The organism is Stenotrophomonas sp. YJH_SMC_122, assembly GCF_059369535.1.
Genome location: NZ_JCAFST010000002.1, coordinates 1 through 228895, shown reverse-complemented (window position 1 = coordinate 228895; position 228895 = coordinate 1). Strand labels below are relative to the sequence as shown.

At 67.8% G+C, this 228895-nt stretch carries 194 protein-coding genes and 1 pseudogene (1 of these 195 cut by a window edge); 83 read left to right on the top strand and 112 right to left on the bottom strand.

Translation table 11 applies throughout. From position 1 onward, the window contains the following. Both AC5P66_RS04575 and AC5P66_RS04570 read right to left on the bottom strand, forming a co-directional pair. On the bottom strand, positions 1 to 442 hold the 5' portion of the coding sequence (locus AC5P66_RS04575; RefSeq protein ID WP_099496089.1) for a helix-turn-helix transcriptional regulator. 326 nt of this gene lie to the left of the window's left edge; the window shows 442 of its 768 coding nt (coding positions 1-442); its start codon is at positions 440 to 442; its stop codon lies beyond the left edge, outside the window. Positions 443 to 565: 123 nt separating this feature from the next. After that, positions 566 to 1141 carry an OmpO family porin gene (locus AC5P66_RS04570; RefSeq protein WP_049416584.1) on the bottom strand — a complete coding sequence of 192 codons (576 nt, stop codon included), beginning with the start codon at positions 1139 to 1141 and terminating at the stop codon, positions 566 to 568. Between the two features lie 161 nt (positions 1142 to 1302). Here AC5P66_RS04570 and AC5P66_RS04565 point away from each other — a divergent pair, with 161 nt between their 5' ends. From AC5P66_RS04565 to AC5P66_RS04550, 4 genes are all read left to right on the top strand, one after another. Beyond that, positions 1303 to 2298, top strand: a complete 996-nt coding sequence (locus AC5P66_RS04565) for a DUF2268 domain-containing putative Zn-dependent protease (protein ID WP_049416582.1) — start codon at positions 1303 to 1305, stop codon at positions 2296 to 2298. Positions 2299 to 2510: 212 nt separating this feature from the next. Continuing rightward, entirely contained in the window at positions 2511 to 2783 is a 273-nt protein-coding gene (locus AC5P66_RS04560; RefSeq protein WP_005420910.1) for a hypothetical protein, read from the top strand. A gap of 156 nt (positions 2784 to 2939) precedes the next feature. Continuing rightward, a complete protein-coding gene (locus AC5P66_RS04555; protein WP_049416581.1) occupies positions 2940 to 3626 on the top strand; it encodes a L,D-transpeptidase family protein in 687 nt (228 codons plus the stop codon). 199 nt (positions 3627 to 3825) lie between these two features. Further along, entirely contained in the window at positions 3826 to 4158 is a 333-nt protein-coding gene (locus tag AC5P66_RS04550; RefSeq protein WP_238378540.1) for a hypothetical protein, read from the top strand. A gap of 28 nt (positions 4159 to 4186) precedes the next feature. On the opposite strand, the gene arsH is transcribed toward AC5P66_RS04550, so the two are convergent. Next, entirely contained in the window at positions 4187 to 4915 is a 729-nt protein-coding gene (gene arsH / locus AC5P66_RS04545; RefSeq protein WP_495216099.1) for an arsenical resistance protein ArsH, read from the bottom strand. 17 nt (positions 4916 to 4932) lie between these two features. Here arsH and AC5P66_RS04540 point away from each other — a divergent pair, with 17 nt between their 5' ends. The 5 genes and pseudogenes from AC5P66_RS04540 to AC5P66_RS04520 all read left to right on the top strand — a co-directional run bounded on the left by AC5P66_RS04540 (position 4933) and on the right by AC5P66_RS04520 (position 8129). Next, positions 4933 to 5262: an ArsR/SmtB family transcription factor gene (locus tag AC5P66_RS04540; protein WP_099496087.1), complete on the top strand. Its 330-nt coding sequence runs from the start codon at positions 4933 to 4935 to the stop codon at positions 5260 to 5262. A 1-nt stretch (position 5263) separates the two neighbouring features. Further along, a pseudogene (gene arsN2 / locus AC5P66_RS04535) lies at positions 5264 to 5683 on the top strand (arsenic resistance N-acetyltransferase ArsN2); the annotation flags it as partial. A 36-nt stretch (positions 5684 to 5719) separates the two neighbouring features. Further along, positions 5720 to 6223 (top strand): arsenate reductase ArsC, encoded by a 504-nt coding sequence (locus AC5P66_RS04530; RefSeq protein ID WP_241896217.1) that lies wholly within the window; start codon positions 5720 to 5722, stop codon positions 6221 to 6223. A 13-nt stretch (positions 6224 to 6236) separates the two neighbouring features. Next, positions 6237 to 7268, top strand: coding sequence for an ACR3 family arsenite efflux transporter (gene arsB / locus AC5P66_RS04525; protein ID WP_099496085.1), 1032 nt, complete (start codon positions 6237 to 6239; stop codon positions 7266 to 7268). Between the two features lie 486 nt (positions 7269 to 7754). After that, positions 7755 to 8129, top strand: coding sequence for a hypothetical protein (locus AC5P66_RS04520; RefSeq protein WP_049439243.1), 375 nt, complete (start codon positions 7755 to 7757; stop codon positions 8127 to 8129). 13 nt (positions 8130 to 8142) lie between these two features. Here AC5P66_RS04520 and AC5P66_RS04515 read toward each other — a convergent pair whose 3' ends face one another. The 6 genes from AC5P66_RS04515 to AC5P66_RS04490 form a co-directional block, all read right to left on the bottom strand. Further along, positions 8143 to 8277, bottom strand: coding sequence for a hypothetical protein (locus tag AC5P66_RS04515; RefSeq protein ID WP_258014920.1), 135 nt, complete (start codon positions 8275 to 8277; stop codon positions 8143 to 8145). Between the two features lie 183 nt (positions 8278 to 8460). Then, positions 8461 to 9486: an NAD(P)H-dependent glycerol-3-phosphate dehydrogenase gene (locus AC5P66_RS04510; protein ID WP_049416568.1), complete on the bottom strand. Its 1026-nt coding sequence runs from the start codon at positions 9484 to 9486 to the stop codon at positions 8461 to 8463. A gap of 20 nt (positions 9487 to 9506) precedes the next feature. Further along, the gene (gene secB / locus AC5P66_RS04505) at positions 9507 to 10025 is read right to left on the bottom strand and encodes a protein-export chaperone SecB (protein WP_005407596.1); all 519 of its coding nucleotides are present in this window, start codon (positions 10023 to 10025) and stop codon (positions 9507 to 9509) included. A gap of 100 nt (positions 10026 to 10125) precedes the next feature. Then, entirely contained in the window at positions 10126 to 10563 is a 438-nt protein-coding gene (locus AC5P66_RS04500) for a rhodanese-like domain-containing protein (protein ID WP_049416566.1), read from the bottom strand. Positions 10564 to 10620: 57 nt separating this feature from the next. After that, a complete protein-coding gene (locus AC5P66_RS04495) occupies positions 10621 to 11046 on the bottom strand; it encodes a hypothetical protein (protein WP_448140681.1) in 426 nt (141 codons plus the stop codon). A 32-nt stretch (positions 11047 to 11078) separates the two neighbouring features. After that, complete coding sequence (locus AC5P66_RS04490) at positions 11079 to 11546, bottom strand: YiiD C-terminal domain-containing protein (RefSeq protein ID WP_049439234.1); 468 nt, start codon at positions 11544 to 11546, stop codon at positions 11079 to 11081. Between the two features lie 35 nt (positions 11547 to 11581). Here AC5P66_RS04490 and AC5P66_RS04485 point away from each other — a divergent pair, with 35 nt between their 5' ends. The 3 genes from AC5P66_RS04485 (at position 11582) to AC5P66_RS04475 (ending at position 14775) form a co-directional block, all read left to right on the top strand. Beyond that, positions 11582 to 12391: a uroporphyrinogen-III synthase gene (locus tag AC5P66_RS04485; RefSeq protein ID WP_235649690.1), complete on the top strand. Its 810-nt coding sequence runs from the start codon at positions 11582 to 11584 to the stop codon at positions 12389 to 12391. Positions 12392 to 12495: 104 nt separating this feature from the next. Beyond that, on the top strand, positions 12496 to 13473 hold the full coding sequence (locus AC5P66_RS04480) for a uroporphyrinogen-III C-methyltransferase (RefSeq protein ID WP_049439233.1): 978 nt from the start codon (positions 12496 to 12498) through the stop codon (positions 13471 to 13473). Between the two features lie 6 nt (positions 13474 to 13479). Then, the gene (locus AC5P66_RS04475) at positions 13480 to 14775 is read left to right on the top strand and encodes a heme biosynthesis HemY N-terminal domain-containing protein (RefSeq protein WP_049416559.1); all 1296 of its coding nucleotides are present in this window, start codon (positions 13480 to 13482) and stop codon (positions 14773 to 14775) included. A 108-nt stretch (positions 14776 to 14883) separates the two neighbouring features. Here the strand turns inward: AC5P66_RS04475 and AC5P66_RS04470 are convergent, their stop codons facing one another. Beyond that, the gene (locus AC5P66_RS04470) at positions 14884 to 16179 is read right to left on the bottom strand and encodes an acetyl-CoA C-acetyltransferase (protein WP_180879463.1); all 1296 of its coding nucleotides are present in this window, start codon (positions 16177 to 16179) and stop codon (positions 14884 to 14886) included. Between the two features lie 93 nt (positions 16180 to 16272). On the opposite strand from AC5P66_RS04470, the gene AC5P66_RS04465 reads away from it, so the two are divergent. Next, positions 16273 to 17160 (top strand): hypothetical protein, encoded by an 888-nt coding sequence (locus tag AC5P66_RS04465; protein ID WP_049439230.1) that lies wholly within the window; start codon positions 16273 to 16275, stop codon positions 17158 to 17160. A 121-nt stretch (positions 17161 to 17281) separates the two neighbouring features. Here AC5P66_RS04465 and AC5P66_RS04460 read toward each other — a convergent pair whose 3' ends face one another. The 11 genes from AC5P66_RS04460 to glnA form a co-directional block, all read right to left on the bottom strand. Next, the gene (locus AC5P66_RS04460; protein WP_049439226.1) at positions 17282 to 17908 is read right to left on the bottom strand and encodes a superoxide dismutase family protein; all 627 of its coding nucleotides are present in this window, start codon (positions 17906 to 17908) and stop codon (positions 17282 to 17284) included. 37 nt (positions 17909 to 17945) lie between these two features. Then, positions 17946 to 18515 carry a superoxide dismutase family protein gene (locus tag AC5P66_RS04455; RefSeq protein ID WP_495216098.1) on the bottom strand — a complete coding sequence of 190 codons (570 nt, stop codon included), beginning with the start codon at positions 18513 to 18515 and terminating at the stop codon, positions 17946 to 17948. Between the two features lie 93 nt (positions 18516 to 18608). Further along, positions 18609 to 20057, bottom strand: coding sequence for a nitrogen regulation protein NR(I) (gene ntrC / locus AC5P66_RS04450; RefSeq protein WP_495216097.1), 1449 nt, complete (start codon positions 20055 to 20057; stop codon positions 18609 to 18611). Beyond that, the gene (locus AC5P66_RS04445; RefSeq protein ID WP_414485483.1) at positions 20050 to 21111 is read right to left on the bottom strand and encodes a two-component system sensor histidine kinase NtrB; all 1062 of its coding nucleotides are present in this window, start codon (positions 21109 to 21111) and stop codon (positions 20050 to 20052) included. Before AC5P66_RS04445 ends, ntrC begins: the two co-directional genes overlap by 8 nt. Positions 21112 to 21226: 115 nt before the next feature. Further along, positions 21227 to 23272: a TonB-dependent receptor gene (locus tag AC5P66_RS04440; protein WP_495216096.1), complete on the bottom strand. Its 2046-nt coding sequence runs from the start codon at positions 23270 to 23272 to the stop codon at positions 21227 to 21229. A 103-nt stretch (positions 23273 to 23375) separates the two neighbouring features. Further along, a complete protein-coding gene (locus tag AC5P66_RS04435) occupies positions 23376 to 23690 on the bottom strand; it encodes a hypothetical protein (protein WP_008268793.1) in 315 nt (104 codons plus the stop codon). Between the two features lie 108 nt (positions 23691 to 23798). Beyond that, entirely contained in the window at positions 23799 to 24965 is a 1167-nt protein-coding gene (gene mltA, locus AC5P66_RS04430; protein ID WP_495216095.1) for a murein transglycosylase A, read from the bottom strand. A 67-nt stretch (positions 24966 to 25032) separates the two neighbouring features. Then, positions 25033 to 25779: an N-acetylmuramoyl-L-alanine amidase gene (locus AC5P66_RS04425; RefSeq protein ID WP_099496077.1), complete on the bottom strand. Its 747-nt coding sequence runs from the start codon at positions 25777 to 25779 to the stop codon at positions 25033 to 25035. 86 nt (positions 25780 to 25865) lie between these two features. Next, positions 25866 to 27296: an ammonium transporter gene (gene amt, locus AC5P66_RS04420; RefSeq protein ID WP_099496076.1), complete on the bottom strand. Its 1431-nt coding sequence runs from the start codon at positions 27294 to 27296 to the stop codon at positions 25866 to 25868. A 21-nt stretch (positions 27297 to 27317) separates the two neighbouring features. Further along, positions 27318 to 27656, bottom strand: a complete 339-nt coding sequence (locus AC5P66_RS04415) for a P-II family nitrogen regulator (RefSeq protein ID WP_004134334.1) — start codon at positions 27654 to 27656, stop codon at positions 27318 to 27320. A gap of 321 nt (positions 27657 to 27977) precedes the next feature. Further along, entirely contained in the window at positions 27978 to 29387 is a 1410-nt protein-coding gene (gene glnA / locus AC5P66_RS04410; RefSeq protein ID WP_019661939.1) for a type I glutamate--ammonia ligase, read from the bottom strand. 224 nt (positions 29388 to 29611) lie between these two features. Between glnA and AC5P66_RS04405 the strand changes: the two genes are divergently transcribed. Continuing rightward, the gene (locus AC5P66_RS04405; RefSeq protein ID WP_049414464.1) at positions 29612 to 30406 is read left to right on the top strand and encodes an undecaprenyl-diphosphate phosphatase; all 795 of its coding nucleotides are present in this window, start codon (positions 29612 to 29614) and stop codon (positions 30404 to 30406) included. 73 nt (positions 30407 to 30479) lie between these two features. Continuing rightward, positions 30480 to 31304 carry an META and DUF4377 domain-containing protein gene (locus AC5P66_RS04400; protein ID WP_099496075.1) on the top strand — a complete coding sequence of 275 codons (825 nt, stop codon included), beginning with the start codon at positions 30480 to 30482 and terminating at the stop codon, positions 31302 to 31304. A gap of 157 nt (positions 31305 to 31461) precedes the next feature. On the opposite strand, the gene AC5P66_RS04395 is transcribed toward AC5P66_RS04400, so the two are convergent. The 9 genes from AC5P66_RS04395 to AC5P66_RS04355 form a co-directional block, all read right to left on the bottom strand. Beyond that, entirely contained in the window at positions 31462 to 32073 is a 612-nt protein-coding gene (locus AC5P66_RS04395; protein WP_049414462.1) for a YbhB/YbcL family Raf kinase inhibitor-like protein, read from the bottom strand. A gap of 10 nt (positions 32074 to 32083) precedes the next feature. Next, positions 32084 to 34153 (bottom strand): tetratricopeptide repeat protein, encoded by a 2070-nt coding sequence (locus AC5P66_RS04390; protein WP_495216094.1) that lies wholly within the window; start codon positions 34151 to 34153, stop codon positions 32084 to 32086. 56 nt (positions 34154 to 34209) lie between these two features. Then, entirely contained in the window at positions 34210 to 35199 is a 990-nt protein-coding gene (locus tag AC5P66_RS04385; RefSeq protein WP_049414470.1) for a YheT family hydrolase, read from the bottom strand. A 52-nt stretch (positions 35200 to 35251) separates the two neighbouring features. Next, on the bottom strand, positions 35252 to 36043 hold the full coding sequence (locus AC5P66_RS04380; RefSeq protein ID WP_032954710.1) for a lysophospholipid acyltransferase family protein: 792 nt from the start codon (positions 36041 to 36043) through the stop codon (positions 35252 to 35254). A gap of 118 nt (positions 36044 to 36161) precedes the next feature. After that, a complete protein-coding gene (locus AC5P66_RS04375; RefSeq protein WP_049414459.1) occupies positions 36162 to 36596 on the bottom strand; it encodes a hotdog fold thioesterase in 435 nt (144 codons plus the stop codon). A 10-nt stretch (positions 36597 to 36606) separates the two neighbouring features. Next, a complete protein-coding gene (locus AC5P66_RS04370; protein WP_049414458.1) occupies positions 36607 to 38664 on the bottom strand; it encodes a phospholipase D family protein in 2058 nt (685 codons plus the stop codon). Beyond that, the gene (locus AC5P66_RS04365; protein ID WP_005420984.1) at positions 38661 to 39278 is read right to left on the bottom strand and encodes a YceI family protein; all 618 of its coding nucleotides are present in this window, start codon (positions 39276 to 39278) and stop codon (positions 38661 to 38663) included. Before AC5P66_RS04365 ends, AC5P66_RS04370 begins: the two co-directional genes overlap by 4 nt. 4 nt (positions 39279 to 39282) lie before the next feature. After that, positions 39283 to 39759 (bottom strand): SixA phosphatase family protein, encoded by a 477-nt coding sequence (locus tag AC5P66_RS04360; protein WP_005420985.1) that lies wholly within the window; start codon positions 39757 to 39759, stop codon positions 39283 to 39285. A 49-nt stretch (positions 39760 to 39808) separates the two neighbouring features. Then, a complete protein-coding gene (locus AC5P66_RS04355) occupies positions 39809 to 40438 on the bottom strand; it encodes a nucleotide-binding protein (protein ID WP_005420986.1) in 630 nt (209 codons plus the stop codon). A gap of 123 nt (positions 40439 to 40561) precedes the next feature. On the opposite strand from AC5P66_RS04355, the gene AC5P66_RS04350 reads away from it, so the two are divergent. After that, positions 40562 to 42046 (top strand): AAA family ATPase, encoded by a 1485-nt coding sequence (locus AC5P66_RS04350; protein ID WP_005420987.1) that lies wholly within the window; start codon positions 40562 to 40564, stop codon positions 42044 to 42046. A gap of 344 nt (positions 42047 to 42390) precedes the next feature. Here AC5P66_RS04350 and AC5P66_RS04345 read toward each other — a convergent pair whose 3' ends face one another. Further along, positions 42391 to 43026, bottom strand: a complete 636-nt coding sequence (locus AC5P66_RS04345) for a tetratricopeptide repeat protein (RefSeq protein WP_049414456.1) — start codon at positions 43024 to 43026, stop codon at positions 42391 to 42393. A gap of 169 nt (positions 43027 to 43195) precedes the next feature. On the opposite strand from AC5P66_RS04345, the gene AC5P66_RS04340 reads away from it, so the two are divergent. After that, positions 43196 to 46882, top strand: a complete 3687-nt coding sequence (locus AC5P66_RS04340) for an indolepyruvate ferredoxin oxidoreductase family protein (protein ID WP_099496072.1) — start codon at positions 43196 to 43198, stop codon at positions 46880 to 46882. 73 nt (positions 46883 to 46955) lie between these two features. Here the strand turns inward: AC5P66_RS04340 and AC5P66_RS04335 are convergent, their stop codons facing one another. Further along, positions 46956 to 47570, bottom strand: coding sequence for a DUF938 domain-containing protein (locus AC5P66_RS04335; protein WP_099496071.1), 615 nt, complete (start codon positions 47568 to 47570; stop codon positions 46956 to 46958). A gap of 686 nt (positions 47571 to 48256) precedes the next feature. Between AC5P66_RS04335 and AC5P66_RS04330 the strand changes: the two genes are divergently transcribed. Genes AC5P66_RS04330 through AC5P66_RS04290 form a run of 9 tightly spaced genes read left to right on the top strand, consistent with a single transcriptional unit; the run spans position 48257 to position 60607 of the window. Continuing rightward, positions 48257 to 49888 (top strand): TldD/PmbA family protein, encoded by a 1632-nt coding sequence (locus tag AC5P66_RS04330; RefSeq protein WP_199161076.1) that lies wholly within the window; start codon positions 48257 to 48259, stop codon positions 49886 to 49888. 30 nt (positions 49889 to 49918) lie between these two features. Then, positions 49919 to 51553, top strand: a complete 1635-nt coding sequence (locus tag AC5P66_RS04325; protein WP_061479900.1) for a TldD/PmbA family protein — start codon at positions 49919 to 49921, stop codon at positions 51551 to 51553. Between the two features lie 20 nt (positions 51554 to 51573). Then, positions 51574 to 52908 carry a TldD/PmbA family protein gene (locus tag AC5P66_RS04320; RefSeq protein ID WP_049416132.1) on the top strand — a complete coding sequence of 445 codons (1335 nt, stop codon included), beginning with the start codon at positions 51574 to 51576 and terminating at the stop codon, positions 52906 to 52908. Continuing rightward, the gene (locus AC5P66_RS04315) at positions 52908 to 53615 is read left to right on the top strand and encodes a DUF4159 domain-containing protein (protein WP_005421001.1); all 708 of its coding nucleotides are present in this window, start codon (positions 52908 to 52910) and stop codon (positions 53613 to 53615) included. The genes AC5P66_RS04320 and AC5P66_RS04315 overlap by 1 nt, the downstream gene beginning before the upstream one ends. A 16-nt stretch (positions 53616 to 53631) precedes the next feature. Further along, on the top strand, positions 53632 to 54615 hold the full coding sequence (locus AC5P66_RS04310) for an AAA family ATPase (protein ID WP_099496069.1): 984 nt from the start codon (positions 53632 to 53634) through the stop codon (positions 54613 to 54615). Between the two features lie 7 nt (positions 54616 to 54622). Beyond that, positions 54623 to 55519: a DUF58 domain-containing protein gene (locus AC5P66_RS04305; RefSeq protein WP_099496068.1), complete on the top strand. Its 897-nt coding sequence runs from the start codon at positions 54623 to 54625 to the stop codon at positions 55517 to 55519. Further along, a complete protein-coding gene (locus AC5P66_RS04300) occupies positions 55516 to 56637 on the top strand; it encodes a BatA domain-containing protein (protein ID WP_099496067.1) in 1122 nt (373 codons plus the stop codon). The genes AC5P66_RS04305 and AC5P66_RS04300 overlap by 4 nt, the downstream gene beginning before the upstream one ends. Further along, entirely contained in the window at positions 56634 to 58802 is a 2169-nt protein-coding gene (locus AC5P66_RS04295; RefSeq protein WP_495216093.1) for a hypothetical protein, read from the top strand. Before AC5P66_RS04300 ends, AC5P66_RS04295 begins: the two co-directional genes overlap by 4 nt. Continuing rightward, complete coding sequence (locus AC5P66_RS04290) at positions 58799 to 60607, top strand: amino acid adenylation domain-containing protein (RefSeq protein WP_099496065.1); 1809 nt, start codon at positions 58799 to 58801, stop codon at positions 60605 to 60607. Before AC5P66_RS04295 ends, AC5P66_RS04290 begins: the two co-directional genes overlap by 4 nt. 98 nt (positions 60608 to 60705) lie before the next feature. Here the strand turns inward: AC5P66_RS04290 and AC5P66_RS04285 are convergent, their stop codons facing one another. Together AC5P66_RS04285 and AC5P66_RS04280 are read right to left on the bottom strand one after the other, a co-directional pair. Next, positions 60706 to 61380 (bottom strand): hypothetical protein, encoded by a 675-nt coding sequence (locus tag AC5P66_RS04285; protein ID WP_049438725.1) that lies wholly within the window; start codon positions 61378 to 61380, stop codon positions 60706 to 60708. Positions 61381 to 61420: 40 nt separating this feature from the next. After that, complete coding sequence (locus AC5P66_RS04280) at positions 61421 to 61939, bottom strand: hypothetical protein (protein WP_032954720.1); 519 nt, start codon at positions 61937 to 61939, stop codon at positions 61421 to 61423. 239 nt (positions 61940 to 62178) lie between these two features. On the opposite strand from AC5P66_RS04280, the gene AC5P66_RS04275 reads away from it, so the two are divergent. From AC5P66_RS04275 to AC5P66_RS04260, 4 genes are all read left to right on the top strand, one after another. Next, a complete protein-coding gene (locus AC5P66_RS04275) occupies positions 62179 to 63279 on the top strand; it encodes a hypothetical protein (RefSeq protein ID WP_099496063.1) in 1101 nt (366 codons plus the stop codon). Between the two features lie 93 nt (positions 63280 to 63372). Next, entirely contained in the window at positions 63373 to 65862 is a 2490-nt protein-coding gene (locus AC5P66_RS04270; RefSeq protein WP_100479087.1) for a DEAD/DEAH box helicase, read from the top strand. Next, on the top strand, positions 65859 to 66887 hold the full coding sequence (locus AC5P66_RS04265) for a ribonuclease H-like domain-containing protein (protein WP_099496061.1): 1029 nt from the start codon (positions 65859 to 65861) through the stop codon (positions 66885 to 66887). The genes AC5P66_RS04270 and AC5P66_RS04265 overlap by 4 nt, the downstream gene beginning before the upstream one ends. Positions 66888 to 66965: 78 nt before the next feature. Beyond that, the gene (locus AC5P66_RS04260; RefSeq protein ID WP_049416109.1) at positions 66966 to 67286 is read left to right on the top strand and encodes an I78 family peptidase inhibitor; all 321 of its coding nucleotides are present in this window, start codon (positions 66966 to 66968) and stop codon (positions 67284 to 67286) included. A gap of 67 nt (positions 67287 to 67353) precedes the next feature. Here the strand turns inward: AC5P66_RS04260 and AC5P66_RS04255 are convergent, their stop codons facing one another. After that, positions 67354 to 69345 (bottom strand): M56 family metallopeptidase, encoded by a 1992-nt coding sequence (locus AC5P66_RS04255; protein WP_099496060.1) that lies wholly within the window; start codon positions 69343 to 69345, stop codon positions 67354 to 67356. 3 nt (positions 69346 to 69348) lie between these two features. After that, positions 69349 to 69735, bottom strand: a complete 387-nt coding sequence (locus AC5P66_RS04250) for a BlaI/MecI/CopY family transcriptional regulator (protein WP_049416106.1) — start codon at positions 69733 to 69735, stop codon at positions 69349 to 69351. A gap of 189 nt (positions 69736 to 69924) precedes the next feature. Between AC5P66_RS04250 and AC5P66_RS04245 the strand changes: the two genes are divergently transcribed. Next, complete coding sequence (locus tag AC5P66_RS04245) at positions 69925 to 70992, top strand: serine hydrolase domain-containing protein (protein WP_099496110.1); 1068 nt, start codon at positions 69925 to 69927, stop codon at positions 70990 to 70992. 39 nt (positions 70993 to 71031) lie between these two features. Here AC5P66_RS04245 and AC5P66_RS04240 read toward each other — a convergent pair whose 3' ends face one another. After that, the gene (locus AC5P66_RS04240; protein WP_099496059.1) at positions 71032 to 72138 is read right to left on the bottom strand and encodes an SDR family oxidoreductase; all 1107 of its coding nucleotides are present in this window, start codon (positions 72136 to 72138) and stop codon (positions 71032 to 71034) included. A 196-nt stretch (positions 72139 to 72334) separates the two neighbouring features. On the opposite strand from AC5P66_RS04240, the gene AC5P66_RS04235 reads away from it, so the two are divergent. Next, positions 72335 to 72643 (top strand): hypothetical protein, encoded by a 309-nt coding sequence (locus AC5P66_RS04235; protein ID WP_049438731.1) that lies wholly within the window; start codon positions 72335 to 72337, stop codon positions 72641 to 72643. On the opposite strand, the gene AC5P66_RS04230 is transcribed toward AC5P66_RS04235, so the two are convergent. Then, a complete protein-coding gene (locus AC5P66_RS04230; RefSeq protein ID WP_099496058.1) occupies positions 72631 to 73689 on the bottom strand; it encodes a DNA topoisomerase IB in 1059 nt (352 codons plus the stop codon). The genes AC5P66_RS04235 and AC5P66_RS04230 overlap by 13 nt on opposite strands. Before the next feature lie 111 nt (positions 73690 to 73800). On the opposite strand from AC5P66_RS04230, the gene AC5P66_RS04225 reads away from it, so the two are divergent. From AC5P66_RS04225 to AC5P66_RS04215, 3 genes are all read left to right on the top strand, one after another. After that, entirely contained in the window at positions 73801 to 74190 is a 390-nt protein-coding gene (locus AC5P66_RS04225; protein WP_032954733.1) for an I78 family peptidase inhibitor, read from the top strand. Between the two features lie 174 nt (positions 74191 to 74364). Continuing rightward, positions 74365 to 78819, top strand: a complete 4455-nt coding sequence (gene gltB, locus AC5P66_RS04220; RefSeq protein WP_099496057.1) for a glutamate synthase large subunit — start codon at positions 74365 to 74367, stop codon at positions 78817 to 78819. 85 nt (positions 78820 to 78904) lie between these two features. Further along, positions 78905 to 80350 (top strand): FAD-dependent oxidoreductase, encoded by a 1446-nt coding sequence (locus AC5P66_RS04215; protein WP_049416089.1) that lies wholly within the window; start codon positions 78905 to 78907, stop codon positions 80348 to 80350. Here AC5P66_RS04215 and AC5P66_RS04210 read toward each other — a convergent pair. Continuing rightward, positions 80336 to 82744, bottom strand: coding sequence for a response regulator (locus AC5P66_RS04210; RefSeq protein ID WP_495216115.1), 2409 nt, complete (start codon positions 82742 to 82744; stop codon positions 80336 to 80338). The genes AC5P66_RS04215 and AC5P66_RS04210 overlap by 15 nt on opposite strands. Before the next feature lie 167 nt (positions 82745 to 82911). Between AC5P66_RS04210 and AC5P66_RS04205 the strand changes: the two genes are divergently transcribed. Further along, positions 82912 to 83778 carry a methylglyoxal synthase gene (locus tag AC5P66_RS04205; protein ID WP_049416084.1) on the top strand — a complete coding sequence of 289 codons (867 nt, stop codon included), beginning with the start codon at positions 82912 to 82914 and terminating at the stop codon, positions 83776 to 83778. A 156-nt stretch (positions 83779 to 83934) separates the two neighbouring features. Here AC5P66_RS04205 and AC5P66_RS04200 read toward each other — a convergent pair whose 3' ends face one another. The 3 genes from AC5P66_RS04200 to ttcA are packed head-to-tail and all read right to left on the bottom strand — an operon-like array spanning position 83935 to position 86636. Further along, positions 83935 to 84714, bottom strand: coding sequence for a M48 family metallopeptidase (locus AC5P66_RS04200; RefSeq protein WP_049438735.1), 780 nt, complete (start codon positions 84712 to 84714; stop codon positions 83935 to 83937). Between the two features lie 59 nt (positions 84715 to 84773). Further along, positions 84774 to 85679, bottom strand: coding sequence for a recombination-associated protein RdgC (locus AC5P66_RS04195; RefSeq protein WP_495216092.1), 906 nt, complete (start codon positions 85677 to 85679; stop codon positions 84774 to 84776). A 36-nt stretch (positions 85680 to 85715) separates the two neighbouring features. Beyond that, on the bottom strand, positions 85716 to 86636 hold the full coding sequence (ttcA, locus tag AC5P66_RS04190) for a tRNA 2-thiocytidine(32) synthetase TtcA (protein WP_199161077.1): 921 nt from the start codon (positions 86634 to 86636) through the stop codon (positions 85716 to 85718). Positions 86637 to 86727: 91 nt separating this feature from the next. Between ttcA and AC5P66_RS04185 the strand changes: the two genes are divergently transcribed. Next, entirely contained in the window at positions 86728 to 86931 is a 204-nt protein-coding gene (locus AC5P66_RS04185; RefSeq protein WP_005421068.1) for a YdcH family protein, read from the top strand. Between the two features lie 89 nt (positions 86932 to 87020). Here the strand turns inward: AC5P66_RS04185 and plsB are convergent, their stop codons facing one another. The 5 genes from plsB to AC5P66_RS04160 all read right to left on the bottom strand — a co-directional run bounded on the left by plsB (position 87021) and on the right by AC5P66_RS04160 (position 93565). Then, the gene (gene plsB / locus AC5P66_RS04180; RefSeq protein WP_049416076.1) at positions 87021 to 89657 is read right to left on the bottom strand and encodes a glycerol-3-phosphate 1-O-acyltransferase PlsB; all 2637 of its coding nucleotides are present in this window, start codon (positions 89655 to 89657) and stop codon (positions 87021 to 87023) included. Continuing rightward, positions 89657 to 90610, bottom strand: coding sequence for a hypothetical protein (locus AC5P66_RS04175; RefSeq protein ID WP_049438737.1), 954 nt, complete (start codon positions 90608 to 90610; stop codon positions 89657 to 89659). The genes plsB and AC5P66_RS04175 overlap by 1 nt, the downstream gene beginning before the upstream one ends. Positions 90611 to 90879: 269 nt before the next feature. Further along, positions 90880 to 91701, bottom strand: a complete 822-nt coding sequence (locus AC5P66_RS04170; protein ID WP_049416072.1) for a S1 family peptidase — start codon at positions 91699 to 91701, stop codon at positions 90880 to 90882. Positions 91702 to 91919: 218 nt separating this feature from the next. Beyond that, positions 91920 to 92645: an orotidine-5'-phosphate decarboxylase gene (pyrF, locus tag AC5P66_RS04165; protein WP_049416068.1), complete on the bottom strand. Its 726-nt coding sequence runs from the start codon at positions 92643 to 92645 to the stop codon at positions 91920 to 91922. Next, positions 92642 to 93565 (bottom strand): 5'-nucleotidase, lipoprotein e(P4) family, encoded by a 924-nt coding sequence (locus AC5P66_RS04160; protein ID WP_049438738.1) that lies wholly within the window; start codon positions 93563 to 93565, stop codon positions 92642 to 92644. Before AC5P66_RS04160 ends, pyrF begins: the two co-directional genes overlap by 4 nt. A gap of 101 nt (positions 93566 to 93666) precedes the next feature. On the opposite strand from AC5P66_RS04160, the gene AC5P66_RS04155 reads away from it, so the two are divergent. Further along, a complete protein-coding gene (locus tag AC5P66_RS04155) occupies positions 93667 to 94320 on the top strand; it encodes a YceH family protein (protein WP_049416063.1) in 654 nt (217 codons plus the stop codon). Between the two features lie 72 nt (positions 94321 to 94392). Here the strand turns inward: AC5P66_RS04155 and AC5P66_RS04150 are convergent, their stop codons facing one another. Continuing rightward, entirely contained in the window at positions 94393 to 94920 is a 528-nt protein-coding gene (locus AC5P66_RS04150; RefSeq protein ID WP_099487458.1) for a GNAT family N-acetyltransferase, read from the bottom strand. A gap of 339 nt (positions 94921 to 95259) precedes the next feature. Then, entirely contained in the window at positions 95260 to 97236 is a 1977-nt protein-coding gene (locus AC5P66_RS04145; RefSeq protein WP_099494557.1) for a UvrD-helicase domain-containing protein, read from the bottom strand. 99 nt (positions 97237 to 97335) lie between these two features. Here AC5P66_RS04145 and AC5P66_RS04140 point away from each other — a divergent pair, with 99 nt between their 5' ends. Next, the gene (locus tag AC5P66_RS04140; RefSeq protein ID WP_099486979.1) at positions 97336 to 98007 is read left to right on the top strand and encodes an SEL1-like repeat protein; all 672 of its coding nucleotides are present in this window, start codon (positions 97336 to 97338) and stop codon (positions 98005 to 98007) included. A 125-nt stretch (positions 98008 to 98132) separates the two neighbouring features. Continuing rightward, a complete protein-coding gene (locus tag AC5P66_RS04135; RefSeq protein ID WP_008264720.1) occupies positions 98133 to 98753 on the top strand; it encodes a thymidine kinase in 621 nt (206 codons plus the stop codon). Positions 98754 to 99277: 524 nt separating this feature from the next. Here AC5P66_RS04135 and AC5P66_RS04130 read toward each other — a convergent pair. The 5 genes from AC5P66_RS04130 to AC5P66_RS04110 form a co-directional block, all read right to left on the bottom strand. After that, positions 99278 to 100882 (bottom strand): OpgD/OpgG family glucan biosynthesis protein, encoded by a 1605-nt coding sequence (locus tag AC5P66_RS04130; protein ID WP_032954730.1) that lies wholly within the window; start codon positions 100880 to 100882, stop codon positions 99278 to 99280. Between the two features lie 105 nt (positions 100883 to 100987). Then, positions 100988 to 101800, bottom strand: coding sequence for a bifunctional DNA-formamidopyrimidine glycosylase/DNA-(apurinic or apyrimidinic site) lyase (gene mutM, locus AC5P66_RS04125; protein ID WP_005421105.1), 813 nt, complete (start codon positions 101798 to 101800; stop codon positions 100988 to 100990). Between the two features lie 53 nt (positions 101801 to 101853). Further along, on the bottom strand, positions 101854 to 102504 hold the full coding sequence (locus AC5P66_RS04120) for a hypothetical protein (protein WP_198994670.1): 651 nt from the start codon (positions 102502 to 102504) through the stop codon (positions 101854 to 101856). A 70-nt stretch (positions 102505 to 102574) separates the two neighbouring features. Continuing rightward, positions 102575 to 102907 carry an EF-hand domain-containing protein gene (locus AC5P66_RS04115; RefSeq protein ID WP_049437895.1) on the bottom strand — a complete coding sequence of 111 codons (333 nt, stop codon included), beginning with the start codon at positions 102905 to 102907 and terminating at the stop codon, positions 102575 to 102577. Continuing rightward, positions 102904 to 104106, bottom strand: a complete 1203-nt coding sequence (locus AC5P66_RS04110) for a DesA family fatty acid desaturase (protein WP_099485334.1) — start codon at positions 104104 to 104106, stop codon at positions 102904 to 102906. Before AC5P66_RS04110 ends, AC5P66_RS04115 begins: the two co-directional genes overlap by 4 nt. Positions 104107 to 104257: 151 nt before the next feature. On the opposite strand from AC5P66_RS04110, the gene AC5P66_RS04105 reads away from it, so the two are divergent. After that, positions 104258 to 105079: an ABC transporter ATP-binding protein gene (locus AC5P66_RS04105; protein ID WP_049416214.1), complete on the top strand. Its 822-nt coding sequence runs from the start codon at positions 104258 to 104260 to the stop codon at positions 105077 to 105079. 128 nt (positions 105080 to 105207) lie between these two features. Here the strand turns inward: AC5P66_RS04105 and AC5P66_RS04100 are convergent, their stop codons facing one another. Both AC5P66_RS04100 and AC5P66_RS04095 read right to left on the bottom strand, forming a co-directional pair. Continuing rightward, positions 105208 to 106410 carry a DUF4785 domain-containing protein gene (locus tag AC5P66_RS04100; RefSeq protein ID WP_099494559.1) on the bottom strand — a complete coding sequence of 401 codons (1203 nt, stop codon included), beginning with the start codon at positions 106408 to 106410 and terminating at the stop codon, positions 105208 to 105210. An 11-nt stretch (positions 106411 to 106421) separates the two neighbouring features. After that, the gene (locus AC5P66_RS04095) at positions 106422 to 107300 is read right to left on the bottom strand and encodes a lipase family protein (protein WP_049416212.1); all 879 of its coding nucleotides are present in this window, start codon (positions 107298 to 107300) and stop codon (positions 106422 to 106424) included. Positions 107301 to 107561: 261 nt separating this feature from the next. Here AC5P66_RS04095 and AC5P66_RS04090 point away from each other — a divergent pair, with 261 nt between their 5' ends. Continuing rightward, entirely contained in the window at positions 107562 to 108401 is an 840-nt protein-coding gene (locus AC5P66_RS04090) for an acid phosphatase (protein ID WP_100479105.1), read from the top strand. A 112-nt stretch (positions 108402 to 108513) separates the two neighbouring features. Here the strand turns inward: AC5P66_RS04090 and AC5P66_RS04085 are convergent, their stop codons facing one another. Beyond that, positions 108514 to 110784 (bottom strand): TonB-dependent receptor, encoded by a 2271-nt coding sequence (locus tag AC5P66_RS04085; protein WP_099494537.1) that lies wholly within the window; start codon positions 110782 to 110784, stop codon positions 108514 to 108516. A 160-nt stretch (positions 110785 to 110944) separates the two neighbouring features. On the opposite strand from AC5P66_RS04085, the gene AC5P66_RS04080 reads away from it, so the two are divergent. Then, complete coding sequence (locus tag AC5P66_RS04080; RefSeq protein ID WP_263467874.1) at positions 110945 to 111961, top strand: TIGR00266 family protein; 1017 nt, start codon at positions 110945 to 110947, stop codon at positions 111959 to 111961. A 233-nt stretch (positions 111962 to 112194) separates the two neighbouring features. After that, the gene (locus AC5P66_RS04075) at positions 112195 to 113187 is read left to right on the top strand and encodes a patatin-like phospholipase family protein (protein WP_049416200.1); all 993 of its coding nucleotides are present in this window, start codon (positions 112195 to 112197) and stop codon (positions 113185 to 113187) included. Positions 113188 to 113226: 39 nt separating this feature from the next. On the opposite strand, the gene AC5P66_RS04070 is transcribed toward AC5P66_RS04075, so the two are convergent. Continuing rightward, a complete protein-coding gene (locus tag AC5P66_RS04070; protein WP_014035441.1) occupies positions 113227 to 113712 on the bottom strand; it encodes an Lrp/AsnC family transcriptional regulator in 486 nt (161 codons plus the stop codon). A 125-nt stretch (positions 113713 to 113837) separates the two neighbouring features. Between AC5P66_RS04070 and phhA the strand changes: the two genes are divergently transcribed. After that, a complete protein-coding gene (phhA, locus tag AC5P66_RS04065) occupies positions 113838 to 114731 on the top strand; it encodes a phenylalanine 4-monooxygenase (protein WP_111097227.1) in 894 nt (297 codons plus the stop codon). Between the two features lie 31 nt (positions 114732 to 114762). Further along, complete coding sequence (locus tag AC5P66_RS04060) at positions 114763 to 115413, top strand: DMP19 family protein (RefSeq protein ID WP_111097226.1); 651 nt, start codon at positions 114763 to 114765, stop codon at positions 115411 to 115413. A gap of 79 nt (positions 115414 to 115492) precedes the next feature. Here the strand turns inward: AC5P66_RS04060 and AC5P66_RS04055 are convergent, their stop codons facing one another. The 9 genes from AC5P66_RS04055 to AC5P66_RS04015 all read right to left on the bottom strand — a co-directional run bounded on the left by AC5P66_RS04055 (position 115493) and on the right by AC5P66_RS04015 (position 124989). Then, entirely contained in the window at positions 115493 to 116617 is a 1125-nt protein-coding gene (locus AC5P66_RS04055; RefSeq protein ID WP_495216091.1) for a GDSL-type esterase/lipase family protein, read from the bottom strand. A 90-nt stretch (positions 116618 to 116707) separates the two neighbouring features. Then, positions 116708 to 117463, bottom strand: coding sequence for a 2-dehydro-3-deoxy-D-gluconate 5-dehydrogenase KduD (kduD, locus tag AC5P66_RS04050; RefSeq protein ID WP_005421125.1), 756 nt, complete (start codon positions 117461 to 117463; stop codon positions 116708 to 116710). Positions 117464 to 117542: 79 nt separating this feature from the next. Next, positions 117543 to 118391, bottom strand: coding sequence for a 5-dehydro-4-deoxy-D-glucuronate isomerase (gene kduI / locus AC5P66_RS04045; protein ID WP_049416190.1), 849 nt, complete (start codon positions 118389 to 118391; stop codon positions 117543 to 117545). Positions 118392 to 118586: 195 nt separating this feature from the next. Then, a complete protein-coding gene (locus tag AC5P66_RS04040) occupies positions 118587 to 119645 on the bottom strand; it encodes a LacI family DNA-binding transcriptional regulator (RefSeq protein ID WP_005421130.1) in 1059 nt (352 codons plus the stop codon). A 39-nt stretch (positions 119646 to 119684) separates the two neighbouring features. Next, positions 119685 to 121274, bottom strand: coding sequence for a family 43 glycosylhydrolase (locus tag AC5P66_RS04035; protein WP_478483696.1), 1590 nt, complete (start codon positions 121272 to 121274; stop codon positions 119685 to 119687). 17 nt (positions 121275 to 121291) lie between these two features. After that, positions 121292 to 122575: a TRAP transporter large permease gene (locus tag AC5P66_RS04030; protein ID WP_005421133.1), complete on the bottom strand. Its 1284-nt coding sequence runs from the start codon at positions 122573 to 122575 to the stop codon at positions 121292 to 121294. Positions 122576 to 122578: 3 nt separating this feature from the next. Continuing rightward, a complete protein-coding gene (locus AC5P66_RS04025) occupies positions 122579 to 123109 on the bottom strand; it encodes a TRAP transporter small permease (RefSeq protein ID WP_005421135.1) in 531 nt (176 codons plus the stop codon). A gap of 10 nt (positions 123110 to 123119) precedes the next feature. Beyond that, entirely contained in the window at positions 123120 to 124121 is a 1002-nt protein-coding gene (locus tag AC5P66_RS04020; RefSeq protein WP_049413376.1) for a TRAP transporter substrate-binding protein, read from the bottom strand. A 40-nt stretch (positions 124122 to 124161) separates the two neighbouring features. Further along, on the bottom strand, positions 124162 to 124989 hold the full coding sequence (locus AC5P66_RS04015; RefSeq protein ID WP_049438643.1) for a 2-keto-4-pentenoate hydratase: 828 nt from the start codon (positions 124987 to 124989) through the stop codon (positions 124162 to 124164). Between the two features lie 174 nt (positions 124990 to 125163). Here AC5P66_RS04015 and AC5P66_RS04010 point away from each other — a divergent pair, with 174 nt between their 5' ends. Genes AC5P66_RS04010 through AC5P66_RS04000 form a run of 3 tightly spaced genes read left to right on the top strand, consistent with a single transcriptional unit; the run spans position 125164 to position 128396 of the window. Further along, positions 125164 to 126138, top strand: coding sequence for an alpha/beta hydrolase (locus AC5P66_RS04010; RefSeq protein ID WP_495216114.1), 975 nt, complete (start codon positions 125164 to 125166; stop codon positions 126136 to 126138). Beyond that, on the top strand, positions 126135 to 127757 hold the full coding sequence (locus tag AC5P66_RS04005) for a carboxylesterase/lipase family protein (protein WP_164284315.1): 1623 nt from the start codon (positions 126135 to 126137) through the stop codon (positions 127755 to 127757). Before AC5P66_RS04010 ends, AC5P66_RS04005 begins: the two co-directional genes overlap by 4 nt. A 51-nt stretch (positions 127758 to 127808) precedes the next feature. Further along, entirely contained in the window at positions 127809 to 128396 is a 588-nt protein-coding gene (locus tag AC5P66_RS04000; protein WP_005421147.1) for a cysteine dioxygenase family protein, read from the top strand. A gap of 34 nt (positions 128397 to 128430) precedes the next feature. Here AC5P66_RS04000 and AC5P66_RS03995 read toward each other — a convergent pair whose 3' ends face one another. After that, positions 128431 to 132234, bottom strand: a complete 3804-nt coding sequence (locus AC5P66_RS03995; RefSeq protein ID WP_495216090.1) for a LamG-like jellyroll fold domain-containing protein — start codon at positions 132232 to 132234, stop codon at positions 128431 to 128433. 156 nt (positions 132235 to 132390) lie between these two features. Next, positions 132391 to 135141, bottom strand: coding sequence for a TonB-dependent receptor (locus AC5P66_RS03990; protein WP_099495972.1), 2751 nt, complete (start codon positions 135139 to 135141; stop codon positions 132391 to 132393). 283 nt (positions 135142 to 135424) lie between these two features. Here AC5P66_RS03990 and AC5P66_RS03985 point away from each other — a divergent pair, with 283 nt between their 5' ends. Then, positions 135425 to 136444 (top strand): sugar kinase, encoded by a 1020-nt coding sequence (locus tag AC5P66_RS03985; protein WP_099495971.1) that lies wholly within the window; start codon positions 135425 to 135427, stop codon positions 136442 to 136444. Next, positions 136431 to 137069 carry a bifunctional 4-hydroxy-2-oxoglutarate aldolase/2-dehydro-3-deoxy-phosphogluconate aldolase gene (gene eda, locus AC5P66_RS03980; RefSeq protein WP_099495970.1) on the top strand — a complete coding sequence of 213 codons (639 nt, stop codon included), beginning with the start codon at positions 136431 to 136433 and terminating at the stop codon, positions 137067 to 137069. The genes AC5P66_RS03985 and eda overlap by 14 nt, the downstream gene beginning before the upstream one ends. Before the next feature lie 48 nt (positions 137070 to 137117). On the opposite strand, the gene AC5P66_RS03975 is transcribed toward eda, so the two are convergent. Continuing rightward, complete coding sequence (locus AC5P66_RS03975) at positions 137118 to 139007, bottom strand: sigma-54-dependent Fis family transcriptional regulator (protein WP_049413388.1); 1890 nt, start codon at positions 139005 to 139007, stop codon at positions 137118 to 137120. A 236-nt stretch (positions 139008 to 139243) separates the two neighbouring features. Between AC5P66_RS03975 and adh the strand changes: the two genes are divergently transcribed. The 3 genes from adh (at position 139244) to AC5P66_RS03960 (ending at position 142431) form a co-directional block, all read left to right on the top strand. After that, the gene (adh, locus tag AC5P66_RS03970; protein WP_005421161.1) at positions 139244 to 140785 is read left to right on the top strand and encodes an aldehyde dehydrogenase; all 1542 of its coding nucleotides are present in this window, start codon (positions 139244 to 139246) and stop codon (positions 140783 to 140785) included. A gap of 75 nt (positions 140786 to 140860) precedes the next feature. Beyond that, positions 140861 to 141889, top strand: a complete 1029-nt coding sequence (gene adhP / locus AC5P66_RS03965; protein ID WP_005421163.1) for an alcohol dehydrogenase AdhP — start codon at positions 140861 to 140863, stop codon at positions 141887 to 141889. 149 nt (positions 141890 to 142038) lie between these two features. Further along, the gene (locus tag AC5P66_RS03960) at positions 142039 to 142431 is read left to right on the top strand and encodes a hypothetical protein (RefSeq protein WP_099485886.1); all 393 of its coding nucleotides are present in this window, start codon (positions 142039 to 142041) and stop codon (positions 142429 to 142431) included. A gap of 75 nt (positions 142432 to 142506) precedes the next feature. Here AC5P66_RS03960 and ligD read toward each other — a convergent pair whose 3' ends face one another. The 3 genes from ligD to AC5P66_RS03945 form a co-directional block, all read right to left on the bottom strand. Further along, entirely contained in the window at positions 142507 to 144993 is a 2487-nt protein-coding gene (gene ligD / locus AC5P66_RS03955; RefSeq protein WP_495216089.1) for a DNA ligase D, read from the bottom strand. Positions 144994 to 144996: 3 nt separating this feature from the next. Continuing rightward, positions 144997 to 145917: a non-homologous end joining protein Ku gene (ku, locus tag AC5P66_RS03950; protein ID WP_495216088.1), complete on the bottom strand. Its 921-nt coding sequence runs from the start codon at positions 145915 to 145917 to the stop codon at positions 144997 to 144999. Positions 145918 to 146080: 163 nt separating this feature from the next. Continuing rightward, on the bottom strand, positions 146081 to 146479 hold the full coding sequence (locus AC5P66_RS03945) for a hypothetical protein (protein ID WP_049413394.1): 399 nt from the start codon (positions 146477 to 146479) through the stop codon (positions 146081 to 146083). Positions 146480 to 146625: 146 nt separating this feature from the next. Here AC5P66_RS03945 and AC5P66_RS03940 point away from each other — a divergent pair, with 146 nt between their 5' ends. Continuing rightward, positions 146626 to 146970 carry a hypothetical protein gene (locus AC5P66_RS03940; protein ID WP_049408878.1) on the top strand — a complete coding sequence of 115 codons (345 nt, stop codon included), beginning with the start codon at positions 146626 to 146628 and terminating at the stop codon, positions 146968 to 146970. Positions 146971 to 147051: 81 nt separating this feature from the next. Here AC5P66_RS03940 and AC5P66_RS03935 read toward each other — a convergent pair whose 3' ends face one another. Further along, positions 147052 to 149145 (bottom strand): TonB-dependent receptor family protein, encoded by a 2094-nt coding sequence (locus AC5P66_RS03935; protein WP_099495967.1) that lies wholly within the window; start codon positions 149143 to 149145, stop codon positions 147052 to 147054. A gap of 171 nt (positions 149146 to 149316) precedes the next feature. Here AC5P66_RS03935 and AC5P66_RS03930 point away from each other — a divergent pair, with 171 nt between their 5' ends. From AC5P66_RS03930 to AC5P66_RS03920, 3 genes are all read left to right on the top strand, one after another. Beyond that, entirely contained in the window at positions 149317 to 150519 is a 1203-nt protein-coding gene (locus AC5P66_RS03930) for an amino acid aminotransferase (protein ID WP_049438653.1), read from the top strand. A gap of 339 nt (positions 150520 to 150858) precedes the next feature. Further along, entirely contained in the window at positions 150859 to 151875 is a 1017-nt protein-coding gene (locus tag AC5P66_RS03925; RefSeq protein WP_049438869.1) for a class 1 fructose-bisphosphatase, read from the top strand. Positions 151876 to 151983: 108 nt separating this feature from the next. Next, a complete protein-coding gene (locus AC5P66_RS03920) occupies positions 151984 to 152691 on the top strand; it encodes a 2OG-Fe(II) oxygenase (protein WP_099542793.1) in 708 nt (235 codons plus the stop codon). A 55-nt stretch (positions 152692 to 152746) separates the two neighbouring features. Here AC5P66_RS03920 and AC5P66_RS03915 read toward each other — a convergent pair whose 3' ends face one another. The 15 genes from AC5P66_RS03915 to dnaA all read right to left on the bottom strand — a co-directional run bounded on the left by AC5P66_RS03915 (position 152747) and on the right by dnaA (position 169666). Further along, on the bottom strand, positions 152747 to 153838 hold the full coding sequence (locus tag AC5P66_RS03915; protein WP_099485357.1) for a PA0069 family radical SAM protein: 1092 nt from the start codon (positions 153836 to 153838) through the stop codon (positions 152747 to 152749). A 99-nt stretch (positions 153839 to 153937) separates the two neighbouring features. After that, positions 153938 to 154681 (bottom strand): pyridoxine 5'-phosphate synthase, encoded by a 744-nt coding sequence (locus AC5P66_RS03910; RefSeq protein WP_100477381.1) that lies wholly within the window; start codon positions 154679 to 154681, stop codon positions 153938 to 153940. A gap of 9 nt (positions 154682 to 154690) precedes the next feature. Further along, a complete protein-coding gene (locus tag AC5P66_RS03905) occupies positions 154691 to 154960 on the bottom strand; it encodes a hypothetical protein (protein ID WP_049438866.1) in 270 nt (89 codons plus the stop codon). Positions 154961 to 155000: 40 nt separating this feature from the next. Beyond that, positions 155001 to 156461, bottom strand: a complete 1461-nt coding sequence (gene cls, locus AC5P66_RS03900; RefSeq protein WP_049413411.1) for a cardiolipin synthase — start codon at positions 156459 to 156461, stop codon at positions 155001 to 155003. Between the two features lie 157 nt (positions 156462 to 156618). Next, positions 156619 to 157032: an ExbD/TolR family protein gene (locus AC5P66_RS03895; protein ID WP_005411740.1), complete on the bottom strand. Its 414-nt coding sequence runs from the start codon at positions 157030 to 157032 to the stop codon at positions 156619 to 156621. 3 nt (positions 157033 to 157035) lie between these two features. Continuing rightward, positions 157036 to 157461, bottom strand: a complete 426-nt coding sequence (locus AC5P66_RS03890) for an ExbD/TolR family protein (protein WP_005421196.1) — start codon at positions 157459 to 157461, stop codon at positions 157036 to 157038. 61 nt (positions 157462 to 157522) lie between these two features. Further along, a complete protein-coding gene (exbB, locus tag AC5P66_RS03885) occupies positions 157523 to 158284 on the bottom strand; it encodes a TonB-system energizer ExbB (RefSeq protein ID WP_005411738.1) in 762 nt (253 codons plus the stop codon). A gap of 94 nt (positions 158285 to 158378) precedes the next feature. Continuing rightward, positions 158379 to 159044: an energy transducer TonB gene (locus AC5P66_RS03880; protein ID WP_414609407.1), complete on the bottom strand. Its 666-nt coding sequence runs from the start codon at positions 159042 to 159044 to the stop codon at positions 158379 to 158381. A 143-nt stretch (positions 159045 to 159187) separates the two neighbouring features. After that, positions 159188 to 160381, bottom strand: coding sequence for a tetratricopeptide repeat protein (locus tag AC5P66_RS03875; RefSeq protein WP_049417129.1), 1194 nt, complete (start codon positions 160379 to 160381; stop codon positions 159188 to 159190). A 132-nt stretch (positions 160382 to 160513) separates the two neighbouring features. After that, positions 160514 to 161320 (bottom strand): M48 family metallopeptidase, encoded by an 807-nt coding sequence (locus AC5P66_RS03870; protein ID WP_049417131.1) that lies wholly within the window; start codon positions 161318 to 161320, stop codon positions 160514 to 160516. A 71-nt stretch (positions 161321 to 161391) separates the two neighbouring features. Then, positions 161392 to 162240: a CPBP family intramembrane glutamic endopeptidase gene (locus tag AC5P66_RS03865; RefSeq protein WP_049417132.1), complete on the bottom strand. Its 849-nt coding sequence runs from the start codon at positions 162238 to 162240 to the stop codon at positions 161392 to 161394. A 67-nt stretch (positions 162241 to 162307) separates the two neighbouring features. Beyond that, positions 162308 to 164767, bottom strand: coding sequence for a DNA topoisomerase (ATP-hydrolyzing) subunit B (gene gyrB, locus AC5P66_RS03860; RefSeq protein ID WP_049417134.1), 2460 nt, complete (start codon positions 164765 to 164767; stop codon positions 162308 to 162310). Between the two features lie 112 nt (positions 164768 to 164879). After that, a complete protein-coding gene (gene recF, locus AC5P66_RS03855; RefSeq protein ID WP_099494992.1) occupies positions 164880 to 165974 on the bottom strand; it encodes a DNA replication/repair protein RecF in 1095 nt (364 codons plus the stop codon). Between the two features lie 984 nt (positions 165975 to 166958). Next, on the bottom strand, positions 166959 to 168059 hold the full coding sequence (dnaN, locus tag AC5P66_RS03850; protein WP_049417138.1) for a DNA polymerase III subunit beta: 1101 nt from the start codon (positions 168057 to 168059) through the stop codon (positions 166959 to 166961). A 275-nt stretch (positions 168060 to 168334) separates the two neighbouring features. Next, the gene (dnaA, locus tag AC5P66_RS03845) at positions 168335 to 169666 is read right to left on the bottom strand and encodes a chromosomal replication initiator protein DnaA (protein WP_049417185.1); all 1332 of its coding nucleotides are present in this window, start codon (positions 169664 to 169666) and stop codon (positions 168335 to 168337) included. 255 nt (positions 169667 to 169921) lie between these two features. On the opposite strand from dnaA, the gene rpmH reads away from it, so the two are divergent. The 6 genes from rpmH to AC5P66_RS03815 all read left to right on the top strand — a co-directional run bounded on the left by rpmH (position 169922) and on the right by AC5P66_RS03815 (position 177659). Next, the gene (gene rpmH / locus AC5P66_RS03840) at positions 169922 to 170062 is read left to right on the top strand and encodes a 50S ribosomal protein L34 (RefSeq protein ID WP_005411729.1); all 141 of its coding nucleotides are present in this window, start codon (positions 169922 to 169924) and stop codon (positions 170060 to 170062) included. 5 nt (positions 170063 to 170067) lie between these two features. Then, positions 170068 to 170562, top strand: a complete 495-nt coding sequence (gene rnpA / locus AC5P66_RS03835; RefSeq protein ID WP_065427425.1) for a ribonuclease P protein component — start codon at positions 170068 to 170070, stop codon at positions 170560 to 170562. Next, complete coding sequence (yidC, locus tag AC5P66_RS03830) at positions 170562 to 172277, top strand: membrane protein insertase YidC (protein ID WP_049417140.1); 1716 nt, start codon at positions 170562 to 170564, stop codon at positions 172275 to 172277. Before rnpA ends, yidC begins: the two co-directional genes overlap by 1 nt. A gap of 115 nt (positions 172278 to 172392) precedes the next feature. Then, the gene (locus tag AC5P66_RS03825; RefSeq protein WP_099494991.1) at positions 172393 to 175062 is read left to right on the top strand and encodes a polysaccharide deacetylase family protein; all 2670 of its coding nucleotides are present in this window, start codon (positions 172393 to 172395) and stop codon (positions 175060 to 175062) included. A gap of 3 nt (positions 175063 to 175065) precedes the next feature. Then, on the top strand, positions 175066 to 176415 hold the full coding sequence (gene mnmE / locus AC5P66_RS03820; RefSeq protein ID WP_099494990.1) for a tRNA uridine-5-carboxymethylaminomethyl(34) synthesis GTPase MnmE: 1350 nt from the start codon (positions 175066 to 175068) through the stop codon (positions 176413 to 176415). 137 nt (positions 176416 to 176552) lie between these two features. Next, complete coding sequence (locus AC5P66_RS03815; RefSeq protein ID WP_049417148.1) at positions 176553 to 177659, top strand: glycerophosphodiester phosphodiesterase; 1107 nt, start codon at positions 176553 to 176555, stop codon at positions 177657 to 177659. A 67-nt stretch (positions 177660 to 177726) separates the two neighbouring features. Here AC5P66_RS03815 and AC5P66_RS03810 read toward each other — a convergent pair whose 3' ends face one another. Continuing rightward, a complete protein-coding gene (locus AC5P66_RS03810; protein WP_049439132.1) occupies positions 177727 to 178497 on the bottom strand; it encodes a rhomboid family intramembrane serine protease in 771 nt (256 codons plus the stop codon). Positions 178498 to 178603: 106 nt separating this feature from the next. Next, positions 178604 to 179566 (bottom strand): TerC family protein, encoded by a 963-nt coding sequence (locus AC5P66_RS03805; RefSeq protein WP_049417151.1) that lies wholly within the window; start codon positions 179564 to 179566, stop codon positions 178604 to 178606. Positions 179567 to 179938: 372 nt separating this feature from the next. Between AC5P66_RS03805 and AC5P66_RS03800 the strand changes: the two genes are divergently transcribed. After that, entirely contained in the window at positions 179939 to 181108 is a 1170-nt protein-coding gene (locus AC5P66_RS03800) for a class I SAM-dependent rRNA methyltransferase (protein ID WP_049417152.1), read from the top strand. Positions 181109 to 181211: 103 nt separating this feature from the next. Further along, a complete protein-coding gene (locus AC5P66_RS03795; RefSeq protein ID WP_099494989.1) occupies positions 181212 to 182453 on the top strand; it encodes a dipeptidase in 1242 nt (413 codons plus the stop codon). Between the two features lie 92 nt (positions 182454 to 182545). On the opposite strand, the gene AC5P66_RS03790 is transcribed toward AC5P66_RS03795, so the two are convergent. The 3 genes from AC5P66_RS03790 to AC5P66_RS03780 all read right to left on the bottom strand — a co-directional run bounded on the left by AC5P66_RS03790 (position 182546) and on the right by AC5P66_RS03780 (position 185682). Beyond that, positions 182546 to 183973 (bottom strand): amino acid permease, encoded by a 1428-nt coding sequence (locus AC5P66_RS03790; RefSeq protein ID WP_099494988.1) that lies wholly within the window; start codon positions 183971 to 183973, stop codon positions 182546 to 182548. A 164-nt stretch (positions 183974 to 184137) separates the two neighbouring features. Beyond that, positions 184138 to 184554 (bottom strand): hypothetical protein, encoded by a 417-nt coding sequence (locus AC5P66_RS03785; protein ID WP_049439130.1) that lies wholly within the window; start codon positions 184552 to 184554, stop codon positions 184138 to 184140. A gap of 57 nt (positions 184555 to 184611) precedes the next feature. Continuing rightward, entirely contained in the window at positions 184612 to 185682 is a 1071-nt protein-coding gene (locus AC5P66_RS03780) for an aldo/keto reductase (RefSeq protein ID WP_049439129.1), read from the bottom strand. A 110-nt stretch (positions 185683 to 185792) separates the two neighbouring features. On the opposite strand from AC5P66_RS03780, the gene AC5P66_RS03775 reads away from it, so the two are divergent. Next, positions 185793 to 186707 carry a LysR family transcriptional regulator gene (locus AC5P66_RS03775; protein WP_180879842.1) on the top strand — a complete coding sequence of 305 codons (915 nt, stop codon included), beginning with the start codon at positions 185793 to 185795 and terminating at the stop codon, positions 186705 to 186707. Positions 186708 to 186737: 30 nt separating this feature from the next. Here AC5P66_RS03775 and leuE read toward each other — a convergent pair whose 3' ends face one another. Both leuE and AC5P66_RS03765 read right to left on the bottom strand, forming a co-directional pair. Continuing rightward, the gene (leuE, locus tag AC5P66_RS03770; RefSeq protein WP_049417162.1) at positions 186738 to 187367 is read right to left on the bottom strand and encodes a leucine efflux protein LeuE; all 630 of its coding nucleotides are present in this window, start codon (positions 187365 to 187367) and stop codon (positions 186738 to 186740) included. Between the two features lie 14 nt (positions 187368 to 187381). Then, the gene (locus tag AC5P66_RS03765) at positions 187382 to 188353 is read right to left on the bottom strand and encodes a LysR family transcriptional regulator (RefSeq protein WP_049439127.1); all 972 of its coding nucleotides are present in this window, start codon (positions 188351 to 188353) and stop codon (positions 187382 to 187384) included. A 91-nt stretch (positions 188354 to 188444) separates the two neighbouring features. Between AC5P66_RS03765 and AC5P66_RS03760 the strand changes: the two genes are divergently transcribed. Next, positions 188445 to 189452: a zinc-binding alcohol dehydrogenase family protein gene (locus AC5P66_RS03760; protein ID WP_049439126.1), complete on the top strand. Its 1008-nt coding sequence runs from the start codon at positions 188445 to 188447 to the stop codon at positions 189450 to 189452. Between the two features lie 161 nt (positions 189453 to 189613). On the opposite strand, the gene AC5P66_RS03755 is transcribed toward AC5P66_RS03760, so the two are convergent. Beyond that, positions 189614 to 190219, bottom strand: a complete 606-nt coding sequence (locus tag AC5P66_RS03755; protein WP_049439125.1) for a glutathione S-transferase family protein — start codon at positions 190217 to 190219, stop codon at positions 189614 to 189616. Between the two features lie 45 nt (positions 190220 to 190264). Between AC5P66_RS03755 and AC5P66_RS03750 the strand changes: the two genes are divergently transcribed. From AC5P66_RS03750 to AC5P66_RS03740, 3 genes are all read left to right on the top strand, one after another. Further along, positions 190265 to 191821 carry a DNA recombination protein RmuC gene (locus tag AC5P66_RS03750; RefSeq protein WP_495216087.1) on the top strand — a complete coding sequence of 519 codons (1557 nt, stop codon included), beginning with the start codon at positions 190265 to 190267 and terminating at the stop codon, positions 191819 to 191821. A 71-nt stretch (positions 191822 to 191892) separates the two neighbouring features. Then, entirely contained in the window at positions 191893 to 192288 is a 396-nt protein-coding gene (locus AC5P66_RS03745; protein ID WP_100477396.1) for a hypothetical protein, read from the top strand. A gap of 136 nt (positions 192289 to 192424) precedes the next feature. Next, on the top strand, positions 192425 to 192970 hold the full coding sequence (locus AC5P66_RS03740) for a glutathione peroxidase (RefSeq protein WP_049417173.1): 546 nt from the start codon (positions 192425 to 192427) through the stop codon (positions 192968 to 192970). A gap of 85 nt (positions 192971 to 193055) precedes the next feature. Here the strand turns inward: AC5P66_RS03740 and AC5P66_RS03735 are convergent, their stop codons facing one another. The 6 genes from AC5P66_RS03735 to AC5P66_RS03710 are packed head-to-tail and all read right to left on the bottom strand — an operon-like array spanning position 193056 to position 197152. Next, positions 193056 to 194069 (bottom strand): MlaA family lipoprotein, encoded by a 1014-nt coding sequence (locus tag AC5P66_RS03735; protein ID WP_099486009.1) that lies wholly within the window; start codon positions 194067 to 194069, stop codon positions 193056 to 193058. 1 nt (position 194070) lies between these two features. Further along, positions 194071 to 194382, bottom strand: a complete 312-nt coding sequence (locus AC5P66_RS03730; protein WP_049417176.1) for an STAS domain-containing protein — start codon at positions 194380 to 194382, stop codon at positions 194071 to 194073. Further along, positions 194372 to 195034, bottom strand: a complete 663-nt coding sequence (locus tag AC5P66_RS03725) for an MlaC/ttg2D family ABC transporter substrate-binding protein (protein ID WP_049417178.1) — start codon at positions 195032 to 195034, stop codon at positions 194372 to 194374. Before AC5P66_RS03725 ends, AC5P66_RS03730 begins: the two co-directional genes overlap by 11 nt. Continuing rightward, the gene (mlaD, locus tag AC5P66_RS03720) at positions 195031 to 195555 is read right to left on the bottom strand and encodes an outer membrane lipid asymmetry maintenance protein MlaD (protein WP_005411706.1); all 525 of its coding nucleotides are present in this window, start codon (positions 195553 to 195555) and stop codon (positions 195031 to 195033) included. Before mlaD ends, AC5P66_RS03725 begins: the two co-directional genes overlap by 4 nt. A gap of 59 nt (positions 195556 to 195614) precedes the next feature. Then, positions 195615 to 196364, bottom strand: coding sequence for an MlaE family lipid ABC transporter permease subunit (locus AC5P66_RS03715; RefSeq protein WP_005414955.1), 750 nt, complete (start codon positions 196362 to 196364; stop codon positions 195615 to 195617). Further along, complete coding sequence (locus AC5P66_RS03710; protein WP_014039019.1) at positions 196364 to 197152, bottom strand: ABC transporter ATP-binding protein; 789 nt, start codon at positions 197150 to 197152, stop codon at positions 196364 to 196366. Before AC5P66_RS03710 ends, AC5P66_RS03715 begins: the two co-directional genes overlap by 1 nt. A gap of 189 nt (positions 197153 to 197341) precedes the next feature. Here AC5P66_RS03710 and recC point away from each other — a divergent pair, with 189 nt between their 5' ends. Genes recC through recD form a run of 3 tightly spaced genes read left to right on the top strand, consistent with a single transcriptional unit; the run spans position 197342 to position 206243 of the window. After that, positions 197342 to 200689 (top strand): exodeoxyribonuclease V subunit gamma, encoded by a 3348-nt coding sequence (gene recC / locus AC5P66_RS03705; RefSeq protein WP_099494984.1) that lies wholly within the window; start codon positions 197342 to 197344, stop codon positions 200687 to 200689. Next, on the top strand, positions 200686 to 204366 hold the full coding sequence (gene recB / locus AC5P66_RS03700; RefSeq protein ID WP_099494983.1) for an exodeoxyribonuclease V subunit beta: 3681 nt from the start codon (positions 200686 to 200688) through the stop codon (positions 204364 to 204366). The genes recC and recB overlap by 4 nt, the downstream gene beginning before the upstream one ends. After that, positions 204363 to 206243 (top strand): exodeoxyribonuclease V subunit alpha, encoded by a 1881-nt coding sequence (gene recD, locus AC5P66_RS03695; RefSeq protein WP_099494982.1) that lies wholly within the window; start codon positions 204363 to 204365, stop codon positions 206241 to 206243. Before recB ends, recD begins: the two co-directional genes overlap by 4 nt. Positions 206244 to 206469: 226 nt before the next feature. Here the strand turns inward: recD and AC5P66_RS03690 are convergent, their stop codons facing one another. From AC5P66_RS03690 to AC5P66_RS03665, 6 genes are all read right to left on the bottom strand, one after another. Beyond that, entirely contained in the window at positions 206470 to 206868 is a 399-nt protein-coding gene (locus tag AC5P66_RS03690; protein ID WP_111191794.1) for a hypothetical protein, read from the bottom strand. A 61-nt stretch (positions 206869 to 206929) separates the two neighbouring features. Then, positions 206930 to 208969 carry an FUSC family protein gene (locus AC5P66_RS03685; RefSeq protein ID WP_478483665.1) on the bottom strand — a complete coding sequence of 680 codons (2040 nt, stop codon included), beginning with the start codon at positions 208967 to 208969 and terminating at the stop codon, positions 206930 to 206932. Positions 208970 to 208972: 3 nt separating this feature from the next. Then, positions 208973 to 210427: an efflux transporter outer membrane subunit gene (locus AC5P66_RS03680; RefSeq protein WP_111096981.1), complete on the bottom strand. Its 1455-nt coding sequence runs from the start codon at positions 210425 to 210427 to the stop codon at positions 208973 to 208975. Next, entirely contained in the window at positions 210424 to 211341 is a 918-nt protein-coding gene (locus AC5P66_RS03675) for an efflux RND transporter periplasmic adaptor subunit (RefSeq protein WP_181452414.1), read from the bottom strand. The genes AC5P66_RS03680 and AC5P66_RS03675 overlap by 4 nt, the downstream gene beginning before the upstream one ends. Beyond that, positions 211338 to 211547: a DUF1656 domain-containing protein gene (locus AC5P66_RS03670; protein WP_025875651.1), complete on the bottom strand. Its 210-nt coding sequence runs from the start codon at positions 211545 to 211547 to the stop codon at positions 211338 to 211340. The genes AC5P66_RS03675 and AC5P66_RS03670 overlap by 4 nt, the downstream gene beginning before the upstream one ends. Before the next feature lie 108 nt (positions 211548 to 211655). Further along, positions 211656 to 212111, bottom strand: coding sequence for a MarR family winged helix-turn-helix transcriptional regulator (locus AC5P66_RS03665; RefSeq protein ID WP_005421298.1), 456 nt, complete (start codon positions 212109 to 212111; stop codon positions 211656 to 211658). Positions 212112 to 212772: 661 nt separating this feature from the next. Between AC5P66_RS03665 and folE the strand changes: the two genes are divergently transcribed. The 4 genes from folE to AC5P66_RS03645 all read left to right on the top strand — a co-directional run bounded on the left by folE (position 212773) and on the right by AC5P66_RS03645 (position 219051). Further along, entirely contained in the window at positions 212773 to 213384 is a 612-nt protein-coding gene (folE, locus tag AC5P66_RS03660) for a GTP cyclohydrolase I FolE (RefSeq protein WP_004141296.1), read from the top strand. A gap of 112 nt (positions 213385 to 213496) precedes the next feature. Next, positions 213497 to 214966 carry a DUF3375 domain-containing protein gene (locus tag AC5P66_RS03655; RefSeq protein ID WP_049412510.1) on the top strand — a complete coding sequence of 490 codons (1470 nt, stop codon included), beginning with the start codon at positions 213497 to 213499 and terminating at the stop codon, positions 214964 to 214966. Next, positions 214953 to 215654, top strand: coding sequence for a DUF4194 domain-containing protein (locus tag AC5P66_RS03650; RefSeq protein WP_049438706.1), 702 nt, complete (start codon positions 214953 to 214955; stop codon positions 215652 to 215654). Before AC5P66_RS03655 ends, AC5P66_RS03650 begins: the two co-directional genes overlap by 14 nt. Positions 215655 to 215670: 16 nt before the next feature. Next, positions 215671 to 219051 (top strand): ATP-binding protein, encoded by a 3381-nt coding sequence (locus tag AC5P66_RS03645; protein WP_099486022.1) that lies wholly within the window; start codon positions 215671 to 215673, stop codon positions 219049 to 219051. Positions 219052 to 219140: 89 nt separating this feature from the next. On the opposite strand, the gene AC5P66_RS03640 is transcribed toward AC5P66_RS03645, so the two are convergent. Then, positions 219141 to 219920 (bottom strand): sulfite exporter TauE/SafE family protein, encoded by a 780-nt coding sequence (locus tag AC5P66_RS03640; RefSeq protein ID WP_049412519.1) that lies wholly within the window; start codon positions 219918 to 219920, stop codon positions 219141 to 219143. 102 nt (positions 219921 to 220022) lie between these two features. Here AC5P66_RS03640 and AC5P66_RS03635 point away from each other — a divergent pair, with 102 nt between their 5' ends. Continuing rightward, positions 220023 to 220415 (top strand): YchJ family metal-binding protein, encoded by a 393-nt coding sequence (locus AC5P66_RS03635; RefSeq protein WP_099494586.1) that lies wholly within the window; start codon positions 220023 to 220025, stop codon positions 220413 to 220415. Between the two features lie 3 nt (positions 220416 to 220418). Here the strand turns inward: AC5P66_RS03635 and AC5P66_RS03630 are convergent, their stop codons facing one another. After that, positions 220419 to 221699: a GGDEF domain-containing protein gene (locus AC5P66_RS03630; protein ID WP_049412500.1), complete on the bottom strand. Its 1281-nt coding sequence runs from the start codon at positions 221697 to 221699 to the stop codon at positions 220419 to 220421. Positions 221700 to 221865: 166 nt separating this feature from the next. Here AC5P66_RS03630 and egtB point away from each other — a divergent pair, with 166 nt between their 5' ends. The 4 genes from egtB to AC5P66_RS03610 all read left to right on the top strand — a co-directional run bounded on the left by egtB (position 221866) and on the right by AC5P66_RS03610 (position 227178). After that, a complete protein-coding gene (egtB, locus tag AC5P66_RS03625) occupies positions 221866 to 223137 on the top strand; it encodes an ergothioneine biosynthesis protein EgtB (RefSeq protein ID WP_049412498.1) in 1272 nt (423 codons plus the stop codon). Then, a complete protein-coding gene (egtD, locus tag AC5P66_RS03620; protein ID WP_099494583.1) occupies positions 223134 to 224108 on the top strand; it encodes an L-histidine N(alpha)-methyltransferase in 975 nt (324 codons plus the stop codon). The genes egtB and egtD overlap by 4 nt, the downstream gene beginning before the upstream one ends. Before the next feature lie 83 nt (positions 224109 to 224191). Further along, the gene (locus tag AC5P66_RS03615; RefSeq protein ID WP_049438703.1) at positions 224192 to 226378 is read left to right on the top strand and encodes a lytic murein transglycosylase; all 2187 of its coding nucleotides are present in this window, start codon (positions 224192 to 224194) and stop codon (positions 226376 to 226378) included. Between the two features lie 26 nt (positions 226379 to 226404). Continuing rightward, positions 226405 to 227178, top strand: coding sequence for a DUF2628 domain-containing protein (locus tag AC5P66_RS03610; RefSeq protein ID WP_495216086.1), 774 nt, complete (start codon positions 226405 to 226407; stop codon positions 227176 to 227178). A 6-nt stretch (positions 227179 to 227184) separates the two neighbouring features. Here the strand turns inward: AC5P66_RS03610 and AC5P66_RS03605 are convergent, their stop codons facing one another. Then, positions 227185 to 228372 carry a benzoate/H(+) symporter BenE family transporter gene (locus tag AC5P66_RS03605; RefSeq protein WP_099494581.1) on the bottom strand — a complete coding sequence of 396 codons (1188 nt, stop codon included), beginning with the start codon at positions 228370 to 228372 and terminating at the stop codon, positions 227185 to 227187. Positions 228373 to 228895: the final 523 nt, after the last annotated feature.

Here is a 228895-nt window from a genome sequence, read left to right as displayed (position 1 = left end):
GCGCGGACGCACCCATATGCTGCTGCAGGCAGTGCGCCATCCGCTGCAGGCGCAGCGCAGGCGCGGTGTCGCCGATGGAGGCCGCAGCCTTCTTCGCCCACATGCCCTTCAGATCAGCCAGTGGCACGGCCTGGCCGATGATCCCGGCCAGGGGAAGGCCCAGCGCGGCCAATGCCTGGCCGGGACGGAAGCGTGCGCCCAGCACCTGTGCACCGGGTGCCAGCGCCGGGTGCGCGGCCACGCGGTCCGGGCCGACGACGAACAGCGCACCGTCGCGCCAGAGGATGTCCACGCAGCCATCGGGCAATACGGTGATGTGCCCGTCGGCATCGGCAGGAAGCTGGCTCTGCCACAACTGGCCAAAGTGGCCACGCAGCGGCGCAGGCGCCAGATGCTCCTGGTAGGCCGTGCCGGTACCTGCGAGAGAGGAAGGGTCGCCCATGCCGCATTGTGGCGCCACAGGGCCCATAAAAGTGAAGCCCGGCGCGAGGCCGGGCTTCGGTTGGCGTGTGGGAGAGAGAGAGAGTCACACGCCAGCACAACACGCTCTAACGACGGGCGTTTGTTACCAGGTGAAGCGCGGGCCCACGAACCACTCGCGGTCGCCGGCCTTGGCCAGCTTCACTTCGCCACTCAGGCCCCAGTTCTGGTTGAACTTGGCGGTGGCGCCGACGCGGCCGTAGAACTCGCCGTCCGGGTTGATGCCGTGCTTCTTGGCGTAGTCCTCGTAGCCGGCCATCACGTAGCCTTCCACGTACGGGTTGAACGCGGTGCGCACGCCGACCTCGGTCGAGTAGCCGTTGAAGTCCAGGCCGTGCTTCATGTCGAACTTCTGGTACGCGACGCGGGCCACCAGGTCGGTGTTCGGTGCGATACCGTAGTTGTAGCCGGCACCGATGCGCCACTGGTCGACGTCATTCTTGAACGTGTCGGTCTCCTGCGCGCTGTAGTCGCCGAAGATGTGGAAGTTCGGGTGCACCGCCACGGAACCCTTCACCTTCCAACCATCGGCGTCGCCGCCCTTGGCATCGGTGTTCACGTAGCCGCCTTCAACGTAGTTGTACGACAGGCCATCGGTTGCCGATGCAGCGAACGGCAGAGCAGCCAGAAGGCCCAGGGCGAGCAGCGAATTCTTGTTCATCGGGACACACCTTTAATTATTTTGGTTTCGTCGGCCGCCTCCCGGGAGGGGGAGAGAGAGGAGGCGGTCGACAGGTGTGAATTATCCGTTAGGGGGTCTAATCGGCCCTGAATATTGAACTGACTGGTGTATAAATAAGGCTGGCGTTCAGGGAACTCCTCATGCCGCACGTAGCCATCCCGTCACTGCTGTTTCCGCTGCATGCCCGACGCACAGCGCGGGCGTTGCTGCTCTTCGCCCTGCCGATGATGCTGCAGGTAGCCAACGCAGCCGAGCGAACCCGCCCTTCCGGGCGCATCGTGATTCAGACCGACGATGTCACGCGCTTCTTCAACGTGCTGGATGCAAGCGGAGGCAAGCCGAGTGCCGACGATCTGCAGCGTGGCTATCTGCATGCGGGTACGGATGCACTACGCAGCTTCACTGACAGCCGTATCGGCTCGATGGATCGTCTTGCAGATGCGATCCAGCACAAACCTGCGCTGTTTGCCAAAGCACGTACCTGTGCGACGGCGCTGCCGGAGATCCGCGAGCGGGTTGCCAAGGCGCTCGATCGGTTGGGCACCCTGCTTCCCTCCGCACGTTTTCCGCCGGTCACCGTGCTGGTGGGTCGGGGCAACAGCGGCGGTGTCACCACGCCCGACGGCGTGGTGATCGGACTGGAAGCACTGTGCAACGCCGACTGGATGCAGGCCGATGTGAGCGACCGTTTCGTGCACCTGATCGCCCATGAGTATGTACACATCCAGCAGCCGGGCGCAGCCGCGGACGTTGCGCAACCGACCCTGCTCTATCAGACGCTGCTGGAAGGAGGCGCCGAGTACGTGACCGAGCTGATCTCCGGGCAACCGGCCAACGCGCATCTGCGTCGTTGGACGCAGGGCCGCGAATGCGCCCTGGAACGCCAGTTCGCCCGGGACAGCGCCGGTACTGATCTGTCGCAATGGCTCTACAACGGAGCGGGCGACGAAACGCGCCGCGGCGATCTTGGCTACTGGATCGGCTACCGCATTGCCGCTGACTACGTTGCCCGCGCCGATGACAAAGCCGGTGCCGTCGCCACGCTGCTGGAGGTGCGCCCGGAAAGTGCGCCGGCATTGTTCGCCGCAAGTGAATGGCGCCCGGCGTGTGGGCCAGTGGAAAACGGCCAGGAATGAGGCCGTCTTCAGGCTGATGAATTGGGCGATTCGAGCAACCGCAAGGCCGTCGCCTCTGTGCACATCAGCTCGCCTGATCTCACTCGTTAAGCTTCGCTGACGAACATATTTCACAACCCTTCCACGTCTTCCAACTTCAGCTGAAAGCGCTTGTCAGCGTGGGGAACAAACGCCGCTATATTCCAGCTTCCCCAGACGAAGGAGGGAGTGCAATGAACCTGAACCCGCAACACATGAAGACGGCCCGCGCACTTGCTGTAGCGCTCATCGCCACCGTGAGCCTTGGCGCTTGTGCCACCTACAAGGACGAGTTCGCAACCATCAACTCGCGCCTCGATCAGCTCGATGTAAAGGTGCAGGGCGCTGCACAGAGTGCCGAGTCCGCCAACCAGTCGGCACAGCAGGCCAATCAGCGCCTGGACCAGATCGAAGGCCGCGTGCAGCAGCTTGAAAGGGCTCCCGTCGGACGCAAGCCGCGCGGCTGATCGTTCCCTCACCGTTTGAATTGATCCACCTCTGTATCGGGAACCAGTGGCCCTCACCGGCCACTGGCGTCCTTCCACCAAGATTGCATTGCCAGGAGCCGTCCCATTCGTACCTCCTCCTCCCCTGCACGCCGCGCCCTCCATGCCGCACTGGCCATGGCACTGGCCGTTGCATGCAGCGGCGTAGCCAACGCCAGGGACAAGGACGCACCCGCACCACCGTCGGCCGCCGTTGATGAACTTCCGCCCGACCAGAGCGTCTCCGAAACGGTGATCGAGCTGGCCGGCTGGGTGGTCGCCAGCAAGGACAACCAGGGCTATCCGTTCGCGATCATGGACAAGGCTGCCGCGCAGGTCCTGGTCTTCGGCGGCGACGGCAAGCTGCGCGGCGCCGCGCCAGCGCTGTTCGGTTCGGCCATCGGCGATCATTCCGCACCCGGCGTCGCCAAGCTTGCCCTGAGCGCGATTCCCGGCCACGACCGCACCACGCCTGCAGGCCGCTTCATTGGTGCCTATGGCCCCTCCGACGATGCCGGGCGCGTGCTGTGGGTGGACTACGATTCCGCCGTGTCGATGCATCCGCTGCCGCCGGGCAGCCCGAAGGAAAAGCGTGCCGAACGACTGGCAACGCCGACGCCGGACGACAATCGCGTCACCCACGGCTGCATCAACGTCTCGCCGGCGTTCTACGAGCAGATCGTGCACTCCACGTTCGAGAAGGGCGGCGTGTTCTACATCCTGCCGGACAAGGATTCGATCGCGAAGACGTTCCCGGCGTTCGCGCAGAGCCGTGCCGCCGCGGATGGCGACGAAAAGAAGACCGCACAGCACGCTGGCGAGTAGTGCGTTTGTGCGTCCGCTCTGGGCGTTGTGGGCACATGCCTGGGCCATGCCCGGCCGCCGGGGCGGCTGCGATGCACAGTCTGCTCGTGGAAAGCCGCCTGCCTATGAGACCGGGTGCCCCCCGAGGCGCGGCGCGCTGGCATACTGCGCCCGTTGATGATCCTGCGAGGCAATGCCTGCCTCGTCCAAGAGGCCGCCGGTGGACCCACTCTTCCAGTTTCTGCTGAGCACGATGGGTGGCGTATTCGTCTTCCTGTTCTTCGTGGCGCGCGAGTACCTGCGTGGCCTGGGATGGCTGCTCGGTTCCTGGGATCCGAACATGGGGCACGCGACCGAAGATGAGCTCATTTCGAAGGCCAATCGCAGCGCCTTGCTGATTGCGGCGGTGCTTCTGGCGTGGGCCTTCATGGGCCCTTCTCCCTACCGCCGCAACTGGGAAATCGAAGTAATGGGCATCGGCACCGGCATGTTGCTGGCTTATGTGGTGATCATCCGCCTTGCAGCTTCAAGGGTGAAGAGGCTGCTTGGGTGAGCGTGCCTCACATCGGCACCAATGAGGATCAGGAAGCCGTAGCCTCTGCAGCCCGCGCCAATGCCGCGGCGTGCGCGTCGCCCTTCCGCTCGCTGTAGCGGTCTACCAGGTAGTCCGACCGGCCCCGCGTCAGCAGCGTGAACTTCACCAGCTCTTCCATCACGTCCACCACCCGATCGTAGTACGGCGAGGGCTTCATCCGGCCGTCGTCATCGAATTCCTGCCAGGCCTTGGCCACCGACGACTGGTTGGGGATGGTCAGCATGCGCATCCAGCGGCCGAGCAAGCGCAACGTGTTGACCGTATTGAACGACTGCGAGCCGCCACTCACCTGCATCACCGCCAGCGTCCTGCCCTGCGTGGGCCGCACGCTGCCATCTTCCAGCGGCAACCAATCGATCTGGTTCTTGAACACGCCGGTGACCGTGCCATGCCGCTCGGGGCTGACCCAGACCTGCCCTTCCGACCACTGCGACCAGGCGCGCAGCCGCTGCACTTCGGGATGACTCGAATCCACGCTGTCCAGCATCGGCAGCGCATGCGGATCGAACACCCGGGTTTCGCACCCCAGGTGGCGCAGCAGCCGCTCGGCTTCCAGCACCAGCTTGCGGCTGAACGACTGGGGCCGCAGCGAGCCGTAGAGCAGGAGAATGCGTGGCGGCCCCAGATCTGCCGCGGCGAGCTGGTGATGATCGGGCTGGGGCAATGACGATTCCGCCAGGTTGGGCAGGTCCGGGCTTGTGATTGGCACATTCATTCGACTATTCTAGAAATATGGAAACGTCGAATGCAATCACCGCCCTGATCGCCCTCGGCCATGCCACCCGCCTGGCTGCCTTCCGCCTGCTGGTGGAGGCGGGCCCGGCAGGGCGCATGGCGGGCGACATCGCCACGGCCCTGCAGGTGCCTCCAGCCACGCTCAGCTTCCACCTGAAGGAGCTGGTGCAGGCTGGGCTGGTGGCGAGCGAAAGCCAAGGTCGCCACGTCTGCTACCGCGCCAACTTCGATGCGATGAACGGCTTGATCCAGTACCTGACGCACAACTGCTGCGCGGGCTCCCCGGATGCGCGGTGCGCGGTGAGCGAACCGGCATGCAGGTGCTGAGATGAAACCCGACCCGGTGATTCGTGCAGGCACGCGCGACGACGTGTGCTCCATCCGCGACCTTCTGCAGCAGGCGCAGTTGCCCGTGGCCGATCTGGAAAGCAGCGAGGTGGCGTTTCTCGTCGCAGACCTCGACGGCGTTCCGGTGGGTGCCGTTGGATTGCAGATCTTCGGCGCGTCGGCCCTGCTTCGCTCCCTGGTGGTGTCCGATGACCGACGCAATACCGGCCTTGGGCGCGCGTTGCTGGCAGCGGCCGAAGAGATGGCCCACCGTATGCAGGTCTGGGAACTGGTGTTGCTGACAACGTCGGCAGGCCCGTGGTTCGCGCGGCACGGCTATGCCGGATGCGATCGCGCGCAGATAGCCGAGGCGATCCGCAGCTCTGCCGAGTTCACTTGTCTCTGCCCGGCCAGCGCGCTTTGCATGTCCAAGCCACTCACTGACCACGGAAGCCACATGACCCGCAATGTCCTGTTCCTCTGCACCGGCAACAGCGCGCGCAGCGTGCTGGCTGAAGCCACCCTGCGCGCCTGGGGCGGCGATCGCTTCAGGGCTTTCAGTGCGGGCAGCCAGCCCACTGGCCAGATCAATCCCTTCGCGCTCGCCCAGTTGCACGCCGAAGGAATGCCCATTGAGAGTCTGCGCAGCAAGTCGTGGGATGAGTTCGTGGATGCAGCCCCGATGGACCTGGTGATCACCGTGTGTGACGCGGCCGCTGCCGAAGCCTGCCCTGTGGTGTTCGGTGACTTCATCCGCAGCCACTGGGGCCTGCCCGATCCGGCCGCCGTGGAAGGCACCGGTGCCGACAAGGCCGCAGCCTTCGCACTGGCCCATGCCATCGTGAAAACGCGCCTGCGTGCGCTGCTCGCACTGCCCGACTCGGTGTGGTCCGAACGCGAAGCGCTGCAGCACGCGCTGGACCGGATCGGCCAGCTGCTGCCGACCGACAGCGCGCAGTGACGGTGCCACTGCCATGAGTCTGTTCGAGCGCCACCTGACGCTGTGGGTTGTGCTGTGCATTGCGATGGGCACGCTGCTGGGCCACGTCCTGCCCGGTGCTTTCGCGGCGCTGGCCTCCGCCGAAGTGGCCAAGGTCAACCTGCCGGTTGCCGCGCTGATCTGGCTGATGATCATCCCGATGCTGCTGAAGGTCGACTTCACTGCGATGCGCCAGTTGCAGCAGCACTGGAAGGGTATCGGGGTGACGCTGTTCATCAACTGGGCCGTGAAGCCGTTCTCGATGGCGCTGCTGGGCTGGCTGTTCCTGCGCCATGCTTTCGCCGTCTGGTTGCCCGCAGCACAGATCGACAGCTACATCGCCGGGCTGATCCTGCTGGCAGCCGCGCCCTGCACCGCCATGGTGTTCGTGTGGAGCAACCTGTGCCGTGGCGATGCGAATTTCACCCTGAGCCAGGTGGCGTTGAACGACGCGATCATGGTGGTCGCTTACGCACCGGTGGTTGCACTGCTGCTCGGCCTGTCGGCGATCACCGTGCCGTGGGACACCCTGCTGTTGTCGGTTGGCCTCTACATCGTGGTGCCGGTGCTGGTGGCCGCGTTGCTGCGGCGCTGGATCCTTTCGCGTGGCGGCGAGGCGAGGCTGCAGCGTGCGCTTCGACGGCTGGGCCCGCTGTCGCTGTCCGCCCTGCTGCTGACGCTGGTGCTGCTGTTCGGGTTCCAGGGCCAGCAGATCGTGAAGCAACCGCTGGTGATCGCGCTGATTGCCGTGCCGATCCTGATCCAGGTCTATTTCACTTCGGGCCTGGCCTACCTGCTCAACCGCCGCCTGGGCGTGGCACATTGCGTGGCCGGCCCGTCAGCACTGATTGGCGCCAGCAACTTCTTCGAACTGGCGGTGGCGACTGCGGTGGGACTGTTCGGCGTGCATTCGGGGGCTGCGCTGGCGACGGTGGTGGGCGTGCTGATCGAGGTGCCGGTCATGCTGTCCGTGGTGCGGATCGTGAACCGTACTCAGGCCTGGTACGAAAGACCCGAAGAGCGCTGACAGCCAGAGTGGGCGAGTTCGATCTACGTTCTTCGCTCCGCACTGTCGTCATCAGCTTGGTGGGGTACCCATATCCCTGTCATCAAGTTCGAACCATGTCGCATATTCCCCATGCTGCTACGGACGTTGCGGCACCTGCGTCAGCGACGGCTTAACAGCATGCAAGAATGCTGAAAGCGTCTTCGATCAGACGCTGTTTACAACTTGTCTGATTGGCGTTGCGCAGCGACAGCGGTACAGATGGCCGGCCACCGGAAAATCGGTGGCCGGGCCTCGAAAACCCGTTAGATCACGAACGTTGTTTGCGCTTGCCAGCCGGCGTCACCCCGCGTGGCGCCGGCTGGCATTCCGTCTGCCGGCTATGGCGGGCGGAGCGTGGAGGCCTTGCGCCTGCCGGTCTTGTTCGTGATCTCCCGGTTTTCGAGCCACGTCTCCGCCCGCCACCTTTACGTGGCGGCTGCCGTCTGTCCTGCACGGAGCACTGCCATGACATCACCGGACTTCCCCCGCCTGCATCCGCATCGCACATCCGCCACTGACGGTGAGCCATCAGAGCACGCGCCTGCGACCGATCCGAATGCCTTCATCGCCACGCTTCGTCGCATCGGCAAAGGCGCGGCCGCCGATGGCCAACCCTGGCCGGAGCGTCACCAGATGCCGGGCCGTTGCATGGCGCTGGCCGATGCGGACTGTGCGCTGGCCGGCCAACGCGTGACGCTGGAGCTGCTGCTGGCGGCCGAGCGCGTGCGTCAGAACGGCACGGAGGCCGAGTACGTGGGCGACCGGGTGATGGAAGGGCTGATCCTGGCGTGCCTGACCATGAACGCACAGGCCAGCGCGCGCATGCAGCCGGAAGGATGACGCGGGCGCCACATCACTCGCAGAGTGCGCTGTCTTCCTTCAACGCGGCATCCTGCAGTGGCTGGCGTTGTTCGATCTGCGCACGCTGTTCCGCCGTCGGCTCACCCAGCCACCACACACGACAACGCGCGGTCAGACGGCCGACCATCTTCGCCTCCGTCGGCGAATACAGCATCGCCAAGGCGGTGCCGTGGCAGTCGTGGGCCTGGCAGGCGGTATAGAACCAACCAAGGTTGGCAGCTACCAGAAGCGGGCTCCGTCGTAGATCCACGCCATGTGTGGATGGCACGCGCACAAAAAAAACCCCGGCACGTGGCCGGGGTTTTTCGATTCACTTGAACAGCGTGTCCGGATACTCCGGTTTCTGTTCCCGCGCCAGCAGTGCGCGCAGGCCTTCTTCCGGGGTCTGCTCGCCATGCAGCACGGCACGCACACCGTCGGAGATCGGCAGGTCGATGCCATGGCGGCGCGCCTGTCGCATCACTTCGTCGGCGGTCTGCACCGACTCGACCACCTGGCCGATTTCGCGCACCGCATCCTGCAGCGTCTGGCCACGGCCCAGGGCCAGGCCCAGGCGGCGGTTGCGCGACAGGTCGCCGGTACAGGTCAGCACCAGATCGCCCAGGCCGGCCAGGCCCATCAACGTTTCCGGCTTGGCGCCGATCGCAGCGGCCAAGCGCAGCATCTCGTTGAGGCCACGGGTGATCAGGCCGGCACGGGCGTTGAGGCCCAGCTGCATGCCATCGGCCACGCCGGTGGCCACGGCCAGCACGTTCTTCATCGCGCCGCCCAGCTCGGCACCGACCATGTCGTCGCCGGTGTAGGCGCGGAACGCCGGGCCATGCATCGCCTCGGCCACCGTCTGCGCGAACTCGGGTACGTCGCCATGCACGGTGATCGCGGTCGGCAGGCCCTGGGTGACTTCCTTGGCGAACGACGGCCCGGTGACAACGGCCAGCGGCACATCCTCACCCAGCACTTCGCGCGCCACTTCATGCAGGAAACGGCCCGAACCGGGTTCGAAGCCCTTGGTGGCCCAGGCCACGCCGGCACCGGCCGGCCGCAGCGGCGCCAACGCACGCACGGTCTCACCGAACGCGTGCGACGGCGTCACCACCAGGATCCAGGCCGCGCCCTGCACCGCCGACGCCAGGTCGGTGGTAGCCCGCAGACTGTCCGGCAGCGGGATGCCCGGCAGGTAACGCGGGTTCTCGTGGCGCTGGTCGATGGCGTCGACCACGGCAGCATCGCGCCCCCACAGCACGGTCGGGTGACCGTGCCGTGCGAGCAGGCTGGCCAGCGCGGTTCCCCAGGAGCCGGCGCCCAGCACGGCGATCTTGTCAGCGGGAGTGCTCATCCGTGACGTCGCGGCAGGAATCAGGCGTTGCCGGCCGGCTCGGAGTCAGCCAGCGACGGTGCGTCGCCCTGCTCCTGGCGCTGGCGCAGGGTTTCTGCGTACAGGCCTTCGAAGTTGATCGGCTGCAGGAAGAACGGCGGGAAGCCGCCGGCCTGGATCAGGTCGCTGATCAGCTGGCGCACGTACGGGAACAGGATGTTCGGGCACTGGGTGCCGAGCAGCACGTCGATCGACTGCGGGTCCAGGCCGACCAGGCCGAACACGCCGGCCTGCTTCACTTCGGCCACGTAGGCGGTGCGCTCACCGGCCTGGCAGGTCAGGGTCACGGCCAGCACGACTTCGAAGGCGTTCTCACCCAGGCGCTGCACCTGCTGGTTCAGGTTCAGCTGCAGCTCCGGCTGCACCTGGTCATTGAAGATGGTCGGCGCGTTCGGCGACTCGAAGGAGACGTCCTTGACGTAGATCTTCTCGACGGTGAAAGCGGGGCCGGTAGCGGCATCGACCGGCGCAGCGGCGCCGTTGGTGATCTCTTCGGACATTTCCAGTAACTCCAGGTGAATGCAATGAAAACGATGGTCGAACTACTGCGATGGGGGCGGGACCAGGCCCAGACAAGGCCGGATCCGCCACCTGCGACAATCAGTTGCGGCCCTTGACCAGCGGCAGTTCGGCCTGCTGCCAGGCGGGAATGCCGCCATCGAGCACGTAGACCTTTTCGAAGCCGGCCTTCTTCAGCGCCTTGGCGGCGGTTTCCGAAGCGTTGCCGCTGCGGCACACCAGCACCACCGGCGACTGCTTGGCATTGGCCACCAGCTTGTTTTCCGGGCCGAAGGCACTGGCCTGGGCATTGCGGCTGCCGGCAATGTGGCCCTTTTCGAAGTCACCGCTGGCCGACAGGTCGACCACCACCGTGCCGCCCGCGTTGATCAGCTGGGTCAGTTCGGCGGGCTTGATGCCCTTGAAGCCCCGGAACAGGCGGCGGATCTCGGTGACGATGATGGCCACGGTCAGGCCGACCAGGGCCGCGGACAGCATCGGGTTTCGGCCTGCAAAGGCCAGCAACTCTTCGTAATTCACTCAGGTCACGGGTCGATTAAGCGGGCGCCGATTGTCGCACAAGCCGGACGCGGCCCGTCACTGCCCCTTCCACAGGTCCGGCAGGCCGGCGGTCTGCCACCAGCGCTTGGCCTCCGGGTCCCAGCGCCAGCGCTCGACCACGACCACCGTGCGCTCGGCCTGGGTGTTCTGGTTGATCACCCCGATTTCAACCCGGCGCTCGACCAGTCCCCCGTCCAGTGAGGCACTGCTGCGCTCGCGATAGGACGACACGCGCAGCTGCGCGTAACGGTTGAGCTCGAACTCGGTCGGCGGCTTTTCCTTGCGCAGCTTGGGGTCGAGATAGCCGATGGCATCGTCCATGCTGCCCCAGCGGATGGTCGCGCCGTAGGCGATCTGGGTCTCTTCCAGCAGCTTGCGCTGCTTGCGGCTGAGGTCGTCGGCCGAGGCCACGGCACTGGCCAGCAGCAGGGAACACATCAGGAACTGGATGAGGCGGCGCATCGGTGGTTTCCCCAGGACGTCAGCCTGCCATCCTACCCTTTGGCGAAGGCAACAAAGCGACCGCTGAACTCGGCGGCAGGCCGGCCATCGGCGCCGGGCTGGGTGGCGATGATGCTGATGCGGGCCTTGCGGCGCTGCCGGAAGGTGTTCAGGAAGGCGTCCCAGCCGGTGGCCTCGGCCGCTTCGGCGTGGGCGTGCAGGTCTTCGTAGACCGGGGCCAGGTAGCGCAGGTTGCTGTCGGCCACGTAGACCTCGGCATCGTGGCCGGCCAGGCGCAGGCGCAGGCTGACCAAGGCCCAGCCGGACAGGGTCAGCACCGAGGCCAGGCTGCCGCCGAAGGCGTTGCCCTTGTCGTTGACGTTGGCAGCGAGCGGCGCGGTGATGCGCAGCACGCCATCGGCATAGCCATCCAGGCGGATCTGCATGGCGCGCACTGCCGGCATGCAGTCCAGCACGTCCTGCAGGGCGGCCAACGAGGAAGTCAGGGCATCAACGGACATCGGAGCAGCGACCACGACAACGAAGGGCCCGCATAATGCAGGCAATGGTCGACCATACGATACCCACTGGCGCCACCCGTTCCGGCCCGCGCTGGACCCTGATCTCGCTGCGCCCGCGCGGCCAGAACGTGGCGCTGCGCCGCGCCGTTGCCGGGCTGGGCGGGAATGTCCTGGCCCTGGCGCCCTGGCGCCTGCAGCGCCTGCATGGCACGGCTGTGGTGCGCCAGCTGCAACGCGCGCTGAACTGCGACCGGGTGGTGTTCACCAGCCCGGCCGCTGTCGCCGCAGCGGCATCGCTGCTGCCGTTGGCCGAAGCGCAGTGCAGCCCGTGGCTGACCGTGGGCGACGGCACTGCGCGTGCCCTGCAGGCACTGGGCGTCGACGAGGTGCATGCGCCGCAGCGGATGGACAGCGAGGGGCTGCTGGCGATGCCGGTGCTGGCCGACGTACGCGGCCTGCGCATCGGCCTGGTGACCGCCCCCGGCGGGCGAGGCCTGATCGCTGCGCAGCTGCACGCAGCCGGCGCCACGATCGAACGTGCCGACGTCTACCAGCGTCGCCTGCTGCGACTGCCCCCGCGAACGCTGGCTCGATTGGCGCATTCAGCGCAGCCGTGGGTGCTGGCCGTGAGCAGTGGCGAAGCGCTGCAGCATTTCTGGCAACAGCTTCCGCCGGCCGGGCAGCAGCGCCTGCGGGCGTCTGCCCGCGTGGTGGTTGCCAGTGACCGCCTCGGCGAACAGGCGCAGGCGCTCGGCCTGCAGCGCATCACACGCAGCGCCGGCCCCACCGCTGCGCAGCTGGTGGCCGCTGCACACGCGACGCTCACCGTCCCGGCAGCGACCTGAACAGGGACGTGGATCACGCTTGCCGCTGCCGTCGGCAACGGTGATGCTGTGCACAACGCGGCCTGCCGGACTTCCACCGGCGACGCTGCCGACAAGGAAGCCCGATGAACGATACTCCGCCCGCAACCCCACCCCATCGACCCGTGCGCTGGCTGCTGCCGCTGGCCGCCGTGGTCGTGCTCGGCGCGGGCGGTTATGCCGGCTGGTACGTCTGGCAGCAGCAACAGCGCGAACAGCAAGCGCAGGCACAGACCACGGCCGTACAGCTGAAGGGCCTGGAGGCCACGCTGGATGCGCTGCGCCGTGACCAGCGTGCGACCAGCCAGCGCCTGCAGGACGCGGCGACCACCAACCGCGTGCTGCGCGACGAGATGCTGGGGCTCTCGCAGCGCAGCGCTTTGCTGGAAGAGAACCTGGCCAAGCTGGCCGACAGCGCCAACCAGGGTCGCCAGGCGGTGCAGCGCGACGAGGCCGAGCTGCTGCTGACCCAGGCCGCACAGCGCCTGAACTACGCCGACGACGTGGACGGCGCACGCCGCCTGTATGCACAGGCCGCCACCGCGCTGGCCGAACTGCCCGACACTGAGGGACTGAACCTGCGCCAGGCGCTGGTGCAGGAGCGCGAGGCACTGGATGCGCTCGGCAGCGGCCCGCGCGTGCAGTCGCTGCAGCGCCTGGATGCTGTGGCCCGGGCGCTGCAGGGCCTGCCCTCGCAGATCACCGGCACGACCGGCAGCAGCACCGCCAAGCCCTGGTGGCAGGCCACGCTGGCACCGTTCGTGGACATCACCCCGAGCCGCCAGAACGGCCCACTGACTGCCGCCGAACAGCGCAACGCCGACGATGCGCTGCAGCTGGAACTGACCTTGGCGCGCGCCGCGATCGAGCGCGGCGACCGCGCGGGCCGCAACACCGCATTGGACCGCGTGGAACAGTGGGCACAGCGGCGCTGGCCGGATTCACCGGCCCTGCGCGCACAACGTGCTGAACTGAAGGCCCTGCGTGAACTTCCGCTGCAGGCCAGCGACGCTGTTCTTGGCAGCACCCTGCAACAACTGCGCACCCAGACCGACCGGAGGTAAGCCCGCATGAAACCCCTGCAATCCCTGGTCGTGCTGTTGCTGGCCGTGGCCATCGGCGTAGTCGCCGCGCAATGGCTCGGCGCCGATGACCTTAACCGCTTCGGCGAGGTGACCCTGCGCTACGGCGGCTACGACTATCACAGCAACCTGCCGAAGGTAGCGCTGCTGGCGGTGATCACGGTGCTGGTGCTGTGGCTGCTGTGGAGCCTGATCGCTGCACCGTTCCGTGCCTGGGGCCGCTACCGCCGCAAGCAGGGCCGGGTGCGCCTGATCGACGGCCTGCAGGCCTACGAGCATGGCCAGTGGCAGCGCGCGGAAAAACTGCTGGACGGCGCCGCCAGGGACCCGGAAGTGAGCGCGGTGGCACTGGCCACCGCCGTGCGCAGCGCGCAGGCACGGGCCGACGGCCCCGCCGGAGAGGCGCTGCTGCAGCGCCTGGGCGAAAGTGACGCCACCCTGCAGGCGCTGCTGCGCGCCGAACAGCTGCTGGCGCGCGATCTGCCAGTCGATGCGATCAACGCGCTGGACGTAGCGGCGATCCAGCCGCTGCCGCCACGCGGCCTGTGGCTGCGTACGGAGGCGCTGGCACAGGCCGGCCGCGCCCACGAAGCGTATGGCCAGCTGGGTGCGCTGCGCCAGAGCAAGGTGCTGCCGGCCGACGCGAACAGCGAACTGGAAGCACGACTGGCCGCACAGGCGCTGCTGGAAGCGGCCGACGTCAATGCACTGGCCGCGCAATGGGAAGCCACGCCGAAGGCGCTGCGCCCGACCCCGGACGTGGTGGGCGCCTATGCCAGCCGCGCCGTGGCGCTGGACTGGGACGAGCCGGCGCTGCTGGCGCTGGAACAGGCCCTGGACCAGCGCTGGGATGACGAACTGGTGGCGCTGTATGGCCGCCTGCCGGCCGAGCGCCTGGCCACCCGCCAGGCCAACCTCGCTCGCTGGCGCAACGTGCATGACGGCTCGGCCGCGCTGCGCCTGGCGCAGGGCCGCGTGGCCCTGGCCCAGCAGCAGTGGGAGGCCGCCGATGCGTTCCTGCACGAGGCCATCGCCGCGGGTGCCGGTGCACCAGCGTGGGAAGCGCTGGGTGAACTGTTCGCCCAGCGTGGCGAACACGCGCTGGCCGCACAGTGCCTGGCCAATGCGCTGCGCCTGCAGCGCGGCGAGGACAGCGTGGCGCTGGTGCGCGGCAGCGAAGCGCCGCTGCGTGCCACGGTGGAAGAGCAGCCGATCGCGGTGCAGCCGCTGGTGTATGACGCCAACGAAGAGCGCGACGAATTCGGCAATCCGCGGTTGCCGTGAAGCGTGCCGACCAACGGTCGGCACCCACCGATGCAAAAAAAAACGCCGCCCATTGGGCGGCGTTTTCGTACCAGCGCTGCCGGCCAGCGGCCGGCACTACCGTGATGCTCAGCGTTCGACGATCGCCACCACGCCCATGCCGCCGGCGGTGCAGATCGACACCAGTGCGCGGCCACCGCCGCGTTCGGCCAGCTGCTTGGCTGCCGTGGCGATCACGCGGGCGCCGGTAGCAGCGAACGGATGGCCAGTGGCCAGCGACGAGCCCAGCAGGTTGATCTTGTCCGGGTCGATGCGGCCCAGCGGCGCGTCCAGGCCCAGGCGGTTGCGGCAGTAATCCTCGCTCTCCCACGCACGCAGGGTGCACAACACCTGCGCGGCAAAGGCTTCGTGGATCTCGTAGATGTCGAAGTCCTGCAGGGTCAGGCCGTTGCGCTTGAGCATTTCCGGCACCGCGATGGTCGGTGCCATCAGCAGGCCTTCGCCATGCACGAAGTCCACCGCGGCCACGTGCGCGTCACGCAGGTAAGCCTGGGGTTCATGGCCATGCGCGCGTGCCCACTCTTCGCTGGCCAGCAGTACCGCAGCGGCACCGTCGGTCAGCGGGGTGGAGTTGGCGGCGGTGAGCGTGCCACGCCCGGAAACCTTGTCGAAGGCCGGCTTCAGCGTCGCCAGCTTTTCCAGCGAGGTATCCGGGCGCAGGATGTTGTCGCGCTCGACGCCACGGAACGGTGCGATCAGGTCGTTGAAGAAGCCACGCTCGTAGGCGGCGGCCAGCTTCTTGTGCGACGACACCGCCCACTCGTCCTGCGAGTCGCGCGAGATGTTCCACTCCTTGGCCATGTCCTCGCAGTGGTCGCCCATGCTCTTGCCGGTGCGCGGCTCGGCCACGCCCGGGAACTCGGGCTTGAGCTCGGAGAGCTTGAAGCCAGCGGTGAGCGCGCGGATCTTGTCGCCGGTGCTCTTGGCGCGGTTGGCCGCCAGCAGGCGTGCACGCAGCTTCTTGCCGTAAACGATCGGCACGTCGGAGGTGGTGTCCGAACCACCGCCGATGCCCGATTCGATCTGCCCCAGTGCGATCTTGTTGGCAACGGTGATGATGCTGTCCAGCGAGGTGCCGCAGGCACGCTGCAGGGTGATGCCCGGGGTCAGCGGCGACAGGCCGGACGACAGCGTCGCTTCGCGGCCCAGGTTCCAGTCGCTGGAATGCTTGATCACCGCGCCCATCGCCACTTCACCCAGTTGCTGGCCATGCAGGCCGAACCGTTCGACCAGCGCGCCCAGCGTACGGACCGACATGCCGAGGTTGCCGACATCCGAATACGCGGTGTTCTGGCGGCAGAACGGAATGCGGACGCCACCGAGGATGGCGACGGGACGAGCGTTGGGCATGGAGATACCTGGCATGGATGAGGGTGTCTGCAACATGGCCTGCACGACGGAGCAGGCATAATGGAGCCAAGTGTAGCTGCCGCCCTGTGATGGGCCAACCGTGGAACCATGAGCAAACCCGACCCCGCGATGAATGCCCTTGGCGTGCTGGCCCTGGAACTGGCCGGCGGCGAAATCCCCCGCCAGGCGGTGCTCAGCGCTGAACAGGCCGGTGAACTGGCCGAACGCGTCGGCCGTGACCTGGCCAAGCTGGTGCCGCAGGTCGCCGAGCTGGACCTGGTGTTCGCCGCCGCGCATTTCGACCCGGCCGAAGTGCTGCGTCCGGGCTGGCCGATCCATCGCCGCCTGGAAGAGCTGCAGATGCGTGCCCCGGGCCGCAACCAGGGCCCGCGCCTGCTGGCCTTCGGTACCGATGCCGAGGGTGACGTGCCACTGCCGTTCCAGGCCGATGCCACGCTGGTGGGCGGTGGCCTGCGCGTGGTGCCGTTCCTGCTGACCGGCAGCGATGTAGCCACCACCAACGCGGTCGCCGATGCGCTGGAAGAAACCTTGCTGGCCAACGGCATGGCGCATGCCGACACCGCGCTGATGGCGCAGAACACCTTCGGTGCCCGCATCGAGCACGCGCGCTATTTCACCGTGAACGACCTGGCCGCGATGATGTCGATGCAGTACGACAACCAGGGCCTGGCCGCACTGTGGCCGCTGATCGAGACCGCGATCATGGCGCCGGGCGAGGACGAGTGGCTCAATGCCGCGCCCGAGCCGCTGCTGCGCTATACGCATGGCGAAGCACGCATGGCGCTGTTCGACCCGGCCGGGTGGTGCGCGCACTACAGCCACAGCAAGAACGACTGCGATCGCCTGCAGGGCATCTACGAGCAGTTCCTGATGCGCCAGCGACAGATGGCTGCGGTGCTGGAAGCACACGGCGTGCCGGTACTGTTCGTGCACTGCGAGGCCGGGCAGGACGCGCGCGAACTGCTGGCGCGCTGATCCGGGTGATCTGTGGGTAGTGCCGGCCGCTGGCCGGCACCCTCCGGATCTGTGATTGCCGGCCAGCGGCCGGCACTACCTATCAGGAAAAACGCCGGCTTGCGCCGGCGTTCTTTGTTTCTTACGGGGCCTTCTGGATCACCGCACAGGCCAGGCGCGCGCCGGCGTTGCCGGTTGGCTGGGTCTTGTAGTCGTCCGCGTCGGCGTGGACGATCAGGCCGCGGCCGATGATGTCGAAGTCATCACCCTTGCCGATGTTGACGTTGCTCGACACCGGGCCGTCGATGGTGGCCACGCCCTTGTCGTCGGCCTTGATGTTGGGCATGTCGCCGCCATGGTGCGGATCGGTGGCGACGTTGCCGTGATCCTGCTTGCCGGGATTGAAGTGACCGCCGGCGCTCATGCCGTCCGGCGCGCTGCAGTCGCCCTTCTCGTGGATGTGGAAGCCGTGCTCGCTGCCCGGCTTCAGACCGGTGATCTGGCCGGTCACGTGGACCTTGCCATCAACCACCTTGAAGGTGACGCTGCCCTTGGCTTCGTTGCCCTGGGTCGGTGCCAGCTCGGCGGTGGCCGAAGCATCGGCCGCCGGTGCGGCAGCCGGCTGCGGGGTTGCAGCGGGTTCGGTGGTGGCGCCGTCGGCCGGCGTGGCCGGCGGGGTTTCCGCCTGCGGCGCGGCCGGTTGCGGGTTGCAGGCCGCCAGGCCCAGTGCGGCGATGGCCGCAAACAGCGAAGTGTGGATCAGACGCATTGGAATCTCTCCCTCGATGATGCCTGCGGTGAAGTGATCAGCGGACGACCCGGATCACGCCACAGGCGATGCGGACGCCGGCATTGCCGGCGGGCTGGCTGCGATAGTCGTCGGCGTTGGCATGCACGACCAGTGCGCGTCCGGCGATATCGGTGGCGGCGCCTCCGCCAAGGGTAACCCCCTTGAGGTGGATATCGACGTTGGCGCGGCCCTGGGCATCGGCACGCAGATTGTCCATGTCGCCCAGGTGGTGCTTGCCGGTGCCGACGCGGCCATGCGCAGCGCCACCGGGATTGAAGTGATTGCCGGCACTGCTGGCATCCACCGCACTGCAGTCGCCGCGCTCATGGATGTGGAAGCCGGCCTGCTGCATCGGCTGCAGGCCACCGACCAGGCCGGTGATGTGGATGCCACCGGGCTCCACCATCAGCGCGATGCGGCCACTGACGATGCTGGCCGAGGCCGGCGCGAGATTGGCCTCGCCCTGCTTCGCAGCACTGACCACGGTCGGCGGCGGCGGCGTGGGCTCAGCCTTCTTCGGCGCACTGCCACAGGCAGACAGCAGCACGGCGGCGGACAACGGGAGGATGGCAAAGGACAGACGCATCGAAGACTCCTTGCAGGTGACACTAAGCATTGCATCGTCCATGAACGATCAACGGTTCGGCAAGCGGGCGCGAGGATCGCGTGCAGGGACCGTTCAATGGCCCCCGCGGCGGCGCCCGGCGCCCAGCTTGCGGGTAAGCGTATTGCGGCCCAGGCCCAGGCGCGCAGCGGCTTCGGCGCGGCGGCCATGGGTAATCTGAAGCGCCGCTTCCAGCAGCGCATGGTCGACCCGCTCGCGCACCTGCGCATGCAGCCCTTCCATGCCTTCGGCCAGCTGCCGGCGCGCCCATTCGGCCAGCAGCGCTTCCCACTGGCCTGGATCGGCAGCGCGGGTGCTGCCGCGACGGCCCCGTGTACGGTTCAGCGCGGTATCGACGTCGGCCACGCCGATGGTGTCAGCGGCGGCCAGCGCGGCCATCCGCCAGCACACGTTTTCCAGTTCGCGCACGTTGCCGGGCCAGTCGTGTTCGCGCAGCGCCTGCAGGGCCGCGGCGGTGAGGCGCTTCGGTGGCGTGTCCAGCCTGCGTGCGGCGGCGGCCAGGAAGGTGCTGGCCAGCTGCGCGATGTCCTCGCGGCGCTCGCGCAGCGGCGGCAGCTGCAGGCGCACCACGTCCAGGCGATGCAGCAGGTCGGCACGGAACTTCCCCTGTGCGACCAGCCCTTCCAGGTCCTGATGGGTGGCGGCGACCACGCGCACATCGACGCGGATCAGTTCGCGGCCGCCGACGCGGAAGAACTCGCCCTGCGCCAGCACGCGCAGCAACCGGGTCTGCAACGGCAGCGGCATGTCGCCGATCTCATCAAGGAACAGCGTGCCCCCGTCGGCCTGCTCGAAGCGGCCGATATGGCGGCGCTGCGCACCGGTGAAGGCACCGGCCTCGTGGCCGAACAACTCGCTTTCCAGCAGCTCGGATGGGATTGCAGCGGTGTTGAGCGCGACGAACGGACCCTGCGCGCGCGGCGATTCGCGATGCAACGCATTGGCCACCAGCTCCTTGCCGGTGCCGGTCTCGCCGGTGATCAGCACCGCCAGCGGTGCCTGCGCCAGGCGACCAATGGCGCGGAACAGCGCGCGCATCGGCGGTGTATCACCGACCAGCTGCGGCGGCTGGTCGCTGCCGGTTTCGAGCGCAGGGGTGGGCGCTGCCATGGCCGGTGCAACCGCCGGCAGCACGCGCTGCGCCAACGCCACCGCATCGTCCAGATCGAACGGCTTGGACAGGAATTCATGCGCGCCGCCGCGGAACGCGCCGGCCGTGCTGGCGACATCCGTGTAGGCCGACATCACCACCACCGGCAGCTGCGGCAGCGCGGCCTTGAGCTTGTCCAGCAGCACCAGGCCATCGTCGCCGGGCATGCGCACATCGGTGAACAACAGGGCCGGCGGCGGGCCCTCGCTCAACGCCTGCAGGGCCGGGGCGGCGCTGTCGAAATCGACGACCTGGTAACCCGCCTCGCGCAGCGCGGTGCACAGCACGAAGCGCACGGCACGGTCATCGTCGACCACCCAGATGCGCTGCGCGGTGGTGGGGGACTCAGACATCGCGCGGGGCCTCCTCGGCCGGAGCGGCGCCGTTGCCGATCGGCAACAGCAGGGTGAACACGGTATGGCCCGGACGCGAGCGGTAGGTCAGCGTGCCGCGATGCTCGCGTGCCACCTGCTGGGCCAATGCCAGGCCGAGTCCAGTGCCTTCGGCACGGCCACTGACCAGCGGCAGGAACAGGTGTTCGGCCAGTTCCTCGGGCACGCCACGGCCGTCGTCAGCGATTTCCAGGCGCAAGGCCAACGTGTGCAGGTGTTCGGCGATGCGCACGCCATGCTCCACGCGGGTGCGCAGGGTGATGCTGCCGGCACCGGCCTGGATCGCGTTGCGCACCAGGTTCCACACCGCCTGGGTGAGGCGGTCGACGTCGCCATGGAACTCGGGAATGCTGGGGTCGTAGTCGCGCTGCAGGCGTACCGCCCAGCCGGCCTCGTTCTCGGCCAGGCGCAGCACGCGCTCGAGCGCGGCATGGATGTTCAGTTCGGCGTGGGGTGCGGCCGGGGCCGGCGACAGCAGCTGGTCGAGCAGGCCGTTGAGACGTTCGATCTCCGAGCCGATCAGCTCGATCAGTTCGCGTTCGCTGGCATCGCGCTGTGCGGCCCGGCGGGCCAGCAGCTGGGCCGCGCCCTTCAACCCGGCCAGCGGGTTGCGCAGCTCATGGGCCAGCCCCTTCAGCGCTGCACTGAGCGCGCTGGGCAGGGCCTGGGTCGGGTCGAGCCCGGGGAATTCATCGACCGGATGCGCCTCCAGCAGCCAGCCGCCATCGTCGCGGCGGCTCATCCAGCCCTCGGCGAAGCGCGGCGCCTCGCCGGGCACCGCCAGCGCCAGCCGGTTCAGGCGCAGACTGTCGCGCTCATCGCGTGCCAGGAAGTGGGCCAGGGCTTCGCCCTGCACTTCCAGTGCGGCCAGTGGCTGGCCCAGCAGGCGGCGACCGCTGACGCCCAGCCAGCGCCCGAAGGCCGGGTTGCAGCCGATGATGCGGCCATCGGCCCCGGCCCAGGCCAGCGGCGTGCCCAGGGCATCGAGGGACGGCGGGGGGGCGGGGTCGGACATTGCACCAATGTAGTGCAAAACGCGGGGTTCGGGGCCAAAGCCCATTCCTGGCGGAAAGGGCTCTGACCCCTGCTGCAGGTCGAGCAAGCTCGACCACTACCAGATGCGTGGCCGGTTACAGCTTCATGTTGAGGCCGACGAACACGCTGCGACCCGGGGCCGGCGAGAACATCGGGCGGGCGCTGTCCCAGAAGAAGCTGTCGTACCAGGCGTAGGCGTACTCGCGGCCGGTAACGTTCTTCAGTTGCAGGTCCACGCTGAAACGCGGGGTGAGCTGGTAGGCCGCGCTGAGGTCGAGCACGGCGAAGCCTCCGAACTTGCCGGCCACGTTGCGCTCTTCCAGGTAGTAATCGCCCTGTGCACGCGCCTGCAGGCCCAGCCGCAGCGCATCCGTGGCGCGGTAGTCCACGCCCAGATTGCTGATGTGGCGCGGGGTGGCGGCCACTTCCCGGCCCTGCAGGGAAATGCTGGCATCGCGGTCGTCGCGGGTGATCTTCGCTTCCTGGTAGGCGTGCGACGCCCATACCGTCCAGTCGTCGCCCAGCTGCAGGCTCAGCTGCGCATCCACGCCGCGCCGGCGGGTCTTGCCCAGGGTGACCGTGGTGCCGGTGGCCGGCATGTTGGACACCTCGTTTTCCGCGTCCTGCTGCCACACCGCGAGGCGTGCCTGGCTGCCGGCAAACGGCTGGAATTTCAGGCCCAGCTCCATGCCGGTGTTGGTGGACGGCTGCATCGGTGCCTGTCCCGGGGTGAGGTAGGCCGGTGCGGTAGACCCGGTCAGCACCTGGAAGGTGCGGCCCCAGTTCGCGTAGACGTGAGTGGTCTGGCCCAGGCTGTGGATGATGCTCAGCTTGGGCTGGCCGATGCTGCCGTAACCCTGCAGCCGAGCGGTGATGCCGTTCATCAGGTGCGTGCGGCCACTGAAACGGTCGACGCGGTAGGCCGGCACGATCTTCCAGGCCTCGACCGGCTGGTAGATGGCCTGTACGTAGCCACCCCAGTTGTCGAAGCTGTGGCGATCGTTGTTCTGCACCCGCGCCGGGGGCTGGCCGAAATCAGTGGGTTCGGCGTAGGCGTAGCGCTCGCGGAGGTAGCCGTTGTCCTGCTGCTCGTAGTTCAGGCCGCCCTCGACAGTAAGCGTGGGGCTGGCCTGCCAGGTCAGCGTGCTGAGCAGGCCATGCTGCCGCTCGTCCCACACGCGGCGCTGGCGCGGCAGGTTGCCGGTGGGCAGGTCGCTGAAGGTCACGCGGCGGTCGTCTTCATAGCGGTTGTAGTACAGCCGCGTGCCGAAGGTGAGCGCGTCGGACAGCTTCAGGTCGAGGTGCACGGCGATCTGGCGCATGTCGCGGTCATCGCCATCGTTGCCGTTGCGCAGGTCGCTGCCACGGCGATGCGTGCGCAGCTCGTCGGCGGTCATGAAGCCGGGTTCGTCGGCTTCGTGGTGGTACGCGCGCGCGGTCAGTCCCACGCGCAGGCCGTCGTCCAGCGAGCCGTAGAACCACTTGCCGCCCAGCGAATATTTCTTCGAGGTGTCGTGGTCGCGGTAGCCGTCGCTGGCCTGGGTGCCGACGAAATAGTTCTGCGCGAAGCCATTGGCTTCACGGCCGACTGCCAGCTGCGCATCGCGGGTGTTATAGCTGCCGTAGGCCAGCCGCGCATCGGTGTAGCTGCCGCCCTGGCGCGTGCCGAAGTTCACGTTGCCGCCGATGTTGTGCAGGCCGTAGCGCGGGTCGTTGGTACCACGCACCACTTCGATGTAGCTGATGTCCAGCGGAAACAGCATGTCGATGAAGCGCTGGTTGCCGCTGTTGACGTTGCTGGGGATGCCGTCGATCAGCGTCTTGATGGCGTTGAGGTAGCCCTCGCCGTTGAAGGCGCGGAAGCTGACCTTGCCCGATTCGGCGCCCTGCCGGGTTTCGGTGAGCTGGATGCCGGGCATCTGCCCGAGCAGTTCCCAGCTGTGCGAGACGTTGCGGCTTTCGATCTGGTCTGCACCCAGCACGTCCACCGAGGTCAACACCTGGTGCGCGCTGAGCTGGCCTTCGCCGTGCTGATGTACCTGCACCTTGCCGAGGGTGAGCGCGGCGTCGGCAGACTGTGCGAGTGCTTCAGGGGCGAACGGTGCGGCCGCGAGGGCGGCCACCAGGGTGGGAGTCTTCATGGGAAGGGGCGGTTACGGTGAAATGTAATCATATAACATTTCACACGCCCGCTTTTGCAGCGTCGAGCAAGGCTCGGCGCTGCAAGGGCGGGTGCCGGGGGGATTACACCGGGTAACCGGTGGCTTCCCGGGCCTTCTTCCAGGCGCTTTCGAATTCGCGCGCGGAGATTTCGTCGTCCTCGTCGAAATCCAGGAACGACACCGGCTGGTCGGCCAGCAGGAAGCGGTCGTCGCTGTGGGCATGCTCGTCGGCCCAGACCATCTTGGTGCCGTAGATTTCCACCTGCCGCACGATCTTCTCGCCGCGCGCTTCCATCAGCACGTTGCCCTTGCCCAGGCCCGATTCGGCCCAGTGCTTGTAGTACTTCTTTGCGGCGGATTTCGCGCCGGATCTTGCGTTGTGCTTTGCGTAGGTCATTGCAGGAGCCCTGGCCGCAGGCGCGGCCGGAAAGTACGGAATGGCGCCATTATCAGGCATCCGGGGTCAGAGCCCTTCCCTTTGGAAAGGGATCCGACCCCTGCTGCTTCAGTTCGGCAGGGGCACGCCCTTCGGCCACAGCATCCAGATGTTGCCCTTCTGCTTCATGTCGCCAGCCAGCTTGCCGGCGGCATCGCCGCTGCCCCAGTACAGGTCGGCGCGCACTTCGCCGGCAATGGCGCCGCCGGTGTCCTGCGCGGCCACCGGGCGCACCACCGGGCTGCCGTCCGGGCGCGTGGTGGACAGCCACAGCAGGCTGCCCAGTGGCACCACGGTACGATCAACCGCCACGCTGTAGCCGGCGGTGAGCGGCACGTTCAGCGAACCGCGCGGGCCCTCCAGGCTGTCCGGGTTGCGCACGAAGAACACGTAGCTGGGGTTGCTGCGCAGCAGCTCAGGCACCCGCGCGGGATTGGCCCGGGCCCAGCTGCGGATCGCGTCCATGGTGACGTCTTCCTTCTTCAGCTGGCCCTGGTCGACCAGCCAGCGACCGATGGCGCGGTAGGGGTGTCCGTTCTGCTCTGCGTAGGCCAGCCGAATCTGCGTGCCGTCGCCCAGGCGCACGCGGCCGGACCCCTGGATCTGCAGCAGCTGCAGGTCCATCGGGTCGGTCAGCCAGGCCAGTACCGGCGCCTTGGCGCCCTTGCTGGCGATGGTGCCGGCATCGTCATAGGGCTTGAGCACCTTGCCTTCGACGCGCCCGCGCAGGCGCTTGCCCTTCAGTTCCGGGTAGAGGCTGTCCAGCTGCACCACGATCAGATCATCGGGCGTGCCGTACACCGGTACCGTCGCCTTGTCGGTGCGGGTCAGGCTGCCGGGGTAGATCGGCTCGTAGTAGCCGGTAATCAACCCGTCGGCCTGATGGCCACCGGCACGCAGCGCGTAGGCATCGAGGTCGCGCTGCAGGAACTGGCGGATCGCGGCCGGGTCCTTGTCTGATACCGCGGCGGCGGTGGCGCAGGGTTTGGCCCAGACCGCGTCGTTTCTCAGGCGGGCGCAGCTGCTGCGCCAAGCCACGAAGCCGGCCTGCAGATCGCTGTCGGAGACCGCTGGCAGGGCTTTCCAGTCGACCTTGGCGTAGGTGGCCGCCGGCGGCGAGGTCGGCGTCGGCGCTTCGGAGCCCGTGCGGGGAGCGGTGGTGGCGCAACCGGCGAGCACCGCCGCTGCCAACAGGGTCCAGTGCTTGCGCTTGAAGAAGGTAGCGGAATCGATCATGCCGCCATGGTGGAGTGCCGGCCGCTGGGCGGCAACCCAGCGCGGGGTCAAGCGTTCATGCGCGGGGTCACGGTATCTGCAGCAGCAACGAATGCAGGATGCGCGCGTCCTCGGCATCCAGTGTCTTCGACAGGTCGTCGCGGCCACGGAAGCGGCGATGGAACGCGGCGACGGTGGCCTCGCGGTTGTCGAGCGGGTAACCGAAGCGCGCCAGCGCATTCCACGCGTCGAAACCCTCCGGTGCCGCGCCGTCGGCCGCGCGCGGCCAGACGCCGAAGCCGGCCTCGGCCAACTGCTGCCAGGGGAAGAAGCGGCTCGGATCCTGCTTGCGCGTCGGCGCCAGATCGGCGTGGCCAATCACCTGGCGCGGTGGGATGTTCAGGCGGGTGGTGAGGTCGCGCAGCAGCAGGATCAGTGATTCGATCTGCGCCGCACTGAACGGGCTGCGGCCATCGTTGTCCAGCTCGATGCCGATCGAGGTTGAGTTGAGATCGGTGATGGTGCCCCAGCGCCCGGCGCCTGCATGCCAGGCGCGGCGCTCGTCGGCCACCAGCTGGTAGCGATGGCCATCGCTACCGATCAGGTAATGCGCACTGACCGGTCCACCGCTGTTGGCGGTGCGCAGCGTATGCAGGCTCTGCTGCACCGATTTCTGCTCGGTGTGGTGGATGACGATGATGACCGGCGTGCGCGCGTTCTGGTTGGGTGACGGCACCCACGTGGCGAGCGGGTTGTGGGTCTCTCGTGGCGTGAAAGCGCAGGCGGCCAGCAGCAGGCAGGCCGAGAGCATCACAGTGGTGCGGATCGGTTGCATGGCCTGATTGTGCGCGATTGCGCTTGATGATGCATACCAGGGTGCCGACCAACGGTCGGCACCGACCACGTCAGTACGCCGCTACCTCAGGCCTCGTAGGCAGACTCGCCGTGCGAAGTCACATCCAGGCCGGTGCGTTCGGCCTCTTCGGTCACGCGCAGGCCGACCACGACCTTGACCACCAGCAGGATGACCGCGGTCACCACCGCCGACCACAGTACGGTCAGGCCGACGCTGACCACCTGCACCCACACCTGGTGGGCAATATCCAGATCGGCCTTGGTACCGCCCAGCGACTGTGCACTGAACACGCCGGTGAGGATCGCGCCGACGATGCCGCCGACACCATGCACACCGAACACGTCGGCAGTGTCGTCCACTTTCAGCAGGCGCTTGAGACCGGTCACGCCCCACACGCAGACCACGCCGGCGACGAAGCCGATCACGATCGCGCCAAGCGGCCCGACGGTGCCACAGGCCGGGGTGATGCCGACCAGGCCGGCCACCGCACCCGACGCCGCACCCAGTGCCGACGGCTTGCCCTTGCCGATCGCTTCCACCAGGGTCCAGCCGAGCACGGCGGCGGCGGTGGCCAGCACGGTATTGAGGAAGGCCAGCGAGGCCACCGTATCGGCCGCAGCGGCGGAACCGGCATTGAAGCCGAACCAGCCCACCCACAGCAGCATGGCGCCGATGTAGGTAAACGGTACGTTGTGCGGCTTCAGCGCGGTCTGGCCGTAGCCCAGGCGCTTGCCGACGAACCACGCGCCAACCAGGCCGGCCACGCCCGCGTTGATGTGGACCACGGTGCCACCGGCGAAGTCGATCGCGCCCAGTTCACCCAGGTAGCCGCCGCCCCAGACGATGTGTGCCATCGGGATGTAGCTGAGGGTGAACCACAGCGCCGAGAACAGCAGCACCGCGCGGAACTTGATGCGCTCGGCGAAAGCGCCGACGATCAGCGCGGTGGTGATGCCGGCGAAGGTCGACTGGAAGGCGACGAACAGGTAGTCCGGCAGGCCCTTGATCGGCGTGTTGCCCACCGAGTCGGGCGTGAAGCCCTTGAGGAAGGCGAATTCGGTGAACGAACCGAAGAATGGATTGCCCGCGCTGAACACCGCGCTGTAGCCGTAGGACACCCACAGCAGCAGCACCAGCGAGAACACCACCAGGATCTGGCTGAGCACCGACAGCACATTCTTCGAACGCACCAGTCCGCCGTAGAACAGGGCCAGGCCCGGCACCACCATCAGCAGCACCAGCAACGTGGAGGTGAGCATCCAGGCGACGTCGCCACGATCATAGGCGGCGGCCGCTTCGGCCACGGCCGGCGCAGCGGCGCTGGCGGCCGGATCGTGCAGCGGCTCGACCGCAACGGTTTCGCTCGGCAGCGGCGACACCTGTGCCTGGGCATGGGCGCTGCCCGGCCACGCACCTGCGGCCAGCGCGCTGAGCAGCATCAACAGGCACACCAGGTGGAACCGGGCCTGCCACCCGGTGAGAAGGCGCATCTTCATTGGGGAATCTCCGGAAGGGGGTTACAGCGCGTCGGCACCGATTTCGCCGGTGCGGATGCGGATGACCTGTTCGACGGCGGTGACGAAGATCTTGCCGTCACCGATCTTGCCGGTGCCTGCCGACGACTGGATCGCTTCGATCACCGCGTCGGCACGCTCGTCGGTGACCACCGTTTCGATCTTGATCTTGGGCAGGAAATCGACGACGTACTCGGCGCCGCGATACAGCTCGGTGTGGCCCTTCTGGCGACCGAAACCTTTCACTTCGGTCACGGTGATGCCCGACACGCCTGCATCGGACAGGGCCTCGCGGACCTCGTCGAGCTTGAACGGTCGGATGATGGCGGAGATCAGTTTCATGCGCATGTCCCGATGGTGGATGGGGCCAGCGCGCCAGCGCGCGTTGGCATCAGGCAACCACAGGTCATCAGGGTGATGACCGTGGCTGTTGCACCGGACACGTACAGGGCCGGGACGGCCGTGCCTCTCTCCTTGCACGACCGACGCGGGAGGGAGGGCGGCCCTGGTCGCGTATCCGGTCTCTCTCTTGCCCCTGGGGTGGGGTCAGAGCCCTTTCGCGGCGCGAAACGGATCTGACCCCCTACAACCGCGGCTCCCCAGCCGCGAAAACGGAAGCGATGGCGGCGGGTGGGAGGGGGAACCCACCGCCATCGCGTCCGGTCAGCTGGCGTAGTACAGCTGGTATTCCAGCGGGTGGGTGGCCGCGCGGAACTTGGTCACTTCCTGCATCTTCAGCGCGATGTAGCCGTCGATGAAGTCATCGCTCATCACGCCGCCGGCCTTCAGGAACTCGCGGTCCTTGTCCAGCGCTTCCAGCGCCTGGTCCAGCGAGGAGCAGACCTGCGGGATCAGCTTCTCTTCTTCCGGCGGCAGGTCGTACAGGTCCTTGTCGCTCGGTGCACCCGGGTCGATCTGGTTCTTGATGCCGTCCAGGCCGGCCATCATCAGCGCGGTGAAGGTCAGGTAGCCGGACTGGATCGGATCCGGGAAGCGCATTTCGATGCGGCGCGCCTTCGGGTTGGAGACCCACGGAATACGGCACGACGCCGAACGATTGCGGGCCGAATAGGCCAGCATCACCGGCGCCTCGAAGCCCGGCACCAGGCGCTTGTAGCTGTTGGTGCCCGAGTTGGCGAAGGCATTGATGGCCTTGGCATGCTTGAAGATGCCGCCGATGTACCACAGCGCCAGCTGGCTCAGGCCACCGTAGCCGTCACCGGAGAACAGGTTGGTGCCGCCCTTGGACAGCGACTGGTGCACATGCATGCCGCTGCCGTTGTCGCCGACGATCGGCTTGGGCATGAAGGTGACGGTCTTGCCGTTGCGGTGCGCGACGTTCTTGATGACGTACTTCATGCGCAGCAGCTCGTCGGCCTTCTGCACCAGGGTGCTGAACTTGGTGCCGATCTCGCACTGGCCGGCGGTGGCCACTTCGTGGTGCTGCACTTCCACTTCGATGCCGACCTGTTCCAGGGTCTTGCACATCTCGGCGCGCAGGTCGTGCAGGGTGTCGGTCGGCGGAACCGGGAAGTAGCCGCCCTTCACGCCGGGACGGTAGCCGCTGTTGGCGCCGTCATACTTGGCGCCGCTGTTCCATGCCGCTTCTTCCGAGTCGACCTTGAAGAAGGTGTTGCCCATTTCGTTGGCGAAACGGACCGAGTCGAAGATGAAGAATTCCGGCTCCGGGCCGAAGAACGCGGTTTCGGCGATGCCGGAGGACTTCAGGTAGGCCTCGGCACGCTTGGCGATGCCGCGCGGGCAGCGGCCATAGGCCTGCATGGTGGCCGGATCGAGGATGTCACAGCTGATCACCAGGGTCGGATCGGCGTAGAACGGATCAACGTAGGCGCTGGACGGGTCCGGCAGCAGCACCATGTCCGATTCGTTGATGCCCTTCCAGCCGGCGATCGAGCTGCCGTCGAACATCTTGCCTTCTTCGAACAGCGACGGTTCGACGATGCTGACCGGGAAGGTGACGTGCTGCTCGACGCCACGCATGTCCACGAAACGCAGATCGACGAACTCGATCTGGTTGTCCTTGATCAGCTTCTCAACGTTTTCCACGGACATCGGTACGACCTCGGATGGGGATGAATGCCTGCTGAGGTACAGCAATGACCGTGCCAACTTTTCGAAGGCCGCAAGTCATTGATTTTTGGCCGAGCGCCCCGTACCGGTGCATTGCCCCGCGCACCAAACGGGTGCACTTGCCAACAGACGCACCCGTTTGGTGCAGCAGGGATCGTCTATCCTCTCGACCTTCTTCCTTCCTGCCGCGCGTGCCCGCACCGTCCATGTCCGACCTGCTCTCCGCCCTGCTGCTGGGCATCCTCGAAGGCTTGACCGAATTCCTGCCGATCTCCAGCACCGGCCACCTGCTCATCGCCCAACACTGGCTGGGTGCCCGCTCGGACTTCTTCAACATCGTCATCCAGGCCGGCGCGATCGTGGCCGTGGTGCTGGTGTTCCGCCAGCGCCTGCTGCAGCTGGCCACCGGCTTCAACCAGCGCGAGAACCGTGAGTACGTGTTCAAGCTGGGCGCTGCGTTCCTGGTTACCGCCGTGGTTGGCCTGGTGGTGCGCAAGGCCGGCTGGTCGCTGCCGGAGACGGTCAGCCCGGTGGCCTGGGCACTGATCATCGGTGGCGTCTGGATGCTGCTGGTGGAGGCCTACACCGCGCGGCTGCCCGATCGCGACCAGGTGACCTGGACAGTGGCGATCGGCGTGGGCCTGGCACAGGTCGTGGCCGGCGTGTTCCCCGGAACCTCGCGCTCGGCCTCGGCGATCTTCCTGGCCATGCTGCTGGGCCTGAGCCGTCGCGCCGCTGCCGCCGAGTTCGTGTTCCTGGTCGGCATTCCCACCATGTTCGCCGCCAGCGCCTACACCTTCCTGGAACTGGCCAGGGACGGGCAGCTGGGCAGCGAGAACTGGACCGAGGTGGGCGTGGCCTTCCTTGCCGCGGCCATCACCGGCTTCGTCGTAGTGAAGTGGCTGATGGGCTACATCAAGTCGCACAGGTTCACGGCCTTCGCCCTCTACCGCATCGCGCTGGGCGCGGCGCTGCTGCTGTGGCTGCCCTCCGGCAGCTGAACAGCACTGGGGCACGGTAACCCCATGGCCGGCCCCACCCCGTTTCCCCCACGGTTCCCCAAGGAGAATCACCATGAACCGCAAGCTCACCCTGCTCCTCCCGCTGGCCCTGATGGCCGCCTGCAGCCAGACCCCGGCCCCGGCCGGCACCGGCGGCGACGACGTGGCCCCGGCCGCAGCCAAGGCAGCAGATCAGCAGACGCTGGCGCACCTGGATGCGCAGCGCCTGCAGAGCCAGCACTGGCTGCTGCAGCAGGCCACCGGCGCCGACGGCAAGCGCATCGATGCGCTGTTCGCCCGCGAAGGCAAGCCGGTCACCCTGGACTTCGCTGACGGCCGCCTGTCGGTCAGCAACACCTGCAACCGCATGGGCGGCGGCTACACCCTGGCCTACGGCAAGCTGACGGTCAGTGCGATGGCCTCGACCATGATGGCCTGCACCGACAAGGCGCTGATGGCGCTGGACGAAGCCGTGTCGAGCCGCCTGCAGGGCGAACTGAAGGCCGAGCAGGATGCCGATGGCAAGCTGACCCTGACCAACGCCAAGGGCGACGTGCTGGTGTTCAACCCGGAACCGACCGCTGAAACCCGCTACGGCGGCGCCGGCGAAACCGTGTTCCTGGAAGTGGCCGCGAAGACCGAGAAGTGCTCGCACCCGCTGATTCCGGACTACCAGTGCCTGCAGGTGCGCGAAGTAAAGTTCGACGACAAGGGCCTGAAGCAGGGTGAGCCGGGCAAGTTCGAGAACTTCTACGGCAACATCGAGGGCTACACCCATGAAGACGGCGTGCGCAACGTGGTGCGCGTGAAGCGCTACGAAGTGAAGAATCCGCCGGCCGATGCGCCGTCGCAGGCGTATGTGCTGGACATGGTGGTCGAGTCGGCCATCGAGAAGTGATGCAGAGCCGACTGTCAGTCGGCTGATGGGTGGAGGGCGGCCGCAAGGCCGCCCTTCTTCGTTGTGGGTAGAGCCGGCCGCTGGCCGGCTGCCATGCGCGGATCCGGCAGCACACAGGCGTTGCCGGCCAGTGGCCGGCACGACCCGTTATGCCGCCTCAGCCCAGCGCCGGATTCAACGTGTAGGTGCCGTGCAGTGCCGCCTCGGCCAGCACGTGGCCGTGCATGGCGCGGTAGGCGTCGGCGGCGGTGAAGCGTGCCGGCAGCTGCAGCGACGCCACGTCCAGCGCGAACACGCGGAAGAAGTAGCGGTGCACGCGCTCGTCGTTGAACGGCGGGTAGGGGCCGTCGTAGCCCAGGTAGTCACCGGCCATGTCCGGGTTGCCGGCGAACCAGCCGGTGAAGTCGTTCAGGCCCTGGCGGCTGCCGGCCGGCCCGGCCGGCGTGGTCTTGCCCTTCACCACGAAGCCGTCGCTGCAGCTGCCTGCGGCGATCTCCTGCACCGAGGCCGGGATATCGGCCATCACCCAGTGCACGAAATCGCAGCGTGGCTGGTCGCGTGGCACGCTCATGTCGGTGCGGCCGACCGTCTCCGGCACGGTCGGCACGTCCGGATCGACGCATACCAGCAGGAACGAACGGGTGCCCTCCGGCACATCGCTCCAGGCCAAGTGCGGATTGCGGTCCGGTGCGAAGCCCGCGGCATCGCCGGCGGCGAATTCGCGGTCGATCGGTGCACCGTTGGTCAGGCTGTGGCTGCTCAGTTGCATCGGCGTGTCCTCACTCTTCCGGGTAACCCAGGCGCACCGCGATCGGGGTGAGCTTGGCGAAGGCGGCGCTCATCACGTCGCGGTAGTTGCGCCAGTGGCCCGGCGGGAAGCGCGGCGCGCCCAGCTGCGCGGCCGGCGGCATCGGCCGCTCGAACAGGCGGCCCAGCAGATCGGCCATCGCCTGCGGATCGTTGCCGATCTGGTCGATGCGCAGCAGCACCTGCGGGTACAGATCATCCTCGTGCAAAGCGGCGACCTGGGCCAGTGCGCGCGCCAGCCATTCGCTGGCTTCGGCCAGCGAGGTCATCGCCAGCGGCGCGGCCGCACCGTAGGCCACCCAGTCCAGCAGCATGTCGCGCGGGTCGCGCAGCACCACCAGCAGGCGGCCCTGCGGCAACTGCGGGCGCAGCGCCCACAGCAGCGCGTTGTCCCACCACAGCAGCCAGTCGATGATCGCGTCGTCCTGCACGCCGCGCGACGGCAGCTGTTCGCGCCAGCGCTGCACCAGCCGCTCCGGCGTCAGCACGCCCGAAGCGAGGTCCTGCAGCGTGTGGTAGTTCTGGAACGCGTCGTCGGGTGCGTTGGAGGTATAGCGGTCGCTGCGCAGCACCGGGCTGGCCGCGGCCAGGCCGGTCGCCACGCGCTCCACGCCCGACCCCGGCGCCCCCCACAGGAAGATCGGCGCGGAAGTGGCATCACCGTCGATCTCGCCCTTGTCCGGCCAGCTCGGCGGTGCCTTGGCCTGCGGCGGCAGCGGCAGGCGCTGCGGGGCCTGGTCGGCCTGCAGGGCCAGCCAGGTCTGCAGCGCGTCTTCGTGCTGCCCGGCGCGATCCTGGATCTCGCCCAGCCAGGTGCGCAGGTCGGCGCGGTGGCCTTCCGGCGCCATGCCGATCAGCGCCTGCACGCGGGCGATGGCGGCCGCCGGATCGCGCTGCAGCAGGCCTTCGACCAGGCGGGTCTCGCCGCTGACGCGGCCCGGCTCGAGGCTGACGATACGCTCGGCGATCGCTTCGGCCTGCGCGTGTTCGCCCACCATGTCGTGCAGCCGCAGGCGCGCTTCCAGCGCCGGCAGGTGGCCCGGCATCGCGTCCATCCAGCGCTCGACCGTAGCGGCGGCGGTGGCACTGCCGACCTCCTCCACCGCCAGGCGCGCCAGCCACAGGTCGTGCAGCTGCGGGTGCTGCTCCAGGGCGGCATCCAGGCGTGCGCGTGCTTCGTCTTCGCGGCCCAGGCGCTGCCAGGACATCAGCAGCAGCTGCAGCACCTCGCGGTCGCCGGGCGCCGATTCCAGCAACGGCAGCAGGTGCTCCAGCGCCTGCAGCGGCTGGCCGCTGCGCAGCGCCAGTTCGCCAGCCAGGCGGCGCATCGACGGCGTATCCATGCCCTGCTGCTGCAGTGCGACCTGCATGGCTTCGGCGGCGGCTTCCAGGTTGCCCTGGCGCATGGCCAGCTGCACCACCAGGCCATGCAGCGAGGAGATCGCCGGGTTCAGCTCCAGCACGCGGCGGAATGCCTGTTCGGCGAAGGCCAGCATGTTCTTGCCCAGGTAGGCGAAGCCCAGTGCGTAGAGCACGCGGGGGTCGTTGGGCTGGGCCTGGTTGGCGGCCGACAGCAGCCTCAGCGCGCGATCGGGGTCATCGCGGCGCAGCGCGATCATGCCGTCGATGGTCAGCAGTTCCGGGTGGTCCGGTTCGACGCGCGAAGCCAGGGTGGACAGTCGCTGTGCTTCGTCGAAATCATTGCGGCCGATCGCCAGGTGGGCCTGCATCAGGTACGCGGCAAACGCGTTCGGGTCCAGCCCGGTGGTGCGGGTCAGTGCCTCGCCGGCGCCGTCGAACTGGCGCAGGGCCAGCAGCAGGCCGGCGTGCTGCAGGTGCAGCTGGGCATCGTCCGGGGCCAGCTGCAGCGCCTGCTGCAGGGCGTCCATCGCGTCCTCGGCCCTGCCCTGCTGCTGCAGCGCAAGCGCCAGCCAGCGGTGGGCCGCGGCCTGGCCGGGTTCATCGTGGGTCCATGCCTGGGCCAGCTGCACGGCCTGGTCGGCCTCGTTCTGGCGCAACGCTTGGATGATCTGGTCTTGCATGGCGGTCCGGTTCAAGGGCAAACCCGCATTGTAGCGGCCTGCGCGCCCGTGCCGGTTCAGCCTTGCAGCACGCGCTGCAGGCGCTGCGCCACCCAGCGCTCGGAGAAGCCATCACCGCGCCAGTTTTCCAGGAAGCCACAGTGTCCGCCCCAGCTGGCGGTTTCCAGGTGCGCCTGGTGCGGCAGCTGCCAGTCGCTGAAGGTCGCGTAGGGGATCACCGGGTCGTCCTGCGCCATCAGGATGTCGGCCGGCACCTGCAATGTGGACAGCCGATCGCCGGCAATCGAGTAGCCATCGAAATAGGCCTGCAACGAACCGAAACTGGTGTGGCGCTCGACCAGCCAGGCGGTCAGCGCGCGGATGTCCAGTTTCAGTACGCGATCGTCGCAGTCGCTCAGTTCGGGGAACAGGTCGCGCTTGCGCCGCAGCGAACCGGCCCACTTGCGGCGGAAGTACCAGTCGTACATCGCCGGACCGTTCTCGATGTTCTCCATGGTCAAGCCTGGGTCCAGCACCGGGCATACCGACGCCACGCGCAGCAGCGGCACGCCGGCCGCCGGCGCGCGCAGGGCCAGGCGCAGCACGAAGTTGCCGCCCAGCGAGTAACCGGCGGCCACCAGCGGCAACTGCGGCCAGCGCTGGGCGATATCGCCCGCGGCATGCACCACTTCGTCGATCAGGTTGGAGTGGAAGATGCCGGGGTTGAGATGATGGGTATTGCCGTGGTCGCGGAAGTTCAGCCGCACCACGTCGAAGCCCTGTTCGAGCATGCGCGCGGCCGCCATGCGCATGTAGCTGGATTCGGCGCTGCCTTCCCAGCCGTGCAGCAGCAGGGCCATGCCCTTGGGTTCGCGGCCTTCGATGTGGCTGTGCCAGCCTTGCAGGCGCACGCCATCACCGCCGTCGAGGATCAGTTCTTCGCTGATCGCGCCGGTCGCGGCCAGCAGCAGCAGGCCGCGCTGCAGGCGCATGCGGCTGGAGCTGAGCATCGACTGCAGGTGCGGGTTGCGCAGCCAGCGCGGCGGCTGGTAGTCAGCCGCGTGCAGCGTCGGCGTGCCGGCGTCCAGGACGGGTGGCGGGATCAGGGCCACCGCACCCTCACCCGGTGCTCATGGCCGCCACGATGCGCGCGCGCGACGTCTCCGCGATGCGCCGACGGCCTTCCAGGTCCTGCGCACCGATCGGTGCCAGGAAGTGCACTTCTGCACGCCGCGCCGGCTCACCGAGCAGGCGCAGGAAATTGGCGAAGAAGCTCTCACCGGGGCCGAACGCGACAATGGTCTGCGCATCGCCCTTGAGCCCGTACACCAGCGCCACCGGCTGCACCGGCACGCCGGTTTCAACCGCGGCCTGGAAGATGCGGGCATGGAACGGGCCTACTTCGTGGCCGCCGCGGGTGCGCCCTTCCGGGAACACGCCCACCGCCTTGCCTTCGCGCAGGCGGTCAGCCATCACCTGCATCACGCCACCGAGCGATTCGGTGTTGCCGCGCTGGTGGAAGATGGTCTGGCCACGCGCGGCCAGCCAGCCGACCAGCGGCCAGCTGGCGATCTCGCGCTTGGCGACAAAGCCCATCATGCGCTGGCTGTGCAGGATGCAGATGTCGACCCAGCTGACGTGGTTGGCGACGAACAGCACGGCGCCGGGCAGCGGCGTGCCGATCTGCACCAGGCGGAAGCCGAAGATCCACATCAGCCCGCCCTGCCACCAGTTGACCACTTTGGCCCCCAGGGTCGCCTCGCCCACGCGCAGTTCGCCCCACGGCCGAAGCATGCCGATCAGGATGAGCGGCAGGAACACGATGATGTGGACCAACAGCAGCGGTACGCGGTACAGGTAACGGCACACACGCGCCACGCCGCCGCGGGGGGCCGGAGTGGGGGAAGTCATCCGCGCACGATACCGGAGGGCCGTCATCGCTGCCAGCCGATTTAGGCCATAACACCCATCGACCGGGGCAATCGGCGGGGAACGCTGGGTTCCGCTGCCGTCACCGGCCGTCCGGGGCTCAGCCGTGGCCGGCCGCCACCACCGCCAGGGTCAGCCGCGAGATGCACACCAGGCGGCCCTGCTCGTCCTCGATGCGGATCTCCCACAGCTGGGTGCTGCGGCCGACGTGCAGTGCGCGTGCGGTGCCGGTCACGGTGCCCGAGCGCACGGCGCGTACATGGTTGGCGTTGATCTCCAGCCCTACGCAGATCTGTTTGGCAGTATCCACGCACAGGTTGCCGGCGCTGCTGCCCAGGGTCTCGGCCAGCACCACCGACGCGCCGCCATGCAGGATGCCGTAGGGCTGGCGGGTGCGCTCGTCCACCGGCATGGTGGCCTGCAGCCAGTCATCACCAGCCGCGCTGAAGACGATGCCCAGCGACTCGATCGCGGTGTTGCGGCTGAGCGTGTTGAGCTGCTCGAGGGAAACGGCTTCGCGGAACACCAGGGTCATGCGGGCACCTTCAGAGGATGGGAACGAGGCCGGCGCCGAATGCGGTCAGCATGCGTACCAGCAGCCATTTCGGGCCGACATTGACCTCGGGGAAATCGCCCACGGCGACATAGCAGCGGTGGAAGTCCGGGTCCTGCCGGGGCAGCGGCCGCGGGCAGTCCGGGCCGGGCTTGAACTCGTAGTCGGTGGCATAGCGCCACGGCCAGAAGTCGAGGATCGGCAGTGCTTCGGAGGCCTTGCCGACGCTGTAGTTGAGCCCGGACAGCACCGGCGGCTTGGCCCGCGGCGCCACCGTCCACGAATTCTGCGGGTGGGTGTCGCGCAGGATGCTCTCGGCCAGCTGCTCGGCGAAGGCCGGGTCATCGATGATCACCGCACCTTCGGTGTTGTAGTTCTCGCTGCGCGGATCGAAGTTGTGGGTGCCGACCACGCCGATGCGGCGATCGACCACCAGCGACTTGGCATGCAGGCCCATGCGCGCGCCCTTGCGGGTGACCGGCAACGGCTTGTTGACCGCCTTGCTGCCCAGGAAGGAGGGCCGGGTCTCGGTGCGCAGCAGGCGGGTCTCGACCTCGCTGCCGGCCGCGCGGCGGCGCTCGCGTGCGTTCTGGTAGGCACTGCCGGTGCGCGGGTGGTTCACCGCCCCCTGCTTGCCGGCGGGTGCCGGGTGCTCATCGCGATCGCGGCTGTCGCCGGCATTGCTGCCCGCGGCGCTGCCGCCGATCAGCGGATTGCGCCCGCCGTCGTCGTCACCCCCGGGCGCGGCGATCGGATCAGGCAACAGGTTGCGGTAGTCGACCGGTGCATCCAGCGGGAACGGCTTGTACTCGAAGATGTTGAAGCCCAGTTCGCGCATGTTGCGCCGCTTGTACTTGTACGACAGCGCATACACGATCGGGTTGTCGGTGGCCGCCAGGCTGTTGCTGGACACCACTACCCGCGGCGGCTGCGGGCGCTTGCGCAGCTCGCGGAACAGCTTCTGCGCCGGCTTGGACAGCACCAGGTACGGGGTCTGCAGGATCACTTCCTCCTGCGCGCCGGCGATCAGCGCATCCAGCTGCGGCTCGGTCACGTGCTGGCCCGCCAGTGGCGCATCGGCCTTCTCGCGCCGGTGCTTGCGCGGCAGGTCGGCGACATAGCGCACCGAGGCCACCGGCAAGGCGGTATCGACGAAGGAACGGCTGACGAAGTCGATGTCATTGGCTTCGGCGCTGACCCGCTGCACCCGCTCGGGGCGGCGGAAGCTGGCCGGCGGCAGGGTCGGCACGCCCTCGCGCAGCAGGGTGCGGCCGACATCGTTCAGGCGCTCGGCCGGCACGCTGCGCCTGGCATGCCAGAAGGCATCGAAGTTGGCGGCCATCGCCCGCGCCTCCGGGCCGGCGATCAGCACGTCGCGGTCGCGGAAGTTGTACTCGCGGTCCCAGTCGTAATAGTCGTCCTGGTAGTTGCGGCCACCGACCACGCCGATCGCATCGTCGATCACCAGCAGCTTGTTGTGCATGCGCTGGTTGAAGCGGCGGAAGCAGCACAGCACGCTGCCGGCATAGTCGAAGTAGTTCAGCCGGGCCTTGCCGAAGGTCGGGTTGTAGACCCGCAGCTGGAAGTTCTGGTGCGCGCCGGACAGCGCGCCGAGGATCTGCAGGTCGGAGATCGCCGAGAGCTGGTCGATCAGCACGCGCACCTTCACCCCGCGCCGCGATGCAGCCAGCAGCTCGTCGATGACCAGCCGGGCGCTGTCGTCCTTGTCGAAGATGTAGGTCTGCAGGTCGATGCTGCGGGTAGCGCTGCGCAGCAGGTTCAGGCGCGCCACCAGCGCACCTTCGCCCTCGTCGAGCAGGGTGGCGTAGTGGCGCGGCTGTTCGGGGGTGGATTCGGTGAACGCCCGGCCGGCCAGCGCTCGCAGCGGTGAGTCCTGCGCGCAGCGGTCGGCGCGCTGGCAGCCGACCACGGTCGAGCGCGCCTGCACGGCGATCGCTTCGGCACGATCGCGCTCGGCATGCGAAAGCGATGCACAACCGCTGCCCAGCAACACCGTTGCCAGCGCCAGTAAACGCAGCAGGAGGTTCACGGTTTCGGCGCCTCGCTCAGGCGCGCACGTAATACGAAGGTCACTCGGTCACTCAGGGCTAGCTGCCAGCTGTCCATTCCATACCGGCCTCGCTGCACGGTACCGCGGCTGACGACATCGCAATCATAGCCGGGTCGGGCGCACTCCGCCTTCTCGACCCGCAGCGACTCGGGGTGGCTGACGCCGCGCAGGGTCAGCCGGCCGTTGATGTCGCCGCCCTGTTCCACCGTCTCCGGCCAGTACGGCAGCGAGTCGAACTCGACCACCGGATGGCGCCCGGCATCGAAGAACTCTTCGCCGCGCATCCAGCCGGTGTAGCGCGCCTTGCCAGGGATCTCCACCGAACGGGTGAACATCTTCAGGTGCACCTGGTGGCGCCCGTCGGACAGGATCTCGATGCGCCCCTCGAAGTGCGGGAACACGCCTTCGATGCGCTGGCCGAAACGGGTCCGCACCTCGAAACCGATCCGCGAGCGCTGGGTATCCAGGCGCAGTACCCGCGGCGCTTCGGCGGACACCGGCGGCAACGGGGTTGGTGGGGGCACAGCGGCCCAGGCCGGGCCAAGCGCCAGCAACGCGGGCAGCAGAAAGCGGCTGCGCCGCGCCTGGCTCATCGGATCACGGCCACCAGAACGCGTTCAGGCTGGCCACGCCCGGTTCGATCGAGACCTCGCGCGGGAAGCCGAGGACCGCCACGCCGCCCGGCGGCATGCCACGGTAGTCGCTGCTGGTGCCGTCGGTCATCAGGGCCACCAGCTGCTCCAGGCCCGGGTTGTGGCCCACGATCAGCACCCGGTCCAGGTCGCGACGCTCGTCCACCAGCGCCGCCAGGGTGCCCGGGGTGGCTTCGTAGATCCGGTCTTCCAGGCGCTTCTCAACATAGCCGATGGCCGTCATCACCGCTTCCAGGGTCTCACGGGTACGTCGCGACGGCGAGCACAGCACGCAGTCCGGCAACAGGTTGTTTTCCTTCAACCACTTGCCGGCGGCTTCAGCTTCGGCCAGCCCTACCGGCGACAGCGGCCGGTCGAGGTCGGCCTGACCGGAAACGGCGGGTTCGGCATGGGCATGGCGCAGCAGGATCAGTTCACGCATCGCGGGTTTCCATGGAGAAGAGGATGCAGCAGGAGAAGTGACGCAGGCATCAAAGCTTGAGCCAGGACAGCAGCGGTTCCCAGTCGGCCTGGTGTTCGCGCACCTGCGCGGAGCGATAGTCGAACAGGCTGCGGCCCAGGCCGGTCATGACCACGTAGCTCTGGCTGTCACGCAGCTGCGCGACCACCGGGTACGGCCATTCGGCCAGCATCTGCAATGCCTGCTGCGAGGTCTGCGTCCAGGGTTTGGTGCGGTTGAGGACCAGCCCCACCGGCAGCTTGCGGCTGTGCACGCGCGGGTTCTGGGCCAGGCTGTTGAGGAAGCCGACGATGGCTTCGATATCCAGCGCCGAGGGCAATACCGGCACCACCACGGCATCGGCCGCGTCCAGGAAATGGGGGATATCGTCGGCCAGCGCACCGGCTGGTGCATCGATGATGACGGTATCGGTACCGTCGGGCAGCTTCTGCGCCCACTGCTTCTTCCGATACACATCGATGGGGAGCACCGCGCTTTCCAGCCCGGCACGCCGTTGTGCCCAGCGGGTGCTGGAGCCCTGCGGGTCGGCATCGGCGATCACCGTGGCCTTGCCCTGCAATGCCGCGTACGCGGCCAGGTGGGTGGCGACGGTGGTCTTGCCCACCCCGCCCTTGGAACCGGCCACCAGGATCGTCTTCATGCCAGCCTCGCTTCCGGGTACGTGCCCCGAGCGTACACCGGCGGTGGTGACGGGAGGTAGCGCCGTGCTGAACCAGTGGCCATCGCCTTTGCTATCGTGGCGCCCCCGAAGGATCGAACCGGCATGAGCGAACTGCAGGACCTGAGCGCACTGATCCGCGCCAATACCCCCCTGATCGTGATCGAGACCCAGGATGAGGGGCGCATCGTCGAACTGTTCCGGCAGACGCTGATGCACGTGTGGCGGGCCCTGCACCGCTGGTCCATCACCGAGGGCCTGCGCCGCATTGACCTGGACCGCGAGGATCCTCCTGTCGGCCCGCCCGATGCCAGCGCCGCGCTGCAGATGATCCGCCAGGCCGACCAGCGCGGTGTCTACCTGCTGCTCGATTTCCACCCCTACCTGGGCTATGCCAGCCACCAGCGCGCACTGCGCGACCTGATCCAGCGCCGCCACAGCGAACCGCACGTGCTGGTGCTGATCGGCGCCAAGGTCGAGCTGCCGGCCGAGCTGGAAGCACTGGCGGTGCGCTTCAACCCGCGCCTGCCCGATGCCAACGCCCTGCTGAAGATGCTGCGCGAGGAGGCCGACGCCTATGCGCGCGAACACGGCGGCCGCCGTGTCGAGGTCGACAGCGAGGCGGTGAAGAAGATCCTGAAGAACCTGCAGGGCCTGAGCCTGGTCGATGCCCGCCGCATCGCCCGCCAGCTGATCTACGCCGATGGCGCGCTGCGCGACGACGACCTGCCGCAGCTGGCACGGCTGAAGTTCGAGCTGCTCAACCGCAGCGGCCACCTGTTCTTCGAGCACGACAGCGCGCGCTTCGGCGACGTAGCCGGCGCCAACCGGCTCAAGCGCTGGATCAGCCAGCGCCGGGTGGCCTTCATCGCCGGCTCGGCACCGGCCGGCCTGGACCCGCCGCGCGGCATGCTGCTGCTGGGCGTGCAGGGCTGCGGCAAATCAATGCTGGCCAAAGCCACCGCCGCCGGCTTCGGTGTACCGCTGCTGCGCCTGGACGTGGGTGCGCTGTACAACAAGTATCACGGCGAGACCGAGGCCAACCTGCGCCAGGCGCTGGCCTCGGCCGAGCAGCTGGCGCCCTGCGTGCTGTGGATGGACGAGATCGAGAAGGGCCTGGCCAGTGGTGGCGAGGACGGTGGCGTATCACGCCGTGTACTCGGCTACCTGCTGACCTGGATGGCCGAACGCAAGGCGCCGGTGTTCATCGTTGCCACGGCCAACCAGGTGCACGAGCTGCCGGCCGAACTGCTGCGCAAGGGCCGTTTCGACGAGATCTTCTTCGTTGACCTGCCCACGCCGGAGGTGCGCGTGGAACTGCTGCGGCTGCACCTGGGCCGGCGCCAGCTCAATGGTGACGACTTCGCGCTGCCGGCGTTGGCGGCCGCGGCGAATGGTTTCTCCGGCGCGGAGATCGAGCAGGCGATCGTGGCCGGGCTGTATGCAGCGCACGCCGAAGGCCGGCCGCTGGACACCGAACTGCTGATGAATGAGATCCGCGCGACCCGACCGCTGTCGGTGCTGATGGCCGAACAGGTAGAGGCACTGCGGGCGTGGGCGTCGGGGCGGACGGTTTCCGCAGACGATTGAGGGGTTTCCAGCGAACGGCGCAGCTCCTCGTGGCGGCTGGTTGGCTGTGAACATCAAAAGCCGCGCTTGGCCGGGCGGGGTGGATTCGCGTTGGCTGGCCGCTCTTGAGCGCATGGGGTCAGATCCGTTTTCCTCTGGAAAACGGATCTGACCCCAGTTCGATTTCTATCCCGGGCAGATCAGTGAGCCGCATGGATGCGGCGACCAAGCCCCCATGGATGGGTTTACGGCGGCCCCGCAAACCCACAGTGCCCCGCCATCCCTCAGGAAACCCGCTTTGGCTTTGGCTTTGGCTCCAGCCCTTGCTTCTGCGGGTGCCGGGTGCAACCCGGCCCCCCCTTCCCTCAGGGCCAGGCCGGCGGGGCGGCCGCCCAGGCCTGCTGCACTTCCGCCAGCGAAGCACGCTCGTCGTCGCGCCACAACGGCAACAACTGCGCATAGCGGCTGCTGTCGCTCCATTGCGTCGGCTCGGTACGCACTGCGGCGGCATACCACTGCACCGCCTCCTGCTTCCGCCCGGCCCGCCACAGCGCCAGCGCATAGGTCGGTGGCAACCAGCCCGGCTTGCTCAGCGAACCACCGGCAGCCGCCTGCCATTGCTCCAGGGCGGCTTCGGGCTGGCCCTGACGCAGCAGGTCCCACCCGTAGTTCCAGCGCACGCCACGGCCCAAGCTGCCCTGCACCGGCGCATCCTTCAGCGCTTCGCGATACAGCTGTTCACCCAGTTCGGTACGGCCCTGGGCAATGGCCACCGACGCCAGCTGCACGGTGGCCTCCACGGTTCGCCGGCCGCGCTCGCGCTGCTTGAGCAGCTGCGCCACCAGCGCATCCCCGTCGGACTGGACCACGATCATGGGCACGGCGGCCGCATCGCTGTCGAAGTAGAACTCCTGTGGTGCCGGCACCGCCGGCGCGGCCCACACCGGGGCCGCTCCCGAGACCAGCAGCATGCTGCCCAGGATCTTTCCTGCAACTGACATCCCTTCTCCCCAGGCCGCAACTGCAGCCTCCCTCTCTCTCCCCGATCCTAACCCCAGCATGGCCGCCGGCGCGAGTGCCGGGGCGGCCGGGCCTCGCTGCTACAATTCGCGCCTTTCCCGCCGCGTGCCTGCACGCGGCCGGTGCCAGCCGATCCTGACCGGGCCAGCCATGACCAGTACCGCGCAACTCACGTCGCCCTCCTCCACCGACCTGATCGACCGTGACTACACGCTCGACCACAAGTACACCCGCAACGAGGGGCGGATCTATCTGAGTGGCGTGCAGGCGCTGGTGAAGCTGCCGCTGATGCAGCGGCTGCGCGACGCGCACCAGGGCATCGACAGCGCCGGCTTCGTCAGTGGCTACCGTGGCAGCCCGCTGGGCGGCTTCGACCTGGAGCTGTGGCGCGCACGCAAACACCTCGACGCCGCCAAGGTGAAGTTCACCCCCGGCCTGAACGAGGACCTGGGCGCCACCATGGTGTGGGGCACCCAGCAGACAAACCTGTTCCCCGGCGCCAACGTGCAGGGCGTGTTCGGCATGTGGTACGGCAAGGGCCCGGGTGTGGACCGCTGCGGCGACGTGTTCAAGCACGCCAATGCCGCTGGCACCTCGCGCTACGGCGGGGTGCTGGCACTGGCCGCCGATGACCATGCCTGCCGCAGCTCGACCCTGCCGCATGGCAGCGAGGACGAGTTCGTCAGCGCGATGATGCCGGTACTGAATCCGGCCGGTGTGCAGGACATCCTCGACATGGGCCTGCTGGGCTGGGCGATGAGCCGCTATACCGGGCGCTGGGTCGGCTTCAAGACGATCGCCGAGACAGTCGAATCATCGGCCTCGGTCGAGGTCGACCCGATGGCGCGCCGCATCGTGCTGCCGGAGGACTTCGAGATGCCTTCGGGCGGTCTCAACATCCGCTGGCCGGACCCGCCGCTGGACCAGGAAATGCGCCTGCACCGCTATGCGGTGAAGGCCGCACAGGCGTTCGCCCGCGCCAACGGCATCGACAAGGTGGTGATGGACGCGCCGCGCGCGCGGCTGGGCATCGTCACCACCGGCAAGAGCTACCTGGACGTTCTGCAGGCGCTGGAATACCTGGGCCTGGACGAAGCCGCCTGCGCCGACATCGGCATCCGCGTGTACAAGGTCGGCATGACCTGGCCGCTGGAGCCGCAGGGCATCGCGCGCTTCGCGCAGGGCCTGGAAGACATCATCGTGGTGGAGGAAAAGCGTGCCTTCATCGAGCGCCAGATGAAGGAACAGTTCTTCAACTGGCCGGCCAGCTGGGGCCAGCGCCCGTCCATCGTCGGCAAGTACGACGAGAGCGGCGAATGGATCCTGCCGTCCACCGGCGAGCTGACCCCGGCCACCATCGCCGGCGTGATCGGCCGCCGCATCCAGAGGTTCTTCAACAACGCATCAATCGAGCAGCGGCTGCAGTGGATGCAGGAAAAGGAAGCCGAGCTGGCCCTGCCGCGCGCCAGCTTCCCGCGCGTGCCGCACTACTGCTCCGGCTGCCCGCACAACACCTCCACCAACGTGCCGGAAGGCTCGCGGGCGCTGGCCGGCATCGGTTGCCATTACATGGTGACCTGGATGGACCGCAGCACCGACACCTTCACCCACATGGGCGGCGAAGGCGTGACCTGGGCCGGGCAGGCGCCGTTCACCGATACCCCGCACGTGTTCCAGAACCTGGGCGACGGTACCTATTTCCACAGCGGCTCGCTGGCGATCCGCCAGGCGGTGGCTGCCGGGGTGAACATCACCTACAAGATCCTCTACAACGATGCGGTGGCGATGACCGGCGGACAGCCGGTGGACGGCCCGTTGAGCGTGCCGGACATTGCGCGGCAGATGCGCGCCGAAGGCATCCACACCATCGTGGTGCTGTCGGACAACATCGGCAAGTGGACCGCCCAGCGCGAACACTTCCCCAGCGATGTCGAGTTCCACGACCGCAGCGAACTGGATGAGGTGCAGAAGCGCCTGCGCGAGGTGAAGGGTGTTTCGATCCTGATCTACGAACAGACCTGTGCCACCGAGAAGCGCCGTCGCCGCAAGCGCGGCAAGCTGGAAGATCCGCAGAAGCGGGTGATGATCAGCTCGCTGGTCTGCGAAGGTTGCGGCGACTGCGGCAAGAAGAGCTTCTGCGTGTCGGTGCTGCCGAAGGAAACCGAGTTCGGGCGCAAGCGCGAGATCGACCAGTCCAACTGCAACAAGGACTATTCCTGCGTGAACGGCTTCTGCCCGAGCTTCGTCACCGTGCACGGCGGCCAGCCGCGCAAGGGCAGCAAGCGCGATGCCTCCACGCTGCTGGACAACCTGCCGGCACCGACTCTCCGCGGCAGCCTGGAACAGCCCTGGAACATCCTGATCACCGGCGTCGGCGGTACCGGCGTGGTGACCATCGGTGCGCTGCTGGGCATGGCCGGCCACCTGGAAGGCAAGGGTGCGACCGTGCTCGACCAGACCGGCCTGGCGCAGAAGGGCGGCGCGGTGACCACGCATATCCGCATTGCCCGTCGCCCTGAGGACATCCATGCCGTGCGTATCGCCGCTGGCGAGGCCGACCTGGTGCTGGGCTGCGACATGGTGGTGGTCAACGATTACTGGGCGCTGTCGAAGGTGCGCGCCGGCCGTTCGCAGGTGGTGCTGAACACCTACGAAGCGATGCCGGGCACCTTCACCACCCGCCCGGACATGCAGTTCCCCGCCGCCGACATCATCGCCGGCGTGCGCGTGGCACTGGGCGGCCAGGAGCCGCTGCTGCTCGATGCCACCCAGCTGGCCACCGCGCTGCTGGGCGATGCCATTGCCGCGAACCTGTTCATCCTCGGCTACGCCTGGCAGCAGGGCCTGGTGCCGCTGTCGTTCGATTCACTGATGCGCGCCATCGAACTCAACGGCGCCGCCGTGGCGATGAACCAGCAGGCCTTCGCCTGGGGTCGCCTGGCGGTGGTCGACCCGCAGGCCGTGCAGCAGGCCGCCGGCCTGGTGCACAACCGCCACACCGATACCGAGTCCACCCCCGGCCCGCTGCACCCACTGCCGCCGGGCGAGTGGGAAGGCAATGAATGGGGTGCCACTGCGGCACCGCGCAACACCGGCGACGAACGCGAACTGCGTGGCCTACCCTCGCACGGTGGCGACGTGGCATTCCTGCCGCTGGACGACGCACGCCTGTCGCGCTCGCTGGATGAAATGATCGAGCGCCGCGCCGCGTTCCTGGTCGAGTACCAGGATGCCGCCTACGCCAAGCGCTACCGTGACCTGGTAGCGCGCGTGCGCGCCACCGAAGCCGACCGCATCGGCGGTTCCACTGCGCTGACCGAGACCGTGGCGCGCTACCTGTTCAAGCTGATGGCCTACAAGGACGAGTACGAAGTGGCGCGCCTGTACACCAGCGGCGACTTCCAGCGCCGCCTGCAGCAGCAGTTCGAGGGCGACTACCAGCTTCGCTTCCATCTGGCACCGCCGCTGTTTGCGAAGAAGGACGAGCAGGGCCGGCTGCTGAAGAAGGAATACGGCCCGTGGATGTTCAAGGCCTTCGGTCTGTTGGCGAAGCTGAAGTTCCTGCGTGGCGGCCGCTTCGATGTGTTCGGACGCACCGGGGAGCGCCGCATGGAGCGCAAGCTGATTGCTGATTACGAGGCGACGGTGCAGGTGCTGCTGGACGGGCTGGAGGATGACCGTCTGTCGCTGGCGGTGGAGATCGCCAGTATTCCCGAGCACATCCGCGGCTTCGGCCATGTCAAGGAAGCCCACCTCGAACAGGCCAAGGCACGTGAAACGGCGTTGCTGGCGCAGTGGCGCAACCCGAAGGCGCTGCATATCGTGCAGGTGGCTTGAAGGGAGTGCCGGCCGCTGGCCGGCTTCCATCCTGGCACTTGTTTGCCGGCCAGCGGCCGGCACTACCGGCGGTTCACCCCAGCCGCCACAGCAGCAGGCGATTGTTGGCCGGCATCGCCACATCCCCCAGGCGGGTGAATCCGTGGTCGGCGGCCAGCGCCTGCACCGCTTCGCTATCGCGGATGCCGCTGCGTGGATCGCGCGCCTTCAGCCACGCATCGAACTGCGCATTGCTGTCGCTGGTGTAGCGGCCGCCGTAGTTGAACGGGCCGTACACCGCCAGCAGCGCGCCGTGACGCAGCAGCGGCGGCAGCGCGCCGAACAAGGCCTGCACGTGCTGCCAGCCCATGATGTGCAGGGTGTTGGCGCTGAACGCGGCGTCGAACGTACTGCCCTGTGGCAGGCTGAGCCCAGGCGCCGGTGGCAGTTCCACCTGCAGCGCCACCGGCGGCAGCAGGTTCAGCAGCGCAGCCTCGGCGCGCCAGGCCTCGATGCCGGGCAGATGGTCCGGATGGTCGCTGGGCTGCCAGCGCAGCCACGGCCAGCGCTCGGCGAAGAAGGCTGCGTGCTGGCCGGTACCACTGCCGATCTCCAGCACCCGATGGCGGTCGCCCATCCACGGGTCGAGTGCGGTGGCGATGGGTTCGCGGTTGCGCTCGCAGGCTTCTGAATGCGGCTTGCTCGACATCAGGACGGTGTCCAGGCGGGGTCGGCCCCATTGTGCACGAGGGGGTGCCTGCAGGGCTTGCAGCCCTGCACCCGCAGGAGCAACGGCAAAGGCCGAAGCAACGTCAAAAGCGGACTTCCTGTGGGTTGGCGGGGTGGGTCCGATTGCGGGGGACGCCGTAAATACGTCCCTGTAGGCTCGGTCGCGCCATCCATGGCGCTCACGCCCCCGCAACCGGACCCACCCCGCCTTCGACAGATTTCCGCCATCTGTCGGAAGTGCTCTTGGGGTCAGATCCGTTTTCCACAGGAAAACGGATCTGACCCCGGATTCATTTCGATACCTGACAGATGTGTCGACCAAGGTCGACACCTACCAACAGCCGCAGGAATCTGTCAGAGGTGGGGCGGTGTCGGATTGCGGGGTGTCAGCCGCATGGATGCGGCTGCCAAGCCTCCATGGACGGATTCACGGCGTCCCCGCAATCCGACACCGCCCCGCCCACCCACGGAATGCCGCTCTGGCTCTGGCTTTGGCCGTTGCCGTTGCCGCTGCATTGAGCAGTTGCAGGGCGCAGCCCTGCCGAAACCCTCCCCAACCATGACTGCAGTCACTTGCCCGGTTGCACCGCGCTGGCGAAAGTCGAGGAGTTGACGTGATCGGTCCGGCGCGTTGCCGACCGCACGCAAGCGAGAGAGAGAAACGCTGTGCAACGACGTGAGTTCCTGGCTTTTTCCGGTCTGGGCCTGGCCGGCCTGCTGCTGCCGCATTCCCGTGCCATCGCCGCCGAGCAGCTGCTGGCGCCGGTCGATACCGCCCAGCGCCGGCGCTTGGCCGAGGTCGCGCTGGCCACCGCACGCTCGGCCAAGGCCAGCTACTGCGATGTGCGCATCGGCCGCTACCTCAACCAGTCGGTGATCACCCGCGAGCACCAGGTCGGCAATGTGACCAACCGAGAATCGTCCGGCGTGGGCGTGCGGGTGATCGTCAACGGTGCCTGGGGCTTTGCTGCAACCCATCAGCAGACCGAGGCCGCCGTGCGCGCGGCAGTCGAGCAGGCGGCGGCAATCGCCCGCGCCAACGCCAGCATCCAGACCCGCCCGGTGCAACTGGCACCCACGCCGTCCGTCGGTGAAGTGCGCTGGCAGACGCCCGTCCGCAGGAACGCGATGGCGGTGCCGATCCAGGACAAGGTCGAGCTGCTGCTGGCCCTCAATGCCGCTGCGCTGGATGCGGGCGCCGACTACATCAATTCCTCCCTGTTCCTGGTCAACGAACAGAAGTACTTCGCCTCCAGCGACGGCTCGTTCATCGACCAGGACATCCACCGCATCTGGTTGCCGTTCACCGCCACCGCCATCGACAAGGCCAGCGGCAAATTCCGCACCCGCGCCGGCCTGTCCTCGCCGATGGGCATGGGCTATGAGTTCCTCGATGGCGATGCGCGCGGCAAGGTGCAGCTGCCCGGCGGCATCACTGCCTACCGCGATTCCTACGACCCGGTCGAGGACGCCATTGCGGCCGCCCGCCACGCACGCGAGAAACTGAAGGCGCCGTCGGTGAAGCCCGGCAAGTATGACCTGGTGCTGGACCCGTCCAACCTGTTCCTGACCATTCACGAGAACGTCGGCCACCCGCTGGAGCTGGACCGCGTGCTCGGCTACGAAGCCAACTACGCCGGTACCAGCTTCGCCACGCTGGACAAGCGCGATGCGGGTTTCCGCTGGGGCAGCGACATCGTCACCTTCTTCGCCGACAAGACCCAGCCCGGCAGCCTCGGTGCGGTCGGCTACGACGACGAAGGCGTAAAGACACAGCGCTGGGACCTGGTGCGCGACGGCATCCTGGTCGACTACCAGGCCACCCGCGATGAAGCCCACATCCTCGGCCGCGATGCATCGCATGGCTGCAGCTATGCCGATTCCTGGTCCAGCGTGCAGTTCCAGCGCATGGCCAATGTCTCGCTGGCGCCGGGCAAGCAACCGCTCAGCGTCGAGGACATGATCAAGGACGTGGAGAACGGCATCTACATCCACGGCCGCGGTTCGTATTCGATCGACCAGCAGCGCTACAACGCGCAGTTCGGCGGCCAGCTGTACTACCAGATCAAGGACGGAAAGATCGCCGGCATGGTTGAGGATGCGGCCTACCAGATCCGCACGCCGGAATTCTGGAACGCCTGCACCGCCATCTGCGATGAACGCGACTTCCGCCTGGGCGGTTCGTTCTTCGATGGCAAGGGCCAGCCCGGACAGGTCTCGGCGGTCTCGCACGGTTCGTCCACCACCCGCTTCAACGGCATCAACATCATCAACACCGCGCGCAGTCTCGGCGCTTGAGCCACCCATCCTTCGACATGGAGAGCAGCCTTGCAAAGACGTGACTTCCTGGCCCTGACCGGGCTTACCGCGGGCGGGCTGATCGTGCCCTCCTTCTTCGGCAAGGTGATCGCCGCCGAGCAGCTGCAGAGCACGCTGGACCTGGGGCTGAAGAAGCGCCTGGCCGATGCGGCGCTGGCCGCCGCCCGCCAGGCCGGTGCCACCTACTGCGACGTGCGCATCGGCCGCTACCTGCGGCAGTTCGTGATCACCCGCGAGGACAAGGTGCAGAACGTGGTGAACACCGAGTCCACCGGCGTCGGCATCCGCGTGATCGTCAATGGTGCGTGGGGCTTTGCCGCCACCAACGCGCTGGGCACCGCCGACGTGGCCAAGGCAGCGCAGCAGGCGGCCGCGATCGCCAAGGCCAACGCCGGCGTGCAGACCGCGCCGGTGCAGCTGGCCAAGGCGCCGGGCGTGGGTGAGGTGAGCTGGCGCACGCCGATCCGCAAGAATGCGATGGAGGTGCCGATCAAGGACAAGGTCGGCCTGCTGCTGGACGTCAACGCCGCCGCAATGGGCGCCGGTGCCAGCTTCGTCAACTCGATGCTGTTCCTGGTCAACGAGCAGAAGTACTTCGCCTCCACCGACGGCTCCTACATCGACCAGGACGTGCATCGCATCTGGGCGCCGATGACGGTCACCGCCATCGACAAGGCCAGCGGCAAGTTCCGCACCCGTTCGGGCCTGTCCTCGCCGATGGGCCTGGGCTACGAGTACCTGGACGGTGCCGCCGCGGGCAAGGTGGTCAGCCCCAATGGCGTGGTCAACTACAGTTCTTCCTACGACATGAAGGAAGACGCCATCGCCGCCGCCCGGCAGGCGCAGGAAAAGCTGAAGGCACCGTCGGTGAAGCCGGGCAAGTACGACCTGGTGCTCGATCCGTCGCACACCTGGCTGACCATCCACGAGTCGATCGGCCACCCGCTGGAACTGGACCGCGTGCTCGGCTACGAAGCCAACTACGCCGGCACCAGCTTCGCCACCCTGGACAAGCGCGAACAGCGTTTCCAGTACGGCAGCGAGCTGGTCAACATCTTCGCCGACAAGACCCAGCCGGGCAGCCTCGGCGCCGTGGCATACGACGATGAAGGCGTGAAGTGCAAGCGCTGGGACCTGATCAGCAACGGCAAGCTGGTGGACTACCAGACCATCCGCGACCAGGCCCACATCCTCGGCAAGACCGAGTCCGACGGCTGCTGCTATGCCGACTCGTGGTCCAGCGTGCAGTTCCAGCGCATGGCCAACGTGTCGATGGCACCGGGCAAGAAGCCGCTGAGCGTGCCGGACCTGATCAAGGACGTGGAGAACGGCATCTACATCATCGGTGATGGTTCGTTCTCGATCGACCAGCAGCGCTACAACGCGCAGTTCGGCGGCCAGCTGTTCTACGAGATCAAGAACGGCCAGATCACCCGCATGCTGGAAGACGTGGCCTACCAGATCCGCACGCCGGAATTCTGGAACGCCTGTACCGCCGTGGCCGACGAGCGCGACTACCGCCTGGGCGGCTCGTTCTTCGACGGCAAGGGCCAGCCGGGCCAGGTCTCGGCGGTCTCGCACGGCTCGTCCACCGCGCGCTTCAACGGCATCAACGTCATCAACACCGCACGCAGCCTCGGCTGACCGGTCAGGAGCCCTTACACATGAGTATCTTCACCGAAGCCCAGGCCAAGGCCATCCTCGACAAGGTCATCGCCCTGTCCAAGGCCGACGAGTGCACCGCCGTGCTGGCCGGTGCGATCAGCGGCAACATCCGTTTCGCGCTGAACAATGTCTCCACCAGCGGCATCGTCGACAACACCGAGCTGGCGGTCACCGTCGCCTTCGGCAAGCGCGTGGGCACCGCCTCGATCAACGAGTTCGACGACGCCGCGCTGGAACGCGTGGTACGCCGTGCCGAAGACCTGGCCCGCCTGGCCCCGGAGAACCCGGAGTTCATGCCGGCCATCGGCAAGCAGAGCTACCGCGCCAGCCCGACCTTCAGCGAATCCACCGCCGCGATCGATCCAGCCTTCCGTGCCAAGGTCGCTGCCGATTCGATCGCCCCGTGCCGCGGCCACGGCCTGATCGCCGCCGGCTTCCTGGAGGACGGCCAGGGCTTCCAGGCCACCGCCAACAGCAACGGCAACTTCGCTTACCAGCGCACCACCAACTTCGACTACACCTGCACCGTGCGTACCGAAGATGGCCGCGGTTCGGGCTGGGTCGGCCGCAACCTGAAGGATGCTGCCGACTTCAAGGCCGACCAGGACATCCGCATCGCCATGCGCAAGGCCACCGAGTCGGCCGAAGCCAAGGCGCTGGAACCGGGCAAGTACACGGTGATCCTGGAGCCGGCCGCGGCGGCGGGCCTGATCAGCTTCATGATGAACTTCTTCAGTGCACGCTCGGCCGATGAAGGCCGCAGCTTCCTGTCGAAGAAGGGCGGCGGCAACAAGCTGGGCGAGCAGGTCTACGACCCGCGCGTGACCATGATCGCCGACCCGTGGCATCCGGAGGCGCCGGTGCTGCCGTGGGACAACGAGGGCCTGCCGCGCGAGCGCATGGCGATCATCGAGAACGGCAGGATCGCCAACCTGGACTACTCGCGCTTCTGGGCGCAGAAGCAGGGCAAGACCGCCAAGGCCTCGCCGGGCAACCTGCTGATGAGCGGTGGCGACAAGAGCACCGCCGAGCTGGTGCGCGGCACCCAGAAGGGCATCCTGGTCACGCGTACCTGGTACATCCGCATGGTCGATCCGCAGACCGTGCTGCTGACCGGCCTGACCCGCGACGGCACCTTCTATATCGAGAACGGCCAGATCAAGCACCCGGTGAAGAACTTCCGCTTCAACGAGTCGCCGGTGATCATGCTCAACAACATCGAAGAGCTGGGCAAGCCGGTGCGTGTGGCCGGTGATGAATCCAGCTTCGTGATGATGATCCCGCCGATGAAGCTGCGCGATTTCACCTTCACCTCGCTGTCCGACGCGGTCTGATGGATCGCCGGGCCTGCCTGCGCTGGTTGGCCGCTGCCGCTTCGGCGGCGGCGCTGCCGGCCTGGGCACAGGCAGGCCCGCGCAGTTCGCGCTACGACTTCTGGTTCACCCGCCTGCAGTACGACTCCGGTGACTGGGACGTGGACGCGCGCATGCCATCCAACCTGATCACCTCGCTGATCGACTACACCTCGCTGCGGGTGGACCCGCAGGAACACGTGGTCGCCCTGGCCGACCCCCGCATGCTGGAAGCGCCGTTCTGCTACCTGGCCGGGCACACGCTGGTGGAGTTCAACGCCGCCGAACGGCAGAACTTCGTGCGCTACGTGCGCAATGGCGGCTTCGTCTTCGTCGACGACTGCAACCATGACATCGACGGCCTGTTCGCCACTTCGTTCGAGGCACAGATGGGCCGGCTGTTCGGCCCCAAGGCATTGCAGAAACTGCCCAACAGCCACGCGCTGTACCGCAGTTTCTTCCGCTTCCCGGACGGTCCGCCCGCCACCAGCTTCGAACTCAACGGCTGGGGCGACGACCTGGTGCACGACTATCTGAAAGGCATCGAGGTCGATGGTCGGCTGGGCCTGCTCTACAGCAACAAGGACTATGGCTGCGAGTGGGACTACGACTGGCGCAACAAGCGCTTCCTGGCCGAAGACAATACCCGCTTTGGCGTCAACATCGTGATGTACGCGCTGAACAATTGACAGGACCTGCACGCCCATGAACGCCTCCGACCTCGATTCCCTGCTGCCGCGCCTGGATGAACTGCGCGCCGCGCTCGCACGCGCGGTGGTGGGCCAGCACACGGTGGTCGAGCAGCTGCTGATCGGTCTGCTGGCCGGCGGCCACTGCCTGCTGGAAGGTGCGCCCGGGCTCGGCAAGACCCTGTTGGTACGGTCGCTCGGCCAGGCATTGGAACTGCAGTTCCGGCGCGTGCAGTTCACCCCCGACCTGATGCCCAGCGACATTCTCGGCACCGAGCTGCTGGAGGAAGACCACGGCACCGGCCATCGCCATTTCCGCTTCCAGCAGGGCCCGATCTTCACCCACCTGCTGCTGGCCGACGAACTCAACCGCACCCCGCCCAAGACCCAGGCCGCACTGCTGGAGGCAATGCAGGAACGCACCGTCAGCTACGCCGGTAGCACCTACGCACTGCCCGCGCCGTTCTTCGTGCTGGCCACGCAGAACCCGATCGAGCAGGCCGGCACCTACCCGCTGCCGGAGGCGCAGCTGGACCGCTTCCTGCTGCACGTGCTGGTGGATTACCCCAGCGAAGACGAGGAGCGGCGGATCCTGGAACAGACCACCGGCGGTGCCACCGACGCGGTGCCGAAGGTGATGGATGCCGAGGCGATGATCGCCCTGCAGGCCGCCGTACGCCAGGTGCATGCCAGCCCCGACGTGCTGGCCTGGATCACCCGCCTGGTGCGCGCCAGCCGGCCTGGCGACGGCGCCCCGGCAGCGATCAACCAATGGGTGAAGTGGGGCGCCGGCCCGCGCGCCGGGCAGTCGCTGGTGCTCGCGGCAAAAGCGCGCGCATTGCTGCAGGGCCGCTTCGCCGCCACCCGCGAGGATGTGCAGGCGCTGGCCGCACCGGTGATGCGCCATCGCCTGCTGCTGTCGTTTGCCGCCGAGGCCGAGCAGAAGCGTGCCGACGACGTGGTTGCCGCGCTGCTGCAGGCCGTGCCGTTCCCGGGTTGAGCCACACGTGAACGCAGCTGCCGCCCTGACGTTGCCGCCGGAACTGCGTGCGCGCCTGCGCCTGCTGCGGCTGCGGCCACGCCTGGCCAGCGGCGCCAGTGGCATCGGCCAGCACGCCAGCCGCAGCCGCGGTGCCGGCCTCGAATTCGCCCAGTACCGTGCCTACGAACCAGGCGATGAGCTGCGCCAGATCGACTGGAAGCTGTATGCACGCTCGGACCGCTTCTTCGTGCGCGAATCCGAACGCGAAAGCCCGATCACGGTCTGGCTGCTGCTCGATGCCACCGCCTCGGCCGGCCAGGCCGATCGCGCGGCACCGCAGCGCACGCGCCTGGATCACATGCGCGGCGTGGCCGTCTGCCTGGTGGAACTGGCCCTGCAGCAGGGCGACCGTTTCGGCCTGCTGGCGATCAATGGCGATGGACTGCAGTTGGTGCCGGCAGCGAACGGCGCACGCCAGCGTGACCGCGTGCATCTGCAGCTGCATGCCCTGCAGGCACGCGGCGCCTGGCCTGCGGCTGATCGACTGCGCCCGCTGTGGGAGCGCGTGCGCCCGGGCGACCTGCTGCTGGCGATTGGTGATGGCTTCGACGCGGCCTGCATCGTGCTGCTGGAGCAACTGGCCAGCGCACGCCGTGAAGTGGCACTGCTGCAGATCCTGACCGCCGACGAGCGCGACTTCCCGTTCGACGCAGGCCATCGCTTCCGCGATCCGGAGACCGGCGAGGAACTGCTGGGCGATGGCGCGGCGATCCGCACCGACTACCTGCAGCGCTTCGCTGACGCACGCAACGCATTGCGGTCGCGCCTGCAGGCCAGTGGCATCGCCAGTGCCACCGGCTGGCTCGACCAGCCGCTGGACCAGGCACTGCAGGCGCTGTTCGGTCGTGGGGGCGGTGCATGACCCTGCTGTTCCCGTTGGGCCTGACCGCGCTCGCTGCAGGCTTGCTGCCGCTGCTGATCCACCTGGCCCGGCGCCATCCGTACACGCCGCTGGATTTCGCCGCGCTGCGCTGGCTGCGCGCACAGATCCGTCCGCGCCAGCGCATCCGCTTCGATGACTGGCCGTTGCTGCTGATGCGCCTGTTGCTGCTGGCTGCATTGGCCTTGCTGCTGGCACGCCCTGCATTGACCGGCCCCGCTCCCGTCCCCACCGCGTGGACGGTAGTGGCTCCCGGATTGGACGCCGCCGCACTGCGCGGGAGTGCCGAAGCGGGCAACTGGCACTGGCTGGCACCCGGCTTCCCCGCTATCGATCACGCACCACCTGCGTCCAGCGCATCGCTGCCCAGCCTGCTGCGCGAGCTGGACGCACAGCTGCCCACGGGCACCGCGTTGACCGTGCACGTTCCCGATCCCCTGCCCGGTCTGGACGGCGCCCGCCTGCAGCTGTCGCGCGAAGTGCAGTGGCGGCCGCAACCGGTACCGGCCACTCCGCAACCGAGTGCCGCGACGGTGCCGCGCCTGCGCGTGCACAGCGGCGCGCCGGCCGCCGCCCAGCACTGGGTGAACGCACTGCAGCGCGCGTGGGGCATGCCGGCGCCGCTCTCTCCTCTGTCGGCCGGTGCCCTGCCCGAACGCGGCGAGATCGGCGTATGGAGCCGCAGCGATGCACTGCCGGCAAGCTGGCAGGCATGGCTGCGCGACGGCGGTCGTGCAGTGAGCGCCGGCAAGCCTGCTGGCGACGCCGGCATCCTGCTGCGCAACGCCGACGGCACGCCACTGCTGTGGCAGCAGCGCATCGGCCACGGTGTCCTGCTGTCACTGCCCGGCGACTGGGATGCCTCAGGCAACGCTGCGCTGCGCGACCCGCAGTTGCCGCGTGCCCTGCAGCTGGCGCTGCAACCGCCAGCGTCACCGCGCCGCGGCGATGCACAGGACCAGGCACCACGCCGGGCCGCCCTGCCCGCCATAGCGCCTCCAGCGCGTGAGCCAACCATGTGGTTGCTGCTGGCCATCGTGCTGCTGTTCGCACTGGAGCGCTGGATGGCCAGCAGTCGCCGGCGCAGGGTGGCCACATGAACACCCTGCAGCACGCCTGGCAGCGCGCACGCCGTCGCCGTGCACTCACCACCCTGCTGCTGGGCCTGCCGTGGGCGCTGGCCGCGACGACGCTGGCGCTGCGCCTGGTGGGCTTCGATATCGCCTGCGTGGTCGGCACGGTCAGCCTGCTCGCCTGCGCAGCGCTCGCCACGGCACGTGCCCGCCAGCTGGACCCGCAATGGTTGCAGCGCCACCTCGATGCCAGTGGTGCCAGCGAGGACAGTGCCGACCTGCTGTTCGCCGATGCCGCCACGCTCAATCCGCTGCAGCACCGCCAGCGCGCGCATGTGCTGGCGACGCTGGAGCGCGGGACACCGGACCTGCGTCCGCGCTGGCCGCGCAAGGCGTTGGCCCTGAGCTGGGTCGCAGGCCTGGCGATCACTGCGCTGGCATTCGGCTGGCCACGTTCCGGCCCCGGCTCCGCGTCGGCCCGCACATCGGCGCCTGTCAGCACGGCTGCCGCCGGGCCGCTGCACCTTCAGTCCACCCGCCTGCGAATCAACGCACCGGCCTATACCGGCCAGGCCACGCGCACCCAGAACGCGCTGGATGCCAAGGTCGCCGCCGACAGCCGGCTGTCGTGGTCGTTGCGCTTCGATCGCGCGCCGGACAAGGCATGGCTTCAATTCCACGACGGCCGCCGGCTGCCGCTGAGCGAGCAGGATGGGCAGTGGCTGGCGCAGGATGTGGCGCGCGTGCCTGTGCTGTACCGCGTGGTGAGCGAACCTGCACTGGCCCAAACCCGCCTGCATCGCCTGGATGTGGTCGCTGATCGTGCGCCCAGCGTGCGCGTGCTGGAGCCCGCCACCAGCCTGGTGCTGGGCACGCCCGGGCAGCGCCAGTGGTCGCTGCGGTTCGAAGCCAGCGATGACTACGCCGTGGCCACGCAGGCAACGCTGTCGATCACCATTACCCAAGGCAGCGGCGAGAACATCACCTTCGCTCGCCGCAGTGTCGGCCTCACCGGTAGCGGCGAAGCGACTGCACGGCGATTCGCGCACACCCTCGACCTGGCTGCGCTGGGCGCGCAGCCCGGCAGCGATGTCATCGCCCAGCTGGAGGTGCGCGACAACCATGCGCCGACGCCGCAGGCCGGGCGCAGCAGCAGTGTGATCCTGCGCCTGCCCAGCACCGAAGTCGCGCTCGGTGCCGAGCTGGAAGGCCGCATCAAGAAGACGCTGCCGGCCTACTTCCGCAGCCAGCGGCAGATCATCATCGATGCCGAGGCGCTGATCCGGCAGCGGCGCAGCCTCGCCGCCGAGGACTTCGTGAAGCGCAGCGATGCGATCGGTGTCGACCAGCGCATCCTGCGTCTGCGCTACGGCCAGTTCCTGGGTGAGGAAAGCGAAGGCGCACCGAAGCCGCCGCCGACCAGCGACCTGCCCACCAGCGATGCGCCAGCTGCAGGCAACCGCGACGACGAGCACGAGCACGACCATGGCGTCGAGGCCGGAGCACACGATGAGCATGGCCACGATCACGGCGGCAAAGCGTCCAATGCCGATGCCCCACCGGTGTTCGGCAGCGCCACCGATGTGCTCTCCGAATACGGTCATACCCATGACCATGCCGAGGCCGCGACCCTGCTCGACCCGCAGACCCGGGCCACGCTGAAGGCCGCGCTGGACCAGATGTGGTCGGCCGAAGGCGAGCTGCGCCAGGGCCGTCCGGAGCAGGCGCTGCCGTTCGCCTACAAGGCACTGGGGTTCATCAAGCAGGTGCAGCAGGCCGAACGCATCTATCTGGCGCGGGTGGGGCCGGAGCTGCCGCCGATCGATGAAGGCCGTCGGCTGGGCGGCGATCGCACCGGACTGGCCAGTCGCGAACTGCCGCTGGCCGCACGCACGCCGACCGACCGGGCCATCATCGAAGCCTGGCAGCGCCTCGGTGATGACACCAGCGCGCCCGACCTCGACGCACTCGCTGCCTGGCAGCAGCGCAATGCCGCCTACCTGCCCGATGCGCTGGATCTGGCTGCCGCCATCGAGCAGCTGCGCATCGAGCCCGGTTGCCGCGACTGCCGCCAGCGCCTGCGCGCTCAGTTGTGGCGGGCGCTGCAGCGTCCACTGCCGCAGGCGATGCGGCGCAGTGCCGCCGATGCGATGGGCCAGCGCTACCTGGACGCGCTGGAGGCGCAGCCATGAACCCGTCCGGCCTGAACCTGTGGATCGCCTTGGCACTCGCTGTGATCGTGGCGATCGCCAGCGTTCGCCAGTCGCGCGGCAACACCGCGCACCGTGGCCGCCGCTGGGGGGTGATCGGGCTGCAGGTCATCGTCGCCACGCTGCTGTATTTCTGCCTGGTGCCGCCCACCCGCCAGCAACCCGCAGCCGGGCTGGTTGTGCTGGGAATCGATGCCGGCAAGGCCGGCGCGTTCCCGGCCAGCGCAGGTTCGCTGTGGCTGTTGCCGGAAGCTGCCGATGTGCCCGGCGCAAAGCGCGTACCCGACCTGGCCACCGCGCTGCGGCAGCATCCGGCCTCCACGCTCACCCTGGTCGGTGCCGGCCTGGTCGCACGCGATCGCGATGCGGTACTGCCACGCGACGTACGTTGGCAGCCGGCGGCACCGCCGCGCGGCTGGGTCGCCTTGCAGCCACCGGCCGACAGTGCGCCCGGCGCACGCTTCGAGGTATGGGCGCAGGCGCGCGGCGTTGCCAGGGCAAAGGCGGAACTGCTCGACCCCGCCGGCAGCGTGGTCGATCGCGCGGAGGTGGCCGACGACGGCCGCGTGCAGCTCAGTGGCATCGCCCGGGCCGAAGGCCGCAGCGTGTTCCAGCTGCGCCTGCTCGATGCCGACGGCCATGTGGTGGACAGCGTGCCGGTGCCGCAGCAGACCCTGCCGGCGGCGCCGCTGCGCCTGCAGGTGCGTGCCAGCGCGCCGGGTCCCGAACTGAAGTACCTGCGCCGCTGGGCAGCCGATGCCGGCATCCGCGTGCAGGTGCAGGCCGATACCGGTGCCGGCCTGAGCGTCGGCGACGGCGCCTTGCCGCTGGACGCGGCGTCGCTGGCGCGCAGCGATCTGCTGCTGCTGGACGAGCGCAGCCTGGCGGCATTGAATGCCGCCCAGCTGGCCGCTGTGCGGCAGGCGCTGCGCGAGGGACTGGGCGTGCTGGTACGCAGTGCGGGCGCCCCTTCGGCCAGCGCGCGCCAGCGCCTGCACGATCTGGGCCTGCCGCTGCGGGGTGATGGCAGCAGCCAGGTCCTCGAACTTCCCGGTGACGGCGAGAGCGCGGTCCTCGCCGCACGACGTGGCCCGCTCGCCGCGGGTACGCTGCCGACCGGCTACAGCGTGGAGGCAGACCGCAGTTCGCACGACGCCGCGCTGCCCACACTGGAAGCACTGGCGCTGCAGGTACCTGGCAGCAACGCGCTGCTGCACGATCGCACCGGCAAGGCTGTCGGTGGCTGGCGCGCTGCCGGCAAAGGCCGCATCGGCCTGCTGCCCATCACCGACAGCTGGCGCTGGGTGCTGGCCGGCCGCGATGACCGCCACGGCGAACTGTGGAGCGGCGTGGTTGCCACGCTGGCGCGGGCGCAGGGCAGCGGTGAGGCGCTGTGGTCGCCACAGCCGATCAGCTGGGCGGGCGAACGGCAGGCGCTGTGCGGTGTGCAGGCACCACTGCAGGCCTTCAACGCACGCGGCGAAGGCACGCCGCTGATCGTCGATGGCGCGACGTCAGACCTGCGTTGCGCGGGCTGGTGGCCGCGCGAGGCGGGTTGGCAGCGCCTGCAGCACGGTGACGCTGCCGTCTGGCGCTATGCATTCGACCCGAAGGACGCGCCCGCGCTGCATCGGCAGGCAATGATCGATGCAACCACGCGAGCGCTGGCGGGCAGCTCCCCGGCAACCGCGTCGGTGATGCAACCCGTGCCGGGATCGCGCTGGCCGTGGTGGCTGGCGTTTGTGCTGTGCGCATCGCTGCTGTGGTGGTTGGAGCGGCGGCGCTGACCGCGACGATGGGATCGCGGGCGGCATCCACGCATGGCGCGGATCTACTGGCCGGTTGCCCTGATGGACGCCAACCTTGGCGGCGTCTTTCGGCGGGGTCAACGCGTTCCCGCGCGCCGGTACACGCCATTGAAGCGCACGTTCATGCCACCGCATTCGCTGTTGTCGGCCACGATCAGCACCTCACCCAGCGAGTGCACACGCACCCGGCACGTGTCCTCGGCGAACTCGACATCGGCACCCTGCGGTATGGCACGCGCTTCCACCTGGCCCAGGTTCGGCCCATACGGGCGCTGTTCCGGCGTGGGGTTGGCCGAGGGCCAGTAAGCGTCGCCATCCACATGCAGTTGTCCACCCTGCACGGTGATGCGCAGGCCGTTGTCGCCATCTTTCCAGTGGCCCGTCCAGTCCTGCAGCGTGGGCACGGCCACCGGCAACGGTTGCAGCCTGCTGCGGTCGACCCAGCCGGCGCTGCCGCCCACCTTGTTCGGGAAGAACGCGCAGCGGTAACGGCCCAGGTCGCGACCGGTCACCACCGTATCGCCGTTGACCACATAGCTGCGCTGGCGGCAGGCCGGTTCGCCCTTGGCGGGGCAGCCATCCATGTCGCCGAGCAGGTACAGGCGCGGGGCGTCGACCACGCGCGCCAGCGCGAACCCGCTCTGCTCGGAGGGGAATGCGCCGTTGCGGCAGGCGCCGCCATCGGCGATATCGGACGCGAAGGCGGAGGCCGGCAGCAACGCGGCCAGCAGGCAGAATGAACGCAGGGACATGACAGCATTACCGGTGGGGGAGCCCGCAGGATATACCGGCCTACTTTACTGGCGCTGTGTCGCCGGCATCCTGCTCCTGTGAGAACCGCAGCGCGCGCTGCTGCTGTTCGGCACTGAGCTCTGGCGGTGGCCGCGCCACGGCCGCCTGGATCTGGTCCGGCCCGCCGGTAAGTTTGTTGATGCCTTTGGCTGCCGCCAGCACACCCTTGACCACGCCCATCATGATGTAGCCACCGCCCATGCTGACCTGCTCCGGCGATGGCGGTTCGCTCCAGTCGCGGCTGAAGCGGTTATCGCCGAACTTCACCGGGTTCTTGAAGCGGTACAGGTCCAGCGGCTCGTCATCGGGCTTGAGCGCACGCACTTCGCCGAGGGTGGTGACGTTGTCCTGCGGCAAGGTGGTGGAGATCGGTGCGGTGGGGGCGGGCGGCGCATCTGCAGGGGGAACGGGTGCAGGATCGGGCACCGCCACCGGCGCGGCCTGCTGCGCCTGTGCGATGCCGGCCAGCAGCATGCCGGCCAGGAGTGCTCCCTGCGTTCCACGTCGTGCCACAGCCATCCACCCTGTTGGTTGCGTCCAGCGCTCAAGCATACGGATGCCGGCTTCAGATTTCGTTGGCAACGGCGGGGGCATTCAGGCTGTGTCGCGCATCATCGCTGCGCGGCCGGGACACCGAAGTTTGCAATGAACTTCATTCCCCCCGGGGGGCGGGGACGGCATCCTGCCGTTCTCCCGGTACGGCGCTCCCTCATGACAGCTCCCTCCACAATCCCGCCACGGCAGCCGGTCGCCTGCTGATGTCGCGCGCAGCAGTACTGGTTGGTTTGGCAATCGTGCCCCTGATGGTCATCGCGGCCGTTGCCGAATGGACATCACGTGTCCACGCAGGCATGGCTTCGCTGCGCCGGAGCAGCACGCTGCGTACGCTGGGCGCGGACGAACACAGGGCACTGGCACCGTTGCGCGCATTGGCCGGCTGCGACCATGACGACCAGATAAAGCGGCTGCGTGGAGCATTCACCGGCGGTGCGTGCCGGAACAGCTTCCCGGTCGGTGAAGGCCTGCTGGGTGGCGTTCCCGCACTGGTGCCAAAGCAGGCGTGGCCCTACCTCGCGGAAGACAATGAAGCCGAAGTGGTGTTGGGCAAACGCGCGGCCGTGGTGGTATGTCTCAACGGCTTCACTATCGCTGCTGCACGGCCGGATGCAGCCACCAGCCGCGTCTGTGGCGAGCGCCTGGAGACGCCCGAAGAAGTTTCGATGCGACGGGGACCCGGCCTGCGCCCTTCCCCGCTGGTGATTGCCGCACTGGCGTCATGGGCGGCCGCTGGCGCCCCAGGGCTGCTGGCCATGCCGTTGCTCGCCATCGCCGGGCTGGCGGCCTGGCTGGCACTCCCTCGCCGCAACAGCCCCGCGACGGCTCAGCGCGTACTGCAGGTTCGCGGACGCCTGCGCGCTTACCAGCGCATTGCCCAGACTTCGCGGGTGTGGTTGCTCGGCAATGACCGCCGTGTGCAGCTTCCAGCGGAATGGGAGCACGCTGCGGCATTCTCCCGCGGACGCTCGATGGTGCTGGAAGTGCGCGCCTGTGATGGATGGGTGCTGGGCGCAGGGACGGCATGGTGCCTGGCCAGCGACCGACGGCGCTATCCGCCCACAGGAGGGTCGTGGCATCTGGCATGGCTGGGCCTGCTCCTGTGCGTGCTCGTGTTCGGCGCTGGCGGAATACCGCCGCCCCGCCAGGATCCTGCATGGGCGGCTGCCCATGGCTGGGGGGTGCTCGCAGTGCTGGCATCGGGCTGGCACGCGGTGCAGGTCGTCGTCTGCACCGTGCAGTTCATGCTCCGCCGTCGCGCGCTTGACGCAAACATCGCGCAGCGTCCCGACCCGTGGCACTGAACGGTTCACGCGTTCCCATGCTGGTGTCTCACATCCTGAGACATGGATGTGGTGCCATGTGACCCCTCGCAATCCGTTCCCGCTTCCTCTTCCATGGCCTACGAACTCGCCAAGCGCACCGCCGATGCCGAGCAGAAGCTCGCCACCCGCGATGGCCTGCCCGCCCGCGACGGCGCCCTGCTCAGTGCGCGCCTGCAGCGCCGCTACCAGGACCGCATCACCGGCAGCTTCGCCATTCCCGGCCGTGAAGGCCGCTACGCGCCCGTTCCCGACTCGGTACCACCGGCGCTGGCCGCTGCACTGAAGGCCCGTGGCATCGAGCAGCTCTACAGCCACCAGGCCGAAGCCTGGGAGGCCAGCCAGCGCGGCGAGCACGTGGCCATCGTCACCCCCACCGCCAGCGGCAAGTCGCTGTGCTACACGCTGCCGGTGGTCAGCGCGGCCATGCAGGACAAGGCCAAGGCGCTGTACCTGTTCCCGACCAAGGCGCTGGCCCAGGACCAGGTGGCCGAGCTGCTGGAACTCAATCGTGCCGGCGACCTCGGCGTCAAGGCCTTCACCTTCGACGGCGACACCCCCGGCGATGCGCGGCAGGCGATCCGCCTGCATGGCGACATCGTGGTGTCCAACCCGGACATGCTGCACCAGGCGATCCTGCCGCATCACACCAAGTGGGCGCAGTTCTTCGAGAACCTGCGCTACATCGTCATCGACGAAGTACACACCTACCGCGGCGTGTTCGGCAGCCACGTCACCAACGTGCTGCGCCGGCTCAAGCGCATCTGCGCGTTCTACGGCGTGCAACCGCAGTTCATCCTGTGCTCGGCCACCATCGGCAACCCGCAGGCGCATGCCGAGGCGTTGATCGAGGCACCGGTCAGCGCCGTCACCGAATCCGGCGCGCCCACCGGGCCGAAGCAGGTACTGCTGTGGAACCCGCCGGTGATCAACCCCGACCTGGGCCTGCGTGCCTCGGCGCGCTCGCAGAGCAACCGCATCGCCCGCATCGCGATCAAGTCCGGGCTGAAGACCCTGGTGTTCGCGCAGACCCGGTTGATGGTCGAAGTGCTGACCAAGTACCTGAAGGACATCTTCGACCACGACCCGCGCAAGCCGCCGCGCATCCGCGCCTACCGCGGCGGTTATCTGCCCACCGAACGCCGCGAGACCGAGCGTGCGATGCGCGCCGGCAACATCGACGGCATCGTCAGCACCTCGGCGCTGGAGCTGGGCGTGGATATCGGCAGCCTGGACGTGGTCATCCTCAATGGCTACCCCGGCAGCGTGGCCGCCACCTGGCAGCGTTTCGGCCGTGCCGGTCGCCGCCAGCAGCCCGCGCTGGGGGTGATGGTGGCCAGTTCGCAGCCGCTGGACCAGTACGTGGTGCGGCATCCGGACTTCTTCGCCGAAGCCTCGCCCGAACATGCGCGCATTGCGCCAGACCAGCCGCTGATCCTGTTCGACCACATTCGCTGCGCGGCCTTTGAACTGCCGTTCCGGGTCGGCGACGGCTTCGGCCCGATCGATCCGGAAGTGTTTCTGGAAGCGCTGGCCGAAACCGAAGTCATCCACCGCGAAGGCGAGCGCTGGGAATGGATCGCCGACAGCTATCCAGCCAACGCGGTGAGCCTGCGCGCGGTGGCCGACGGCAACTTCGTGGTGGTCGACCGCAGCGACGGCCGCCAGCAGATCATCGCCGAGGTCGATTATTCCGCCGCCGCACTCACCCTGTACGAAGGCGCCATCCACATGGTGCAGTCCACGCCCTACCAGGTGGAGACGCTCGACTGGGAGGGCCGCAAGGCCTACGTCACCCGCACGCATGTGGATTACTACACCGACAGCATCGACTTCACCAGGCTCAAGGTGCTGGACCGCTTCGATGGTGGCGTGGCCGGGCGCGGTGATTCGCACCATGGCGAAGTGCACGTGGTGCGGCGCGTGGCCGGCTACAAGAAGATCCGCTACTACACCCACGAAAACATCGGCTACGGCCCGGTGAACCTGCCCGACCAGGAACTGCACACCACCGCAGTGTGGTGGCAGCTGCCGCAGGCACTGCTGCTGCGCGCGTTCGCCAGCAGGCAGGATGCGCTCGATGGCTTCCTCGGTGCGGCGTATGCGCTGCACATCGTCGCCACCGTGGCGGTGATGGCCGATGCGCGCGACCTGCAGAAGTCGGTCGGCAACGGCGATGGTTCCTGGTTTGCGATCGCCGACCAGAGCGGCCGTGGCCAGTTGCGCGGCAGCGAGGGTGATCCTGGCGTTGTCGAACTGCTGCAGGAATTCGTGCCCACTGTGTATCTGTATGACAACTTCCCCGGTGGCGTCGGCCTCAGCGAGCCGTTGTGGCAACGCCAGGCCGAGCTGGTGAAACGCGCGCGCGAGCTGGTGCAGCGCTGCGACTGCAAGGCCGGTTGCCCGGCCTGTGTCGGCCCGGTGCTGGCCGCACAGGAAGAGGACGAAACCTCGCCGCGTGCGCTGGCGCTGCGTGTGCTGGACCTGTTCGATGCCGAGGCCTGCCGGCACGTCCCCGACGTGGTGGTGACCGCGCGCGACCCGATGGAGCTGCTGGCCCCGTGAGCCTGAGCCTGGACAAGCTGCGCCTGCTGCGGAAGCAGGCCGGCGACCCTGAAGCGGCCACGCCGGCGGCGCCGGACGTTGCCCCTGCGCCACCGGCACCACCGGCCGCCAACGATGCGCGGCAACCACCGGCCGAGCGTTCGGTGTTCGCCTGGGTCGAGCAGGAGATCCGCCACAAGCCCACGGGTGCTGCAGCGGCCACATCGGCACCCACGCCGGCCCCACTTCGGCGGCCGGAAGTGGGCAGCCTGCATCGCCTGCTCGGCCTGCGCACGCGGAGCGGCGCCACGCCGGCACGTGCCAGCGCGCAGGATCGCCAGCTGCCGGGCGAGGAGATCGCGCCGGGTCTGTTCCTGATCGAATCGCTGCAACCTCAGCCGATCCCAACCGCGCCGCTGTCGCTGGCCTTCGCCAAGCGCGAAGACCAGCACGTGGCTGCACGCGATCTGCTGTTCTTCGACACCGAGACCACCGGGCTGGCCGGCGGCACCGGCACCCGTGCCTTCATGATCGGCGCAGCCGACTGGCATGTGTGCCCGCAGCGTGGCGAGGGCCTGCGCATCCGCCAGTTGCTGATGGCCACCATGGCCGCCGAGGACGCGATGCTGGCCACCTTTGCCCGCTGGCTGCAACCGTCCACCGTGTTCTGCAGCTACAACGGCCGCAGCTACGATGCGCCGCTGCTGAAGGCGCGCTACCGGCTGGCCCGGCAGCCGGACCCGATCACCGCACTGGACCATGTCGACCTGCTCTACCCCACGCGCCGTCGCTATCGCGGCAGCTGGGAGAACTGCAAGCTGTCCACCATCGAACGCCAGCTGCTGCGCGTGGTGCGCGAGGACGACCTGCCCGGCTCGGAAGCACCCGGTGCATGGCTGCGCTTCCTGCGCGGCGGCGATGCGGTGAACCTGCGCCGGGTGGCCGACCACAACCACCAGGACGTGGTGACCCTTGCCCTGCTGCTGCAGCGGCTGGTGCGCGAGGAACAGCGCGAGCGCGAGACGCTGGCGCTGGTCGCGCAGTAATGACACGGGGCCGCGTTGACATGCCCTGACGGTGGTTGCGGTGACACTGCCGCCACCATCCACGCCTGGAGCCCGACGATGCGCCTCAATCCGCTTGCCCTGCTTGCCATCCTGCCACTGGCCGCCTGCAGCCACGCCGGCAGCAGCACCGCCCTCGATGCCGCGCCAGCGCCAGCACCCGTGGCCGACGCCGCGCACGAATGCAAGCCGGAGGCGCTCGAGGCCTTCACCGGCAAGACGGCTGACGAAGCCACCATCAAGAAGCTGGTGGCCGCCAGCGGCGCGCGCGGTGCACGGGTGGTCAAGCCGGGCATGGCGGTGACCATGGACTTCCGCCAGGACCGCGTGACCGTGCAGGTGGATGCGCAGAACCGCATCGAACGCGCCAGCTGCGGTTGATCGGCCCAGGGTAGTGCCGGCCGCTGGCCGGCACCCCACATTGCCGGCCAGCGGCCGGCACTACCGATCAGAGTCGCTCGGCCTTGCCACTGGCCAGGGCGCGTGCGATCACCTGCTGCGCCTGCTGCGATGCCTGCGCATGCACGCGTGCCTGGCGCTCGCCCAACGCGGCCTGCTGGCTGCCAAGCGCTGCCTGGCGGCTGGCCAGTTCGGACTGCTGGCTGGCCAGGCGCTGCATGTCGCGGGTGTGGCTGGCCCGCGCGGTTTCGTTGTCCACGTCCCGCATCGCACGACGTGCCTGTGCGGCGGCGTCACGTGCAGCCTCGCGGGCAACGGCCGCATCGTGGGTCGCGCCCCGCGCCGCCTTTGCCGCTTCTGCCGCCGCCTCGCGGTTGATGTCATGCGCGGCCATCGCACTGCGCGCGGCCTCGGCGGCGATCAGTGCGATGCGGCGCGATTCCTCGCCCTGCAGGCGGCCCATTTCACCCATCTGCCTGCCGAGTTCGCCCTGCTGGCGACCCAGCACGCTTTGCTGGCGGCCCAGTTCGCTCTGCTGGCGGCCCAGCTCTACGGCACCGCTGTAGGCACGCTGCAGGGTCTGGATCAGCATCGGGTCACGCACCACGTAGCGCCTGTCGCCCTGGCGGAACCACAACGCCGGGCCCTTGCCGAGCTGCCTGCGGGCCACCGTCACGTCATCCATGCCGCCGTTGGCGAAGGTCGAATCACCATCAACCAGAACGAAGGCCTCCCGGGGCGACCTGCCCAGGTCGAGGCGACCGTAGGTGGTGATGGAGGTGGCGGCCGACGTCGCGCCTTCATCGTCTTCGGCCATGCCCGTGGCATCGTCGACTTCGGCCACATCGGCATCGTCGGGCCCGGTCGCGTCAGCGGGTTCGGCCGGCGCGGCCGGTGCTGCAGGCGCGGCCGGGGCCGCCGGCACGCCCGCAGCGGAGGGCGGTGCGGCCGGAGCCTTGGGAGCCTTCGGCGGTGGTGGCGCCACGACCTTGGGTGCCGCCGGTGGCGCGGGCGGTGCCGGCGGTACCGGCGCAGCGACCAGCCGCATCGGCGCCACACCCACCAATACCACGGCCGCCGTCAACGCCATCGCCAGGATGCGGGGGCAGGCACGGCGTGGCTGCAACGAGAGCAGGCGACGCTTGAGGCTGGTGGCATCCGGTGCGGCACTGGCCACGCCCAGGTGCGGCTGCGGTGCCACCCCCAGCTGCAGCAACAGTCGGCCATAGGCCTGGCGGCTGGCAGCGTGCTGGCCCACCACCGCTGCGTCCACCGCTTCTTCGCGCGCTTGCGCATATTCACGCACCGACAGGCGCAGCAGCGGATGGAAGAAGAACAGGTGCTGGGCCAGCGCAGGCAGCAGGCCCCACTGCAGGTCCCGCCGCTGCAGGTGCTGCAGTTCGTGGGTCAGGGCCAGGTCCAGCGCGTCGCCCTGCAGGGCATTGTCGCCAGCCGGCAACAGCAGCACCGGGCGGAACGGACCGACCAGCTGCGGTGCGTCCACCTGCGTGCTCATCCACAACCGCGGCGCAGGCCGCACACCATGTGCATCGGAAGCCAGCTGCAGGGCCTGCACCAGCGCCTGGTCCCCGCAGGGATAGGCCGCAGCCAGCAGTGCGCGGCAGCGGCGCCACTCACCGAAGGTGCGCAGCGCCATCAGCAGCACGCCGGATGCCCACAGCGCAGCCAGTGCAACGGCCCACCACGCCACTGCCGGCACGTCCGGCGCCGGCATCGGCATTGCGGCCAGCAACTGTGCCGAGGCCTCCGGGGCCAGCGGGTAGACCATGTCGGCGGCCACATCGGTCGCGCTCATCGCCACCGCCTGCGGCGCCGGCAGCCAGGCCAGCTGCAACGGCTGGCTCCAGAACAGGCCGAGCACGGCCTGCAGCGAGACCAGCCACCACAGGCGGCAGCGGGTCGCCGCCGGCAGCGACGGCAGCGCGCGGCACAGGCCGTACACCAGGGCCACCAGCAGCACGGTCTGCAGGCTCGTCCAGCCCAACCGTTCCAGCATCGGGATCAGCATCGTGGTGTCCATGGCTCAGCCCTCGTGGCGACGCGATTGGAGTTGGGCGACCAGCGCTTCCAGCTCGGCCAGCTCGTTGTCGCTGACCTGCTGCCGCTGCGACAGATAGGCCACGAACGGCGACACCGAGCCCTGCAGGGTGTTGTCGACGAACTGGGCCACGGCGCCCTGCAGCACGCTCTGCGGGCCACGGGTGGCTTGGTAGCGGTAGACGCCGTCCTGCTGCCGGCGCTGCAGATACCCCTTCGCCCGCAGCCGCTCCATCATCGTCAGCACGGTGGAACGGGCCAGGCCACGGACCTCTCCGTAGCCACTGGCGACCTCGCCGACGCTGGCCGGCGCATGTTCATCGATGTACTGCAGCAGGGCCAGTTCCTGGTCCCCGATGGTCTTGCCACGCATGACACCACTCCCTTGACTACACGTGTCGTCACTGTCAGCTTGACGACAGCTGTAGTCAACCCCCCGGAAGTCATGGGCCGACGAACGGTAGGGGCGCAGAGCTCTTAAACCTTTGGCGCGGCGTCCGCATCCGATCCGCAACGCCCGCTGGAATTCCGCATGTTCCGTCCAACGCTCCGAGTCGTGCTCATGCTCATCAGTGCCCTGCCCTTCACCGCCGTCTCTGCCAGCCAGGACCAGGCCAATGACCAGACCCGCCGCCTGATCCGCCAGATCATGCTGGAGCAGCGCATCCCCGGGCTGCAGGTCGCGGTGGTCAAGGACGGGCAGATCGTGCTGTCCGAAGCCTACGGCCTGGCCAACGTCGAGAACGGCGTGCTTGCCTCGCGCCACACCCGCTTCCCGCTCAACTCGGCCACCAAGGCATTCACCGGCGTGGCGGCTGCGCAGTTGGCGCAGGAGGGCCGACTGGATCTGGACGCGCCGGCCTCGCGTTACCTGGATGATCTTCCACCAGCGTGGAAAGACGTGCGCGTGCACCAGTTGCTGGCACATACCTCAGGCCTTCCGGACATCCTTGATGCGAACGGACTGCTGGGCGGTGGCTCCGAAGCACAGGCATGGGCGGCGGTGACGACCCGGCCACTCGAAGCAGCGCCCGGGCAGCGCTTCGCCTACAACCAGACCAACTATGTACTGCTGGCACGGATCATCGCGAAGCAATCCGGTATGTCCTACGAACGTTTCCTGGCCACGCGCCAGTTCAGCAGCGCGCGCATGGCCCGCACCACCTTCGGCGACAGCTACGACCTGATTCCGGACGCGGCAACGATGTACAGCCTGGCCCCGCGTGCCACCGATGCTGCGGATGCACCGTCCCGCCTGTCGCACTGGTTCTACGACATACCGCCTTCGCTCTGGGCCGGTGGCGGCATCCTCACCACCGCCGACGACACCGCGCGCTGGCTGGCCGCGCTGACCGAAGGCCGCCTGCTGCCGGAAACGGCCCTGCGGCGGATGTGGAGCGCAGAGCGCCTCGCTGATGGCCGTGCCGGCCCGTGGGCGGGTGGCTGGGCGGTACTACGCGCATCGCCCGACCTTCAGGTGGCCGGTATCGGCGGTGCGCGCTCGGCCTTCGTGGTCTATCCCGAGCGCGGCGTGGCGGTAGTGGTGCTGACCAATCTTGTCGGTGCCAATCCGCAGCAGTTCATTCCACGCATTGCCGATCTTTATGCGCCTGCGGTGACCGTGCCCTGAGGCTGCCGGCCAGCGGCCGGCACTACCGGCAGTGCTTGTTCACCCGCGCGGCCCACCCATCACCGGCAGGATCGCCCCGCTGATGTAGCTTGCACAGACCGGCGACGCCAGGAATACATACGCCGGTGACAGCTCTTCAGGCTGTGCAGGCCGGCCCATGTCGCTGTCCTTGCCGAACTCCGCCACGTCTTCGGCCTGCTTGTCGGCCGGGTTCAGCGGCGTCCACACCGGTCCCGGCGCCACGCAGTTCACGCGGATGCCGCGCGGCAGCAGCTGGCTGGCCAGCGATTTGGTGAACGCGTGGATCGCGCCCTTGGTCGCCGAGTAATCGATCAGCGCCTTGCTGCCGAAGATGCCCGTTTCCGAACCGGTGTTGATGATGCTCGCGCCCTCGCCCAGATATGGCAGTACCGCACGCGCCATCTGGATGTAGCCGCCGATGTTGGTCTGCAGCGTTTCCTGCAGGTGCGCATCTTCCAGATCTTCCAGGCGCTCGCAGTGCAGCTGGAACGCGGCGTTGTTGACCAGGATATCGATGCCGCCGAACGCCTTGGCCACCTGCTTGACGGCCTTGTTGCAGAAGCGCGGATCGCGCACATCGCCAGCGATTACCACGCAGCGGCCGCCTTCGCGTTCCACGTGCTGGCGGGTGATGTCCGCGTCTTCGGGCTCGTCCAGGTGCAGTACCGCCACATCCGCACCTTCGCGCGCGAACAACACTGCCACCGCACGGCCAATGCCGGAGTCGCCACCGGTGACGATCGCACGCATGCCCTGCAGCTTGCCGCTGCCCGCGTAGTCGGGCGCAAGGAAACGGGGCGCCAGCTCCAGTTCGTGCTCGTGCCCGGGCTTGGCCAGCTGCTGCGCCGGCATCGCCTCCGGCTGCCGGCGTGCGCCGGCCTGGGTCGCGGTCTTCTTTGTTGCCTTCTTGGCCGCGCGGGCGTCCTTGGCCTTCTCCTGGTCCTGCAGGCGCCGCTGCCGTGCAGCGACGCGTGCCGCCCGCGGATCACTGGCGGCCGCCTTGCGGGTTGCGGTCTTCACCACGCGCGGTCGATCGGGGTCGGCGACCGCCTTGGTCGGGGTGCTGCCTTTACGCACTTTCGGCGATGCCTTACGGCGGGCGGGGGTCTTCCTGGTGGTGGCCATGCAGGTCTCCTCGGGAGGGAAAGGGGCTGCCGGCCAGCGGCCGGCACTACCGGGGGGCGGCCCATGCCGCTCCTGCAGTGTCTCCACCCACGCTGTTGGCGGCAGTGAGCGCGCCGTGTCCACGATGTGCACGGCATTCATTCCGCCACCACGTCTGACGTCGCACCCTGCACGCAATCACACAAGGACCGCCGCCATGAAACTTGCCATCGCCACCGCCGCCGCCTGCTTTGCCCTTGCCGCCTGCAGCAGCACGCCGATGGCCCAGGTGCAGCCGATCGACGGCGTGATTTCCGGCCAGTGCCACAGCGACAGGGTGCGCGGCGCGGTGGGCCTGGCCGCCTCGGACGCCACCGTGGCCCGCGCACGCGTGGACAGTGACAGCCTGCACGTACGGGTACTGCGCCATGACGGCCCGCGGGTGCCGCCGGCCAGCGAAGGCGGCGACCGCCTGACCATCGAGAAGGGCCGGACCAACAACATCGTTGCGATCTACTGCGGCTGACGACCGCGACTGAGCCGCCGCGCCCGGCGCAGCACTTTCAGCGTGGCCTGCTCCCACTGCCGCGGGCCGCGCAGGCCGGCCAGCGAGGCCAGCTCGCCGCGCTCCCAGCCGGCAAACACGCACGGGTCGATGTAGGCCCTGCGGCACACGGCCGGCGTGTTGCCCAGCCGAGCCGCCACTTGGCAGACCACTTCACGCTGCGCCCTGGCCAGCGCGCGCTGGCTGGCCGGTTCCGGCAGTTCGGTGGCGGCGAATGCCTGTACCGCCGCCAGCGTGCCGCCCCAGGTGCGGAAGTCCTTGGCGGTGAAGTCTTCGCCCATCACCTCGCGCAGGTAGTCGTTCACTGCGCCGGAATCCACCGGCTGCAGCGCGCCTTCGTCGTCGCGGTACTGGAACAGCGCCTGCCCGGGCAGCTGCTGGATGCCGCGCACCAGCGTGCCCAGCCGCCGATCGCCCACCACCACCTCGTGCAACTGCCCGGATTTGCCCCGGAAGCGCATGCGCACGCGGCCACCGCGCAGCAGGTCCAGGTGGCGGTTGCGCAGCGTTGTCAGCCCGTAGGATTTGTTTTCCTGTGCATAGCTTTCGTTGCCCACCCGCACCAGGGTGTCGGCCAGCAGGGCCACCACCACCGCCAGCACCTTGTCGCGCGGGAAGCCGGGCTGCTTCAGATCACGCGACAGCCGCCGCCGCAACGTGGGCAACGCCTCGCCAAAGGCGATGATGCGGTCGAACTTGCCGGCATCGCGCTCCTTCGCCCAATCGGCATGGTAGCGATACTGCTTGCGTCCACGCGCATCGCGGCCGGTGGCCTGCAGGTGGCCGTTGGCGTGGGCGCAGATCCACACGGCGGTATACGCAGGTGGAATCGCCAGCGCACGGATGCGCTGCAGGGTGGCGGCATCGCGAACCGTGTGGCCATCGGCATCGCGGTAACTGAAGCCCTTGCCGGCGCGGCGCCGGCTGATGCCGGGCTGGGTGTCATCGACATAGCGCAGGCCGGCCGCGCGCGCGGCCTGTCGTTCGGGGGTAGAGGAGGTTGGCATGACCGCAGTGTCGCCGTCGCGATGCCGCGAACCTGTCGATAACAGAAGACAAACACGTGAGGGTCGGTTCGCCGCTATGCTCGGGCTTTCACAATCCCTTCCGGAGTCATGATGTCGTTCCCGATTCGCGCCCGTTCGCTCTCCGCCCTGCTGCTGCCGGCCGTGCTGGCCCTGACCGCCTGCCAGGCTCCGGCGCTGGATGAACAGGATTCGGCCACGGCCCATGCCCAGCAGGCGGCCGAAGCCGCCAAGGCGCCGGCCGACGAAACCGGCAAGGCCACCGAGGCACCGCCGGTCGGCACCTGCGATGCCAGCCAGGTGCAGAGCCTGGTCGGCCAGGCCTACGCCGACGCGCTGGGCAAGCAGGCGCAGGAAGATGCCGGTGCCCACCAGCTGCGCGTCATGAAGCCCAATGACGTAGCCACCATGGAGTTCCTCGGCGACCGCCTGAACATCGAAGTGGACGACAAGGGCCTGGTCAGCGGCGTGCGCTGCGGCTGAGTTCGACCGCGCGCCGACACGGGGTTGCCGGCGCGTTCTGTTGCACCTGCAACCGTGTATTGCGGCGCTGCAGCAACCTGTGATCTAGTCGAGGCATCCGGTGGCCTCACGATGCGCTCCAGGGAGTGAGCGGGGACGAGTGTCGCCGCCAACCCTATACGCATCGAGGTAGAGATGGCCCCCCGCAACCGCCAAGGGCTTTACGACCCGCGCTCCGAGCGCGATGCCTGTGGATTTGGCATGGTCGCCCAGCTCGACGATCAACCTTCGCGCCTGTTGGTTGATACCGCCATCGCCGCGCTCTCGCGCATGACCCACCGTGGCGGCGTCGCCGCCGATGGCCTGACCGGCGATGGCTGTGGCCTGCTGCTGCGCCGCCCCGATGCATTCCTGAAACTGCTGGCCAGCGAAGCCGGCATCGCCGTCGCCGCGCGCTTCGCTGCCGGCCTGGTGTTCCTGCCGCACGACACCGAGGCCGCCGACGCCTGCCGCACCCAGCTGCAGGCGCAGGTCGAAGCGGTCGGCTGCAAGGTCGCCGGCTGGCGCGAGGTACCGACCAACGACAGCGTCTGCGGCCAGCTGGCGCGCGATACCCTGCCGCGCATCGAGCAGGTGTTCGTCGACGCCGGCGTCGGCCAGGATGATGCCGGCTTCGCGCTGGCGCTGTTCCTGGCCCGCCGCCGCAGCGAACAGCAGCTGCGCGACCATGCCGACTTCTACGTCACCACCCTCACCCCGGATGCGATCAGCTACAAGGGCATGGTGCTGCCGGACAAGCTCAGCCGCTTCTTCCCGGACCTGCAACGCCGCGAACTGGCCTCCAGCGCGATCGTGTTCCACCAGCGCTTCTCGACCAACACGCTGCCGCGCTGGCCGCTTGCCCACCCGTTCCGGATGCTCGCCCACAATGGCGAGATCAACACCATCGAAGGCAACCGCCGCTGGGCCCAGGCGCGCAGCAAGGTGTGGAAGACGCCGCGCTTCGACATCGCCGAGTTCGATCCGGTGATCTCCATGCACGGTTCGGACTCGCAGAGCCTGGACAACATGCTGGAGCTGATGGTCGCCGGTGGCATGGAGCTGATCCAGGCGCTGCGCATCCTGGTGCCGCCGGCCACCCAGTCGCTGGAGTTCAAGGACCCCGACCTGGCCGCGTTCTACGAATTCCACGGCCTCAACAGCGAGCCGTGGGACGGCCCGGCCGGCATCGTCGCCTGCGACAGCCGCTACGCGGTGTGCACGCTGGACCGCAACGGCCTGCGCCCGGCGCGCTGGATGCTGACCGCCGACCGCCACTTCCTCGTCGCCTCCGAAGCCGGCGTGTGGGAAGTGCCGACCGAGCGCGTGGTGCGCAAGGGCAAGCTCGGCCCCGGCGAAATGGTGGCCATCGACCTCAAGCGCGGCGACCTGCTCGATTCGGACGCGGTGGACCGCATCAACCGCGGCCGCGCGCCGTACAAGCAGTGGCTGCAGCAGGGCGTCACCTACCTGCAGACCGAACTGATCGACCCGTCGCTGGTGGAAGAGCCGTTCGACGAAGCCACCCTGCGCAGCTACCACAAGCTCTACCAGCTCAGCAGCGAGGAAGTGGAACAGGTGCTGCGGCCGCTGGCCGAGACCGAGCAGGAAGCCACCGGCTCGATGGGCGACGACACACCGATGGCGGTGCTGAGCCAGCGCAGCCGTCCGCTGTACGACTATTTCCGCCAGGCCTTCGCGCAGGTCACCAACCCACCGATCGATCCGCTGCGCGAAGACTGCGCGATGTCGCTGTCCACCCAGCTTGGCAAGGAGACCAACATCTTCCATGCCGGCCCGGAGACGGTGAACCACGTCATCCTCAATTCGCCGGTGCTCAGCCAGCGCAAGCTGCGCCAGTTGCTGAAGATGGACCAGTACGTGCAGGCCAACCGCCTGCTCGACCTGTCCTACAGCGAAGACGAGGGCCTGCGTGCCGGCATCGAGCGCATCTGTGCCGAGGCCGAACAGGCCGCGCGCGAGGGCATGGTGATGCTGCTGCTGTCCGACCGCTACCCGGTGGCCGGTCGGCCGATGGTGCATGCCCTGCTTGCCACCAGCGCCATCCACCACCACCTCTCGCGGCTGGGCCTGCGCTGCGACGTGAATCTCATCGTCGAGACCGGTACCGCGCGCGACCCACACCACATGGCCTGCCTGCTCGGCTTCGGTGCCACCGCGGTGTATCCGTACCTGGCCTATCAGACCCTGTTCGACCTGGGTCGACGCGGCATCCTCAAGCTCAGCAAGGGCGGCGAGCAGTCGCAGATCGGCCGCCGCTACCGCAAGGGCATCTACAAGGGCCTGTCGAAGATCATCTCGAAGATGGGCATCTGTACGGTGGCCAGCTATCGCGGCGCGCAGCTGTTCGAGATCATCGGCCTGGAACCCGAGGTTGTGGACATGTGCTTCCCGGACACCGCTTCGCGCATCGGCGGCGCCGGCTTCGCCCGCCTGGATGCCGACGCGCGCGAGCTGTGCGCGCAGGCGTGGGATGCGCAGCAGGGCGTGGATGTGGGCGGCCTGCTGAAGTACGTGCACGGCGGCGAGTACCACATGTACAACCCCGACGTGGTCACCACCCTGCAGCGCGCCGCGCGCAGCGGTGACCCGCGTGCGTGGCAGCAGTACTGCGATGCGGTGCACGCGCGCCCGCCATCGGCGCTGCGCGACCTGCTGGAACTGGTGCCGGCCGCTACGCCGGTGCCGCTGGACGAGGTCGCCCCGGCCAGCGCCCTGTTCCCGCGCTTCGATACCGCCGCCATCAGCCTGGGCGCGCTGTCGCCGGAAGCGCACGAGGCGCTGGCCATTGCCATGAACCGCCTCGGCGGCCGCAGCAATTCCGGCGAAGGCGGCGAAGATCCCGCACGCTATGGCACCGCGAAGCGCAGCAAGATCAAGCAGGTGGCCTCGGGCCGCTTCGGCGTCACCGCCGAATACCTGGTCAATGCCGAAGTGCTGCAGATCAAGGTCGCGCAGGGCGCCAAGCCCGGTGAGGGCGGCCAGCTGCCGGGGCACAAGGTCAACGAGCTGATCGCACGCCTGCGTTATGCGCGTCCGGGCATCGGCCTGATCTCGCCGCCACCGCACCACGACATCTATTCGATCGAAGACCTGGCCCAGCTGATCTACGACCTCAAGCAGGTCAACCCGACCGCGCTGGTGTCGGTGAAGCTGGTCAGCCATGCCGGCGTCGGCACGATTGCCGCAGGCGTGGTCAAGGCCGGTGCGGACCTGATCACCATCTCCGGCCATGACGGCGGCACCGGTGCGTCGCCGGTCAGCTCGATCCGCTATGCCGGCGTGCCGTGGGAACTGGGCGTAGCCGAAGCGCACCAGGCGCTGCTAGCCAACGACCTGCGCGGGCGCACCCTGCTGCAGACCGATGGCGGCCTGAAGACCGGCCTGGATGTGGTCAAGGCCGCGCTGCTGGGGGCGGACAGCTTCGGCTTCGGCACCGCGCCGATGATCGTGCTGGGCTGCAAGTACCTGCGCATCTGCCACCTCAACAACTGCGCCACCGGCGTGGCCACCCAGGACGAGCGCCTGCGCGAGAACCACTTCACCGGCCAGCCCGAACGCGTGGAGAACTTCTTCCGGCTGCTGGCCGAGGAAGTGCGCGGCTGGCTGTCGTACCTGGGCGCGCGTTCGCTGGAAGAGATCGTCGGCCGCACCGACCTGCTGCGGCAGATCGAGGCCGCGCCGCGCGACGGCGTGCGCGTGGACCTGTCGCGGCTGCTGGCCGACAGCCGCTACGAAGGCAGCCACTGCGCCGCGCAGCGCCTGTACGAATCGCCGGACAGCCTGGCCACGCAGATGGATGGGCTGCTGGCCCCGGCCATCGAGCACAAGCGCGGCGGCGAGCACCGCTTCCTGATCCACAACACCGACCGCAGCATCGGCACCCGCCTGGCGGGCGCGGTGGCGCGCGCGCACGGCAACCAGGGCATGGCCGAGGCACCGCTGGAACTGCGCTTCCGCGGCAGTGCCGGGCAGAGCTTCGGCGCCTTCAACGTCGGCGGCCTGCACCTGGAAGTGGAAGGCGAAGCCAACGACTACGTCGGCAAGGGCATGGCCGGCGGCCGGCTGGTGGTGCGTCCGCCGCGTGGCGCCCGCTTCGAGGCACGCAGCACCGCCATCATCGGCAACACCTGCCTGTATGGCGCTACCGGTGGCGAGCTGTTCGCCGCGGGCCGCGCCGGCGAGCGTTTCGCGGTGCGCAATTCGGGCGCGCTGGCAGTGGTGGAAGGTGCCGGTGACCACTGCTGCGAGTACATGACCGATGGCGTGGTGCTGGTGCTGGGCAAGGTCGGGCTGAACTTCGGCGCCGGCTTCACCGGTGGCCTGGCCTACGTGCTGGACGTGGATCGCGATTTCGTCGACCGCTACAACCACGAGCTGATCGACATCCATCGCGTCTCCGCCGAAGGCTTCGAGAACTACCGCCAGCACCTGCACCGCCTGATCGGCCGCCACCGCGAGCTGACCGGCAGCATCTGGGCGCAGCAGATCCTGGACGAGTTCCGCGATTACATCGGCAAGTTCTGGCTGGTCAAACCGAAGGCCGCCAGCATCGAGTCGCTGACCGAAACCCTGCGCCGCGCCGCATAACGGTAGTGCCGGCCGCTGGCCGGCATCCCAGGATCACGTAGTGCCGGCCGCTGGCCGGCATCCGGAAAACACCACAGAGTCCGCCATGAGCCGCAAGCACGCCTTCCAGTTCCTCGACCTGCCCCGCACCATGCCGCAGCGCATCCCGGTGGAACTGCGCACCTCCGGCGACTGGGGCGAGCTGTACGGCAAGTTCGGCAAGGAAGACGCCCAGTACCAGGCGGGCCGCTGCCTGGACTGCGGCAACCCCTACTGCAGCTGGAAGTGCCCGGTGCACAACGCCATTCCACAGTGGCTGCAGCTGGTGCAGGAAAACCGCATCCACGAGGCCGCCACGCTGTGCCACAGCACCAACCCGCTGCCGGAAGTGTGCGGCCGGGTCTGCCCGCAGGATCGGCTGTGCGAAGGCAGCTGCACGCTGGAGGAGTTCGGCGCGGTCACCATCGGCGCGGTGGAGAAGTACATCGTCGACACCGCACTGGCCAGTGGCTGGCGCCCGGACCTGGGCGCGGTGCAGCCGACCGGCCACAGTGTGGCGGTGATTGGTGCCGGTCCGGCCGGGCTGGCCTGTGCCGACCGCCTGGCACGCGCCGGCATTGCCGCCGTGGTCTACGACCGCTACGAGCAGATCGGTGGCCTGCTGCAGTTCGGCATTCCCAGCTTCAAGCTGGACAAGGACGTGATCCATCGCCGCCGTGAAGTACTGGAAGGCATGGGCGTGCAGTTCCGCCTCGGCGTGGAGATCGGCCGTGATGTCAGCGTGCAGCAGTTGCTGGACAGCCACGATGCGGTGTTCATCGGCACCGGCGCCTACCGCTATACCGATGGTGGCCTGGTCGGCCAGGACCTGAAGGGCGTGCTGCCGGCGCTGCCGTTCCTGGTGCAGAACAGCCGCATCGTCGGTGGCGATGATCCGAAGGGCCGGCCGATCGCCGGCTGGGAAGACACCATCGCCCTGCCCGACCTCAACGGCAAGCGCGTGGTGGTTCTGGGCGGAGGCGATACCGGTATGGACTGCGTGCGCAGTGCGGTGCGGCTGGGCGCGGCCAAGGTCACCTGCGCCTATCGCCGCGACGAAGCCAACATGCCCGGCAGCGCGCGCGAAGTCGCCAATGCACGCGAGGAAGGGGTGCGCTTCCTGTTCAACCGGCAGCCGCTGTCGATCGAAGCCGGCGCCGACGACGAGGTGATCGGCGTGACCGTGGTCGAGACCCGGCTGGGCGAGCCCGATGCCAATGGCCGCCAGAACGCGGTGCCGATCGAAGGCAGTGAATCGCTGCTGGAGGCAGACGTGGTGATCATCGCCTTCGGCTTCTCGCCGAGCGTGCCGGCGTGGCTGGCGGAACTGGGGGTGGAAGGCCAGCCCAATGGCCGCATCCTCGCCGGTGGCAGGGACCGCCTGCCGTTCCAGACCGCGCATCCACGCCTGTTCGCCGGTGGCGACGCGGTGCGTGGTGCCGATCTCGTGGTAACTGCGGTGGCCGAAGGCCGCGACGCCGCTGCCAGCATCGTCCGCCTACTGGCGCACTGAGTCCGGCAACAGCAGCACTTCCAGCAGCGCGCGCAGTTCGTGCGCCTCCACTGGCTTGGCCAGGAAGTGGTCGATGCCCGCCTCACGGCAGGCCTCGCGCGTGCGTTCCAGCACGCTGGCGGTCAACGCAATGATCGGCACCGGAGCACGGGCAGCGCGGGTATCGCGACGGATCGCGCGCGCCAGCGCGAAGCCATCCATGTGCGGCATATGGCAGTCGGTGATCACCAGGTCGAACGGTTGCGCCTGCCAGGCCTCCCATGCCTGCAGCCCGTCGCTACAGGTGTAGACCTGCAGCCCCAGCTCGCACAGGCGCTGCTCCAGCAACTGCAGGTTGGTCGGATGGTCCTCGACAACCAGCGCCCGCGCCGGCGGCAGCGCCCGCGGCGCAGCCCTCGCGGGCACTGGTGCGTCCCTGGCTGCCACAGAGGCCGCCAGATCCAGATCCAGCCCTACCGTGGTGCCCTTGCCCTGCACGCTGCGCAGGTGCAGCTGCCCGCCCATCGATGCCGCCAGCTCACGGCAGATCGACAGGCCCAGCCCACTGCCGCCGAAGCGACGCGTGGTCGAGGTCTCGGCTTGTTCGTAGGCGGCGAACACCGCCTGCTGGCGCTCCACGCTGATGCCCACGCCCGTATCGGTCACCTGCAGGCGCAGTCGCTGGCCGCCGTCGCGCTGCTGCAGCACCTGGACCTGCAACACCACGCTTCCCTGCAGGGTGAACTTGAGCGCATTACCGGCCAGGTTGAACAGGACCTGCCGCAGGCGCAGCCCGTCAGCCAGCGACCAGGGCTGCAACGCCGGGTCGATCTCGCTGCACAGGTGCAGCCCGCGGCTGGCCGCGACCGGCATCAACAGCTGCTGCACCGCGCGCACCAGCGCCGCCAGATCGGTCGGACGCAGCTGCAGGGGTGCCGGCTGCAGACGCTGGCTGTGCAGCACATCGTCGAGGATCTGCCGCAGCATCTGCGCAGCGTCACCCACGGTGGTCAGCACCTGCCGCTGGCCCGCATCCAGGTCAGTGCCAGCCAGCCGCTCCAGCATGCCCAGCAGGGTGCTCATCGGCGTGCGGATCTGGTGGCTCATGGTCGCCAGGAAATGGCCCTTGGCCAGCGCCGCCTGCTCGGCCGCGCGGCGCGCCTCGGCCAACGCCGCTGCACGCGCCTGGGCTTCGCTGACGTCCATCCAGTAGCCGCTCCACTCCACGCTGCTGTCATCGCACGGCAACGGTCGTCCCTGTGATCGGACCCAGCGCCAGCCCTGCGCCGACCGGGTGCGGAAGGTAACGTCGATCGGACCGCGCACGAGCGCGGCCGCTTCGATGCTCGCCATCACCTGGCTGCGGTCACCGGCATGCACGGCCGCCAGCAGCTGCAGATGGTCGATCCGCTCAGTTTCCACGGCCACGCCGAACAGCGCCTGCACGTCGCCGGCGATCTGCGCCAGGCTGTAGTGGCCGGTTGCCGAACGGCGCGCCTGGTAGACCACCGCCGGCAGGTTCGCGGTGACTTCATGCAAGCGCTGCTCCAGTACCCGGCGACGCACGCTCTCGCGATGCACGCGCCAGTAGCCGAAGGCATGCAGCAGTATGAGCGCGAGCAGGATCAGCGACACCGGCACCAGCCAGCGCAGTGCCGAACCGGCGGGCCGCGCACGTGACAGGTCCGGCAGCCAGGCACTGCGAACCGACGCCCGACGCGCATCGCCCTCCCGCTGCAGCTCCCGGTCGAAGGCAGCGACCACCGCGGCGCAGGCCGGTACGGCGGCCAGCACCAGTGCATCGCCGAAGCCAGCGGGTGCTGCGATCACCAGAGGGTCACCCGGCACGGCGCGAAGCGCGGCTTCGACCTCAGCGAGATTGGCCACCACCGCATCGACCAGCCCGGCGCGCAGCAGCGACAGCGCGTGGTCCAGCGGCGCCGGTGCCAGCAGCTGCGCACCCGGGGCCTGTTCGGCCAGCAGTGCCTCCAGCGGTAGCCGGTCCGGACTGGCCACGCTGCGCCCACGCAGGTCCTCCAGCCCCAGCACGGCTGCCGCGCTCTCGCGCCGCACGATCACCTGTGGCACTTCCAGGTAGGGGCTGCTGGCCACCCAGCCGGTCGGCAGCTGTGCGCGCGGCCAGCCCAGCAGCACCTGGGTGCCAGCCGGCAGCGGGTCATCGGTGAGCACCGCTGCGGGCAACGGCTGCGCATGCTGCAGCGCCTGCGGGCCCAGCAGCGGCAGGTAATCCGCAGCCACCCCCGCAAGGTCGCCCTGCACGCTGTATGACAGCGGCGGCCGATCGGAACGCCATGCCACCTGCAGTGGGCTCGCGCAGCCGGACGCAGCAGCGATGCCGGGCAGCAACAGCGATGCCATGACAGCGGCGACGGCGCGGCGGCCGGCGACATTCACGGTAGACATCCTCATTTCGCGGGCAGGAACCACGGCCGCGCAGCGGTACCGCTGCCAGCCACGCTAGCGAGGCGCGCTTCCGCGACAATGAGAAAAATTGGAAAAACATCCCTATCGGCGAATGCCGACATACACTGCCGCTTCTACCCGTCCCTACGGAGCGCTCGATGCGTATCGGCCTGGCCGCCAACCGTCTCCATCACCACGATGCGCGCGCCGCGCTGTTCCGCTGGCTGCGTGCCAGCGAGGCCGGGCTGCGTGAACTGGGGGTATCGCTGCACGCGGTCGGGCGCACCCACGATGCGATCGAACGGCAAGGCTTCCTGGCCGGCTACGGCGGCCTGCACCGGTATCCCTACGGACGCGAGGGTGGCCTGATGAAACTGGTGGCCGAAGTGGTTGGCATGGGGCCGGAGCGCACCCTGGACGGCGCGATCTACCTGATCGACCCGGTCGATCCTTCCTCGGTGTTTCCGGAGGCAACCGCGCTCAAGCGGCAGTGCGTGATCCACGGCAAGCCGTTCATTTCAACCGTGGCCACTGCACGTGACTGGATCGAGGTGGAACGCGTCCACGCCGGGCTGGCCGCTGATGCCGGTGCCGACGATCTGCATGCCTTCCAGCACCAGACGCTGGCGCTGATCGCGCACGACGCGATGAAGCCGGCAATGCTGGCCTTCGCTGACGAGCACTTCGATGTGCTGGCACGGTTCGGCGAGCGCGTGGCGACCGGCACCACCGGCCAGCGCTTGAACGAGCTGGCCTGGAGCCGCGGCTGGCCCAGCGATACGCCGTGGGTGACGCGCTACCAGAGTGGCCCGATGGGCGGCGATGCGCAGATTGCTGACCGTGTGCTGGAGGGGCGCTGCCAGCGCGCGATCTTCTTCGAGGACCCGCATGTGGCACGCCAGCACGAGGCCGATATCCAGCTGCTGGAGCGCGCGGTGACAACGGTGACCGACCAGGCGGTGTGCATCACCGCGCCGCGGGTGGCGGCGCGGTGGGCGGCCGCGGCGGCATTGCGGGCGGGGTGAGGGTTTCGGCCAACGGCTGAGTCCCTCGCGGTGGGTGGGGCTGCACGATCATGAGGTTGGGTCGCGCTTTTGCAGAGCCGAGCCGATGCTCGGCTGCTGTTGATCGCGAGGGCTGGATATCTGCGCCACCCGCGTCAGCCGAGCATCGGCTCGGCTCTACAGCAGCTGGCGAAGCATCGCCTTCAGTCGGCGCCCTTCCAGCTGGAAGTAGTCGCGCTGTTCGCGCCAGGCGGGGAAGCGTTGTTCGACTTCATGCCAGAACGCGGGCGAATGATTCGGCTGGATCAGGTGGCAGAGTTCATGCACCAGCACGTACTCGAACGCTTCCGGACGACCGAGCACCAGGGCCAGGTCCAGGGCCATGCTGCCATCGGGGGCCAGCGAGCCCCACTGCGAGGACATCACCTTCAGGCGCAGGCGGCTGGGGGCGCGCGGCAGGGTGGGCAGGTACTTCGGCAGCCAGCGGCCGACGTCGGCGCGGGTCTGCGCTTCATAGAACTCGCGCAGCAGGCGGCGCAGGGTGGCGTCACCACCACGGGTCGGCCACTGCACGCAGGCGCCGTGCGCGTCGATCTCCAGCCGCGCGTAGCGGCCTTCCTGCCAGCGCAGCGGCAGCAGTTCGCCGCGCAGGGGCAGCACGCCGTCTTCGCCGGGCTGCAGCGGTGGCGGCAGGCCCTGCCCCTGGTACTGCCGCAGCTGCAGCGCCAGCCAGTCGCGGTGCTGTTCCAGGAAGCGTTCGCCCATCACCAGGCTTGCGCGCGGCGGCAGGGTCAGGCGTGCGCCGCGCTCGTCCACGCTCAGCTTGATGCGGCGCGCGCGTGGATCGCGCACGCGCAGCACCTCGATCTCGGCATCCTCCAGGCGCAGGCGAACGGTATCGCGCTGTACGGTGGCGGGCGGGGTCGGAGTGATCAGGCGGCGCAGCAGACGGCTCATGCGCCCAGCATAGCGCTGCTTCGGGCCGCCGGATGACCGGCGACCGTCGGGCTGCCTGTTCAGTCAGCCTTGCTGAGCTTGAACGCTTCTTCCAGCAACAGGAACAGGTGGCGGATCTCGGCGCTCTGCAGGGCGAAGCGGGCATTGAACTCGGCACGGCGGCCGTCTTCGTCGGCATGCTCCAGCTGGTCCAGGGCGCCGTCGAGGAACTTCAGCTTGCGCACGATCAGGTCGTCGCCGATCACGAAGGACAGGTTGTCCTCGAAGATCAGCGCCAGCTTGGTCACCTGCTTGCCGGCGTCCAGGTGCTTGTCGATCTCGTCGCAGCGCAGTTCCTGGTGCTGGCACTTGACCACCGCGCCGCCTTCGACCGGATCCTTCATCTCGCACTCTTCGCCCAGGCTCAGCCCGGTCGGCAGCGGCTCGCCGGCGATCCAGCCGGTCAGGATCGAGCGCGGCGCGACTTCGGCGTTCAGCGGCATCGCCGGGAAGCTGCCGAGCAGGCCGCGGATGTCGGACATGAAGTATTCGCCGGTCTTGCGGCTGGAGGTATCCACCGCCACGTAGCCGTGCTGCAGGTCGATGAAGGCGTCGTTGCGCGAGGACTTCACGAAGGCGCGCGGCAGCAGTTCATGCAGCAGGTCGTCCTTCATGCGCTTGCGCTCGCGGCCACCCGGGCGCCGCCCTTCCTTCTCCTCGATCTCCTCCAGCTTGCGCTCGAGCAGGTCGTTGACCACCGCCGCCGGCAGGATCTTGTCCTCGCCGCCCACGGTCAGCCACAGGTGTTCGGCGATGCGGTGGGAGAGCAGTTCCTTCTCCTCGCGGCCGAACGGCGAAATGAAGCCGCGGGAATTCATTTCCAGCGCGCCAACAGGCTTGAGCACGGCGTGCGGCAGCAGGGTATCGACTTCGGAAAAATCGGTGGTGGTCGGGAAACGGAAGAACGTCAGGTTGCGAAAGAACATGGAATTCCGGATGGCGAAGAGGAAGGGCGACCGACCTTAAACGGTGGGCGTCTCGGGATCTGCGTCGGCGTCGGCCGGGGAGCCGGCCAGCCAGGCATGGGTGTCGGGCAGCGGCGTGTCGTCGCGACGGCCCAGCGCCATGAAGTCGAACAGGGTGGTGTCGGCCAGCTGCGAGGGCCGGACTTCACCCATGGCGCGCGCGATCTGCTCGATGCGGCCCGGATGGTCCTTCTCCCACTGCTTGAGCATCAGGCCGACCTGGCGGCGCTGCAGGTTCTCCTGGCTGCCGCACAGGTTGCAGGGAATGATCGGGAACTGGCGTGCCTGCGCGTAGTCGACGATGTCGCTCTCGCGCACGTAGGCCAGTGGCCGGATCACCACGTGCCTGCCGTCGTCGCTGCGCAGCTTCGGCGGCATGCCCGCCAGCTTGGCGTGGTGGAACAGGTTCATGAAGAACGTGGCCACCATGTCGTCGCGGTGGTGGCCCAGCGCGATCTTGGTGAAACCGTGGGTCTCGGCGTAGTTGTACAGCGCGCCACGACGCAGGCGCGAGCACAGCGAACACATCGTCTTGCCCTCCGGGATGACCCGGCTGACCACCGAATAGGTGTCCTGCTCGATGATGTGGTACGGCACGCCCAGCCCTGCCAGGTATTCCGGCAGGATGTGCTCGGGGAAGCCCGGCTGCTTCTGGTCCAGGTTCACCGCCACCAGCTCGAACGGCACCGGCGCCTTTTTCTGCAGCTGCAGCAGCACGTCCAGCAGGGTGTAGCTGTCCTTGCCGCCGGACAGGCAGACCATCACCTTGTCGCCGGCCTCGATCATGCCGAAGTCGGCAATCGCCTCGCCGACCTGGCGGCGCAGGCGCTTGGCCAGCTTGTGCTGCTCGCGCTCGGCCACGCGCGGATCGCGGGCGGCGCGCGGCTGGGGATCGGGAAGGGAAATCACGGCACTCATGGGTTCCATTCTAACGGCTCGGAGCCGCCCCGGCCGGGGGTCGGGTTTCCCCTCTCCCGGCAGTCATCAACGCTGTGTATGCTCGGAGGCTGTGGATACCTACAGCCCCGCCGAGATCGTCGAGCACCTCGCCGCCCTGCGCGCCGAGCATCGCCTGCTGGATGAACAGATCACCCGCATGGCGGCCAACGGCGAGGACGAACTGGAAGCCAAGCGCCTGAAGCGGCGCAAGCTGCAGCTGAAGGACTGCATCGCCAGGCTGGAAAGCCTGCAGATTCCCGACGAGCCGGCCTGAGCCGGGTTCGGATGGGTGCCAACCCTGGTTGGCACGGGTGGAGGTGTGCGGACCAAGGTCCGCACCCACCGCATTGCCCGGCGCTGCCTTCAATCCTGCGGCGCAGGCTCGTCCGGGCGCGCTGCTTCCGGGCTGACCCGCTCGATGGTGTGGCGCAGCTCGCGCCCCAGGATGAACTTGGCGTCCTTGGCCCAGGCATCCAGGCGTTCGTCGAACAGCAGCTTGCTGTTCTCGTCCGGCCACACCAGGCGCAGTTCGCGCAGCTTCTGGATGAAGCCACGGAACAGGGCCTTGTCGAAGAACTCGGGAGCGGCCGGCGCATAGAGCAGGCTCAGGCGCTGCGCGGCCTGCTGGCACAGGCTTTCCAGCTCGGCCGCACCGAGCACGCCGGGGCCGTTCTTCACCAGCACCGAGATGGCGATGTAGTAGCGCTCGAACGCCTGCTGCAGCGAATGGCCGATCGCCCGCAGGCGGAACACCTCGTCGGTCTGCCCGGTGTTGCGCGCCAGGATGCCGCCGTCGTCATCGTTGACGTTCTGCAGCAGGCCTTCGCGCACGAACACGTCGATGGTGCGGTCAATGCGCTGCGCGAACTCGTCCTCGCTCCACGGCAGGAACAGCTCGGCCTGCAGGAACGGGTACACCGTGCGGCCCAGCTGGACCAGGCCGGTACGGCTCATGCGGCGGTTGTTCTGGAAGCAGCAGGCCACCCACGACGAGGCGGTGAACAGGTGCACCACGTTGTTGCGGAAGTAGCTCAGCAGCACCGCGGTGTCGCCGCTGACGCTGAGCACATCGCCCAGCGGATGCTTGATGCGGGTGAGGACGTTGATTTCCTCGGCATGGGCGATGATCCGCTCCGGCGAGTGCGGGGTCACCGTCACCCGGTCCGAGTACGGCATCTCGACCAGCAGCGTCTTGCAAAGTTCGATCTGCGCGATCAGGTCGGCCTCGCCCATCGCGTGCTTCGGCGTGGACAGCAGGGCCAGCGCCAGCAGGTTGATGGGGTTGACGTCGGCGGCGCCATTGATGCGCACCTGGATGCGTTCGGCCAGCGTATCCACCGTGGTCGACAGCCAGGCTGGCTTCTCGTCCTCGGACACCGCCTCGCCCTTCCACTCCGGCGCCTTCTCGGCCAGCACGTCGTTCAGCGCGATCGGCTCGCCGAAGTTCACCACCACCTGGCCGTAGTTCTGCTTGAGCACCTTGGGGATGCCCCACAGCAGCGACCAGATCGATTCCTTTTCCTTTGGCCGGCCGGACAGTTCGTCCAGGTAGCTGCCGCCCTCCATCAGCTTCTCGTAGCCGATGTAGATGGGCTGGAACAGTACCGGCTTGCGCGGCTGGCGCAGGAATGCACGCAGCGTCATCGAGATCATGCCGCCCTTGGGCTGCAGCAGGCGCCCGGTACGCGAGCGGCCGCCTTCGACGAAGTACTCCAGCGAGTAGCCACCGGCCACCAGCTGCGCGACGTACTCACTGAGCACCGCAGAGTACAGCGCATTGCCACGGATCGAACGGCGGATGAAGAACGCACCGCCCTTGCGCAGCAGGGTGCCGACCACCGGCAGGTTCAGGTTGATGCCGGCCACGATGTGCGGCGGCACGATGCCACGGTCGTACAGCAGGTAGGACAGCAGCAGGTAGTCCATGTGGCTGCGGTGGCTGGGCACGTAGACCACTTCGTGGCCCGGCGCGGCGGCCTTGAACTTGTCCAGGTGGTGTACCAGCACGCCCGCATAGATGCGGTTCCACACGTGGCTGAGCATGAAGCTGGCCGAGCGCACGACCGGGCTGGAATAGTCCGCAGCGATTTCCCAGGCGTAGGCGTGTGCCTTCTTCCAGGCATCGGCCGGCTTCGAGTTGTCGCGCTTGGCCTGTGCGGCGATCGCTTCGCGGACCGGCTCGGCGGCCAGCACCTGGTCCACCAGCAGGCGCCGGGTCGACAGGTCCGGGCCGATCACCGATTCACGGATGCGGCGGAAATGGGTGCGCAGCACGCGCTGCAGCTTGCGCACCGTGCGCTCCGGTTCCAGGCCTTCGTCGACGGTGCTGCGCAGCGAGATCGGCGGAGCGAAGCGCACGATGGTATTGCGCCCGTTCAGCAGAAGCCCCAGCAGGCGGCGGAAGCGGCCCACCAGCGCCCAGTTTTCCGAGAACAGCACCGCGAACCAGCCGCTCTGCTTGTCCGGCGCGCGGCCGACGAAGATCGACACCGGCACCAGGTGCACGTCCAGGTCATCGCGCACGCGGTGCGCCTGCAGGACCTTGGCCAGCGAATCGGAGTGGGTCTTGGCGCCGCGCTGTTCGGGGATCAGCGAGTTGCTGGAGCTGCGCCGCGACAGCGCCAGGTAGGCGCGCTTGCGGCCGGTCGGATCACCGGCCAGCGGCACCAGCGGCGACGGCAGGCCGGCCTGGCGGCAGGCCTTGTCCAGGATCAGCGCGTTGGACAGGCCGTAGTCTTCCAGCACGTACATGACCGGGCGGCCATCGTTGTACTGGCCCGGGTCTTCCGGTTCGATCTTCAGCGACAGCCACGGCTCGACCAGGCGACCGAGCAGGCGGGCCCACAGTGGACGGCGTCCGGCCGGACGCGCGTGCGCGGGCGGCGGTACCGGGTTCGGGCCGGTACCGGTCGAGGGGGACGCCGACACCGTATCGGCGGGCGTCGACTGGGATTCTTCGCCGGGGAACGGCAGCGGGTTCTGTTTCGACATCGGCGCCATTATGGCTTAGGCGGCGGTGTTGCCGCTTCCCCACCCTCGGCGGGGGCTTCAGCCGGTACTGGCGACGCCGCCGCGCGGGCCGCATCGGCCTTGCGCAGCAGCGCGTCGGTGTCGGCCAGGGTGCGGGTCAGGTACCAGTGGCCCTCGCGCCGGCTCAATGGCAGCTGCAGGGTCATCTCGCGACCGGCCAGGTCGTAGTGCAGGCGCACCAGCGCATTGTCGCCCTGCACCGACAGCAGTTCGCCGCGCACGCTGCGCAGCGCGTCGTCCACGCCGAGTCCGTAGCTGCCCAGCACCGCCTTGAGGGTGTGGATGAACGGCGCCAGCTGCTGCAGGCTGCCTTCCATGCCGGCCGCCTGCAGGCCGGCTTCATCATCGAAGCCGACCTTGCTGGCGGCGCCGACCAGCGCGGCGATGGTGCTGCGGGCACGTGCGCGGTCGCTGATGGGGGCAGCCTGCGCCCACCCCGCCAGGGTCTCGACCAGGGCGATGTAGTGGGCCTGCTGGCTGGGCGTGTAGCCCTTCTGGTGGCGCAGGTACTGCACGCCGAAGTTGCCCATCGACTGTGCGGCCTGGCGCACGGCGCCGGCCTGGCCAGCCAGCTGGCGATCGAAGCTGCGCTGCAGTTCGGCGCTGGCACCGGGCTTGCGCAGTGCGGCCAGCATCGGCAGCAGCTGGTCGCCCAGTGGCAGCTCGGTCAGCGGCCACTGGCTGTGGCCTTCCACCCACGCCTGCTGCAGGCGCTGGTACTGGGCCGGCGGCACCGACAGCTTTGCGTAGCCGACCAGATCGTCTTCGGCAAGGCGCAACGCCATCGCCTGTACTGCAGCCACCGGCTCGGCCGCCGGCCTGGCCGGATCGTTGGCAGACTCGCGGCACCCCGCCACGGCCAGCAGCAGCATGGCCGCCAGCCCCCATCCACGCGCAGACTTTCCTCGCACCGCCACGCTCATGCACTCGGACTCCCCGGACCGGCCCGCATCTTGCGGCCTGCGACGTGACAGCGGCAAGCCGGGACGTCACGGTTTCCAGCCAAGGGGGCCACCGGGATAAAAAAAGAGCCCGGATCACGGGGATCGCAGGCTCTTCAAGCCGGCACGGGGCCGGAGGACAGTGTTGTGGCGCATGTCCGGTCAAGGACCGGATGGCGGCGATCCTACGCTGCCGCCCAAGTTAAGGCAACACTTTACGTAATGCATTGTATCTATTTGATTTTAATGGATCAGTCCCGTTGCCAAACCGCCTCAATGAAATCTACGGCATGTTTTTCGGCGATTCGGGCATAAACCCCGGGATAGCCGGCCAGCGCGCACCCCTCGCCCCAGCTGACGATGCCGAACTGGGTCCAGCCCTCGCGCAGGCGCAGCAGCAGCGGGCCACCGGAATCGCCCTGGCAGCTGTCCACGCCTTCACGGCCGGCGCAGATCACCTTGCCGCGTGCGAGTTCACCGCCGTAGGCCTGCTGGCAGTCACTGAAGGACACGAACGGCACCTGCGCGGTCTGCAGCTGGGTGGGGTAGATCCGGCCATCGCCGATGTCGGTGTCGCCCCAGCCAATCACGGTGAACTCGCGGCCCGGCTTGAGGTAGCCGGCGTCGGGCCGCAGCCGCAGTGCCACCGGCTGTGCGCCATCCAGGGGCGCGCTCAGCTGGACCAGGGCAACGTCGTGTTCGAGCGAATTGCCGCTGTTGAAGGCCGGATGGACGTGGATCGCCTTGACGTTGGACGGTCGTGGCGCGGCGTCGGTGGACAGGGTCGTGACCTTGCCGACAACGGCGATGCCACCAGGCGCTTCGCCCTGCACGCAGTGCGCGGCCGTCAGCACCCACGAGGGTGAGATGAGGGTGCCCCCGCAGAAGTGGCGGTCGTGGTCCGAATCGCCGTCGAAAATGCCCTGGATGCTGACCATGAACGGGTACTCGCCGGCGAGTGCCGCTTCGCCGCCGATCACGCGCGGCGCATCGCGCACCTGTGGCGCAGCAAAGGCGGGTACGGCGGACGCGGCCAACAGTAGGCCGATGAACAAAGAGGTGCTGCGATACATTTCCCTGTACTCCTCTGTCGATGGTTGGAACCGGCGCGGCCGCGGTCCGTACCGGTGCATCGATTGGGGAGCAGTGGAGAGGCCCGCAGCGCGAACCTGCGCACAGTTCTCGTGGCTGGCGCTGCGTGCGACAGATGCAGCCCCACAAATGCGAACGCCATCCCGCATGGATCGGGATGGCGTTCGTGGTGCCAGCGTGATCGGCGTCGGCTGTGGGCTCAGCGTGCAGCCAGAGCCGACGCGATTTCCTGCTGGATCGCCCGCGCTGCGGCCTGCGGATCGGCGGCCAGGCGGATCGGGCGACCGACCACAATGGCATCGGCGCCATCGGCAAAGGCCTGCGCTACGCCAACGGTACGCTTCTGGTCATCGCCGACCGGGCCACCGGGGCGGATGCCCGGACAGACGATGGAGAATCCGCTGCCGGTGGCAGCGCGGATCGGGCCGGCTTCCTGGCCCGAAGCGATCACGCCATCGATGCCGGCGGCCTGGGCGGCCAGCGCGCGCTCGACCACCACGTCCACCGGTTCGCGGTCGATGCCCATCCGTGCGAGGTCGGGGCGACCCATCGAGGTCAGCACGGTCACTGCCAGCAGGCGCATGTCGCCGCTGTTGGCGGCCGCGCACGCCTCCATCATGGCCGGGTGCCAGCCATGGATGGTGGCGTAGCTGACCGGCCACTGCGACAGGCGCTTGATCACCGCCGCAGCGGTGGCCGGAATGTCGAAGAACTTCAGGTCGACGAACACGCGCTTGTCGCGGCGGGCCAGCTCATCAAGCACCTGGAAGTACTCGCCGGAGGCGAGCAGTTCCATGCCGATCTTGTAGAAGGCCACGCTGTCGCCAAGGCGGTCGACCCACTCCAGCGCCTGCGCGCGGTCAGGCACGTCCAGCGCGAAGATCAGGCGCTCGTCGTCGCGCAGCGGCAGCGGTGCGCGGCTCATGGTGCGTAGTCCAGGGCGGCGCGCTTGGCGTCGTGGCGGGTCTGGCGCGACTGGCTGTAATCGTTGTTGAACTGCGCCGGCTCGAAGCCACCGTAGGTCGGGTTCGGCAGCATCCACCAGCGCTCGCCGAACCAGTCGTGGTACTGCTGCAGCAGGGCGTCACGGCCTTCGTTGGTGTTGGCGGTCACTTCCACGAAGTCACCCAACTGGTCGCCGAACTGCATCAGCACGCGGTACTTCTGCCCGGCCAGGCGGCGGCGGCAGTTCTTCTCGCTGCCGGCCTGCTCGCAACCCTCGACCACGGTGCCCAGGCCCAGGAACACGCTGTCATCGGCCACCGGCAGGCCCTGCTCGCGCAGGTTGGCCAGGGTCGCGTCCTTCAGGTGCACGGCGCGGTTGGAGATGTACAGCAGGGTCACGCCCTTGGCGTTGGCCGCCTTGGCGAAATCAACCACGCCCGGGATCGCCTTGGCCTTCTTTTCGGCCACCCACTGGTCCCAGCTCAGCTCGTCGTATTCCTTGCCGTCGCGCACCAGGCGCGCCTGGTAGGGCGAGTTGTCCAGCACGGTCTCGTCCACGTCCAGCACCACGGCCGGCTTCAGGCCCTTGGCCTCGTTGCCGCGTTCTTCCGGCACCAGTGCGTCCCAGTGGGCCTCCTTCAGCGCGGCATCCAGGTGGTCGGCGGCGGCACGATAGGTCTGCTCGGTGATGGCCTTGTACTCCTGCGCGCGCTGCATCCACAGCACCGCATTGAGATTGTCGTTGGCGGTCGCATCAAGCGCGCCATCGGCCTTGGCAGCGGCAGCGGGCGCCTGCGGGGCAGCGGCTTCGGCGGCAGGCGCCTCCACGCGCTTGCAGGCGGACAGGCCCAGCGCCGCGGTAGCGAGCAGGGTCAGGGACAGGGAAACGGGACGACGCATGAATTCACCGGCAATCAGATATACCGGCGCATTTTACCGGCAAAGGCGGCCCCGGGACGGCTATGCTTGGCGGTTGACCCGTTGCCCTTCCGGAGGCCGCCATGACCGATTCCGTCCAGACCCCCGACGTCCCGCTGCTCGACGCCGTGCAGGCCCGCCTGCTGGGCTGCCTGGTGGAAAAGGAGGCGACCACCCCGGACACCTACCCGTTGACCGTCAATGCCGCCCAATCGGCAGCCAACCAGAAGACCGCCCGCGAGCCGGTGATGAACGTGGACGCCGGCAGCGTGCAGCATGCGCTGCGCCAGCTGGAAGCACTGGGCCTGGCCCGCCAGCACTTCTCCTCGCGCGCCGACCGCTACGAGCACCGCCTGCAGGCCGCGCTGGACCTGACCCGGCAGCAGACCGTGCTGCTGGCACTGCTGTTGCTGCGCGGCCCACAGACCCTGGGCGAGCTGGTGTCGCGCAGCGAGCGTCTGTACCGGTTTGCGGATATCGACGAAGCCCGCCACGCCGTCGAGCGCCTGCAGCAGCGCGCGCTGCTGGTGGTGCTGCCGCGCGCCAGCGGCCAGCGCGAAGACCGCTACATGCACCTGCTGTGCGGTGAAGTGGACGGCGCGGCGTTGGCAGCAAAGTACGCCAGCAGTGGCGGTGGCAGCGGCGATGCGGCCGATCCGGGCCTGGCCGAGCGCGTGGCCCAGCTGGAAGCGGCCGTGGCCGAGCTGCAGGCACAACTGGCCGAACTGCGCGGCTGAGCGTCCGCATGCGGTAGTGCCGGCCGCTGGCCGGCAACCCGGTGATGCCTGGATGCCGGCCAGCGGCCGGCACTACCCGACCTGCGCCGCCCCCGGCGTGGCATACAGGCGGCTGGCGCTTTCGATGCCCGGCAACTGGATCACCCCGCGCTCCTGCATGCCCAGGCCCAGCAGGATCTTCCCGGACACCACGTTGTCCAGGTCGGTGATGCCATACAGATCGTGCAGGCCCAGCGCTCCGCGTGCATGCGCGAACACCGCCCGCGCTGCCTCACCGGCATAGCCCTGCCCGGCGAACTGCGAAAGCACCGCATAGCCGATATCCGGCCCCGGCAGGCCGTCACGCCGCACCAGCCCGGCATTGCCCACCCAGGCACCATCGGACAGCCGCTCGATGGCATACATGCCGAAGCCGTTCAAGGCATAGCTGTGCAGCACGCGCAGCGCGATGTACTCCCGCGCCTGCGCCTCGCTGCGCACGTTGCGGTCGCCGATGAAGCGCAAGAAGCCCGGATCATTCAACAGCGCCAGCATCGGCGCCGCATCGCGATCAGGCTCGATCGCACGCAGGCGCAGACGTTCACTCTCGATCGGTTGCACAGGCAGACCTCCAGCCGAAACCCCGATTCTGCCTCAACCCCGGCTGCTGCTTTTGATTTTCTTTTTTCTTTCCGTGGCTGGCGCGCACGGAAACTGTCAGGGGCCGGGCGGGTGGGCTGGACGGGACCGTCCGCGGCATGGGCCCGAGGCATGCCTCGGGCGGGTTGGGCAGGACGCCCAACCCCGGTCTTGCCGTGTGCGCAGGACAGCGCACACGAGCAAGCCGCGGCCGAGCCCCCATGGATGGGTTTACGGCGTGTCCCTACCGGCCCACCCGCCAGGCCCCCCACGAATGCATTGCGAACGGCGCCAACCACGAGGGGCTGCGCCGTTCGCCGATCAGTCGAACAACGCCTCGATCGCCGCCAACCCCGCCGTCGCGCGCTCCTTCTTCCGCGCCGCATCCGCCACCGGGTCCGCGCCATCGCGCTGGATCTCCTCGGCCGGAATCTCCTCGAAGAACCGGCTCGGCTTCAACCGCACATGCTCGCCGAACTTGCGCGTGAGCTTGCTGTAACTCATCCACAGCTGGATCTTGGCGCGGGTGATGCCCACGTACAGCAGGCGCCGCTCTTCCTGCAGGTTGCCCTCATCCAGGCTGACCTGGTGCGGCAACACGCCGTCCTCGCAGCCAACGATGAACACGTACGGGAATTCCAGGCCCTTGGAGGCGTGCAGGGTCATCATGCGTACCTGGTTGCCGCCCTCGTCCTTGTCGCTGCGCGAGAGCAGCGCCAGCTGGCCGGCCAGGTCGGCGGCGGTGGCACCGCGCGGGCCGCCCTCGAACCACTGCGCCAGTTCCTCGATGTTGTTCGCCCGGCGCTGGTAGCTGGCCTCTTCCTTGGCCTGCTGGCGCAGCTCGCTCAGCAACCCCGATTCCTTGGCCACCTTGCGGATCATGTCGCCGGACGTCACCTGGCGCATCTGCGCGCGCAGGTCGCGCAGGATGTCGGTGAACCGCGCCAGGCTGTTGGCCGCGCGCGGTGGCAGCTGCTGCAGGGCGCCGATGGTCTCGGCCACATGCGCCATCGGCATGTCCTTTTCCTGCGCCAGCTCGGCCAGCCTGGCCAGCGTACCGGCACCCACATCGCGCTTGGGCGACTGCACCGCCCGCATGAACGCGGTGTCGTCGTCCGGGTTCACCAGCAGGCGCAGCCAGGCCAGCGTGTCCTTCACTTCCTGGCGTTCCAGGAACATGGTGCCGCCGGTCAGGTGGTAGGGAATGCGCAGCAGCTGCATCGCCTTCTCCAGCGGCCGCGACTGGAAGTTGCCGCGGAACAGGATGCAGAAGTCACTCCACGGCACGTTGCGCGACTGCGCCACGAAGGCGATTTCGGCGGCGACCTTTTCCGCTTCGTGTTCGCTGTTGCGGCATTCCCACACCCGGATGCGCTCGCCGTCGGCCTGGTCGCTCCACAGCTTCTTCAGGTGCTCGTGCGGGTTGTTGGCGATCAGCGCATTGGCTGCGCGCAGCACGCGGTTGGAGCAGCGGTAGTTCTGCTCCAGCTTGATGATTTCCAGCGTGGGGTAATCGCGCCCCATCTGCTGCAGGTTTTCGGGATTGGCGCCACGCCAGGCGTAGATCGACTGGTCATCGTCGCCGACGCAGGTGAAGTTGCCCTTCTCACCGGCCAGCTGCTTGAGCAGGCGGTACTGCGCGTCGTTGGTGTCCTGGCATTCGTCCACCAGCAGGTAGCCGATGCGCTCGCGCCAGGCCAGGGCGATCTCGGGGTTTTCTTCCAGGATCTGCACGGGCAGGCGGATCAGGTCATCGAAATCGACCGCATTGAACGCGTTCAGCCGCAACTGGTAGCGCTCGTAGACGCTGGCCGCTTCCTTCTCGCGGTTGCTGCGTGCGGCGGCCATCGCCTGTTCGGGCGACAGGCCGGCGTTCTTCGCGCGCGACACCAGGTTCTTCATGTCCTCGATGTCGTCGGGCTTGGCCCCGTGCATCAGGTCCTTGATCTGCGCAGCGGCATCGTCGGCGTCGAAGATCGAGAAGCCGCGCTTCAGGCCCACGGCGGCATGTTCGATCTGCAGGAACTTCAGGCCCAGCGCATGGAAGGTGCAGATGGTCACCTCGTCAGCGTCCTGCTCGCGCAGGCGCTTGGCCACGCGCTCGCGCATTTCCTTGGCCGATTTGTTGGTGAAGGTGATCGCCGCGATGCGGCGCGCCGGATAGCGGCCACTGCCGATCAGGTGGGCGATCTTCTCCACGATCACCCGCGTCTTGCCGCTGCCCGCGCCGGCGAGCACCAGCAGCGGACCTTCGATGTGCAGGACGGCGGCGGCTTGGGGGGGATTGAGACCGTGCATGGGGACAGGATTGTAGCGGGGTGCCGGCGGGCCGACCTGACTTGCATGACGCCTGGCCGTAAGGTATTGAGTCGACACCGGAACACAGGAGCGTGGTCCATGTCCTTGAACATCATCGCCCGCCCGTTGGTGGCCACCCTGCTGGGCCTGCTGGCCGTGCCTGCGGCCGGGTCCAGCCCGGCACCGCCTGCCGACGCCTATGAAGCGATCGTGCTGCAGTCGCACGAGTTTCTTGTCTACCATCCGGACCTGCGCTTCCGTGGGCTCGGCATGCAGGCCCGCGAGCGGGGCCGCCACGAAGAAGCCCGCAACGACTTCCGCAATGCCGCGCGCTACGGCGACAAGCTGTCACAGGCAGCGCTGGCCGACATGCTCTGGAACGGGCAAGGCGGTCCGGTCGACCGCGCCCTGGGCTATGCATGGATGGACCTGGCGGCCGAGCGCGGCACCGAGTGGCTGGTGGTACAGCGCGAGCGCTTCTGGGAGGCGCTGTCCGCCGACGAGCGCGAGCGCGCGGTGCGCGAGGGCCGCGCGCTGTATGCCGAGTTCGGCGACCCGGCGGCGACGCCGCGGCTGGAACGTGAACTGCGGGCCGGCAGCATGCAGCAGACCGGCAGCCGCGCCGGCTGGAACGGCGCCATGCGCAGCCAGGGCCGTGGCGATGCGGGGGTCCGTGTGCTGCAACCGGAAAAGCACCAGTTGGCCCGCTACTGGAACCCGGTGGCCTACCGGCAATGGCAGGACGAGGCGCTGGCCAGATCGGGGCGATGAGCCACGCCTGCCAGGCCATCGTTGCCTCGGCGCTGCATGGCATCGGGGTACGCGACAGCCGGCACGTGATCGCCCGGCCACGGCCGATCCGCGACGGCGGTCCGGGTGGCGACTAGAATTGGCCGATGGCCAAGCTCTACTTCTACTACTCGGCGATGAACGCCGGCAAGACCACCACCCTGCTGCAGAGCGCGCACAACTACCGCGAGCGCGGCATGCGGGTGGCGATCCTGACCCCACGCCTGGACGATCGTGCCGGCGCCGGCGTGGTCGCCTCGCGGATCGGCCTGCGCGCTGACGGCATGGCCTTCGACCGCGATACCGACCTGCAGCGCTGGGTGGAGCAGGATCTGGCAGCCAACGGCCCGATGGGCTGCGTGCTGGTGGACGAGGCACAGTTCCTGACCCGCGCCCAGGTCTGGCAGCTCAGCGAGGTGGTCGACCAGCTGCGCATTCCGGTGCTGTGCTACGGCCTGCGCACCGACTTCCGCGGCGAGCTGTTCGAAGGCAGCCAGTACCTGCTGGCCTGGGCCGACGAGATGCAGGAGATCAAGACCATCTGCCACAGCGGCAAGAAGGCGACGATGACCGTGCGCGTGGACGAGCATGGCCACGCCGTGCAGGACGGCCCGCAGGTGGAGATCGGTGGCAACGACCGCTACGTATCGGTCAGCCGCGCGGAGTTCAAGAAGATCACGCGCGGTGAAGGGCGGATCGACCCGGCGCAGGCGCCGCTGCCGCTGTAAGCGGTGTTCTTTTGCAGGGCTTGCAGCCCTGCACCCGCGGTAGTGCCGGCCGCTGGCCGGCAACAGCAACAGCAAGAGCTGGCATTGCGTGTGATGGCGGCGCGGTGTCGGACTGCGGGGACGCTGCAAGTACGTCCCTGTAAGCTTGGCAGCCGCATCCATGCGGCTGACACCCCGCACTCCGGCACCGCCCGCCTCTGACAGATTTGCGCAGCTGTTGGTAGGTGTCGACCTTGGTCGACACATCTGTCAGATATCGAATGAAATTCCGGGGTCAGATCCGTTTTCCTTCGGGAAACGGATCTGACCCCAAGAGCAATTCCCACAGATCACGGAGATCTGTCGAAGGCGGGGTGGGTCCGGTTGAGGGGGCGTGAGCGCCATGGATGGCGCGACCGAGGCTACATGGACGTATTTACGCCGCCCCCCCTCAACCGGACCCACCCCGCCATCCCACGGAATGCCCGCTTTTGACGTTGACGTTGACGTCAGCAGGTGCAGGGCTGCAAGCCCTGCCCCCCCTCTTAGTACAGCGTGCGCTCCGGCGCTCCGGCCGGCGGCGGGGTGTACTGGTACAGCCAGGTCTCGGTGAGGGTCTTGCCACCACTGCGCAGGAACAGGCGGATGTCGATCTGCTCGGTACTGCCTTCCGGCGGCACCAGGTCGAACATCGCGCGGTAGCCGTTGATCTCGCGCAGCGGGCGCGCCGACACGATCTCGACCCGGCCACGGCTGGCTTCCACCACCGCTTCGACCTCGGCCTTGTCGATCAGCCTGGCCAGTTCGCCACCTTCGAAGTCCACCGCGAAGCGCCAGCTGAAGTACTCACGCTTCTTGCCGACCACGCCGCCCAGGCCGGTGCGGCTGGCCACGCAGTGCGCCAGCGGCGGGCGCGCCGGCGGTTCGGCGCCCCAGTACAGGCGGTAGCCGACCAGCAGCTCCTGGCCCGGCTGCGGCTTTTCCTTCGGGTTCCAGAACGCCACGATGTTGTCGAAGGTCTCGTCCACGGTGGGAATCTCCACCAGCTGCACCGAGCCCTCGCCCCATTCGCCCTTCGGCTCCACCCACAGGCACGGGCGCTTCTCGTAGAACACGCCGTCGTCCTGGTAATGGTCGAAGTTGCGGTCGCGCTGCAGCAGGCCGAAGCCGCGCGGGTTGCGGTCCACGAACATGTTGAAGCGCAGGTTGCGCGGGTTCAGCAGCGGGCGCCAGATCCATTCGCCGGCACCAGTCCACAGCGACAGGCCATCGGTATCGTGGATCTCCGGGCGCCAGTCCCAGCCCATGCGGCGGTCGTTCTCGCCCACCTGGTACATGCTGGTGCACGGGGCGATGCCCAACCGCTCGATCGCCTTGCGCGGGTACAGCGCGCTGTCGATGTCCATCAGCAGCACGTCACCGTTGGTGATCGCGAAGCGATAGGCACCGGCCACGCTGGGCGAATCCAGCAGGCCATAGACCACGATCGTCTCCGAATCAGCCGACGGCTGTTCCAGGTAGTAGGCGATGAAATCCGGGAATTCCTCCGGCTTGCCCATGCCGGTGTCGATCGCCAGGCCACGCGCGGACTGGCCGTACTGGCCTTCCTTGCCGACGGCGCGGAAGTAGCTGGCGCCCAGGAAGGCGGCGAAGTCGCGGTCGGTGTCCTTGCGGGTGTTCAGGCGGAAGCCGGCGAAGCCGAGGTCGGCCGGCAGCTCGCCATCCTTGATGCCGCTCTTGCCGTAGTTGAACGCCGCGCCGTCATAGGCCAGTTCCTGCGCCTTGCCGTCGACCACGTCGAACATGCGCACCGGCGAATGGAAGTACAGGCCCAGGTGGAAGAACTTGGCCTGGAACTTGCCCGGCTGGTCGGCCCACAGCGCATGGTCCTGGCGGTAGCCGATCGACTGGTACTGGTCCCAGTCCAGTCCTTCCAGACGGCCCGGCAGCACCCGCTTGTGGCTCTTGTAGGGCGCCTGTGCCAGCGCGCGCGCCTGGCCCTTCAGGGTGGCGAAGTCGAACGGTTGCGGCTGGCCGAGGCGGCGCAGGCCCATCTGGCCGCTCCGGCTGGCCGCGCACGCGGGCAGGGACGGCAGGCCGAATGCAGCCAGGGCGAGGGAGGCATTGCGGATGAAGTCGCGTCGTTGCATGCAGGCGCGTCAGGCACAGGGAGGAAGGTCGGCCATCATAGGCAGACAAACGTTAACGGGCAGCGGAGACGCGCCCTGCCCGTTCAGCTGCCGCTGGCCGCCGGCTCAGCGCTGGCAGTGGCTGCACCAGACACTCGCGCGCTGGCCGATGGTGGCGTGCTTCAGCGCGCGGCCACAGTTCGGGCAGGGCAGCCCGTCGCGGCCGTACACCAGCAGCTCCTGTTCGAAGTAGCCCGGCGCGCCATCGGGGCTGATGAAATCGCGCAGGGTGGTGCCGCCGCGGGTGATGGCGTAGCCCAGGATCTCCTTCACCGCGTCGGCCAGCCGCTGGTAGCGTTCTCGCGAGATCTTTCCTGCCTCGCGCAACGGGCTGATGCCGGCCTTGAACAGGCTCTCGGCGGCGTAGATGTTGCCCACGCCCACCACCACCGCCTGGTCCATCAGGAAGGTCTTCACCGGCGCGCTGCGGCCCCGGCTGCGGGCGAACAGGTAGTCGCCGTCGAACGCGTCGTCCAGTGGCTCCGGGCCCAGCCCCTGCAGCAGCGGGTGGATCTCCCCAGCCGGCTGCCAGAGCAGGCTGCCGAAGCGGCGCGGGTCGTTGAAGCGCAGCAGGCGGCCGTTGTCCAGGCTGATGTCGACGTGGTCATGCGCCCGCAGCGGGGTATCACCGGGCAGCACGCGCAGGCTGCCGGACATGCCCAGGTGCAGCACGGCGCTGCCGATGGCGGTATCCAGCAGCAGGTACTTGGCTCGCCGGCGGATGTCCTCGATGCGTTGCCCCGGCAGCAGCTCGGCCACTTCCGGCGGAATCGGCCAGCGCAGATCGGCGCGGCGCAGGATCACGCCATGCACACGGCGGCCCTGCAGGTGCGGCGCCAGGCCGCGGCGGGTGGTTTCGACTTCGGGCAGTTCGGGCATGGGGCGATTCTACGCGGGGCCGTGCAAAGCCGCTGGCATGGCCCCGCGCCGCCCTATGAATCCAGACCCGCCGCTTCCACCAGGAACGCGCCCTCGACCAGTGCGCCGCGTCCGCCCAGGCGCCAGAACGCCAGATAAGGCGCGAAATCGACGGCAGCCGGGGACAACGGCTGGGCGATGTACCAGCCCAGGTAGAGGTCCGAAGCGATGTGGTACAGCGCCTCGTCCAGTGCGGCCATCTGAGGGGTATCCAGCGTGCGGGCCTCGCGCACCACATCGCAGACGACGTCGTGCAGATAGGCGCTGGGACCCGATTCGCGCCATGCGGCCTGCAGCTGCTCTGCGGGCGCTGCCATCACCGGCACGTCGCGCAGTGTGGCCTGCAGCGCGGACTCACCCGCCATGCCTGCCACCCTCGCCAGTTCGTCCAGCCAGGTGCGCGCGGCGGCCGCCACTGCCTGCACGTCGCCAGCGATGGCCGGCTGCAGGTACAGGCGCCCGTCCCAGCGCCCTGCGCCAAGCACGTCCAGCGCGCGCGACCGCAACGCATCGGCATGCGGGAAGTCTGCGAATACCGCCGCCAGCGTATCCGGGTCGGTCACGCCCTGCAGCAGGCCGGAGAAATACCAGTCCTCGCGCTCGCTGCGGCCAGCGCAGAATTCAAGCCATTCGGCGAACAGTTCCTCGTCGATCCGGTCATCCATGGGGGGAACTCCTTGGGGAACATGGGCCCGCGATGATCGCCCGGCAGCGGGTACGCAGGCCAGCATGGGCTCAGCGCGGAGGCGCCGCCAGTTCGCGCGCGTCCAGGAAACCATCACTATTGGCATCCTGCTTATGAAAGCGCTGCACGATCACCAGCCGCTGCTGCTCGCGACTGATCGCCCTGCCCTTGCCGCCGGGCAGCTCGTCGGCGCTCAGCACGCCATCACCGTTGCGGTCCATGCGATCGAAGGCATACAGCATCCACTGCACGTACTCGGCCTCGCTGACCTTGCCGTCGCCATCGCTGTCCATCCGCTGCAGATAGCTGGCGGTGTCGGTGACCTGGGCCAGCGCCGCACCCGGCAGCAGCGCCGCCAGCAGAAGCCCGTACCCTGCCCTCACGCGCCCACCAGGCTGTAGCCCTTCAACCGTGCGGCGTAGGCCTGCAACGCCGCGATACCGCTTTCCTCGGCCTCGCGGCACCACGCCTGCAGCTGATGCAGGCGCTCGGCGGCGTCGTGGCCACGGGCTTCCAGCAGCGCAGCCAATCGCCCTCGGTACTCGACCAGGGTGCAGATGCGCGGCCGCTGTGCCACCCATGCGCTGAGCTGGGCGCGGCTGTCCGGCTTCAGCCAGCGGCCATCGTTGACCAGGCCGCGGCGCAACCGGCGTGGCAGCAGCCGGCGCAGCTTGGCCCCGGCCTGCGCGGCCTCCTCGCGCAGGGCCGGCATGAACACGTTGCGCTGGAAATCGGTCATCGCCTGGAAGCGATGCGACAGCAGCGCCTTCAGGGTCTCGGCATCGGGCACGGCGATGTTCGGGCGCACGTCCATGGCCGGTGCCACCCGCAGCACCCTGGCCAGTCGCAGCGCCTGCAGCAGGCGGATCGCACTCCAGCCGATGTCGAACTCCCAGCGCCGCATCGCGAAGCGCGCCGAACTGGGGAAGGCATGGTGGTTGTTGTGCAGCTCCTCGCCACCGATCCAGAACCCCCACGGCGTAAGATTGGTGGAGGTATCGGCCGACTCGTAGTTGCGGTACCCCCACCAGTGACCCAGGCCATTGACCACGCCCGCCGCCCAGAACGGGATCCACGCCATCTGGATCGCCCACAGGGCCACGCCGGGCAGACCGAACAGCACGCTGTTGATCGCCAGCAGCAATACCGGCCCCAGCGTGGCGTGCGGGGTATACAGATGGCGCTCGATCGCGTCGTCCGGCGTGCCGCGCCCGTACTGCTCGATGTCCGCGCGCATGCCGCGCGCTTCGCGGTACAGCTCCACGCCATGCCAGAACACCTTGCCGATGCCGCGGGCGACCGGGCTGTGCGGATCGTCCTCAGTCTCCACCTTGGCGTGGTGCTTGCGATGGATGGCCACCCACTCGCGGGTGATCATCGACGTGGTCAGCCACAGCCAGAAGCGGAACAGGTGGGCCAGCGCCGGGTGGAAATCGACCCCGCGATGGGCCTGGCTGCGGTGCAGGTACAGGGTTACCGAGAAGATGGTGATCTGGGTGAAGGCCAGCAACACCGCCAGCATGGCCCACCCTCCCAGGCCGAGCACACCACCGGTCAACAGGGACATCAGGGCATCAGACATGGCAGCTCTCCGGATCGACGCGGGGATGGCAGACATGATGGGCGCTTGCGTTGCAAACTGCATCCCTGCGGCGATGTATCGCATCGCCATCCGTGGCACCGTTCACAGTTGGGGACCTGAGTTGTCGAGCCTTGATCCACGCACCAGCGCCATGACCGCCGCCCCGCCCGTCGCGGAGCAGCCCCCGTTGATCGAACTGGACCGTGCCACCGTGGTGCGCGGCCAGGTGAAGGTGCTGCACGGGCTCAGCCTGCGCATCGCACAGGGCCAGCACACCGCCCTGCTCGGCCCCAACGGCTGCGGCAAGTCGACCTTCATCAAGCTGATCACCCGCGAGCTGTACCCGCTGGCGCAGGTCGACGGCTCCGTGGCGGTAAGGGTGCTGGGGCAGAACCGCTGGCAGGTGGACCGGCTGCGATCGCAGCTGGGCATCGTCACCGGCGATCTCAGCAGCAATCTGGCCGACATGCCGGGCCTGACCGTGGAACAGGCCGTGCTGTCCGGCTTCTTCGCCAGCTACGTGGTGCCGGCCTTCCGCGAAGTGACCGCCGACATGCGCGCACGCGTGGGCGAGACACTGGCGATGACCGGCGCCCTGTCCCTGCGCGACCGCGCCTACGCCGAGTTGTCCGCTGGCGAGACCCGCCGCGTGCTGATCGCCCGCGCGCTGGTCAACCGGCCACAGGCACTGCTGCTGGACGAACCCTCCACCGGGCTGGACCTGGTCGCCCGCGAGCAGCTGGTGGCGACGATGCGGGTGCTGGCGCAGCAGGGCATCACCTTGGTGCTGGTGACCCACCACATCGAAGAGATCATTCCCGAGATCGAGCGCGTGGTGCTGCTGCGCGACGGCCGTGTACTGGCTGACGGTACCCGCGCCGAGCTGCTGCGCAACGAACCGCTGTCGGCGGTGTTCGGCGGCGCGATCACCGTGTGCGAGCAGGAAGGCAGGCTGACCGCATACGCGGGGTGATCGGCATGCCGTTGTAGAGCCGAGCCGATGCTCGGCTGCTCGTGATCACGGCAAACAGCAGCCGAGCATGGGCTCGGCTCTACCCAGGAGGGAGCAGCGGGCCGGACCCCGGCCCGCCGCCCGCAACCTCAGAACCGCAACGCCAGCGCGCGCGACTCGATCGGTGCCATCCGGCTCTGGTCCTGCAGCTGCAGGTCGCGCAGCTCGTACGGTGCGCCGAAACCGGCCGGCAACGCAGCCTGGTCGAACGGCAGCACCAGCTGGCCGGCGCCTGGGCCGTCGAACCACGCTGCTGCATGTGCCTGCGCGACCGGCTTCATCCGGCCATCGCGGGCCGTGGCATACAGCGTGCCGCGTGCCTCGTAGCGGCCTGCCGCAGCCACCTGCAGCGGCAGCGCCACCTGGCGGCTGGACGGGTCCGGTGCTGCCTGGCCACTGAAACGCGCGGTCGGCCGTGCCACCGCGAAGGCCACCTTGCCATCGCGCAGCACGCCATCGGCCTGGGCGAACACCTGCAGCTCCCACAGCCCCTGCACGGTGCCGACGTCGGTCGGGATCCGCACCTGCGCGCGCAGGCTGCCATCGGTGGTGCGCAGCAGGCGCTGCGGCCAACTGCGGCCATCCGGTGCGACCAGCAGGGCTTCACCACCCAGGCCGCCACGACGCGATGCCAGCTGCGCGGTGGTGGCGCCGTCTTCCAGCAGGCGTGCCTGCAGCTGCACGTTGCCACCGGCCAGCACCTGCGCCTGGTTGGCCTGCACTTCCAACCGCAGCGGGCTGTTCGGCTCCAGCACCTGCACCACATAGCGGCCCTGCGCCTGCGCGCTCTGCAGCGTGTACGCACCGGCCGCACTGGTCGCGCCGGTGCGCAGCATGCTGCTGCCATCACTCACCGGCATGCCGGCATCCTGCAGGGCGCGCGCATCGACACTGCGCGCCACGCTGCTGCGGCCGGCCGGGTCGCGCACCTGCAGGGCGCTGGCCGGCAGCACGCGGGCACCTGCGGCCGGGCTCAGCTGGATCACCGCATCGGCCGCCGTCAGCGGCAACTCCAGGCCGCGTTGCAGCTGGGCGCCATCGACCTGCTGCCAGTAGCTGCGGCTGACCGAGGCATACGGCGTAGCCGCCTGCAGCGATTGCGCCGGGTCCAAGGCCCAGGCGAAGGACAGCGGTGCGCGTTCGCTGTCATCGGCCGGCAACGGCGCGGCAACCAGCGCAGCGGGCACCTGGTCGCCCGCGCGGGCGGCCTGCAGCGGCTGCGCGGCCTGCGCTGCGGAAAGGGACAGCACTGCCAGCACGGCGCTGGCCAGCAGGGTGGAATGGATCGTCATGGTCATCTCCCTCACTGGGTCAGGTCGTTGCGCAGCAGGGTGCCCAGGCCGAAGCACTCACGGCGGCTCTGGTTGTGGCTGAGCGGCTCTGCCCCCTGTGTACGCTGCGTGTCGGTGAACCAGGTGGTGCCTGCAGCCTTCTGGCTGCTGCACTCCAGGAAGCCATCGGAGCAGGACGACAGCCAGTTCTGGGTGAACTCCAGGCCGACGTTGGCGGCATAGCCACCGCAGTAGCTGTTGCTGTCCCACACCGCTGATTCCACGTCACTGCCGACCACCGCGCGGAACGGCTTGGGCAGCGCCGGGCGACCGGCCGTGCCGTACAGGTTCTGCGCGTTGTAGGTGGCCATGCTGGCCACCTGCTGCTGGCGCACGGCGTCGTTCTTGTAGCCCAGCAGCCAGCCCAGCGAGGTTTCGAAGGTATTGCCGTTGAGCACCGCATCGGCCAGTGGCGTGCCCGCCGAGGACGGTGCCAGCGCGGTGACCTTGCGCACCGTGCGGATGATCTTCGGATAGCGGCTGTCGTAGGTCGGGTTGGACAGGATCCAGCGCACCACGTTGCCGCCGTTGGAATGGGTGATCACCACCAGCTGGGTGATGCCGCGGCTGTCGATGAAACTGGTCAGCTGGTTGGCCAGGCAGCCGGCGGCCTCCGGCTTCCACATGTACTGGGTGAAGTCACAGTTGATGACAACGTAGTTGCTGCTGTTCGGCAGGCCCTGGCGCACGGTGTCGATGATCGCCGGCTGCCAGTAGTCCTGGGTGGCATTGGTCTGCGCGCCGGTGCCATGCACGAAGGCCACGCCTACCACGTCGGCGGCCTGCGCCGGTGCTGCTGCCAGCCCCAGAAGCAGGGCCAGGACGGTACTTCCTGTTGCGGTGCTGCGCATCGCTTCTCTCCCTCTGTCTTCGGATCCCCCCGACCCGGCTGGAACTGGACGGCCCCTGGTGCCTGCCGATGTGCCGATGCTCACGGCGCGGCCGCGTGAAAGTCCGTGCGCTGCGCCCGGATTCAGCAGACTGGCACGCTTCGATGACGTTCTTCATCTCCTGTGATGACCATGCCGGGTCTGGCCGTATGACCGATGGCCACTGCGGTGCCGCATACGGGCTGCGATCATGACGCGATGTTTTTCCTCCGGAGCCCGTCCATGTCGTTGATTTCCCACCCCGCCCGCCCGCTGCTCGGCCTCGCCGTTGCCGTGGCCCTGGCCGGCTGTGCTGCCTCGGCCACCAAGCCGACCGCCGTCGAAGCCAACATCACCACCAAGGCGGTGGGCTATCTGGACAAGAGCGCTGTTCCGGCCAGCCTCGATCTGGTGCCGGCACCGCCGGTGGCCGGTTCGGCCGCCCTCGCCCTGGACGAACAGGTCAGCCGTGAAGCCCGCGCGCTGCGTGGCAGCCCGCGCTTCGCCCAGGCCGGCGTCGATGCGGAACTTGGCTTCCCCGAAGGTGCAAACCACTTCTCCTGCGCCGCCGACATCGACATCGATGCGGTGAAGACTCCGGCGCTGTATCGACTGCTGGAGCGCAGCCGGATCGACGCCAGCGCCGCCACCAAGGCGGCCAAGAACCACTACCAGCGCCCGCGCCCGTTCATGGTCAACGGTGAGCCGACCTGCTCGCCGAAGGACGAGGATGGCCTGCGCAAGAATGGTTCCTATCCATCCGGCCACACCTCGATCGGCTGGGCCTGGGCACTGATCCTGTCGGAGATCGCGCCGGACCGCGCCGATGCCATCCAGGCCCGCGGCCGCAACTACGGCGAGAGCCGCCTGGTGTGCAACGTGCACTGGCAGAGCGACATCCTCGAAGGCCGCTTCATGGGCGCCACCGCCGTCGCCCGCCTGCATGACAACGCGGCGTTCAACAAGGACCTGCTGGCCGCACGCAAGGAGATCGAGGCGGCACGCAAGGCCGGTCGGCACTCCAGCCGCGACTGCGCCACCGAGAATGCGGTGCTGAAGGTGCGCCCGCAGAGCGCGCTGTAGGCGCCTGCGCGATCGGTCATTGCCGGCCAGCGGCCGGCACTACGGGTGGGTGCGAAGCAGAAGGGCCGGCAGTGCGCCGGCCCTTCTTCATTGCACTACCGCAGCGACCGCATCAGAACTTCGCGGTGAACTCCACGCCCCAGGTCCGCGGCTCGTTGAGGAAGCCGGTCAGGTTGTTGAAGTCGATCGCACCGACCACGCGGGTCTGGTTGGTCAGGTTGCGGCCGAACACCGCCACATCGTACTGGCCATAACCCCAGTTGTAGCCCAGGCGCAGGCCGCCTTCCAGCGAACTACGGCCGCGGAATTCCGGCGACTCGTAGATGAAGAAGTTCACCGCGCTGCGGTAGGCCCAGTCGGTGTAGGCGTACAGCTCGCTGCCATCGCTGAGCGGGAAGCCCACGCGCAGGGTCGCGTTGTGGATCCACTTCGGCGCCTGCGGCAGCGGGTTGCCGTTCACCAGCGCGTAGGTCTGGCCGTTGATCACCGTGGTCGGGTCGGTGATGGTGCAGCCGCCGCCACAGATCGCCACCGCCAGGCTCTTGTCCTTGATCTCGGTGTCGTTGTAGCTGCTGCCAAAGGTCAGCAGGACGTTGTCGGCCAGGTAGGCCTCCAGGTCCAGCTCGACGCCCTGGCCGATGGTCTTGTCGGCGTTGAGCAGGGTGGCGGTGTTGTTGGAACCGCCCACGGCGATCAGCTGCTGGCCATCGACGTCGTAGCGGAACACGCTCAGGCCCAGGCGGGCGCGGCGCTCGAACAGGTCGGCCTTGATGCCGGCCTCGTACGAGATGACCTTCTCCGAATCGGCCTGCGACAGACCCGGCGCAAAGGCCAGGCGGCCCTGGATCGACGGCGCGCGGAAGCCCTTGGCCACGCGGGCGTAGGCGTTGATGTCGTCGGTCAGCTTGTAGACGCCGCTCAGGTCCCAGCTGACGTCGTTGACGTCGGTGTTGGCCAGGTATGGGCCACTGACCGGGGTGCCGAACGGAACGGCCTGCAGCACGCTGGCGCTGAAGTCCTTCTTGTCCTGGGTGTAGCGCACGCCGGCACGCAGCTTGAAGCGGTCGGTGACGTCGAAGTCACCCGAGGCGAACACCGCCCAGGCCTTGTTGCGCTGGTTCTGCACCACGTGGCCGGTCTGCGGATTGCCCGGGGCCAGCGAGTCGTAGTTGAAGTTGTTGATGGTCACGTCTTCATCGAAGTAGAAGACGCCGGCCTGCCAGTCGAAGCGGCCCCACTCGTTGGATTCGACGCGGAATTCCTGCGTCCACTGGCGGTGGTGCGGCAGGCCGTCGGCCGACTCCGAGGAGAACGGAATCAGGCCCGGACCGTAGTTGCCGGCACCGAGGAAGGCTGCACCGTAGCCGCCGTCGATGTCGCCACGGTTGAGCGATTCGGCGGTCTCGTAGCCGGTGATCGAATGCAACGTCACCGAGCCGAGGTTCCACTGCAGGCGCGCGCTGCCGCCCCAGGTCTCCAGGTCGGAGAAGTTGACGCCGTCGTTGGCCACCTTGTCGCGGTCGAAGTTCTCGACCAGCGAATTGCCACCCTTCTGGATGATGTTGGCACGGAACAGGCGGGCGGTGCCGTTGAGCTTGCGCTTGTGCAGATTGAACAGCGCTTCGAAGTCATCGCCTTCGTACAGGAACTGCACGCGGCCGGCGGCTTCGTCGTAGCCTTCGAAGCCGCTGTTGGGCGCGCCGACACGGGTGTTGTCGACCCAGTCGTCGCGGCGCTGGTAGATCGCCGAGACGCGTGCCGACCAGCGGTCGGTCAGCGGGCCGCCGTAGGCGCCCTGCACGTTCCAGCTGTTGTAGCTGCCGTAGCCCACGCGCACGTAGCCATCGGCATCCTGCGACGGTCGCGCCGAGTCGAACTTGACCACGCCGGCCGGCGTGTTGCGGCCGAACAGGGTGCCCTGCGGGCCACGCAGCACTTCCACGTTGGCCAGGTCGAACAGCGGGAAGCCCTTCAGCAGCGGGCTTTCCTGCACGACGTCGTCGTATACCAGCGACACCGGCTGCGAGGCATTGAGATCGAAATCGGTGTTGCCCAGGCCGCGGATGTAGAAGCGCGGGAAGGCACGGCCGTAGGACGACTCGATGTTGAGGCTGGGCACGCGTGCGGCCAGGAAGCGGATGTCATCGCCGGCCGAACCGAGCACATCCAGCTTCTCGCCCTGGATCGCGCTGACTGCGACCGGTACGTCCTTGGCGTTCTCGACACGGCGCTGCGCGGTTACCTGCAGGGTATCGAGGGCAACCGGATCCTTGGCGGCAGGGGTTTCCTGGGCGGCTGCTACCAACGGCAGCAGGGCGGAAAGAGCGGCAACGAGAGGGCGCGCGACCGGAAGGCGGCCACGGGAAGTGCGGGTCGGGGACATGGCGGTAGGCTGTGTTTGGAGGGGTGGTAAAACGGCGCTACCAGATAATTGTTGCAATACAGCACCTGCCCCGCAAATGCCCGCCGTTCATGGCCCCGTCGCCCTGCCCCCCGGGGCGCTCGCTAGACTCGGGGTTTTCCAGCGCCGCGGAGCCGCCGCAATGACCCAGTGGTACTTCCATCCCTCGGCCCAGGCCGACCGAATCGGACCGCTCGATGACCAGGCCGCGCGCCGCTACGCGCAGGCCAACCCGCGCGCGCTGGCCTGGTGCCAGGGCATGAGCGGATGGACCTCGATTGCCGAAGTGCCCGAACTGCAATCAGCGGCCCCGGGCATGCCCCACACCCCACCCCCGGTCCCCGCCACCGCCAGCGGCCGCGCCGACGACATCGAATTCCGCATCGTCGGCCATGAAATGCAGTTCGTGGAAATCGAGCTTGATCCCGGCGAGAGCGCCATTGCCGAGGCCGGCGCGTTGATGTTCAAGGACGCCACGGTGCAGATGGATACCGTGTTCGGCGCCGCCAATGGCGACCAGGGCGGCGGCTTCATGGGCAAGGTGATGGCTGCCGGCAAGCGCGTGCTGACCGGCGAAAGCCTGTTCGCCACCGTCTACACCCAGAGCGGCCATGGCAAGGGCAGGGTCGCCTTCGCTGCGCCCTACCCTGGGACGGTGCTGGCGATGAAACTGGACCAGCACGGCGGCCGCCTGATCTGCCAGAAGGACAGTTTCCTGGCCGGCGCGCGCGGCGTGCAGATCGGCGTGCAGTTCCAGCGCAAGATCATGACCGGCCTGTTCGGGGGCGAGGGTTTCATCATGCAGAAACTGGAGGGCGACGGCTGGGTGTTCATCCACGCCGGCGGCTGCGTGGTGGAGCGCGAGCTGGCCGCCGGCGAACGCCTGGACGTGGATACCGGCTGCGTGGTGGCCTACCACCCGACCGTGGACATGGACGTGCGCCGTGTTGCGGGCATCAAGAGCATGCTGTTCGGCGGCGAGGGTGTGTTCCTGGCCACGTTGACCGGCCCCGGCAAGGTCTGGCTGCAGTCGCTGCCGTTCTCGCGCCTGGCCGGCCGCATGTGGATGGCCGCACCGCAGGGCGGCGGCCAGAGCCGCGGCGAAGGCTCGGTGCTGGGCGGCCTGGGCCGGATGCTGGATGGTGACAACCGGTTCTGACCGGCTCCGGTCGTGCCGGCCGCTGGCCGGCAGCCTCATGGACTTCGCGCGCATCCCGGTAGTGCCGGCCGCTGGCCGGCAGCCCCATGGACCGTTGCCAGTTTCCCTATGGTTGCCGGCCAGCGGCCGGCACTACCTTTATGAATGGGCGATATTTCCCACCCTGCCCGCCCCGCCGCGGCTTCGGTATGCTGGCGCCCTTTCCTGAATCCGGCGCCGCGCGCGCACTGCCGATGAGCCTGTTCCGCCCCCGCATGCTGCTGTCTGTCGCCCTGATCGGCCTGCTGGCCGGCTGCGGTGGCGATCCGGTCCGCCCCACGCCGCCGCCGGCGCCGACCGTGGTCCCGCAGGCCAAGCCGGTGAAGATCGGCATCGCCCTGGGCGGCGGTGCGGCCAAAGGCTTTGCCCATATCGGCGTGATCAAGATGCTGGAGGCCAACGGCTTCGAGCCGGCCGTGGTCGCCGGCACCAGCGCCGGCAGCGTGGTCGGCGCCCTGTATGCCAGCGGCATGGATGCCTTCCAGATGCAGAGCAGGGCCGTGGCGCTTGATGAAGCCAGCATCCGCGACGTTCGCCTGTTCTCCGGTGGCCTGGTGCAGGGCCAGAAGCTGCAGGACTACGTCAACGAACAGGTTGCCAACCGTCCTGCCGAGCGCCTGAAAAAGCCGTTCGCCGCCGTCGCCACCCAGCTGGAAACCGGCGAGCGCGCGATCTTCGTGCGCGGCAATGTCGGCCAGGCGGTGCGCGCATCGAGCAGCATCCCCGGCGTGTTCGAACCGGTGAAGATCGGCGGCCGCAACTACATCGACGGTGGCGTGGTCAGCCCGGTGCCGGTGGACGCTGCCCGCCAGCTCGGCGCCGACTTCGTGATCGCCGTCGACATCTCCAGCAAGGCCAGCGGCAAGGCGCCGACGGACATGCTGGGCATCGTCAACCAGTCCATCTCGATCATGGGCCAGCGCCTGGGCGAGCAGGAACTGGCGCGCGCCGACATCGTCATCCGGCCGAAGGTGCTGGACATCGGCGCCGCCGATTTCAGCCAGCGTGGCACCGCGATCCTGGAAGGCGAAAAGGCGGCGATGGCGGCCATGCCGCAGATCCGTGCGAAGATCCAGCAGCTGCAGCGCGCACGCGCCGCCGCAGCGGCACCAGCGCCGGTGGCCGCACCGAAGTGCGAGGAAGCCTCGCGCCTGGGCAGGCTGATGGGCCGCAAGGACAAGTGCTGATCCATTGATGCCATGCCGCCGGGCACGCCTGGTGGCTGCTCAGGGCTCCAACTGCGACAACGGCAGCGCCTGGAAGCCCTTCACCGTGCGCAGCACGAAGCTGGAATTGGCATCGGCCACGCCACCGGCATTGAGCAGCCGATCCAGCAGGAAGTGCGAGAAATGCTCCAGGTCGCGCACGTAGACGTGCAGCAGGTAGTCCATGTCGCCGGTCAGCGCATGGCAGGCCACCACTTCATCCCAGCCCTGAACGCTGTCCACGAAGTGGCCGATGGCGGCCTGGTCGTGTTTTTCCAGCTGCACGCGCACGAAGGCCTGCAGGCCCAGGCGCAGTTGCCGTGGCTCCAGGCGCGCACCATAGCCGACGATCACGCCCTCGCTTTCGAGCCGCTGCAGGCGGCGCAGGCAGGCCGAGGGCGACAGATTCACCCGCGCCGCCAGTTCGGCGTTGGTAGCGCGCCCGTCCCGCTGGATTTCAGCCAGCAGGCGTATATCCGTGCGATCGAACTGGACTTCTCCGGCCATTGTTGCCCCGCAACATGGTGAGTACGCAAGGATATTGCGCCAACAACGGCAATCGGCGCAACTTTTGCAACCCTGTTGCGCGCGCCCTGCCCTAGCATCGTGGGTATCCCTTCAAGGAGCGCCCCATGGACCTCGCCCAGCCCCGCCGCGTCGAACACCAGCAGACCGACAAGGGCTACGTGCCGGTGTACACCACCGCGCTCGTCGAGCAACCGTGGGACACCTACACTGCCGACGACCACGCGACCTGGAGCACGCTGTACCAGCGCCAGCGCGAGCTGCTGGTCGGCCGCGCCTGCCAGGAGTTCCTGGATGCGCAGGACGAGATGGGGATGAGTGCGCACATGATTCCGCGCTTCGACCAGCTCAACGAAGTGCTCGGCGCGGCCACCGGCTGGACCCTGGTCGGCGTCGAAGGCTTGTTGCCGGAACTGGATTTCTTCGACCACCTGGCCAACCGCCGTTTCCCGGTGACCTGGTGGATCCGTCGCCCGGACCAGATCGACTACATCGCCGAACCGGACCTGTTCCACGATCTGTTCGGCCACGTGCCGCTGCTGATGAACCCGGTGTTCGCCGATTACATGGAGGCGTACGGCCGCGGCGGCGTCAAAGCGCATGCGATCGGTCCGGATGCGCTGCAGAACCTGACCCGCCTGTACTGGTACACCGTGGAATTCGGCCTGATCGACACGCCCGAGGGCCTGCGCATCTACGGTGCCGGCATCGTGTCGTCGAAGGGCGAGTCGCTGTACTCGCTGGAATCGGCCGCGCCCAACCGCATCGGCTTCGACCTGCAGCGGATCATGCGCACGAAGTACCGCATCGACACCTTCCAGAAGACCTACTTCGTCATCGACAGCTTCGAACAGCTGATGCAGGCGACGTCGCCGGACTTCACCCCGATCTACGCGGCACTGGCCAACCAGGCGCATCTGCCGGCCGGTGACGTGCAGGGCGATGACCGCGTGTTCCAGAAGGGCACGGGCGAAGGCTGGGCCGACGGCGGCGACGTGTGAGACGCGCTGGCCTGCGGGTATCCTGCACGGCATGACCGATGTGTTTGCCGCCCTGCGCGTGACCGGCGTCGCTTTCGACGACGACTTCATCCTGCTGGCCCTGGCCGATGGCCGGCGCACCCGACAGCCGCTGCGCTGGGCACCCGCGCTGTTCGAAGCCGATGCCGGGCAACGCGCGCAGTGGGTCGCCACCGCCGATGGCCTGGGCGTGAACTGGCCGGCACTGCTGCCGGCACGCGAGGCGGGCGTGGTCGATATCCTCAACCAGGTCTGGGAAGACCGCTACGACGCGGCGATGGCGCGGCTGAAGGACGCCGGATGGACGCTGGATGCGCTGTCCGATGAGGACCAGCAACTGGTGGCGCTGTGGCGCATGGAAGCGGACATCAACAACGGCGGCTTCATGCAGTTCCTGTGCAACTGGGGCGACCCGACCTGCCAGCTGGCGCTGCGCGCGCTGCAGGCGATGGGCGCGACGCAGACCCACGCGATCCTGGCCGGCATGCGCGGGCTGCTGGATCGGCTGGAAAACGACCCGGCGATCAAGGAACTGACCGACCTGTACGACGCGATGAGCGAAGACGAACAGCAGGCGCTGGAGGCGTTCGAGGAAGCCTATTTCGAACGCCCGGAAGACCTTGCCCGGCTGGGCCTGCTGCACTTCGGTGCAGAGCGGCTGTAGCAGCCCGTAGAGCCGAGCCCATGCTCGGCTGCGATCAACCGGATGCAAGACAGCCGAGCGCAGGCTCGGCTCTACAGGATCAGCGCGGGTACGCCAGCAGCAGCACCAGGTCCTCGTCACCCACCTGCTGCAGCGCATGGCGGCTGCCCTTGCGGGTCAGCAGCGCGTGCCCGGCGTGCACGTCGTACTGCCTGCCGTCCAGCACGTAGCTGCCCTGCCCACTGACGATGTAGTAGATCTCATCCTTGTGCTGCGGATGCAGGCCGATACCCGCGCCCTTGTGCAGCACGCGCTTGCGCAGCACGAAGGGCAGGTCCGCCGCGCCGGCAAAGAACGGATACGCGGTGGTGGGCCCGCCGCCGCCGTGCGGGCCGGGCTGCATGCGCGCAATCGTGCCTTCGTGCACGACCTGCGAATGTCCCGTCGCACCGGCGCCCTGCCCTGCATCCATCACGTCGCAGTCGATGTCCCGCACCAGCGTCGGCTGCAGCGCGGGTAGCAGCGGCACCGCCTCGCGCAATACCAGGCAGGCCACCGCATGGGCGCCGGCCACGCTGAAATGGGTGCCGTCGGCCTTGTTCTGTTCGGGCACGAACAGGAAGTAGGGTCGCGCGCCCTCCTCACCCAGCGCGCGGATCCAGCGCATGCTGCGATCATTCAGATCGATCAGCGCAATCTGCTCGCGCGCGGCCAGCGCCTTCATCGACTGTGTGTAGCGGCCATGCGTGTCCAGCAGTGAACCGAAGTCGTACAGCAGCCGCGCCACCGGCGTGACCAGCACCGGCGTGGCGCCCTTTCCGCGCGCGACCTGTACGTAGCGCATCAGCAGGCGCGGATAGTCGCTGTCCGGGTCGGTATAACGCGTGCGGTCTTCGAACTTCGCATCGTTGTGGCCGAACTGGATCAGCAGCACGTCGCCTTGGCGCAGCTCGGCGGCGATGGCATCCAGGCGCCCTTCTTCGATGAAACTGCGCGTGCTGCGCCCGCCCTTGGCGTGGTTGTGCACCTCCAGGCGCGCCGGGTCCAGGTAGCTCTGCAGCGCCTGGCCCCAGCCGGCCTGCGGCGCGCGCTCGGGGCCGTATGCGGCCGCAGTGGAGTCGCCGGCAATGAAGACCCGCACTGGCGCCGCCTGTGCGGTGGTGCACGACAGCAGCGACAGCAGCGACAGCAGCGACAGCAGCGACAGCAGCAACAGCTTGCGCATGACCAGGCCCTTGTAGAGCCGAGCCGTGCTCGGCTGCTTTGGGAAAGCGGTGCGGACCAAGGTCCGCACCCACCGTTCGTCGCCTTGCCGTCAGCGCGCCAGCCAGCCACCATCGACCGGCAGCACGGCACCGTTGATGTAATCCGACGCGGACGAGGCCAGGAACACGGCCGCACCGGCCAGGTCATCCGGCGTACCCCAGCGGCCGGCCGGGATGCGCTCCAGGATCGCCTTGTTGCGCGCTTCATCGGCGCGCAGCTGGGCGGTATTGTCGGTAGCCATGTAGCCCGGGGCGATGGCATTGATGTTGATGCCCTTGCCCGCCCACTCGTTGGCCAGCAGCCGGGTGATCCCGGCGATGCCGCTCTTGCTGGCGGTGTACGACGGCACGCGGATACCGCCCTGGAAGGACAGCATCGAAGCGATGTTGATGATCTTGCCGTGGCCCTGTTCGATGAAGTGGCGGCCGGCGGCCTGCGAAATGAAGAACGCGGACTTGAGGTTGACGTTCATCACGTCGTCCCAGTCCTGCTCGCTGAAGTCCACCGCATCGGCGCGTCGGATCAGGCCGGCGTTGTTGACCAGGATGTCCAACCCGCCCAGCCCTTCGATGGTCTCGCGGACCACGCGCGCCACCGGCTCGATGCTGATCAGGTTGGCTTCGATGGCCAGGCAGCGGCGGCCCAGCGCGGTGATCTTTTCGATGGTGTCGGTGGGCGGGGCGATGCCGGCCACGGCGACGTCGGCGCCAGCGGCGGCCAGTGCCACGGCGATGCCCTGGCCCAGACCGGTGTTGCCACCGGTTACCAGAGCGACCTTGCCTTCCAGGCTGAAGGGATTAGCCATTGCGTATGCGTTCCTTGATTGGGGCGAGCGGGGTCAGCGCTACGGCCGCCGGCACACGGTGCGCGGCGGCCAGGCGGGCTTACTTGAGCTGGCAGATGTCCAGCACGTGCATGTCGGTGTAGTCCAGGTTCTCGCCACCCATCGCCCAGATGAAGGCGTAGTTGCTGGTACCGGCACCCATGTGGATCGACCACGGCGGCGACACGACCGCTTCGTTGTTCTGGATCACGATGTGGCGCTGCGCGTCCGGTTCGCCCATGAAGTGGTAGACGCGGTCGCTGTCGCCCAGGTCGAAGTAGAAGTAGACCTCGCTGCGACGGTCGTGCAGGTGCGGCGGCATGGTGTTCCACACGCTGCCCGGCTTTAGCACGGTCAGGCCCAGCAGCAGCTGCGAGGACTGGCAGGTGGCCGGCACGATGTACTGGTAGATGGTGCGCTCGTTGCTGGTTTCCAGCGCGCCGCGGTCCAGTGCAACGGCGTCCTTGATGGACAGCTGCCTGGTTTCGAAGCGGGCATGGGCCGGGGTCGAGGCCAGATAGAACTGGGCGGGGTTGGCGGCGTCCTGCGAGGCGAATACGACCTCCTTGCTGCCCATGGCCACGTACAGACCGTCCTTCGGACCCAGCGTGTAGACGGTGCCATCCACGGTGACCGTACCGGTGCCGCTGCCGACGTTGATCACGCCCAGTTCCCGGCGCTCCAGGAATGGGTGGCCTGCGGCCGAAGCGGGTTCGGTCTGGGTCGGCAGCGCAAGCGGTGCGTCCACCGGGGCGGCGCCACCAATCACGAAGCGCTCGTAGTGGGTGTACTTGAGGGTCACCGCACCGGCGTTGAACAGGCCATCGAGCAGGTACAGGTCACGCAGCTGGTCGTTGCTGGCACCGTGGATGGCATCGGGATGGGTGGCGTAATGGGTCTTGCTGTACATGGCGTCTCCAGAGCGGGGGGCGGGCCGACGGGTCGGCCCCGGCGCGGTTCACGGTCGATTCTAGCCAGACAGGAAACCGGTGTCATTTTGCGTCGCACGATGCCGGGATGGCCCGCAGGCGCGGTGGATCGGGTGGATGGGGCAGGGGCGTGTTACGACCAGAGGTCATGACCTGCAGGATTGATCCCTGGGGGATCAATCCTCCGGCGGCTGGCAGGAATCGCGGACGATCAGATGCGGCCGCACGCTGGCAATGGGCAGCGCGGCCTGGCCTTCGGGCTGGATCAGCATCGCCGCGGCGGTGCGCCCGGTATCGCGCGTGTGCCGGCGCACCGAGGTCAGCGAGGGCCACAGGCGCGAGGCCAGCGGGCTGTCGTCATAGCCGACGATGGACAGCTGGCGCGGAATGTTGATGCCCGCGCGCAGCGCCACCTTGTAGATACCGGCAGCCATTTCATCGTTGCCGGTGAAGATGGCGGTCGGGCGGCGCTTGCCCAGCAGCAGTTTCTCGGCAGCGGCTACACCGGATTCGAAGGTGTAGCCGGCCTCGATGATGCGGTCCTTCGGCAGTTCGATACCGCGTTGCAACAGTGCGTCGATGAAGCCGGCGGTACGTTCATGGGCCGAACGGTAGGCGCTGGGACCGGTCACCAGTGCAATGTCACGGTGGCCGAGCGAGAGCAGGTAGTCGGCGGCTTCGGCCGCACCATCGCGGTCATGGGTGACCACCATCTGCGAGCTTTCGTCCAGCGGCAGCGCTGCCACGCGGGTAAACCGGCAGCCGATCTCATCCAGCATGTCCGCCAGCGCCTGGTCTTCCGAGGCACGCGGCACCAGGATCACGCCGTGCAGCTTCTGCTGCTGCACGAAGCGACGCACGCCTTCGATGTAGCCGGGGCTGCGGCTATCACAGGGATGCACCACCAGCTCGAAGCTGGATCCACGCAATGCATCCAGCGCGCCGTACTGCATGTCCACGATGTACTGCGCGGTGGGGTTGTCGTAGACCATGCCGATCAGGAAGGAGCGGCGGAACGCCAGCCCGCGGGCCAGTGGATCGGGCGTATAGCCCACTTCACGCATCAGCGCTTCCACCTTGTCGCGCGTGTCCTTGCGCACCAGTGGCGAGTTGTTGATGATTCTTGAAACCGTTTTCTTGGATACACCCGACAGTCGCGCGATGTCGTTGATGGTGGCTACCTTGCCCTTCGCCAATGCCGGCGTAGCGGCATCGTTCTTGTTGCGCACTGACATGTTTTGAACCCGGTAAGTCTGGGGATTCCGGCTCCGCGCTCAGTCCAGCGCGCGGTAGCGGAAGTTGCGGAAGGTTACCGCACCGTCGCCGGCCGCATACAGCGCCGGCTTCAGCGCCAGGAACCTGCCCGCGACATTGTGATGGTATCCGGACACTTCCATCTGAACCGGATACTTCTGCCAAGTGTGCCCGTCGGTGCTGGAGTGGAAGGTGACGATGTGGCGGTTGTTGGTCACCCGCAACCACAGCCGGCCGCCGCGGCCCGGCGCCGGCCTGGCAGGGCGCTCCTCGCCGTAGCGATGCATGATGAACGACTCGCCGTTGCTGCCCACGCCCACGTACAGCCGGTCGCTGTAGAACAGCAGCGCGCCACCCACGGCACCGGGGGCGATCTCCATCTCCACCTCGAACTGGTAGGCCCGGTCGCCGGCGATGGTGGTCAGCGGCGAGGCATCGCGCGGCGTGCTGCCCTTGCCCTGCAGGACCAGGCCGTTGCCACTGAAACCCAGCCGGCGGTACTCGTCCTGCGCCGGGTTGAAGAACGCCCACTGTGGGCCAAGCGTGCTGCCGCGGAAATCATCCGACAGCGCCATGCCATGAGGCGACAGCGCCTGTCCTGCCGGCTTGCGCAGTGGCTGGCCGAGGTCGCCGCCGTTGGCCCGGAACCAGCCGTCAGCGGTCCATTCGATCGGTTCGAGCAGGGCCTGCCGACCCAGCGTCCAGAAGCCGTTCTCGTACCCGTGGTACATCATCCACCAGCGTCCATCGGTCCCTTCGATCACCGTCGCGTGGCCGCGTGACCACCAGGGCTCGGCCGCCGACTGCGTGCGCGTGATCGGGTTGTTGGGCGCGTTCTGCCATGGTCCGTGGATCGAACGCGAGCGCGCCGTGATCACCATGTGCCCGGTCGGCGGACCGGCGGTGCCACCCACTGCCGTGGTCATGTAGTACCAGCCGTCGCGGACGTGGATCTTCGGGCCTTCCTGCGCGTAGGCCTCAACGTCCCAGTCCTGCGGGTAGCGCCAGCCGTCATAGACGTGTTTCGGCGTGCCGACCACGCTCAACCCGTCGTCGGCCAGCTGCACGTAATCACCGCCACTGAGGAACAGGTAGCGCTTGCCGTCTTCACCCACTGCATGGCCGGGATCGATGTAGCCGCCCAGGCCGATGTCGATCGGCGCGCTCCACGGGCCCTTGATGTCATCGGCCCAGACCACGAAGTTGCTGCGGCGCTCGCCGGTGCGGGCCGGGAAGTAGATGAAGTAGCGCCCCCGGTGCTTGACGATGTCCGGCGCCCAGATCGCCCCCACGTTGCGGGTGATCGCATGGCCCAGCGGCTGCCAGTTCACCAGGTCGCGCGAGTGCCAGATCGGCAGGCCGGGATAAGCGTCGAACGACGACAGCGTGAGGTAGTAATCGTCTCCGTCCTTGAGCACCGAGGGATCCGGATGGTCGCCGGCCAGCACCGGATTGAGGAACGTGCCATCGCCACGGTCCGCCTGGCGCTGGTGTTCCAGCCCCCGCGCCCACTGCGCCGGGGCGCGCGCGGTCTCCGCCGCGGGTACAGGCCGTGCCGGCAGCAACAGCACGAGCAGAGTGACGGTGGCGGCGATACGCAGTGCACGCATGGCAGTCTCCTTGTGGCTCAGCCGCGCAGCGCGGCGGGCAGCCACAGCGACAGTGAGGGGAAGAAGGCCACGACCAGCAGCACGGCGAGCGCGGCGAACCAGAACGGCCAGATGGTGCGCATGCTCTGGCCCACGCTGATCTTGCCGATGGCCGTGCCGATGAACAGCACCGAGCCTACCGGGGGCGTGACCAGACCCAGGCCACCGGTGAGCACCAGCACCAGGCCGAAGTGGATCGGATCGATGCCGTAGGCGCGGGCCACCGGCAGGAAGATCGGCGTGCAGATCAGGATCATCGGCGCCAGGTCCATGAAGGTGCCCAGCAACAGCAGCATCACCACGATCATCAGCAGCACCATGAACTGGCTGTGCGCGAACGACTGCAGGAACTCGACGGCGGCCGCGGGCACCTGCAGGTAGGCCAGCAGCCAGCCAAACACGGCGGCGGTGGCAATCACGAACAGGATCACGCCCGTGCTGCGCGCGGCATGGATGACGGTGTCGAAGAATTCGCGCCAGCGCAGTTGCCGGTACAGCACGGTGGTCACCAGCAAGGCGTAGACCACAGCGATGGCTGCGCTTTCCACCGCGGTGAAGATGCCGGCACGGATGCCGATGAAGATCAGCGCGACCAGGCCCAAGCCGGGCAGGGCGGAGACGATGCGCAGGGCCACGGCGCGCCAGCCGGGAAAGACCTCCACGCCATAGCCGCGGCGGCGCGCCACCGCATAGCCGGTGACCATCAGCGCCAGCGTCATCAGCAGCGCGGGGACAATGCCGGCGGCGAACAGGTCGGCGATGGACAGGCCCCCGCCAGCAGCGGCCGAGAACAGGATCAGGTTGTGCGACGGCGGCACCAGCAGCGCCACCAGCGCGGCGGTGATGCTGACGTTCACCGCGAAGTCGCGGTCATAGCCGCGCTTGACCATCTGCGGGATCATCGTGCCGCCCACCGCCGAGACATCGGCGATGGCCGAGCCGGACACGCCGCCGAAGAACAGCGAGGACAGGATCGAGACCTGGCCGAGGCCACCGCGCAAACGGCCAACCAGCGACGAGGCCAGGGCGATCAGGCGCTCCGAGATGCCGCCGCGCATCATGATCTCGCCCGCGAAGATGAACAACGGAATGGCGATCAGCGAGGCCGAGCCGGTACCGGCCGAGATCTGCTGCACCAGCACGATGCTGGGAATATCCAGGTAGAGCAGGGTGGCCAGCGCGGCTGCGGCCAGCGCGTAAGCCACCGGCACGCCGAGCAGCAGCAACACGGCAAACACGGAGAACAGGATGGTGATACCCATGGATCAACGATCTCCTTCAGCGTCTTCGGCGCCGGTGGCGCGGGCCTGCAGCGCGTTCCACGCACGGTTCAGCGCGAACAGCAGCATCAGCCCGCCGCCCACCGCCAGTGGCAGGTAGTTGATGCTCTGCGGCAGATCGGCGCCGGCGGTCTTGATGTCCAGGCCGTCGAGCAGCAGATCACCCGACCAGAAGGCGATGAAGCCTCCCAGCACCGCCACAACCAGCTGCACCAGCACGTCCACCGCACGGCGCAGGCCGGGGCCCATGCAGGCGTGCAGCAGGAAGAAGCCGAAGTGGCGGTTGGTGTGCACACCGCAGGCGGCACCCAGGCTCATCGCCGTGGCCAGCAGCAGCAGCGTGACCGGCTCGGTCCAGCTGGGCGAATCGTTGATCACGTAGCGCGCGAACACCTGCCAGCCCTGCACCACCACCAGCCCCAGCAGGGCAGCAACGGCGCCGTAGATGGCGATGTCGGCGATGCGGTCCAGCAGGCGCTGGCCAGGCCCGGTGGCGGGCGTCGTCGTCTCGGTCATGGCAGTGTCCTCAGGCGGCGCGGATGCGGTCGACCAGCGCGGCGATCTCCGGCTGCTGCAGGTACTGCTGCAGCAGCGGCTGGGCGGCGGTGCGGAAGGCGGGCATGTCCACCTCGTTGGCTTTCACCCCATAGGCCAGCACGGCGCGGCGTGCGGCGTCCTCCGACGCATCCCACTGCTCGCGCATCACCTTCACCGATGCGCGCGCGGTCTGCAGCAGCAGCTGGCGGTCGTCAGGCGACAGGCGTTCGAAGCTGGCACGCGACATCAGCAACACGTCCGGCGCGTACGAATGGTCGCTCTGCGACCAGTAGTGCGCCGCTTCGAAATGGCGGCTGGAATGGAAGCTGCGCATGTTGTTCTCGGCGCCGTCGATCATGTGGGTTTCCATGCCGGAGAACGTGTCGCCCAGCGACATCGGCGTCGGGTTGGCGCCGAGCAGGCGCATCAGCTGGATGAAGATGTCCGATGAGGCGACGCGCAGCTTCAGGCCGTGCAGGTCCTTGGGCGAAACGATGGGGTGCTTGGTGTTGTAGAAGCAGCGTGCACCGGAATCGTAGATCGCCAGGCCGACCAGGCCGCGGCCCTGGAAGCCGCGCAGCACGGCTTCGGCCACGCCGTCATCCAACGCGGCACGCTGGTGCGCCACCGACGTGAACACGTAGGGCAGGCACAGCGCCTGGGTCAGCGGAAAGGCATTGTTCAGCGCACCGGCATAGACGCGGGTGATATCGATGGCACCGAAGCGCGCCATGTCGATCGCCTCGGATTCGCGGCCCAGCTGGCCGGAGTGGTACTGGCGCAGGCGCAGGCGGCCGTTGGTTTCGCGCTGCAGCGTTTCGCCGATCCACTTCACCGCGGTGACGGTAGGGTAGTCGGCCACATGCACGTCGGTGGCGGTCAACAGCGCGCCACCGGCCAGATCGCTGCCCGGCCCGCGGCCACAGGCGGCGAGCATCGGGGTGGCCAGGGCAGCAGCGCCACCGGCCAGGAAGTTACGTCGTGTGATCATCTGCGCCCTCCCGCGCGTGTTCACCAGGGCAGCCCCGCGGTCATCCCGCGGGCACGGCCCGGCAGGCAATGTCACCGAAGCCGGCAAAGCGCACCAGCGCCGTTTGTCCTGCCTCGATATCGTGGATGCCGGTGGCATTGCCGGTGGCGATCAGGTCGCCCTTGCGCAGCGGCCGGCCACGCAGGGCCGAACGGGACAGCGCAAAGGCATAGGCCGCCCGCAGGCCACCGGGCAGGCGGGTGGCGCCACCGGTGCCGACCACCTCACCTTCGATCAGTGTCTCGGCACGCAGCGAGTTTTCGTCGCGTGCGGTCCAGTCGACGATCTCCGGGCCCAGCACCAGGCCGTTGTTGTTGCCAAAGTCGGCCACCACCACGCGCGGACCGAGTTCGTTGATGGTGGCGAGCGGACTGCTGGCCACTTCCACGCCGATGTAGAGGCGCGCAGGCAGCGCTTCGGCCTGTTCCGGGGACCAGTGCAGCTGTCCGGCCGGCGCGTCCTCCAACAGCTCCAGCACGTACTCTGCTTCGACTGCGCCGAAGCCCCCGACGAAGACCGGGATGTCGCTTGTTCCACCGGTATCATTCCAGAGCTGACGTTTGAAGATCGGCCCCAGCAGGCGCTCATCGCCGGAGCCGTCGCGACGCTCGGCAGCGATGTAACCCACCTTCCAGCCGACCACCGTATCGCTCCACAGACCGATGGCCTGGTCCTGCACGTGGTAGGCAGCCACCAGATCGACGGGGATCTCTCCGGGGAACGCGGGCAGGGCCTTGCCTGCGCGGCGTGCATCGGTGAAGGCGCGGGCGATGGCGGCTGCACCGTCCGGCGCCGGCCTCTGCCCCTGTGTGCCGTGTTCGTTGCTCAAGAACGGTCTCCCTCTGCGTTGTTGCACTGCCCATCGACAGCGTCTGCAGGAGGTGTATATGGTAAACCGGTGTCATCGCGCAAGCCGCAGCGCATCACACCCGCTTCCGGGGCGCTTGCGGCACGCTGCCCACCCTTCGCTGGAGCCCGGTCCGCCATGCGTCTGCCCCCTCTTGTGCTGTTCCTGTGCGTTCTGTTGACGCTTGCCCCGGCACGTGCCGCCGACGTCCCGCTGCGCGACGGCCAGCGGCTTGCCGGGGAGGTGGCGGGCGAACGCCTGCCGCTGTGGCCGGACGGCCAGGTACCTGGCCAGAGCGCTCCGGCACGGAAGGCGCGGGTGGTTGAGCGCAGCCCCGATCCGGCCCATCCGGACCGGTTCGTGGACGGGATCGATGCGCCATACATGATCGTGCACGCGCCGCCACGTCCGAACGGGCAGGCGGTGCTGGTCATTCCGGGCGGCGGCTACCAGCGGGTGGTAATCGACAAGGAGGGCAGCGCGCTGGTGCCGGACTGGGTGCAGCGGGCAGGCTTCACCCTGTTCGTGCTTCGCTACCGCCTGCCGCAGCCGGGCAGGGACCGCCAGGCGGCGCTGGCCGATGCCCAGCGTGCGCTGCGGGTCATGCGCGACCAGGCCGCACGCCGCGGCCTGGAGGCTGACAATGTGGCGGTCATGGGCTTTTCCGCCGGCGGCCACGTGGCTGCGCGGCTGGCCACCGGCTTCGATGCTCCGGTCTATCCCGCACGCGATGCGATCGATCAGCTGAGCGCGCGCCCGGCACGGGCGGTGCTGGTCTACCCGGTCATCGACATGGGCGCGCATGCGCACAGCGGTTCGCGCGGGCGATTGCTGGGCGAGCACCCTGACCCCGCATTGGCGGCCCAGTACTCGGTGCAGGAGCACGTGCGCGCGGACATGCCACCGACCATGCTGATCCATGCCAACGACGATCGCGTGGTCAGCGTGCACAACAGCGAGGTGATGGCGCAGGCGCTGGCCAGGGCAGGTGTCGAGCACGAACTGCATGTGTTCGCCCATGGTGGCCACGGCTTCGGCATGCGCCTGCAGCCCGGCTCCACCCTGGCGCAGTGGCCAGCGCTGGCACAGGCATGGCTGACAGCAGGAAAGGGTGCGGAGGGCAGCCGATGACGGGAGCACCCGACGATCTGCAGCGCCGCCGTTTCCTGCGCGACAGCGCGCGCTGGGCGTTGGCCACGGCCACGCTGGTGGCACTGCCGGCAGCGGCGTTGCCCGGTGCACGCGACGAACGCCTGCCGATCGTCCGCGTGCGCGGGGGGCGCGTGCGCGGCCAGCATGAACAAGGCGTGCTGGTATTCCGCGGCGTGCGCTACGGCGCCGATACCGGCACCCATCGCTTCCAGCCACCACGCCGGGAAGCGGCATGGAACGGGATCGCCGACGCACTGGACTATGGCGCGGCCGCACCGCAGGGCGGCGCGGAAGGCCCCGGCAGCGAAGACTGCCTGTTCCTCAATGTCTGGACCCCCGCACTGGGGGATGGCGGCCGCCGCCCGGTGCTGGTCTACATGCACGGGGGTGGGTTCAACAACGGCTCCGGCAGCGATCCGCTGTACGACGGCAGTGCGCTGTGCCGCCGCGGCGATGTGGTGGTGGTGACCCTCAATCATCGGCTGAACACCTTCGGTTACCTGTACCTGGGCGCACTTGGCGACGCACGCTACGCCGCGTCGGGGAATGTCGGCCAGCTCGACCTGGTACAGGCGCTGCAGTGGGTACGCGAACACGCGGCGATCTTCGGCGGTGACGCTGGAAACATCACCGTGTTCGGCCAGTCCGGGGGCGGCGCCAAGATCGCCACGCTGATGGCGATGCCTGCGGCACGCGGCCTGTTCCAGCGCGCGTGGACAATGAGCGGGCAGCAGGTCACCGCGGCCGGCCCGCGTGCCGCCGCACAGCGCGCCGCCATTGCAATGGAGGCAGTGGGTGCAAAGGACCTGTCTGCCCTGCTGCGGCTCCCGGCCGCCGATCTGCTTGCAGCCACCCGTGCCCGCGATCCATCGCGGGTGGAAAGCACATCGCTGTACTTCGGGCCGGTACTGGACGAAGTCTCCCTTCCGGTGCATCCGTTCTGGCCGCAGGCACCGCGGCAGTCGGCCAGCATTCCGATGGTGATCGGCAATACGCGCGACGAGACCCGCGCCTTCCTCGGCAACGATCCGGCCAACTTCACCTTGACCTGGGAGACGCTGCCGGCACAGCTGCAACGCCAGCAGTTCGTGGATCTGCTGCCGCAGACGGTGATCGCCGAGTATCGGCGCCTGTACCCGCATTACACGCCTTCGGAGGTGTTCTTCGCAGCCACTACCGCAGGCCGTTCCTGGCGCGGCGCAGTGGAGGAACTGGAAGCGCGTGCGCGCCAGCCCAGTGGGGCCGCGCCCACCTGGGCCTACCAGCTGGACTGGGGCTCACCGGTGGAGCAAGGCCGGCTGCGCGCCTTCCACACGCTGGACATCCCACTGGTGTTCGACAACGCCGGCCTGCCCGGCGCACGCACCGGTGGCGGCGCGGATGCGCATACGCTGGCGGCGGCAATGAGCGACGCACTGATCGCCTTCGCGCGCAACGGCGACCCCAATCATCGCGGAATGCCGCAATGGCCACCCTACGCGCTGCCCCGGCGGCAGACCATGCTGTTCGATCGCCAGAGCGGCGTGGTGGACGATCCTCGTGCCGGCGAACGTGCGCTGTACGCGAAAGTACCGTTCGTGCAGCGCGGTACGCAGTGATGACACCGCGGTGCAAACATTCTGTTAACCCCTCTCGGCTAGAGTCGGGACATGGGAACGATGTCCTTGCCACCGTCATTCACCGGCCGGGAACGGCTGTTCGCTGCGATCGATGCCGCGGTGATGCTGGGTACGCCGGAGGCCATCACCGGTGCGCTGCAGCGGGTGCTGCGCGAGGCCATCGTCGATCCGTCCATCCAGCTGCCCCCCTGCGTGCGGCGCCCGGTCGAAGGGCATTACGCACGCCGTGAACTGCACCGCAGCCCGACCCTGGGCTACAGCGTCATCGCCATGTGCTGGGGCCCAGGCCAGGGCACGCCCCTGCATGACCACGATGCCATGTGGTGCGTGGAAGGTGTCTGGCAGGGCGAACTGATCGTCACTCCCTATGCGCTGATTGAACAGGATGGCGAACGTCATCGCTTTGCCGCCCAGCCCACGCTGTACGGCCACCGCGGTAGCGCCGGCAGCCTGATTCCGCCGCACGAGTACCACACGCTGTGCAACGCCAGCGACGCAGACGTGGCCGTGTCGCTGCACGTCTACGAGGGCGTGATGGAACGCAGCGCGGTGTTCGAGCCGTTGGATGATGGCTGGTACCAGCGCCGGATGAAGCGGCTGGAGACCGAGGCGTCCTGACCCGCGCCGGATCAAGCCGGGCGTAATGCAGGCATCATCGTGGCACGCCGACCACGTTGTTGAGCCGGGTCACTTCCTCGCCACCGTCGGCCAGCGCCACGCGCACGCGCAGGCCGCTGCGGTCGCCGGCCGGCAATGGCAACCAGACCTGCACGGTCTTCGGCTGCAGGTCACTGGGTGCCCCCAGCGCCGGCACGTCCGTGCGGGCGATCTCGCGACCGCGCGCGTCTTCCAGCATTGCTACGCCCATGCCGGTGCCGACATGCCCCAGGCTGTGCACGGTCACCTGCAGCTGGCTGCCGTCGATGCGTACGTCGCCGCGACCCACGCCCAGGTCCGGCCGTGTTTCCACCGGTGTTCCCTCGGACACGCGTTCGAACTCGAACACCTCGGTACGCCCGGGACGGAACTGCAGCGCTACCGAAGCGCTGGTTTCCAGCTGCACGCGGCGTTCGGCGGGCGTGCCGTCGATGTGGCCATCGCCATCGGCATCCACGCCGCTGCGTATCCGCCAGGTCCCGCTGGCCACGTTCCAGCCGGTCATGTCGGCGCCGATGGTGCGCGTGCCCAGGTTGTAGCTGGTAACGGTGAAACGTTCACGCGACGGCGCATGCACCAGCAGGGCGACCTGTTCGGCCGCTCCCTCGCGGTCGAAGCGCCAGCTGACGGTATGGCCGGGCCAACTCTGGTTGCGCTTCAGCGCAATGCCACCCAGGCGTGCGCGCTGCAGGAATTCACTGGGCGCTTCCACGCGGTCGGACCACCAGTGGCCCTCGGTGTTCATGTATGCGCGCTGCACTTTCGCCTGCAGGCCGTCGGCATGCAGGGCGGCGATGTATGACCTGTCGCCGCTGGCCTGCCACGCCATCAGGCTGGCGAAACCGGTTTTTCCCGCGTCGGCCTCGGCGCGCAGCAGCGGGTACCAGTCCTGTTGCCGGCCCAGTACGTCCACGACGTTCTCGCCCAGGTTGGCCAGTGCGCCCGGGCCGCCACGGGCCACGCGGTAGTCCAGTGCCTGCAGGTACTTCGCATCGCCGCTCCAGCGCCACGCCGCCCAGAATGTGTGCATCGTGTCGCCGCTGCCGGAGCCGTTGTTCAACTCGCCGCCGCGGGTGGCACCGCTGGCCCAGTTGATCTCGTTGGGCAGGGTGAAGCCTCCCTTGTCGTCCTTGCCTGCGTGGGCCAGATAGCCATCGGCCAGGCCGATCACCAGCGCGCGGCCGGTGGGATCGGCGTTGTACTGGCCCAGCAGGAACGCCGGGTGCAGCACCGGGAAAGAATACGGCTTCTGCCACTGCCAGTTCGGTTCGCGGTAGACCTTGTTGCCACCGAACCAGTTGCTGGAAAACAGCAGGTGGCCCTGCGGGTTGCGCAGGATGATGCGCTCGTCGAAGGCCTTCACCGTTTCCATCAGGCGTTCCAGCGTCAGCGGGTCGCCCCAGTTGAGGTAGAGCATGGCGCTGTTGGTGTTGATGCCTTCCTCATAGGAATGCAGCTCGTCGGTCTCGATGGTGCTCAAGCCGTTGCTGAACATGCCATTGCGGTACACCGCATCGGACAGCGCGGTCAGCGAGGCGTTCAATCGATCCGGCTGCACACCCATCAGGGCCAGCCCCGGCCACTGCTGGGTCAGGTCGGAATCGTCGGAGATGCCACCGCCGAAATCCCCGTAGGCCACCTGCCGTTCATCGATCCACCAGTCGACGAACTGCCGCACCTGCGCCAGGTCCTGCACCTGGTTGAATGCCCACGCCGGCACGCCCCTGGGCACGGCAGGCGCCGTGTAGGGCGGGCGGCCCTGGCTGTTGTAGCTGATGTAGTTCCAGTACAGGCGGCCGAGTTCATGGTCCGGATCCACCCGCAGCAGGTCGCTCAGGTCCGCATACACGCGCGCGTACAGGCGTTGGCGCTTGGACGTGGTGTGCTCTTCCACCAGGAAGCCCCAGTTGTCGCGGACCTGGTTGAAGCGGTCGGCCACGTGCTCCTTCAGTGCCTCGGCGCGCGGCTTGAACACCAGCCGGACCTGCGCACCGTCGAGGGCATCGGCATCGAAGCGCGGTGCGGCCGAGGCGATGCTCAGCCACAGGCTGTCCGGGGTGAGGATGCGATCGCGCAGGTCCAGCCACAGCGTGCGTTTCTGCCCTGGTGGCACCGACACCGATACGTCGATCATGTCGCGCGCCGGCCAGATCGGATCCTTGATGCGGATGTTCAGCGGGATCAGCCCATCGTGGGTGGGCGGCAGGTTGAGCGCGGGAAGGTCGATGGCCACGCCGTCCAGGCCGTCGTGCATGTTCTCCCAGCTGTAGGCCCAGCTGCGGATCAGCGGCTGGTTGGCGGGTGCATCGCCCACCCCGGAAGGGATCAGCACGTGCACGATGGGCCGCGGATGCGCAGGCAGGGTGCCGGCATCCCGGCGGCGGGAACCGGCGCCCTTCGGCAGCGCCATCACCGTGCTGCGTTCGGCGGCCGGGAAACGTCCATCGATGTAGCGGCGCAATGCGTCCAGGTTGGTGTAGTCGGGCAGCGCGTGGCTGTCGATGATGTAGGTCTGCTTCACCGTGCCTTCCGGCTCGCCGCCCTCGCTCACGTGGTAGGCCCAGATTTCCTGGATCGGTGTTTCCTGCTCGACGTTGCTGAAACGCAGCACGCCGCCGCGCTGCGCGGCAATGTTGTCGACGCTGCGCACCACGCCGCGCGGGCGCGTGACCAGCACGTCGGTGGCATGTTCGGCGTCGGGCCCGTGGGAGAGGGTGCCGAAGGCCGCACCACGGATCTCCACCCGGTTCACCGTTTCTGTGGCCGGCAGGGTCAGGTCCAGGTGCTGGCCGCCTTCCACATAGGTGTTCCAGTCCGGAAGCTGGAAGTAGTCATTGCGGCCGGGCAGGCGCGAGCGGTTGTAGACGCCCGGCCAGGTGGTTTCGGCGATGCCATCGGTGGCCTTCCACATCCACGCCTTCAGGTCACGGGTGTCGGCAAATTCGATCTTGCGGATGCGGGTGCCGCCCGCCGCCACCGCTGGGGGGGCAGCCCCATCCCAGCCGAAGCGGTGGCGCCAGGCGCGCGTGCCATCGGCAACCCCCACGGCGCTGGCCGGTTCGCGCCCGCGAGCCAGCGCTGCCACCGCTGGCACATCCAGCATGCGGTCGTAGACCCGGATGTGCTGGAAATCGCTGCCACGCAGGAAGTTGTAGCGGCTCTGCACCTGGTACGGCGCCATCACCCGACCGGCCAGGCCAAGCTGGTCCAGCGCGGCATCGTAATCGCCGGTGGCCTGCGCGCGCGCGACTTCGCGGCCATCGATGAACAGGCGCACGCCCTGGTCCTCGTCCCAGGCGAAGGCCAGGTGCAACCACTGGTCGGGACGCGGCAGTGCATCCATGCGGAACGACACGCGGGTGCGTGCCAGGTTGGCATCGGTTACGAAGGCATCGAAGCCGTGCCCGTTCCAGTCGATGCGCAGCCAGGCCATGTCCCAGCTGCTGTGGTCGGCGTAGCCGACGCGGAAGATCACGAACGGCGCTTCACCCACCGCGTAGCGTGAACGCCAGTCGAAGGCCAGCGTGCCGCGCTGGGCCAGGATGTTGCCCGGCGCATCCCAGGCAAGCACGCCGTCGTCTTCCCATTGGATGGCCTTGCCATGCTTGCCGTCGTCGACCACCGCCACCTTGTCGCGAAAGTTCGCTACGGCCTCACCGTGAGCGGTCACGGCCTGCAGGCCGTGATTGGCATCCACATGGAAGAGCAGGGTGGGGACATCGGCGGCGGCCGTCGCGGGGCCTGCGGCCAGGGCGACTGCCAGCAGCAGGCAGCGGAACACGGTCGTGCGGTGCGGCATGGAGACATTTCCTTTCAACGGGCGACGGCCGGCGGCGGGGCGACGGCCGGCGGCGGGCCGCCGGACCGTAGCAAGGCCACGCCGCAGCGGCACCTTGCGGCGCAGCAGCGGTCATGGCGAACCGCGGCGCGTATCGGCACGCGCCGCCGGCGTTGCTCAGAACTTGTAGCGCACGCCCAGCAGGAACTGGCGGCCGGTTTCGGTGTACTGCAACGGCAGTCGGCCGGTCAGCGGCGAGTAGACCCACTCGTCGGACGCCTCGTTGGTCAGGTTGATGCCTTCCAGGCTCAGTTCCAGCTGGTCGCTGATCTTGTAGCGGACGGAGGCATCGAACACCGTGGTGCCGGTCATGCCGTGATAGCCATCCAGATTGAAGCCGGTCTCCTGGCCAGGGGCCTGGGTCAGGTAGTCATCGCGGTTGGTCGCCGAGATGCGGCCGGCAAACCGCTCCCCTTCGTAGAACAGCGTCGCGTTCCACGATGACTTCGACAGACCGGTGAGATCGGTCTTCATGACCGGCTGGCCTGCCGAGTTGAGGTACTGGATCTTCGATTCCACCCAGGTGTAGTTCAGCTGTATGCCGAGGTTGGCCCACTTGCCGGGCAGGAAGGTGAAAGGCTGCGTGTAGTTGGCTTCCACGCCGTGCAGTTCGCCACCGGGCGTGTTGACCGGCTTGCTGTAGGTGAAGTCATCGCTGGCCGAGGCTCCGGTGCCTTCCAGCAGCGAGGCGGGCAGGCCGCTGTCGCTGTAGGGACGCACTTCGCGGGTGGTCTGGATGAAGCTCTCGATATCCTTGTAGAACAGGCCGATGCCGGCCATCGCGCCCTCGGCGAAGTACCATTCGAAGCCGAGATCGACATTGGTCGCGCGGATCGGATCCAGGTCAGGATTGCCGCTGGAGATGGTGCGCGCGCCGCCGGCCACAGCCACGGTCGCACCGGGCGTCAGGCTGCCCAGTCCCGGCCGGCTCATCACCTTGGCCGCGCCGAGCCGGATCAGGAAATCCGGCGTGACTTCCGCCACCAGGTTGAACGAGGGCAGGGTGTCGTCATAGGTGCGGTTGGCCGTGGTCTGCACCGTGCCGTTGGCCAGCGTGGACAGGCCGGTGGAGGACTGCTTGGTGCGCACGTACCGCACGCCCACGTTGCCCGACAGGGGCAGGCTGCCCAGTTCGGTGGAGAACTCGCCCATCAAGTAGGCACCGCGGTCCTTTTCTTCCACGCTGCGCACATTGTTGGCACGCGGCGCCACCGCGAAGCTGCCGCTGTTGCTGTAGATGTCGAACTGCTCGGCAATCGCCCCGAGGTCGGGGACGACCCAGCTGGCGGGGCTGCCGTTGATGCCCTTCAGCCCTGCGGGCGTGGTCATGCCCGCCGGCACGACCTTCGTGCCATCGGCAAAGCCGGGTACGGCCAGCTCGCTGGCACGGCGCAGCTCGGTGGTGCTGAACGTGTAGTCCTTGGCCAGCACGCCGCCCTTCAGGCGGAAGCCCGGGCCGAGATTCCAGTTGAAGTCGATCTGGCCGGTATCGAAGTCATTGTCCACGTACTGCGGCCGCAGGCGGATTTCCGCCAGCTCCCAGCCGTTGGGGTTGGTCGGGTCGATGCCATAGTTGAGGACCGGCGCGCGGTTGTTGCCACGATAGTCGTAGCTGTAACCATCGACGTCATACTTGTCCATGATCACCGTGGTCTGCACGGGGTTCTCATGCCTGGAGCGCGAGATGCCGATCTTGCCGGACAGGGTGAAATCATCTCCGAAGCGATGCTGGCCGTTCAGTGCGATCTGCTTGAACTCGGTACTCCATTCGTCATGGCGGCTTTCGGAACGGATGTCGACATTGTCGAACTCGCCCTGGACCAGGGCGTTGTTCTCGATCACGCCGTTGCGGACCACCATGGCCGGCTTGCCGACCAGGCGCGGCGTGCTGCTGGTGCCGCGGCTGAAGGAGATCGCCTCGATGTAGTTTTCATCGCGGGTGGCATCGATCTTCGAGTACAGCGCGTCGAGCGAGATTTCAGTGGCATCGCCGGGTTTCCACTGCAGCGAGCCGGTCACGCCCAGGCGCTTCTGCTCATGCTCCATCTGCACGTAGCGCGGGAAACGCGGATGGAACACGTTGGCACCACGCGCTGCGGCGAACGGCGAAGAGGCCGCGAAATTGCCGTTGCTCGGGCCGTTGGCCCAGCGCCCGGTGTTGGAGCCTTCCTCCAGCGCCTGGCGCTCGGAGTAGGCCACCGAAAGCAGGGCGCCGAAGGTGCCATCGGCGAAGGTATTGGATACCAGCGCCGCGATCCGCGGGTCGGCCTTCTCGGCCATGGCGTTGTAGCTGGCCTGGCCACTGGCGGCGAAGGTGAAGCCCTCATAGTCGAACGGCCGCGCGGTACGCAGATCGACCGTGGCACCCAGCGAGCCTTCTTCAACGTCGGCCGAGGCGGTCTTGCGCACCAGCAGCTGCGAGAACAGGTCCGAGGCGAACACATTGAAGTCGAAGCCACGGCCGCGGTTGGTGCCACCGCTCTGGTCACCGGCGCCGACGGTGGTCAGCGCCTCCATGCCGTTGATGCGCACGCGGGTGAAATCCGGGCCCAGGCCGCGCACGGAGATGTTGCGGCCTTCGCCGGCCTCGCGGGTGATGACCACGCCCGGGATGCGCTGCAGTGATTCGGCCAGATTCAGGTCGGGGAACTTGCCGATGTCCTCGGCAACAATGGCGTCGACCACGCCGGCTTCGCCGCGCTTGATGTCCAGCGCCTTTTCAACGCTGGCGCGGTAGCCGGTGACGGTGACCGTGTCCAGATCGGTGGCGGCCTGCTGCTGGGCAGCCGCCGTGGTGGACAGGGCCAGCGCCACGCCCATTGCCAGCAAGGTAACCGGTGTCTTTTTTCCATGGATCCGAGATTGCATGCCTTTCCCCTCTCCCAAAGGTCTGGTATCGCGGCTGTGCAGCGGAATGACACCGCTGGTCAAAGCCGACGTTAACAGCACGCCTCGAATCGGGCATCTTGCAGCGCAACAGATCCGCAATGTCTCCAAGACGCTTGCAGGACAATGGTTTCGACATGCGAACCGAGCATCCGCAGCGCAACTTCGGTCTAGAATGACACCGCTAGTCAACGCCACACCCCCACGTGGTCCACAACCATGCCGCGCAGTGTCCCACGCTGGCGGCAAGCACGAAGGAGCGGAGATGGGTCGTATCGTGTGTTTCGGGGAGCTGCTGCTGCGCCTGGGTGCGCCCGCCCGCGAGCTGCTGCTGCAGTCTCCGCAGTTGCAGGTGCACGTGGGCGGAGCGGAAGCCAACGTGGGTGTCTCGCTGTCCCGGCTGGGACACCAGGTCTCGATGGTCGGCGCGGTCGCAGGCAACCCGCTCGGTGCCCACGCGCTGGCAGAACTGCGCCGGCACGGCGTGGACACCCGCCACGTTCACGAGGTGCCGGGCGCTCGGATGGGGCTGTATTTCCTCACCACCGGGGCGGTCCAGCGTGCCAGCGAAGTGGTCTATGACCGCGCGGACTCGGCGTTCGCGCGCAGCACTGCGGGCGACCATGACTGGCCGGCGTTGCTGCAGGGCGCGCACTGGCTGCACCTGTCCGGGGTCAGCCCGGCACTGGGGCCGGAGGTCGCCGCAGCGACGCTGGATGCCGCACGCGCGGCGCGGCAGGCCGGGGTTCGTGTTTCCTTTGACGGCAACTTCCGCCCCAGGCTCTGGCAGCGCTGGGGTGGTGACGCCCAGGCCGTGCTGCACGAGCTGTTCGCCCAGGCCGACATCGTCTTCGCCGACCACCGTGACATGGAGGTGGTGCTGGACCGGCCGTTCACGCAACAGGAGCCGGTCGCCCGCGTCGAGGCCGCCGCCGTCGCTGCGTTCGCAGCGTTTCCACAGCTGCAGTGGATGGCGTGCACGCAGCGGCAGGTGATCAGCGTCGACCACCATGCGATGGGTGCACTGTTGCTGGGCCGCGACGGAACACGCGCGCAGGCGCCCGTGCGCCAGCTGCAGGGCATCGTCGATCGCATCGGCGGTGGCGATGCCTTCGCGGCCGGCATCCTGCATGGCATCCTGTCCGGCCTTGATGCCGACGCCACTGTGCGCTTCGGCCTGGCCGCCGGGGCCCTGAAGCATTCCATCCCCGGTGATTTCAATCCTGTCAGCGAAGCTGACGTGCTGGCCCTGATGGGCGAGGAGCGATTCGATGTCCGCCGCTGATCCGCGCGTGCGCGCGGTGCTGAAACTGGCACCGGTGATTCCGGTGTATACCCCCGGCTCGGTGGAGGAGGCCGTGCAGGTCGCACAGGCGCTGTTCCGTGGTGGCCTGCCGGTAATCGAAGTCACGCTGCGCACGCCGCAGGCGATGGACGCCATCCGGGCGATGCGGGAGGCGGTACCCGATGCCGTGGTCGGTGCCGGCACCGTCCTCAAGCCCGCGCAGATGCAGGCGGCCCGGGAGGCGGGCGCGCGTTTCGCCGTGTCGCCCGGCGCTACGCCGGCCCTGTATGCAGCCGCCCGCGATGCCGACCTGCCCTACCTGCCGGGCGTGGCCACCGGGTCGGAATTGATCCTGGGTCTGGAGCACGGCCTGGATACGTTCAAATTCTTCCCTGCCGTGCAGGCTGGCGGCGCCGCGCTGCTGTCGGCCTGGCACGGGCCGTTCGCCGATGTCCGCTTCTGCCCGACGGGCGGGATCAGCGTGCAGACCGCACCACAGTTCCTGCACCTGCCCAACGTGCTGTGCGTGGGCGGTTCGTGGCTGACCACCCCGGCGCTGCTGCAGACCCGGGACTGGGATGCCATCGAACGCCTGGCCCGCGAGGCCGCAGTGCTGGCCGGCTGAGGCCGCTGCGGCGTTGCACCGGGCAGCGTCGGGCACCGTCGCGCGCGCTCAGCGCGTGGCGGGCCGGCCCAGGCGCCGGTACAGCGTGCTGCGGCTGATGCCCAGCTGCTTGGCCGCCGCGGAGATGTTGCCGTCGGCGGCCTGCAGGGCCTGACGCATCACCTCCTCGGCGATATCGCGCAGCCCACCGCGGACAGCGCAGGCGCTGTCTGCGGCCGTCACCTGCGGCGACAGCGGCGTGCTCATCAGGTCCGCCGGCAGGTGTGCTGCAGTGATCGGCTCGCCGGGGTCGCTCAACGCCACCAGGGTGCGCAGGCAGGCCTGCAGCTGCCGCAGGTTGCCCGGCCAGCGCTGCCGTTGCAGCAGCTCCAGCACCTCGGCCTGCAGTACGCGGCCTTGGGCCATCGGTGCCCACAGCGCCTGCAGCAGGGCGCCGCGCTCGTCCAGTTCGCGCAGGGTGGGCAGGTGCACCACATGATCGGCGATGCGGTAGTACAGGTCCGCGCGGAAGCGTCCGTCGGCCACGGCCTGCTGCAGGTCGCGGTGGCTGGCGCAGACGAGGGCGAAGTCCAGCTTTACCGGACGGCCACCGCCGAGCGGTGACAGTTCGCGTTCCTGCAGTACGCGCAGCAGTCGCGGCTGCAGGGCCAACGGCATGTCGCCGATCTCATCGAGGAACAGCACACCCCCCTGGGCCTGCCTCAGCAGGCCGGTACTGCCCTGCCGGCGCGCGCCGGTGAAGGCCCCTTCCTCGTAGCCGAACAACTCCGCTTCGATCAGCCCCTCTGGCAGGGCCGCGCAGTTCACCGCCACCAGCGGCTGGCCGGCGCGCGTACTGCGGCGGTGCAGCTCGCGTGCGAATACTTCCTTGCCGGTGCCCGTCTCCCCCTGCACCAGCACCGGCAGGCCGGCATCGAGCACGCGCACGGCCCGGTGCAACTGCTGCTGCACCGGCGTGGCCAGCACCGTGCCGGGCGCCGCCGGCACGGGAGCCACGGGGACCACGCGCGGAGCGCGTGCGGGCACGACGCTGCCGGCGCGTGCGCGGCGCTTGCTTTCACTGTGGCCGTACAGCGCGCGTCCCTGCCGGTCCAGCAGCATGCCGTCGTCGTGCAGCCGCGCGAGTGGCTGGTCGAACAGGGCCTCGTAGGAGGCGTGGCCGATGTCGTGCCGGTCCAGCCCGAACAGCCCCAGGCCAACGCGGTTGGCAGCCACCAGGCGGCCGTTGCGGAAGCCGAGCAGCGCTTCGCGCGGGCTGCCCAGCAGCAACGGCTGGGCATGCAGGTGCAGCAGTTCGCAGTCGTCCAGTCCGTCGGCAAAGTAACGGTGCTCGATCTGGTCCACGGCCTGGCGACCCAGCGCCAGCGCATGCAGATGGGCGTGGCGCGCGTCACCGGAAATGTCGAGCACGCCCACGCGCTGGCCGAAGGGATCGAAGATCGGTGTGGCCGAGCAGGTGAGGATGCCGTGCGGGGCGAAGAAATGCTCGCCGCCGCGTACCTGCAGGGCGCGGCCTTCGACGATGGCGGTGCCGATGGCATTGGTGCCGACGGTGCCTTCGTCCCAGCGCACGCCGGGCATCAGCGCGACCTGGCCGGCACGGTCCAGGAAGCTGTTGCTGCCCTCGGCATCCAGCACCCAGCCTTCCTCATCGGTGAGCAGCACGATGCCATCACTGCTGGCCAGCGAGCCGGCCAGGCCTTCCAGCTCGGGCCGGGCCAGCCGCCACAGGCGCTCGCGGCGCTGGCGCAGTTCGCGCAGGGAGGGTTCGGGCACCGGCGCCACGTCGGGCCGTGCATCCACCGATAGGCCCTGGCGCTGGCAGCGCCGCCACGACTGCAGGATGGCGTCGGGTACCACGCCAGCCGGCACTGCACCGCGCTCGAAGAAGGCACGGCGCGCGCCGCCGACGCGCTCGGGAAGAATCGGCTGGGACACCCTCTCGCTCCTTGTCGCATTCTGCGACAGCTGTTGCGGGCACTGTTTCGATTAAAAGCACATCCCGCCTTCAAGTGCCATGACGTCCACTGGTGCGCTGCGGCATTCCGCCAGGGGACCGCCAACACTGATGCCGCCGCGCCGCGTGATGCGCCGCAGCACCGGCGGGATTGGCACGCTCGTTGCGGTAGCCGGGCAGGTCCCGGGTTGTCCGGGCCATCCAAGGAGTGCCCCCGATGAATGCCGTTGCTTCAATCCCGCCCTCGCCCTCAACCGACCCGGCCGGTCCCGGCACGCTGTTCAAACCCCGCTACGACAACTACATCGGTGGCCAGTGGGTGGCACCGCGCAGCGGCCAGTACTTCGACAACATCACGCCGATCACCGGCAGGGTGCTCACCTCGGTGGCGCGCTCCAACGCCGACGACATCGAGGCCGCGCTGGATGCGGCCCATGCCGCCAAGGAAGACTGGGGCAGGCGCTCCACCGCCGAGCGCGCCAACCTCCTCAACCGCATCGCTGACCGCATCGAGCAGAACCTGGAACTGATCGCGCGCGCCGAGACCTGGGACAACGGCAAGCCGATCCGCGAAACCCTCAACGCCGACATCCCGCTGATGGTCGACCACTTCCGCTATTTCGCAGGCGTGGTGCGCGCGCAGGAAGGCAGCCTGTCGGAGATCGACAAGGACACCGTGGCCTACCATTTCCACGAACCGCTGGGCGTGGTCGGCCAGATCATCCCGTGGAACTTCCCGTTGCTGATGGCGGCCTGGAAGCTGGCCCCGGCGCTCGCCGCCGGCAACTGCGTGGTGCTCAAGCCGGCCGAGCAGACCCCGGCCTCGATCTTGGTGCTGATGGAGATCATCGGTGACCTGCTGCCCCCGGGCGTGCTCAACATCGTCAACGGCTTTGGCCTGGAAGCAGGCAAGCCGCTGGCCAGCAGCCCACGCATCGCCAAGATCGCCTTCACCGGCGAGACCAGCACCGGCCGCCTGATCATGCAGTACGCCAGCCAGAACCTGATTCCGGTGACGCTGGAACTGGGCGGCAAGTCGCCCAACATCTTCTTCGCCGACGTGATGGCCGAGGACGATGATTTCCTCGACAAGGCCGTGGAGGGCTTCGTGCTGTTCGCGCTGAACCAGGGCGAAGTGTGCACCTGCCCGTCGCGTGCGCTGGTACAGGAATCCATCTACGAGCGTTTCATGGAACGGGTGCTCAGGCGCGTGGCCGCGATCAGGCAGGGTGATCCGCTGGACCCGGACACCATGATCGGCGCACAGGCCTCCGCCGAACAGCTGGACAAGATCCTCTCCTACATCGACATCGGCAAGCAGGAAGGGGCCGAAGTGCTGATCGGTGGCGAGCAGAACACCCTGGGTGGCGACCTGGCCGGTGGTTACTACGTGAAACCCACCGTATTCAGGGGCCACAACCGCATGCGCATCTTCCAGGAGGAGATCTTCGGGCCGGTGGTAGCGGTGACCACCTTCAAGACCGAGGAAGAAGCTCTGCAGATCGCCAACGACACGCTGTACGGCCTGGGTGCCGGCGTGTGGAGCCGGGACGCCGCGCGCCTCTACCGCATGGGCCGTGCCATCCAGGCCGGGCGCGTGTGGACCAACTGCTATCACGCCTACCCGGCGCACGCCGCATTCGGTGGCTACAAGCAGTCGGGCATCGGCCGCGAGAACCACCGGATGATGCTCGACCACTACCAGCAGACCAAGAACCTGCTGGTCAGCTATTCGCCGAAGAAGCTCGGCTTCTTCTGATGGATTGATCGGGATCAAGGCGCAGGCATGGGGCCGGCGCCATCCTGTCTGCAAGCGCACTACGGAGAAGCATGCATGAACAGAACCATGAAGGCCGCCGTCGTCCGTGAGTTCGGCAAGCCACTGGTCATCGAGGAAGTCGTGGTACCGCGCCCGGGGGCGGGCGAGGTGCTGGTCAGGATCGAGGCTTGTGGCGTCTGCCATACCGACCTGCACGCCGCCGAGGGCGACTGGCCGGTGAAACCGAACCCGCCGTTCATCCCCGGCCACGAGGGCGTGGGGCACGTCGTGGCCGTGGGAGGCGGGGTAGGGCACGTCAAGGAAGGCGACAGGGTCGGCATCCCCTGGTTGTACTCGGCGTGTGGTCATTGCGAACACTGCCTGGGTGGCTGGGAAACGCTGTGCGAGACGCAGCGCAACACCGGCTACTCGGTCAACGGCGGCTTCGCCGAGTACGCACTGGCCGATGCCAACTATGTCGGCCTGCTTCCGAAGGACGTGGGCTTCGTCGAGATCGCGCCGGTGCTGTGCGCCGGCGTGACCGTCTACAAGGGCCTGAAGGTCACCGACACCAAGCCCGGTGACTGGGTGGCGATTTCCGGCATCGGTGGCCTGGGCCACATGGCGGTGCAGTACGCTCGCGCAATGGGCCTGAACGTGGCCGCGGTGGACGTGGACGATACGAAGCTTGCACTGGCGCGCCAGCTGGGCGCGCAGGTCACCGTCAACGCGCGCACCACCGACCCGGCCGCCTTCCTGAAGAAGGAAATCGGTGGCGCACACGGTGCACTGGTCACGGCGGTGTCGCCGAAGGCGTTCGAGCAGGCACTGGGCATGGTGCGCCGTGGCGGCACTGTCTCGCTCAATGGCCTGCCGCCCGGCAACTTCCCGCTGGATATCTTCGGCATGGTGCTCAACGGCATCACCGTGCGCGGCTCGATCGTCGGTACCCGGCTGGACCTGCAGGAATCACTGCAGTTCGCCGCCGAGGGCAAGGTCGCGGCCACGGTCAGCACCGACCGCCTGGAAAACATCAACGACGTGTTCGCGCGCATGCATGCGGGCACCATCGAAGGCCGCGTGGTGCTCGACTTCGCCGCCTGACCGCCTGTGCATGGCCGCCGTCGCTCCGTCCCCCTCTCCCACGGACGCGGCGGCCATGCCGATTCATCGGATCGGATCCACACACATTTCGGTAGTGCCGGCCGTTGGCCGGCATGCCGGGTTCTCCGCCGCAGCCGTACAATGCGCGCATGCCTGGCGTGCTCAAGACCCTGTTCCTGTCCATCGTTGCCCTGATCGGCGGCGTGCTGTCGCTTGCGCTGGTCAGCAGCGTCGCCAGCTGGCTGCCACCGTTGCTGGGCCTGTCGCCGGACAACAACAGCGTGCAGCTGGGCTGGGATCTCGCCTTCAGCGTGCTCGGTGGCATCGCCGGGGTTTCCTTTGCCACCTATTACGCGCCCTGCTGGCCGCGATCGCACGGCTTCTCGATCTGGTCGCTGGTCGCGCTGGGCTGTGGCTACGCAATGTGGACGGCCGGTGCGGATTTCCCGTTCTGGTTCGTCATTTCACTGCTGGCGTCACTGCCGTTGCAACTGCTGGCCGGCTGGTGGTTCGGCCGTCGTCCCTCGCGCGATGCAAGGTGATGCCGCCCCTGTAGAGCCGAGCCCGTGCTCGGCTTTCATGCACATCGACACAGGCAGCCGAGCATAGGCTCGGCTCTACAGGTCCATGCGCGGCAACGTCTGCTTCAGCCGCGCGATACCGTGCCAAGGGTCCGCCTTCAGCCGCTTCGCGCGCGCCAGCGCCTTGCCCATGGGAAATGCGTCGGCGGCATTGATGCGAGCCAGTTCATCCCAGCGCAGCGGTACTGCCACGCCAGCGGAATCGCGCGCACGCAACGACCACGAGCACACACTGGTGGCACCCCGCGTATTGCGCAGCCAGTCGATGAAAATGACGCCACCACGCTTGGCCTTGCTCATTGTTGCCACGTAGCGGTCCGGCGCCCGCTCCGCCATCGCCCGGGCGAACGCCTCACAGAACGCCTTGGCCTGTTCCCAGTCAGCCTTGGGCCGCAGCGGCACCACCACATGCACGCCCTTGCCCCCGGACAGCCGCACGAAACTCTTCAGGCCGGCTTCCTGCAGGCGGTCACGGACATCACGCGCAGCGGCTTTCACCTCTGCCCAGCCCACCCCTTCACCGGGATCGAGATCGAACACCAAGCGATCCGGGTGCTCGGGATCGGCCACGGTCGCGCCCCACGGATGCAGCTCCAGGGTGTTCATCTGCACCAGTTGCAGCAGGCCCCGCACATCGTCGATGTAGACGTAGTCCTCGCGGCCGCTCTTCTGCTGCAGGGGCACCGCGTGCACGGCATCGCCCAGGCCGGGGCCATGGTGCTTCTGGAAGAAGCAGGCCTTGCCCACGCCATCCGGGCAGCGCAGCAGTGACAAGGGCCGCCCGGCAATTTCGGGCAGGATCCAGCGCGCCATGCGCTGGTAGTAGTCCGCCACGTCGCCCTTGCTGAGCTTCTGCCTGGGGAACACCACCCGCTCCGGATGGGTGATCTGGACCTCGCCCCCGGCTTCAGCACTCGATACGGCCACTCCCAGGTCCTCCTTCTGCTTGTCGCTGCGCAGCCGCTTGAAACTGGCCTGGCGCAGCAGGCCTTCCTTGCCCCAGCCACGGAACGCCACCTCCGCTACCGTCACCGGCTTCACCCAGCGAACGCTGGCGGCGCGGAACGGCACATGCGCGGGCAGTTCCAGCACCGGCGTCCTCACCGCCAGTGGCTGCAGTGCCTTGAGCAGCGCGCGCAGGCTCTCGTCGTCGAAGCCGGTGCCGACCCGCCCCACATAGCGCAATCCGCCGTTGTCCGGCGTGGCGAGAAGCAGCGAGCCGAACCCTATCCGGGAGCCCTTCGGTGCCGTGTAGCCGACAATCACGAACTCGTCGGTGTCTTCATGCTTCACCTTCACCCAGCTGCGTGCACGGGTGTTCACGTAGGGCGCATCCACCTGCTTGCTGACGATGCCTTCGAATCCCGCCTTGCCGCTGGCATCGAATACCTGCGGGCCATGGTCGATCACGTGCTCGCTGAAGGCCAGGGTTCCGGGCGTGGGTCCGATGAGATCCTTCAGCAGCGCCTTGCGCTCCAGCAGCGGTGAACGACTGATGTCCACGCCGGCCACACCCGGCAGATCGAACACGATGTAGCGCAACGGTTGCTTCGAACTCCCGTCGATCACGCGCTGCAGCGCGGCGAAGTCGCTGCGTCCATCCCGGTCCAGCACCACCAGCTCGCCGTCCAGTCGCGCATCCGTCACCGGCAGTGCCTGCACGGCCTGTACCACCTCGGGGAAATCACCGGTCCAATCCAGGCCGTTGCGGGAGCACAGCGTCACCTTGCCTTCGTGCAGATCGGCCAGCAGGCGATAGCCATCCCACTTGATCTCATGCAACCAGCGCTCGCCGTCCGGTGCACTGTCGCGATGATCGGTCAACTGTGGCTTGAAGGCACGCGGGTAGGGCGTGTCACGCGCGCCGTCCAGGTTCAGCGCTCGCGCATGCCAACGCGCATCGGCCTTGCGGGTCGCCGATCGTGCAGCCGGTGCGGCGCGCGTTGACTTGCCCGCCGTGCGCTTGCTCACTGCGGATGTGCGTTTCGGCATGGGGGATTGGAGCAGATCATCTGCTTCGGCATCACGCGCTTCCTCGTCGTCGCGTTTGATCAACAGCCACTGCAGCTGGCGTCCCTTCATCGCTGTGCGCACCAGCTTCCAGCCGCCGGCCAGGCGTTGCCCATGCAGCACGAAGTCGATCTTTCCCGCTGCCAGTGCCTGCAGTGGATCGCCTTCGCAGGCCCATGTGCCGTGATCGAAGACCTCCACGTGGCCAGCGCCATAGTGGCCTTCGGGAATATCTCCTTCGAAAACAGCGTAGGACAGCGGATGGTCTTCCACTTCCACGGCCAGCCGCTTGTCACCAGCGCGAAGCGAAGGACCCTTCGGCACCGCCCAGCTTTTCAGCACACCGTCCATCTCAAGGCGGAAGTCATAGTGCCGCGAACTGGCATGATGCAGCTGTATGACAAAGATCGGCCGCCGCTTCGGGTTGCCGTGTGCGGGTGTGTCGTCAGGTTCCGGTGTCTGCCCGAGGCCACCGCCAAGCCGGCGCTTTCGCCGGTACTGGTGCAACGACATGGCTCAACCTGCCTTGCGCCGTGCAGCGGTTTTCTTTGCGGCCTTCTTCGTTGCCTTCTTTGCGGCTTTCTTTACCGTCGGCTTGGTGGCTGCTTTCCGCGTTGCCGTCTTCTTCGCCGGCGTACGCTTGTTCGCGTCCAGGCTCTTCTGCAGCAGCGCCATGAAATCGACCACGTTGGTGGTGGCATCCTCGCGCGGTACAGGCTCATCCTCCACCCGGGCGGTACCGCCCTTGGACTTGATTCGCTTGTTCAGCACCTGCTGCAGGCGCTCGCGGAATTCGTCGTGGTACTGCGACGGATCCCAGTCTCCGGACATCGACTCGATCAACTGCTCGGCCATCGCCGTTTCCTTGCTGCTGATGCGGTAATCGGCGAGCTTCCCGGTGGGCAGCTTGTAATCTTCGGGATCCACCAGTTCCTGCGGATAGCGCAGGATCATCAGCACCAGCGCGTCCGCATGCGGCATCACCGCGCACAGGTATTCGCGGGTACGCACCACCACCCGGGCGATGCCCACCTTGCCGGTACTGCGCAATGTCTCGCGCAGCAGCACGTAGCCCTTTTCGGCCTTCTTGCCGGGCACCAGCAGGTAGGGTTTCTCGAAGTAGCGCGGGTCGATCTGCGCGGCGTCCACGAACGATTCCACCTCCACCGCTTCGTGGCTTTCCGGTGCCGCAGACCGGATATCGCCTTCCTCCAGCACGACATAGCTGCCCTTGTCGTACTCGTAGGCTTTGACGATATCCTTCCATGGCACTTCCTCGCCGGTATCGGCGTTGACCCGCTCGAAGCGGATCGGCTTGCGGTCGCGGGAGTCGAGCATGCGGAACTGCAGATCGACCTTGCGTTCGCCTGACATCAGCGACACCGGCACGTTGAGCAGGCCAAACGACAGCGTGCCGGTCCAGATCGGGCGGGCCATGAGCGTACCTTTGGCGGGGCAGGGCATCCAGCTTCGGATGGACGGTGTAAACCACCCGTGTCGATACCGTGCACGTGGGTTCTACGAAGAACGGTAGTGCCGGCCGCTGGCCGGCAGAGCTCGCGGCCTGAAGTTTCCTGAGGTTGCCGGCCAGCGGCCGGCACTACTGCAGCAACGGCCTCACCGCCACCGCAGGAATATGATCCAGCGCGCGCCAGGCGTCTTCCACCACCGGCCGTGCCTGCGACCAGCTCAACCGCGACTGCCCGCGCATCTGTTCCCAGTGTTCGGCCAGTTCCTCGCACGTATCCGCGGCGTCACCGCGCGGCCAGTCGGCAGCGTGGGTGGTCAGTGCGAAGGCATAGACCGGGCATAGATCGCGCCAGTTGCGGTGGTTCTGCCCGCGACGCTCTTCGTAGTCGCTGAGCATGTACTGCAGGTAGTCCTGTGCCACCGCCTGCGGATCTTCATGGCGGCGCGTGCGGCGTTGTGCGGTGCGCTGGCCGAGCGGATCGAGCAGGGCGTTGAACACGGACGGTGCGGGTCGTTCAAGACGGGGCATGGCCGGCTCCTGCAGCGGGGGCGGGTGGGCAGGAATACGCGCGGTGCCGTTACCGGGGGGTGAGCGAGATGTTCATGACGCCGGGTTCGCGGCGGCTTTACCTGTGGCGCGGTGTAGTGGGAACCCCGAGCGCAGGTAGCCAGACCATGAGCCGAGAGACCTCCCGAGACCCGTTGCGGGAAAATCACCCGCCCATTCCCGGCGAGCAGCGTGGCAAGCGCGACGCCGACAACGCGGACTACCGTGGCACCGGCGCACCGTTCTTCGATGCCGAGCACGGGAGCGACCATCTGCCGGTGAAGCACGAGGCTGAACAGGCGGCCCAGGACCGCAAGGATGGCGGCGACCGCCATCGTGGCGGCCAGGAAAGCCCGCTCAAGCGCCGCGAACGCAAGCAACGCGCCAGCGACAACCAGGACGAAGCGCTGGAGGAGACCTTCCCGGCCAGCGACCCGACCTCGCCGTTCGTACCGGCCAAGGCCCCCGACTGACCGGTAGTGCCGGCCGCTGGCCGGCAACGTCTGGGCTGCCCTGCACAGAGCGATGCCGGCCAGCGGCCGGCACTACCACTTCTAATGCCACGACCACTGCAGGCCAATATTGGCTCGCCGTCCCGGTCCCGGCTCATAGAAGCGCCCATTGCCGTCGTTGACGATCACCGAGCCGATGTAGGCCTGGTCCAGCACGTTCTCCAGCCGGGCGAAGGCGCGCAGCTCGCCGCCCGGCAGGCGCCAGCGGTGGCCGGCTTCCAGATTCAGCAGTGCGTAACCCGGTGCACGTTCGGTGGCCACGTCGTTGACCACGGTGTCGCTGCTGGCGGCGGCCTCCAGTGCCCACTGCCAGTCGGCCGGCGTCCACCGCAGCCGGGCAAACGCCTGCTGGCGCGGTACCCCGGGCAGGCGGCTGCCTGCAGCAACCACGCTGTTCGAGGTCAGGTACGGCGAGCGCACCTGCGCCTGCAGCCAGGTCCATGCCAGCTGCAGTTCCAGCTGTTCGGCCAGCGGCTGCCGGTAGTGCAGTTCCACGCCCTGGCGGCGGGTGCGGCCGATGTTGCGATAGGTGCTGCGTCCGCCGATGTTGCTGGCAACTGCCAACTCATCGTCGGTATCTGCGCGGAACAGGCTGATATCGAGCTGGGTTCCGTTTTGTGCATGCCATTTGCTGCCCACCTCCAGGCTGCGGCTGCGCGCCGCCGCCAGATCCAGCGCCAGTCCCGCCTGGCCGTCGGCGCGATACCCCAGCTCGTTGAAGGTGGGCGTCTCGAAGCCGCGGCCCACGGAAGCATGCAGGCGCCACTGCGGGCTGGCCTCGAAGCTGATCCCGGCCACCGGTGTGGTCGCCTGGTAGCGGCGGTGGCCACTGTCATCGGGGTTGGCGCCGACGATGTAGCGGTCGTCGGATTCGAAGCGCACCGCGCTGTGACGCACGCCGGCCAGCAATGACCAGCGCGGGCTCCACTGCCACCAGGCCTGGGCGAACTGGTCCACGTTCTGCACGACGTCGATCTGGTCACGGCGTAGGCGCCCGCGCACGCCCAGGATGCTGCCGATGAAGTTCTCGTAGCCGGTGCGATGCTGGCGCTGGCGGTCTGCGCTGAGCCCGGCCACCAGATCCAGCGGCCGGCCGGCCAGGTCGCCGTGCCAGCCCCAGCGCGCGTCCAGCCCGCCATAGCCGCCCTGCAGATCGATCACTCCGCCGGCATGCAACGGGCTGTTGGCCTGAGCTGCCGGCGGGATCGGCAGGTACTGGCGTACCGCGCGCTGGCCGGCATAGCCCATCAGCTGCCAACGCTGCGGCCCGGCTTCACGGGTCCAGCGCAGGCCGGTCTGCTGCTGGCGCACCGATTTACGGGTGTTGTACTGGTGCGCCACGGCGGTGGCCTGGCGCGGATCGGCCGCCACCTGGGCACGGCTCAGGCCCAGCGGGTCCTGCGCATCGGGGGCATCCAGCGCATTGAGCAGCAGCTCCAACCGTCCACCGCCCAGATCACCACCGATACGCGCAGTGAGCGATTCGCGGCGGGCACGGCTGTGGTCCCGCCAGCCATCGGTACGGAAGTGGTTGGCGGCGATGTTGTAGTCCAGCCCGCGGCCGGCCCCCTTCAGCTGCGCGCCGACGCTGAGCGTGCTGTCGGCGCCGGCGTTCACGCGCAACCGCCACGGATCGCCGGCCTGGCCCTGCGCACTCCAGACCTGCAGCACGCCGCCGGAAGAGTTGCCGTACAGCGCCGAGAACGGCCCGCGCAGCACGTCGATTCGCTCGGCGCCGAGCAGGCTGGCATGTGACAGCTGGCCCTGACCGTCAGGCATGGTGGCCGGCACGCCGTCGATCAGCACCCGCACCCCGCGCACGCCAAAGGTCGAGCGTGCGCCGAAGCCACGGATCGACAGCTGGGTGTCCTGCGCGAAGTTCTGGCGGTCACGGGCGACCAGGCCCGGGACCCCGGCCAGCGCCTCGGACAGCTGTGCACCGACGCCAGCCCGGCCGGCGTCGATCCAGACCGTGTCCTGGCTGGCCGGCAGCGCGAACGGGTCGATGCCGGGCACGCGTGCGGCCTGCACCTGCACGCTGGGCAGGGCGGTCGGCGCGGGCTCGGCCAGCGCCGCCCAAGGCGACAACAGCAGGGCAGCGAGCGGCAGGCAATGGCGTCGTGCAGCAGGATTCATGATTCAGGTTGATGGATCGGGCGGCAACGCACGCCATGGTACGGGGCTGCGGATGACGATGGCGGCGGCCAGCCCCGGCAGGCTTTGTTACGATGGGCTGTTTCCGGCTGCAAGGCCGCAGACCGCGTAGCGCACTTCCTCCCCCTTTCCGTCTACCGAACGAGTACCGCCGTGTCCTTCTTTGCAAACGTGGAACTGGTCCCAGGCGACCCGATCCTGGGCCTGACCGAGGCGTACAACGCCGACAGCCGCCCGACCAAGGTCAACCTGGGTGTGGGCATCTACTACGACGAGAGCGGCCGCATCCCGCTGCTGCGCGCCGTCAAGCAGATCGAGCAGCAGCTTGCCGCTGAAGCCAAACCGCGCGGCTACCTGCCGATCGACGGCCTGCCGGCATACACGCAGGCCACGCGAGAGCTGGTATTCGGCAAGGACTCGCCGCTGCTGGCCGCCGGCCGCGTCACCACCGCACAGACCGTCGGTGGCAGCGGTGCGCTGCGCGTCGGCGCCGACGTGCTGAAGAAGCTGCTGCCGCACGCCACCGTGGCGCTGAGCAACCCGAGCTGGGAGAACCATCGCGCGGTGTTCAGCGCCGCCGGTTTCGAGGTGCTGGATTACACCTATTTCGACCCGACCACCCATGGGGTTGATTTCGACGGCATGCTGGCCGACCTCGGCAAGCTGGAAGCCGGCACCGTAGTGCTGCTGCATGCCTGCTGCCACAACCCCACCGGTGCCGACCTCACGGTCAGCCAGTGGAAGCAGGTCGCGCAACTGCTGAAGGACAAGCAGCTGTTCCCCTTCATCGACATGGCCTACCAGGGCTTCGACAAGGGCATCGAGCAGGACGGCGCCGCCGTGCGCATCATCGCCGAAGCCGGCATCGACAGCTTCATCGTCGCCAACTCGTACTCGAAGTCGTTCTCGCTGTACGGTGAGCGCGTGGGTGCGCTGTCGATGGTGGCGCCGACCGCCGCGGACGCCAAGGCCGTGCAGTCGCAGGTCAAGCGCGTGATCCGCACCATCTACTCCAGCCCGTCCACCCACGGTGCTGCGCTGGTGGCCGGCGTGCTGACCAATCCGGAACTGCGTGCGATGTGGGAGCAGGAGCTGACCGAGATGCGCGAGCGCATCCACGCCCTGCGCCAGGGGCTGGTCGAGAAGCTGGCCGCCGCCGGCGCGCCGCAGTTCGGTTTCATCAACGAACAGGCCGGCATGTTCTCCTATTCCGGCCTGAGCCGCGAACAGGTCGAGCGCCTGCGCGACGAGTTCGGCATCTACGCCGTCGGCACCGGCCGCATCTGCGTGGCCGCGCTGAACCAGAACAACCTGGAATACGTCGCCAAGGCCGTGGCCACCGTCGCCAAGGCCTGAAGCAACACTGCACTGGTTTGAGAACAAAGGCGCCGAAGGGCGCCTTTGTTTTTGCTCCTGCTTTGCCTTTGCCACACTCTCCGCGCTCGCGGCGAACCCTGAAGCGCAGGGCGAGGCACACCGTGGCCAGGACCGTGAGGCGCATGGATGCGCCGATCGAGCCCCCATGGATGGGTTTACGGCGTGTCCTGGTCACGGTGTGCCTCGCCCTGCGCCTCCATGAAGGAGTGCGCCGACAGCGCAACGCATCTGGAAACGATTACGCCTGCCCGCGCTCACGCACGCCCCCGCCAGACGGGCCACAATAGGCGTTTTCCCGCTGCCGAGACCTGCCCGCCCATGTCCCGTACTTCGTTGACCCGCTTCCTGATCCAGGAACAGCACGCCGGCCGCATCAACGCCGACCTGCGCCAGCTGATCGCGGTCGTCGCCCGCGCCTGCACCAGCATCTCCATCGCCGTCAGCAAGGGCGCCCTCGGTGGCGTGCTGGGCGATGCCGGTACCGGTAACGTGCAGGGCGAGGCACAGAAGAAGCTGGATGTGATCAGCAACGAGATCCTGCTCGAAGCCAATGCCTGGGGCGGCCATCTCGCTGCCTGCGCCTCGGAGGAAATGGACCATAGCCAGCCGGTGCCGGACATCTATCCGCGCGGTGATTTCCTGCTGCTGTTCGATCCCCTCGATGGCAGCTCCAACATCGACGTCAACGTCTCCGTTGGCACCATCTTCTCGGTGCTGCGCTGCCCGACCAACGTCGAACTGCCGGGCGATGACGCGTTCCTGCAGCCGGGCAGCAAGCAGATCGCCGCCGGCTACTGCATCTACGGGCCCAGCACCCAGCTGGTGCTGACCGTCGGCCACGGCACCCACGCCTTCACTCTGGACCGCGAGAAGGGCGAGTTCGTGCTGACCACCGAGAACATGCAGATTCCGGCGGCCACCCAGGAGTTCGCCATCAACATGTCCAACCAGCGTCACTGGGAAGCGCCGATGCAGGCCTACGTCAGCGACCTGCTGGCAGGCAAGGAAGGCGCGCGCGGCAAGAACTTCAACATGCGCTGGATCGCCAGCATGGTGGCCGACGTGCATCGCATCCTGACCCGCGGCGGCATCTTCATCTACCCGTGGGACAAGAAGGATCCGTCCAAGGCCGGCAAGCTGCGCCTGATGTACGAAGCCAACCCGATGGGCCTGCTGGTCGAACAGGCCGGCGGCGCCGCCTCGACCGGCCGTGAGCGCATCCTCGACATCCAGCCTGATCAGCTGCACCAGCGCGTGCCGGTGTTCCTCGGTTCGCGCGAAGAAGTGGCCGAAGCGGTGCGTTACCACCACGCGCACGACGAAGCGAAGGGCTGACGGCTCGACGCCTGACGACGGTCATGGCAGTTCGATGACATGACCGCAGGGTGACACCGCGGGCGGCAAACGGCACCATCAAGCCGTTGCCGCCGAAGGAATGCACGCATGCACGAGCAGGGCCCGGTCGATTTCATCGAAGTCATCCACAACGCCGTCCCCAGTGAGGTCTGCGCGGCCATCGTCGAGCGCATGCGTGCCACGCGTGGCCTGCTGCCCGGTGCGGTAGGCAGTGGCGTGTTCCCCGAGCTCAAGCACAGCAAGGATCTGCGCATCAGTGGCCTGGACGGCTGGCAGGACGTCGACCAGCAGCTGCAGCTCGCGGTGTTCAACGGCCTGCTGACTTATCTACGCCGTTATCCACAGGCGTTGATCGCGCCGCTGATGTTGCAGATCCAGGACAGCAACGGCCAACCGCGACGCCTGTCTGCCGAGGACTTCCCCGACATGCCGCAGCAGCAGCTGGCCGAGCTGGCCCGTACCTGCCTGCGCCCGGGTGCGATCAACCTGCAGTGGTATGCGGCAGGTGAGGGCGGCTACCCGTACTGGCACTGCGAGCTGTACCCGAAGGATGCGCAGGCCGAGACCCTGCACCGGCACGTGCTGTGGACGCTCTACCTCAACGACGACTTCGACGAAGGCGAGACCGAGTTCCTGTTCCAGGGCCGCAAGATCGCGCCACGCACCGGCAGCCTGCTGATCGCCCCGACGGCGTTCACCCACACCCATCGCGGCAACCGGCCACAGGGTGGCGACAAGTTCATCGCGACGAGCTGGATCCTGTTCCAGAGTGCGCAGAAGTTGTTTGGAGGGTGACGCAGAACTGCTCGTCGGCCTTGATGTAGAGTCGAGCCATGCTCGACTGATGGCCTCAGAACAACGATCCCTGCGGCGAATCCTTCTTCGGCGGCAACGGCTTCTGGAACCGGCTGCAATCCAGCTTCGGCCAATGGCTGTTCTGCGCATTGAATCCCAACCGCTTGCGCGCCAGCTTGAAGCGGTTGTTCAATAGATCGGCATACACGCCCTGGCCCCGCATGCGCGTGCCGAACCGGCTGTCGTAGTCCTTGCCGCCGCGCAGCTGCTGGATGGTGCTCATCACATGCGCGGCGCGATCGGGATGATGCGTGTCGAGCCAGTCGCGGAACAGTGGTGCCACTTCCAGCGGCAGGCGCAGCAGCACGTAGCCCGCGGTGCTCGCACCTGCGTCGTGTGCGGCCTCCAGCACGGCTTCCAGCTCGCTGTCGTTGATCCACGGAATCACCGGCGCCACCATCACGCCCACCGGGATACCCGCATCATGCAGGCGCTTCATCGCGCGCAGCCGTGCATGTGGCGCTGATGCACGCGGTTCCAGCTTCGCGGAGAGATGCGGGTCCAGCGAGGTCACCGAGAAATGCACGCTGACCAGGTTCTCCGCGGCCAGCGGCGCAAGCAGATCGATATCGCGCTCGACCAGTGCGTTCTTGGTGATCAGCGAGAACGGATGCCTGGTCTCCAGCATCACTTCGATCAGCTGGCGGGTCAGTTTGAACTTGCGCTCGATCGGCTGATACGCATCGGTGTTGATGCCCAGCGCGATCGGCTGCGGCACGTAACCTGGTTTCGACAGTTCCTTGCGCAGCAGCTGAGGCGCATTGGTCTTGGCGAACAGCTTGGTCTCGAAGTCCAGGCCCGGCGACAGGTTCAGATAGGCATGCGAAGGGCGCGCGAAGCAGTAGGAACACCCATGCTCACAACCGCGATACGGGTTCACCGACTGGCTGAAGCCGACGTCCGGCGAAGTGTTGCGGGTGATGATGCTGCGCGCGGTTTCGGCGCGTACTTCGGTGCGCAGGCGCGGGGCGAGGAACTCTTCGCTTTCGTCGACCGCCCAGCCGTCGTCCACCGCCTCGCTGACGGTGCTTTCGAAGCGCCCGGCAAGGTGGGACGTGGAACCTCGGCCCTTGATCGCAATACCCATTGCGGCAGGGTACGTCGTGGCCGTCTCAATGGCTGCGACGGCCGCCTGAAGGGTTCAGCGGGATGCTGAGCCGAGCCCATGCTCGGCTGCATCCATCGGTCACAGCAGGGCCAGATAGCCCCGCACGGTGGCATCCAGCCCGTCATACAGTGCCTCGCCGATCAGCGCATGGCCGATCGACACCTCCAGCACGTCCGGCACGTGGCCCAGGAAATCGCGCAGGTTGTCCTGCGACAGGTCGTGCCCGGCGTTCACGCCCAGGCCCACTGCCTGCGCCCGCCGCGCCGCAGTGGCGAACAGTTCCAGCATCGCCGCAGCGTCGCCCGCCGCATGCGCCTCCGCGTAGGGGCCGGTATACAGCTCGATGCGATCGGCACCGACCTCGGCCGCCTGCTCCAGCAACGGGTTGCCCGCGTCGACAAACAGGCTGACCCGGCAGCCCATGGCTTTCAGCGCCGCCACCAGCGGACGCAGGCGCCCGGCGTCCCGCTCGAAATCGAAGCCGTGGTCGGAGGTGATCTGGCCGTCGCCGTCGGGCACCAGGGTGGCCTGCGCCGGACGGGTCTGTTCGCACAGCGGCAGCAGCCCCGGGTAGCCCTCGCGCGGCGGCGCGAAGGGATTGCCTTCGATGTTGAACTCGACCCCACGCGCGCGGGTCAGGGTGGACAGGGCCAGCACGTCCTCGGCGGTGATGTGGCGGCGGTCCGGCCGCGGATGCACGGTGATGCCATGCGCGCCGGCATCCAGGCAGGCCTGGGCGGCGCGCACCACGTCCGGTTCGGCACCGCCGCGCGAATTGCGCAGGACGGCGATCTTGTTGACGTTGACGCTGAGCTGGGTCATGGAACGGAACTACTTGGAAAGAGGGGACGGATCGTTGTCGTTGGCGTCATCGTTGCGGCGCGCCTGGGCCTGCTCGCGCAGGCGGCGCAGTTCCTCGGCATCGATCAGGGTGGCCGGGTCGCGCTGCAGGTCGCCGAAACGGGCCACGTAACGACCGCGTACCCAGGCCAGCAGGAAGGCGAGCGCCGCCAGCAGGCACAGGGTCATCAACCCTGCGCTCGGGGTCTTCAGCGCGAAGGCAAAGCAGCCCAGCGCCAGCAGCAGGTACAACCAGTACATAGTCGAGCTCCCCGGATGATCGCCGCAGTGTAGCGCTGCGTCAGAGCAGCGGCGAGGCCAGCCGGGCGAAGGCCTCGGGCAGGCGGTGCAGCCACAGCGAGCGCCCGGCCTGGTCATGCACCCGGGTGGCGCGATCGAATTCACCCTGCAGCAGCTCGGCCAGCGCCGCCACGCGGTCTCGGTCGCTGATCATCATCGACAGCTCGAAGTTCAGGCGGAAGCTGCGGTGGTCGAAGTTGGCACTGCCGACAATGCAGACGTCGTCGTCGGCGATGAACGCCTTGGTGTGCAGCATGCGCGGGCCGTACTCGTAGATCTTCACGCCGGCATGCAACAGCTCGTCGAAGTACGAGCGCGCGGCCTGGGTGACGAACCAGGAATCGCTCATTTTCGGTACCAGCAGGCGCACGTCCAGGCCGCCCAGCGCGGCCGAAGTCAGCGCCATCCGCGCCGCTTCACCCGGCACGAAATAGGGCGTCACCAGCCACACCCGCTCGTGCGCTTCCTGGATCGCGGCGACGTGCAGCCGGTGGATCGTCTCCCAGCCCGAATCCGGGCCGGACACCAGTACCTGCGCGTTGATCGCGCCATCCCCGCGCAGCGGCATATCGGCCGGCCACAAGCGGGCGATATCCATCCGCGAGGGTTCCTGGCCACTGGCGTAGAGCCAGTCCTCGGCGAACACCAGCTGCAGGCTGCGCACCACATGACCGCGGATGCGCATGTGCAGGTCGCGATAGGCGTCGGGCCTGCGGCTTTCGTCTTCCTCGTCGGTGATGTTGATGCCGCCAGTGAAGGCCAGGCGGCCATCGACAATCACCAGCTTGCGGTGCGTGCGCAGGTTCAGCCACGGGCGCTTGAACGGTTTCAGCAGCTGCCGCGGGTGGAACCAGATCGCTTCACCGCCGGCCTCGAGCAGGGGCTGCAGGAAACGGCGGGGCAGGGCGGATGAGCCCACCGCATCCAGCAGCAGGCGCACCTGCACACCGGCACGTGCGCGCTCGACCAGGGCATCGCGCAGGGCGGTGCCTGCGTGATCCGGATTGAAGATGTAGTACTCCAGATGGATGTGATCGTGCGCCTGTGCAACGGCTTCCAGCAAGGCCGCGTAGGTCGCCGCACCGTCCACCAGCCAGGTCACTTCGGTGGCACTGCTTGGGGCCAGTCCGGTCGTGGCCTGGGCAACCTTGGCCAGTTCGGTGCAGTCCGAATCGGGCGGGCAGACATCGCTGTAGTGCTCCATGCCCGAGCGTGCACGGCCACGACGCAGCCGTTGCCGCTTCACCTTCTGCGGGCCCAGCAGGTAGTAGATGAAGAGCCCGAGATAGGGCAGCAGTGCCAACGAAAGGATCCAGCTCAGCGTGGCCACCGGCTCGCGCTTCTGCAGCATGATCCAGCCCGCCAGCGCGAACAGGTACAGCAGGTAGGCCACCGCCAGGATCGTGCCGAGGTGGGCGATACCGTCGAGCCAATGGCGCAGGGAATCGAAGAGGGCGAGCATGCGCCGATCATAGCGGGCGCGTGCTCCCTGATGGGGCCAGATCCCTTTTCCTGCAGAAAGGGATCTGACCCCGACTGCATCCCACAAACAAAAAAAACGCCCCTGTCTCCAGGGGCGTCTGCAGTCGCGTCATGACTGTTGTATTGCGGTGTCGCGTTTACTGCTGCACAAAACCGATCTTCTTCATCTGAGCGTTCTTCGCGGCGGCCAGAACCTTGGCCATCACGTCGTACTCGGAATCCGGGCTGGCGTCGATGCGCAGTTCCGGCTGGTTGGTCGGGTCACGCTGGACCTCCTGCTCCATCCGCTGCTGCAGCTCGCTGGTATTGATCGGGCTGTTGTTCCACGAGACCTGGTTGCTCGCGTCGATCTTCAGTTCGATCGGCGGCGGCGGTTCGACCAGCTGCGGCGGTGGGTTGAGCACGCGCTGCGGCAGGTCCACGGCGATCGGGTACGTCATGATCGGCGCGGTCACGATGAAGATGATCAGCAGAACCAGCATCACGTCCACGAGGGGCGTGACGTTGATGTCTGCCATGGGGCCCTTGCCACCACCACTACTGAATGCCATGGCTTATTGCCCCTTTTCTTTGGTCGCAACGAAGCCGACGTCCAGCATGCCCTGTTCCTGCGCGACCTTGGTCAGGTCGTTGATGACGCGCATCTTGGTGGTGCGGTCACCACGCAGGTTCAGCGGCGGCTGCGGGGTCTGCTGTGCGGCGGTGGCCAAGCGGGACTCGAGAGTCTGCTTGTTGATTTCTTCGTCGTTCCAGTAGATCGAGCCGTCTTCCTTGACTGCCAGCGTGATCGGGTTCGGACGCTTTTCAGCATCTTCCGGCTTCTGGATCAGGTTGGCTTCCGGCAGATCCACCTTGACCTTGTGGGACATCAGGGGCGCCGTGATGATGAAGATGATCAGCAGCACCAGCATCACGTCCACGAGGGGCGTAACGTTGATGTCGGCCATGGGGCCGCCGCTGTTACCACTACTGAAAGCCATAACGGGCTCCGTCTAGATCTTGGTGACTACTTACTTCGTCGCTGGGTGACGCGCGCCGCAATTAGCGGACGCGCGAACCGGTGGCGAAGAAGTCGTGCAGGTCGTGCGCGAAGGTATCGAACTTGCTGATGGTCGCGCTGTTGATCTTGCTGAAGAAGTTGAAGGCGAACACGGCCGGGATTGCGACGAACAGACCGATCGCGGTCATGATCAGCGCTTCACCCACCGGGCCGGCAACGGCGTCGATCGAAGCGGAGCCGGTGGCACCGATCTTGATCAGCGCGCCGTAGATGCCCCACACGGTACCCAGCAGACCGACGAACGGAGCGGTCGCGCCGACGGTGGCCAGCAGGGTCATGCCCGACTGCAGCTTGTTGCTTTCGCGGGTAACGGCCTGACGCAGAGCGCGGTCGACGAACTCCGAACGGCTCAGGTTCTCACCGACGCCGCCGGTAGCACCGCCTTCAGCGCGCTGGTGGTGGGCAGCTGCCTGGGCAGCGTCCAGGGCGATCTTCGAGAACGGCTCCGAAGCCGGCTGCTCTTCCATCGCACGGATGGCGTCCTGCGCGTTCGGGGTGTCCCAGAACAGGCTGACGACGCGATCAGCGGCGCTCTTCAGGCGGGTGGCACGGAAGATGTTGATGACGGTCCAGTACCAGGACATGGCCGACATGGCGATCAGGGTCAGCAGCACGACCCAGGAAACCGCGAAATCACCCGGCTTGGTGGTCATTTCGTGGATCAGGTGCTCGAAGCCCATCTGCGACAGGGCGTTGGACGGATTGCCCCCGGCAGCAGCGGCGATGAAAATTTCCTGCAGCATGACGCTTACCTTTGTTGTGTGTGGTGATAAAGGGTGTAGCTAAGCTAAACAATCGAACCGGGAGCGGGGGTGGCCAGGCGGCCACCCGGACGCATCAGTTCAGTGCAAAGTTGACCGGGACGCGAACGCGACCTGCCGTCTTCTTACCGCCTGCTTCAGCGGCGTTGAAGCGCCACTTGCGAGCCGCTTCCATCGCAGCACGGTCCAGGTCGCGGTTACGGCTGGACTTTTCCACCGTGACATTGGTGACGTTGCCGCTGGCATCGACATCAATGATCAGGATCACTTCGCCCTGGATACCTGCGCGGAAGGCTGCCGGCGGGTAGCGCGGCGGATTCATGGCCTTCGACGAGATGTCCACGCTGGCCTCGATCGAGGTCGGCGGTGCCGGCGGCGCCGGAGGCGACGGCGGGGTGACGATATCGTTCGGGCGCGGCTCCGGCACGTCGACGACCGGCGCCTGCGGCGGCGGCGGTACGGGCGACGGCTTCGGCGGCGACAGATTCTTCACCGGCGGTGGCGGAGTATCCTGCGGCGGCGGCGGCGGCGGCGGTGGGGGCGGCGGCGGCGCGTCGACGATGGTCACCATGACGTTGCGCTCCTTCTCCGCGACGGCCTTGGGAGCCACGGCGGGAATCAGAAGCATCATGAAGGCGGCCAGATGCAGGGCAATTACAAACGCGATGCCGACGATGCGAGGCCAGCTCAGCCCCTTGTCATCGGGTTGTTCGTACCGGTGAACGACTAGTTGTTCCGTCATGCGCCAAGAGCTCAATAGTGGGGCCGGAATCCCGGGGGCGGGATCCCTGATCAGCGGTGCATGACACCGCAGGAACCTCCAAGCTTATACCAATCCTGAGCGCCTGCGCATCAACTGAGCAGGCATTCAGGCGTTATTCCTACTTACTTCAGGTTGATGATTTTTTTGGCATCAGCCTGGTTCTTCACGCCCTTCGCCAGCGCCTGCTGGGCGGCCTGCTTGGCCTCGGGGACGCGACCTTCGGCATGCAGGACGCGTGCCAGGTTCAGGTAGGTCTCACCGTCCTTGGAGAGCGGGGCGGCCTTCTGCCACGCATCGATCGCCTGCGGCACCTGGTCGGAGTAGTAGTAGGACTGGGCCAGCGCCAGGTAGACCTGGTAATCCGGCTTCAGGATGCCCTTCTGCAACCCTTCGTTGATGACCGCGATGACGTCCTTTTCCTTGTTCTCGGTGTTGGCATAGATCGAGTACAGCTGCTTGTACTCGCGCTCTTCGGTGAGCTGGCCGCTGCTGCGCAGCTTGTCCATCACCGCGGCGGCCTTCGGCATCTGGTCAGCCTGCATGTACATGTTGGCCAGATTCAGCTGGGCCTTCTTGTCCGACGGGTTCTTGGCCGCCAGCGCTTCTGCGGCCTGCACGGCCTCACCGGTCTGGCCGGCTTCGGAAAGGGCCGCCATCAGCAGCTGGTTCCAGTTGTCCTTCGGCTCGGCAGCGCCCGCAATGGCCTGCTTCAGCACCGGGATCGCTTCCTGGTAGCGCTCCAGCTGGTACAGCGCCTGGCCCTTGGCAATCAGCTCTTCCGGCTTGGTCGACTTGCTCTCGGCGAAGTACTTGTCCAGGGTGGCCAGGCCTTCCGCAGTCTGGTCTTCCTGCAGCTGCAGCTGGCCCAGCATCAGCATCGACTGGAAGTGGCCGTTGTTGTCCAGGCCGTTGAACTGGATGGCCTGCTTCAGGTAGGCGATGGCGGCCGGGGTGTCGTCGGTCTGGTAGGCGGCCTGCGAGGCCAGCTGCGCGGCCAGCGACTTGTCGTACTCGTTGGAGGCGCTGTCAGCCAGGATCGCGTCAGCCTGCGTGCGCGTCTCCGGGAACTTTTCCTTGTTGTAGCTGTCGATCATTTTCTGCAGCTTGCTGCCCATCTTGGCCGAGGCCTTGGCGGTCGGCTCCTGGCGGGTCGCATTGGGGTACAGCGGTTCGGCCTTGGCCTGCTTGCTGCTGCCGCCGCGGCTGCCACGGTCGGAGGAACGCGAGGACTGCGCGAAGGCATCGGTGACCACGGCGCCGGTCAGGGCGGTCGCGACGAGGACGGAAAGCACAGCTTTGTGGTTACGGAAAATCATCGTTCACCTCGATCGAACCGCCGGATAGCGGCAAAGTCGGACTGTCAGAAAAATCTGAGCCGCCAAACGTATCAGAAACAGATGGCGTGAGAAATCGTTTTATGTGCTGCAATACAGCATAGAACTGCGCACTCATCCGCACTTTGGCCGCAGCCCGGCCGCCTGCGCCTGCTGATAGATCGGCGTCAGGCCTGGTGCATCACGGCGCAGTTCCTGGATCCGGTTGGCCGGATCGGGGTGGGTGGACAGCCATTGCGGGCTGCGACCACCGCTGGCCGCCATCATGTTCTGCCACAGATCGACCGCCTGCGCCGGGTTGAAACCGGCCTGGGCCATCAGCCGCTGGCCGATGACATCGGCCTCGCTTTCCTGGGTCCGCGAGCCTGGCAGCAGGAAGGCCGCCTGCGCACCCATGCCGCCCAACTGGTTGACCGTACTGGCGGCACCATCGCCATAGGCAGCACCGGCCAGTGCCCCCAGGACGGCCAGGCCGGTCTGCGCGCCCATCTGCCGGGTGATGCGTTCTTCGTGGTGACGGGCGATGACATGCCCGATCTCATGGCCGATCACGGCAGCCAGCTGGTCCTGGTTCCTGGCGACGGTGAAGATGCCGGTGTTCACGCCCACCTTGCCGCCGGGCAGGGCGAATGCGTTGGGTTCCTTGTCGACGAATACGGCAGTCTCCCACCGTACGCCACGGTACTGAGGCGGCAGTTGTGCGACCAACGCATTGACCACGCACTGCACGTAGCCGTTCTGGCGGCCATCGGTGCTGATCTTCTCTTTCTGCTTGGTCTCGGCAAACGCCTGCGCGCCGAGCTGGTCCAGCTGTGCCTGCGACACGCCGCCCACCATCTGCCGTCGCCCGGTTGGCGAGGTGGTGGTCGCACAGGCACTGACCACGGTGGTGATGACTAGAGCCAGCAGCAGTTGTTTCATGGGTCCGCCCCCGTGTTCATGTGCGCAGTGTGTAGCGTACCTGCTTAATCTTTCGTCAAGCGGGCACGGCGTTACGTTGACCCCAGGAACACCATTGCGGCGAGCGCAACCGCGTTGTTCAGCGCATGCGCGGCAATCGCCGCCCACAGGGTGCCGGTGCGGCGGTACAGCCAGCAGAAGGCGGCGCCCATGCCACCGTACACCAGCCACAGCTGCGCCATGCCCAGCAGCGAGTTCTTGCTGACACCGGGCACTTCATGGACCAGGGCGAACGCCAGGCTGCTGAGGATGAGGCCCAGCCAGGGGCGGCCAGCCTGCCACAGGCGCCCGAACAGGACGCGGCGGAACAGCAGCTCTTCGTAGGCGGGGGCGAGGACGACCGCAAACAGCACCAGGAACAGCGGGAAGCGAGCGATCGCGCTCTGCATCAGTTCCACGTTGGTGGGCACCGGCTCGATGCCGAACTGCTTGGAAAGGAAGGCGATGCCGTTGCTGCCGAGCACGATCAGCGTGGCCACCAGCAGGGTCCAGCCCCAGGTGGACGGCCGCAGCAACGCCTGTCGCGACGCCATGCGTTCGCCGGCGTTTGCCGGGCGTCGCCAGAAGTACAGCAGCAGCGCCGCGCCACCGGTGGCGATCAGGGCCATCAGGATCTGCGCCAGGGCACCGGGCTGGCCCACGGCCGCGCCGACGGCGTCAGGTGTCAGTCCGCCGCCATTGGCCTCGGCGTTGGCGCGGCTGACCACGATTGCACGGTAGAAGCCCCAGAACAGGCCGGTGACCATGCTCAGGCCGACCAGGGTAACGGCGGCGATGCCCAGGTCGATGAAGAAGCCTGCCAACGGTGCCACGGCGCGCGGCGGGGCAGACACCGGCGGAACCGGGGGCGGGGCGGCGGAGACCGGGGTGGATGCGGACATCAGGTACCTGTGCTCAAGGGACGAAGGCCGGTGCAGCTCCCCGCGCACCGGCCAGGTCCCGATTGTGTCAGATATCCAGGTTGGCGACCTTCAGCGCATTGTCTTCGATGAAGTCGCGACGCGGCTCGACGACATCGCCCATCAGGGTGCTGAAGATCTGGTCGGCAGCGACCGCATCCTCGATGCGCACCTGCAGCAGGCGACGGGTCTCCGGGTTCACCGTGGTATCCCACAACTGCTCCGGATTCATTTCACCCAGACCCTTGAATCGCTGGATCTGGCGGCCGCGCTTGGCCTCCTCGAGCAGCCAGTTCTGCGCCTTCGCGAAGCTGTCGACTTCGATCGACTTGGCGCCGCGGGAAATCGTTGCACCTTCGCGCACCAGCCCGTGCAGCAGCTTGGAGGCCTGGTGGATCGCACGCAGTTCGCCACTCTCGAACGCCGACATCGGCAGCACCTGGATGTGCTCCTCGCCCATGTGGCGACGGGTCACCAGCACGGCGGCGGGGCGCTCCTCGTTGGCCTCCTGCAGTTCCAGGCTGAAACGCGGGCTGCCCAGGCTGCCCTGGTTGAGGCGCTTGGCCAGCGCATCCAGGCCTTCGCCTTCGCCCGCATTGCGCAGGCTGTCCATGTCCATCGGCACGAAATCGACCAGCGCTTCGAGCAGGTTGCGGTCATAACGGTGCGCGTTGCGTTCGATGGAATCGAGCGCGGCGGCGTAGGCCAGCAGCAGCTTCTCCAGCGCAAGGCCTTCGATGCCGGGCTCGCCGGTGGCCGGCACCAGTGAAGCGTTTTCCACTGCGCTGCTGGCCAGGTAGCTGTCCAGCGCCGGGTCATCCTTCAGGTACAGCTCCTGCTTGCCCTGCTTGATCTTGTACAGCGGCGGCAGGCCGATGTAGACGTAACCGCGCTCGATCAGCTCCGGCATCTGACGGTAGAAGAACGTCAGCAGCAGGGTGCGGATGTGGGCGCCGTCGACGTCGGCGTCGGTCATGATGATGATCTTGTGGTAACGCAGCTTGTCCGGGTTGTACTCGTCACGGCCGATGCCGGTGCCCAGTGCGGTGATCAGCGTACCGACCTGGTCGGAGGACAGCATGCGGTCGAAGCGCGCGCGTTCCACGTTGAGGATCTTGCCGCGCAGCGGCAGCACCGCCTGGTTCTTTCGGTTGCGGCCCTGCTTGGCCGAGCCACCTGCCGAGTCACCCTCGACGATGAACAGTTCGGACAGCGCCGGATCCTTTTCCTGGCAGTCGGCCAGCTTGCCCGGCAGGCCGGCGATATCCAGCGCGCCCTTGCGGCGGGTCAGGTCGCGGGCCTTGCGCGCAGCTTCACGTGCACGGGCGGCATCGACGATCTTGCCGGCGATCGCCTTGGCTTCGTTCGGGTTTTCCTGCAGGAACTCTTCCAGGCGCGCACCGAAGGCGTTTTCCACCGCCGGACGCACGTCGGAGCTGACCAGCTTTTCCTTGGTCTGGCTGGAGAAGCTCGGGTCCGGCACCTTCACCGACAGCACCGCGATCATGCCTTCGCGCATGTCATCGCCGGTCAGGTTGATCTTGGCCTGCTTGGCGATGCCGTTCTGCTCGATGTAGTTGTTGAGCACGCGGGTCAGCGCACCGCGGAAACCGGCGAGGTGGGTACCGCCGTCCTTCTGCGGGATGTTGTTGGTGAAGCAGTACATCGTCTCCTGGTAGGAGTCGGTCCACTGCAGCGCCACCTCCACGACGATGCCGTTGTGCTCGCCGGTGACGGAGATGACATTCGGGTGCAGCGGGGTCTTCAGCTGGGCCAGATGCTCCACGAAGCTGCGGATGCCGCCTTCGTAGTGGAAGTCATCGCGACGGCCGTCGCCACGCTCGTCGGCAAGAACGATCTTGACGCCGGAGTTCAGGAACGACAACTCGCGCAGACGGCGGGCCAGGATGTCGTAGTGGAATTCCACGTTGTCGTGGAAGGCGACGGTGGACGGCCAGAAGCGCACGGTGGTGCCACGCTTGGTGGTGGCTTCCAGCTTGGCGAGCGGGGTCACGGCTGCGCCGTTGCTGAACTCCTGCTGGTAGTGGGAGCCGTTCTGGAACACGTCCACCAGCAGCTTCTGCGACAGCGCGTTGACCACGCTGACGCCGACGCCGTGCAGGCCGCCGGAAACCTTGTAGCTGTTGTCGTCGAACTTGCCGCCTGCATGCAGGACGGTCATCACCACTTCGGCGGCGGAGACCTCGCGACCGAGCTTGGCGCTCATCTGCTCGTGCTTGCCGGTCGGAATGCCGCGACCGTTGTCGGACACCGAGACCGAGCCGTCAGCGTGGATCGTCACCGCGACATGGTCGGCGTGGCCGGCCAGCGCTTCGTCGATCGAGTTGTCGACAACCTCGAACACCATGTGGTGCAGACCGGTGCCGTCATGCACGTCACCGATGTACATGCCGGGTCGCTTGCGGACAGCCTCCAGGCCTTCCAGGGCGGTAATGCTGTTGGCGTCGTAATTGCCGTTGTTTGCCGGGGTGTTCTGTTCGTCGCTCATTGCGCTTGCCGTAGGCTCCGCAGGTCGGACACCGCCTGAGGCGATGTGCCGAGAATGAAAGGATTCCAACCCGAATTATACCAGCCGGGGTCGAGTGGCCCTGATGTGCCCACTATGGCACAGCCACGATCTGTGCATGTTCCACGTGGAACCGGGCGATCCGGGGCAGGTCCTGCAGGGCCGCCGGGGGTTCAGTAGCGGTGACGAAGATCTGCGCCGGGCCAGTGAGCAGGCGCTCCAGTACCCGCGCCTGGTGGGTACGATCCAGTTCGGAGGCCAGATCGTCCAGTGCGATCACCGGCCATTCGCCGCGCTGTTCTGCATAGTCCTCTGCCTGCGCCAGCAGGCACGCCAATGCAGTCAGCTTGGCCTGACCGCGTGACAGTGCATCGCGACCAGGAATGCTGTGGAAATCCACGCTCCAGTCCGCCCGGTGCGGCCCAACCGAGGTGTACCCGGCCTGGCGGTCACGATCCCTGGCCAGAAGCAGAGCATCCGCCAGGGGAAGCTCATGCCGACGCCAGCCCGGACTGAGTTCCAGTGCCTGGATGCCGAGTTGCGGCGCCAAACTGGCAGCCAGCGCCACGGCACGCTGCTGCAGCCGCTCCAAGTAGTGCTGACGCCGGCTGGTAAGGGGCTCTCCGGCCTCAGCCAACTCGTGATCCCAGGTGTCCAGCATCCGCGACGGGCCGCCCTGCTTGAGCAGGGCATTGCGCTGCTTCAGCGCCCTTGAATAGCGGCGCCACAGGGACAGGAAATCAGGTTCCACGTGGAACAAGCCCCAATCCAGGAAGCGACGGCGGGGCTCGCCACCGCCGCTGACCAGCGCATGGCTGCCGGGCTCGAACGTCACTACCGCCAGCGCTGCGCAGAGGTTGCCGAGCTGAGCCACATCTTCGCCGTCCAATCGTCCCTTCCAGTCCTGGCCACTGTGGCGCAGGCCGGCCTTTCGGCGATGCGGCGCATGGTCGGCACGCTGTTCGTCCCATTCCACGAAGATTTCCAGCGCCTCCTGGCCCTGGCGTACCAGTCCATCGCGGACCCGGCCGCGGAAGCTGCGGCCATAGGCCATCAGATGCAGGGCCTCCAGCACGCTGGTCTTGCCGGCACCGTTGTCGCCAGTGAGCAGGTTCAGCCCCGGCTGGGGCGAAAGATCCACCGCACTGAAGCGACGCAGTTGGTGCAAGGCGAGGCGGCGGATAAGCATGGGGCGCGAACGACCATCCGCTCGAGGCGGTAGAGGGGCAGGGAATCCATCAGCTTACTGCATCGGTCAAGCCGGACGCGCTGCACCGCATCGATGCGGAGCAGAAGCTCCTGCGCACCCACTGATCGCGGGTTCCACGTGGCGCCAGTTCACGGCATGCCCGCTTCCAGCTCCGGACGCAGCTGAAATTCCTTCAATTCTGCACAGGGTTGCGGGGTGTGGCCCCCCAGATTTCGACGATTTCAGGACCACTGCCGCAGGTGTTTGGCGAGCGCTTGGCCGGCCGGGTGAACGGGCGGGCGCCCGGATTCCTCCAAATCTGCGATCAGATGCCCTGGGAGGTTCCACAGATTTCAAAGAATCCGGCCCATTGGTTTCACGCTGTCCACAGCGGCCCTGTATGACTTATACACAAGGTATGGGCAATCTGTGGATAAAAAAGCCCTTTTGCTTGGGTCTGGAAACTATCCACAGGTTCCCCCCCAGCCTGAGGCGCCTCTATACAGGGGGTTTCACCCACATAAATCCCTTTTAGATCATGTAGATAACACATTTTTCCACGAAATCTGGCTCCACCATCACCACCATGCTTTAGATTTATACCCAGATTTAGAAGCTAGGCTTGGCCCGATCTGCCCCGAATGACTCCTGTGGACAGAGAGGATTTCAGAAATGGCGAGCACCGTCGCCGCAGCGTGGATGCGCTTCGGCATCCGACCAGGTCCATAGCAACTGCGTTGAGACTCCAGCTACCGGCTCCGATCAAAGCTGATTCGGAAGCAGTCCCTGGCATCGACTCAAAGTCCCCGTCGGCAGCGGGCGTGGTAAGCAAACCGCACGCAACCGGGTCCAACAGGGAAGATGCTTTCCGTCCGAAATCCGCGCTTGAAAGGGTAGTCCCGATGATCCACGTGGAACGTGCAAAAAAAAACGCCCGGGAGCGTCCCCGGGCGTCGTTATGTTCCACGTGGAACCGAGCTGATGTCAGAGACGCAGCGGCATGACCACGTGGCGCGACTTCTCGCTGCTGGACTCACGCACCAGCGCCGAGGAGTTGGAGTCGCGCAGCTGGATGATGACTTCCTCATCGCGCAGGGCGGAGAGGGCATCCAGCAGGTAGTTCACGTTGAAGCCAATGGCCAGATCGCTGACCGTGGTGTCGGCTTCGATCTCTTCCTGGGCTTCTTCCTGCTCCGGGTTGTGCGCGCTGATCTTCAGGTTGCCCGGCGAGACTTCCACGCGGATACCGCGGTACTTCTCGTTGGACAGGATCGCAGCGCGCTGCAGCGAGGCGCGCAGCGCTTCACGATCAACCTTCACTTCACGGTCGGCACCGATCGGAATCACCGCTTCGTAATCCGGGAAACGGCCATCGATCAGCTTGGAGGTGAAGGTGACATCGTCGCGCTTGACGCGGACGTGGCTGCGGCCGACTTCCAGCTCGATCTCGCGATCACCGCTTTCCAGCAGGCGCTGAAGCTCGGTCACGCCCTTGCGCGGCACGATGATCTGGCGCTTGGAACCGCTCGGCTTGGCCAGTTCGGTTTCACACAGCGCCAGACGGTGGCCGTCGGTGGCGACGGTACGCAGGGCATCACCGCGCAGATCGAACAGCAGGCCATTGAGGTAATAGCGTACGTCCTGCTGGGCCATCGCGAACGCGGTGCGCTCGATCAGCTCCTTCAGGGTCGCTTCGCCGATGGCCACGCGCTCAGTGGCTTCCACTTCGTCAACCGACGGGAAGTCATTGGAGGGCAGGGTTGCCAGGGTGAAGCGGCTACGACCGGCCTGCACGGTGATCTTGTCTCCGGTCTGCGAGACGGTGATCCGGCTGCCATCGGGCAGGGCGCGGATGATCTCGAACAGCTTGCGGGCGGGAATGGTGGTTTCGCCGTCTTGGGCATCTTCAACCGCGATCCGCGACACCATCTCCACTTCCAGGTCGGTACCGGTCAGCGACAGCTGGCCGTTCTGCACCTGGACCAGGAAATTGGCCAGAACCGGAAGGGTCTGGCGGCGTTCGACCACGTTGACGACCTGTGCCAACGGCTTGAGAAAGGCTTCGCGCTGCAGTGTGAAACGCATGTGGTTCCGTGCCCCTATGCTTTAAAAAATGTGGAATAAATCAAAAGCTTGGTGGTGCTGGTAGAGACAGAATCGCTGGAAAACAATGCTAAGTCTTTGTAAATAAAGGTGTTTCAGGCATCGAAACCCTCTGTATTACCGACCCCCAAGGGGTGGGGAAAGCTGTGGATAAATTCGACGGGATTTCAGACGCCATTTTTATCCACAACGTGTCCCGCGCTTGCTACCGGATTCTGCACCGTTTTGTGCGATGACGCCTCATCGGCATCCGTGCATCATTCGCTCAGCTTCCGGATCAGCTTGTCCCAGTCCTCGCGGAGCTTGCCGTCGGTTTCCATCAGGGTCCGGATCTGGCGGCAGGCATGCAGCACCGTGGTGTGATCGCGACCGGCAAAGGCGTCGCCGATCTCGGGCAGGCTGTGCTCGGTCAGTTCCTTGGTCAGCGCCATGGCGACCTGGCGGGGGCGGGCGAGCGAGCGGGTCCGACGCTTCGACAGCAGATCCTTGATCTGCAGGCCGTAGTAGTCGGCAACGGTTTTCTGGATGTTGGGAATGCTGATCGCCTGCTGCTGGGCGCGCAGCAGGTCGCGCAGGGTTTCCTGGGCGAATTCGGTGGTGATCGCGCGGCCGGTGAAGTTGGCGCGGGCGGTCAGGGTATTGAGCGCGCCCTCGAGGTCACGCACGTTGGAGCGCATCTTCTTGGCGATCAGGAACGCAACATCATCGGGAATCTCGGCACCGCGTTCGCGCGCCTTGGCCAGCACGATCGCGGCGCGGGTCTCGAAGTCCGGCGGTTCGATCGCGACCGACAGGCCCCAGGCAAGCCGCGACTTCAGGCGCGCTTCCAGGCCTTCGACCTCGCGCGGATAGCGGTCGCAGGTCAGGATGATCTGCTGCTTGCCATCGAACAACGCGTTGAAGGTGTGGAAGAACTCTTCCTGCGTGCGGTCCTTGCCGGCGAAGAACTGGATGTCATCGATCAGCAGCGCGTCCACCTGCTGGAACTGGCGCTTGAACTGATCCATGGTCTTTTCCTGCAGGGCCCGGATCATGGCGCTGAAGAACTGTTCCGAACGCAGGTACAGCACCTTCGCGCCTGGATTGGCCTGGCGCATCGCGTTGCCGGCGGCGAACATCAGGTGGGTCTTGCCCAGGCCGGTGCCTCCGTACAGCAGCAGCGGATTGTGGGCCCGGTCGCCCGGCTTCTGCGCTGCCTGGAAGGCAGCGGCCAGGCCCAGCTGGTTGCTGCGCCCTTCGACGAAGTTGGCGAAGGTGTAGTGATTGTCCAGATTGCCGGCAAACGGCACCTGCGGTTCGCTGGACACAGGCGCCGACGACGTGGAAACCGGCGCGTTCTGCGCCTCCACGGGGCGCGGGCGCGAGCCGATTTCAAGAAAAACGTCGCTGAACCCGGCGAAGTGCGCCAGCAGTTCGCGGATCCGGGCCAGGTACAGCTCGCGGACCTGATCGACGATGAAGGCATTGGGTGCATACAGCACCAGGCTGTCCACGCGCAGATCGGCCTGCAGCGGCTTCAACCAGGTATGAACGTCTTCCGGCGGGAACTCCGCTTCGAGGCGCTCGAGACTACGGGACCAGGCATCCATCAGCAATAATCGTCCGGTGGCCGGGGCATGGACGCGACAAGGCGCCCAGACACAGGCCGGAAAGGGGGGAAATGGATGGCTCAGACTACCACCGAGCGCCCGCCTTCGGAATGCTTGTCCCCTACTTATTCACAAAAACATCCACAGCTATTGCACAGCCCGGTGAATTCGCGTAGTCCCCAGGGGTTGACGTGAGGGGGGAGACCTCTCTAGAATTTCCGGTTCTTTCCGTCCCATTCATACGAGAGGCCCCCAATGGCCACGAAGCGCACCTACCAGCCCAGCAACCTCAAGCGTAAGCGCGACCACGGCTTCCGTGCCCGTATGAAGACCGCTGACGGCCGCAAGATCCTGTCGCGTCGCCGCGCCAAGGGCCGCAAAGTCCTGAGCGCCTGATTGCCATGCCGCACCCCGCGGCAGACGCAATCCCTTCGACAGTGAATACTGCAGACCCGCGCAAGCGATTCCCTCGCTCTGCGCGGGTTCGCACGCGTGCCGAATACTCAACGGTCTTCAACGGCGCCCGCCGTGTGTCCGATCCGCTGATGACCCTGCACTGGCTGCCGGCTGACCGGCCGGCCAGGCTGGGTCTGGCGGTTTCCCGCAAGGTCGATCCGAACGCCGTCGGGCGTAACCGGATCAAGCGCGTCCTGCGCGACATCCTGCGTCAGACACGTACCGATATCCAGCCAGGCGACTTCGTCGTCGTGGCCCGTAGTGCTGCGCGTTCCGCCAGCAACGACGAGATCCGCCAGGCCTTCCTGCGCCTGCTGCGTCGCCTGCGTGCATTGCCCGCGCCGGGCGTGGACGGCACAATGCCGCCGCCTGATGGCATCGCAACTTCTTCTTTGACCGAGCCGGCATCGCGTCCCGGCCCCGCCGAGCCTGTCCGCTGATGAACCAGACCCGCGTATTCCTCATTTTTGCCTGGCTGATGGTGGCCGTGCTGCTGTGGATGGAGTGGAGCCGTGAAAAGGCTGCTCCGACCCCGCCACCGACGACCACGTCGGCCCCGGCTGCCGCACAGAGTGTTCCGGGCGCTGCCTCGGGCAGCATTCCCAGTGCACAGGTCCCGGGCGCCCCGGGCCAGGCCGCTGTGCAGGCGCAGGCCAGTGCCACCCCGGCCAGCCAGCGCGTGACCGTCACCACCGACGTGCTGCGCCTGGTGCTTGATGGTGGCCGCGTGCTCGACGCCGAGCTGCTGCAGTTCCCGCAGACCAAGGACGAAGGCAGCCCGCCGGTTCGCCTGCTGACCGAAGACCCCGCGCATCCGTACAGCGCGATCAGTGGCTGGGCCAGCGAAGACAAGAACACCCCGGTTCCCGGCGCCGACGGCTTCAAGCTGGTCGGTGACACCAAGGACTTCGTGCTGGCCAAGGGCCAGAACGAGCTGCAGATCCCGTTCGTGTGGACCGCCGACAACGGCGTGACCATCAAGCGCACCCTGACCGTCTCGCGCAACGAGTACGCCGTGCGCTTCAAGGACGAGGTCAGCAATGCCGGCACCGCACCGTGGAACGGTTACGTCTACCGCACCCTGGACCGTACCCCGACCATCCTGTCGCGGAGCATGACCAACCCGGACTCCTTCAGCTTCAACGGCGCCACCTGGTACGACAACGACAAGAAGTACCAGCGCCGTGCGTTCAAGGACTACCTGGAAGACGGCACGCTCAACCAGAACATCACCGGCGGCTGGCTGGCGATGCTGCAGCACCACTTCTTCACCGCCTGGATCCCGCAGAAGGACCAGACCGCACACTACGTACTGTCGCAGGTGGCCGGTCGCGACCTGATCGAAGCGCGCGGCCCGGCCTTCACCGTGGCCCCGGGCCAGTCCACCAGCACCGAGGCCCGGCTGTGGGTCGGCCCGAAGCTGGTCAACCTGATTGCCAAGGAAGACGTGCCGGGCCTGGACCGCGTGGTCGACTACAGCCGCTTCTCGATGATGGCGGTGATCGGCCAGGGCCTGTTCTGGGTGCTGAACCAGGTGCACAAGCTGGTCGGCAACTGGGGCTGGGCGATCGTCGGCCTGGTGGTGCTGCTGAAGCTGGTGCTGTACCCGCTGTCGGCGACCCAGTACAAGAGCGGTGCCAAGATGCGTCGCTTCCAGCCGCGCATCGCGCAGCTGAAGGAACGCTATGGCGATGACCGCCAGAAGTTCCAGACCGCGATGATGGAGCTGTACAAGAAGGAAAAGATCAATCCGATGGGCGGCTGCCTGCCGATCCTCATCCAGATGCCGATCTTCTTCGCCCTGTACTGGGTGCTGGTGGAATCGGTCGAACTGCGCCAGGCGCCCTGGTTCGGCTGGATCCAGGACCTCACTGCACGCGACCCGTACTTCATCCTGCCGGTGATCAACGTGGCAGTGATGTGGTTCACCCAGAAGCTGACCCCGGCACCGGGCATGGACCCGATGCAGCAGAAGATGATGCAGTTCATGCCGCTGGTGTTCGGCGTCATGATGGCCTTCATGCCGTCCGGCCTGGTCCTGTACTGGGTGGTCAACGGCGGCCTGGGCCTGCTGCAGCAGTGGTGGATGACCAAGCGCCACGGCGGCGAGCCGGTCCCGGCCACCACCGCTCCGGCCCCGGTCAAGAAGAAGTAATCGGTAGAGCCGGCCGCTGGCCGACCGACCCCAGCAGAAGCCCGCCGCAAGGCGGGCTTTTCGCATGCGGCGTTAGAATCGCCTGCACACCGTTCCTCCCATCTTCGAGTCCGCCATGCGTGCGTCGTCGTTCCGCCTGTTCCTGCCTTCGCTGTTGTTGACCCTGGTTGTTGCCGGCTGCGGTGACAAGGACGCGAAGGCGCCGGCGACCACCGTCACCCAGGCGAGCGCGCAGGCTGCGGCTGCCGCCGATCCTGCCGCTGCGCCGTTGCTGGCAGCGCTGCAGAAGCAGCTCGATGGCTACCGCCGGATCATCGTGCTGCTGGCCGACGAGGAGCAGCAGTCGACCGCCGACCGCGGCACCTCCACGCGTGTGGGACAGCAGCTGTTCCACGATGGCCTGGAACAGCGCACGATCATCGCCGCGCAGTTCGACACCCTGCTGCGCGGTTCCAGCCCGCAGCGCTTTGCCACCCTCGGCACGGTGCTGGACTACATCGAGTCTGCGCCCGAACTGTTCGACGCCGATCGCCTGGCCTTCCGTGAAGTGCTGCGTGACCTGCATGAGCGGGTCGGCACCGATTCCTCGCTGCCGGCGGTGAAGCTGCACCAGCGCATCGGTGAGGATCTGGAAGCACTCGATGAGATCGAGCGCAACTACAACCAGGAACTGACCCGCATCTTCAGCCGCTTCGAGCGCACACGCGCCATCGAACTGAAGCGCGAGAAGTGGGACGACTACATCGCCCACCTGCACAGGGACTACAGCCGTGAAGCGATCCTGCGCGACTACGGGGTGATCGAGCCGTATCCGATGTCGATGAAGGACAGCGACCGCGAGATCTTCGGCCGCGACCTGCCGGCCAAGACCGTGGTGCTGACCTTCGACGATGGCCCGCACAAGGCCTACACCGATGAAGTGGTGGCCATCCTCAAGCGCTACGACGTGCCGGGCGTGTTCTTCGAGGTGGGCCGCAACCTGGGCAAGGTCGAGGCCGATGGCAAGGTCAGCCTCGGGCCGATGGCGAAGATCAGCCGCAACCTGATGGAAGAAGGCTATGCGGTCGGCAACCACAGCCTGACCCACGCCCAGCTCTCGCGCACCACCGGCGACGCCCTGCGCCAGCAGGTGCTTGACACCGACACGCTGCTGAAGGATGTCGACAGCAAGCGCGCGCCGCTGTTCCGCTTCCCGTATGGTGCGCGCAATGCCGAAGGCCTGCAGCTGCTCAACGAGGCCGGGCTGAAGTCGATCATGTGGAACATCGATTCGATGGACTGGGCCGACCCGGTGCCAGAGTCGATCGTGCAGCGCGTGCTGGACCAGGTGAACAAGGAACAGCGCGGCATCATCCTGTTCCACGATATCCACGATCGTGCAGTCAAGGCGCTGCCGCAGATCCTCGACCGGCTGATCGCCGAGGGTTACCAGTTCGCCGGCTGGAACGGCCGCGACTTCACCGTGGCCCGTGCGCGCAAGGGTGATGCCGGTGCCGCCACCGTCACCACCGGCTACGAGAAGTCGTGGGCGATCGTGGTCGGCATCGACAACTACGCCAAGTGGCCGAAGCTGGAATACGCCAGCCATGACGCGCAGGCGGTGGCCGATACCCTCACCGGGCAGTTCGGCTTCCCGTCCTCGCAGGTGATCGTGCTGAAGAACGAGCAGGCCACGCGCAACAACATCCTCGCGGCCTTCCACGATCGCCTGGCTGACGATCGCACCGGAAAGAACGACCGCGTGTTCGTATTCTTCGCTGGCCACGGCGCGACCCGCCAGCTCGCCTCCGGGCGCGACCTCGGCTACATCATCCCGGTCGATTCGGATCCGAAGGAACTCGCCACCGACGCGATTGCGATGACCGACATCCAGAACATTGCCGAAAGCATGCAGGCCAAGCATGTGATGTTCGTGATGGATGCCTGCTACAGCGGCCTGGGCCTGACCCGTGGCGGCCCGTCGTCGTCGTCGTTCCTGCGCGAGAACGCGCGCCGCAGCGCGCGGCAGATGCTGACCGCCGGTGGTGCCGACCAGCAGGTGGCCGATGCCGGCCCGAATGGCCACTCGGTATTTACCTGGGTGCTGCTGCAGGCGCTGGCCGGGAAGGGGGATCTCAACGGCGATGGCCTGATCACCGGTACCGAGCTGGCCGCCTACGTGGCGCCGGCCGTGTCGGCGGTCTCGCACCAGACCCCGGCCTTCGGCAGCCTGCCCGGTTCGCAGGGCGGGGAGTTCGTGTTCCAGGTCCCGGACAGCCAGGAATTCCTCAACGCTGATACGCGCCAGCTGACCGCCGATGCGATCGCGCTGAACAACAAGATGGATGCCGCCAGCGAGGCCAAGGGCAGCCAGGCACCGGTGACGGTGGCTGACCTGCAGGGCGGCAAGGCCCAGCTGGTGGTGCCTTCCGCCGGGCCGGCGTCCGACCGCCAGCGCGCGCAGCAGGCCAATGACCGCGGCCTGCAGCTGTACCGCGAGAAGCAGTACGACGAGGCAGCCGCGCAGTTCACCGAAGCGCTGAAGCTGCGTCCTGACTTTGCCCAAGCGGCGAACAACCTCGGCTTTGTCTACTACCGCCAGCAACGCTATGCCGAAGCCGCGCGCTGGCTGGAGAACACGCTGAAGATCGACCCCTCGCGCGCCGTGGCCTATCTGAACCTGGGCGATGCCTACTTCAACGCGGGCGACAAGGCCAAGGCGAAGCAGGCCTATACCACCTATCTGGCGCTGCAGCCGCAGGGCAGTGGTGCCGCGCAGGCACGCGCGCAGCTGGAGAAGCTCTGAGCCATGAACGACGCGATCCGCACCGACACCATCGTGGCCATTGCCAGCGCGCCGGGCGCCGGCGGTGTCGGCCTGCTGCGCCTGTCCGGCCCGCGCGCCGCGGCGATCGCCCGCGCGCTGGGCGCGCCCGCGCTGCGGCCGCGCCATGCGCACTATGCGCGCCTGCGCGATGCCGATGGCGAAGTCATCGACGATGGCATCGTGCTGTGGTTCCCGGCGCCGAACAGCTTCACCGGCGAAGAGGTGGTGGAACTGCAGGGGCACGGCAGCCCGGTGCTGCTGCAGCAACTGGTCGCGCGCTGCATTGCGCTCGGTGCGCGCCAGGCGCGGCCGGGTGAGTTCAGCGAACGCGCGTTCCTCAACGGCAAACTCGACCTGGCCCAGGCCGAAGCCATCGCCGACCTGATCGCGGCCGGTGACAACCGTGCCGCGCGCGCGGCACGCCGCTCGCTGGATGGCGTGTTCTCGCGGCGCATCGACGCCGTGGTCGAGCAGCTGGTGCTGCTTCGCATCCACGTGGAAGCGGCCATCGACTTCGCCGACGAACCGCTGGATACCCTTGGCGGTGCGCAGGTGCGGCGTGGGCTGGAGCAGGCGCGCAATGATCTGGCCCTGCTGCGCCGCGACGCCGAACGCGGTCGTCGCCTGCGCGATGGCCTGCACGCGGTACTGATCGGGCCGCCCAATGCGGGCAAGAGTTCACTGCTGAACGCACTGGCCGGCAGCGAACGCGCCATCGTCACCGACATCGCCGGCACCACCCGCGATACCCTGCGCGAGACCATCCGCCTGGATGGCCTGGAGCTGACCCTGGTCGACACCGCCGGCCTGCGCGACGGTGGCGACGCCATCGAACGCGAAGGCATGCGCCGCGCGCACGTGGAAATCGAGCGCACCGACCTGGCGCTGATCGTGCTCGACGCGCGCGATCCGGCGGCCGGGCAGGCGGCGTTGGGTGATGCCGTGGCAGCGGTGCCGCACAAGATCTACATCCACAACAAGTCGGACCTGCTCGGTGTGCTGCCGGCACTGGACGACCCGGACCGCGTGTTCGTTTCGGCAGCCACCGGCGCCGGGCTGGACGACCTGCATGCGCGCCTGCGTTCGATTGCCTCGGCCGGGGCAGGGGAGCAGGTGGACGGCGAGTTCTCCGCGCGCACGCGCCATGTGGATGCGATCGAGCGAGCGCAGGAACACGCGCAGCGCGCCGATGGCGAGCTGGCGCATGAGCACCTGGAACTGGCCGCCGAGGAATTGCGGCTGGCCCATGACGCACTGGGCGAGATCACCGGGCAGATGAGTGCCGATGATCTGCTGGGAAGGATCTTCTCGAGCTTCTGCATCGGCAAGTAACTGTAGAGCCGAGCACGTGCTCGGCTGTCCTACCGGTCAGCCGAGCATGGGCTCGGCTCCACAGGTGCAGGCTTCCCCCACCTGTCACATTGCCGCCGCATACTGACGGCCATCACATACCGCTTGGGGAAGTCGCAGTGAAGTCGTGGGGTTGTGCGTTGCTGTTGTCGCTGGCCGTGGCACCATCGGTGGCCATGAGTGCTGAATCCTCCACCCCGGCCGCACCCAAGGCGTCGGTCTACGGCCATCGCGGGGCAAGCGCGCTGCTGCCCGAGCACACCCTGGCGTCGTACGCGCAGGCGATCGCCGATGGCGCCGACTACATCGAACCGGACCTGGTGATGACCAGGGACGGGGTGATGGTGGCACGGCACGAGAACGAGATCGGCGGCACCACCGACGTCGCCTCGCATCCAGAGTTCGCCAGCCGCCGCACGAGCAAGGTGATCGACGGTCAGAAGGTCGACGGCTGGTTCACCGAAGACTTCACCCTGGCCGAGCTGAAGACCCTGTATGCGCGCGAGCGCCTGCCGGAGCTGCGCAGTACCGCCTACGACGGCCAGTTCCGCATCGCCAGCCTGGACGAGATCCTGGCCTTCCTGGTCCAGCAGGCCGGACGTGCCAACCGCGGCATCGGCCTGGTGCCGGAGATCAAGCACCCGACCTACTTCCAGTCCATCGGCCTGCCGATGGAAGACAAACTGCTGGCCGCACTGCGTGGCAACGCGTACACCAATGTCGGGCCGGTCACGATCCAGTCGTTCGAGACCGCCAACCTGCGCTACCTGCGCGGCAGGATCGGCCGGGGCAGCAACATCCGGCTGCTGCAGCTGCTGTGGAAGGGCGATACCCAGCCGGCCGACATCGCCCAGGCCGGCGGCGCGCTGACCTATGCGCAGATGATGACCCCGGCCGGCCTGAAGGACATCGCCGGCTACGCCGACGGTATCGGCCCCGAGCTGCGTTCGATCATTCCACTGGATGCCAAGGGCGCGCTGGGCACGCCGACCTCGCTGGTACGTGATGCGCATGCCGCCGGGTTGATGGTGATTCCGTACACCTTCCGGCCGGAAAACCACTTCCAGCCCAGCAACCTGCGCCAGGGCGCCGACAGCGCGCGCAATGCCGAGGGATCGATCGCCGAGATGCGGGCTTACCTGGCGACGGGTATCGATGCGTTCTTCACCGATGACCCGGCGCTGGGCCGGCAGGCGGTGGATGGGATGGGCGCGGCGGGGAACTGACCGTCCCGGTAGTGCCGGCCGCTGGCCGGCATCCGGGTACCGGCCAGCGGCCGGCACTACCGTCACCTCAACCGCGCGGTTCGTCCGGGCGGCGGAACGGGATCACCACGTAGTCCTGGCCCTCGCGAGGCTGCCACAGCACCGGTACGCGCTGCGGTGACGGCGGCTCCAGTTCCTCGTCGGACAGCGGCTCGGCCTCGTCTTCTTCGTCTTCCCAGCTGTAACGCTGGCGCGGTGGCAGTGGGTCGGCGTTGCGGAACAGCAGCGCGGCGATGATGCCGGCGAAGGCGCCGCCCATGTGCGACTGCCAGGACACACCATCGGCGTGCGGCAGGATGGTCATCAGCATGCCGCCGTAGAACAGCATGCCGATCAGGCCGGTGGCAATCGCCGCACGGTCGCGGCGCAGCAGGCCGAGGCTGGCCAGCAGGAACATCAGGCCATGGGTGACGCCACTGGCGCCCAGGTGCACGCTACCCGGATTGCCCAGCATCCACGCGCCGAGGCCCGAACCCAGCCAAAGCAGGGGCAGCGCGCGTACGGTGGCTTTCGGATACACGCTGCCGGCGAGCGTGCCGAGGATCAGGATCGCGATGCTGTTGGCGGCGATGTGCTCGACCGAGGCATGCAGCATCGGGCCGCCGATCAGGCCGAGCAGGCCCTTGGCTTCCAGCGGCGCGACCGCCCACGGTCGCCAGTCGAAGGTGCCCTGCAGGGCGAACACGGCCACCAGCACCAGCACGGCGGCCAGGCTGACATTGAACGCCCGCAGGATGCGCGAGCGATCATTGCGGGGGGCCGGCACGTCGCCGGCGGGCAGGGGCGCGTTGTTGTCCATACCTCAGCAATGGCGGTGACTGGCGCGAAACCAAGGCCACCGCAACGGGAGAGTGGAGGCGGCCGGCGGGACAATCCCACCGGCCACGCCGTTCAACGGGTCAGGCTCAGGCCTGGCCTTCGCCTTCCTTCGGCGGGTACTTCAGGCTCAGCACCACGGTGGCGGCGATGATCACCGCGACCACGCCCAGCGAGACCGGGGTCGGGATCTTGAACAGGTCGATGATCATCATCTTGATGCCGATGAAGCCCAACACCAGTGCCAGGCCGTACGGCAGCAGGTGGAAGCGGTCGGCCATGCCGGCCAGCAGGAAGAACATCGCGCGCAGGCCCAGCACCGCGAACACGTTGGAGGTGAGCACGATGAACGGGTCGGTGGTGATCGCGAAGATCGCCGGGATGCTGTCCACGGCGAAGATCACGTCGGTGACCGCAATCAGGATCAGCACCGCGAACAGCGGGGTGAACCAGCGCACGCCATCACGCTTCACGCTCAGCGCATTGCCTTCATAGCCCGGCAGCAGGCGCAGGTGCTTGCGCATCCAGCGCAAGGCCGGATTGGTCTCCAGGTCCGGTTCCTGGCCGGCGGCGAACCACATCTTCCAACCGGTGAACAGCAGGAAGGCGCCGAACACGTAGAGCAGCCAATGGAACTGGCTGATCAGCACGCTGCCAGCGAAGATCATGATCGTACGCAGCACGATCGCACCCAGGATGCCGATGATCAGCACCTTCTGGCGCTGTTCCTCCGGCACCGCGAAGTAGCTCATGATCATCAGGAAGACAAAGATGTTGTCGACCGCCAGGGCCTTTTCGACCAGGTAGCCGGTCAGGAACTCGAGGCCGACCTTGTTGGCCACGACCTGGCCGGCGGTCTCATTCAGGTAGTACCAGAGGCCGGCGTTGAACAGCAGGGCCAGCGCGACCCAGCCGATGGACCACCACAAGGCCTCCTTGAAGGTGACCTTGTGCGGTCCACCATGGCGCATCAACACGAGGTCGACCAGCAGGGCGATGACCACCACCGCTGCGAAGCCGCCCCACAACCACACGTTACCGATCGTCTGCATTGGGAATGTCCGTTGGAAAGATGAATGCCAGGCCGGACGGCGAGGATCTGCAACGGAGGATCGGGAGGGGGATCCAGGGACAGAGCTTCGCCAGTACGGCGAAGGTCTCGCTCGCAGTTCCAGTCGGCTGGAACTGCCGTTGCACCGGAGCCTGCGGGCTCGAAATGACGGCGACAACGTCTGGGAGCTACTCCCCTTCTGGGACCGATTCTGCCGCCTGCCCGGGCCGCCGTCAAATGCCCCTGCACTGGGGTCGGATCCCCAACGGGGCTCCGCGCCCCGCTCTGGTAGATGCCAACCTTGGTGGGCATGCCGGCCCGGGTCGGAGCCCCTGCGGGGAACTGACCCCGGCGCCCGGTTTACAATGGGTGGATGAATACCCCCCTTCCGATTGTCCGCCTCAAGAATGCGTGGCGCTCCAGCCACCCGTGGATCTTCCAGAAACTGGTCGAGAAGCCGACCGTCCGGCCCAAGCCCGGTTCCATCGTCGACGTGGTCGGCATCGATGGCGAGTTCATTGGCCGCGGGTTCTACAACGGGCACTCGCGCATTGCCGTGCGCATCCTTGAAACCGACCAGAACGTACCGGTGGATGCCGGCTGGTTCTCGCGCAAGATCGCCCAGGCAGTGTCGCTGCGCCGTGAGGTGCTGAAGCTCGACGCGGTGTCCGACGCCTGGCGTGTCGTGCACAGCGAAGGTGACGGCCTGTCCGGCCTGGTGGTGGACCGCTACGGCGACCTGGTGGTGGTCGAGTTCTTCGCCGCCGGCATGTTCCGCCACCGCGAATGGATCTACGATGCGCTGCGCGAGCAGTTCCCCGGCTGCCGTTTCCACAGCTTCGCCGACGAGCACGTGCAGAAGCAGGAAAGCTTCGACTTCCACGGCAACACCACCACCGAAGCGTCGGTGATCACCGAGTACGGCATCAAGTTCCGCGCCGACCCGGCCGGTGCGCACAAGACCGGTTTCTTCGCCGACCAGCGCGAGAACCGTGAGTGGCTGAGCCAGCAGGTGGAAGGCAAGAGCGTGCTCGACCTGTGCTGCAACACCGGCGGTTTTGCCGTGTACGCAGCGGCGCGTGGTGCTTCCGAAGTGATCGGCATCGACATCGACGAGGACGTGATCCAGATCGCCAAGGGCAATTCGCGCCTGAACAACGTGCGCCCGAAGTTCATCCAGTCCGACATCTTCCCGTGGCTGCGCGACGCCGCCAACCGCGGTGAGCAGTACGACGTGGTGATCCTGGACCCGGCGAAGATGACCCGCGACCGCGACCAGGTCATCACCGCGCTGAAGAAGTACCTGGACATGAACAAGCTGGCGCTGGGCGTGGTCAAGCCGGGCGGCCTGTTCGCCACCTTCTCGTGCACCGGCCTGGTGGCCGAGGACCAGTTCCTCGACATGCTGCGCCGGGCGGCCTATTTCTCCGGCCGCACGATCCAGATCCTGAAGGTTGCTGGTGCGGGTCCGGACCATCCGTTCATGGCCCACGTGCAGGAATCGCGTTACCTGAAGGCCGTGTTCTGCCGCGTGGTGGACTGACCGCGTCACTGCCGATCTCTGTAGAGCCGAGCCCACGCTCGGCTCTACAAAAAGGCCGGGCGCAGCGCTATGGTCGGGCTCTTCCCATTGCCGGTGAGAGCCCATGCCCTCGTTGCGCCACCTGTCCGTCGTGCTCGCCCTGGCGCTGTGCGCGCCGCTGTCCGTCCACGCCATCGAGTTCAGCGCGCAGGAGCTGGCCCGTGCCAAGGCGCTGCAGCAGCGCCTGGTCACTCTCGACAGCCACCTCGATACGCCGGCCAACTTCGGCCGCAGCGGCTTCGACATCGAACAGCGCCACGACCGCAACGCACTCTCGCAGGTGGATTACCCGCGCATGGTCGAAGGCGCGCTGGACGGCGGCTTCTGGGCGATCTACACCGACCAGGGCGATCGCAGCGCCGCAGCGCATCTGGCCGAGCGTGACCATGGCCTGCAGCGGTTGCTGGAAATCCGCGAGATGCTGGCGGCCAATCCCGAGCGTTTCGCGCTGGCATTGACCGCCGATGACGCGGCGCGGATCAAGGCCGCCGGCAAGCGCGTGGTCTACATCAGCATGGAAAACGCCAGCCCGCTGGTGGCCGACCCCAGCCTGCTCTCGTTCTATCACCGCGCAGGCCTGCGCCTGCTCAGCACCGTGCACTTCGCCAACAATGAGTTCGCCGATTCGGCCACCGACCCCAAGGGGGCCGAGTGGAAGGGCCTGAGCCCGGCCGGCAAGGACCTGGTGCGGCAGGCGGTGAAGCTGGGCATCGTGATCGACCAGTCGCACGCCTCGGACGCGGTGTTCGACGACCTGCTGGCGATGATGCCGGTGCCGTTCGTGCTGTCACACAGCTCGGCCAAGGCGGTCTACGACCATCCGCGCAATCTTGATGACGCGCGGCTGCGCAGGCTGGCCAAGGCCGGCGGCGTGATCCAGGTGAACGCCTATGGCGGCTACCTGATCGACACCGCAAAGACGCCAGAGCGCAAACAGGCCGAGGAAGCGCTGAGCAAGCAGCTGGGCGGCTGGGAAGGCATGGGCATCGAACAGGGCGTTGCCCTGCTGAAGGCCGAACAGGCGCTGGACCATGAGCATCCGGTGCGCCACGCCAGCCTGGACGACTTCTTCGCCCACTTCGAGCACATCCTCACGGTGGTCGGCCCCGAGCACGTGGGCATCGGCCTGGATTGGGATGGTGGTGGCGGACTGAGTGACCTGCCCGATGTCAGCCAGCTGCCGAAGATCACCGCGTGGCTGCTGCGCAAGGGCTATACCGAGAAGCAGATTGCCGGCATCTGGGGCGGCAACCTGCTGCGGGTGATGCGCCAGGCGCAGGATTACGCCGCAAGGCAGGGCGGTTGAAACGCCCTGCGGCAGTGCCGGCCGCTGGCCGGCATCGCCCTATCAACAGGATGCGGGTTGCCGGCCAGCGGCCGGCACTACCGGTGATCCGTTCATTTCGCGATCAGCGCGTGGCGGCGGCTGTACAGGAAGTACAACACCAGGCCGGCCACGTTCCACAGCAGGAAGTACAGCTGAGTGGTGTGCGGCAGGCTGACGAACAGGTAGATGCAGCCCAGTGCGGCCAGCGGGCCGACCACGAAAGCCAGCGGCGTGCGGAAGGTGCGCTCACGGTTCGGCTCGCGCAGGCGCAGCACCACCAGGCAGATACCTACCGCAGTGAACGCGGCCAGGGTACCGGCGTTGGCCAGTGCGGCGATCTCGTCCAGGCGCGCCACGCCGGCCAGGGCCGAAACCACGACCGCAGTGAACAACGTGGTCGCCACCGGCGTGCCGGTACGTGCGTTGACCTTGGACAGGCCACGCGGCAGCAGGCCATCGCGGCTCATCACGAAGAAAATGCGGCTCTGGCCGTACAGGAAGGCCAGCAGCACGGTCGGCAGGGCGATGATCGCAATCACGCCGATCACCATTGCCGCGGTCGGATGGCCCAGCTGGCGCATGATCAGCGCCAGCGGCTCGGCGCTGTGGCCGAACACGGCGTAGCTCATCGCACCGACTGCCGCCAGCGCCACCAGCACGTAGACGATGGTGCAGCCGATCATCGAACCGATGATGCCGATCGACAGGTCGCGGCCCGGGTTCTTGGTTTCCTCGGCGGCGGTGGAGATCGCATCGAAGCCGTAGAAGGCGAAGAAGATGATCGCCGCTGCCGCCATCACGCCGTGCTCGACGCCGTCGGGGCCCATCGACTTGGCAAAGCCGTACGGCATGAACGGCTGCAGGTTGGCGCTGTCGAAGGCGGGCAGGGCCACGGCGACGAAGATCGCCAGCGCGATCAGCTTGAACACCACCAGGATCGCATTGAGCGTGGCGCTTTCCTTGGTGCCGGCCATCAGCATGCCGGCCACCAGCCAGGTGATGATGATCGCCGGCAGGTTGATCATTCCGCCTTCCACGTGCGGGCCGGCGGCGAGCCAGGCTGGCAGGTGCACGTTCCAGCCGAACTGGGTGTGCACCCATTCGAGGAAGCCGACGAAGTAGCCGGACCAGCCCACCGCCACCGTACTCACCACCAGCGAGTACTCCAGGATCAGGCTCCAGCCCACCACCCAGGCGAACACCTCGCCCAGTGCACTGTAGCTGTAGGTGTAGGCACTGCCGGCGGCCGGCATCATCGTCGACAGCTCGGCGTAGGACAGCGCCGCACAGGCGCAGACCGCACCTGCGATGGCAAAGGAGATCAGCACGGCCGGGCCGGCCAGGTTGGCACCGACGCCGATCAGCGTGTAGATACCGGTACCGACGATGGCGCCAATACCCAGCGCGATCAGGTGCGGCCAGCTGAGCGTCGGGATCAGACGCCTGCCGGCTTCGTGGACGGTGACGGAATCTAGGGACTTGCGCCGGAACAGGGACATGCAGGCCTCGGAAGGGGTGACTGAGAACGACAAGTTCCCGAGTGTGACCGAACGCAGCGCAGCATTACCACTGACGGGGGTCATACCCGACGCGCCGCGCGCTGCACCTCGATCAGGCTGCCGGAATCGGCATAAAGCAGGCCGGACCCCCGCGCCGGGCGACGTCAGGGCATGGCGGGCCAGTGGCAGCCGTCTTCCTGCCAGGCCTCGACGTCATCGTGGAAAGAGGTCCTGCGCCCGTCACGGGCACGCTCATAGCTCAGGTCCAGCACCAGCGCGCCCTGGGTACTCAACAGGTAGCGGCCGTTGAGGCGGCCGTCGATGCGCTCTTCCCACACGCTGTCGAACTGGTAGGGACGATCCTCTGCCAGCACCGTGGTCTCCATCGAGACCCGGCGCAGGGGCAGGCGCCCGCGCTGGCCGGCGTAGCGCACGTCGGCCGCGCCGTCTTCCAGCCAGCGCCATTCCAGGTGGATGCTGTCGTTGCGGCCGCCGGTCAGGCAGCGATGGTCCTGCACGGTGGCGCCAGAGGCGGTGCCGGCGAACAGCAGGGTCAGGGCGAAGCCGGTCAGGCGGACCATCCACGCGCATCCATTGCAGAAGGGGGGCCAGCATAGCCCGCCCTGCCTGCCATGCCCTCAGCGCCCGCGCGGCCGCAGCTGGGTGCCGCCGCTCATCAGCATCCGCGGCAACGGCATCCGCAGGAAATCGTGCGGGAACGACGGTGCCACCGCACTGATCGCATCGAGGTGGGCCAGGGCCTCGGCCGGCAGCACCAGCTGCAGCGCGTCCAGGTTGTGCTCGAACTGCGTCAGGGTGCGGGCGCCGATGATCGGCAGCGCGCCGGCGCCGGGGCGCTGCAGCAACCAGGCGAGTGCAACCTGCGCAGGCGAATGCGAAAGATCGGCAGCGATGGTTGCGACGTCCCCGGCAATCTGCAGCGAACGCGGCGTCAACGCACCATTGATCAGGGCCACGCTGCGGCGCGACCCGCCGGGTGTGGCTGGCAACGCCTCGGCGCTGGCGAGATCGGCCGTGCTGTACTTGCCGGTCAGCACGCCGCTGCCCAATGGCGACCACGCCACCACGCCCAGCCCCAGCGCGTCGGCCATCGGCAGCAGTTCATGCTCGACGCTGCGCTGGATCAGGCTGTACTCGATCTGCAGCGCCACCAGCGGCGACCAGCCACGCAGGTCGGCCAGGGTCTGCATGCGCGCGATCTGCCAGGCCGGCGTGTCCGAGATGCCGGCGTAAAGCACCTTGCCGCTGCGGACCAGGTCGTCGAAGCCCCGCATGACTTCGTCAACGCCGGTGGTGTCGTCCCAGGCGTGCAGGTACAGCAGGTCGAGGTAGTCGGTCCCCAACCGCCGCAGACTGTCCTCCACCGAGCGCAGCATGCTCTTGCGGTGGTTGCCGGCGTTGTTGGGGTCACCGGGGACGGTGGCGAGGGTGTACTTGCTGGCGATCACCAGCCGGTCGCGCTGGCCCTGGGCGAACCGGCCAAGCAGGGTTTCCGCACTGCCGTTGGTGTAGTTGTTGGCGGTATCGATGAAGTTGCCGCCACGTTCGACGTAGGTGTCGAAGATGCGGCGAGCCTCGGTTTCGTCCGCGCCCCAGCCCCAGTCGGCGCCGAAGGTCATCGTGCCCAGTGCCATCGGGCTGATGCGAAGGCCGGAGCGGCCGAGCAGGCGGTAGTGGTCCAGCGACATGCGGGGGTCTCACAGGAAGGCGACGGTGCCGCCGGGAGGCATAGCATCGGCCGACCGTTCCTGTGGATAAACTGGATGGCACCGGACTCACCATGAAGAGTGGCTTCACAATGGATCCCTCCGCACCGTTGTCGGCGGTGGTCGCCTTCGTTCACGTCGCCGACCATGCCAGCTTCACCCGCGCTGCAGATGCGCTGGGCATCTCCACCTCGGCACTGTCGCAGAGCGTGCGCGCGCTGGAGGCGCGGATGGGCGTGCGCCTGCTGCAACGGACCACGCGCCGGGTCGGCCTGACCGAACACGGTGCGCGCTTCCTTGAACGTGTACGGGGCGGACTGGAGCAGATCGATTCGGCGTTCGCGGACCTCGACAGCGCGCGTGCGGTTCCGGCCGGGAAGCTGCGCGTCACCCTTCCACGCATCGTGGCCGAGCGCCGGGTGCTGCCGGCACTGCCTTCGTTCCTGGCGCGCTATCCACAGGTGGACGTGGAGCTGTGCGTGGAGCCGGCGTTGACCGATCTGGTGGCCGAAGGCTTCGACGCCGGTATCCGGCTCGGCGAGTCACTGGCGCGCGGCATGATCGCAGTGCCGATCGGACCGCCGGAGCGGCAGGTGGTGGTGGCCACGCCCGGCTACTTCGCGCAGCACGGCATTCCGGCCAGCCCGCACGAACTGCAGGGCCATGCATGCATCGTCCACCGCCGCGCCAACGGCCGGCTGATGCCCTGGGAGTTCAGCCGCGATGACCATGACCTGGAGGTCGAGGTCAACGGCAGGCTGGTGTTCAACGATGCCGAGCTGGCCCACGGCGCCGTGCTGGCCGGGCTCGGCATGGCGCAGGGGTTCGCGTCACTGGTGGCCGATGACCTGGCATCCGGGCGCCTGCAGGCGGTGCTGCAGGACTGGCAACCGCCGTTCCCCGGCTTCCACCTGTATTACCCCGCGCGCGAGCACATGGCACCGAAGTTGCGGGTGTTCATTGACCATCTGCGCGCAGGACTGCACGGCGGGACGGGGCCCACCTAGGCCGGCAGGCGTAGCGTCGAGCCTGCGCTGTCAGCCGTTCAGCCCCAACCGGATGCCGAACCCGACCAGGAACAGGCCGGCCACGCGGCGCAGCGCGTCGCTGATCCGCGGGTGCTGGATCAGCCGGCGACGGGCCAGGTTGCCCACGCCGATCAGCATCGAGCAGTAGGCGATGCTGACCACCAGGATGATGCCGGCCAGCGCCGCGAAGGTGGCGATGCCCTGGTGTGCCTTGGGATCGATGAACAACGGCAGGAACGCCATGTAGAACAGGATCGCCTTCGGGTTGAGCAGGCTGACCAGGATCGCCTGCTGGAAGTAGCGGCCCGGCTGCATGCGGATCGGGCCGGCATCACCGCCCTCGTGCTTCGGTGTGCGCAGCAGGCCGATGCCGACCCACACCAGGTAGGCCGCACCCAGGTACTGCACGGCGTGGAACACCAGCGGGTTGGCCTTGAGCAGCGCGGCCACGCCGGCCAGCGCCAGCCACATCAGGATCTGGTCGCCGACCAGCAGGCCGGCCAGTGCGGTGTAACCGCCGCGCACGCCACCACGGCCGGTGGCGGTCAGCAGGGTGAAGGTACCGGGACCGGGCAGGGCGAGAAACACCAGCACGGCGACCAGAAACGTCCACAGGTCCTGGATGCCCATCCACGGCATGGCGGTGTTCTCTCTTACGGGGGGCCGCCATTGTCGGCCAGTGCCGGGACTGGCGACAGGGGGCCGGCAGGACCTTCGGGCATGCCAGACAGCAGAGGTTGCAGGTGCTGGCGCAGCTGCGCGTGCAGCTGCCGCACCGCGGGCGAGAACTGCTTGCGGTGCGGGCAGACCAGCTGCAACGGTATGTGGCTGCCGATGCCGTCGAGCAGCAGCTGCAGGCGCCCTGCGAGCACATCCTCGCGCAGGTCCAGCCAGGATTTGTAGGTGATGCCTTCGCCGGCCACCGCCCAGCGCCGCACCACGTCGGCGTCGTCGCAGACCAGCGGGCCGCGCACCGGAATCACGCTGCGGCGCCCGTCGACCTCGAACGACCAGCGATCGTAGGCGCGGCCACCGAGCTGGTAGACCAGGCAATCGTGCTCACGCAACTCGTCCAGGCGGGTGGGCGTGCCGCGCCGCTGCAGATAGTCGGGCGACGCCGCGAGTACGCGCCGATTGCCTTCCAGCAGGGGCAGGGCGACGTAGTTGGCGTCGTCGAAGTGGCCGATGCGGATGGCCACGTCGACCGGGTCGCGGAACACGTCGGCCACTTCGTCGGACAGGCGCAGGTGCAGGCGCAGCCGTGGGTGCGCGGCGCGAAAGGCGCTCAGCCAGGGCAGCAGCAGGTTGCGGCCGAAGTCCGACGGGGCCGACAGCTGCAGGGTGCCGTGCAGTTCGGCGTCTTCGCCCTGCACGCGCGCCTGGCCCTCGCGCAGGGTGGCCAGTACCTCCTGCGCATACGGCAGGTACAGCGCCCCCTCGCCGGTCAGGCGCAGGCTGCGCGTGGTGCGCACGAACAGGCGCAGGTCCAGCTCGCGTTCCAGCCGCGCCACCGCCGCAGCGACCTGCCCCGGCAGCAGGTCGGCTTCGCGGGCCGCCTGCGAGAAGCTGCCCAGTGCGGCAGTGCGGACGAACAGCTGCAGATCGTCGAAGCGGATCATCTTCATCGCCAGAGTGAAAGTGCTGCCCGATTCTGCGCCTTTCTGAGGGACCGCGTGCGGCGCAACCTGTCGCCTCCTTCCCCACTGGACCGCTGCCATGCGCGCCATTGCCTACACCCAAGCCGGCCTGCCGATCGATGATGCCCAGGCCCTGATCGACATTGAACTGGGACTGCCGCAGCCCGGCCCGCGTGACCTGCGCGTGGCGGTACGCGCGGTGGCGGTGAACCCGGTCGACACCAAGGTCCGCCGTGGCGTGGCCACCGATGGCCCGCGCGTGCTGGGCTGGGATGCGGTCGGCATCGTCGACGCGGTGGGCAGCGAGGTGACCCTGTTCCAGCCCGGCGACGCGGTCTACTACGCCGGCGTCATCGACCGCCCGGGCAGCAATGCGCAGTACCAGCTGGTGGACGAGCGCAGCGTCGGGCGCAAGCCTGCCAGCCTCGATGATGCCGCCGCCGCCGCGCTGCCACTGACTGCAATCACCGCCTGGGAGCTGCTGTTCGACCGCCTGCGCATCCCGGAGGGGGGTGGCGAAGGCCAGACCCTGCTGGTGATCGGTGCTGCCGGTGGTGTCGGTTCGATCCTGGTGCAGCTGGCGCGGAAGCTGACCAGGCTGACCGTGATCGGCACCGCCTCGCGCCCCGATACCCAGGACTGGGCGTACGCAATGGGGGCACACCACGTGATCGACCACAGCCTGCCGCTGGCCGAGGGACTGGCGCGGCTCGGCATCAGCGAGGTGCAGCATGTCGCCAGCCTGACCCACTCCGACCAGTACTACGCGCAGATCGTGGAACTGCTGGCACCGCAGGGCCAACTGGGGCTGATCGATGATCCTGGCCAGGTGGACGTGATGGCGCTCAAGCGCAAGGCACTGTCACTGCACTGGGAGTCGATGTTCACCCGGCCGCTGTACCGCACCGCCGACATGCAGCGCCAGCACGACCTGTTGAACCGTGTGGCCGAGCTGATCGATACGGGCGTGCTGCACACCACCCTGGGCGAGCACTTCGGGCGCATCGACGCGGCCAACCTGCGGCGCGCCCACGCGCTGCTGGAAAGCCAGCGCGCCAAGGGCAAGATCGTGCTGGAAGGCTGGTAGCACGAAGCGCTTTCTGTAGAGCCGAGCCCGCGCTTGGCTGCTGTTCGCATAGGGGCCTCAGCCGAGCATGGGCCCGGCTCTACAGCGCTTCTTCCACGCATGACGTGGATCAGCCGTGTCGACCAAGGTCGACACCTACCAAGAGCTGCGGGAACCACGGCTCACGCCACGCCGTTGTCGACGTGGGTGGCGAAACCGGGCTGCTCGCGCAGGCGTTCGAACCATGCTGCGAGGTGTGGCAGCGCCGGTTTACTGCCCGGCGTGCTGCGCCAGCGTTGGGCCGACAGCCCCAGCACGACATCAGCGAGGGTGAAGGCGTTGCCCGCCACGTAGCCGTTGGTGGCGGCCAGCTGTGCATCAAGCACAGCCATCAGCCGGTTCCACTGCGCCAGGCTGGCCTCGGCACGGGTGTCATCGGGGTAGTCCGGGTGCCGCCGCACGCGCGCCATGAACACGTGCCGCCAGGCGCTGTTGAGGTCGCTGGCCTGCCAGTCCATCCACTGCTCGACCCGGGCGCGGCCCTGTGCCGTACCGGGCAGCAGGTCATCACGGCCAGCGCGTACGGCCAGGTAGCGGCAGATGCTGTTGGATTCCCACAGCACGAAGTCGCCATCGCGCAGGACCGGCACCTGCCGGTTGGGGTTCAGCGTGGCCAGCAGGTCAGGTGGGGGGGCCGGCTCGTGATGCAGGGGCAGATCCAGCCCCGCGCACAGCCACAGTACCTTGCGCACGTTGATGGAAGTGGGCTTTCCGTATAGAGCGGGCATGGTCCTGACGCAGCAGCTGAGACTCTGCCAGCCTACACTTGCCCCATGCAAACCGAATACCTGCTCATTGCCGGCCTTCTATTGGCTGTGCTCATCCTGCAACTGGTCGCCCTGCTGCGCCGTCCGCCGCATGACCGCCTGGAACAGGCCGTGCGCGAGGAGGCCCGCGCCGGGCGCAGCGAACTGCGCGAACAGCTCGATGGCTTCGCCCGCGCGCTGACCGATCTGTCCACCCGCACCGATCAGCGCCTGGACCTGCTGCGCGAAGCGCTGGGCGAAGATGCCCGCAAAGCGCGCGCTGAAGTGGCCGACAGCCAGCAGCGCGGCGCAGCGTCGATGGGGCAGCGGCTGCAGGAACTGCGCGGCCAGCTGGAGACCTTCGGCCAGCAGCAGGAGGCACGCATCCATGCGTTTGGCCAGCAGCTGCAGGAGCTCACTGCGCGCACCGATACCCAGCTCGGGGCGCTGCGCCAGACCCTGGTGGACGATGCACGCAAGGGCCGCGAGGAGGGCGCGCAGTCGCAGCAGCGCCTGACCGACAGTCTGGGCCTGCGCCTGCAGGAACTGACCCAGCGCAACGAGCAGCGCATCGCCGAGATGCGTGCCACGCTGGAGGAACAGCTGCGCGCGCTGCAGAACGACAACGCCCAGAAGCTGGAGCAGATGCGCCACACCGTGGACGAGAAGCTGCAGTCGACGCTGGAAACGCGGCTGGGCAACTCCTTCAAGCTGGTCTCCGAACGCCTGGAACAGGTGCAGCGTGGCCTCGGCGAGATGCAGCAGCTGGCCACCGGCGTGGGCGACCTCAAGCGCGTGCTGACCAACGTCAAGAACCGCGGCAGCTGGGGTGAAGTGCAGCTGGAGAACATCCTCGAGCAGACACTCACCCAGGAGCAGTACGCGCGTGCGGTGAGGGTGCGCCCGGATAGTGGCGAGATGGTTGATATCGCCTTGCGCCTGCCGGGCCGCAGCAGCGACGACACGCCGGTGTGGCTGCCGATCGACTCCAAGTTCCCGCGCGAGGATTACGAGCGCCTGCTGGACGCACAGGAACAGGGCGATGCCGAGGGCGTACGCCTGCAGGGCATCCAGCTGGAGCGCGCGGTGCGCGTGCAGGCCAAGTCGATCTGCGACAAGTACATCGTGCCACCGCACACCACGGACTTCGCGGTGATGTTCCTGCCCACCGAAGGCCTGTATGCCGAGGTGATCCGGCGCCCGGGCCTGGTCGACCTGCTGCAGCGCGAGCACCGTGTGGTGGTGGCCGGACCGACCACGGTCACCGCGTTGCTCAACAGCCTGCAGATGGGCTTCCGCACGCTGGCCATTGAAAAGCGATCCAGCGAAGTGTGGAGCCTGCTGGGTGCGGTCAAGAGCGAGTTCGGGAAGTTCGCCGGCATCCTGGAAAAGGCCGAGAAGCAGATCACTACCGTTGGCCGCAGCATCGGTGAGGCCAGCCGCAAGACCCGCACCATCGAACGCCGCCTGCGTGGCGTGGAGTCGCTGGCGTCCGAACAGGCGCAGTCGCTGCTCGGCGACCTGGCCGAGGGTGATGCGGCGGCCGAGGAGGAAGGCAGTGACAGCGAGGGCGACGAGGCCTGAGCCACGCTGACACGCCGCCTGCATCGCCGATGGGTATGCTGGCGGCCTGTCCGCTTCGACCAGGTACCGCCATGCGCCTGCCCCGCTGCACCAGCCTTGTCCTGACCGCGCTGCTCGCCGCCTGCAGCAGCGCGCCAACGACCGTGGACACGACCACGCGGGCCGCCTCCAGCACCCCCGAAGCGGACGAGGCCTACCGCGAAGCACGAGACGTGGACTGCCAGGCCGCCGGTGGCACCCTGCAGCGGCTCGGCCGGCTGCAGCGCGAGCAATGCGTGATTCCCTATGCCGACGCCGGCAAGGCCTGCAGCCGCAAGAGCGACTGCAGCGGCCAGTGCCTGGCGACGGGAGAGGTGGTGGCCGGCGTCGTGGCGACAGGCACCTGCCAGCGAGATGCCAGCCAGAACTTCGGTTGCCGCCAGCGCATTGATGACGGCAAGGCGCAGGGCACGATCTGCGTGGATTGAATCCTCGCGCCGGCCGCTGGCCGGCAGCCTCATGAACCCGTGCGAACGGTCGCACGATTGCCGGCCAGCGGCCGGCACTACCGGCATCGCGCGGCGCTATGCTGGTGGGCCATTCCCGCCGTAGCCGGAGCCTCGCGTGAGCACCCCGATCCAGGACATTCCCCTCACCACCATCGACGGCCAGCCGTCCTCGCTTGCCGACTACCAGGGCAAGGTGCTGCTGCTGGTCAACGTCGCCTCCAAGTGCGGCCTGACCCCGCAGTACGAAGGCCTGCAGGCGCTGTATGCGGAAAAGCATGCGCAGGGCCTGGAAGTGCTGGGCTTCCCCGCCAACAACTTCCTTGGCCAGGAGCCGGGCAGCGAGGCCGAGATCCAGCAGTTCTGCCAGCTCACCTACGATGTCAGTTTCCCGATGTTCTCCAAGATCAGCGTGGCTGGCGAAGACACCCACCCGCTGTACCAGCAGCTGACCGCCGCGCAACCGCAGTCGATCGGCGAAGGCCCGCTGCGCGAGCGCCTGGCCAGCAAGGAGATCCCGATCCATCCGGCACCGGCAGTGCTGTGGAACTTCGAGAAGTTCCTGGTCGGCCGCGATGGCAAGGTGGTTGCACGCTTTGCCCCGGACGTGGCGGCCGATGACGTGCGCCTGCGTGACGCCATCGAGGCCGCGCTGGTGGCCTGAGCAAAGCGTGCCAATCCAGGTTGGCACCTGCCGGAAAAGAAAAACCCCGCCGAGGCGGGGTTTTTTCATGCACGGGTTGCAGCGATCAGTTGCTCCAGTTCGGCATCGGCATCGCATCCACGGGGATCGGCGAATTGGCATCATCATGGCCGCGGTCGCGCTTGCTGCGCAGATCGTTCTCGATCTGGTAGTTGCGGCGCTGCATCCACGCATCGCGCACCAGCGAGTACTCGTCCACGGCGGTGTCGCGCAGATCGTCGATCGCCAGCAGCTGCGCGCGGGTATCGACCAGCTGCAGGCCCTGCAGGCCGATGCGGACCTTGTCCTCTTCGATTCGGCGGATCGGCGACAACGGGATGTCACCGGCCAGGCCGAACACATCGCGCACGGTACGCGGGCCGAAGAACGGCAGTTCCACGTAGCGCGAACGACGCCAGCCCCAGGCACCCAGGGTCTGGCCGAAATCTTCATTGCGACGCGGCACCATCGCCTTGCTGGCCGGATCGAACAGGCCACCGATGCCCAGCGTGCTGTTCATCAGGAAGCGGCCGAGGCTGTCCCACGCATCGGCACCGCGGCCCTGCAGCAGCTGGTTGGTGATGGTCACCGGCGCACGCAGGTTGCTGAAGAAGTTGCTGACGCCGGTACGCGCGAAGCGCGGCACCACATGGGTATAGGCGGTGGCCAGCGGGCGGGCCACACCTCGGTCGACCGCATTGTTGAACTTGTGGACCTTGCGGTTGAAAGGTTCCCACGGATCGTAGGCCGCCGCACTGCCGGTGTTGCCGGTGCCACCATACAGGGCGTCGAAATCATCGTCGCTGGCGGCGGAGGATGCTGCGGTCTTCGGTGGGCTGGCCTCTGCGCCCTGCGGCGCAGCTGTCGGCGCCGCAGCGGCAGGCGTCGCCGGGTTGGCCACGGAAGCAACCGGAGCAGTACCGACCACGCCGGTATCGGCCGTTGCGGCCGGCGCTTCGGCAGCAGGGCCGGCCGCGACCACGGTGCTGGCGACCGGTGCGTCGCTGCGCGCGGGCTTGCCGGCACAGGCGGTCAGGGCGGTGGCCAGGAGGATCAGGGGGAAAGTGCGTACGACGTTCATGTCAGCTCGCAGCAGAAGTAGCGTTGAAGTCCAGGTCGGGCGACAGCCGGTAGGCTGCGCTCAGCTCGTTGAAGCCGGCCGGCGCGCCGGAAATGGCCAGCGCATGGCCCGCCTTGCGTGCCCGGGAGGCCAGTTCGGCCAGCAGGGCCAGGCCGGCGCTGTCCACGCGCTCGACCTCACCCAGCTCCAGCCGCGCCAGCTTGGCTGGCAGGGCCTGCAGTTGCGGCCACAGTGCAATCACCGCGGCACGGTCGAGCACCCCGCGCAGGCGCAGGGTGTCGCCTTCCAGCAGCGCCAGTGCGTTACTTGCCATTGCCCGCCGGCCCGGCCTGCATGCTGCCGCTGCGCAGCTCGCTGGCCACCTGCTTGATGCCCTTCTGGCGCAAGGGAGTATCGAACTGGTTGCGGAAGGTCTGCACGTAGGAAATGCCTTCGATGTTGACGTCGAAGATCTTCCACTGGCCGTTCACGTTGCGCATCCAGTACTCGACCGGGGTCGGTTCGTTGCCGGCGCGCACCAGTTCGGTGCTGACGCGCACGCCACGGTTGCCCGGCAGCGGGCTTTCACCCTTCAGGCGGAAGCTCGGCTTGCCCTGGATGTTGAGCAGGGTCGAACCGTAGCGCTGCATCAGGCTGTCGGCCATCGCATCGGCGAACAGCTTGATGTCGGCGTCGGAGGCGCCGCGGGCGTGCGGGCCCAGCACCAGGCGTGCCGCATAGTCGCGGTCGAAGGTGCGGTTCAGTTCGCTGTCGATGTAGCTGCGCAGGCTGGCCGGGTTGCTGCTGAACTCGCTGCGGCGCTGCTGCAGCGTGGTCAGAATGCGCGTGCTGGCGTCGATCACCACCTTGCCGGCCTGGCCCTGCGCTGCGGCAGCGGCCGGGGCGGCCGCCTGGGCCTGGGCAAGGAACGGGGTGGCCATCAGCAGCGCCGAGGCGAGCAGGGCGGGGATCAGTTTCATTTTCATGGTTGCGGTTCCGTTGCAGGCGCCTGCGCGCCATCGTTGGGCTTCTGAGCGGCGCCGCCACCGGCGCCGCCACTGAACATGTACTTGCCAACCAGCTGGATCAGGTCCACCGCCGGCTGGGTGAAGACGATCTCGTCACCGGCCTTCAGCACGTCCGGGTCACCGCCCGGCTGCAGACCGATATAGCTCTCGCCGAGCAAACCACTGGTGAAGATGCCCGCCGAGGTGTCCGCCGGCAGGTCCTTGACCTTGCTGTCCATGCGCAGGGTCACGATGGATTCGAACTTCACCGGATCCAGGTCGATGGAGGCGACCTGGCCGACGGTGACGCCGCCGATCTTCACCGGCGCCTGCTTGCGCAGCTGGCCGACCTGGGAGAAGCGCGCCTTCAGCTCGTAGCCCTGGCTGCCCCAGCTCCAGCGCTGGTTGGTCGAGGCCACGGCCAGCACCATCAGCGAGGCCAGGGCCAGCAGCAGGAAGGCGCCGACGGAGAATTCGAGTCTGGGACCGCGGATGGCCATGTGGATTACCTGATCGAGTCGTGGTGGCCGCGCGCGCATGCGCACCGCCGGTGGAGGGGTTAGGTGAACAACATTGCCGACAGCACGAAGTTGAACATCAGCACCAGCAGCGAGGCATTGACCACCGCACGGGTGGTCGCCACCGAGGTGCCCTCGATGGTCGGCTCGGCGTGGAAACCAACATAGGCGGCGACCAGCGCTGCGGTGCCGCCGAAGATCGCCGACTTCAGCATCGCCACGCCGAAGTCATCCCAGAAATCGACGCTGTTGCGCAGTGCCGACCAGAACACGCCATTGTCCAGGCCCAGCACGTGCACCGCTTCGAAGTAGCTGGCGCTGATCGCCAGCGAGCAGAAGATGCCGGTCAGCAGCGGCACGGTCAGCACCGCCGCCCAGAAGCGCGGCGCGACGGCTTTGGCCACCGGGTCGATCGCCATCAGCTCCAGTGCCTTGATCTGATCGGTGGCGCGCATCAGGCCCAGTTCGGCGGCGATCGAGCTGCCGGCGCGGCCGATGAACAGCAGCGCGGTCAGCACCGGCGCCAGTTCCCGGTACAGCGACAGGCCGAGCAGGGTCGACAGCGCGTCGGCCGCACCGAAGGTGGTCAGCGTGCGGTAGCCCTGCAGGGTCAGCACCAGGCCGACGAAGGCACCACCGACGGCGATGATCGGCAGCGAGCGTGCGCCGATCTTGTAGATCTCGCGGGTCAGCTCGGCCAGGAAATCACGGGTCGGCAGCGAACCACGCAGCACGGTCAGCGAGAACAGGCCGGCGCGACCCAGCGAGCGGGTGGCTTGGACGAACGGCATCAGGCGACCCTCGCGCGCGGCGCGGCATCGAACGGAATGGGGCCATCGGGCTGGCCGTGCAGGAACTGCCGCAGCAGCGGGTCCTGGCTGGACTGCAGCGCCTCGGGCGTGCCCTGGAACACGATGCCGCCATTGGCGATGGCGATCACCTGGTCGCAGATCGGCAGGGTCTCGTGCACGTGGTGGCTGACGATGATGCTGGTCAGCCCCAGGCTGTGGTTGAGGCGCTGGATCAGGCTCATGATCACGCCGGAGGCGATCGGGTCCAACCCGGTCAGCGGCTCGTCGTAGATCATCAGTGGCGGATCCAGTGCCAGCGCGCGGGCCAGCGCCACGCGGCGCGCCATGCCGCCGGACAGTTCGCGCGGCCAGGCATCGGCAGCGGCCAGCAGACCCACGGCGTGCAGCTTCATTTCCACCAGGCGGCGCAGCACGGCGGTCGGCAGGCGGGTATGCGTGCGCAGCGGCAGCGCGACGTTTTCGGCGACGGTCAGATCGGTCAGCAGGCCGTTGCCCTGCAGCAGCACACCCACGCTCTTGCGCATTTCCAGCAGCGCGCCGCTGTCATGCGGAATCGGCTTGCCGAACAGGGTGACCTCGCCGGCGACCGGACGCAGTTCGCCGGTCAGTGCCGCCAGCAGAGTCGACTTGCCACTGCCGGACGGGCCCAGCACGGCCGTGATGCTGCCCTTGGGCACCTGCAGCGACACGTCACGCAGGATCGTGCGCCCGCTCCGGTCGATGCGGACGTTGGATAACTGCACCAGACTGGAGGTGGAAGCCGACATGGGCACCATTAACGTTTTTTAGACATCGAAGGATCGGGCCCATCGGCTGAACATAAGCAGACTGGACGGTCCAGTATTGTGGCACGGCAAGACCCTTGCCAGGCCGGGACAATCGGCCGGCGGCGCGGAACAATCCGTACCGGCGATGGGCGGGCCATTGAATACTGCCTGCCGTGCTGCACACTGTGCATGATGAGTGACCCGGGCAGCGATTTCCGCCTCTACCATTCCAACTCCCTGGACGTGCTGGCTGCGCTGCTGGCGCGCAACGTGCGTGTGCCGGTTCCGGGCCAGCCGCTGCTCGCGCCGGAGGTGGTGCTGATCCCGCAGGTGGCGATGCGGCGTTGGCTGCAAGCGACACTCGCTGCCGAATATGGCGTGGCCGCCAACCTCGAGTTCCTGACCCCGGGCGAGTTCGTTGCCCGTGCACTCAATGCCAATGTGCCGGGCGAACACGACGACCTGGACGCGGCGGGCCTGCACTGGAAGCTGTACCAGGCACTGCGCGACCCGGCGCTGCTGGCGCAGCCACCGATGCGCGCGCTGCAGTCCTATCTTGCCGGCGGCGACGCCCTGAAGCCGTGGGCACTGGCCGGTGAACTGGCGTCGGTGTTCGAGAAGTACCAGGCCTGGCGCCGCGACTGGTTGCTGCGCTGGGAGGCCGGCGCCGACCCGGCCGACCCGCAGGCGATCCTGTGGCGCACCATCGCCCATGGCCGCGACTACCGCGCGCGCCGCATCCAGGCGTACCTGGATCGCTTCGAGGGCGCCGGCCAGCCGCTGCCGCAGGGCCTGCCGCCGCGCATGTCCGCGTTCGCAACGCTCAACATCTCGCCCGATGTGCTGCGGGTGATGGCCACCCAGGCGCGGGTGGGCGAGCTGCACTTCTATATGCCCACCCCGGTGCAGTCGTACTGGGGTGACCTGCAGACGCTGGCCGAGCGCCTGCGCAGCGGCGCGCCCGATCCCTTCGGTGAAGCGGCCGGTGAGAACCGCCTGCTGGAAGCCTGGGGTGCGGCCGGCCGCGACTTCATGGCGGTGCTGGGCAGCTACGAGGTGGTGCACCCGGCCGGCGAGATTGCCGCGTATTCGGATCCGGAAGAAGACACCCGGCCGACCCTGGACGAAGGCGGCCTGTCCGACAGCCTGCTGCATCGCCTGCAGCGCGATCTGTTCCACCGTCGCGCACTGCCCTCGGGCGAGCTGCGTGATGGGCTGCGCAGCGACGACCCCAGCCTGCAGGTGCATGCCTGCCACACCCGGCTGCGCGAGCTGCAGGTGCTGCACGACCAGCTCAGAAGCCTGTTGCAGGACCCGCGCTTCGACCCACCGCTGCAGGCGCGCGAGATCGCGGTGCTTGCACCGGACATCGATCCCTATGTGCCGTACCTGGAAGCGGTGTTCGGCGGCCGCGGCGGCGAGGAGGAGCACATTCCCTACGCGCTGGCCGACAGCAGCCCGCTCGCGGGGGAGCCGCTGGCCGATGTGTTCGTGCACCTGCTGGGCCTGCCGGTGTCGCGCTTTGGCCTGAATGAAGTGCTGGACCTGCTGGCCAGCGCGCCGCTGGCCGAAGCGGCCGGGCTGGAGGCAGTGGACTTCGATCGCCTGCATGGCTGGCTGCAGCAGGCCGGCGCACGTTGGGGCCTGGATGCGAAGCACCGCAACCAGCACCAGGCGCCGGCCGACGACGCCTACACCTGGCAGTTCGCACTGGACCGCCTGGTGCTCGGTCACGCCACCGGCAGCGAGGCGGACCTGGCCGGCGTGGCTCCGTGGATCGAGCTGGAGGGCGGCGCGCTGGAAGCACTGGACCGGCTGCTGCGGCTGCTGCGCGTGCTGGCGGTCTACCAGCGTCGCCTCGGCGAGCTGCTGACCCCGGCGCAGTGGCGGCAACGGCTGCTGTCGCTGCTGGACGCGCTGCTGCCGACCGCGCCCAGCTCGCCCAACAGCCAGCGTGCCCTCGAGCGCCTGCGCAAGCTGCTGAATCAGTTCGCCGACGATGCCGCCAAGGCCGGGTTCGAAGACGGCGTGCCGCCTGAGGTGGTGCGTTCGCACTTCGCCGGCGTACTGGGCGAGGCCGATACGCGCGCGCCGCTGCTGACCGGTGGCATCAGTTTCGGCCGCATGGTGCCGATGCGCCTGCTGCCGTTCCGGGTGATCTGCGTGCTCGGTCTCAATGATGGCGATTTCCCGCGTCGCGACCCAGCTGCCGGTCTCAACCAGCTCACCGCCGAGCTGGACACGCCACGCCGCCGCCCGGGCGATCGCTCCACCCGCGAAGACGACCGCTTCCTGTTCCTGCAGCTGTTCGCCGCCGCGCAGGAGGTGTTCTACCTCAGCTACCTCGGCGCCGATCCACGCGATGGCAGCGTGCGTGAGCCGTCGGTGCTGGTCAGCGAACTGATCGATGCCGCCGCCGCGTATCACCTCGATCCGCCTGCGGCGGCCCGCAGCTTTACCGTGCGCCATGCACTGCAGCCGTTCTCACCTGCGGCGTTCGGAGATGGTGATCCACGCCGCTTCAGCTATCGGCGGCAATGGCATCCCGCTGCCGGCAGCCTCACCGGCCAGCGTGGGGGCCTGCAGCCGTGGTTCGATGCCCCTCTGCCGCCGCCGCCCGACGATGCGGTGGAAGACGAGCTCGCGCTCGACACCCTGCGCCGCTTCCTGTGCGACCCGGCCGGGCAGTTCCTCGCACAGTCGATGGGCCTGCGCCTGGCCGACGATGCCGGGGAAGTTGATGACCTGGAACCGTTGGTGCTGTCATCGCGCGGCCCGGAAAAGCGCAGCGTACATGCGGCGGTGGTGCGCGCCACGCTCAGCGGCGATACCGAGCCGCTGTACCCGCGGCTGCGCGCGCGTGGCCTGCTGCCGTCCGGTCCATTGGGCCAGCGCCAGTTCGAGGTGGAGCAGTTGAAGACCCGCCCGTATGCCAGTGCGTTGCTGGACTGGATGCAGGGCGAGCCGCTTGAAAGCCGTCGCTACGAAGTGGAGATCGACGGCGTGCGCCTGCACGGCCGCGTGGCCGATCGGCATCCCGAAGGCCTGGTGCGGCTGCGCGCCGGCACGCTCAATGGCAATGCAGTGATCCGCCAGGGCCTGGACTGGCTGCTGGCCAACGCCGCCGGCGACGCACTGCCCCTTGTGCAGTTCCACGATGGCGGCGACGCCGGTCCCGGCCCGCATGTACTGCCGGCACTGAGCGTGCCTGCTGCACGCGCGGCGCTGCGCGCGCTGCTGCAGTTGCGCCAGCGCGGCCTGCGTGAGCCGCTGCGCTTTGCCCCGTATACCGGCTGGGTGCTGTACAACGCGCCGGCAGAGAAACAGCGCAGCGAGGGCTGGAAGCAGTGGCACGGCAGCGACCGCAGCTGGGGTGAATCCAGCAGCGACGCCTGGCAGCTGCTGCTGCGCGGGGCCGACCCGTTCGCTACCGATGCCGGCTACGCTGACCTGCTGCGCAACAGCCAGCTGGTCTTCAGCGCGGTGCGCGAAGGCCGCGCTCTCGGCACCGAAGCACGCCAGGAGGGCAACGCATGAACACCGCCATCGCCGAAGACGGCCTCGAATCCTTCAGCCGCGATCCCTATCTGGCCCTGCCGCTGGAGGGCATCCGCCTGATCGAAGCCAGCGCCGGTACCGGCAAGACCTTCACCCTGGCCACGCTGTTTACCCGCCTGGTGGTGGAGCAGGGCCTGCGCATCGGACAGATCCTGGCGGTGACCTTCACCGATGCGGCTACCCAGGAACTGCGCAAGCGCATCCGCGAGCGCCTGGCGCTGGCCGCACGCCTGGTCGATCTGGAACCGGTCGAAGGCGAAGCGCCGGACGTGCGGCTGACCCGCGAGGTGCTGCAGCGCCATCTGCAGGGCGGCACCGAGAGCGCCGCCGCACTGAAACGCCGCCTGCAGGTGGCCGCCGACGAGATCGACCTGGCATCCATCTTCACCATCCACGGCTTCTGCACCCGCGTGCTGCGCGAGCACGCGCTGGAAAGCGGCCACACCTTTGATCCGCCGGAACTGCTGGCCAGCGATCGTGAACTGCTGGAGGAGCTCGCGGCCGATCTGTGGCGCGTGCATGCCAATGACCCGGCCACGCTGGAACCGCTGACCTGGCTGTGGTCCACCCCCGACGCACTGGCCGCCGATCTGCGCGCTCTGCTGGCCGCGCCACCGCTGCACCCGTTGCCACAGGCGGTGGCGCTGGCCGATCCACACCCGGCATTGCAGGCCACTGCCTCCGAACTGCAGCAGGCGCTGCGCGAGCATGGCGAGCAGTTCTTCATCGACCTCTGCGATGCGGTCGACAACAAATGGATCAACGGCGTGTCCTACAAGCTGGGCTGGCTGCACCCGCTGGGCCGGCAACTGCTGGGCTGGGCCGAGCGCGCAGACCCGCGCGAGCTGCTGACCAGCGAGCGCCTGCCGGCACTGCTGCCGGAGGCGATGGCGGCCAAGACCAACAAGAAATTCGCCGAGCGCACGCCATCGTCGCCATTGCAGGCGCCGTTGGCCCGCTATGTCGCGCTTCTGGCCGAACGCGATGCCTGGCTGCGTGCCACCGCGTTGAACTTCCTGCACGTGCTTCGTGCCGAAGCCAGACAGCGCCTGCAGGCACTGAAGCGCACCCGTCGGGTGCAGACCTACGACGATCTGATCGATGGCGTGGCACTGGCCCTGGAAGGCCCGCAGCGGCTGGCACTGGTCAAGCAGCTGCGCGCGCAGTACCGCATCGCGCTGGTCGATGAGTTCCAGGATACCGACGACCGTCAGTGGGGCATTTTCCACACCGTGTTCGGCGACTCACCGGAGGTGCGCGAGCTCGGCCTGGCACCGGCGCTGTTCCTGATCGGCGATCCCAAGCAGGCGATCTACGGTTTCCGCGGCGGTGACATCCACACTTACCTGAAGGCCAAGCGGGCGGCGCAACAGGCGCCGGTGCTTGACCAGAACTTCCGCTCGCGACCGGCCGTGCTGCGCGCGCTGCAGGCGCTGTACGACAACGGTGGCGAAGACGCCTTCCTCGAGCGTGACATCCAGTTCGAGCCGGTGCGGCCCGGTGGCGTGCGCAGCGATGCGGACTACCAGCGCGACGGCCATGCCGCCCCGGCACTCACCCTGCACGTGCTGCGCAGTGGCGGTGACAAGGCGATGAGTGCCGATGCCTCGCGTGAGGCAGCGACCCGCGCCTGTGTGGCGGCGATCCACCAGATCCTGGTCGAGGCGCGCGCCGGCAACGCGGTGCTGCGCGGGCGCCCGGTACAGCCGGGTGACATCGCGGTGCTGGTGCGTTCGCATCGCGAGGCCACGCTGGTGCAACGCGCGCTGGCTGCGGTCGGCATTCCTGCCGTGGCAGCGGGCAAGCAGAGCCTGTTCGCCACCAGCGAAGCGCGTGATCTCCGTGCACTGCTGTTGGCGCTGCTGCAGCCGGCCGACGAAGGCCGCCTGCGGGCCGCGCTGGCAACGGTCCTGCTCGGCCAGCGTGCCAGTGCGATTGCGGCGATGGAACGCGAGGGCGACCTGCAACGCGGGTTCCAGGCGCAGCTGCTGCATTGGCGCGAGCGCTGGCAGCGCGGCGGCCCGTTCGCGGTGATCGCCGACGTCTGCGCCGCACAGGGCGAACGCCTGCTGGCGCTGATCGATGGCGAGCGCCGCCTGACCAATTACCTGCAGCTGGGCGAACTGCTGCAGGAAGCCTCGGCGCAAGCGCTGGGCATGCACGGCCTGCTGGACTGGCTGCAGGGCCAGATGACCAGCGCCGACCAGGATGACGAGCAGCAGCTGCTGCGCCTGGAATCGGATGCGCGCCGCGTGCAGATCATCACCCTGCACAAGAGCAAGGGCCTGGAGTACCCGCTGGTGTTCCTGCCCTTCGTCGGCGTCGACGGCGGTGCGCCGAACACCGCCTCGCACTGCACGGTCCATGTGGGAGGCCAGCGCCAGCTGCACTGGAAGCTGGGCAAGGACGAGGCCTGGGAAGCGGCCACTGCGCAGCGCGAACGCGAGCAGCGTGCCGAGGATGCGCGCCTGCTGTACGTCGGCCTGACCCGTGCCGAGCACGCGCTGTGGATCGCCGCGGGTGATCTGGCCGGCCTCGGCAGGACGCGGCTGGCACCGCTGCTGGGTGACCTGCAGGCGCTGCGCGCGCATGCCGATGTGTGCATCGATGACAGTGAGGTACCGGCTGCGCTGCCGCAGCTGGCAGCCGAAGTGGAAGGAGATCTTCCGGCGGTGCGTGCACTGACCCGGCGCGTTCCGCACGACTGGTGGGTGTACAGCTTCACCCAGCTGGCGCATGCCGATGCTGGCGCGGGCAGTGACATTGAAGCCGCCGCCACCGCGCTGCCGGCGCCGGCAGCCGACGAACCCACCGGCCCGGAGCTGCCGCTGGAACCGGCACTGCCGGAACCCGCCGCGGCGGCCGAGGACAGCGCGCCGCTCGACCCGCGTTTCATGGGCAGCCGCTTCGGCAACGTGCTGCACGAGGCAATGGAGAACGTCGACTTCGCCGCATGGGCTGACTGGCAACCAGGCCGGGAAGCTCCCGAGGGCCAGGCCGAGGTGCTGCGCAAGGCGCTGCACGATGAGGGCTATGCCGACATCGATCTGGACGATGGCGTAGCGGTGCTGGTGCCGCTGGTGGGCCACACGCTGACCGTACCGCTGCCCGAAGGCGGTGCGCTGTACAGCCTCGGTGAAGGCGAGCGCCGCGCCGAAATTGACTTCCATTTCGCCATCGAACCAACCACGGTGCCGGCCCTGCTGCAGGTGCTGCATGCGCACGGCGTTTCCAGTGGTCGCCGAGGCTTCGGCCAGCGCCGCCGCCTGGAAGGGCTGATGACCGGCATGATCGACCTGACCTACGTGCGTGATGGTCGGTGGTACGTGCTCGACTACAAGTCCAACCGCCTGCCCGGCTACAGCCCGGACCTTCTGGCCATTGCCATGCGCCACAGCGAATACGATCTGCAGGCGCTGATCTACACCTTGGCCCTGCATCGCTGGCTGCGCTTCCGCCTGGGCGCGGCCTACGACTACGAGCGCGACATGGGCGGCATCCGCTACCTGTTCTGCCGCGGCCTGGATGGCGCGGGCAATGGCGTGCACGTGGATCGTTTCCCGTACGCGCTGGTGGATGCACTCGACGCGCTGTTCGCCGGCGGCGAGCAGGCCCAGGCCCAGCTCGCCGCGCGTGCCCGTGGAGCCAGCGCATGAGCCTGCTGAAGGAGCTGCACCAGAAGGGCCTGCTGCGCACCCTCGACCATGCATTGGCGACCAGCCTGCAGCGGCTGCGCGACGACACGCCCGACAGTGTGGCACTGGCGGCGGCGCTGGCTTCGCTGGCGGTGTCGCAGGGCCACGCCGCGTTCGATCCGGCTCAACCGCAGCGGTTGCTGGAAGGCGTGCCCGAGTGGCCTGCCGCTCAGGACTGGCTGGCACAGTTGCGTGCATCGCCGTGGGTAGCGACGCCGGACCAGGCCGACGCCATCGCCGAGAATGCGCCGCTGGTGCTGGAAAACGGCCTGCTTTACCTGCGCCGCTACCGGGAGTACGAGCGTCAGCTGGCGGTCGGCCTGCAACGCATCGGCCGGCATCCCATGCCCGCGCCGGACATGGCAGCGTTGGCGCCGTTGTTCGTGCAGCTGTTCCCGCAGGCATTGCGCAGCGAGGATCACCAGGCACGCGCGGCCGGGGTGACCCTGCGTCATCCACTGGCGCTGGTCACCGGCGGCCCCGGCACCGGCAAGACCACGACCATCGCACGCCTGTTGCTGCTTCTGGCCGCGCAGGCCCGGCACGCCGGCCAGCCGCTGCCCGAGGTGGCGCTGGCCGCGCCCACCGGTCGCGCCGCCGAGCGGATGGCAGAGAGCCTGCGGCAGGCCGTGCAGCGCCTGCAGGAGCACGGCGTGGACCCGGCGCTGTGCGCGGCATTGCCCAGTACCGGCACCACCCTGCATCGCCTGCTCGGCGTGATCCCGGATTCGCCGCGCTTCCGCCACCACGCCGACAATCCGCTGCCGGTGGATGTGGTGGTGGTCGACGAAGCGTCGATGATCGATCTGCCGATGATGGCCAAGCTGGTTGACGCGATCGCCAGCGGCACGCGGCTGATCCTGCTCGGTGATCCCGACCAGCTGCCGTCGGTGGAAGCGGGCGACGTGCTCAGTGCGATCCTGCGTGCCAGCGGCGATGGCATCGGCACCCGCGCCGACGACGCGCTGGCGCTGCACGGCCTGCTGGCCCCGGCCACCTTGCAGCCGCAGGCCGCACCACGCGCTTTCGCCGGCCGTCGCGTGCAGCTGCAGCGCGGCTACCGGCAGAGTGATGCGCTGGACCTGGCACCGCTGGCGCATGCCGTGCGCGAAGGCGACAGCGGCACCGCGTTGCAGCTGCTGCGCAGTGCTGAACTGGCCGGCGTGCATTTCCACGAAGGCGAAGCCGATCCACTGCGCGGCCAACGCGAGCACCTGCTGGGCCATTGGCGTGCACTGGCCGAGGCCGCGGATCCGGTAAGTGCCCTGCAGCAGGCCGGTCGCCTGCGCGTGCTGACCGCGCTGCGCGAAGGCCCGCAAGGTGCGCGCGGGCTCAACAGCCGCATCGAACAGCTGCTGGCTGGCAACACCCCGGGCTACTTCCAGGGCCGCCTGCTGCTGGTCACCGAGAACAGCTACCGGCACCGCCTGTTCAACGGTGATATCGGCATCTGCCTGCGCGATGGCAGTGGCGCGATGGTGGCCTGGTTCCCCGGCGACAGCGTCGACCAGCCGCGCGCCTTCCACCCGGCGGCACTACCCGCGCACGAAAGCGCCTTTGCGATGACCGTGCACAAGGCACAGGGTTCGGAGTTCGATGAAGTGTGGTTGCAGCTGCCGCGCCAGGACAGCCGTGTGCTGTCGCGCGAACTGGTCTACACCGGCCTGACCCGCGCCCGCCAGGTGCTGCATGTGGCCGGCAGCGCCGACGTGCTGCAGGCGGCGTTGAAGCGCCACGCCAGCCGGTTGGGTGGTCTGGCTTGGCGCTTGGGTGCGGAAGAGGTGGCCGAAGCACCGGCACGCATCGAACAGCCCACGGTGCAGGGCACGTTGTTCTGAATCGGGGCCGGATCCCGTTCCCATCGGGAACGGGCTCTGACCCCTTCACCTGATCGCCAGGCAGAAGCAGTCGAGCATGGCTCGACTCTACAAAAGCGTACTTCGATCATTCCGACGTTCATCCACGCATGGCGTGGACCCACCCCGCCAACCCACGGATAGCACGCATTTGGCGTTGCTGTTGACGTTGATTCGGCAGGTGCAGGGCGCAGCCCTGCCGCCCCAGTCATTCAGCGATCAATACCAGCCCATCCGGGAACACGATCGCCGCTTCATCCGCACTCACGTCGAAGAAGCCCACGCCGTGCTTCTCGGCCAGATCCTGCACGCGACCGTGCGCGCGCTCGGCCACCGAATAGGCGAACGCGCCGTAGATCACCTCGCGGCCGATGCTGTACTCGGTCACCTCGGCACGATCGTCATCGTCGTTGCTCAGTGGTCCGTTCAACGGCGGGAACTCCTGCGCCATCTCCGCAAACCACGCCTGCAGCGCCGGGCTGCTGACCGCCGGGTCGTCGTACTCGTGGCGCTCGTTCCACTGCGTCTGCTTTTCGAACCAGGCGATGAAGGCCGCCGCCTCGCGTGGCGCGGCGCTGGCCTCGAACACCATCATGTCGTAACTCATTGAACCATCCTGCTGCCGTGGCAAAAGGCTGCCGGGCATCGCCCGGCGCCACCGATCATTATCAGGCTGATGCAGCGTCGGTGTCCGCCCACCCCGGCGCCAGCGCCTTCGCCTCCGGGAACAGCGCGAAGCGCAGGCCGATCAGGCCCATCAACGCCTCGTCGCGGGCCTTGCAGGCGGCCACGCTGCCGACCCGTCCCAGCGAGGTATCCAGCCGCTCGCGCAGCGCGTCGGCCGCCACCATCGGCTTGCGCGCCGCGATCTGCCGCCGGTAGTGCCCAGCGATCTCCTCCAGGATGTGCTCGACGGCTTCGCGGCTGCGCTCGGGCAGTTCCAGCCGTGCACGGCGCAGCTGCAGGATGTTCAGGCCGATGCGCGCCTCGTTGAGCATGTCCACCGAGGCGATGTCGCTGCCCTCCGGCGTCGCCGCCAGGCGCGGTGCGAGCAGGCCCAGCAGGTCGAGCATGCGTGCGGCGAAGCGCTGCCGGTCCTGCTGGCCACGTCCTTCGGCGGCTTCGGCCAGCGTGGTCCAGCCCTGCCGCACCAGCCGGCGTGCGGTCCACTCGGCACCTACCGAACGGAACAGGCGGGTCATCACCACTGCAAAGCCAATGCCGATGAACATCGCGATCGACGAGTTGAGGAAGACCTGGATGTTGGCGCTGTAGGTGTTCTGCAGGCTCAGCAACGCAGCCAGGTTGACTGTCAGCGGCAGCGCGAACAGCGCACTCTTGGGATGATGCAGCAGCAGTCCCAGCGGCAGGAAGGCCACCGCCAACACCAGCGCCAGCAGGCCGAAGTCGTGCACGGCTGGAAACACGCCGAACAGGTACACGCCCGCCACTACCGAGGCGACCATCGCCCACACCAGGAACTGCACCATGCTGGGGGCCGGATCGTCCTGTGCGGCGAAGAACGCGGCGGTCACCGCGGCCATCATCGCGCCATTGCCACCGCCCTCCCAACCGAGTGCGATCCACAGCACGCAGTAGCTCATCAGTGCCACGCCGGCACTGAGCGCGGAGAACAGCGCCATGCCGTAGTCGACGTGCCTGTCGGCGGCCACGCGCTCGGTGCGGATGCGGTAGTGCGCGCGGTCCAGCGGCGCGGTGCCGTGGTCGATCGCGTGCTGCAGGGTGCGGCAGTCCTGCCACAGGTCGACCAGCTCCTCCAGGCGCAGCAGCAGGCTGGCCAGCTGCAGGTGCTGCAGGTCGCGGTCCACCTGCGGCTTCAGCGCGCTGATGCGCGCGCGCAGGCGGGCGTATTCGCTGGCGTTGGTCGGGCCGTCCAGCCAATCGCGGATGTCGTCGACCAGCGCCGGCAGCCCTTCGGGCAGGGCCTGGCCGCCGCTGCGCAGCGCGCTCAACCGATCGGCAATCGAGGACAGCACCGGCAACAGCAGCAGCATGCGCTCACGCAGGCGCTCCATCGACACCGCAGACCCGGCGTGGCGCGGGTCGTCTCGGCGCAGGAACTCGATCAGTGCCTCGAACTGCACCAGGTCGGCGGCCAGCCGGTTGCGCGGCGCATGCGCGCGGCCACGTTCAAGGATCTGCCGGCACCACTGCGCGGCGTCCTCCATCCAGTTGCCGATGCGCGCGCGCAGCATCGGCCGCACCGAAGCCGGGAACAGCAGCGAAGCAAACAGCACCGCCACCACGGTGCCGAGGATGATCTCCTCGCTGCGCGCCACCACGGTGTCGAAGATGGTCTCCGGCGAGGTCACTGCCGGGAAGCCGATGAAGGCGGTGGTGTAGCCGGCCAGCAGGAACGCGTAACCGCGCGGGCCGCGGTTGAGCAGGGCCATGAACAGGCACCCGGCCAGCCAGATCGACATCGCCGCGCTCAGTACCAGCGGCGTTTCCACCAGCGCCGGCAGCACCAGCAGCGTGGCCAGCCCGGCCACCAGGGTGCCGACGATGCGGTACACGCCCTTGGCGCGGGTCGGGCCCAGCAGGGGCTGGCTGACGATGTACACCGTGCCCATGGCCCAGTACGGGCGCGACAGGTTGCCAGCCATGGCGATGTACAGCGCGGCCACCGCGGCCAGGTAGGTCTTGATCGAGAACAGCCACGCCTGGCGATCGGTCAGCGCGTTCATGGCTTACTTCGCCGATGCCTGTGCGCTGGCGGCCGTTGCCTGCCAGCCGCCACCCAGCACCAGGAACAGATGGATCTGGTCGCGCGAGACCTGCGCTTCGGCGGCGGCCAGGGTGGCATCGCTGGTGGCCAGGCTGCGGTCGGCATCCAGGCTGGACAGGTACGGCGTGCGGCCGCCCTGGTACAAGCGGCGGTTCTGCTCGGCGGCCAATGCGGCCTGTTCCTGCGCGGTGCGCAGCGACTGCAGGCGGCGCAGGTCCTGGGCGTAGCGGTCCAGCGCGGTCTGGGTCTCGCGCAGCGCCTGCAGCACGGTGTGGTCGAACTCGGCCAGGGCCGCGTCGGCACCGGCTTCGGCGGCGTGGATGCGCGCGTGGGTACCGGACGACGGCAGCGTCCACGAGATCAGCGGGCCGATCGACCACTGCTGGGTCATCGGCGTGCCGAAGTCTTCCAGCAGGCCAGCCGCACCCACCGAGGCACCGAGGCGGATGTCCGGATACAGCTCGGCGGTGGCCACGCCAATCCGCGCGGTGGCCGAGGCCAGCTTGCGCTCGGCCTGGCGCACGTCCGGGCGGCGCTGCAGCAGTGCCCGGCCGTCACCGACCGGCAGCGGCTGCGCCAGGCTGGGCGCGTGCGCACAGTCGATCACGCCGGCTGGTAGCTGGCCCGGGGTTTTCCCAAGCAGCGCGGCCAGCGAATAGGCGGCCGCCGAACGCTGCGCGCGCAGCGGCGGCAGCGCGGCTTCCAGCAGTGCCACCTGCGCATTGGCGCGGGCCAGTTCCGGCGGCGTGCCGCGGCCGGCCGCGATCAGGCGCTCGGTGACGCTGCGGCTGCGCTGCTGCAGTTGCAGCGAATGCTCGGCCACGTGCAGTTCGTGGTTGGCGTGGCAGATTTCCAGGTAGCTGTCGGCGACCTGCGCGACCACGCTGACCTGGGCCAGGTCGCGCGCCGCAGCAACGGACTGCTCGTCGGCACGCGCCGCCTCGGCGCCGCGCTTGAGCTTGCCGAACAGGTCGAACTGGTAGCTGACCGCGAACTTGCCATCGGCCAGGTTGATCACCGGCAGTTCGTGCTCCTGCAGGAACGATTCGGCCGACAGCTGCGCGCGGCTGACCCCGGCCTCGGCTTCGTACTCGAAGCCACCGGCGTCCAGCGCCTGTTCGTATACCGCCGCCGCACGGCGCAGGTGCGCATCGGCGGCCTTCAGTTCCACGTTGTCACGCAGTGCCTGGGTGATCAGCCCGTCCAGCACCGGGTCGTTGTACAGCGACCACCAGCGGTCGGGCAGCGCCTGGTTGGCGGCAATCTGCGGGTTCTGCGTATCGATGAAGGCCGCATTGGCCTCCGGGCGCTTGAAGGTCGAGCCTTCCGGCAGTGCATAGTCGGGGCCAACGGTCCTGCACGCGGCCAGGCTGGCCAGTGCGACGATCAGGCCGAGACGGGGCAGGGCGGCGTTCACAGGCCCGCCTGTGTCGGCACGGTGCCGGCCTTGTCGTCGTGCTTGGTGCTGGTGGTCTGCACGGTCACCGTGGCGGTACGGCCGGCAATCAGCTCAACGCCCTTGGGCACTTCGTCGATGGCGATGCGCACCGGAATGCGCTGGGCCAGGCGCACCCAGTCGAAGGCCGGGGTCACGTTCGGCAGCAGGGTGCTGCCGTTGCTGCGGTAGCGGTCTTCGATGCCGGCGGCGATGCTCTCGACATGGCCGTGCAGCGGGGCCGACTCGCCCATCAGGCGGATGTCCACGCGCTGCCCCGGCGCCACGCCGCGCAGGCGGGTCTCCTCGAAGTAGCCATCGATGCGGAACGAGCCGGTATCCAGCAGCGCCAGCACCGGCTTGCCGCCCACCACGTAGTCGCCCACGCGCATCGTGCGGTCGTTGACCCGGCCGTCGGCCGGCGCGCGCACCTCGGTGCGGCCCAGGTTGAGCTCGGCCAGGTCCACTGCGGCCTGTGCGGTGGCCAGCGCCGCCTGTGCGGCCTGCAGCTTGGCGCGGCGCACTTCGGCGTCCTCGGCGGCGACCAGGTCCTGCAGGCTGCGGTCGCGGCCGATCTCGCGGCGCAGCTGTGCCACCGAGGCCTGGCGCTCGGCCAGGCTGGCCTTGGCCTGCTCCAGCGCGATGCGGTAGCGGGCGCGATCGACCACGAACAGCAGGTCGCCCTTCTTTACTGCCTGGTTGTCGGCCACGTTCACCGTTTCCACCAGGCCCGAAACATCCGGCGCCACCTGCACCACGTCGGCGCCGACATGGGCGTCGCGGGTCCACGGCTCATCCATGTAATAGACCCACAGCTGGCGCAGCACCAGCAGGGCGACGATCACGGCTGCGCTGGTGAGCAGCACCGGCAGGGTCTTCTTCACGATCTTGTTCACGATTGCATCCAACGCAGGAGGTGGAACAGCAGGCCCAGCACGATCCCGTACAGCGCCAGGTTGAACAGCGCCGGGTGCCAGACATGGCGATAGGCACCGGCACGCTGCAGCAGCGCGTGCAGGCCGCTGTTGACCAGGTAGGCCAACACCATCAACCCGAGCAGGGTCGGGACGAACACTCCATGGAGACTGAATTCACCGGGCATCGGTAGGGGCGGGGACGAGGTTGGGGAGGGGAGGGACAACGAAACAACGGCAACGGGCAAAAGCCGCTGGCGCGTGCACGGCAGCGGCGGCGTTCGGGGGCAGCGCTCTTACGTGATGCGGTCGGCGGCCTCGGCCAGCAGGCGCCATGCCTTCAGCACGGCGTGCAGTTCATCCATGGAAAGCTCGCCGAACACGTCCTGGCGCAGGCCGATCAACTGGTCTTCCAGTTCGCTGACCAGCGCATGGCCCTCGTCGGTCAGCCACAACAGGTTGGCGCGGCGGTCGCTGGCGTCGCTCTCGCGGCGGACCAGGCCACTGGCACACAGCTTGTCCAGCAGGCGTACCAGGGAAGGACCCTCCATGCCCAGCTGCTGGGCCAGCGCCACCTGGCGGATGCCACCGCCGGAGCGGCCGATCATCAGCAGGGGCATGGTGCAGGCGGTGGAGATGCCGTAGCTGCCGAGCCGGCTGTCGGCCAGGCGCTGCCACTGCCGCCCTGCGTACAGCAGGCCGGAGCTGAGCTGCATCTGCAGCACGGTGCGCTCGTCGAGGGGTCGGTCCATAAGAGATAGATAGGATACTACTAATTTCATTCCTATCAATGGGTTTTTATGAATGGGCGGGGTGTAGTGAGGAAAGCGTTGCGCCTGCCTGGTGTCGGGTGGGGCAGCGGGGGCCGGACGGTGCAGGACACGCCGTGAACCCCCCTCCGGGGTCCGGCCCAGCCGCTGGCGGCTGTGCGTTCGGGCGCTTGCGAGGCATGCCTCGCAAGCAAAGCGCCCTCACCCTTGGGGGCTCGGCCGCGGCATCCCTGCCGCGGACGGTCCAGCCCCGCCCGGCCCCCGCTGCCTTCCCATCACCCCGCGAGCGCGGTGGGTTGGCTCTTAGAAGCAAGAGCAGAAGCAGTGCGGACCAGCGGTCCGCACCCACCAGGGCAGCGGCGCGCCGCTTCCAAAGCCATGAACCCCCGCTTTCGGGCGGTCCGGCCGCGCCCGCAGGAAACTGTCAGGGATGGGGAAGGGCGGCAGGGCAGGACCGTGAGGCGCATGGATGCGCCGACCGAGCCCCCAAGGACGGGTTCACGGCGTGTCCTGCGCAGTCTCCTATCCCCCTCCAAACCGATAGCAACGACGCGCCGCCAGACCCCCGATGAACCGTCCCAACAGGACGACCCACCCCCCGGTCGGGTACGATGCTCGCCCCCCGTTCGGGACGCTGTACGCAATGAGCAAGAACAACGAAAAGGCCGCCCCGCAGGGCGACGTGACCCAGGACCAGGCCGAGGATGCCGTGCGCACCCTGCTGCGCTGGGCCGGTGAGGACCCGTCCCGTGAAGGCCTGCTGGATACCCCCCGCCGTGTCGCCGAAGCCTATGGCGACTGGTTCAGCGGTTACCGCGACGACCCGCGCGCCTACATGGAGCGCACCTTCGAGGAAGTGGCCGGCTATGACGAACTCATCGTCCTGCGCGACATCGAGTACGAAAGCCACTGCGAGCACCACATGGCGCCGATCATCGGCCGTGTGCATGTCGGCTACCTGCCGGCCGGCAAGGTGGTGGGCATCAGCAAGCTGGCCCGCGTCGTCGAAGCCTACGCCCGCCGTTTCCAGGTGCAGGAGAAGATGACCGCGCAGATCGCCCAGTGCATCCAGGATGTGCTGCAGCCGATCGGTGTCGGCGTGGTCGTCGAAGGCGCGCACGAATGCATGACCACCCGCGGCATCCACAAGCGCGGCGTCAGCATGGTCACCTCCAAGATGCTGGGCAGCTTCCGCGACGACGCGCGTACCCGCGCCGAGTTCCTGCGCTTCATCGAAGTGGGCGGCAAGCGCTGAGCCGCTTGACCGCACTCCGCCGGCCCCTGCGGGCCGGCATGCCCACGGCTGCCGGCGCGGCCGCCGTGCGTGGCTGCCCCTCCCCGCCAGCCCTCATGACTCCTTTCGCTGCATGAAGCATCGCGAACGCATCTCCCGTTACCGCCATCTGCGCGAACAGCCCCAGTGGAAGCTGCTCGCCGCCGACCACGCTCCGGAAATCATCGGCCTGCTGCAGGGGCTGCTGATGGACGGCGAGCGCACCCTGCCTTCGTCGGTGCTCAACGAGCGCCTGCAGCGTGCGCTGGATCAGCTCAACGGCGATGAACTGTCGCGCGAGCTGCCGCGTACCGCGCAGGCCTACATCGCGCACTGGCTGGCCCAGGGCTGGCTGGAACGCCGCCTGCCCGAGGGCGCCGACCAGGAGCAGTACGAACTGTCGACCGCGGCGCTGCAGGCGATCCGCTTCGCCGACGGTCTCGAGCAGGCCCGCGTGGCCGCCACCGAAAGCCGCCTGGCACTGGTCATCGAACAGCTCTCGCAGCTGGCCGCGCAGACCGAATCCGATCCGGACGCACGCCTGTCGGCGCTGCGCGACGAGCGCGACCGGATCGACGCAGAGATTGCCCGTGTCGGCGCCGGCCGTGTGATCGCGCTGGACGGCAAGCGCGCGCTGGAACGTGCGCGTCAGATCATCGGCCTGGCCGACGAGCTGACCGAGGACTTCCGCCGCGTGCGCGATGACTTCGAGCAGCTCAACCGCGAGTTCCGCGAACGCATCATCGACGACGAGGGCGAGCGCGGCGATGTGCTGTCGCAGCTGTTCGAAGGCGTGGACGTGATCGGCGAAAGTGATGCCGGGCGCAGCTTCCAGGCCTTCTGGCGCCTGCTCAACGACGCCGAGCAGAGCGCCCAGCTCGATGCCGCACTGGAGGCAGTGCTGGCGCGCGGCTTCGCCCGCCGCCTGGACCGCAACGAACGCAACTTCCTGCGCGGCTTCACCAGCACCATGCTCGAGCGCGGTGGCCAGGTGCACGATGTGCTGCAGCACTTCGCGCGCAGCCTGCGCGGCTTCGTGCAGAGCCGTGGCTATCTGGAACAGCGTCGCCTCAACCAGCTGCTGAAGCAGGCGCAGTCCGAAGCGCTGGCGCTGCGTGACGAGTTCCCCGCACAACGTGGCATCGGCCGCGACCTGCAGCTGACCACCAGCCGCCTGCGCTCGTGGTCGCAATGGAAACTGCACGATCCGCGCAGCGCCCAGGTCGATGGCAACGTCGAGTACAACGACGCCGCCGCGATCAGCCTGGAAAGCGTCGGCGATCTGGTGGCCTCGTCCGAAATCGATTTCCGCACCCTGCGCCGCGACCTGCACGACCTGCTCGATGCACAGCCGCGGCTCAGCATCGCCCAGGCCCTGTCGCAGCGCGAGGCGCCGCAGGGCCTTGGCAGCGTCATCGGCTACCTGTCGCTGGGCACGCGCTTCGGCAACGTGGTCGCCGGCGAGCAGGAGCTTGCGCAATGGCGTGGTGGCGACGGCCAGATCCGTCGCGCCCGCATCCCGCTGGTTTGGTTCACCCAGGAGAGACGCCATGAGCTGGCATGAAGATCCCATCGACGCAGCGCAGGCCGACATGGCGGAAGACGCCTACGAGGCCGAGCCGGTGGCGGCCGTGGCGCAGCCCCGCCGTGGCAACGACGTGTATTACCTCGGCGATACCGGGCGCCTGCCGCTGGATGCGCGCCGCGCGCTGTGCCAGCTGCTGATCGGCCCCAGCATCGACCAGCTGCGCCACGCCAAGCTGTGGCCGGCGCTGATCCGCAGCGAGGCGGCCATCCGCTCGTCGCTGGCCGACCTGTTCCTGGAACTGGTGCTCGACCGCGACAGTGGCGTGGCGTTCACCCGCCAGGCCGATACCGAGGACGTCGATGCGCCGGTGCTGCTGCGCACCTCGCCGCTGACCTTCATCGACTCGGTGCTGCTGCTGTACCTGCGCCAGCAGCTGGCCGAGGCCGATGCGCGCGGCAACCGCGCGGTGGTCGCCGACGCCGAGATGGCCGAAGCGCTGGCCATCTACGAAAAGAACCTGTCCACCGACCGCGCCGGCTTCAACCGTCGCGTCGCATCGGCGGTGCAGAAGATGAAGGACAACCACATCCTGACCCGCCTCAGCGGCCAGGAAGACCGCCACGAAGTCTCGCCGGCGCTGAAGCTGCTGTTCTCCGCCGAAGACGTGTCCCAGCTTTCGGCGGTCTACCGCCAGCTGCGTGAAACCCCGGCCGCCGAGGCCTGAGAGACCCGACCATCGCATGGCTATCTCCAAGCACACTCCCGCCCTGTTCAACGAAGGCCTGCCGGACCCGCGCCTGCAGCAGTTCCGTATGCGCCGCCTGCAGGTGCACAACTGGGGCACCTTCAACGGCCTGACCGAAGTACCGATCGCCGAGCGCGGCTTCCTGTTCGTCGGCCGCTCAGGCTCGGGCAAGTCGACCCTGCTCGATGCCATGTCCGCGCTGCTGACGCCACCGGCCATCGTCGACTTCAACGCCGCTGCGCGTGAAGCCGAGCGCAGTGGCCGCGACCGCAACCTGGTGTCCTACGTGCGCGGCGCGTGGGCCGACCAGCAGGACAGCGGCACCGGCGAAATCGCCACCCAGTACCTGCGCAAGGGCGCGACCTGGACCGCACTGGTGCTGGAATACCGCGCCGGCGATGGCCGCGTGGTCAGCCTGGTGCGCCTGCTGTGGATCTCCGGCAATGGCACCTCGGCTGGTGACGTGCGCAAGCACTACATGATCGCCGAGCGCCCGTTCGACATCGCCAAGGACCTCGGCGGCTTCGACCTGGACCTGCGCAAGCTGAAGCAGAAGCTGCCCGACCTGCACCACTTCGACACCTTCTCCGGCTACGCCGAGCGCTTCCGCGACCTGCTCGGCATCGACAACGAGATGGCGCTGCGCCTGCTGCACAAGACGCAGTCGGCAAAGAACCTGGGCGACCTCAACGTCTTCCTGCGCGACTTCATGCTCGACACGCCGAAGACCTTCGACGCCGCCGAGCGCCTGGTCAGCGACTTCGCCGAGCTTGATGGCGCGCACCAGGCGGTGGTCACCGCCCGCCGCCAGGTGGAAACCCTGCTGCCGGCGCGTGCCTACTACAACGACCTGAAGGAAATGCACCGCCGCCGCGGCGACGACGAAGCGCTGAAGCTGGGTGTCGACAGCTTCCGCGAAAGCCGGCGCCAGGCGCTGATCGAAGCGCGCCTGCGCGAGATGGACGTGCGTGACCGCGGCCTGCTTGGCGAAGAAGCCCAGCGCCGTGCCGCACTGGACAATCACACCGAGCGCCTGGCCGAACTGGAGCTGCAGCGCCGCCAGCAGGGCGGAGAGCGCATCGAGGAACTGGAACGCGAGCAGGGCCGTGCTGAAGCTGAGCGCGACCGCCGCCAGGCCAAGCGCGAGCAGGCACGCCAGGCGGCGCAGCAGCTGGGGACCGAACTGCCGGACGACGCCCACGGCTTCGCGGAACTGGTCGAGCGCGCACAGAACGAACTGCAGGACCGCCAGCGTGCCTCCTCGGCACTGGACGACGCGATCAGTGACCGCCTGGGCGGCAAGCGCGATGACGAGCGCCGCTTCGGCGAGGTCCGTGCCGAACTCGAAGCGATGCAGCGCACGCCCTCCAACATCCCGGCGCCGATGCAGAAGCTGCGCGCGCGTCTGGCCGAAGAGACCGGCATCGCCGAGGCGGCACTGCCCTTCGTCGGCGAACTGATCCAGGTCCGCTCGGAAGAGCAGGGCTGGCAGGGTGCCATCGAGCGCGTGCTGGGTGGCTTCGCGCTGTCGCTGCTGGTCGACGACAAGCATTACAACGACGTCGCCGAATGGGTGAACCGTACCCACCTCGGCATGCGCTTCACCTACTACCGCGTGCGCCGCAACGATGATGCATTCGCCCGTGAGCCATCGGCGAAGTCGCTGCTGCACAAGCTTGAACTGCGCGAGCATGTGTTCGAAAGCTGGCTGCGCCGCGAGCTGGGCAGGCGCTTCGACTACGAATGCGTGGATGCCAAGCAGCTGCGCAACGTCGACCGCGGCATCACCCGCGAAGGCCAAGTCAAGCATCCCGGCGACCGTTTCGAGAAGGACGACCGCAGTGCGGTGGGCGACCGCCGTCGCTGGATCCTCGGCTTCAACAACCACGACAAGGTGGGCGCCTTCGAGCGCGAAGCACAGGAACTGGCCAAGCGCATCGCCAGCTGCGAGACCGACATTGCGCGCCTGCGCGGGCAGCGTGACCGCGACAACGAACGCCGCCTGGCGTGCCACGAGCTGGTCAGCATCAGCTGGAACGAGATCGACATCGCCGCTCCGCAGCAGCGCCTGAGCGATATCGAAGCCACCCTGCGCGACCTGCGCGAAGGCAACGCCGATCTCGCCAAGCTGGCCAAGCAGATCGACGCCGTGCGTGCCGACATCGAGCAGGCCCGCCGTACCTATGAAGACGTCCGCGTCGAGCGCGGCCAGCTGGTCAAGGAACGTGATCGCCTTGACCGCGCACGCCAGCAGAGCCGCGCACTGGTGCTGCCGAGCCTGGCCCAGGAGCAGGAAGCCGGCCTCGCCGAGCGCCTGCAGGAACAGGGTCCGCTCAGCCTGGAAACGCTCGAAGCGCACATGCGCCAGGTCAGCAACGCGCTGAACGAGCAGCTGTCGTCCTCGCAGCAGGACCTCAACCGCATCGAGAACCAGCTGATCGGCTGCTTCCGCCGCTTCATCCAGCAGTGGCCGGAGGAGTCGGGCGACTTCACCGTGTCGGTGGCCTCGGCCGAGGACTTCCTCGCACGCCTCGAACGGCTGGAACGCGACGGCCTGCCACAGCACGAAGAGCGCTTCTTCGACCTGCTGCAGAACCAGAGCAAGAACAACCTGCTGGCCCTGCAGCGCCACAGCGCAGAGGCCCGCAAGTCGATCGGCCAGCGCCTGGACGAGGTGAACGCCAGCCTGGAGCAGGTGCCGTTCAACCGTGGCACGCTGCTGACCATCGAACTGAGCGACCGCCGCCTGCCGGAGGTCGCTGAGTTCCACCTGCAGCTGCGCGAGGTGCTGTCGCAGCAGCAGACCGAGCAGCGTGAGCTGGCCGAGTCGCAGTTCACCGTGCTGCGCCAGCTGGTCAACCGCCTCGGCTCGCAGGAAGGCGAGGACAAGCGCTGGCGCGAGCTGGTGCTGGACGTGCGCATGCACGTGGAGTTCATCGGCGTCGAGCTGGATGCGGAAACGCGCCAGCAGGTCGAGATCTACCGCAGCGGCGCCGGCAAGTCCGGTGGCCAGCGCCAGAAGCTGGCCACCACCTGCCTGGCGGCTGCGCTGCGCTACCAGCTCGGCGGCGCCGACAGCCAGCTGCCCAGCTACGCCGCGGTCGTGCTCGACGAGGCCTTCGACAAGGCCGACAACGAGTTCACCGCGCTGGCGATGAACATCTTCGACAACTTCGGCTTCCAGATGGTGGTCGCCACCCCGCTGAAGTCGGTGATGACGCTGGAACCGTTCATCGGTGGCGCCTGCTTCGTCGAAATCAGCGGCCGCCACGACTCAGGCGTGCTGCTGATCGAGTACGACGAAGAGGGCAAGCGCCTGAAGCTGCCCGAACGTAGCCGCCAGCAGGCCAACGAACCGGAAGAAGCCGAGGCCTGACCCGGCCGATTGAAGGGGAATGCCGGCCAGCGGCCAGCACTACCCATGGGCGGGATTCGGTAGTGCCGGCCGCTGGCCGGCAACCGCATTCACGCAGCGCGGAACGTATCCCACGCCATCCGCGCGATCAGCACCACCACCAGCCCCACGAACAGCTTGCGGATGAACGGCGTGCCGCCCTTCAGCGCCAGGCGCGTGCCCACCACCGAACCGATGATGTTGGCTGCGGCCATTGGCAGCGCGAACAGCCACAGGATGTTGCCGGTCGGCACGAAGAACGAGATCGCTGCCACGTTGGTCGCCAGGTTCACCACCTTCGAAGCCGCTGACGCGCGCAGGAAATCCAGCCCGAAGAAGCGCACGAACAGGAAGATCAGGAAGCTGCCGGTGCCTGGCCCGAAGAAGCCGTCGTAGAAGCCGATCGCCGCACCGATCGCCAGCGCGATCACCAGTTCGCGGCGGCCGATCTCCTGCGGCCGGTGCAACGCGCCGAAGTCCTTCTTCCACAGCGTATAGGCCAGCATCGCGATCAGCAGCACCAGCACCAGTGGGCGCACCGCGTCCTTGGGCAACAGGCTGACCGCCGTGGCCCCGGCGAAGGAGAAGATGAAGGCCGTGCCGGCCGCGAACAGTACCGGCTTCCAGGGGAAGCGCACATTGCGCGCATAGCGCCAGGCAGCCGCACCGGTACCGAACATCGAACTGAACTTGTTGGTACCAAACAGCATCGCCGGTGTCTGCTGTGGCAGCACCGTGAACAGGCCGGGCAGCTGTACCAGGCCGCCGCCGCCCACGGCAGCATCCACGAGACCGGCGATGAAGGCGATCACCACCAGCCACCACAACTCAGGGGGAACCAGTTCCAGCACGGCGATCAATCAAAGTGGGGGCGCGACAGCATACGCCTGTCCTGATCCGGGTGACTGCCGCCGTGCATGGATCAATTCCTGCAACCCGGCGACAATGCCGGCATGAGCCGAAAATCCGCCGATCCGTGCCCCTGTGGCCTTCCTGCCGATTATCCGGCCTGCTGTGGCCGTTTCCATGCCGGCGAGGCCGCGCCCGATGCCGAGCGCCTGATGCGTTCGCGCTACAGCGCCTATGTGAGGGGCCTGGCCGGCTACCTGCGCCACACCTGGCACCCGGACACGCGACCGGCCGAGCTGTCGCTGGACGAAGCGCCAGGCCAGCGCACCCATTGGCTGGGCCTGACCGTGCACGACCACACGGTCACCGGCGCAGACAGTGCTGAAGTGCGCTTCACCGCGCGCTACCGCATCGGCGGCGGCAGCGCGGTGAGAATGACCGAGCACAGCCGATTCCGGCGCATCGACGGCCGCTGGTATTACCTCGACGCGGTCTGAGCGCTACGCACTGGATGCAGCCAGCAGGCGCTGGCCGCCGTGCGCGCGGACCTGGTTGCGACCTCCGTCCTTGGCCATGTACAGCGCCTGGTCGGCGGCCTTGACCACTGCCGTCGGTCGCGGATCCACGCGGCTGTCGGCCAGCCCGATACTGACCGTCACCTGCACCACCTGGCCGGTGCCGCCGCGTCCGCGCTGCTGACGGCCGGCTTCGTCGTCACGGCTGCGGGTGCTGCGGTCGCGCAGCTGCATGCGGGTGTCCTCGATGCTCTGCCGCAGTGCTTCGACGGCCTCGATGCAGGCCGTCGCCGGGCGGTCCAGGAACACCACCGCGAATTCCTCGCCGCCATAGCGGAACGCTCGGCCACCGTCGCCGACACGCGCCAACCGCGACCCCACCAGGCGCAGCACGTCGTCGCCGGTGTCGTGGCCGTGGGTGTCGTTGAACGACTTGAAGTGGTCCACGTCCACCATCGCGATGCTGTAGGTGCCGCGCGCCCGCTGCAGGGTCTCATTGAACGCTCGTCGCCCCGGCAGGCCGGTCAGCTCATCGCGGAAGGCCATGTGGAAGGATTCCTGCAGCATCGCGCCCAGCATCAGCAGCAGGGCAGCGCTGCTCAGCGCCGCCAGCAGTACCGGCTGCAGGAAGATCCGCGGCAGCATCCACCACAGGCACAGCAGGGCCAGCAGCATCGCCGTGTGCAGTGGCCGCGGATGCCGCCACGCCTGCCAGCCCAACGCTGCGGCCGCCAGCAGGAACAGCAGCGCCGGCAGCTGCGCCAGCGCATTCCAGTCGGCGGGAATCCAGGCCCAGTGACGGCTCGACAGCAGATCGTGCATGCCCTGCGGCTGTTGTGCCGCAAGCAGCAGGAAGATCACCAGGGCCGCGCCGCAGACCACGCTGCGCAGCAGCAGGTCCTGGCGTCGGCGTCCGCGTTCCGGCCACAGTGCCAGCCCGGCAAACAGCAGCGGTACCCAGGCCGAGATTGCGTGGAAGCGCAACGGAGTCCAGGCGTCGACATGGCCGCTGCGCAGGTAGCCCCCGACGTCCCGGTGCAGCAGGGCGAACACCACCGCCACGACCAGCAGCAGGCACAACGTGCGTATCTGGTGGTAGAGCAGGGCCAGGCCCGCGCCGAGGCAGGCCAGCAGCCAGGGCAGGATGCGTTGGGCCGGGCTGGCCACATCCTCGGTGCCCAGTGCCATCCACAGCACCAGGACGACCAGCATGGCGGGCAGCACGAACAGGTAATGCGCAGGCTGGCGGAGTGGATGCAGGGGCACGCAGGAAGTCCAGTGCGGTGACGATGCGGCCGCAACACTGCCGTTAGCGGCGTCCTCACCCGCTTCTTGAACACGCGCTTCCTGAAAAGGTATGCCCGCAACCATGTGAATGGGGCAGTGTGCCGCCATGACGTCGCACTCACCGCACCGCGCCGATGCTGTAGGCATGGACAGCGTACCCACCGCCGTCGCTGCCCCGCAGCACGACCTCGCCCACCACTTCGCACGTGTGCGTGCCCGCAGCCTGCAGTTGGCCGCACCGCTCAGTGCAGAGGACGCCATGCTGCAGAGCATGGCCGACGCCAGTCCCAGCAAGTGGCACCTGGCCCATACCACCTGGTTCTTCGAACGCTTCGTGCTGGCAGGATTCGCCAGCGCGCCGGCGCATGATCCAGCCTGGGACTATCTTTTCAACAGCTACTACAAAAGCATCGGTCCGGCGCACGCGCGGCCGCAACGCGGTCTGTTGTCGCGGCCATCGCTGCAGCAGGTGCGCGACTACCGCCAGCAGGTCGACATGCAGGTGCAGTCACGGCTGGCGGCGGGTGACCTCGACGTGCAGGCGCTGCACCACCTGCAGTTGGGCCTGCAGCACGAACAGCAGCACCAGGAACTGCTGTTGACCGACATCAAGCATGCGTTCTGGTGCAATCCATTGCAGCCGGCCTACCGTGAGGACCTGCAGCCTGCCACCAGCGCTGCCAGTGCGCAGGGCTGGATCGAATCACCCGAACGCATCGTCACCATTGGCGCCGCAGCCTGGCCGCAGCACGCCGCCTTCGCCTACGACAACGAATCGCCGGCGCATCGCGTGCTGCTCCCCGCACACGCACTGGCAGAGCGTCCCGTCAGCAATGGCGAGTACCTCGCCTTCATCGAGGCTGGCGGCTACCGCGAGCCGCGCTGGTGGCTCAGCGAAGGCTGGGCGTTGCGCGAAGCCGAGGGCTGGCAGCACCCGCTGTACTGGGACGATGCCCTGCAGCGCGAGTACACCCTCGGCGGTTGGCGAGAGCTGGACCCGCATGCGCCGGTCTGCCACCTCAGCTATTACGAGGCCGATGCCTGCGCCCGCTGGGCTGGTGCGCGCCTGCCCAGCGAGTTCGAGTGGGAAGCCGCGGCTGCGTCGCAGCCCCTGCGTGGCCATTTTGCCGACGACGATCAGCTGCACCCTCGGGCGGGGCAGGGCAGTGGGCTGCGGCAGCTGTTCGGCGATGTATGGGAATGGACCCACAGCGCGTATGGCGCCTATCCGGGCTTTCGCCCTTTCGCCGGCAACCTCGGTGAATACAACGGCAAGTTCATGTGCGGGCAATGGGTGCTGCGCGGTGGCAGCTGCGCCACGCCGCGTGGCCACGTGCGAGCCAGCTACCGCAACTTCTTCATGCCCCCGGCGCGTTGGCAGTTCTCCGGGCTGCGCCTGGCCAGGGATCTCGCATGAGTACGGTGCAGGACGCGCTGCAGGCGCTGACCGATCTCACTCCCGGCCGCCAGCAGATCCTTACCGACGTGATGGCCGGGTTGTTGCGCACGCCCCGCCAGCTGCCGTCCAAGTACTTCTACGATGCACGCGGCTCGCGCCTGTTCGAGCAGATCACGCATACTCCCGAGTACTACCCCACGCGCACCGAGCTGGCCCTGCTTTCACGGGTACTGCCGGACATCGCCCGAAGCGTCGGGCCGCACCTGCACGTGGTGGAACTGGGCAGCGGCAGTGGCCGCAAGACCGCGTTGCTGCTGACCGCCCTGCACGAGCCGGTGGCCTACACGCCGATAGAAATCTCGCGTGCCGCGCTGCTGTCCAGCATCGACCATCTGGCCCCGGCGCTGCCCGAGGTGGAGATGCTGCCGGTCTGTGCCGACTTTACCCGTCCCGTCGCCGTACCCATGCCCGAACGCGGACCCGCGCGACGGCTGCTGTTCTTCCCTGGTTCCACGCTGGGCAACTTTGAAGGAGAAGACGCGGTCGCGCTGCTGCGCGCGATGCGCCAGACCATGGGGCATGATGGCCTGGCCCTGGTCGGCATCGACCTGCACAAGGACCCGGCGTTGATCGAAGCGGCCTACAACGATGCGCAGGGCGTCACCGCCGCATTCACCCTCAACCTGCTGGCCCGCCTAAACCGCGAGATCGGCAGCGACTTCGATCTCGATGGCTTCCGTCATCGTGCACGCTACAGCACTGCGCGGTTGCGCATCGAGACCGATCTGGTCAGCCAGCGGGCACAGGACGTCCACCTGGATGGCCACATTTTCCACTTCGCCGCCGGTGAACCCATCCGCGTCGAGTACAGCCACAAGTACACCGATGACAGCTTCGACGCGCTGTTGCGGCAGTCGGGCCTGCAGGTGGCGCAGCGATGGGATGCCGAAAGCCCCGCCTATGGCCTGCGCTTGCTGCGCCGCGCCTGAGGTGGTGGCCAGCCGGTGCCCCTTCAGGTTCGGCGGCACCGCTGCCCCTAAGATGGCCGTGCAACGGCAACACGGAGGACGCCATGCCTGTTCTGACCACGCTCGGCCTGGCGGCCGCCCTTGCGTCGACCCCGGCGCTGCCTGCGGCTTCCGCCACCAGCACCGATCCGGCGTTCAGCCGCTGCTTGGCGGGCCTGCAGGCCACCGCCGCGACCCAGGGCATCGGCGCCGACCGCTTCAACGAGATCACCGCCGGGCTCACCCCGGACCCCAGCGTGCTCGGCCTGCTCGATGCACAGCCCGAATTCACCACGCCGATCTGGGACTATCTGGCCGCGCTGGTTGATCGCCAGCGTGTGGCTGATGGTCGCGCCCTGCTGCAGCAGCACCGCGACCTGCTCGATCGCGTGTCGGCCCAGTATGGCGTCGATCCGGCCACCATCGTCGCGGTCTGGGGCGTGGAGAGCGACTACGGCCGCGTGTTCGGCAAGCGCCCGCTGCTGCAGTCATTGGCCACGCTGTCGTGCGCCGGTCGCCGCCAACCTTTCTTCCGCGGTGAGCTGCTGGCGCTGCTCAAGCTGATCGACCGCGGCGACCTGCAGGCACAGGGGCTCACCGGCTCCTGGGCCGGTGCCTTCGGGCACACCCAGTTCATGCCCAGCACCTATGCACGCATCGCCGTGGATGGTGATGGCGATGGCCGCCGCGATCTGGTCGGCAGCATTCCCGATGCACTGGCCTCCACCGCCAACTACCTCAAGCGTGCCGGTTGGCGCAGTGGTGAACCATGGGGCATGGAGGTGCGTGTGCCCGCCGGCTTCAACGCCAGCCAGGCCGGCCGCACCCAGCGGCGCGCCCTGGCCGATTGGCGCGCGCAGGGCGTGACCGCGCTGGATGGCAGCGCGTTGGCTCCGGCCAACCTGCCGGCGGATGCGCGCGCCGCCCTGCTGCTGCCGGCCGGCAACAAGGGCCCGGCGCTGCTGGTGTTCCGCAACTACGACGCGATCTACAGCTACAACGCTGCCGAAAGCTATGCGCTGGCGATCGCGACGCTGGCCGACGAGTTGCGGGGCGGCAACGGGTTGGCTACCGCCTGGCCGACCGACGATCCAGGCCTGGGCCGCGATGAGCGCCGCCAGCTGCAGACCCTGCTGCTGGCCCGCGGCCACGACATCGGTGCTGCCGACGGCATGATCGGTACCGCCACGCGCCGCGCGATCCAGGCCGAGCAGCAGCGCCTGGGCTGGGCCAACGCAGATGGGCGCGCGGGACAGCGTATCCTTCGCACTCTGCAGAACACGCCGCGCACTGCGCCGGTGCCCACGCGTTTCATGCTTCCCAGCAACTACAGTGCCGTGCAATCGCCGGCCATACGGAGTCGATCCCACGTGCAGCAGATCCAGGGTGTACGCAGCGGGCAGTACCAAGGGCTCGATGCCTGGCTGGTGGAAACCGCCGACGCCAGCGCGGCCGTCAGTGTGTTTGGCGGCCAGCTGCTTTCCTTCGTGCCCAAGGGCCAGCCGGATCTGATGTGGCTGTCCCCCCGGCGCGCCGAACTGCCCACGCCGATCCGCGGAGGCAGCCCCGTCTGCTGGCCGTACTTCGGCCGCCAGGGCCAGGGCAACGACGTGCCCGCCCACGGTTTCGTGCGTACCGTGCCGTGGGAACTGCAACAGGCCCGTCGCCTGGACGACGGCAGCATCGAGCTCACGCTGGCACCCCCGGTGCTGCAGAGCCTGGACCTGCGGCTGCGGATGACTGTGCGCGTAGGCCGCCAGTTGACCCAGCGACTGATCACCGAGAACGTCGGCAGTTCCCATGCCAGCATCACCCAGGCGCTGCACAACTATTTCCGCGTGGGTGATGCCAGCGCGGTGGAGGTGGACGGCGTGGACGGGCTGGACTATCTGGACAAGTTCGAGAACTATGCGACGCCGCGTCGGCAGCAGGGCGCCTGGACGTTGCGCGATCCCCGTGATCCCGGGCGTAGCGATCGCATCTACACGCAGGCCAAGGGTCACTATGTCCTGCGCGATCCGGTGCTGAAACGCCGCATCGACATCCGTACGGAAGGAAGCCGCTCGCTGGTGGCGTGGAATCCCGGTGCCGAGGCTGCAGCGAAGATGGCAGATGTGGGTGAGGGCTGGCGCGACTACGTCTGCCTGGAAGCGGCCAACGCCGGGCCCGACGTGGTGACCCTGCCGCCGGGTGGCAGCCATGTGCTGTCTCAGACATTGTCAGCGGCACCGTGGACACCGGTCACCCGGTAACGAATCAACGCAGCAAGGACGTTTTCATGCAGGAAGCACAGTGGTGGTACGCCAACAGCAGGCAGAGCGAAGGACCGGTGGACCTGGCCGCCCTGCGTCGCCTGCAGCAGGACGGCACGGTGACGGCACGCACGCTGCTGTGGCGCGAAGGCATGCTCTCGTGGCGCCCATTGGCGGAGCTGGAACAGGATTCAACGCCCATCGAGATGGCGCCGGCTCCGGATATCGACACAGCCCCACCGGTTGAGGTCGTTGCGCCAAGTGTCGGCGATCCGTCCGATCCGTATCGAGTGCCCGCCGCTGCACCGGATACCGCTGCCGCCGCGGGGCTGGAGGGCGAGATGGCCTTGTACGCCAGCGTGGTCGGCGGCAACTTCCCGATCTATCGCCAGCGCTGGCGGCTGGATCAGGGCATTGCCACGGCCAGTGGCACCTGGCACTGGCCGGCCTTCCTGCTCGGCCCGATCTGGATGATGTACCGCAGGATGTACCGCCTGGCGGCAATGTGGGTCGGCCTGCTACTGCTGATCAGCGTGGTGGAAACCTTCCTGGATGTGCCCGAAGGCGTGTCGCTGGTCATCACCATCGCGCTCAGCGTCACCACCGGCACCTTTGGCAACACCTGGTACCTGGCACACTGCCAGCGCCTGATCGCCCAGGCCCGTGCCGTCAGCGGCGGCGATGACGCACGGCTGCGCAGCGAACTGACCGCACGCGGCGGCACCAGCGTGGTCGCCACACTCTTCGCCATCGTCATCTCGGTGGTGTTGAGCACCGTCGGCGCCGCAGTGGCGGGGTAGGGCAGGTCAGCGGCCCTGATGGGGCCGCAGCACCAGCAGGCACAGCGCACCGGCCACCAGCCCCCAGAACGCCGAGCCGATCCCGGCCAGGGAGACCCCCGAGGCGGTGACCAGGAAGGTGACGAGTGCCGCCTCGCGGTCGCGCTCCACCGCCAGGGCGCTGGCCAGGCTGTTGGCGATGGTGCCGAACAGGGCAATACCGGCCACGCAGGCCACCAGCTCTCTGGGGAAGGCCGCGAACAGTGCGGCCACGGTGGCGCCGAACAGTCCGATGACGATGTAGAAGGCACCTGCCGCCATGGCGGCGGTATAGCGCCGTGCCGGGTCCTCATGTGCATCACGGCCCATGCAGATCGCGGCGGTGATTGCCGCCAGGTTCAGCGCGTACGCACCGAACGGCGCCAATAGTGTATTGACCACACCGATCCAGCCGATCAGCGGCGACACCGGGGCGTCGTAGCCGGATGCCCGCATCACCGCCACGCCGGGAATGTTCTGCGAGGCCATGGTGACCACGAACAGGGGCAGGGCGATGCCGGCCACGGCGGTCCACGACAGGGAGGGCGTCACCCACTGCGGGATCGCCAGCTGCAGATGCACCTGCTGGGCGTGCAGCAGGCCACGGCTCGCGGCGACGGCGATGCCGACCAGCAACGTGGCGATCACCGCATAGCGCGGGAACAGCGTGCGCCCGGCCAGCCAGGTGGCGAACATCGCCAGTGCCAGCACCAGCTGGGTGTTCATGGCCACGAACACATCCAGCCCGAAGCGCAGCAGGACACCGGCCAGCATGCCGGCGGCCAGCGCCATCGGCACCCGTTGCATCAGTCGGGCGAAGATGCCCGAGAAGCCCGCCAGCAAGCCGAGTACGGCGGCCAGCAGGAATGCGCCCGTGGCCTCGGCGAGCGACGCGCCACCGGCACCCACCACCAGCATCGCCGCGCCCGGGGTCGACCACGCCGTCACCACCGGCACGCGATAGCGCAGTGACAGGCCAATGCAGGTCACGCCCATGCCCAGCCCCAGCGCCCACATCCAGGAGGCGATCTGCGCCTGGTTGGCACCGACGGCCTGTGCCGCCTGGAACACGATCACGGCTGAGCTGGCGAAGCCGACCAGCACCGTAATGAAGCCAGCGACGATGGCCGGCATCGAAAGATCGCGCCACCACGCGCGCCGCACCTGCATGCTCATTGCGCTGTCTCCACTGTGCATCCCTGCATTGTGCATCCTTGCATTGATAGGGGTTGCGGCGTTGCCCGCGCAACGCGCGGGCAACGCCGCCGTGATCTTCGAGCGTACGTCATGCGTGATGTCGCGATGCTTCTGTCATCACCGTGCAAAAAAGCCTTGACGAAATCTGCAGGATCTCTAGAATTCGCCCCCTTGCTGCAGCGCATCGCTTCCCCGGAAACGACACGCGAACAGCGACGCCACCACCGACGAACGCGTTGATCGAACGAAGGTGTTGACGGACTCGAAAAGTCCGGCATAATAGGCGGCTCGCAACGACGAAAGGCCCTCGGGCCCAACGACGAAGCAGCATCGGCAACAACGTCCACTCCGGTGAGACGGCCTTGAAAAAAGGTGTTGACGAAGCGGAAAAGCCGGCTATAATGGGCGGCTCGCTACGAAGGAAACTTCGCAGCACACGGGAACGGCGCTGAGGCCACTTCCCCGGATCTTTGAAAGTATGCGCAGGTATCTTGTGAAGGCG

Excerpts from the sequence above, each read along its gene's own strand:
- AC5P66_RS04390 (WP_495216094.1), bottom strand. The coding sequence starts at position 34,153 with ATGCAAGACCAGATCATCCAAGCGTTGCGCCAGAACGAGGCCGACCAG.
- ttcA (WP_199161077.1), bottom strand. The coding sequence starts at position 86,636 with ATGAGTGCCGTGATTTCCCTTCCCGATCCCCAGCCGCGCGCCGCCCGC.
- AC5P66_RS04340 (WP_099496072.1), top strand. The coding sequence starts at position 43,196 with ATGACCAGTACCGCGCAACTCACGTCGCCCTCCTCCACCGACCTGATC.
- adhP (WP_005421163.1), top strand. The coding sequence starts at position 140,861 with ATGAACAGAACCATGAAGGCCGCCGTCGTCCGTGAGTTCGGCAAGCCA.
- AC5P66_RS03935 (WP_099495967.1), bottom strand. The coding sequence starts at position 149,145 with ATGAATCCTGCTGCACGACGCCATTGCCTGCCGCTCGCTGCCCTGCTG.
- AC5P66_RS04230 (WP_099496058.1), bottom strand. The coding sequence starts at position 73,689 with ATGCCAACCTCCTCTACCCCCGAACGACAGGCCGCGCGCGCGGCCGGC.
- AC5P66_RS03650 (WP_049438706.1), top strand. The coding sequence starts at position 214,953 with ATGAGCTGGCATGAAGATCCCATCGACGCAGCGCAGGCCGACATGGCG.
- AC5P66_RS04355 (WP_005420986.1), bottom strand. The coding sequence starts at position 40,438 with ATGAAGACGATCCTGGTGGCCGGTTCCAAGGGCGGGGTGGGCAAGACC.
- gltB (WP_099496057.1), top strand. The coding sequence starts at position 74,365 with ATGGCCCCCCGCAACCGCCAAGGGCTTTACGACCCGCGCTCCGAGCGC.
- AC5P66_RS04025 (WP_005421135.1), bottom strand. The coding sequence starts at position 123,109 with ATGACCGAGACGACGACGCCCGCCACCGGGCCTGGCCAGCGCCTGCTG.
- egtD (WP_099494583.1), top strand. The coding sequence starts at position 223,134 with ATGAGTACGGTGCAGGACGCGCTGCAGGCGCTGACCGATCTCACTCCC.
- AC5P66_RS03750 (WP_495216087.1), top strand. The coding sequence starts at position 190,265 with ATGCAAACCGAATACCTGCTCATTGCCGGCCTTCTATTGGCTGTGCTC.
- AC5P66_RS04475 (WP_049416559.1), top strand. The coding sequence starts at position 13,480 with ATGAAACCCCTGCAATCCCTGGTCGTGCTGTTGCTGGCCGTGGCCATC.
- recB (WP_099494983.1), top strand. The coding sequence starts at position 200,686 with ATGAACACCGCCATCGCCGAAGACGGCCTCGAATCCTTCAGCCGCGAT.
- cls (WP_049413411.1), bottom strand. The coding sequence starts at position 156,461 with ATGCTCGCCCTCTTCGATTCCCTGCGCCATTGGCTCGACGGTATCGCC.
- plsB (WP_049416076.1), bottom strand. The coding sequence starts at position 89,657 with ATGGCGCCGATGTCGAAACAGAACCCGCTGCCGTTCCCCGGCGAAGAA.
- AC5P66_RS04080 (WP_263467874.1), top strand. The coding sequence starts at position 110,945 with ATGACCCAGTGGTACTTCCATCCCTCGGCCCAGGCCGACCGAATCGGA.
- ku (WP_495216088.1), bottom strand. The coding sequence starts at position 145,917 with ATGGCCCGCCCGATCTGGACCGGCACGCTGTCGTTTGGCCTGCTCAAC.
- AC5P66_RS04335 (WP_099496071.1), bottom strand. The coding sequence starts at position 47,570 with ATGTCGAGCAAGCCGCATTCAGAAGCCTGCGAGCGCAACCGCGAACCC.
- AC5P66_RS04195 (WP_495216092.1), bottom strand. The coding sequence starts at position 85,679 with ATGTTCTTTCGCAACCTGACGTTCTTCCGTTTCCCGACCACCACCGAT.
- AC5P66_RS03785 (WP_049439130.1), bottom strand. The coding sequence starts at position 184,554 with ATGGTCCGCCTGACCGGCTTCGCCCTGACCCTGCTGTTCGCCGGCACC.
- AC5P66_RS04005 (WP_164284315.1), top strand. The coding sequence starts at position 126,135 with ATGACGGGAGCACCCGACGATCTGCAGCGCCGCCGTTTCCTGCGCGAC.
- mutM (WP_005421105.1), bottom strand. The coding sequence starts at position 101,800 with ATGCCCGAACTGCCCGAAGTCGAAACCACCCGCCGCGGCCTGGCGCCG.
- AC5P66_RS04130 (WP_032954730.1), bottom strand. The coding sequence starts at position 100,882 with ATGCAACGACGCGACTTCATCCGCAATGCCTCCCTCGCCCTGGCTGCA.
- recD (WP_099494982.1), top strand. The coding sequence starts at position 204,363 with ATGAGCCTGCTGAAGGAGCTGCACCAGAAGGGCCTGCTGCGCACCCTC.
- leuE (WP_049417162.1), bottom strand. The coding sequence starts at position 187,367 with ATGCCGTGGATGGGCATCCAGGACCTGTGGACGTTTCTGGTCGCCGTG.
- AC5P66_RS04280 (WP_032954720.1), bottom strand. The coding sequence starts at position 61,939 with ATGGCTGTGGCACGACGTGGAACGCAGGGAGCACTCCTGGCCGGCATG.
- AC5P66_RS03655 (WP_049412510.1), top strand. The coding sequence starts at position 213,497 with ATGAAGCATCGCGAACGCATCTCCCGTTACCGCCATCTGCGCGAACAG.
- AC5P66_RS04175 (WP_049438737.1), bottom strand. The coding sequence starts at position 90,610 with ATGAGCGTGGCGGTGCGAGGAAAGTCTGCGCGTGGATGGGGGCTGGCG.
- AC5P66_RS04070 (WP_014035441.1), bottom strand. The coding sequence starts at position 113,712 with ATGGCCGGAGAAGTCCAGTTCGATCGCACGGATATACGCCTGCTGGCT.
- AC5P66_RS04095 (WP_049416212.1), bottom strand. The coding sequence starts at position 107,300 with ATGCGCAGCACCGCAACAGGAAGTACCGTCCTGGCCCTGCTTCTGGGG.
- AC5P66_RS04225 (WP_032954733.1), top strand. The coding sequence starts at position 73,801 with ATGTCGTTCCCGATTCGCGCCCGTTCGCTCTCCGCCCTGCTGCTGCCG.
- AC5P66_RS04495 (WP_448140681.1), bottom strand. The coding sequence starts at position 11,046 with ATGCGCCGCCTCATCCAGTTCCTGATGTGTTCCCTGCTGCTGGCCAGT.
- AC5P66_RS03800 (WP_049417152.1), top strand. The coding sequence starts at position 179,939 with ATGAATACCCCCCTTCCGATTGTCCGCCTCAAGAATGCGTGGCGCTCC.
- AC5P66_RS04060 (WP_111097226.1), top strand. The coding sequence starts at position 114,763 with ATGACCGATGTGTTTGCCGCCCTGCGCGTGACCGGCGTCGCTTTCGAC.
- AC5P66_RS04365 (WP_005420984.1), bottom strand. The coding sequence starts at position 39,278 with ATGAGCCAGGCGCGGCGCAGCCGCTTTCTGCTGCCCGCGTTGCTGGCG.
- AC5P66_RS03735 (WP_099486009.1), bottom strand. The coding sequence starts at position 194,069 with ATGAACGTCGTACGCACTTTCCCCCTGATCCTCCTGGCCACCGCCCTG.
- AC5P66_RS04260 (WP_049416109.1), top strand. The coding sequence starts at position 66,966 with ATGCGCCTCAATCCGCTTGCCCTGCTTGCCATCCTGCCACTGGCCGCC.
- AC5P66_RS03825 (WP_099494991.1), top strand. The coding sequence starts at position 172,393 with ATGCGTGCGTCGTCGTTCCGCCTGTTCCTGCCTTCGCTGTTGTTGACC.
- AC5P66_RS03805 (WP_049417151.1), bottom strand. The coding sequence starts at position 179,566 with ATGCAGACGATCGGTAACGTGTGGTTGTGGGGCGGCTTCGCAGCGGTG.
- dnaA (WP_049417185.1), bottom strand. The coding sequence starts at position 169,666 with ATGGATGCCTGGTCCCGTAGTCTCGAGCGCCTCGAAGCGGAGTTCCCG.
- recC (WP_099494984.1), top strand. The coding sequence starts at position 197,342 with ATGATGAGTGACCCGGGCAGCGATTTCCGCCTCTACCATTCCAACTCC.
- secB (WP_005407596.1), bottom strand. The coding sequence starts at position 10,025 with ATGTCCGAAGAGATCACCAACGGCGCCGCTGCGCCGGTCGATGCCGCT.
- AC5P66_RS04380 (WP_032954710.1), bottom strand. The coding sequence starts at position 36,043 with ATGACTTCCCCCACTCCGGCCCCCCGCGGCGGCGTGGCGCGTGTGTGC.
- AC5P66_RS03715 (WP_005414955.1), bottom strand. The coding sequence starts at position 196,364 with ATGCCGTTCGTCCAAGCCACCCGCTCGCTGGGTCGCGCCGGCCTGTTC.
- rnpA (WP_065427425.1), top strand. The coding sequence starts at position 170,068 with ATGCCGCACCCCGCGGCAGACGCAATCCCTTCGACAGTGAATACTGCA.
- AC5P66_RS04200 (WP_049438735.1), bottom strand. The coding sequence starts at position 84,714 with ATGAGCCGTCTGCTGCGCCGCCTGATCACTCCGACCCCGCCCGCCACC.
- AC5P66_RS03665 (WP_005421298.1), bottom strand. The coding sequence starts at position 212,111 with ATGGACCGACCCCTCGACGAGCGCACCGTGCTGCAGATGCAGCTCAGC.
- mnmE (WP_099494990.1), top strand. The coding sequence starts at position 175,066 with ATGAACGACGCGATCCGCACCGACACCATCGTGGCCATTGCCAGCGCG.
- AC5P66_RS04315 (WP_005421001.1), top strand. The coding sequence starts at position 52,908 with ATGGATCGCCGGGCCTGCCTGCGCTGGTTGGCCGCTGCCGCTTCGGCG.
- AC5P66_RS03780 (WP_049439129.1), bottom strand. The coding sequence starts at position 185,682 with ATGTCGCTGGACCACTACCGCCTGCTCGGCCGCTCCGGCCTTCGCATC.
- AC5P66_RS03765 (WP_049439127.1), bottom strand. The coding sequence starts at position 188,353 with ATGAAGATGATCCGCTTCGACGATCTGCAGCTGTTCGTCCGCACTGCC.
- AC5P66_RS03905 (WP_049438866.1), bottom strand. The coding sequence starts at position 154,960 with ATGTACTGGTTGTACCTGCTGCTGGCGCTGGGCTGCTTTGCCTTCGCG.
- AC5P66_RS03795 (WP_099494989.1), top strand. The coding sequence starts at position 181,212 with ATGCCCTCGTTGCGCCACCTGTCCGTCGTGCTCGCCCTGGCGCTGTGC.
- AC5P66_RS04560 (WP_005420910.1), top strand. The coding sequence starts at position 2,511 with ATGAACCTGAACCCGCAACACATGAAGACGGCCCGCGCACTTGCTGTA.
- AC5P66_RS04455 (WP_495216098.1), bottom strand. The coding sequence starts at position 18,515 with ATGCGTCTGTCCTTTGCCATCCTCCCGTTGTCCGCCGCCGTGCTGCTG.
- AC5P66_RS04320 (WP_049416132.1), top strand. The coding sequence starts at position 51,574 with ATGAGTATCTTCACCGAAGCCCAGGCCAAGGCCATCCTCGACAAGGTC.
- AC5P66_RS03870 (WP_049417131.1), bottom strand. The coding sequence starts at position 161,320 with ATGAAACAACTGCTGCTGGCTCTAGTCATCACCACCGTGGTCAGTGCC.
- AC5P66_RS04275 (WP_099496063.1), top strand. The coding sequence starts at position 62,179 with ATGTCGCGCGCAGCAGTACTGGTTGGTTTGGCAATCGTGCCCCTGATG.
- AC5P66_RS04075 (WP_049416200.1), top strand. The coding sequence starts at position 112,195 with ATGAGCCTGTTCCGCCCCCGCATGCTGCTGTCTGTCGCCCTGATCGGC.
- AC5P66_RS03995 (WP_495216090.1), bottom strand. The coding sequence starts at position 132,234 with ATGCCGCACCGCACGACCGTGTTCCGCTGCCTGCTGCTGGCAGTCGCC.
- AC5P66_RS04300 (WP_099496067.1), top strand. The coding sequence starts at position 55,516 with ATGACCCTGCTGTTCCCGTTGGGCCTGACCGCGCTCGCTGCAGGCTTG.
- rpmH (WP_005411729.1), top strand. The coding sequence starts at position 169,922 with ATGGCCACGAAGCGCACCTACCAGCCCAGCAACCTCAAGCGTAAGCGC.
- AC5P66_RS03910 (WP_100477381.1), bottom strand. The coding sequence starts at position 154,681 with ATGACCCAGCTCAGCGTCAACGTCAACAAGATCGCCGTCCTGCGCAAT.
- AC5P66_RS03875 (WP_049417129.1), bottom strand. The coding sequence starts at position 160,381 with ATGATTTTCCGTAACCACAAAGCTGTGCTTTCCGTCCTCGTCGCGACC.
- AC5P66_RS03865 (WP_049417132.1), bottom strand. The coding sequence starts at position 162,240 with ATGTCCGCATCCACCCCGGTCTCCGCCGCCCCGCCCCCGGTTCCGCCG.
- AC5P66_RS03760 (WP_049439126.1), top strand. The coding sequence starts at position 188,445 with ATGCGCGCCATTGCCTACACCCAAGCCGGCCTGCCGATCGATGATGCC.
- AC5P66_RS04425 (WP_099496077.1), bottom strand. The coding sequence starts at position 25,779 with ATGCAACCGATCCGCACCACTGTGATGCTCTCGGCCTGCCTGCTGCTG.
- AC5P66_RS03730 (WP_049417176.1), bottom strand. The coding sequence starts at position 194,382 with ATGGCAAGTAACGCACTGGCGCTGCTGGAAGGCGACACCCTGCGCCTG.
- AC5P66_RS04490 (WP_049439234.1), bottom strand. The coding sequence starts at position 11,546 with ATGTCCGTTGATGCCCTGACTTCCTCGTTGGCCGCCCTGCAGGACGTG.
- AC5P66_RS03670 (WP_025875651.1), bottom strand. The coding sequence starts at position 211,547 with ATGCCCGGTGAATTCAGTCTCCATGGAGTGTTCGTCCCGACCCTGCTC.
- AC5P66_RS03710 (WP_014039019.1), bottom strand. The coding sequence starts at position 197,152 with ATGTCGGCTTCCACCTCCAGTCTGGTGCAGTTATCCAACGTCCGCATC.
- AC5P66_RS03945 (WP_049413394.1), bottom strand. The coding sequence starts at position 146,479 with ATGCCCCGTCTTGAACGACCCGCACCGTCCGTGTTCAACGCCCTGCTC.
- AC5P66_RS04565 (WP_049416582.1), top strand. The coding sequence starts at position 1,303 with ATGCCGCACGTAGCCATCCCGTCACTGCTGTTTCCGCTGCATGCCCGA.
- eda (WP_099495970.1), top strand. The coding sequence starts at position 136,431 with ATGTCCGCCGCTGATCCGCGCGTGCGCGCGGTGCTGAAACTGGCACCG.
- AC5P66_RS03605 (WP_099494581.1), bottom strand. The coding sequence starts at position 228,372 with ATGAGCATGCAGGTGCGGCGCGCGTGGTGGCGCGATCTTTCGATGCCG.
- AC5P66_RS04485 (WP_235649690.1), top strand. The coding sequence starts at position 11,582 with ATGCAGGCAATGGTCGACCATACGATACCCACTGGCGCCACCCGTTCC.
- AC5P66_RS03790 (WP_099494988.1), bottom strand. The coding sequence starts at position 183,973 with ATGTCCCTGTTCCGGCGCAAGTCCCTAGATTCCGTCACCGTCCACGAA.
- AC5P66_RS04295 (WP_495216093.1), top strand. The coding sequence starts at position 56,634 with ATGAACACCCTGCAGCACGCCTGGCAGCGCGCACGCCGTCGCCGTGCA.
- AC5P66_RS04110 (WP_099485334.1), bottom strand. The coding sequence starts at position 104,106 with ATGTCTGATGCCCTGATGTCCCTGTTGACCGGTGGTGTGCTCGGCCTG.
- ligD (WP_495216089.1), bottom strand. The coding sequence starts at position 144,993 with ATGTCGTTGCACCAGTACCGGCGAAAGCGCCGGCTTGGCGGTGGCCTC.
- AC5P66_RS04270 (WP_100479087.1), top strand. The coding sequence starts at position 63,373 with ATGGCCTACGAACTCGCCAAGCGCACCGCCGATGCCGAGCAGAAGCTC.
- AC5P66_RS04055 (WP_495216091.1), bottom strand. The coding sequence starts at position 116,617 with ATGCGCAAGCTGTTGCTGCTGTCGCTGCTGTCGCTGCTGTCGCTGCTG.
- AC5P66_RS03645 (WP_099486022.1), top strand. The coding sequence starts at position 215,671 with ATGGCTATCTCCAAGCACACTCCCGCCCTGTTCAACGAAGGCCTGCCG.
- gyrB (WP_049417134.1), bottom strand. The coding sequence starts at position 164,767 with ATGAGCGACGAACAGAACACCCCGGCAAACAACGGCAATTACGACGCC.
- AC5P66_RS04215 (WP_049416089.1), top strand. The coding sequence starts at position 78,905 with ATGAGCCGCAAGCACGCCTTCCAGTTCCTCGACCTGCCCCGCACCATG.
- AC5P66_RS03685 (WP_478483665.1), bottom strand. The coding sequence starts at position 208,969 with ATGAACGCGCTGACCGATCGCCAGGCGTGGCTGTTCTCGATCAAGACC.
- AC5P66_RS04465 (WP_049439230.1), top strand. The coding sequence starts at position 16,273 with ATGAGCAAACCCGACCCCGCGATGAATGCCCTTGGCGTGCTGGCCCTG.
- AC5P66_RS03775 (WP_180879842.1), top strand. The coding sequence starts at position 185,793 with ATGGATCCCTCCGCACCGTTGTCGGCGGTGGTCGCCTTCGTTCACGTC.
- AC5P66_RS04255 (WP_099496060.1), bottom strand. The coding sequence starts at position 69,345 with ATGGACACCACGATGCTGATCCCGATGCTGGAACGGTTGGGCTGGACG.
- AC5P66_RS04145 (WP_099494557.1), bottom strand. The coding sequence starts at position 97,236 with ATGCACGGTCTCAATCCCCCCCAAGCCGCCGCCGTCCTGCACATCGAA.
- AC5P66_RS04245 (WP_099496110.1), top strand. The coding sequence starts at position 69,925 with ATGCTCATCAGTGCCCTGCCCTTCACCGCCGTCTCTGCCAGCCAGGAC.
- AC5P66_RS03635 (WP_099494586.1), top strand. The coding sequence starts at position 220,023 with ATGAGCCGAAAATCCGCCGATCCGTGCCCCTGTGGCCTTCCTGCCGAT.
- AC5P66_RS04160 (WP_049438738.1), bottom strand. The coding sequence starts at position 93,565 with ATGCGTCGTCCCGTTTCCCTGTCCCTGACCCTGCTCGCTACCGCGGCG.
- AC5P66_RS04085 (WP_099494537.1), bottom strand. The coding sequence starts at position 110,784 with ATGTCCCCGACCCGCACTTCCCGTGGCCGCCTTCCGGTCGCGCGCCCT.
- AC5P66_RS04250 (WP_049416106.1), bottom strand. The coding sequence starts at position 69,735 with ATGCGTGGCAAGACCATCGGGGACCAGGAACTGGCCCTGCTGCAGTAC.
- AC5P66_RS04040 (WP_005421130.1), bottom strand. The coding sequence starts at position 119,645 with ATGTCAGTGCGCAACAAGAACGATGCCGCTACGCCGGCATTGGCGAAG.
- AC5P66_RS04405 (WP_049414464.1), top strand. The coding sequence starts at position 29,612 with ATGTCCGACCTGCTCTCCGCCCTGCTGCTGGGCATCCTCGAAGGCTTG.
- recF (WP_099494992.1), bottom strand. The coding sequence starts at position 165,974 with ATGCTTATCCGCCGCCTCGCCTTGCACCAACTGCGTCGCTTCAGTGCG.
- AC5P66_RS04235 (WP_049438731.1), top strand. The coding sequence starts at position 72,335 with ATGAAACTTGCCATCGCCACCGCCGCCGCCTGCTTTGCCCTTGCCGCC.
- AC5P66_RS04120 (WP_198994670.1), bottom strand. The coding sequence starts at position 102,504 with ATGGATGACCGGATCGACGAGGAACTGTTCGCCGAATGGCTTGAATTC.
- AC5P66_RS04415 (WP_004134334.1), bottom strand. The coding sequence starts at position 27,656 with ATGAAACTGATCTCCGCCATCATCCGACCGTTCAAGCTCGACGAGGTC.
- glnA (WP_019661939.1), bottom strand. The coding sequence starts at position 29,387 with ATGTCCGTGGAAAACGTTGAGAAGCTGATCAAGGACAACCAGATCGAG.
- AC5P66_RS04240 (WP_099496059.1), bottom strand. The coding sequence starts at position 72,138 with ATGGCCACCACCAGGAAGACCCCCGCCCGCCGTAAGGCATCGCCGAAA.
- AC5P66_RS04350 (WP_005420987.1), top strand. The coding sequence starts at position 40,562 with ATGAGCGAACTGCAGGACCTGAGCGCACTGATCCGCGCCAATACCCCC.
- AC5P66_RS03985 (WP_099495971.1), top strand. The coding sequence starts at position 135,425 with ATGGGTCGTATCGTGTGTTTCGGGGAGCTGCTGCTGCGCCTGGGTGCG.
- AC5P66_RS04100 (WP_099494559.1), bottom strand. The coding sequence starts at position 106,410 with ATGACGATCCATTCCACCCTGCTGGCCAGCGCCGTGCTGGCAGTGCTG.
- AC5P66_RS04090 (WP_100479105.1), top strand. The coding sequence starts at position 107,562 with ATGTCGTTGATTTCCCACCCCGCCCGCCCGCTGCTCGGCCTCGCCGTT.
- AC5P66_RS04140 (WP_099486979.1), top strand. The coding sequence starts at position 97,336 with ATGTCCTTGAACATCATCGCCCGCCCGTTGGTGGCCACCCTGCTGGGC.
- AC5P66_RS03895 (WP_005411740.1), bottom strand. The coding sequence starts at position 157,032 with ATGGCATTCAGTAGTGGTGGTGGCAAGGGCCCCATGGCAGACATCAAC.
- AC5P66_RS03725 (WP_049417178.1), bottom strand. The coding sequence starts at position 195,034 with ATGAAAATGAAACTGATCCCCGCCCTGCTCGCCTCGGCGCTGCTGATG.
- kduD (WP_005421125.1), bottom strand. The coding sequence starts at position 117,463 with ATGGCTAATCCCTTCAGCCTGGAAGGCAAGGTCGCTCTGGTAACCGGT.
- AC5P66_RS04020 (WP_049413376.1), bottom strand. The coding sequence starts at position 124,121 with ATGATCACACGACGTAACTTCCTGGCCGGTGGCGCTGCTGCCCTGGCC.
- AC5P66_RS04395 (WP_049414462.1), bottom strand. The coding sequence starts at position 32,073 with ATGCAACTGAGCAGCCACAGCCTGACCAACGGTGCACCGATCGACCGC.
- AC5P66_RS03920 (WP_099542793.1), top strand. The coding sequence starts at position 151,984 with ATGCACGAGCAGGGCCCGGTCGATTTCATCGAAGTCATCCACAACGCC.
- AC5P66_RS04400 (WP_099496075.1), top strand. The coding sequence starts at position 30,480 with ATGAACCGCAAGCTCACCCTGCTCCTCCCGCTGGCCCTGATGGCCGCC.
- egtB (WP_049412498.1), top strand. The coding sequence starts at position 221,866 with ATGGACAGCGTACCCACCGCCGTCGCTGCCCCGCAGCACGACCTCGCC.
- AC5P66_RS04375 (WP_049414459.1), bottom strand. The coding sequence starts at position 36,596 with ATGACCCTGGTGTTCCGCGAAGCCGTTTCCCTCGAGCAGCTCAACACG.
- dnaN (WP_049417138.1), bottom strand. The coding sequence starts at position 168,059 with ATGCGTTTCACACTGCAGCGCGAAGCCTTTCTCAAGCCGTTGGCACAG.
- yidC (WP_049417140.1), top strand. The coding sequence starts at position 170,562 with ATGAACCAGACCCGCGTATTCCTCATTTTTGCCTGGCTGATGGTGGCC.
- AC5P66_RS04290 (WP_099496065.1), top strand. The coding sequence starts at position 58,799 with ATGAACCCGTCCGGCCTGAACCTGTGGATCGCCTTGGCACTCGCTGTG.
- adh (WP_005421161.1), top strand. The coding sequence starts at position 139,244 with ATGAATGCCGTTGCTTCAATCCCGCCCTCGCCCTCAACCGACCCGGCC.
- AC5P66_RS04480 (WP_049439233.1), top strand. The coding sequence starts at position 12,496 with ATGAACGATACTCCGCCCGCAACCCCACCCCATCGACCCGTGCGCTGG.
- ntrC (WP_495216097.1), bottom strand. The coding sequence starts at position 20,057 with ATGTCTGAGTCCCCCACCACCGCGCAGCGCATCTGGGTGGTCGACGAT.
- AC5P66_RS04105 (WP_049416214.1), top strand. The coding sequence starts at position 104,258 with ATGACCGCCGCCCCGCCCGTCGCGGAGCAGCCCCCGTTGATCGAACTG.
- AC5P66_RS03915 (WP_099485357.1), bottom strand. The coding sequence starts at position 153,838 with ATGGGTATTGCGATCAAGGGCCGAGGTTCCACGTCCCACCTTGCCGGG.
- AC5P66_RS04540 (WP_099496087.1), top strand. The coding sequence starts at position 4,933 with ATGGAAACGTCGAATGCAATCACCGCCCTGATCGCCCTCGGCCATGCC.
- AC5P66_RS04285 (WP_049438725.1), bottom strand. The coding sequence starts at position 61,380 with ATGTCCCTGCGTTCATTCTGCCTGCTGGCCGCGTTGCTGCCGGCCTCC.
- AC5P66_RS04155 (WP_049416063.1), top strand. The coding sequence starts at position 93,667 with ATGACCGATTCCGTCCAGACCCCCGACGTCCCGCTGCTCGACGCCGTG.
- AC5P66_RS04000 (WP_005421147.1), top strand. The coding sequence starts at position 127,809 with ATGGGAACGATGTCCTTGCCACCGTCATTCACCGGCCGGGAACGGCTG.
- AC5P66_RS03615 (WP_049438703.1), top strand. The coding sequence starts at position 224,192 with ATGCCTGTTCTGACCACGCTCGGCCTGGCGGCCGCCCTTGCGTCGACC.
- AC5P66_RS04205 (WP_049416084.1), top strand. The coding sequence starts at position 82,912 with ATGCGTATCGGCCTGGCCGCCAACCGTCTCCATCACCACGATGCGCGC.
- amt (WP_099496076.1), bottom strand. The coding sequence starts at position 27,296 with ATGAAGATGCGCCTTCTCACCGGGTGGCAGGCCCGGTTCCACCTGGTG.
- AC5P66_RS04310 (WP_099496069.1), top strand. The coding sequence starts at position 53,632 with ATGAACGCCTCCGACCTCGATTCCCTGCTGCCGCGCCTGGATGAACTG.
- AC5P66_RS04530 (WP_241896217.1), top strand. The coding sequence starts at position 5,720 with ATGACCCGCAATGTCCTGTTCCTCTGCACCGGCAACAGCGCGCGCAGC.
- AC5P66_RS04345 (WP_049414456.1), bottom strand. The coding sequence starts at position 43,026 with ATGTCAGTTGCAGGAAAGATCCTGGGCAGCATGCTGCTGGTCTCGGGA.
- AC5P66_RS04515 (WP_258014920.1), bottom strand. The coding sequence starts at position 8,277 with ATGGTCGGCCGTCTGACCGCGCGTTGTCGTGTGTGGTGGCTGGGTGAG.
- AC5P66_RS03925 (WP_049438869.1), top strand. The coding sequence starts at position 150,859 with ATGTCCCGTACTTCGTTGACCCGCTTCCTGATCCAGGAACAGCACGCC.
- AC5P66_RS04470 (WP_180879463.1), bottom strand. The coding sequence starts at position 16,179 with ATGCCAGGTATCTCCATGCCCAACGCTCGTCCCGTCGCCATCCTCGGT.
- AC5P66_RS03940 (WP_049408878.1), top strand. The coding sequence starts at position 146,626 with ATGAGCCGAGAGACCTCCCGAGACCCGTTGCGGGAAAATCACCCGCCC.
- AC5P66_RS03610 (WP_495216086.1), top strand. The coding sequence starts at position 226,405 with ATGCAGGAAGCACAGTGGTGGTACGCCAACAGCAGGCAGAGCGAAGGA.
- AC5P66_RS04135 (WP_008264720.1), top strand. The coding sequence starts at position 98,133 with ATGGCCAAGCTCTACTTCTACTACTCGGCGATGAACGCCGGCAAGACC.
- pyrF (WP_049416068.1), bottom strand. The coding sequence starts at position 92,645 with ATGAGCCGCGCACCGCTGCCGCTGCGCGACGACGAGCGCCTGATCTTC.
- AC5P66_RS04520 (WP_049439243.1), top strand. The coding sequence starts at position 7,755 with ATGACATCACCGGACTTCCCCCGCCTGCATCCGCATCGCACATCCGCC.
- AC5P66_RS04555 (WP_049416581.1), top strand. The coding sequence starts at position 2,940 with ATGGCACTGGCCGTTGCATGCAGCGGCGTAGCCAACGCCAGGGACAAG.
- AC5P66_RS04030 (WP_005421133.1), bottom strand. The coding sequence starts at position 122,575 with ATGGGTATCACCATCCTGTTCTCCGTGTTTGCCGTGTTGCTGCTGCTC.
- AC5P66_RS04360 (WP_005420985.1), bottom strand. The coding sequence starts at position 39,759 with ATGCGTGAACTGATCCTGCTGCGCCATGCCCATGCCGAACCCGCCGTT.
- AC5P66_RS03810 (WP_049439132.1), bottom strand. The coding sequence starts at position 178,497 with ATGGACAACAACGCGCCCCTGCCCGCCGGCGACGTGCCGGCCCCCCGC.
- AC5P66_RS03745 (WP_100477396.1), top strand. The coding sequence starts at position 191,893 with ATGCGCCTGCCCCGCTGCACCAGCCTTGTCCTGACCGCGCTGCTCGCC.
- mltA (WP_495216095.1), bottom strand. The coding sequence starts at position 24,965 with ATGATCGATTCCGCTACCTTCTTCAAGCGCAAGCACTGGACCCTGTTG.
- AC5P66_RS04435 (WP_008268793.1), bottom strand. The coding sequence starts at position 23,690 with ATGACCTACGCAAAGCACAACGCAAGATCCGGCGCGAAATCCGCCGCA.
- folE (WP_004141296.1), top strand. The coding sequence starts at position 212,773 with ATGAGCAAGAACAACGAAAAGGCCGCCCCGCAGGGCGACGTGACCCAG.
- AC5P66_RS04460 (WP_049439226.1), bottom strand. The coding sequence starts at position 17,908 with ATGCGTCTGATCCACACTTCGCTGTTTGCGGCCATCGCCGCACTGGGC.
- AC5P66_RS03755 (WP_049439125.1), bottom strand. The coding sequence starts at position 190,219 with ATGCCCGCTCTATACGGAAAGCCCACTTCCATCAACGTGCGCAAGGTA.
- arsB (WP_099496085.1), top strand. The coding sequence starts at position 6,237 with ATGAGTCTGTTCGAGCGCCACCTGACGCTGTGGGTTGTGCTGTGCATT.
- AC5P66_RS04440 (WP_495216096.1), bottom strand. The coding sequence starts at position 23,272 with ATGAAGACTCCCACCCTGGTGGCCGCCCTCGCGGCCGCACCGTTCGCC.
- phhA (WP_111097227.1), top strand. The coding sequence starts at position 113,838 with ATGGACCTCGCCCAGCCCCGCCGCGTCGAACACCAGCAGACCGACAAG.
- AC5P66_RS03690 (WP_111191794.1), bottom strand. The coding sequence starts at position 206,868 with ATGAGTTACGACATGATGGTGTTCGAGGCCAGCGCCGCGCCACGCGAG.
- AC5P66_RS03990 (WP_099495972.1), bottom strand. The coding sequence starts at position 135,141 with ATGCAATCTCGGATCCATGGAAAAAAGACACCGGTTACCTTGCTGGCA.
- arsH (WP_495216099.1), bottom strand. The coding sequence starts at position 4,915 with ATGAATGTGCCAATCACAAGCCCGGACCTGCCCAACCTGGCGGAATCG.
- AC5P66_RS04510 (WP_049416568.1), bottom strand. The coding sequence starts at position 9,486 with ATGAGCACTCCCGCTGACAAGATCGCCGTGCTGGGCGCCGGCTCCTGG.
- kduI (WP_049416190.1), bottom strand. The coding sequence starts at position 118,391 with ATGTACAGCAAGACCCATTACGCCACCCATCCCGATGCCATCCACGGT.
- mlaD (WP_005411706.1), bottom strand. The coding sequence starts at position 195,555 with ATGGCCATCCGCGGTCCCAGACTCGAATTCTCCGTCGGCGCCTTCCTG.
- AC5P66_RS03880 (WP_414609407.1), bottom strand. The coding sequence starts at position 159,044 with ATGACGGAACAACTAGTCGTTCACCGGTACGAACAACCCGATGACAAG.
- AC5P66_RS04445 (WP_414485483.1), bottom strand. The coding sequence starts at position 21,111 with ATGTCCGACCCCGCCCCCCCGCCGTCCCTCGATGCCCTGGGCACGCCG.
- AC5P66_RS04570 (WP_049416584.1), bottom strand. The coding sequence starts at position 1,141 with ATGAACAAGAATTCGCTGCTCGCCCTGGGCCTTCTGGCTGCTCTGCCG.
- AC5P66_RS04035 (WP_478483696.1), bottom strand. The coding sequence starts at position 121,274 with ATGCGTGCACTGCGTATCGCCGCCACCGTCACTCTGCTCGTGCTGTTG.
- AC5P66_RS04170 (WP_049416072.1), bottom strand. The coding sequence starts at position 91,701 with ATGTATCGCAGCACCTCTTTGTTCATCGGCCTACTGTTGGCCGCGTCC.
- exbB (WP_005411738.1), bottom strand. The coding sequence starts at position 158,284 with ATGCTGCAGGAAATTTTCATCGCCGCTGCTGCCGGGGGCAATCCGTCC.
- AC5P66_RS03890 (WP_005421196.1), bottom strand. The coding sequence starts at position 157,461 with ATGGCTTTCAGTAGTGGTAACAGCGGCGGCCCCATGGCCGACATCAAC.
- AC5P66_RS03960 (WP_099485886.1), top strand. The coding sequence starts at position 142,039 with ATGCCTGGCGTGCTCAAGACCCTGTTCCTGTCCATCGTTGCCCTGATC.